The sequence below is a fragment of the Paenibacillus sp. 01T442 genome (assembly GCF_056398345.1).
The window spans coordinates 115,344-279,522 of sequence record NZ_JBFTPF010000014.1 but is presented as its reverse complement, the minus strand read 5'-3'; the positions used below and the strand labels follow the sequence as shown (position 1 = coordinate 279,522).

Below are 164,179 nucleotides of genomic sequence, written 5' to 3'. Positions count from 1 at the left end.
GTATGTAAGACCCCTTGTAGACGACGAGGTTGATAGGTTCGAGGTGGAAGTGCGGCAACGTATGCAGCTGACGAATACTAATCGGTCGAGGGCTTAACCAAAATTCCTAAGTAAAGTACTTTACGTTGAGTTTCGTATCTAGTTTTCAAGGAATAAATCCTTGAAAGATTCATTGTTTCTATTCCCTGATAGCTCAGTTGGTAGAGCACTCGACTGTTAATCGAGTTGTCACAGGTTCGAGTCCTGTTCGGGGAGCCATATGGAGAGGTGTCCGAGCTGGCCGAAGGAGCACGATTGGAAATCGTGTAGGCGTCACAAGCGTCTCGAGGGTTCGAATCCCTCTCTCTCCGCCACAATCTTTCTAGTAAGGCCCGTTGGTCAAGTGGTTAAGACACCTCCCTTTCACGGAGGTAACAGGGGTTCGAGTCCCCTACGGGTCACCATCTTTACTTCCCATGGAGGCTTAGCTCAGCTGGGAGAGCATCTGCCTTACAAGCAGAGGGTCGGCGGTTCGATCCCGTCAGCCTCCATCACTTTTCCTTATGAAAGACTTGATTTAATAGGAAACGTGACATATACTTAATGACGCGGGGTGGAGCAGCCCGGTAGCTCGTCGGGCTCATAACCCGAAGGCCGCAGGTTCAAATCCTGCCCCCGCAACCAAATAATACATGTGGAGCTGTGGTGTAGTGGCCTAACATGCCTGCCTGTCACGCAGGAGACCGCGGGTTCGAATCCCGTCAGCTCCGCCATTATTATTACACAATTTAGTTAGGCTTTGTAGCTCAGTCGGTAGAGCAGAGGACTGAAAATCCTCGTGTCGGCGGTTCGATTCCGTCCAAAGCCACCATTTAAATTAAATAAGCCGTTGTAGCTCAACTGGTAGAGCAACTGACTTGTAATCAGTAGGTTGGGGGTTCAAGTCCTCTCGACGGCACCATTGCTTTGTGGAGGCTTAGTGAAGTGGCTAAACACGGCAGACTGTAAATCTGCTCTCTTCGAGTTCGGTGGTTCGAATCCATCAGCCTCCATTTTCCTTTTTGTAGGGGCATAGTTTAAGGGTAGAACAAAGGTCTCCAAAACCTTTGGTGTGGGTTCAATTCCTGCTGCCCCTGCCAAAAATGCAAGAAACTTAATATTGTGGCGGTCGTGGCGAAGGGGTTAACGCACCGGTTTGTGGATCCGGCATTCGCGGGTTCAAGTCCCGTCGTCCGCCCATTATTACCAAAGCAACATAATGGGGATTAGCCAAGCGGTAAGGCAACGGACTTTGACTCCGTCATGCCAAGGTTCAAATCCTTGATCCCCAGTTTTATATGCGGAAGTGGCTCAGCGGTAGAGCATCGCCTTGCCAAGGCGAGGGTCGCGGGTTCGATCCCCGTCTTCCGCTCCATTATTACTAAGGCGCCATAGCCAAGTGGTAAGGCAGAGCTCTGCAAAAGCTTTACCCCCAGTTCGAATCTGGGTGGCGCCTCCACAAATTTATAAGCCGGAGTGGCGGAATCGGCAGACGCACAGGACTTAAAATCCTGCGGTAGGTGACTACCGTACCAGTTCAAGTCTGGTCTTCGGCACCATTGTTTTTACAAGTTTATGCCGGCATGGCGGAATGGCAGACGCGCTCGACTCAAAATCGAGTCCGAAAGGGTGGAGGTTCGAGTCCTCTTGCCGGTATAACGAACAAAGAAAGTCTATGAAATCATTTGATTTCATGGGCTTTTTTTTTGTTCACTTTCGTTACGTAAGAGGGATCAATACACTTCGTACACATGGTATCTAAAATGCTATGTATATGTGTTTTACAGATAGTAAAATAGGAAGGGAGTGCTTACAATGGAAGTTCATTCCCAAATACTACGTATGAGGCGGGGACCCTTTGAATATTGTGAATTCGGTAAGGTTTAAGATTTTTATTGGGTTTGTGCTGGTGGTTGCTCCCTTGGTTTTGTTTTTGATCTTTAATAATGTGTACTCCATGAATGTGGTGAGGGATCAAATTTCTCAAAACTATAATAAGCTCCTGCATCAGTACGTGGAGGATACGGATAATACACTCAAAGAATTTGATAATTATTTGTTTCATCTCTATAGTGATCCTGATGTGATTAACATGAACTTGTACTCGTTGGAATCGGATGATTATGTGCTAGCAAAGCAGCGCTTGTTCAACAAGTTAACCCGACAGTTGGATATATACAATTTGGTCAATACGTTTTTCGTCTTTTCGAATACGACGGGGGATCTACTTGTATCTACAAGGGAAAATACGTATTACTATGACCGTGTTCAGACGGTGAAACAATTCATCGTTGAAAATTCGAAGAGCCGTCCGAATGACAGCTCAAATGGCAACTGGCTCATTATGAAGGCAGCGAACGGCGACCACTATTTGATGAAAATTAATAAGGATTTGGGCGCAGGGCTGTCAGGCGGTATTCTCATTAAAATGAGCAGCATGGTTGAGCCGCTCAGCAAGTGGGACACAGGAGATGACTGTGGTGTCTCCAGACGGGATTACGTTAGCAAACAACTTTTTCCCGTTACAAAGGTATCAGAATATCAGCGATCAAATTGCAACCAAAAGCTCTGGCTTTCAAATTGTCAAAGATAAGGAGCTTGATCAGCAGTTTTTGATTGTGCGTGAAGCATCCTCGCATGCAGATTTGGAATTTGAACTCATCATTGCCGAGAAAAATATGCTGCAGAATTTGCCATATTTGCAGCTGTTGATTTACTTTTTACCATTAGGCGGAGCGTTTGTGCTTGGGATTTATTTGTTGTATGTGCAGCGCATCTTATTCAAGCCGTTGATGCAATTAATACGAGGTATGAGGAAGATTGCCCAAGGGGAATTGTCAATCAGGTTGCATGAAGGCAGCTCGACAGAATTTGCCTTTCTGATAGCTACTTTTAACAACATGGTGGATCAGATTGAGAATCTGAAGATTTCGGTCTATGAGGAGAAGATCCGCGTACAGCAGGCGGAATTTAAGCATTTGCAGGTGCAAATTAATCCTCACTTCTATATGAACAGTTTAAATATTATTTATAACCTCGCGGCGTTAAAAGATACGAAATCCGTTCAGAAGATGTCACTGCATCTGGCCGATTATTTCCGTTTTATTATGCGTACGAATCGGACAACGATGACACTGAAGGATGAGATCGATCATATTCGCAATTATTTGGAGATTCAAGTCATGAGATATCCGGACAATTTGACGTTTGACCTCCAATTACCAGAGACATACAGTCAGTACGCTATTCCTCCACTTATTGTACAGCCATTTGTAGAGAATGCTGTGATCCATGGGTTTACGAAGCAGTACGGTACGTATGTTATTCAAGTGAAAGCAGAGCAAGATCCAGAAGCGCCTGAGGAGTTCTTTCTCTTGTCGATTAGTGACAACGGGAATGGATTTCAACCAGAAATGCTGCAGCAATTAAATTCAGCTCAGTATTTGGACCAATCGGGCGATGAGCACCTAGGGATTTGGAATGTACGGCATCGGTTGCAAATGAATTATGGGAACAGAGTTGCGCTGAGATTTCTGAATAAGCCGGAGAGAGGGGCCTTGGTTCAAATTAGGCTGCCGCTTCACACCCCCATTGTGGAAGGGACGGAAAAGGATGTTTAACTTATTGGTTGTGGACGACGAGAAGATCGCGGTAAAAGGAATAACAGTGGGGATCGATTGGGAGGCGTTTCCGATGGGTCAAATTTTTGAAGCGTTAGATGTGAATGAAGCGAAGCAAGTGCTATCTCAGAATCGAATTGATATCATGATTTCGGATATCGAAATGCCAGGTGCCAATGGCTTGCAACTGCAGGAGTGGGTACGTACGCATTCACCGCAAACGGAGACGATTTTCTTAACGGGTCATGCGAATTTCGAATATGCGCAGCAGGCTGTTCGGTTAGGGAGTTTTGATTACGTCTTAAAGCCAGTAGATCACGATCGGCTGCAAGATATTGTGAAGCTCGCCATTGAGAAGATTAAAGAAGATCAGGAGCAGTTAGATTTTCATGAAACGTATAAGACGTATTATAGTCACTGGGTCAATGAGCTGCCATCGTTGGTTGAGAAGTTTTGGCAGGAGTTGTTTAGTGGGAAAATACCTGCGAATGAGGAGCGGTTGACTCGTAAATTCCAGATGTATGAAATCCCCTTGGACATGACGAGCAGGATTTTACCTATCCTGATAAGTGTGGAGCACTGGAAGGAAGACCTGAATGCAAGAGATGAAGAGATTATGGAGTACGCGATTCGGAAAGCGGCTGCTGAAATCATTGTTATGGAGCAGGCTGGCTTCGTGATTCAGGAGAATGGTTCATCTTTGGTTCTTCTGTATGTAGCTGAAGGAAGCGAACTATTTCTATCTGACATCAAAGCGAAGTGTGAGGCTTTTATTAGTGCTTGTCACCGTTATTTCCAGTGCAGCTTGTCCTGCTATGTAGGCGAGGAAACGCCTTTACTCAAGCTAACGGCGAAGGTGGCGGATCTTTTTCAAAATGAGCGGAACAATGTGACGAAAAGTAACTGCGTGCTTTTGCACAATGAAACAGATCAGCCGCTCATGAACAAGCCGCAGGCGCCAACCTTTTCCGACTGGATCGTGCTGCTTGAGTCTGGGAAGAAGGCGGAGCTGGTAGCTCGCATACAGGAGAATATTGATCGTCTACAGAAGAATGATGACGTGGGCTCCGAAACGGTTGAGGCTTTCTATTATGGGTTGTTGCATGTGGTGTATCATGTTTTGCACAAAAAAGGATTAGCTGTACATGATATGCTGCCTCATCAAGAGTTACAGGACTATAGCAGTGCGACGCGTTCATTAAATCAACTGAGGAATTGGGCGGTTCGAGTCGCTACCGTAAGCTGTGACTACATGAATAGCCATCTGAAAGGCGTCTCAGCGGTTACTGCGAAGGTATGCCAGTACATTGACGAACATATGGAGGAAGAGCTTAGTAGAGAGGAATTGGCGGCTTCTGTGTTTCTCAATCCAGCCTATTTATCACGTTTATTTAAGAAAGAAACGGGGCTTTCCATCTCGGAGTACAGTCTGAAGGTTCGGATGGAGAAAGCGATGAAGCTGCTTGCGGAAACCAACGATAAGATCAGCTATGTAGCGGAGCAAACGGGATATTCACACTTTTCCTTTTTCGCGAAAATGTTTAAGAAGTATTCAGGACTATCCCCGCAGGAATATCGAAAGAACTTTCAGGGCTGAAGAGGTTCTGAGGCATGGGATCAGGGGTACTGAACAACATAAGATGGTATGGAAAAGCTACCCAAGAAAGGGTAGCTTTTTGTGTTTTCAGGAAGAGATGGCAACGTTTAGACGAATGTCACAGAAGTGCTTATTCGGTCACTAGGCAGATAGAGATTTATTTCCAAACAATTTACAATGAACCTATAAGAGAGAGGATGTAAGCGGATTGCATGGAAAGGGGAGCAAATTAAACGATGAACGATACGTCAAATACGGCAGCGCAGGCAGCCCCTATACGTACTACGAAACGAACTAGGGTTCAATCAAACTTTCTATGGACGGTTCGTAAATACTGGATCTTCTATGTGATGATGGCACCAGCAGCATTGTTGCTCATCATTAACAACTACATTCCAATGGCGGGCGTTCTGATTGCTTTTAAAAATGTGAATTACACAAAAGGGATTCTAGGAAGTCCATGGGTGGGCTTCGATAATTTCAAGTATTTGTTTTCTAGTGAGGTTGCGTGGGTCATTACTCGAAATACGATCTCGTATAATCTGGTTTTCATCGTATTGAATTTGGTAATCGCCGTTGCAATGGCTATTATGTTTAATGAGATGCGCAGCAAATTTCTATCGAAGTTTCATCAAAGCACGATGTTTCTGCCCTTCTTTCTCTCTATGGTGTGTGTAGCCTATCTGGTATACGCTTTCTTAGGCGCCGAGCATGGTTTCGTGAATACCGTGCTCCTACCTAAATTAGGTATCGAACCGATTGACTGGTATACAGAGCCGAAATATTGGACGGTCATTCTACCGATTGTGAACACATGGAAAAATCTTGGATACTATACGGTCATCTATATGGCAGCCATTATTGGGATTGATCATGAGTATTATGAAGCGGCATTGATCGATGGAGCGAATAAATGGCAGCAAGTCAAACGGATCACGATTCCGCTGATTATGCCGGTCATGATTACAATGACACTGCTTCAAGTAGGTAGAATTTTCTATGCGGACTTCGGCCTCTTCTTCCAAGTAACCAAAAATGCAGGGGCTTTATTTCCGACCACACAAGTTATTGATACCTATGTGTATCAAACGTTCCTGACGATGGGGGATATCGGAATGTCATCGGCAGCAGGCTTGTACCAAGCCGTTGTAGGCTTCCTACTTGTTCTAGTTACGAACTTATTTGTAAGAAAAGTAAGCAAAGAGAACGCACTATTTTAAGAAGGAGTGGCTGTCATGAGTGAAGCAATTTCATTACGTAAACAACGGATAGCCAGGAAACGAGGACCCAATGAATTAACGCCTACAGCGAATTTGTTGGTTAACGTGTTCTTCTGGATTTATACCGCAGCTTGTATAATGCCTCTGGTGTTGGTTATCATCGTATCCTTTTCGGATGAAAAGGGAGTTCTCATACATGGCTACAATTTCATACCTGAAGCTTGGAGTTTGGAAGCGTATAAGTTCATGTTTAAGGATTGGCATCAAATCTTGCGTTCCTTCGGAATCTCAGTCTTCCTAGCAACGGTAGGAACAGCGATTAGTTTAGTGATGATGTCACTTTATGCGTATCCCATCTCGCGAAGTGATTTTCCACATCGAAGTTTCTTCTCCTTCTTCATGTTTTTCACGATGTTATTCAATGGTGGGCTCGTTCCATGGTATCTTGTCTATACGCAGATGCTGGATTTGAAAAATACGATCGCAGCACTTATGCTGCCCTTGTTAGTCTCCGCTTTCTTCGTCCTATTGCTTCGGACATTCTTTGCGAATTCGATTCCGATGCCTTTAATCGAAGCAGCGAAGATTGATGGAGCCGGTGAGGTTCGGATTTTCAGCCAAATCATTATTCCACTCTCCTTACCGGTATTGGCTTCCGTTGGTCTGTTTCAGGTGCTGAACTATTGGAATGACTGGTTTCTGAGTCTGGTGTTCATTTCTGGCAGCAAAAACATCAATCTACAGTTCATGATGTACAAAACAATGCTGGATATTCAGTTCTTAACTTCGAATGTGCAGGCGAGTCAAGGTTTATCGCAGGCAGGGGGCATGCTACAACTACCAACGGAAACAGTCCGTATGGCGATGGCCGTACTCGGAATAGGACCGATCGTGTTCGCGTATCCATTCTTCCAGAAGTATTTTAAGAAAGGCCTAACGGTTGGTGCAATAAAAGGATAGTTAAACACGGCTTGTACCAGTGTAGACTGGTTTAGCATAGAAGAAGAATTGAGATAAAGGGAGGCAATCCATCAATGAAAGCTTTGAAAAAAAGCACTCTTGCACTTCTTACCCTAACGTTTTCGTTATCACTCACCTTGGCGGGCTGTTCGAAGAGCACACCAGAGCCTGCAGCAAGTGCTACAGCAGCACCAGCAACAAGTACAGCGCCTGCTGCGACGAAAGCAGCTACAACGGATTTGAAGCCTTATGAAGTGAAACTAGTCTACCCTGGTACACCACAACCGGATCAAGCTAAAGTCGAAGACGCAATGAACAAGGTTTTGAAAGAAAAAATCAATGCAACGATCAAATTAATGCCAATCGACTGGGGTCAATGGGATAACAAAACGAACTTAATGATCGCTTCCCGTGAAGAGTTCGATATCCTTTTCACAGCACAATGGAATGGTCACGCTGTCAATGTGGGTAAAGGTGCGTTGATGCCGTTGAATGATTTGATTGGGCAATATGGCAAGGGGATTACGGATTCCTTGGATCCAGCGTTCTTGCAAGGTGCTAAAATCAACGGTAAAAACTATGGTGTTCCAACGAATAAAGAACTCGCAGCTTCAGGTGGGGTTGTGTATCGCGCCGATATCGCGAAAGAGTTAGGCATTGATATGACCGCTGTGAAAACGATGGCAGACTTGGCTAATGTCCTGAAAACAGTCAAAGAGAAAAAGCCAGAAATGACAGCTTTCTTCCTTCGCGATGGGGATAACTTGAATGCGCACTATTTGGCACAGTATGACTATCTGGGTGACAGTACAATTCCAGGTGTGATTATGAAAGATGGCACAGATACAAAAGTGATTCCGAAATGGGATCAACCGCGTTATAAGGAAATTTTGAAATTAACACGTGAATTTATGCAAAAAGGATATATCAATAAGGATGCGGCTACGACACAATTGTCGGGTCAAGATGCTTTGAAGTCCGGTAATGTGTTCATGATTACTTCTTCTTTGAAACCAGGTAAAGATAGTGAGCTTGCGAATGCAACGAACTTGGTAGGCAAGCTTGGTCAAATCGAGCTGACACCACGTACCATTTCCACTGGCGACACAGCGGGTTCCATGTTGGGTATTTCCGTAACTTCCAAGGATCCAGCTCGTACGATGATGGTGATTAATCTCTTGCACACAGATAAACAATTGAACAATTTGATCAACTTCGGTATCGAAGGTACGCACTACACGAAAGTGTCGGACAACATTATTAAAGCAACAGATGCAGGCAAAAATTATGCTCCAGGTGCTGCATGGCAGTTCGGTAACCAATTCTTGAACTACCTATACGATAATGAAGATCCACAGAAATGGGATAAATTCAAAGAGTTCAATAAATCGGGCAAAAAATCACCAGGTCTAGGCTTTACGTTCGACTCCGAGCCAGTTAAAACACAAGTGGCTGCAGCAGTTAACGTAGGTAAAGAATTCGATGCAGCGATGGATACGGGTTCTGTGGATATGGATGCTTCCTTGCCGAAATATCAAGATAAAATGAAAGCAGCAGGCATTGATAAAATCATTGCTGAAAAGCAAAAGCAATTGGATGCTTTCTTAGCAGCTTCTAAGAAGTAATAAATTCTATGTATAAGGGGCCGAGGTTCATATGAACCTTGGCTCCTTTTGTTTGCAGACATCTATGGCTAATTACCAAACAAAAGTCATTAATACGATAACTAACAATACGTACAATACAAGAACAACTGCAGCGGACGACGTACCACCATAACCTGCACAAGAACCAGCACCTACAGCAACACCCATTTATGTCACCCCCCATCTCTAGGAATGCTCTTCCGCAGAAGCGAATGAGAGACAATACTATCCTATGGAGAGATTTCACGATTTGCTTGGGTGTTTCGCCTAAATCTATAGGGTTAATCACGACTTTTGGGCTAGCGCCTGTTTTTGGAAAAAGATAGCGAGAAGTTGAACAAGTGACAGTAGCCTTCCATATGGTAGAAAAAGAACGTAATGCCATTGCGGAGGTGTAAGGGCTATCGATTACTTGGATATGTTAGCGAAGCTCGGGATAGGAAACGCACATCCCGGGGGATTTGGAGAAACCATTGAGCAACTGAAGAAATATCCGATCGACAAAGGGAAAAAGGTGTTGGAAGTTGGCTGCGGAACAGGTAGAACGGCCTGTTATTTGGCAGAGCAGGGCTGTGATGTCACCGCCATCGATATACGTCCGGAGATGATCAACAAAGCCAAGATCAGAGCGGAGAAGCAGGGGACTCAGGTGAAATTCCTGATTGGAGATGTTTGTCAGCTGCCATTCGATGCTAATTCTTTCGATGTCGTGATGGTGGAATCTGTTACGAACTTCGCAGACGCCCAGAAAGCTGTATCGGAGTACTATCGGGTATTGAAACCAGAAGGAAAGCTATATGACAGAGAAGTGATTAAAGTAAAAGATATGACAACAGCCATTCATAGGGCGCTATGCAGCTTCTATGGGGTGAGTAAGATCTATAAGCTGGAAGAGTGGCAAGAGCTGCTGGAGAGCAATAAATTCAGTAACGTCACTTCGACAGGCATCCATCCATTCCCCTTAATGATGTTCGAAGATCAGGTTCAGCATCCAGATCCTGTTCATTTATCTGATCGACAATCCTTCATGGATCCCCGTGTATGGCAGATCACCGCTCGGTATGATGAGCTGGTCAGCAAGTATCATCCTTATATGGGGTATACCCTAATGATTGGCTCCAAGGACTAAGGATACACTAAGAAGCAGGATAATGAATCCTTCATGGCGAAGCATATGAGAAAGATTATCATTGGAGGCTGCTTCTTTTGAATGTAGACGTTATTACAGAACGAATTTCGAACCGTAAAGCCAAGGAAGTTTATGAGCTGATTACACGGCATACGACGGTTTCGAAAATAGATTTATTAGATCAAAGCGGTATGACGGTCTCGACGTTAACGCGACTGCTAGAGGAGTTAACGAGTCAGGGACTCATCTTGGAATCCGGCTTTGGTGCATCTACGGGCGGGCGTAGGCCGATTTTGTATGAGAAGAATCCGGCCTATGCTTATATATTTGGTTTGGAAATCTCGAGAACCTTGTCCAAGCTGGTACTTGTAGATCTAGGGATGAACAAGCTGGAAACGAAGAGCTGGGCGATGACAGAAGTTATGACTCCAGGCGTGCTGCTTCCCCTTATTGTCAAAGAAGCGAAGCGCATGATAGCTCACCATGGCATCGAAACTTCGCAGGTGTTGGGTATAGGAATTGGAGCAGTGGGACCGGTAGACCGAGTATCCGGAGTTATTCTGGAGCCCTCTTATTTCCCGGCGAGTGGATGGAGACATGTGGACATATGCAGGTGGTTGAGTGAAGAACTGCAAGTTCCTGCATTGCTGGACAATGGCGCGAACACAGCGATTCTGGCGGAATCCTGGCACCAACGGACCCGGAGCTTTAAGCATCTGCTTTATATTCACGCTGGTGTAGGCTTACGTTCTTCTATGGTATCAGAAGGCAAGGTTATCTATGGGGCGGTAGATATGGAAGGCTCTGTGGGGCAAATGATTATTCAAACCGATGGTGTTGCCCATCGTAACCAATCTGGCAATTATGGCGCTTTGGAATCTTACGCTTCGCTGTATGCGATAGAGAAGGCTGCAAAATCTGCCTTGAAACAAGGGAAATCTACCGTTTTAGTACATATGGTTGAGGATCCAGAGCAGGTTACTTACCAGCATATTATGGAGGCGCTCAAAAAAAATGATCCCCTAGCCGTGGAGATCGTGACGGAGGCTGCGACCTATTTCGGGATCGGCCTGGCGAATTTATTAAATATTTTGCACCCGGAGAAAGTGATCATCGGGGGGCCATTGATAACAGGCGGGGAATTGTTCTTCCAGACAGCAACGCAGGTTGCGATTCGTAAGACGTATTATTACCCCGCCTATCAGGTTGTTTTCAGCAAAGGACAGCTTGGTGATGAAGCATTAGCCATTGGAGCTGCTGTAATGGTTATGAATCAACTGGTTAAAGCTTAGTTTCTTTTAGGAAGGCGAGCGGTAGTCCATTGATTTAAGCGAAGCTTCCTTCAGAAAGGCAAGAACTAGTTCATTGAAGGCTTCCGGTTTCTCCATGGGTGTTAAGTGGGAAGCAGAAGGAATGACGTGAAAGTTAGCGCCTGGAATCTGATCAGCCATAGACTTCATAACATCCGGCGGCGCGATTGCATCCTGTTCGCCAGCGATGACGAGGGTTGGCACAGAGATGGTAGGCAGGAGGCCAACCGAGTCCGCGCGGAAGGCCATCGCGATGCTGGCGTGGACAAGACCTTCGGCTGACATGCTGTCCATGATCACTTTGAGTGAATCGATCAGCTGCGGCTGCTCTTGAACTGTGGCTTCTGTCACAAGTTTAGGCAGCATGGCATCTCGAGCGGCCGCGGCTCCCTTGTCATACAGAGAGACAGCCATGTTCATGCGATTTTTCCGTCCTTCTTGGCCATCTAGCTCGGGACGTGTATTGGCTAGAATCAATGCTGAGAAGCGTTCAGGTGCTAGACGAAGTAGAGCAAAAGCGACATAGCCGCCCATGGAGAAGCCTCCAAGGGTGGCTTTTTCTATCCGTAATTCATCCATAAGAGCGAGAATATCTTGCGCATACTGTGTGAGAGACATTGGCGTAACTGGCAAATCGGATTGACCCATGCCACGGAAATCAGGTGCAAGTACGCGGTAGTTTGCGGACAATGCCTCGATTTGTGATTGCCACATCCGATGATCCAAGGGAAAGCCGTGAAGGAGGATAACAGGAGCTCCTTGACCTTGATCTTGAACGAACAATTCGGTACCATTTACGTGTTTTTTCATTGTTTTTCACCCTCCATTGACATATTTTTGACCACATAAGAAAGATCGCGTTTTCGAATCCCGAAAACTGCTTTATTATTGGCGATAAAACCTACCTCAAAACGCGGTCGCTCATCTTCGAACGGCCTCGAAATGAGGTTTTCTCAGAAAAATAGCGAAAAAGTTATGTCTTCATACTTTCATTATGGTTAACTCATACTTACTTAACATTTCATTGCTATTCTCTGATTATACCTTTAGTACTTCACCAAGAACAGGCAAAATGAAACATTTATATTTACGAAATGGGGTTTATTGCTATGACTAAAAAACCATGGTCCACTCAAGAACTGGACAAACTAATTCGACTTTCCTCGGAGTGTCCGCCAGTTGTCATTGCTAGAGAATTATCACGTCCTGTTACATCGGTCCGCAAAAAAATGCGTGAAATGGGTGTCAGTTATGTATCGGGTGAGCAATGGAAAAAAAGTCAAATTCAGTACCTCATTTCGGATGAAGGCACTTCCTACAAAAACAAGCATAAGTTAACGCAAGAATCAAATGAAGATGGATTTGAATCACCTGTGCTAGATGAGTTCTGGACAACCCTTGTGAAAATGGCTCGTGTAGCTAAAAAGAGGGGGAAACGGGTCGATGTCCTGTCGTTTATCGATACATACCGCAAGATTCGTATTGGCGGCTAAATTCAACTATACATACTCATGAAGGTGAAATGCGCTGCGACGCGATTTGACCTTTTTCTTTTGCTTGAAAGGCATGATATTCAACCTATTTGTAAGATATCTGTAAGCTTTGAGCTCCCTGTTATGAGGTATACTTAAAATCAGTATTGGACGTCATTCCGTCATTAGGGGAGATTATAAGGATGAATTCACTCATTCTCGTTGTTGATGATGAGACTAATATAACCGATGTATGCTCCGTATATTTGAAGCGGGAAGGCTATCAAGTAATGACAGCAGAAAGCGGGGATGAGGCTCTTCGACTATGGAGACAGCATAATCCGGAGCTAATCGTGCTTGATCTCATGATGCCTGGCACGACTGGTTGGCAGGTATGCGAAGAAATTCGCAACGAGCAGGACGTGCCCATTATTATGCTAACGGCGAGAGGGGACGAAATGGATCGCTTGATGGGGTTAACAATGGGAGCAGACGATTACATGACGAAACCCTTCTCGCCTCGTGAGCTGGTGCTGCGCGTGAAGGCTATCTTACGTAGGCAACAGCGCAATCAGCTGGTGTTGCCAGAGATGGCGGAGGTGACGCCATCGCATATTATGAGATTTCCAGGACTGGAGCTCAATGTCCTACACCGCACTGTGCGTGTCAATGAGAAGGAAATCGAATTGACCGTGAAAGAGTTTGAGTTGCTGCATTTATTTGTCAGGCATCCAGAACAAGTCTTTTCACGAAATCAACTGCTTAATAAAGTTTGGGATGTGGATTATTATGGCGACACCACAACGGTCACTGTACACATTCGCAGGCTAAGGGAGAAAATAGAAGCGAACCCGTCTCAACCACGATTTATTAAGACGGTATGGGGAATCGGCTATAAATTTGAGGGTAGGGAGCCATCATGAAGCTTCGGTTATATCTGCTTATCGCAAGCGGCGTAAGTACAGGGATGATCCTGCTCAGCTTATTTATATGCTATAGATACATGCTGTTGAATTGGAAAGATGTTGTGCTCTTATCAACCGTAACGGTGGGGGCGGCTGGCGTTTCCATGCTCATTCATTTTGTCATGACGAGACCCTTGGAAAAAGCGATTAAAGCCATTACACAGGAAACCACGCATATTGCGGAGGGGGATTTCAAAGGTAAAGTACCGCTAATTGGTCCTTTAGAATACCAGCGGCTAGCGGCGCAATTTAATCAGATGACGGCCAAATTAAATGAAAGTTTYGGTAAAATTCGATCGGCAGAAGCTTCTCGCAAAGAGCTAGTAGCTCACGTTTCACATGATTTGCGAACCCCGATGGCCTCTATTCAAGCCTTTGTTGAAGCTTTGCAGGATGATGTGATTGCAGATAAGCCGACTTTCGAGCGGTATTTGCAAACGATTCGACTGGAAACAGGAAGATTGGATGCGCTAATTCAAGAACTGTTTAAGTTATCACAGCTAGATGCAGGTGGTACGGAGTTCACGCCTGAGCTGTACCATGTAGATCATTTTCTTGTGGATGGGTTGCAAAGCTTAGCTTTTCAACTAGAGGAAAAAGAATTGCAGGTTGAAGTCGATCTGCCTGAGCGATTACCGCCAGTTGCCATCATGCCGCAGGAAATGAAGCGAGTGCTTGCCAATATTTTGGATAATGCGATAAGGCATTCGCCTGTTGGCGGAACGATAGATATTCGGGCGGAGCATGTAACAGGGCAGTTCGTAAAACTTTCTATCACAGATCAAGGACAAGGTATTGTGGAAGAAGATAAAGAACGAATCTTCGATCGGTTCTATCGCTCTGATCCATCTCGAACAAGATCAAGCGGAGGAGCTGGGCTCGGTTTGGCTATTGCAAAATCGATTGTAGAGCTGCATGGCGGCACAWTTGGCGTTGAGAGAAATAAAGCGACAGGCGGGGGCGGGAGTCAGTTCTGGTTCACGCTGCCGGTCCATCAAGCATAGCGGTATGTTCGAAGAAGTCTGGCATGTAACAAGATGCTAGGCTTCTTTTTGTTATGCTTCTGTAAGGGATTTGTAAGGTTATCGTTAGAGCTTGGTAAGCATGACACTGTAAATTAGGTGATGTGAAGCGAACATAACAATTGAAATGAGAGGAATGAATGCGATGAATCCGAAAATGAATGTGAGATTGTCTTGGAGAAAAGCACTGATTGTGGGGGTAGCTGCTTGCACGCTGGCACTTCCAACATTCGCGAGTGCCGAGGAAATGATGGCAAAGTCTTATGATTATACAGGTATCCAAACGATGATGAAGGACGGCACGGAATTAGTCCCGTTGCGCCAAATTGCGGAATCATTAGGGTTCAAAGTGACATGGCAAGATGATACACATATGATTGTTTTGGCGAAAATGGGTGATATGGGTATGAAGGAAGATAAGATGATGGATGATAAAGGGAAAATGGAAGACAAGAGCATGATGGATGATAAAGGAATGATGGAAGACAAGAATATGATGATGGGACACACATTCAGTATTCAGATTGATAGTACAATGATCACCGCGGATGGTAAGGAAGGCATGCTGATGTACACTCCGATGCTGATTGGCAGTATGACGTATGTTCCGAAGTCGTTTGTTGAAATGTACTTATTGAAATAAATGGATGGATGGAGTCTGCCTACTGGGCAGGCTCTTTTGAACTTATGAAGGTAAAAAGTAGGCCTAGCAGCTAATTGTAAGCCTTTTTTAATATTTATACGTTATGATAGATGTATTAGGATGAACGCATAAAGGATGTGGCGAAGGTGGAGTCAAAAAGAGGCTGGCTCAAGCAGTCGTTTGGAAAGCGATTAAACGCCATTCATAGCTGGAATGCTTGGATTTTGGTGTTGTTGACGGTGACAGGAATTGTGCTCAGTATTGGCGCAATTCGAGGGGATCTTGGCGCATTTCGTGTGACACTGAAGCAGCTTCACATTTACTTAGGAGTAGCCTCTGTGCTGCTCATGGTTCTGTACGCGCCAATGATCCGCAAGCATTGGCGCCAGATTCGCGCGCGCCGCAACCAACGCGCGAATTTGGTGTTCGTGCTCGCGCTCCTGATCGGCTGGGCCGCATCAGGCGTGATCTTGTGGCAGTTCCGGCACATGCCACCAGGCTTGAACAACGCGGCACTCCTCGTGCATGATGTGCTCACCTGGGTCGGAGTGCCGTATGCCGTGTACCACGCCATCTCGCGCAGCCGATGGCTCAAGCGCCAACAGCGGCTCGAGCAAGCCGCTGCTAGCAGGCCGCCTGCCGCCGCGAGCGTCGCAGCGGCAGACATAGCCCCGGTGGCGTCCGAAGACGCCACTGCAGGGCGCACAGCAGCGCAGGCGGTTATCGCCGCGCTGAAGGAATCACCGATCACACGCGCCTCCTTCCTGCGACTCGTCGCAGGGGTGCTGCTCGTGATCGCGGTCGGCCCCGCCTTTTATCGCTGGATAAAAGGCGCCTTCGATACCGGCGGGTCGTCGACCGCCGAATATGTGGCCAATGACGGCAACCGCATGTTGCCGCCGCCAGCGCCATTGCCCGACTCCGCCGCTGTTGTAGGCGGAGGGGCCAAAGGGAATTTCCGCATCTACACGGTGACGGAAATACCATCGTTCTCCTCAGACACCTGGAAATTCGCGATTTCAGGTCTCGTGGATAAACCCAATGCGTGGAACTGGGAACAGTTCCTACAGATGAAACGCACGGTTCAAGTAAGTGACTTTCACTGTGTGACAGGATGGTCCGTGTACAAATGTACATGGGAAGGCATTCCACTGAAACAGCTGTTAGCGGCGGCTGGTGTTCAAGCATCGGCAAAATTTGTGAAATTTTATTCAGGCGATAAAGTATATACAGATGCACTGTCCTTGAGTCAGGCAAACGGAGATGATATCATGGTCGCCGTCTTGATGGACGGTAAGCCGATTCCACAGCAACTAGGTGGACCAGTGCGACTGATTGTGCCTCAGATGTACGCCTATAAATCAGTGAAATGGCTGCAAGGTATCGAGTTAATCGAGAAAGAGCACATGGGGTATTGGGAAGTACGGGGCTACGATAACGATGCTTGGGTAGGCAAATCAAACGCCTAATATAAGTTCAGTGCTGTTGAAGTGGGCACTGACTTTTTGCGAAAATTTTGATATAGTAAGGGCAAAGAATCCTGTGCGGAATGAGGGGCATTTGCCATGCAAATTACATCTATCAATGTGGGGTTACCCCAGCATATAACATATCAAGGAAAAGAGCTGACCACGGGGATTTATAAAACGCCGGTCAGCTCCTCTTTGTTTGTATCCAAGGTACAAATTGACGGGGATGGGCAGGCCGATCTAACGGTTCATGGCGGTGTTGATAAAGCCATCTGCGTGTATCCTGAAGAGCACTATGCGTACTGGGAAGACTTTAGGGGCCATACATTGGACGCTGCTACGTTTGGTGAAAATCTGACGATTCGCGGCTTGCAGGAGCATGAGGTTTGTATTGGTGATCAATTTGCCATTGACGAGGTTATCGTGCAGGTCTCACAGCCTAGGCAGCCTTGTCATAAGCTAGCAAAGCGTATGGATTGGCCAGAAGCAACGCTGTACGTTCAGGAAACAGGATATACAGGTTATTATTTTCGCGTACTGAAAGTGGGTTACATTGCACCGGACTCCAAGATGAAACTCATCGCTAGAGATGAAGCGGGTGTGACGGTTGCCTTCGCCAATCAGATCAAGTATCACGATAAGTTCAATATCGATGCGATCAAAAGAGTGCTTTCTGTAGATAGCCTTTCGGCTAGCTGGAAGCAGTCGTTTAGGAAAAGATTGGCGGAGCTCGAGGCATGATGACAGGTGTTATACTTGCAGGGGGCTTGAATCGCCGCATGGGTGGGAAGCACAAAGCACTTCTGCCTGTGCAAGGCGAAGCTATTCTCTTAAGACAACTGAAAGAAATGTCGCGTGGATGCGAGCAAATTATTGTGGTGACCAATGACATTGAAACCCTTAAGCCGTTGCTGGTTAAGGTTAAGGATATTGGGGTGCAGTGTGTGAGTGACCATTATATCCAAAAGGGGCCGTTAAGCGGCATCCACGCTGCCATGAAAGTCGCAAGCGGGTCTCATGTATGGGTTGTTGGGTGCGACATGCCTTTTATTTCTGTAGATGCAGCTAAGATGATGGCAGAATTGTGCCGAGATTCGAATGTGGATGCAGTTATTCCTGAGATAGAGGGACGTCTGCATCCCCTGCATGGGATCTATGCAAGAGAAGTTGGGCCTGAAACCGAGCTGCTGCTTGGGCAACAAAACTACCGCTTGATGGGGCTGCTTGAGCATTTGGATTGGCAGTCTGTGGATGAGGATTATTTGGTTCAACGTGGTCTTCGAACTGATTTCGTAACCAATATTAATACGCCAGAAGAATATGAGTATATGTTAGATAATCTACCGCGATAATTCATTTTTCTAGTTAAAATGCTTGATAATCTAGGAATTTGTTAGAAAATATGCCATAATGAACAGAGAGAGAAGGTGAACTCCGATGCCAAAGCAGCTATTGGATCGTTTTGGACGGATGCATGATTACCTGCGCATCTCAGTGACAGATCGTTGTAATTTGCGTTGTGTATATTGTATGCCGGAAGATGGAATGGAATTTGAACCGGATGAGAAGCTGTTAACTTTTGATGAAATAACCGAGATTGTCCGAGTACTAGCTGGACTTGGTGTTCGCAAATTGCGATTAACTGGGGGAGAGCCGTTGGTTCGTAAAAACCTAGAGCAGCTGATCGGCATGTTATCACAGATTCCCGGTATTGAAGATATAGCATTGACTACGAATGGGATTTACTTTGCGTCACGGGCTGAGAAGCTCCGTGCAGCAGGGCTAACTCGTGTAAATATCAGTTTGGATTCCTTAAGGGCAGATCGGTTCTCATTAATCACCCGCGGTGGTGATATTCGTCGCGTGCTTGCCTCCATTGAAGAAGCATATCGTGTAGGGATTACGCCGATTAAGCTGAATGTGGTGCTGATGAAAGGCATTAATGATGACGAGATTGCTGATTTCTTACAAATGACAATTGATCGACCGATTCAAGTTCGTTTTATTGAATATATGCCTATCGGTCATCAAGATGAGGATTGGAAAAAGCGTTATTTATCTCTTACAACGGTTCTCGATCGCTGCAAGGAAATGGGTTGGGAAGCAACAGCTTCGAACGCGGTTTATGGCAACGGCCCAGCACAGAATTATCGCATTGAAGGTGCGTTAGGCTCATTCGGTCTCATTCATCCGATTAGCGATCACTTCTGTGAAACCTGCAACAGGCTGCGGCTGACGGCAGATGGCAATATCAAACCTTGCTTATACTGGTCGGACGAATTTAATGTGCGAAAATATATAGGGGATGATGCTGCGGTGGAAGATTTGTTCTTCCGAGCGCTGGATATTAAGCCACAAAATCACGAGATGGCACAGGCTTTGATGAATGAAGAGCAGTCGCATACACCAACTATTCGTCGAATGTCTCAAATCGGCGGTTAGCTAACGGGCACAGGGAGGCATGGGAAGCAAGTGAGCAGCGAAATGAAGCTTAGGTTTGGCCGTAAAGTGATCTCTGTGGATGAAGCACGAGCATCACTTTACGAATATGTTAAACCCATAGAAACGGAAACTGTTTCGCTTCCGGCGTCTTTTGGCAGAATGTTAGCAAAAGATATTTATGCGGATCATGCTGTACCACATTTTCGCAGATCAGGTGTGGATGGGTATGCAGTACGTTCCCAGGATATCGCAGCGGCGACTCCAGACAATCCGATTGTGTTACATGTGATTGAACGAATACCAAGCGGTACTGTACCTAACTGCACGGTTCAAGCAGGAATGGCTGCTCGCATCATGACGGGGGCGCCTGTTCCAGATGGTGCTGATACGGTTGTGATGTTGGAGATGACAGATTCCTTGCAGGATGAGGTACTTTCATCATTGGGTGCCAAGGTGAAGATTAAGAAAAATGTGCAAGCAGCAAGTAATATTACGGCGATCGCTGGTGAAGTTAGTCTTGGGGAGTTAGTGATCCCACAGGGGACTCGGATTGGTCCAGGAGAAGCCGCGATATTAGCGACCTTCGGGTTCTCCATGGTTGAGGTGTACCGAAGGCCAAGAGTGGCTATTTTCTCAACTGGTTCTGAGCTCTTACAAGTCGAACAGGAGATGCAGCCAGGGAAAATACGTAACAGTAACAGTTACATGTTAGCGGCTCAAGTGGAAGCAAACGGGGGAGCAGCCCTCATCATGCCAGCGCTCTCGGACGATCCAGGGCAGGTAGAAGGCGCACTTGAAGCTGTACTGCCTGAGGTCGATCTTATTCTGACTTCTGGTGGTGTCTCTGTTGGCGATTACGATGTACTTGTCGATGTATTCGGTCGATTCGATGGGAAGCTATTGTTTAATAAAGTAGCGATGCGACCAGGCACTCCAACGAGTGCCGCGTTATGGAAAGGCAAGCTGCTCATTGCGCTGTCAGGTAACCCTGGCGCCTCGTTCGTAGGCTTCGAGCTATTGGCTAAGCCGATTATTAAAGTGATGTTAGGGTGTCTGCGTCCGGAAGCGGAAGTGTTAACAGCTTTTTTGGATGTTCCCTACGATAAACCGTCTGTTTATCCGCGTTATATACGAGGGACGACACGAGTGGACGCAGGGTGCTTATGGGTAAGACCCTCTGGCATTGATAAATCGAGCATTATGGTATCGATCAAAGATGCGGATTGCTTAATTTGGCTGCCAGCCGGGGGGCAGGGCTATCAACGTGGTGATGGCGTGAAGGTGTATACAACACGATAATTTAAATGAACTTGTTCCTATTTAGATGTGAAAATCTTGGAAGCAAAATGTTAGGCAGAACATCAATCACCAATATCATCGCAAGTTTGACGCTAACAAGTAACCGTCTGTCAGGAGGGGAAGCTGTGGCGTCTTTTTTGTAGGCAAGGATTTATTTGTTTGGGTTAGGTTGCGAGTTGAGCTAGGGTGGATGGAGTGAAGCAGAAGGTGGAGTAGAGTTTTTTTGTTGAGTTAGAAAAGGGAGATGATCGGAGGGGGAGTTTCGTAATTCTCCTGTGCGCCAAATAATTAGATGGATTTACTGATGTTAATTATTGGTGTTTTTTGAACGAATGCAGAATTGATGGAAAACCTGCAGTTAATTTTGACCATTATACCCGATGTGAATAAAAAAGGCAGTTATAACTACATGTTTTACAGTTAAATTGAGTTTTTGAGGAAATTCCTCAAATATAGATGTACATTTTCCAGTTAATCAAATTTGCAAATTACGATCCGATCAAACTCTACACACTCCACTAACAGAAAGTTTTCTAAATGGAGTTAAAGTCGGCTGCAGAGGGAGAGAGGGGGAGCCTGAATGAAGGAAACGCATCTCATGAGTGTTGGGCTCGACATCGGAACCTGTACAACGAAGCTTGTTGTAAGTCGGCTTACATTGGCGGAACGCGGTTCATCATACACCATTTCACGAGATGAAATCACGGAGAGAAAGCTTCTGTATGAGAGTCCGATTCATCGGACGCCATTGATTGATCCTATCACGTTAGATGCAGCTCAGCTCACGGAATTTCTAGAAGCGGAGCTTGCGACTGCAGGTGTAGAGCTTGCTGATATTGGCAGCGGCGTCATCATGACGGGCGAAACCGCGACGAAAACGAACGCTGAAGCCCTTTTACATAGACTCGCGGAACAAGCAGGCGCTTTCGTTGTGGCAACGGCGGGAAGTGATTTGGAAGCCATCATGGCCGGTAAAGGTTCAGGAGCAGCTTGGCGTTCGCAAACGCTTCAGAACACGGTAGCGAACATGGACATAGGGGGCGGCACAGCGAATATTGCCTGGTTTCGGAACGGAATACCGATTGCAACGGTAACCTTTCATATGGGGGGAAGCGTCATTCGATTGCAAGCTGATGGAACGGTGACTTATGTGTCCTCAGCCATTCAGCGTTGGCTGGATGAGCAAGGCATGTTAATGGTGCCAGGTCAAATCGTCGACATCCCTGAGCTGCGAGAGCTGACATGTCGCATGGCACGGGCTGTCGGGCAGTTTGTAGCTGGCAGTCCAGATAAGGCAGGGAACGAGCTTCTGCTTCTAGGCCAGCGTCCCAACCAGCTCCCGCAAGCAGATGAATGGACACTGTCTGGCGGTATTGCAGAGCTGCTGTCACGTCCAGCAATTATGGAGCTAGCGGAGGTCACAACCTATGACGATATCGGTCCCCTACTTGCACAAGCTATTCAGGAGATGTGGACGGAGCTTGGCTTTCCGTTGGTGAAGGCAGGGCACATGCAGCGGGCAACGGTCATAGGAGCGGGTTTGCAGAGCGTGGAGCTCAGTGGCTCGACCATTCATGTCGACGCTGGTACGCTGCCCATACGTAATGTACCGATTGTGAAGCTCCACATACAGCAGGAACCGGTTAGGCTAGCTACTGCTTTAAAAGATCTTTTTCAACAAGCAAGTCAACTCTACGGAACATCGAATCAGACACCATTTGGGATTGCACTTACGACAGAGCAGGAGCAGTCCTATACCTATAAACACTTGCAAGTGCTTGCGAGCCAACTAATCCCTCCGTTGACTTCCCATTTTACACATCAACACACGATAGTCATTCTGTGCGATCAAGATATGGCCAAAGCACTGGGCCAGTTACTCTCACTCGGATGCCAAGGGARCCCTCGCATTGTCTGCCTCGATGGCATTTCGTTGAATTTCGGTGATTATATCGATCTTGGCGAACTAATTGGGAATCGAACGATTCCAATAATCGTAAAAACACTGCTTTTTCCAAATGAGATTTCTGAGGTGCGTCTATGAAATTGAAAACATCGATGAAGGGCCATGTCTACGAGTTTGGGAGTTTGAATGAAGTGTTCGGTAAGGCAAATGAAGAGCGCTCTGGTGATGACTTGGCAGGTGTCAGTGCCTCAGATCTCAAGGAAAGGATTGCAGCAAAGACCGTACTTGCAGATCTCCTCCTCACTGAGATTCGAAATCATTCGCTGCTGCCTGCTGAAGAAGATGAGGTATCGCGGTTGATTGAGGAAAGTATAGATGAAACTGTCTATGCTTCTATTAGCCAATGGTCAGTTGCGGAGCTGCGAGAATATATCCTGCGAACGGAAACAACGGGAGATGAGTTGCTTCGAATTTCGAAGGGACTCACGAGCGAGATGATTGCAGCTGTTGCCAAAATCATGTCGAACCTGGATCTCATTCAAGCAGCTTCGCGTATTGAAGTGCGGACAAGGTGTAATACGGAGATCGGGCATCGAGGTACATTGAGCAGCCGAGCACAGCCCAATCATCCGACCGATTCCTTGGAAGGGATGAAAGCTTCGCTATACGAGGCACTGAGCTATGGGATTGGGGATGCGGTTATTGGGATCAATCCCGTAACGGACCATCCACAGACGACCAAAGCGCTGCTAGAAGCGGCGAAGGAAGTCATGGAGACGTGGCGTATCCCGACGCAGAACTGTGTCTTAGCTCATGTGACGACACAGATGGAAGCGATCAAGCAGGGGGCCAGGGCTGATCTTATATTCCAGAGCTTGGCCGGTACGGAGAAAGGCAATCGCGCGTTTGGCATTCATAAGGCGCTTCTGGATGAAGCGGATGCCTTGATTCATAGAATGGGCAGTGCGGCGGGGCCGAATCGGTGGTATTTTGAAACGGGGCAGGGTTCGGAGCTATCTTCGGAAGCGCATCATGGCATAGACCAAGTGACGTTGGAAGCGAGATGCTACGGATTAGCTAGAATCTACAAGCCTTTTTTGGTTAATACGGTGGTAGGTTTTATCGGTCCAGAGTATTTGTACAATAGCAAGCAAGTTATACGTGCAGGCCTTGAGGATCATTTTATGGGCAAAATGCATGGTCTCCCGATGGGGGTTGATGTGTGCTATACCAATCATATGAATGCTGATCAAAATGATATGGATTCCTTAGCGGTCATGCTGGCTTCTGCTCATGTGAACTTCCTGATTGGCGTACCTATGGCGGATGACTGCATGCTCAATTACCAATCACTCAGCTACCACGATATTGCGACTTTACGCGAGTTGTTTGGGCGCGCGCCAGCACCAGAATTTCGAGATTGGCTGCAAGACATAGGCCTATGGTTGAACGGTACGCTAAGTCCGCTAGCAGGTGATTCTAGGCTATTCTGGCGAGGAGGTGGAAAGCGTGGATGAATTCGCTCGGATGAAAGCACTAACTCCGGCACGCATTGGCGTTTCTAGATCAGGTACACGTCCATTAACGAGTGAGTTACTGACTTTTCGATGGGATCATGCTAGCAGCGTGGATGCTGTGCACAATGAGGTGAGTTCTGCTCTCTTAGCAGAAATGAGGTGGCTCATCGTCGATTCTTGTGCAGAAACGAAGAATATGTATTTGAAGCGTCCTCATCTAGGGAGAGTATTGAAGCCCGAAAGCAAACAGGAGCTATTAGCGAAATGTCAGCTTAGGCCACAAGTGCAAATCGTAGTATCCGATGGGTTAAGTGCAAATAGCATCGAAGCGAATATGCGTGACCTGTATCCTGCCTTGCTGGATTCCTTGCGATTGCGAGGCTTAACAGCGGGAACGACAATCTATGTGAATCGCGGACGGGTAGGCTGTATGGATGCCATCGGAGATTTGTTAAATCCGGAATGTCTTGTGCTGCTTATCGGTGAGAGACCCGGTCTTGTGACTGCTGAGTCGTTAAGTGCGTACATGTGTTATAAGCCAAGAACGGGGGGAACGGATTCGGATCGGATGGTTATTTCGAACATTCATCGCGGTGGAACACCTGCCATGGAAGCGGGGGCGTATATTGGGGGAATGCTGGAAGAAATCTTGAAGCAGCGAACGAGTGGCATCGAATTCAAATGAAAAAGCCCGGCTGCTGAAGCCTCGTAATGAGAAGCTTCAGCAGCTGGGTTTATTTTCGCAGGCGGAAGATGGTCCTAGTAGAAAGTAGCAAGAATGATGACCAACAGTACATAAAGTACAAGAACTAAACCTGCGGAACTTCCGTATCCTGGCGTTCCACAACCAACTGCAGCTGACATAGTATCCCCTCCGGTTTTGAATGTGGGTTAAACACTATATAACATATGTGGGTGGGAACCCTGTTGATTGGACATATGCCCTTATTGAGTGGAACATTCAACTACAAAAAGAGCTGCCCTTGTATGACTCTTAGGGCAGCTCTCTCCATGCATTTAATTGGGAATTTGATACACTTTAATCTTCTGGAAGCCAAAGCTTTGTAATGATTTCCTTGAGCCTGGAATAAAGATGTCCATGCGATTTCCTTTAATGGATCCGCCCGTATCTGTTGCGTAGACGTACATGCCGCCTTTAGGAAGCCCGCTAAACGAATAGCCTTCAATATAAAGCTTCGTGCCAAGTGGAATGACGGAAGGATCAACAGCAACTGTGCCAATTGCTAGTGGGTTGCCCATGTAATCAATGGCTCCATACCCGCCATTTTCAGAAGGATCTGCCGAATAAGCTGTAGATTCGAATACTTGATAATCAGGTGCATGTTGCTCTCCATCTTTACTTAAGATAGCTAGATTACTGCTTGCATCCCACTGTACAGGTACGCCTGCGGTTGTGGAAAGGAAGCGAAGAGGTACATATACACGTCCATTTTGATACTGAGAAGCTCCGTCTAAGATGACCGTTGCATCATCAACGTTAGCTTCTTTTTGCCCTGAAACMAAGGTAATCGTATGATTGTCGTTATTTAGTGTTACCTTAATCTGATTGCCATCTTTCTGCCAGTTGACCGTATATCCGAGCTTCTCCGTTACAAATCGAAGCGGGACTTGGGTGGTGTGGTTGCCATCCAGAAATGGCTGTGCATCAGGAAAATGGATCAGTTCATCATTGACTTGCACTTTCACGGCCATTTCAGCTGCTTGAGCTGTAAATGGGGAAAGAAAGCCTCCAGCCAATACTGCTAGTGAGGCAGCTAGGCTAGTTAACCCTTTGGTAAGCTTATTCAATTGGTAATCCTCCTTCTTGAGCCTTCGAGGTTAGTTGACGGGTTCGGGAAGAAGGTTCTCCCTAGTCTGCTCCAAGCTGAAGCAAATATTCACCCCAAGTATTTCGTCCCCCGTACCAGTGCCTGCATATATGCACTAGACTCGGCTTCAAATATTTTAGCATCACTGGCATGCTTGGGCAACGACCAAAATATGGTTATGCCCATTTATACTAGACTTAGGTCTAGGTTCAAAAACAGTCGATAGTCGGTTTTAGAACCTCAGAAATTGAGCTACCATAAGAGTATGATGATGGATGAGGGGCGATTGTACATGAATAATAATAAGAATCGGGAAATGGATCCTACTAATATATTTGACCGTATTGGCAAAATGGCTGAAACCGTCTGGCACGAGACGATCGGCAAAACGAATCCAGCCACTTCTGACGACGGTAGCCAGATCGCACAGCTTGAGGAACGCTATGAGGAAGCGCTGCAAGCAACGATTGCCTTGCGCAGTAACATCGCGCGAGCGGAAGAGATGGCGAAGCTGCGCGGTGAGCAGGCCGAGCTTGCGATGCGCGCTGGCGAAGAAGATCTAGCGCGGCTTGCCCTGCAAGAGAAGCTGAACGAGGAAGCCGCGAGCGAGCACTACCGCGCGCAGTACGCGAGCAGCCAGGACTTGTGCCTGGCGCTCGCAGAGGAACTGCGCGGGCTGCGTGCGGGACACGCAGCCGAGGATGAGCAGCCGCGCGGCGGGCTGCACGGCAAAGAGGCTCGCGACACATGGCGCGAGCTGGAGGTCACCGGCCGCGAGCTCGGCCGGGAGGCGTTGCAGGGGCTACGCGTAGCGGGCCGCCTGTCGAAGGAGACGCTGAAGGAAGCCGGTGGCAACCTTCAACACGAACTGCGCGCGCTGCGCAGCAAGCTGCAGCATGAGTGGCAGCAGGAGCAGCGTTCTCGCGGTGAGCGAGACCCGCACGACAGCAAATAGTCATGGACGGTGACCTCCACGAAAGCAAAGCCTTGATCTATAAGGATTTGCATCTTGGAGGTCGTCMATTCTTATGGTATGCTAGGAATCGTATGAACGAAAGAGAAATGGCAGCCAGAGGAGGTGCATCGATGGGAGAGGAAACGAAAAATAACCGCAGCCGGAATACAGCGCTTTTGCTGATTGGAGCCGGTATTTTTTTGCTTCTGGAACATACCATAGGCTTTTTTCCCGTTATGGCCGTAATCCTTATTTTGCTGGGCATTCATCGTGTTCGTTCACGCAAAGAGCGCAAGGGCTATGTGCTGATGGGGATTGGTGCCGTCATATTATTCGGTGATCATCTTACCATTGTCATTTCGGTTGTGTTGATTTCATTAGGTTTATTTTTCATTCGATCCAAGCAGATTCATAAAGATGATACGTATACCCAAAAGCAGAAGATTGTTGATAGCCTTCGCCTAGGCCGAGAACCATGGATTCAACGGAATTCCTCGACGTGGTACTTGGTGGGAGAAACGTATATGGATCTTTCCATGGCAATTCTCGAGCAAAAAGAAACGACAGTTATCCTACAAGGTGTTGTAGGAGATATTGATATAAAGGTGCCTGACGATATCGGCGTTTCCGTCACAGCTTCCGTCATGCTGGGTCAGCTTCAAATCGCGGAAGAAAAAGAGTCAGGTGTGATGAACAAAGTCGTTTGGCAATCGCAGAATTATGGGCATTGTGACCATCGGGTGAAACTCATACTTTCTTTCATCGTAGGAGATATAAAGGTCAAAGTATTGTAACTTTCTTTAAATAGTAGAAAATATAGTCTCATATATACATGGGCTATATTTTAGATAAACGAGACCGTTTTTAGAGGACGGTGTAGTCGTTTATTTCAAGGGGGTACTTCACCAAGTGGACGGCTACAAACGACGATTAACGAACATGATCTGGCGCAGCATGGGGGAAGCCATCCTATTTAGCTTCGCCGTTTTCGGAGCTATGCTGTATTTTCTGAATTCAAGTCATTTGATTGAGCCCTTTACCAGTTGGCAGCAGGGAGTCAAGTTCTCGTTCATGGCTTTGTTGATTCTGGGTGTAATTGGGGCGGTATTCGGTTACTGGAACAGTTCTAAGGTGACACGCAGACTTGAGCCCATGATGGAGACGATGATTTTATTAGAAAAAGGGACATTTGCCCGAGAAGGCTTTCAAAACGGGGATGACGATGAGATTGGACGCTTAGGCGAACAACTCAGCCGTATTATGAAGCGATGGGAAGAGCAAGTGACCTCCCTTCAACGGCTGTCGAATAGCAATGCTGAGCTTACCGAGAAAGCCAAGCTTTCCGCGGTTATTGAAGAGCGTCAGCGCTTGGCGCGTGAGCTGCATGATGCGGTAAGTCAGCAATTGTTTGCTATATCCATGACAGCTACGGCTGTTGGACGGACACTGGATAAAGATTTTGAGAAAGCGAAGCGGCAGATTCATCTGATTGAAGAGATGGCTTCCGTCGCTCAATCCGAAATGAGAGCCTTGTTGCTGCATCTGAGACCGATCCATCTCGAAGGAAAACGACTGTCGGAGGGACTCGTTGAGCTCTTGAAGGAGCTAGCGGCCAAGGTTCCAATGGCGATCAGCTGGGATATGGATGAGGAAATCCGCTTGAACAAAGGGATCGAGGATCATTTATTCCGAATTGTGCAAGAGGCGCTTTCGAATGCCCTGCGTCACTCTAAGGCGAATAAGCTGGAAGTGAAGCTGCTGCATCGTTCTGACGGTATCCGGTTAGTGATCCGCGATGACGGTGTTGGTTTTGAGCTGGATGCGAAGAAGCTGACTTCTTATGGCATCGTGTCCATGAAGGAACGCGTGAACGAAATCGGCGGTTCAGTGGATATTATTACAGCACCAGACCGAGGAACACGTATTGAAATTCGAGTACCAATCTTAGCAACCGATCCTCAATTGATCGAAAATTAACATCGTACATAGAGAGGAAGAAGCGAATGGACGACACCTTAATCAAAGTATTACTAGTCGATGATCATGAAATGGTCAGAATTGGACTTGCAGCTGTTCTAGGGACGGAAGATGGGATTGAGGTCGTTGGCGAAGCGAGCAATGGCCACGATGGCATTCGTTTAGCTCAGGAATATCGTCCGGATGTGGTGCTGATGGACCTAGTTATGGAAGGTATGGACGGCATCGAAACGACAAGGAAATTATTGCAACTCTATCCAGATTGTAAAGTCATTGTATTGACTAGCTTCTTAGATGATGAGAAAATGTATCCAGTTATTGAAGCGGGTGCCTTCAGTTATTTGTTGAAAACCTCGCGTGCCTCCGAAATCGCGCAAGCGATTAGAGCCGCGGCCAAAGGACAATCGATTCTGGAGTCGCAGGTGGCTTCGAAAATCATGAATCGCTTCCGTCAACCAAAGCCCGTTGCGGAGCCGCATGAGGAGCTGACGGACCGCGAGATGGAAGTGCTTCGCTTGATCGCGAAGGGCAAATCGAATCAAGAGTTAGCTGATGATTTATTCATCGGCGTGAAGACAGTGAAATTCCACGTCACCAACGTTCTATCCAAGCTAGGCGTAGAAGATCGCACGCAAGCGGCGATTTATGCCTTTAAGCACGGACTGGCGGAATAAGGCAAGGGAGCGATAAATTTGAATGTAGTCAAACAGATTTGGAGCTGGTTTGGTTCCATTGTAATTTCCTTTGTATTAGTCGTCTTTCTAGGTGTTTTTGTGTTTCAATCTACGAGAGTTAGCGGCCATTCGATGGATCCGACATTGCATGATAGTCAGCGCGTGTATGTTTCGAAGCTTTCGCATACGTTTCACTACGAGCCTAATTATGAAGACATTGTCATTATCGACTCTAGGGTTGAAATGAAGCGGACTTTTAAAAATGATTTGTTGGACAGCCCATTGCTCAGCTTATTTGTTCGAGGCGATGATAAACACGTATGGATTAAGCGTGTGATCGGTAAGCCAGGGGATCAGCTTGAGCTGAAGGATAATCAGATGTATCGCAATGGTGAACTGCTGAATGAGTCTTACATCAATGAGGAAATGAGAGCAAACGGGAACAAAAAGTGGACCGTTCCAGCTGAGCATATTTTCGTGATGGGGGATAATCGGAACAACAGCATGGATAGTCGTGTCATTGGCTACATTCCGATTGATCATGTGCTAGGTAAAAAGCTATTTTAAATGGAAAAGGCTGTATCACCCGTTCCGTAGATGATTCTACTTGGGGATACAGCTTTTTTGTTGTAGTTTGCCAGAAGGCAGGTGAATAGGGAGGCTTGCTTGGTTGCTTTAGATGTAAAATATACAGTTAAATTTGCCGGAAATAGCTTGAATCTGCTAATAAATGTAAAATGTACAGCTAATTCTCGACTTTTGTGCTCAATGGGGTAGAAATGGTGGAAATAGCTGGAGTTATTCCAGTTAAATGCGAATAAGGGCTCAAAACTGTGAAAATAGCTACATGTTTTCCAGTTAATATAGAATGGCGTAGCTCCCCGATGGGGGGTGGTTGTTGGTGGCAGCGTAGCTCCCCGATGGGGAAATAGTTGTTGGTGGCAGCACAGCCCCCGAGGTGGGGATGGTTGTTGGTGGCAGCGCAGCTCCCCGAGGTGGAGAGCCGTTTGTGGGGTGTGGCGCTGCTCCTCTAGGTGGAGGGCCGTTTGTTGGATTCAGCGTGGCTGCTCCTATGGTAGCAGGGCTGCTAACCCGCCTCGGAGTACTCCCCGCTCACATCTTCGCATCCAGCAATATACCGCGCAACGGAACCGGTAAATACGCCTCAAGCTGCGATTGATACTGGCCATATGGCTTAAGCGGTGATGTGGAAAGCTGAAACAACGAGACGGAAGGCAGCTGCTGCAGACGATCAATTCGGCTTACTAACGAGCTTGCGAAGTTGGTGAGATCAAGCAAGCTTTTGCGATGAATGCCACTAGGTTGATTAAGTTGCTTCTCTAACACTTCAGGTTGTAGCATCAACTTGCCATTATCACTCTTGGTGATGCCAAGATCGTGCAATGTGTTAGGCTTTGCGGCTTCTTCCAGACCTTGAAGAAGGGCATGGCTCACGTAGTCAGGTGAATCCCCTAGCTGATCTTGCAACTCATTATATGTATGAATAAACGTTTGAAGGTTCTGGGTGAGATCGGCTTGTGACGCTTTAGTCGTGGTGAACGTAGTCGTGTTGACGAGTGTCTGAGCGGATTGTTTGACGGTTTGCGTAGATTGAACTAAGCCAGCCACGTCTTTGGCAGCGTTCTGTGCGAACTGCTTGTAGGCGAGTTGCTCATAAGGTAAATCCAACATTCGTCGTATTGTATTCGATTTACCACCGGTAACCGCACTAACAGCACCAACACGGTAATAATCTTTATGAGTTTGATACCTGTTCACCGCCATGACGGAGGGGTAAGCATTGATCATTACGATCACCTCATTTCTATACGATAAGTATATCACCCCAGTAGACTGGGGTAAATTGGTACTTGTGGGGTCAATTACGTCTTTACCAACATAAGATAGCATTATTGTTTCTTGTGGAGGCGGTGCCATGTGATACGCAAACGTTTGGCTACCATTGACGACCCTGCTATATATCGATTAGTTGTTGAACAATTAGTTCCTTTTTCCAGAATGTATGATTCAGGTAATTCTGTGACATACTCGGAGATCCGTAGGCGACTGAACGCCAATAAAACGTTCGTCATCGCCAAAGGGTACAAACGGCCTTACGGTTTCATTTCGATCATACGTAAATCGAGTAAGCTCTTCATAGATATGCTGGCTGTTGATCCGCGTGAGCAGGGCAAAGGCATTGGACATACACTTATGAAAGCTGCGGAAGACTACGGGCTTAGTGAACGTTGCCATACGGTGGAGCTATTTGTTGATGACAGCAACCCGAAGGCGATCCGATTTTATAGTAAAAGAGGTTATGAGATTGATTCTTATGTACCTGACCTTAGCTGTTACCGTATGAATAAAAAGTTGAAACGTTGAGGAAAGGGCTGTAGATGAGATACACATCCACAGCCTTGATTTCCGTTATTCACTAAACATGGCGGCAATATAGTCCATTTGAATATCTACGGGTCCAGTGGGTCTAGCCGTTGGGGCTTGGAGCGGTCCTCCAAAACGGATCAGACCGAAGGAAGATAACGGATCTTCTGTTGATGGCTGAGTTGGTGAAACAGGTTGAGCTTGCTTCTTTTTCCCCTTTTTCGTAAGCATTGGCTTGGTATTTTTGGAAGAGGACTTCGTGTTCGCTTGTCGATCGTCATTAAGGATGAGTTTGTTTTTCTCCACGCGACTGACGATTCCATATATCTCAGAGCCATTTGTTAAGAAGACAAGAACGGGCTTTCCGACAAGGTTTTTGCAGCTTTTTTCGGTGATTGGGTGAAAGGGTTGCATGACTTAGGGCACCTCCGTATTCGTATGTACTGTTAGCCTATGCCACGCAGAATGTAACGGTATAGACGGATGTCTAGTTTCTTATAAGAAAATGTTATGGGTTAAAGTGGGTATATAAGTTGAATAGCTTGACAATTTTAGGTATGCTAAGCATATTAACTAATTCTAATAGAGAAAGAATGATGCATAGATGAGTGGAGCTGTGTTTTATATTTTCGGAGCAACGGGTGATTTAGCCAAAAGAAAACTGTTTCCAGCCTTTTATAGCCTTTATCGCGAAGGTAAGCTGGGAGAAAACTTTGCTGTAGTTGGTCTAGCTCGCAGACCGCGGACGAACGAGCAATTCCGTGAAGATGTGAAAAATTCGATTCAAGATTTCGCTCGTTACAAAAATACGGATGCTGCAGAATGGGAAAAGTTCGCCCAAAGATTCGAGTATATGTCTCTCGACATTAACAATGTTGCAGGTTTCCATGAACTGAATACACTGACAGCGAAATTGGATGAGAAGTATCAAACGGGCGGTAACCGTCTGTTCTATTTGGCGCTTGCACCTGAGTTGTTTGGCAATGTTTCGTACAATTTAAGTGAAGGAGGCTTGCTCCAAACGGAAGGCTGGCATCGCTTAGTTATTGAAAAACCATTCGGTTACGATTTGCCATCTGCGGAGCGTTTGAATGGACAGCTTCGTCAAGTATTCGAAGAGAAAGATATTTACCGTATCGATCATTACCTGGGTAAAGAAATGGTCCAAAACATCGAGTTCGTTCGTTTCGCGAATGCTTTCTTCGAGCCGCTTTGGAATAATAAATACATAGCGAACATTCAGATCACGTTGAGTGAGACTGTGGGTGTAGAAGAGCGTGGTGGCTACTATGACCACTCAGGGGCGCTTCGCGATATGGGTCAAAATCACATGCTGCAAATGCTGATGATGATGGCGATGGAACCGCCTAGCCGTCTACATCCGGAGGATATCCGAGATGAGAAGGTGAAGGTACTCCGTTCACTTCGTCTGTTCGAAGACGGTGAGGATGTACGTGCGAACGTGATTCGCGGTCAATATGCCAGCGGTTCTGCCAAAGGCAAAGCACTTCCTGCATACCGTGAAGAGGATTCTGTGAATCCGCAATCGACGACAGAGACTTATTTTGCAGCGCGTGTTCACGTGGATAATTTCCGCTGGGCGGGTGTGCCATTCTATATTCGTACCGGAAAACGATTACCGGTCAAAACGACAGAGGTCGTTGTCGAATTCAAGAACATTCCAAACAATGTCTATTTGGCCAAAAAGCATGAGCTTGAGCCGAATCTGCTCGTATTCCGAGTGAATCCGATGGAAGGCATCTATTTGAAAATGAACGCGAAGCAGCCTGGTTCAGAGGGTGTGATCGTACCGGTTGCGATGGACTTCTGCCAAAGCTGTCAAATCGGCATCAATACGCCAGAGGCTTACGAGCGCTTGCTGTATGATGCAACTCGCGGGGATTCCACTTACTTTACGCGTTGGGATGAAGTTGCGCTTGCATGGTCTTATGTGGATCGCATTGCTGCTGCGTGGAACGAGCAGACCGAAGATCTCAAGCACTATCCTGCTGGATCTTGGGGCCCTGAAGAAGCAGCGAAGCTGTTGAGTGATGATGGGTTCAAGTGGTGGCCGATTAACGGCCAGAATGAAGGGGAAGTCGATTGGGAAGCTATTCAGAAAACAACCGTATTGGCTTAGAATAAGGAGTTTATCCAACAGGCGAATTTCGCCTGTTGGTTTTTTGCATGTGGGTACAAGCGCAGCAAGAAATCACTTGATGATGTCGAGTCTGGACGACGTATAGGACACAATTTGTGGTATACTAGTGAATATGGCCATTTTTTCATTTTATACACTTGAGGTGCATCGATGTCACGAAGAGCGTTTGTGCGATGGCTGCTTGCCATTGGGGCTGTTTTAGTAGGATTAAGTGCTTGGTTTAGTCTGTTGGTTAAGAAAAAATTCATTCCCGAAGAACAGGCTGTGGCCGCACCCGTAGCAAGCTCCGAGCCTCCTCAACAAGCTACGCCAGCGCCTTCGGAGGAACCTCTGCCTCTTGGCCCATTGATGTCCTTTTTTATCTTAAGTGATCTTCATGTTACATCGGGTGATTCGCTTCCTAATAAAAAGCTAAGGCTTGCGTTAGATGATGTCACGCAATTCGATGGTCCTGTCGATGCGATTATGCTAACCGGTGATTTGACGGATACAGGAACTGATGTTGACTATAAGGCATTGCGTGCCATATTGAATAATTATAAGCTTCCGCCTATGCATGGGAATATGGGGAATCATGATTATTATACGATTTGGATTAATAAAGCGAATAGTTGGGATCAGGATAATGTACCGAATGGCAAAAGTGATGCGGTAAGTAGAGACAATTTCAAGAAGTTCATGGGCTATACGTCCATTTATAATGATTTTACGACGAACGGACACTCTATCTTATTGCTGTCACAAGAAGCTTACGTGCAAGAGAAGCCTGAAGTGGGTGAAGGTGCATGGTACTCCGATGAACAACTCGCTTGGTTCAAAGGAAGACTGGGCAATTTATATAAACCAGGAAGACCTCTATTCGTGATGACGCATCAACCATTGCCACCTGTTGGTACCGATGGGGCTACTCACCAGCTCATTCGGGCTATTCAGTTCCGCGAAACGTTGAAGCCATACAAGAATGTATTCGTCTTCTGTGGACATCGCCATCAAGATTTTCAGAATGGAACACCGCACTATATTCAGGAAACGTTCCATTATTTCCATAATGCCTCTGTAGGGAGAACGCTGAATCGGGCATATCAGCAAACTGCACAGGATAAAGCACAAGGGATTTATGTGCAAGTATTTGCAGATAAAGTGGTTGTGCGCGGCAGGGAATTCAGCAATCGCACGTTCATTGAAGAAGCGAACTGGACCGTTCCCTTGGAGAAAGCACACGCTTGATTTTGAATAGTCTATATGTAAAGAAGAAGGGAATAAACGAACACATGAAAACGCAACTCACTAAACTTCTCGAAACGGAAGTCGCTAAACGACGGACGTTCGCGATTATTTCTCACCCGGATGCGGGGAAAACAACTTTAACTGAGAAACTGCTTTTGTTCGGGGGCGCAATTCGCTTAGCCGGAACAGTTAAAGGTCGTAAAGCTAGTAAACATGCTACGTCAGATTGGATGGAAATTGAGAAACAACGGGGGATCTCTGTAACGTCAAGCGTTATGCAGTTCGACTATGAAGGTCACCGCGTCAATATTCTAGATACTCCAGGTCACCAAGACTTCAGTGAGGACACCTACCGTACGTTGACAGCCGCGGATAGCGCGGTGATGTTGATCGACGTTGCAAAAGGGGTCGAGACCCAGACGAAGAAGCTTTTCCAAGTATGCCGTATGCGTGGGATTCCCATTTTCACATTCATTAATAAATTGGACCGTGAAGGCCGTGATCCGTTCGAGTTATTAGAAGAGCTTGAAGAAGTACTCGGTATTCGTTCTTATCCGATGAACTGGCCAATTGGGTCAGGGAAGCAGTTCTGTGGGGTTTACGACCGCGGGAAATCACAGCTAGAGCTATACCAAGGCGACGATCACAAGGATATTGAAGTCCGCAAGGTAGATGGCGTAGAAGATCCGTTAGTGAAACAAATCGCAGGTGAGTTCCTACACAAGCAATTGTGCGGAGATATCGAGCTGTTGGATGTTGCTGGTGACCCTTTTGATATGGAAAAAGTGATGAAGGGTGAACTTACGCCTGTTTTCTTCGGGAGTGCGGTGAATAACTTCGGTGTTCAGACGTTCCTTGAGAACTTCCTACAATTAGCACCACAGCCAGAGCCGCGTACTAGCACGGCTGGTGTAATCGAACCAACGAGAGAGAAATTCTCTGGTTATGTGTTCAAAATTCAAGCGAACATGAACCCAGCACACCGCGACCGCGTAGCTTTCTTGCGTATCGTCTCTGGAAAGTTCGAACGGGGAATGTCCGTGAAGCATGTAAGGCTCGGCAAGGATATTAAGCTGGCACAGCCGCAGCAGTTCCTAGCCCAAGATCGTGATATCGTGGAAGAGGCTTTCCCAGGGGATATCATTGGTCTATTCGATCCAGGTATTTTCCGAATTGGTGATTCCTTAAGCGAGGGAGAAGAGGTTATTTTCGATGAGCTTCCTACCTTCTCACCAGAGTTATTCAGCAAGGTGTCGATCAAAAATGCTTTGAAGCAAAAGCAGTTCCTGAAAGGGATCGATCAGTTGACGGAAGAAGGGATGATCCAAGTCTTCACGACGATTGGCTTCGAAGATATGATTCTTGGCGTCGTAGGCCAACTTCAATTCGAAGTACTGGAGCATCGGATGAAATCGGAATATGGTGTGGATATTCTTTTGCAACGACAGAATTATCAATTCGCCCGTTGGATTATCGATGATAAAATTGATCCAGCTAAATTCCRCATTAACTCCCAATTGGTCAAAGACAAGAAAGGGAATTTCGTAGGCTTGTTCGAAAGTGAATATGCGCTGCGCTCTTCCATCGATAAAAATCCAACCGCACAGTTCTTAACAAGTGCTCCTTAATAGCTAGACATGATAAAGAGGCTCTCCTGATGGATTTCAGGGGCAGCCTCTTCTTGTATTTTTGTCGCCAATGCTCTGTTGCCTTCATACACTAGGATGGGGTGAATTCGAAGCTGGAGGCCTGGTATGAAGAGAATTAGGAAGAAGAGTACAAAGAAACCGATAAGTTTGAATAGGGCAAGATACGTAAGCAGCAAAATTGGCAAAACGAAGGCCGTCGAGTCTGTCGAATCACTTCGCAAGTATGTGCCAAGCACCAAGTGCATGACGGCTGTAACCTTACAAGAAATGCTCGAACAATATAAAATGGTCTACGTGAAACCTAATATAGGCATGTTCGGGAACGGTGTGATTCGTATCGAGCTGGCAGGGGAAGAAGCAGAAAAATCCTATTCCTACCAATCTGGTGTCACCATCAAAAGGTTCAAAACCTTCGCTGACATGTACGTCTCGCTGCTCAATGTGACAAGAAAACGGCCTTATTTAGTACAGAAAGGGATTCATCTGTTGACTTACAAGGGAAACCGCTTTGATCTTCGCGTTATGGTGCAGCAATCACCTACTCGCAAATGGGAGACAACAGGGGTTATCGGCCGCGTGGCACATCCCGCAAAGATTGTGACGAACTTTCATAATGGAGGTACGTTGAAATCGGTGGATACCTTGTTAAAGGCGTATTTGCCTCCTACGGAGAGGAATGGGTATGTGAAACGGCTGCAAGTGATGGGGATTCAAGTGGCTAAGGCGATTCATACAAGGTATAGAGGGGTAAAAGAGATAGGCGTTGATGTAGCCTTAGATAAAGATTTGCAGCCATGGATTCTTGAAGTGAATACAAGTCCAGATCCTTATATTTTTCGGAGATTAAAGGATAAACGCATTTATGCCAAAATCAGAAAATACGCCAAATCATACGGCCGGTTATGAAATCATAACCGGTCTGTTGTCATTCATATGAAAGGTTTGTTCAATCTCATAAGCAGAAATCGGAGGGCTAAGCAAGAAACCTTGAATGGTTGTACAGGTTGTTTCTTTAAGAATATCAAGTTGCCCTACATCCTCAACCCCTTCGGCGACAACTTGGATATTAAGGGCATGACCGAGGTGAATGATGGCGTTCGTAATCGCCCAATCATTGGAATTACGTTGAATGTTTTTGACGAAGGAACGGTCGATTTTGAGGCAATGTATAGGAAACTCCTTCAAATAATTGAGGGACGAATAGCCAATCCCAAAATCATCGATGGAAATGGAAATTCCTTTGGAACAAAGCTTATCAAGGACGGCGATGGTTTTCTCCATATTTTGCATAATTGAGCTTTCGGTAATTTCGAACTCCAAATAAGAGGGGGGAATGCCGGTTTGTTGTATGATGTGAATGGCTTTATCCGCAAAGTCCTCATCTTGAAACTGGCAAGGCGAAATGTTGACCGCAACTTGATAATCAAGCTTATTTTCAGCGAGCCATCGTGCTTTCTGTAGACAAGCCTCCCGCAATACCCATTCACCAAGTGGCAAAATGAGGCCTGATTCCTCAGCAAGGGGGATGAAATCGGCAGGCGCAATCATGCCATGCAGGGGATGATTCCAACGCAMCAGGGCTTCCAGACAACTAATTTGACCAGTCGAGAGTTCGAGTCGAGGTTGATAGTATAACAATAGCTGATTCTCTGTGATTGCTTTGCGCAGGTCATTTTCCATTTGAATCTGGCTAGCAAAACGTTGTTGTGTTGGTAAGGGGTGAAAAGTAATGAGTTTATTCTTGCCTGTTTGTTTGGCAATGAGGAGTGCTTGCTCCGCTTGGTGGAAAGCTTGTGGTACATTCTCAGGTGTTATTGTAAGGTCACTCAGACCGAAGCTTGCACGAAGGAAACAGTCCTGATCCTGGTAAGTAAAAGGGGGCTCAAATACCTGCATAACACGATGTAGCGCAGATTGAAGTTGTTCTTGTTTGTGTGCTCGAAGAAGAAGTGTATATTCATCATCGCCAGACCGAACAACAAGATCAATGTGATCCAGTCCTTTCAATCTGCGGTTTATTTCATGCAGTAGATGATCTCCGCATGCGTATCCTAAGGAGAAATTTACTTGGCGAAAACGATCAATATCAAAAATAAGACATGCACGGATCTGAGCGGTTGAGGTGTCAACGTGTTTCCGAACAGCATGTTCTAACTGGGCAAGGAGCTGCCCACGAGAGTGAAGTCGAGTGATCTGTGATCGGCTTGTGAGAGCTTCGATCGTTGATGACGCAGTGAACCGAAGATGGCGCCAGATTGCTTTCATTTGCTATCACTCATTCCATCTCATAGTTGTCCCAATATCCTTTATCATAAAGGTCTAAGAGGAGATAAACAATATTAAGAGTTTGCTTTTATGACAAAAAATGGACTTTATTTCCGTGTTTCTTAATGAAAAATTGATGTAAATGTCGAATTGTGACGATAATGAGTTGAAGAGTAAAATTCTGAATTTATATTGACAGAAGTAGCCCCTGAATGAGAAAATGTACGCGTGTACATTTTGCGTGAAATTAGGCGGAAAGGAGCCAATCAACATGGTGACGAGAAAAGAGGTTGCTGACTTAGCCAAAGTATCTGAGGCGACTGTATCTCGTGTATTCAATGGACTTGGTCCGATGAAGCCTGCAACCAAAGAAAGAGTTCTCGCAGCAGCGAAGGTACTTGGGTATCATCCGAATGCAATTGCGCAAAGCTTTGCTCGAAGAAGAAGCGGTAATTTGGGGGTCGTCCTTCCCTATATGCCGAAGGTGCATCTGTTTTCTGCGTATTATTTCGCAGAGATTCTTAGTGGGATTGGGGAGCAGGTTAGGGAGCAAGGCTATGACATGTTATTGTCCCTCTTAACACCAGATGATGATTTGGATTACGGCCGGTTATACCGCTCGCAAAAGGTAGATGCCTGTGTCATTCTCGGGGCGAGAGATACCGAATCACAGCGAAGTTCTTTGCTGCAATTGCAGGAACAGGGACTACCTTTCTGCTTGGTCAATCAACGATTCGAGGGTCTATCCTTCCTGGAAGTTGATGCGGATCATGTGGAGGGGAGCTATCGAGCGGTTCGTCATTTACTGGATGAAGGCTATCGGAAGATTGCCTTTCTCAATGGTTCTCCTCAATATACGAATTCCTTGGATAGACGTCTTGGGTATCAAAAGGCGATGTTAGAAGCTGGCTTAACGATGGATCCTTCTCTGCAATTTGAGGGGAACTACAGCCGGACTAGCGGATATGAGATTGCCGCGAAGGTGTGGGAGAACCGTGATCAAATAGAGGCTGTATTTGCGGCTAATGATCGAATGGCCATAGGACTCATGCAAGGACTTCGCGAACGGGGATGGATAGCTGGGCGAGATTATGCGGTCATCGGGTGCGATGACTCGGATGCTGCGAAGCTAAGTGATCCACCTCTCAGCTCTATTAAAGTGCCTTTTTTTGAAATGGGCAAACAGGCAGCTCGTGCCGTTCTAGCAAGCGTTGGGCAGGGAAGCAGCGAGGCAGGGCTGCAAGTTAAGCTGCCGACGGAAGTGAAGATTAGGCAGTCGTCGAAGAGTGAGCGTTGAGAGCGGGGAGCTGAGGGGTAGGTGCTGAATGGGAGCAGAGAGTTGAAAGTAGAAATTGATGTGTGATGATGAGTGCAAAGTGCTGGATGGATACAGCGTGTGAAGTGAGAGTAGCTAGGGTGTTTGTAAAAATAACTGGATTTCCTGTAGGTAATTTCTTTGGATATGGAAGAAATAGCTGTATGTTTTCCAGTTATTGTATGGGTGATGGGTTGGGTGGTTAGTCGGCTTGGGGTAAGTGGTAGGTGAGAGGCTCGATTCGAACACACTTGGGGAGGCGTGTATGGGATGAAAAAAACGTTCAATATCGGTATGATTGGCTATAAATTTATGGGAAAAGCACATAGTCATGCCTATAAAGATTTACCTATGTTCTTTCCACAGACGGCGATTCCGAAGATGAAGCTCATCTGTGGTCGCAACGAGAACGGTGTTCGCCAAGCAGCCGAGCAATTCGGCTGGGACGGGTATGTAACAGATTGGCGCGAGCTGGTTACGCATCCGGATATCGACGTCGTCGATATCAATGCGCCGAGTGATGCGCACAAGGAAATTGCTTTGGCGGCGGCGAAGGCCGGCAAGCATCTGTTCTGCGAAAAGCCGCTGGCGCTGACCCTTGCGGATGCAAGGGAGATGCTGGAGGCGGCTGAAGAAGCTGGCGTGAAGCACATGGTGGGCTTCAACTATCGTTTTGCACCAGCGGTACAGCTGGCGAAGAAGCTCGTGGAGAGCGGCCGCCTCGGCCAAATCTACCACTTCCGTGCTTGGTTCTTGCAGGATTGGATCGTCGATCCGACGTTCCCGTTGGTATGGCGTTTGCAAAAGGAGATTGCGGGATCAGGATCGCATGGCGATCTGGGCGCGCATCTCATCGATCTGGCGCATTTCCTCGTTGGCGAGATGACCGAAGTGATCGGAATGAGTGAAACATTCGTGAAGGAGCGTCCGCTTCCGACATCGATGACTGGGCTTAGTGCCAAAGGCAGCAAAGATGCCCCACATGGTCCTGTTACAGTTGATGACGCGACATTATTCATGGCTCGCTTCGCGAATGGTGCATTGGGCAGCTTCGAGGCAACGAGATTTGCTCCCGGGCACCGGTGTACGAACTCTTTTGAAATTAACGGCAGCAAAGGTAGTGTGAAATTCGATTTCGAGCGATTGAATGAGTTGCAGGTGTATTTTACAAGTGATGATGAGGATGTTCAGGGCTTTAGACGCGTGCTAGCAACGGATGCCTCACATGCTTATATGGATGCTTGGTGGCCAGCAGGACATACGATTGGGTATGAGCATACGTTTGTGCATGAAGTTGTGGAGCTGATGACAGCGCTTTCCGAGGATCGGCAACCGGTTCCGAATTTTGTGGATGGCGTCAAGTGTCAAGAGGTACTGGAAGCCGTGGATCAATCGATCGCACAGCGCCGTTGGGTTCGTATAAGTGAAGTATAACAGGGTCATGGAGAGAGGAGCCGAAATGGCATGAGTCAGAAACAAGCATTGATTGTATGGGGTGGCTGGGATGGTCATCAACCCGAGGAAGTTGCGGGGATTTTTGCAGGTCTGCTGCGTGAAGAGGGCTATGGGGTAGAGGTTTCGGCTACGCTGGACAGCTTCCGGGATGAGGAACGATTGGCAAGTATTGATCTGATCGTTCCTGTGTGGACGATGGGGCAAATTGAGAAAGAACAGCTAACTCCTCTGATTAACGCGGTCCAAGTAGGCGGAACAGGGATTGCAGGCTGTCATGGCGGTATGGCGGATTCTTTCAGAAATGAAGTGAACTATCAGTATATGGTTGGCGGACAGTGGGTGGCACATCCGGGCAATGATGGTGTTACCTATACGGTTCGTATGAAAGACAGCGAGCAGCCGCTGACCGCGGGCATCGGTGATTTCGTCGTCGTTTCGGAAAAATATTATATGCATGTCGATCCTGCGATTAAGGTGCATGCCGTGACTGATTTTGACGATGTGGAGATGCCGGTTATTTGGACCAAAACGTATGGTGCAGGCAAAGTCTATTATAATTCACTGGGCCATCAGGCTAACATTGTTCGAATGCCAGAGACGTTAGAATTAATGCGACGCGGATTGCTTTGGGCAACACGCTAACTATAGGGGGATATAAAGCGATGAGAAAGATGAAGGTTGGTATCATTGGATGTGGAAATATAAGCGCGGCTTATATGAAAAATATTCCTAACTATGCACACTTGGAATTGGTCGCTTGTGCAGATATTGATGTGAGCAAAGCTGAAGCGCGTGCTGAGGAATTCAGGATTCCGCATGCGTACACGGTAGAACAATTACTGGGTGATCCACAAGTGGACATCGTGATTAATTTGACGATCCCGGCTGTACATGCGGCAGTTTGTATTCAAATTCTGGAAGCTGGTAAACATGCGTATGTCGAAAAGCCTCTTGCCGTAACACGGGAAGAAGGGATGCAGATCTTGGAGGTAGCTAAGCGCAAAGGACTTCTGATTGGCAGCGCGCCAGATACGTTCCTGGGCGGCGGTATCCAAACTTGCGTGAAACTTATTCAGGATGGATGGATTGGTACACCGATTGCGGCTACGGCTTTCATGATGGGGAAGGGGCATGAGCATTGGCACCCAGATCCAGAGTTTTACTATGCCAAAGGCGGCGGCCCGATGTTCGACATGGGTCCCTATTACTTAACGGCACTAGTGGCATTGCTCGGGCCAATTCGTCGTGTAACAGGTTCAACGGCCGTGAGTTTCCCTGAGCGGACGATTTCGAGTGAGAAGAAGCGCGGGCAGAAAATTCAAGTAGATACGCCTACACACGTGGCTGGGGTATTAGATTTCCATAATGGTGCTATTGCAACGCTTGTGACAAGTTTTGATATTATGGCGGGTACTCAATTGCCTAATATTGAAATCTATGGTAGTCATGGTTCATTGCGAGTCCCCGATCCGAATACGTTCGGTGGCCAGGTGCTTATTCGCAAAGGCGGTTCAGAGTATGAGCCCATCCCACTTTCGCATGGCTACAAGGATAATAATCGCGGATTGGGCGTTGCAGCAATGGCGCAAGCGCTTATAACTGGCGATGGTTCAGCACATCGTGCGAACGGCGAGCTTGCTTATCACGTGCTGGAAGCGATGCACGGTTTCCATGATGCGTCTGACTCCGGTCAGCATTATGTAATGAAAAGCAGCTGCGAGAAGCCTGCAGCGATGAACCCGTTAACGGTATTATAGTAATATTACGTGGCKATATCCTCCTCGTTGGTCAGTGACTGATGAGGGGGATTTTATTTTGTTGGAGCTAAGGGATGCCGAAACATCCCGAAGCAAGTTTTAATTATTTTAACAACACGATGGTTCATATAGGGAGGAATTTACTCAAGATGCGCCTTAAGTGTTTCGACGAGTGTATCTTGCGTACTTGCTTCTGAATGCTGCCATATAATTTCAAAAAGAACACCTAACCCAGGTAAAACCTTCTCTTCTCCACCAATCGAGTCTTCAATAACTTCTTTGAGTTCTTCTGGTGTTTTGTTGTTAACCCGCTGGTGGATGGCTTGTCTAAGGGTAATATTCATTCAAGGACCTCGCTTCCATTTCATTCTCGCTATTACTATGTGCAGTTTCAGATGGCTTCATCCTTCCCACTCTTCGCCAATGCAGGCAGTGGCTCCATTGTTGTGAAGTGGCTCAGGGGGCTGAGTATGGTATAATAAATGGGATATATTCTTGGAATATGGAGGAACGTGAGCGGTGAGAAAACAATTTGCGGTTATTGGGATGGGAAGATTTGGCTCAGCTGTTGCTAAGACGTTATCACAACTAGGATTCGAGGTTCTTGCCATTGATCAGGACGAAGAAACGGTTCAAGACGTTTCCGCTTATGTGACTCATGCGGTTCAAGCTGATTCTACGGATGAGGAAGCTATGCGGGCGCTCGGAATTCGCAATTTTGACGTTGTGGTTGTGGCTATAGGGGAAGATATTCAAGCAAGTATTCTAACGACATTAATTCTCAAAGAAATGGGCGTTGCTACGACGATCGTCAAAGCTGTGAATGATCTCCATGGCAAGGTTCTCAAAAAAATTGGCGCAGATAAAATCGTCTATCCAGAACGGGATATGGGGCAACGTGTAGCCCATCATATGATTTCATCGAACATTATCGATTATATAGAGCTCTCCGCCGATTACAGTATTGTTGAAATGAGAGCATCGAAAGAGATGATTGGCAAAAGTCTGCGTGAGCTCGATGTGCGCGCCAAATATGGCTGCAACGTGATTGCGATTAAACATAACGAGCAGATGACCATTCCGCCGAGTGCGGAGGCACCGCTTAAACAAGAAGATATTTTGGTCATTGTGGGTAAAAATTCGAGTCTTCAGAACCTTGAAGTCTCTTTTGCGGAGTAGGTATATTCATGACAAATGCATATGTAGAAATCATGTCTGTTCAAAATACGAGAGTCAAGGACTGGGCTCAGCTTTTAGAGCGGCGCGGCAGAGACAAGCAAGGCAAATATATCATTGAGGGTTATCATTTAATTGAGGAAGCTTTGAAGGCTGGGGCTGAGGTGGAGACTATTCTTTTTCTAGCGGAAAAAGGGAGTCCACAGGAGCTCGTCGCCCTCGCTGATGATCGCGCCGTCGAATGGGTCGGCGTGAGCGCAGCGGTGTTGGCCAAGTGCTCGGACGCACAGACGCCGCAGGGTGTAGTGGCCATCGTGACGCGGCCACAGGTTGGCATGGACAAGCTGCTTGCTGGCGAGCACGATCTGGTCGTGGTCCTGGACGGCGTTCAGGACCCGGGCAACCTCGGCACGATCATCCGCAGCGCGGATGCCGTCGGGGCCAAAGCGGTCGTGCTCGGCCGCGGCACKGTCGATCTGTTCAATCCCAAGACGATCCGCTCGACGATGGGATCGATGTATCATCTGCCGATCGTGGAGGCAGATTTGGGTGAGTTGTTGCCGCGCGCGCGTGAGCGCGGCGTGCGGCTCGTGACGACGAGCCTGCAGGCGCAGGGCTCGTGTTACGACACGGACCTGCGGCAGCCGACGTGGCTGATTTTCGGCAACGAGGCCAAGGGCGTGTCGCCGGAAGTTGCTGCGCAGTCGGACGTGAAGGTCATTATTCCGATGCAGGGCAAGGCGGAATCGCTGAACGTCGCGATGGCGGCGACGGTGTTGCTGTTTGAGGCGGCTAGGCAGCGGATGTAAGTCCACTCAATCAGATAGTATAGTAGGTTGGTGATTTCTTGAGTTGAAATAACGAAGAAACGTTTGTTCAATATAACGCAACAGGCAGCCAACTGAGTAATGGCTGCCTGTTTTACTAAAGAATCCTCTCGCTATTACGTACGAGCGAGAGGCAGTTGTTGATTTCGAATCTGGGGATTGGTCTTCTGAATTCCCTTATTTTTTAACCACAGGCACCCAAAATTCACCGTAGAAAGTACCGTCGCCGTTATCTTGGCGATAAGTCGCATTTGGACCACCGATGTAAGCATAATCAGTGATTTGTGCCAAGACTTCACCAAAAGCTCGGTAAGTCAGCTGATCAAACAAAGTTTCCTTGTCGCCATTTCCTGCGACCACGATGTACTCGCTCTCTGGAAACTCAATGAAGCGTGTTGCGTCAGCCACTGATTTGCTAGCTTCTACCGCGAAATAATTCCACGGTTTTCCTTGATAAACCTCATTGACTGACCATTCGCGATCATCTTTTGCAGCGTCTTTGAGCTTATTAAAACGCCCGTCAGCCTTGAGTCTGTCCCAAAACTCATTTTTTTCTTTTTGCAAAGCAGGAATATCTTGAAAATTCGACTGGATTGAAAAACCATAAGCGGTCAATGTGAATGATTTTTTGTTTTCAAGTGTATAATCTGCCATATGAGTGCTCCTTAGTTTTCGACTTTATTTGCGCGAAGCCACATTTCGCCGTAGAATTCGCCTGTTTCATTTGCTTTAACGAACGTTGAGTTACCAGGACCAACGTATTTGTATTCTGTGATTTCTTGGATCAGGCCGCCGAAAACTTTGCCTGTGATTTCGTCAGCAAGACGGTCTTTGTCAGCGCCTGTCCCAGGCACGACGATGTACTCGCCAGCGAGGAAATCGAGGACAACCGCGCCTTCCACGTTGAACTCACCCATTACGCCGAAGCCGCGCCAAGGCTTGTGGTCGAGGTTGTAGTTAATTTGATATTCTTGTCCGTCAGCGAGTGCGAGAAGTTCAGCAAGMTTGCCGTTTTCAGTGATTTCAGTTTTTTTCGCTGAGGTTTTTGCTGCATTACCTGCCCAGTCGTTGTAGTCATCAAATGAAACACCGTAAGCAGTCATCTTGTAATCTTCTGAGATTGTTTTGATAGAGTAGTTAGTCATTTTGTTCTCTCCTTTGTGGGATTTATTCTTTACCACAATAGAAAGTATAAGTTTTCGGATCCCGAAAACATCTTTCTATTTGGCGATAAAACCTTCCTCTAAACGCGGTCGCTCATCCTTGAATGGCCTCGATAAAGGTTTTCTCACAAAATTGATTCTATTTCTCAAATGTATCAAAAAATGATACTGATTATCGAAATGCTACATTTTTGATATAATAAAATCATGAAGAAAACAGAACGAGTGAACCTAATCATGCGTTACATCAATAACCGCGCGCATTTTACGATTGCAGAGATTCAGCGAGAGTTCAAGATTTCCCGCGCGACGGCGATCCGCGACATAAACGAGATTCAGGCGATGGGTTTTCCACTGACGTCCGAGCTGGGGCGCGGAGGCGGATACAATGTCCTGCAGAATCAATATCTGCCCGCCGCTCGCTTCACACCAGAAGAGTTGAAGGCGATTTTTATTAGCTTTATTGCCTCGAAAAATTCGCAGTTGCCTTATCTGCAAAATCGCCGCTCAATCACTGAAAAATTAATCGGCATCGCGTCGCAAACCCAGCAAGACGAGCTGATCGAGCTGAATAATATCTTGCTTTTCGAAAATACAAATCCCGCCAATCCGAATCTTTTGGAGCTCGATGATGCGGCGCCTGCGGAGCTAAACCAGCTGATTTCGCTTGCTGTGCGGGATAAGCATTTACGCGTGACTTATGAGCTGAGTTTTGGCTGGCCGCAGTTACTGGACGTTTTTTTGCTACATATATTTAACTCGAACGCTCAGTGGCTTGTCGAGGTTTATAATTTTGATACGGATGAGTTTCGTTATTTGCCTGTGGAGATGCTGCGGAATTCGGTAATTTCTGAGTAGGAGATGAAGTTGTCTGAAGAAGAAATTTTGAACAAAAGACTGCTTCGAACACGTGAAGCCAATCTTGTTGTGAAACTTGATACGATTGGGATTCAGCGCTTTAAGCGGATGCACCCGCCTGGGATAATTTTGTCCTTAACTGGGATGTTTCAGTCGAGCGGGATTTTCAATGTTCAGTTGGATGTGAACGATGTTGTGGCACTGGCGTATTATGCGGATTGGCTTTTGTTTTTGGGGAAAGGGGTCGAGTTTGAGCGAATTCCTGATGAACTGCGTGTAATTTTGGAAGAGCGTTTAGCCATTTTAAGATTCCCTTGAGTCTGGGAAATTGGCGATTGTTCAGTGTGAAAAAATGACAGAAAGCAAAAAAAGCACCAAAGTGGTGCTTAGAGCTGAGCTGATACAGGTATACATTTTTTACACCCGATTTTTATACACCCTCATAGCAAAGAAATAAGCTACTACCAAAATCCCAACGCACCATGCAAGAGCGACCCATATCTCATTGCCCACTGGCTGCTCTGCCAGTAGCGCACGGATGGCGTTTACGATCGAGGTCACCGGCTGGTTTTCGGCAAAGGCACGAACGACAGTAGGCATTGACTCGGTCGGCACAAACGCCGAACTGATAAATGGTAGGAAGATGAGTGGGTAGGAAAATGCGCTTGCACCTTCAATCGTTTTTGCGGACAGTCCGGCAATCGCCGCAACCCAAGTTAAGGCCAAAGTAAACAACGCTAGTATGCCTACTACGGCAAGCCATGGCAGTATGCCTGCGGATGAACGAAAGCCCATAATCAACGCTACAAGAATGATGACGATTAGTGATATGGCATTGGACACCAGTGAGGTCAGCACATGTCCCCAAAGCAAGGCGGAACGTGAAATCGGCATCGTGTGAAACCGCTCGAATATGCCTCGCTGCTTATCCATAAACAGGCGGTAAGATGTATAGGCTATGCCGCTTGCGATCGCCATCAGCAGTATGCCTGGCAACAGGTAATTCACATAGTTATCCGTTCCGGTTTGAATGGCGCCGCCTAACACATAGACGAACAGCAGCATCATGGCAATTGGCGTGATGCAGACTGTGATGATGGTGTCCATACTGCGGAAAATATGGCGCATGGAACGTCCAAGCATAACGCTAATATCGGTGAAGAAGTGGTTTTTTGCCGTTTCCATTTACTTCGCCTCCTTTTTGCCGACGATAGAGAGGAATATGTCCTCTAATGATGGCTGTTTTTCAATATACTCCACCTTTGCGGATGGAAAGAGCTTTTTAAGATCCGAGAGCGTGCCGCTTGCGATAATCTTACCTTCATGCAGAATAGCAATTCGGTCAGCAAGCTGTTCAGCTTCCTCCAAATACTGCGTGGTTAGGAGTACTGTCGTACCGCCGCCCGCAAGTTCCTTAACGATCTTCCAAACCTCGATGCGCGCCTCGGGGTCAAGCCCAGTTGTCGGCTCGTCGAGGAAAATGATCTGAGGATTACCCACAAGGCTCAAGGCGATGTCGAGCCTGCGGCGCATACCACCGGAATACGTAGACGCCCTGCGGTCGGCGGCGTCAGTCAAGTCGAGGCGTTTAAGCAAGTCGTCCGCAACTTGACGCGGATCCTTGAGGTATCGCAGCTTCGCAATCATGATCAGATTTTCCCGACCGGTCAAAATTTCGTCCACCGCGGCAAATTGCCCGGTCAGAGAGATCGCCTGCCGCACATGATCGGGTTTTGACGCAACATCGTATCCGTTTACGGTGACAGTTCCGCTATCCTGTTTAAGCAGCGTAGTGAGGATTTTGACAACCGTTGTCTTACCCGCCCCGTTGGAGCCGAGAAGGGCGAAAATACTGCCCTTTTCCACCTCGAAATCAACGCCCTTTAGGACTTGATGCTGCTTGTAGGACTTTTGCAACCCAACGACTTGAATCGAATTAGTTGGCATAAGTTTTCCCTCCTTATCGAACAGTAACTTTGGACAAATCTGCCCCCACGCCTTTAAGCGATGCATAAGTCAGCTTATCCATGACTGCATCATCAAAGCATATGGTTTTGAAGGCACGGTAATACTTATTTGTTAATGAAAAGAATGCTTGAAAAGACACATTTTTTAATATAGCGCCCTTAAAAGAAACTTCGTTTACTGCCGATTTGTCAAACTTAACGCCGATAAAGGTTTGCCCGTCAAAACGCACCCCGCTCAGGTCGGATAATTCGAAGTCCACGCCATCAAAGATACAATTTTCAAAGATTGTTTTTCTGAGGTCGATCTTGCTTAGCGTAACGTCGGTGAATTTGGCGCCTGTGAATTTGGCACCCTCCATCCCCGAAACGCTGAAGTTAGTGCGTACAAGGATCGATTCATTGAAGCTTACATTCGTAAGGTCAGTTGCAGTTAGGGTACAGTCCGTCAGATTAGCGCCGTCAAAATTGGCTTCACGTAGATCACTGGTCTTAAACGAACTTCCAGTCAAATCTGCACCTGCAAAGTCGGCTCCGCGTAAAGCACTAGCATTAAATTGACCTTTATGAGCCTTAACGCCTGCAAAGTCGCTCATTGCCAGATTGCTTGCGCTAAAGTTGGTCACGACTTGCCGTTCCAGCGAGCGGGAGAGGTTGGCGACTTCCAGAATCGTTTGTTCGATGTCGCCGATGCTCTCAATGGTCATATGAAACGCTGTTTCATCGTCTTTACCCTCAGCTTTGAGTTCACGATATCGCTCCTGCAAATCGGAGTGCAGGTCTGTCTTTAATTCGGTGACGCTTTTTACCCCATCGTATGGCGTGAAAATACCGTTCAAATAGTTCGTCAATTTCTGATTCATCATAGCAATCTCTCCCTTATAATAAATTTTCTAGTACACGCTTCGAATACTCCCAATTGTTCTTGTTGCGAACGTAAGCATTTTTGCCCTTTTCGGTAATCCTGAAATACTTGCGTCTTCCTCCCTGTGACTCATCGCCCCAATACCACTCGATATCGCCGTCTGTCTCAAGCCGCTTAACGCTGGAGTACATCGTGGCTTCTTTTAATTCATATTCGCCGCCCGAGCGTTCAGCAATTAATTTGACAATTTCGTAACCGTAACGGTCAGCTTCGGATAAGAGCCGTAGTATCATCGTATCGGTATGTCCGCGGAGCAGGTCGGATGTAATTTTGTTTTCGCTCATATCATCACCTCACATTTATTATAATACGGCATAGTACTATGACTGTCAAGGTACTATTTTAAATAAAATACCTTGTTTGATCAGACTGCCAAAAAATAAGGAAAGAGTGCCGCTCAAACGCATTCTGCAGGGGGAAGCCGAGGCGGCGTTACGCGAGTTGCAAATTGCATGCCTGGACGAAGGGCCGCAGCATCCGAGCTCTTGGCGGAACGCATCGGACGGCGAGTGGAAGCTGATCGTGGAGTTGAACCGTCCAGATCGGCTGTATCACCTGACCAGTGATCCTTGGGAGACCCGGAACGTGGCGGAGGATCATCCAGAGGTGACGGAGAGGCTGAAGGCTGAGCTGCACGGATATCTATAGGGAAAAATGTGAAGGAGCTGTAGCGCGTTGGCGCTTAGCTCCTTTGTTGTACATATGTACATTGTTGCAGAATCGCCTGACGCTGCGCGTTGGAAGCTTGTAATAGGTCAAAGATGCGAATGTACACTTATTTTCGGGAGAAACGGCGGCACATCGATAAATACGTGCAAAAGAGCATCCTTTTGGGCCGTAAAGGGCCAAATGGAGGCGTGTAGGCCGAAATGGTTGCACTTTCGCACGTATTTCCGTTTGAGAAGTTCATGCGCGGAAATAGGTTGCACTTTTGCACTTTCACCACCAGTACGCGTAACAACAACTGATTTCACACACGCAAAATGTAATCAATAGCTTATAATGATGTGAAATAAGTACTTTAATGGGGGCTGATTTTGTGCAACTGATCATAAGAATTACAGATAACGATATCCTAGGAAGTGCGCCTGAATTCCTAGATACCATCTCTCGATACGGATCAAGAGGTATTTTAGTAGATAGTCAGTCAAATGTCGCCATGATGTATATGTCCAAAACGAAACTGTACAAGCTACCTGGGGGTGGTGTAGATGAAGGAGAAGAAGCAAAGGATGCCTTTCTACGTGAAATCCAGGAAGAGACGGGTTATGAAGCTGAAATCCTCCATGAATTGGGGTATATCGAAGAGCATAAAAACAGAAACAAGTTTTTTCAATTCTCCTACTGTTATATCGCAAAAGCGAAAGCTAGCTTCCGCGATACCAAGCTTACTGAAAACGAGATCCAGCTAGGCATGGTCGTTGCGTGGATGTCATTAGATCAAGCGCTGGCCGTGATGCAGGAGTCGATGCTAACTTGTACCGATTACTCATCCAAATTCATGCTTTTACGAGATAAGACGATACTTGAAGAGGCCGCGCGCCTATTAAGTGGAGAGGCTGTGTAGAAGGACACTCAGGAGCTGGTTACTCCCTTTTTCAAAAGTTGTAAAAACAATTGCTTATGTGAGAAAGGGGCCGTATGCTGTCCACGAAGCATCAAGATCCCGATGGGGATGACAGGTTCATCCCATGCCACATCAATTCTCACCACTTCCGGGATCAAAGGAGTCGAATCCAGAACGAAGCCCACTGCCAGCGTTCCTTTTGCAGAATGGGGGATGGCTGAAATTTGGTTTATGGTATGAAAATGGGGAAGCGTTACTTCGTAATGAGATAGTAACTTTGTTATTCGCGAATAATAGAGACAGGTGGGTCCCCCTGAGATGAGGGGGTAATGAAGAAGCTCACGGAAAGTAACGTGATTTCGTTCCAGCAGTGGATGACTTCGATCAACGACAATTGCCATTTTCTCTTGATAAAGCGGCTCGAAAAAGAATGGCAACGAATCGGACGGTTCGCCGCAAATTGCGAAATCGAGCTCTTTTTTGATAATCGCCTGTGATAATGCATCGGTATTCCCCACCGTGAATTGACAGGAGATTCGTGGCTTCTGTTCGTGAAATAGCCGCATGGTAGTAGGAAGTAACGTCTGCATGGCAGATTCAATTCCGCCTACGTGCAAGTTGCCGATCTCATCTTGCTGCAAAGCTTTGGTCAGATTGGTCACGTCGGTCCAATGTTGAATGAGTTTATCAATCTCCAACGCGAAAAGTTTCCCTGCGCTCGTCAGTTCTACGTCCCATCCCCGGTTGAATAGTTGTACCCCAATTTCCTTCTCCAATCGTTGCATTTGGTTCGATATTGTAGATTGTGCATAATTCAATTTCTCCGCTGCACGAGAGAACGTTCCCTCTGTAAGAATGGTTTGAAAAGTGATACGAGCACCAATATGATCGTAACAAATTAGGACAGATCAGCCGAATTATCGGAAGCGCGTTGGTGGAGTACTTCAACGTTCCGGAAGACGATGTTTTTCAAGTATTTCATTCTCATAAGGAAGGTGACTTCTATTATAGTCCTAGCTATCTAGGTGTCGAACGAAGCGATGGACTGCTCTACTTTCAAATAACACTGAAATCAGGGAGAACGACTTCGCAGAAGAAAGGTTTTTATAGCGAGCTAGCTGAACAATTATCCAATCAACTTCCTATGCGGAAAGAAGATGTATTTGTTGTACTGGTGGATAACGAATTTGAGGATTGGTCATTCGGTAACGGAGAAGCACAGATGCTCAAGATCGGTTGTGACCTATGACTCATCGGAAAATAGTGTCTACCTCAAGGGAAGCCTACGGTGAAATCGCGCCAGCATTCGTTGCATACTCAGAAGACGTGCTTTTCGGAGATTTGTGGCGAAGGGAGCAGCTTTCTCTTCGGGATCGAAGCTTAGTCACCATTGCGGTGCTGATAGCGGGAGGAATGACAGAACAACTACCATATCACTTGCGGTTGGCTATAGAGAATGGCCTAGGCACAGAAGAATTAGTAGAAGCAATTACGCATATGGCCTTCTATGCAGGATGGCCTCGAGCTGCTTCGGCTCTTGGTATTGTACAGGGGATTAGCGAGTCGATAGAACGGTGATTTGGCGAATGTCGCAATCTTACACTTCCGATGGCATCAATATGAACTAAAAAAACGTCCTTCTCTATGCTATTGTCAAATTGTATAGAAATGAAGCGGAAGTTCGGACTTCATACACTTTCATAGAGAGAAGGATTGACGAGAATGAGCAAAAAGCTGCGTATTGGGATAATCGGAACTGGGGGCATTGCCAGAGCCCATATATCTGCGTATAAGAAGCTTGACTATGTAGAGATTGTAGGTGTGGCCGATGTAATCCCAGGCAAGGCGTCAGCATTCGCGAAAACGGAAGGATTAACGGAAGCTGCTTCATTCGATAGCCATACGGATTTATTGCGCTTAGATTTGGATGGGGTTAGTATTTGTACGCCAAACGTTTCACATCACGTAACGACCGTGGATTCTCTGCGCGCAGGAAAGAACGTGTTACTTGAGAAACCGATGTCGGTGACACTTCAAGAAGGTATCGATATGACACAAGCGGCGAATGAGAGCGGGAAGATGCTAACACTCGGTTTCCAGCCTCGCTATGATCCGAATATGAAGCTGCTGCAAACGATTGTGCAATCAGGACGTCTTGGCAATGTCTATTATGTAGAGACGGGAGGCGGGCGTCGTCGGGGTATGCCAGGCGGAACATTCATCAGTAAACAGCTCGCCGGAGCAGGCGCGATGGCGGATATTGGTTGTTACTCGCTAGATATGGCGCTTAATACGCTTGGATATCCTCGTCCGCTAACGGTGTCCGCATTTACGTCTAACCATTTCGGCACGAACTCCCTGTACCATCCGGAAGCGAGCAAGTTCGAAGTCGAAGATTTCGGGGTTGCGATGGTGCGCTTCGAGAATGATCTTGTGCTGCAATTCAAAATATCGTGGGCGATGCACATGGATACCCTTGGAGCAACGATGTTTCTCGGTACGGATGCGGGTCTTAAAGTGACTCCGGCTGGTGCTGGGCCGTGGTCAGGGGTATGGGATGGCTCCGTAGGTTCCATCACGCTATTCCATGATGAATTCGGCGGACATACAGCGACGCCAGTTCCGCTTGTCGAGCATAAATTGAATCTGTTCGATCAGAAAGTACATGATTTTGCCGAAGCGGTTCGGGATGGTCGACCAGCCCCAATTCCTGGTGAGCAAATTCTAATCCAGCAAGCGATTATTGACGGCGTACTGCGCTCCGCGGCGGCCCGTCGTGAAGTATCGGTGGAGTTGCCTCACTGAAAGTGATATATGCGATATAAGGAAAAGCAGCCAATGGTGGCTGTTTTTTTATTTCAAGATTCATGTCACAGATGGACAACGCCAGTTGTCTTATCAGAGACGCATGTTTTTGTCAGATTGGCTGAAGTTTCACTTTAGGAATGAAGGAGGGTTATTATGCAAAGTTTCACAAAGGACCAACCTACAACGAGTATGGAAGATTTGTATACAACCTATAAGCCTCATTTGTTTGCCATTGCATACCGAATGCTTGGTTCTAGATCAGATGCAGAAGATATGGTGCAAGATTTGTTCATAAGTATTCATGGACATCTCAATGAGAATATTCATATTACCAAGTCTTATTTAAGCAAAATGATGGTCAACCGATGCTTGAATGAATTAAAGTCAGCGAGAAAAAGGAGAATTAGCTATGTGGGGAATTGGCTGCCTGAACCAACCGTTCAGCTAGGGGAGGATCGTAGATGTATCCTCACCCAAGCAGGCAAGTCCATCCACCCGTCTGGTTGAAGAAAAGGAACTGGTGACACGATTCATTTCATCGATTTCGAATGGTAACATTCAATCCTTGGTGGATATGTTAACAGAGGATGTCATCCTGATTGCAGATGGTGGGGGGAACTCAAACCAGCTTTCGTTAGTCCAAATGCTGCATCTGCCGAACCTGGTACGTTCTTGAAAGCGACATTGATGCGATTCCAAGCATTAATAGCCATGACGGAGAAAGTTAGATCTGAGATTTCTTTTTCAGAGAATAGACCGCGAACGCGATCATACAATTCGTCCGGCACACCATGTTCAGGAAGCTTAGTCAGAATCTCTGTCCAAGCCAGTGCTGCCCGCTCGCGCGGTGTAAACAACGTGGATTCACGCCATATGGCAATGTGGTAGAGGCGAAGTTCGCCTTCCCCATGGATCTTCGCTTGCTTGACGTGCATGTCTAGACAGAACCCACAACCATTCATTTGCGAAGCACGGATGTGAACAAGATCAATAATCTTCTCTTCAATGGCACTATCGTGTTCGGCGTTGCTGAATTCCAGCATTTTTTTGAAAAGCTCAGGTGATTGCTGCATATAATTTAAACGTTGTGTCATCAGTGATTACCTCCAATTTTTTTGTGACACTTATAAGACAATTGAGGGCATTCCTGTGTGACATCAAAGCGAATAAATTTTTAATTGTTTACCGTGGGAAACAGTTACCAATAGGCAGAAGGTTCATAGTGAAGTATCATTTAAATCAGGGTGATAATAACATGTTCATTTCTCCTATGATGTTGTACAATGCCAAAAATAATCAGCCATTTTACAGTAAGAATCATATTGCGGAATTAAAATTAGATGGTTTACGATGTATTCTTTCCCATATGGATAAACTGTATGTATATACGAGACACAATGACTTAATAACGCATAAATTCCCTGAGCTATTAAGATGCCCTATACCGGAAGGCACCATACTTGATGGTGAATTAGTCGTGTTGGATGATCAAGGGAAACCTGATTTTGAAGCGATGTCAGCACGGTTTTTATCTAAGAAAAATAAGAAACCTGTGGTTTTTTGTGCTTTTGACATTTTGCGATACAAGGGAATTGACGTCACGGGTTTAAGTTTGCTTAAGCGTAAAGAGCTGTTGGAGCAGGCTTTTACTGAGAATGAGAACTATAAAAAGATTGAAATGTTCGAGGGGAATGCCAAAGACTATTTTGAGCACGTTCGCGGCCGCGGGCTTGAGGGCATTATCATGAAATCCACAAAAGAGAATTCCACTTACGAAATAAACAAACGCTCCATCCGCTGGCAAAAAGTAATTAATTGGACGTACGCCGATGTGTACATTTCTGGATATAGGAAAAATAATTTTGCTTTACTGGCCTCTATTGATGCAGCAGATGGGTCCAAGTTACCAGTAGGAATCATTGAGTCCGGCGTATCACCAATCCACAAAAAAGCGATAGAAAGCGTGCAAAAACGCTTAGTCTTCAAGGAAGACAAGAATTTCGCCTATATGGAGCCGCGGATTATGGCGAGGGTAAAAACTAGAAGCTGGACCCAAAGCGGGAGACTGCGTTCACCGGAATTTATGGAATTCGTTATTTAATTAATTTATGAAGAGACTGATACCACCATGGAAATGGGTGAGTTCAGTCTTTTTTATTTATCTTTATATCCATTCATTTACATAATCCACACGGATCTAGAGCAGAATAGTCATACTCTCGAAATGTCAGAATCGTGGTGAGCAGGACCCATGTTTTCCATCAAAAATATACTTTTCAAATCCAAACCCAAGTTCAATAAGCCAATCGTGAAGGACACTTCGTCATTTCACTTTGTAGCTGAATTGGATCAAATGAATACACAATTCCAAGAAACGTTTCGCATGTTTCCTGACTTTGTTAGTAGAAAATTGACCACTGACGTGACGTATGGCGTTTATTATCTAAGCAATTTAGTGGATTCGGAAATTCTTTTCCAAGAAATTCTCAATCGACTAATTGAAGTCAAAGATACGTTCTTACCTGAAAAGCTGGTTAATTTAATTCCAATAGGACAGTTGCTGACCGAAGATAATTGGACCCATTTGCAGCAACATATTTTGAAAGGCTGGACGTATATCCACATAAGTGGCAGTACGTACGGTATTCTAGCTAATACCGCGAAACGAAGAGAACGTGCCTTATCTAAGCCGGAAAATGAAAGTCAAATTTTGGGCCCGCAAATTGCTTTTACGGAAAATCTGGAAACCAATGTTGCGTTGATCCATCAATATTTACCGAACCCTGATGTATGCGAGATTGCCATGAATTTGGGTGAAAATACCCAAACGAGTATTCGACTCGTCTATTTAAGCAATCGGGCCGATTTAGAAATGGTAACTCATATCTATAACAGGATTCAAGCATTGGATTTGGAAGCGCTACTGGATGCAACGATTTTGACGCAATGGATGGATGATAATCCCAGCTCCGCTTTTCCGCAAATGATTACGTCTGAGAGGGTGGATCGGGCCATATTTCCACTCCTTGAAGGAAAGGTTGTTATTGTGGTTGGCGGGAGCCCGCAGGTAATTATCTGTCCTACGACGTTCTTTGATTTTTTTAAATCGATTGAAGATTATTATTATAGATGGGCTACAGGGTTGTTTTTTCGTGGATTGCGAATCGTGGGTATTGCGATCTCTCTATTCGCAACAGCCTCGTATGTGGCTTCTCTTACGTACCATTATGAAATCATTCCACAGGCATTCTTGGTCCCTTTAGCTCAATCACGTGCCAGAGTCCCCTTTCCGCCACTTGTTGAAGCGCTTATGTTGGAAACGATCATTCAGCTACTAAGTGAAGCGGGTGCAAGATTGCCTTCGAAAGTAGGTCAAACCATGGGGATTGTTGGCGGTATCGTCATTGGGCAGGCAGCAGTACAAGCAGGCTTCACCAGCAATATTTTAATCATTATCGTAGCGTTAAGCGCCTTATCCTCCTTCACTACACCGGTGTTTGCCATGGCGAATACGATACGGATTATCCGATTTCCAATCATCTTATCCGCAGGTATCATGGGCGGTTTAGGTATCGCGATAAGCATTGCTTTTCTAATTTTGCATTTGCTACGACAGTCTAGTTTAGGACAGCCGTATTTCTATCCTCCCTATACGATTGAAAATAAAAACAAACGAGATGGCCTCCTAAGATTCCCTTACCAATTGGCCCCGAAACGCTCCGTATTCGCCAATAATGGGGACAACATCCCGAAGGGAAACACGGATATCGATGAGTAAAACACAACAAACGTATATGTATAGCAGTTTTCTACTTATGTTTATTATCCATGACGCGCAAGTAGGCGTAGGGCTTCCTGGTTATCAAAGAGTTGTGTTTCGAATCGCTGGCCATGATGCGTGGATTGCTGTCATCCTTGCAGGGATCATCACACAACTCGTAGTTTGGTTGATGATTAAAACGTTAGCGAAATTCGAAGATAAGGACCTCTATGAGATTCATTTGATAATTTACGGAAAATTGCTCGGCCATGTTATGAATCTAATCTATATGGTTTATTTCTTATGTGCGACTATCATTGTAATGCGCAACTATATCGAAATGATTCAGGTTTGGTTATTCCCGAATGCCCCGCAATGGCTGCTAGCGTTATTAATTACAAGTGTGGTGTTTTATGGGGTAAATGGAGGCTTACGAACGATTGTAGGCGCATGCTTTATATTTGTGACCATTACAGTTTGGTTAGTCATTCTGCTATATTTTCCTCTAATTTATGCGGAATGGACGGGAGTATTACCCATACTGGAGGCGGATCTCAGTAAACTGAGTAGAGGGGTGCTTTCGATGTCTTTTACGATGACAGGGTTTGAAATTCTCTATTTTATTTATGCATTTGCCAAAGAGAAGTCCAAAGTTCAGTGGTATTCCCAAATTGGTTTAATGAGTGTCACCCTTGTGTACACGGCAGTTATGTTTGTTTCCATTGTATTCTTTAGCGGTGGGGAACTTTTGAAGACAGATTGGGCTACCTTTACGATGCTGAAAATCATCAAATTTCCGTTTTTGGAACGGTTTGAATATATCGGTGTTAGCTTATGGTTATTAGTTATCGTGCCCAATCTCCTCATGTATAGCTGGGCAGCGACGAAAGGACTTAAACGTACTTTTGCATGGAAACAAAAATACTGGCTGTATCCATTCATGGGAGCTGCTTGGCTCGCTTGTTCTTCCATTGAATCTCGGATTCAGATCGAGTATATGAACGATCTATTTGCTAAATGGGCTGTCTATATCGTATATGTATATCCTGTGATACTCTTCGTAATTGTTCAATTTCATTTCTGGAGGCATAAGAAAAGGAGTCAGTCAGAGGTGAGCGCATGAAAAGATTCAATCTTATTTTCCTTGTGTTGCTTGTATGCATTTTGGCGGTCAGCTTAGGCTTGGAGAGAAATGTGTTGGAGAAATTAGGAATGACCATCGCGGCCGGCTATGACCAAGGTGAAGGCAATAAAATTAATGCAACCTATGTGATCCATCAGATCGATCCTAATTCCAAATCCACTGTCCTTGCGATCACTTCTGAGGGGTTGACCAGTAAAGGAGCACGTGTTGCTGCGAACCGCAAATCGAATAAGAAAGTCGTCTCAGGTCAGCTGCGAGTCGCCATTTATGACTATAGACTTGCCCAGGCAGGTCTTTTACCGTTGGTTGATACCTTATTTCGGGATGCCTCCATTGCCAGCACTGTTTATATGGCCGTCAGCAAAGATCGTGCAGAGGATCTATTAATGCATAAATATAAACAGTTCCCAGATGTCGGATCGTTTATTGTAGATAACATCCACCAGAATATTCTCGACGAACAGATAGTTTCAGGCACACTGCATGAATTTCTCTCAGCCTTATATTCCACGGCAGATCCCATGGTACCGCTTCTACAAAGAAAAGGTGATTCTGTAGAGCTCAAAGATGTGGCGGTTTTTAGTGGTGATAAAATGGTAGGAACCGTGAACCCCAAGGAAGCTTTCTTCCTTAAGACGATTCGTGATCGATATAAAGCAGGGAGTGTAGAACTATCTTTAGACGCGAAAGAATTGGGAGATGTCGTCAGGGATATCAAAGATAAGACGGTACGTGTCGTTATTGAGGAAATATCTAGCCATAGCAGTAAAAAGTTGATCAGCCAGAACCCACTGAAGTTTCAGGTCAATATCAAATTGAAGGGAATGCTTACGGAAAGCTCTGCGCAGCTTGATCTTGGTAAAGCCAGTGTCATTCAAGCCTTGCAAAAAGGAATGAATGAAGAATCAGAAAAGCAAATAAATGTTTTACTAAAGAAATTAACGTCCTTAAACTCGGATCCGGTCGGATTTGGAGAAATCTACCGCAGTCGGGTTTACCACTCGAATCTGACGAGTGATACTTGGCATGAGATGTATAAATCTGCCTCCTATGATGTTCATGTAGATATGCAGATCGTGCGATTGGGGCAGATTCAATAAGAGATAAAAAAGGTTGCCAACTAAACTGTAACCTGATAGTATACACTTAATCGAATATGAACCTTCGGGGCAGGGTGCAATTCCCTACCGGCGGTGAGGATACATGCGTGCGTGTATCTCCAGCCCGCGACTCCCAGTCAGTAATGGCTGGGACTGACTTGGTGTGATTCCAAGGCCGACGGTATAGTCCGGATGAGAGAAGGTGAAGAACAAACTTGTTAAATTTCATTATTTAACAGGTCTGTTTGTCAATGCCMCCGCCATTATCATGAGCGGGGGCATTGTTCTTCGAGAAGGTTCAATTCAAAACGTTCTTTAGGAGGTTTTTGAATTGGAAAATGTATTTAAGTTTGGTAGCAAGGGTGCGACTTCTCAATCCATACGTACAAGTGGTATGAGCGGGATCTGGTATGTCGCACTTGGCGCAACCCTGTGGGGACTGGATCCTCTGTTTCGCATCTTGTTATTGAAAAGCTTTACCTCGGCGCAAATCGTATTCATCGAACATGTTCTATTGGCCATTTACGCTGTGCCCGTATTGATGAAGTATCGTCGTACGTTAACAGGCAAGCTCTCACTTGCTGTTATTGGAGCGCTGCTGTTCATTTCTTGGGGTGGCTCGGCAATTGCCACCATTCTATTCACCGCGGCTTTCTCTCATGGCAGCGCCAATGCGATCTTGCTTCTACAGAAACTACAGCCCTTATTCGCAATTATCCTAGCTCGTGTGCTGCTCAAAGAGACATTGCCATCGAAGTTTTTCGCCTATATCGGGGTGGCCCTGTTAGGTACCTATCTGCTGACGTTCGGCCTCGGTTTGCCTGGCATGGGCTTGAAGGATTTAGGTGCAATCAGCTGCTTATTTTCCATATTGGCGGCTGTTCTGTGGGGTGGTTCCACGGTGATGGGGAAATTCCTGCTTCAGAAAAAGTTGGATTTTCCAGTCGTGACCTCACTTCGCTTCTTGCTGGCACTGCCACTTCTGACGATTGTTCTCTTAGCAAGTGGTGACCATTGGGGGCTGAACGGTTCGAGCAGTGAGCTGACGATTATCGCGGTAAACCTGCTGTTCCAAGCTTTTTTCCCAGGCCTGCTCAGCATGCTGCTTTATTATAAAGGCTTGTCCACMACCAAAGCGTTCTTTGCGACGTTAGCTGAACTTGCATTCCCTGCAATTGGGGTCTGTATGAACTGGCTTGTATTTGGTCAAAAGCTGACGATAGGTCAGCTGCTCGGGTTTATACTTATCTGGTTGACGCTATGGTTTATGAGCCGGCAGAGCAACCAGAGGGGGCAATAGAGGCTGGGGTATGGAATCTAAGCTGTATGTTCCCTTTACAGTGGATTATTCCACTCAAGTAACTAAGAATCACTCCCAACTCCCATCTTTCCAAAAGACGTATAACATGATATATTAATATCAATATATGATATAACATTTGGCTGGGAGTAGGGAGTGGGGAGCAATGTCGACAGATTCAAGACCCATTTATGAGCGAATATATGAAACACTGCGGGAAGAGATTCTACAACGCAAATATAACATTGGAGACCGTGTTCCTTCCGAGAAGGAATTGGCCGATGACTATAACGTGAGCCGGATCACGAGCAAAAAGGCGCTGGAGATGCTGGCCGAAGTTGGACTGATCGTCCGTAAGCCGGGGAAGGGCTCTTTTGTCGCGGATGAAAGCGAGCCATCAGCGGAAGCGTCGTCTACCGAGAATCGGGCCAAACATACGTTGATCGGCCTTGTCATCACGGATTTCGGCAATACGTTCGGGACGGAAATGATTTACGGCATGGAGCGTGCCTCAGCCGACAACGATAGTTTCCTTGTGCTGCGCCGTTCTTTCGGCTTGCCTGAGAATGAAGAGAAAGCGATTCGTGCGTTTCTCGAATTAGGCGTGGATGGCATCATTGTATTTCCTGCGCAAGGGGAGTTCTACAATGCGGAAATCCTGAAGTTAGTCATTCAGCAGTTCCCTTTAGTGTTGGTGGATCGTCACCTCAAAGGGGTAGCTGCGGCTTCGATCAGTACAGATAACATCAGTGCTGCACGCACAGGTACGGATTACTTGCTTGATTTGGGTCATAAGCAAATCTGCTTACTCACGCCGCCGCCTATGGATACAACGGCGATCGAAGATCGGATCGAGGGCTTCGTACGTGCTCATGCGGAACGTGGGGTTCTCGTGGACCGATCCCTGTGGTTGGATGAGATTACGTCTACGCTTCCGAATTCGTTCCATCAACCCAATATGAATCAAGATATCGAGATGATCAAGACGCATTTGCGGAGCAATCCGCACATAACAGCTTTATTCGCGATGGAATATAATATAGCCTTACTAGCCAAGGCAGCAGTGGAACAAATGGAACTTCAGATACCAGGGGATATCTCTATCCTATGTTTTGATAGTCCACCAACTACGCTGGGCAGCGGCTATCAGTTTACGCACATGATTCAGAATGAGGATGAAATCGGCAAGCTGGCTGTTGAGAACGTACTGAAGCTCAAGCGCGGCGAGAAAGTGTCGAATAGAACGACTTTGGACGCCAAGCTAATCATCGGAGAGTCTACAGGTCCAGCTAGATGATCGGAATATCGGAATCACATACAGCCGTATAGTAAGGCCAATACAAGAGATTGCTAAACTAGCAATCTCTTTCTTTATAAGTTAATATATTAATCCATCTAAATGATATGTAAATAATATAACAAATACATATTGACATAACGTTATTTGTTCGCCTATAATCATAAATGTAAGCGTTTTATTTCCAAGTTAAGGGAGATGATTCACCCGATGAGGAAATCTGCTATGCTGCCGACATCGATCTACAATCTCATTGATCAGTTACTTCTTATGGAAGATAACAGGCAGAACCTCCCATTTTACGCACGAATTTCGAGCGGCCCTTCTTTCCATACTTCAGCTTTGACGAGTAGAGCAATACCATGAAACCCATTCCCCTTATCGCTTCCAACGGATGAACTGTCCCGCTACAGATACCTTAACTAGAGAAGGACTTGGCAGCGAAGTTGGCTATACCGACATGACGTGGTCTGGTTTTCGCCCGAGTGACGACGCTTGTACATATGGCTATTTGGTGCCCGCGAACATGTTCGCTGTTGTGGTGCTTGGCTACCTTGCCGAGATCGCTGCTTAAGTTTGGCTGGATCATGCTATAAGCGCCGAAGCCCTTCAATTAGCCACTTGTATCAGGGGAAAGTTGCTGAAGATGTGTGCGGTCTCTCGATTATGAAAATAGTTCGGAAATGACACTTGGTTATGCGGGGGTAACCCCTTTTAACATAGGCGTGGGAAAAGTAGCTTGTTTCATATAAAAGGGAGGAAGAATCATGAAAAAATGGATGACTGTCATTACCGCTGTGACATTAACGCTGAGCCTAGCAGCCTGTTCATCAAAAACAGACACGAACCAAACGACAGCAACTACGAAGCCTGAAGGAACAACGGCACCAGCAGCTTCGGCATCGACCGCGCCAGCGGCCAAAGCGCCAGTAGAAATTACCTTCTGGGGAGACTGGGGTGGAGAAGGTGAAAAGCAATTCGTCATGATGGCGGATGCCTTCAATAAGTCACAGGATAAAATCAAAGTGAAGTACGTGCTTCAGGAAGACATGATTACGAAGTTTCTGACTGCTGCGACCTCGGGAGGCTCTCCGGATGTGATGTTCTGGGATAGATGGCGGACTTCTCTATATGCTTCCAAGAATGTCCTTCATCCCATCGATGAATATATGAAAAGAGATAACATTAAACGCACGGATTACTACGATGAAGCGCTCAAAGAACTATCTTCCGGCGATAAATTGTACGGTCTTCCTTTGACAGTTGATGCGAGAGCACTCTTTTATAATAAAAAGTTATTCGCTGAAAAAGGACTTCAACCTCCGAAAACGTGGGAAGAGCTGGAGAATGCAGCTAAGCAGTTAACCGTATGGGAAGGCGATAAGCTGGTTCGCTCCGGGATGTCGATGAACGATAATGGCCTATTCAATATGTGGCTGCAGCAAGCAGGCGGCTCCATGATAACTAGCGATATGAAGAAAACGAACTTTAATAATGACCAAGGCAAGCAGGTGCTGGACTTCTGGGATAAACTGATCAACAAAGATAAGGTATATAAAGTTGGCTTTGAAAAAGGGCTAGGTGAAGGCACGGATGCCTTCGTTACAGGTAAAGTAGCGATGACCTATACAGGTCCTTGGATGTTGTCTACGTATAAAAAATACGGCAAAGAGCTTGATTTCGGCGTTGTTCCTCCACCAACAGGACCTAACGGCGGCAAAGGAAGCGTCATGGGCGGCTTCGGTCTCGTGATTCCTGCAGGCTCTAAACACAAAGAAGAGGCATGGGAATTCGAGAAATGGTGGTTGGCGAATAAAGACAATGCGCTCTTATGGGCTAAAACAAGTATGAACCTTCCTGGGTTCAAGCCAGCGATGCAGGATCCGTTCTTTAAAGATGATCCGAACTGGAAGCCGTTCATGGATACGCTGGAATTCGCGAAGATTCGTCCGCAGCACCCTGGCTATTCCGTCATGGAAGTGGATGGATTGATGCCGAATCTGGATTTATTCGTTCAAGGCAAACAGGACGCGGCAACGACCTTGAAGAAGGGGCAAGAGCAAGGAGATAAGCTGCTGGATCAGAACGCGGCAGGCAAGTAAATAGAGGCACACGGGGAAGGTGATCCTGATCTTCCCCTTTCTTGTAAGGAGGAAATCTATGGCATCCGTTAGCAAGCTTAGCCGGCATCAAGCTAGAATGGGATACTTTTTCATTACGCCGACAATATTTCTGTTTGTCATATTTACCGTAATTCCCGTGATTATGGCGCTGTACCTAAGCTTCACCAATTATGACATCGTTAGCAAGAATGATTTTGTAGGCTTGGCAAACTATAAGCGACTCGTGGATGATCCTACCTTTTGGACGACACTGAAAAATGTCTTGTTCTATTCGGTGCTGTATATTCCTTTGAATATCGCCATTTCGTTATCCATGGCTGTTCTCTTTATGCGTAAACGGATCGGAGTGAAATTATTCCGCACAGCAGGCTATTTACCAACGCTAACATCAGGCGTTGCAGCTGCAACGGTCTGGATTTGGCTGCTGAATCCTGAATTTGGACTTGTGAACGAGCTGCTGAGCAAAATTGGCATTACGGGACCCTCGTGGCTGGGAGAAATGCCCTATGCGATGATCTCCATCGTATTCGTGACCTTATGGCAATCTGTTGGTGCGAACATGATCATTTATTTAGCTGGATTGAACGGTGTTCCCGAGCATCTGTATGAATCGGCAAAGTTGGWCGGCGCGAATGCTTGGCAATCGTTTCGCTACATTACTTGGCCTGTTCTAAGGCCGACGACATTTTTTGTGAGCACCATGGCGATTATTGGCGCACTCCAGCTCTTCGATCAAGCTTATGTCTTGACCAAGGGCGGTCCTGCGAACTCGACCAAGACGACGGTGTATTATATTTATCAGCAAGGCTTCGGGCAGTTGCAAATGGGGTATGCCGACGCCATGGCTTTCGCCTTGTCGCTTCTGATCTTAGTATTCTCACTCATGAATATGAAGCTTAACAAAGAAGAAGACGCCATGATCTAGGAGGGTGGACTTTGAAACCAAAGTATTTGCATACGTCGATTTTGTATCTCATTTCCATCGCAGTTTGCCTAGTCATGGTGATTCCCTTTGTTTGGAGTTTAGTCACTTCAGTTAGACCGGATGAAGAGATTTTCATGCTGCCGATTAGGTGGATTCCTTCTAGCTTGACGATTTCACATTACACAAAAGCTTTCGACCTAGTCCCGTTTGGACTGTATTTCAAGAACTCGTTTTACTTGGCCTTTATGGGAGTCATGTTCAATCTATTATTAGGTTCATTGAGCGGGTATGCGTTCGCAAAGCTTCGATTCAGAGGCCGTGATACGATGTTCAAAATATTGCTCGCCGCCATGATGATTCCTGGCGTCGTTACCCTAATTCCGCAATTTTTTGTGTTGAAGCATATCCCCTTCTTAGGTGGGAATGACTGGCTTGGCGGAGGAGGGAATGGACTCTTAAATACGTTCTGGGCTGTTATTTTGCCAGGAGCTTCGGGATCATTTGCTGTGTTTTTCATGCGGCAGTTTTTCGTATCCTTACCGAGTGATTTGCAAGAGGTGTCACGTATCGAAGGGAGCGGCGAGCTCCGCATTTATTGGAATATTTATATGCCGCTGGCGAAGCCGGCTTTAGCCACATTAGGTATTTTCACCTTTCAGGCAGGCTGGAATAGCTTCCTTGGACCGCTCATTATGCTGAATGATCCTGCCAAGAAAACAATTCAGTTGGGCTTAGCCGCATTTACGTATAACAAGCAGGTTGATTTCGGACCTTTGATGGCAGGGGCATTAATTGCTGTCGTTCCCATTCTGATTCTGTTCCTGCTTTTACAGAAGTATTTCGTGCAGGGGATTGCTTTTACAGGAACCAAAGGGTAATCCGCAAGTCAGACTCGAAGGTGAATTTGATTGAATAAGCGATGGAGTATGCGAATAGCCCTAGCGGCTGTCGGAGTTGGGTTAATCATAGTGGCAATCTGGGGAGTGATGAACATGGGGAATGAGCATATCGTGACGGATGGACAGGTGAATGAAGAAGCGAAGACGGATACGTGGGGGAAGCGAGCAGCGCTGGCGCAAGCGGGATTGATGAAGCAATATTGGAACAGTAAGCGGAACTTATTTGATAATTTATCGCCGTGCAACGATTTATGCAATGAGAAATTCCACTATTGGTGGCAGGCACATGGCGTAGATACGTTGGTAGATGCTTATGTAAGAACGGGAGATAGCGAGGTTAAAGGCTATTTGGCCAATATGTACCAAGGTATGTTAGATCGCAATGGCGGTGCTTGGCCCAATGATTTCTATGATGATATGGAATGGTTAGCGATAGCATGGCTTCGAGCTTATGAGGCGACAGGCGAAGACAAGTACAAACAAGCGGCATTGCTGCTATGGGAAGATATCAAGACAGGGTGGAATGAGGAGCAAGGCGGGGGTATTGCGTGGCGCAAGCCGCAGATGGATTATAAGAATACACCGGCGAATGCTCCAGCCGTCATCCTTGCAGTGAGATTGTATCAGCAGTTTGGCGATGCGGAAGACTTGGCATGGGCGATCAAGATATACGATTGGCAGAAGACGAATCTCGTGGATCCGGAATCAGGCTTTGTCTGGGACGGGAAAAACCGTGAGGGAGACGGCAAGATTGATAAGAGCTGGGAGTTCTCTTACTGCCAAGGTGTTTACATAGGAGCGGGCGTTGAGCTATTCCGAGCAACGGGGGACAAGAGCTATCTAGCTGACGCATCGCGAACCGCTCAAGCTTCGAAAGCAAGACTGACCAGTCCAATCACAGGAATGCTGCCTAGCGAAAGCAATGGCGATGGCGGCCTGTTCAAAGGCATATTTGTTCGCTATTTGGCTGAACTCGTACTAGTGGACCCCAGTCAGAAGGAGTCCCTAGACATATTAGTAACCAATGCGAATAGCCTATGGGATTATGGGAGAGATGAACAGCGCCAGATGTTCAGCAAGTCGTGGGTCACTTCGCCTGAATCAGCGGAGGACTTGAGCGTTCATTTAAGCGGCGTCATGCTGTTGGAGAGAATGGCTGTTTTGGAGGAGAAGGGATTACTGAAAGAGCGTTGAACGCTGAGAACTGAGAACTGAGAACTGAGAGCTGAGAGCTGAGAGCTGAGAACTGAGAACTGAGAACTGAGAACTGAGAACTGAGAACTGAGAACTGAGAACTGAGAACTGAGAACTGAGAACTGAGAACTGAGAGCTGAGAGCTGAGAGCTGAGAGCAGACCGCAGACCGCAGACCGCAGACCCAGGCTCACCTTCCTCAAAACTAGCTAACGGACATGCGAGCCGCTATTTGCCTAAAATATGAGGTTTTGACAATCTAACGGACACAGATGACGTTATTTCATGGAATCCATCAACAAGTGGGGGATTATTACCATAATAACGTCCATCATGTCCGTTAAATTCTGAAACGAGCAAATTTGCTAGAAATAACGGTCGTGGTGTCCGTTAGAATATCAGTGGACCTAGGCAATTCGCAAGAAAGGAGCTACAGATACACAGGATGGAGGAAATTCATTCGAGAGGAGGTGAATTTGATATATTTGTAAGCGCATACAATCGTGGGATCGTTAAGTTTTTGTAAGCAACTTTTAATAGAAAAGGAGTTGTTGGTCATGAGTTTTGTCATAAGAACAGCTTCCAGATGGGTAAGTCTTAGCTTAGTCATGGTTCTTTTACTAACCGCATGGGGAGGTGCCAATCGCGCTTCTGCTTTCACGACAGCTAATGCAGATGCCGCGATGACTTCATTCGTAAATACTTTTTACGATTCATCGTCTAAATACTTCTACACGAACAGTGATCATCAGATTCAAGCCGCACATGCATATGGTCCAAACGGTGGACTCTACACGGACTTCTGGTGGGAGGCGCAGTTATGGGAAACGGTGATGGATGCGTACCAACGTACAGGAAGCAGCACCTATCGCACGATGATTGATGATATTTACACGGGCTTCAATGCGAAATACACGAACATGGTAGCGAATCAATTTAATGATGACCTCGGCTGGTGGGCGCTTGCCTGTCTGCGTGCCTATGAGATTACGGGAACACAAGAATATTTGAACCGTGGCTCCTTTCTCTTTGATCACGTCTATGCGAGCTGGGATACCACTTATTATGGCGGCGGAATTTGGTGGAGATCGGATGCGCAGAATCCGGAAACCAGCACCAATGCTCAGAAAAATATGGCTACCAATGCGCCTATGGTCATGACCGCGATTAAGCTGAAAAATGCTTACAATAACGCCAGTTACTTAACGAAAGCGCAGCAAATCTACAGTTGGATTCAAACGAAATTAGTTAATGGCAGCAAAGTGAATGATCATATGGAAGGCACAGGAGCTGGGATCGTGAAGGATTGGGACTTTACGTACAATTACGGCACTTATCTAGGTGCAGCTACAGCGTTATACATGGCTACGGGTACAGCTAGTTATTTGACGGATGCGAATAATGCTGCCAATTATGTCATCGACAAAATGACTTCAGCTACCACGCTATTATATGAAGGGGAAAATGACGCGCCTGGTTTCAAAATGGTTTTTGCCCGCAATCTGAACCAGCTTCGCGTACAGGCTAGTCAGTCTCAATATCTCAACTTTTTGCAGCAAAATGCCACACAAGCGTGGAACCACAGACGAACTTCAGATGGTATCATCGGCAGCGATTGGACGGCACCAACGGGCACGGCCTATATCCAAAGCTTAGCAGCCGCAGCAGGAGCTTCCATTCTACAACTTGCGCCGGCGGATAATTACACAGGAAATATTGCTGGCAACGGTGTGTATGAAGCCGAAAATGCAAGGCGTACCTTAGTAAGCGGCAGCGGGATGATTAATGAAAGCACGCAGACTGGCTTTAATGGCCGAGGCTATGTGGCAGGTTGGAATACGAATGGCACATCCATCGATTTCTATGTGAATCAAAATACAGCTGGAACCAAAACCATTACATTCCGATACGCGGCAGCTGCTGGAAATGCGAGCCGTTACGTGAATGTGAACGGTGTTGATGTGGCTGCGAATCTCACCTTCAATGGTACCTCGAACTGGAGTACCTGGAATACCGTCTCCTTAACGGTTACGTTAGCGGCAGGGTCCAACACGATCAGACTTGGATTTGCTAGTTCGAAAGGTAATACGAACTATTTGAATATAGACCGAATGACTGGTTTATAAAAATCTTGAAAATGGAGGTAATTATGATAAGAGAAGCGCGAAATCAATTGCATTTTGTACGGCAGGTATTGCTGGTGTTTCTTATTACATTGCCATTGATCATGTCAGGCTATTTGTTTCCGCAGAAAGCGGCAGCTTTAAACAACGGTCTTTCGGTGACGCCTCCAATGGGTTGGAATAGCTGGAACATTTACGGATGTAATGTGGATGAAGATAAAATAAAGCAAGCAGCGGATGCAGCAGTCAGTAGCGGCATGAAAGCAGCGGGCTATACCTACATTGTGATCGATGATTGTTGGCAAACAAGCAGAGCTGCTGATGGCACGATCATCGCAGACCCCGTCAAATTTCCAAGTGGAATGGCAGCACTTGCCACTTATGTTCACAGTAAAGGCTTAAAATTTGGACTCTACACGGATGCTGGGTATACCACGTGTGCTGGAAGGCCAGGCATGTATGGTCATGAGGCTCAAGATGCTGCTACATTCGCAGCGTGGGGTGTGGACTATACCAAGGTAGATTGGTGTGATCATGGCACCTTGGATCCACAAACGCGTTACAGCATCATCCGAGATGCTATAGCTAATTCTGGAAGGCCCATGTTATTCAGCATTTGTAACTGGGGGGTGAATAAGCCTTGGATATGGGGTCCTGCTACAGGAAACATCTGGCGAACGACGGATGATATCTTCGATTTCTGGGACAGAGTCACATGGATTATTGACCAGAACTCTCCTCTTGCTAACTTCGCTGGCCCAACTTTAGGCTGGAACGATGCAGATATGCTGATGGTAGGCAACTACGGAACTGGCGCTGTGTTTGGAGAAGGGATGACAGATACCGAATACCGTTCTCATATGTCTATGTGGGCTATCATGGCATCACCGCTCATTGCTGGCAATAACTTAGCAGCCATGAATCAAGCAACGAAAGATACGCTTATGAATGCCGAAGTGATTGCTGTGGATCAAGACGCTTTGGGTAAACAGGGCGTATTGGTCAGTGATGTTGGAGGACTCCAGGTTTATTCAAAGTTATTGCAGACGTCGGGAACCAGAGCCATAGTCTTGTTAAATCGTACGAATGCAGCAGCGAATATGACAGTCAATTTTGCAAGCCTTGGGTTGAGCTCCACAGTTTCTGTAAGAGATTTGTGGGCCAAAACGAATGTGGGATCTTTTACAACAAGTTATACGACAAATGTGCCCTCACACGGTTCTGTTATGTTGAAGCTCACGGGCTCGGAGGCAGCAACAGGGGCGATTACTTCGGGTAAAACATTCCGAATATCCCCGAAATCAAATGGCTTGTCGTTAGCTGTTGATGGAGCCTCGACTTCAAACGGAGCGAACATTCTACAATGGGATAAGGGAATTGCGCAGAATGATAAGTGGGTCATTACGGCTACAGATAGCGGCTACTATAAGATTATGAATGTAAAAAGCGGGAAGGCGCTAGCTATCGAGAATGCCTCTCTAAGTGATGGTGCGAAGGTTTTTCAATGGGATTATGGTACAACTGGCAACGATCAATGGCTAATCCAAGGGCTTACTCAAGGCTATTATAAAATAACGAACAGACTTTCCGGCAAATCGCTAAATGTTGCCAATAACTCGTTGATTAGCGGGGGTACATTTATTCAATGGCCTTATGCTGCAGCTGATAACATGGCCTTCCAGCTTATCGAAACGGATATTACCTATGAAGCAGAAGCGGCTTCTCTTCATTCCCTTTCTACGGAATCTACGAATGGCGGTTTCACTGGAAATGGCTATGTAGCAGGCTGGAATTCGAGCGGTCAATGGGTAGACTTTAATGTAGTTGCGAGTGCATCTGGCAATTACAACTTGACCTTCCGGTATGCTGGCGGAGCAGGAACAGCAGGACGATATCTCTATGTGAACGGCGTAGGCGTCGTTAACAATGTATCGTTTGCCGGTACGGGGAGCTGGACTTCGTATAATACCGTTACAATCCCGAATGTTCACTTAAATAGCGGCAGCAATACGATATCTCTGATATTCGATGCTGCGAAAGGTAGCAACAACTATTTGAATCTAGATAACATGAAGGTACAGTGAATAGAATAGACCATAGGAAGCCCGAGGATGAAGGATGTCCTTGGGTTTCCTTTTTCCGAGTTTCTAGCATAGGATTAGGTTAAAAAATTGCACTAGTAAAATAATGTAAGATGATTTAAGCTTGACTCATTGATTGTGTTGAGGAGGGCTATGAAAGATGGAAATCAAATTATTTAAAGCATTGTGGGGCATGGAAGGCTCGCTAGAATCCCAATTTGAACGAATTGCAGCAGCGGGTTATGTGGGAATTGAGGCACCGATGCCGACACTTGCCGATGAAGATCGCTTCCGAAAGCTGTTGGAAGCCAATCAATTGGACTATATTTCCATGGTGTTTACCGCTGGACCTGAACATATCGCTTCTTTTGCTGAGCAAGTGGCACGGGCGGTTTCATTTCGTCCCGTTAGCATTACATCCCACAGCGCCAAGGATTCGATGCCTTTTGAAGAGCAAGTTGAATTCTTTCTTGAAGCGGCTGAAATTGAGAAAAGATACGGGATTGCGATCGGTCATGAAACGCATCGCGGCAGAGCCTTGTATAATCCATGGGAAACAGGCAGACTGCTAGATGCCGTGCCTGGGATCAACCTAACAGCCGATTACAGCCACTGGTGCTGTGTAACCGAGACCACCTTAGAGAATGAAGAGGAGAATTTGCATAAAACCTTTTCCCGTGTCCAGCATATTCATGGCCGAGTAGGCTATGCACAAGGACCTCAAGTGCCAGATCCAAGAGCACCGGAGTATGCAAACGAATTGCAGAGGCACATGAGCTGGTGGGATAGCATCGTACAAGCGAAGCAGGAGGCAGGACTAACGACAATCACCTTTACGCCAGAGTTTGGGCCCCCAGGGTATTTGCACACCTTGCCATTCACCAACCAACCTGTTGCAGATTTATGGGAAGTTTGCCTTTGGATGGGAGAACATTTCAAAGGACAATATAAGAGTATCTAATCTTATTACTCTCAGTTGAAGGTATAATCATGCTCAATAAACTAAAGAAAATGCCAGCATCAAGACATATTGTTATCGCTTATGTGATTGGTATTTTTCTAATTGCTATTCTTCTTAAATTACCTATTAGTTTAAAACCGGGCGCCACGATCTCTTTCGTGGACGCCCTCTTTACATCTGTTAGTGCAGTCAGCGTGACAGGTCTGACGACGGTTGGTATCACGGATACGCTTAGCAATTTCGGTATTGGCGTACTTATCGTTGCTTTTCAATTCGGTGGGATCGGCGTCATGACATTGGGGAGCTTCTATTGGCTATTGTTCGGTCAGGAAATCGGATTGCTGCAGCGAAAGATGATTATGATTGACCAGAATCGCCACCATTTATCTGGATTGGTTCAGTTAATGCAGCTAGTGTTGGGCTTTACGCTGATTCTAGAGGCGATTAGTACATTGGCATTTGGCTTGTATTTTTATTTTACTGGTGAATACGGGTCGATTGGGAAAGCACTGTATTATGGGATGTTTCATACCATTTCCGCATTTACGAATGCTGGATTTGATCTATTCGGCAACTCCTTGCTGAATTATTCGAGTGATTATTTCGTTCAGGCGCTTACGATATTCCTGATTGTATTAGGCGGGATTGGGTTCCCTGTCGTGGCTGAGTTGCGAGAATATTGGTGKGGCGGGCATAAGAATTTCCGTTTCTCCCTTTTTACCAAGCTGACCCTCGTGACGACATCGGTGTTGCTACTGTTCGGAACGATCGGCTTCTGGTTGACGGAGCGAACACATGCGTTGGCAGGGATGAGCTGGCATGGGAAAATAATCACCGCACTCTTCACATCCGTCACATCGCGCAGCGCTGGACTTACAACGATTGATATGTCTACCATTACAGAGGCAAGCTTATTGCTTGTTTCTATCTTAATGTTTGTTGGGGCAAGCCCATCCTCTATGGGGGGCGGTGTTCGAACAACGACCGTAGCCGTTATTGTCCTTGCCCTTATTACTTATGCGCGCGGGGAGAAAGAACCGAAGGTATTCGGTCGGATGATAAGCCAAGAGGACTCACTCAAAAGCTTTGTGTTTTTCCTAACGGGTATAGCACTGCTTCTCGGAGGGATCTTCGTCCTGCTGATAGCTGAACCTAACCGTTGGGGAGTGTCTGCGATCCTATTCGAGGTGGCGTCTGCGTTCGGCACGTGTGGTTTATCCACGGGAATTACCGCAGATCTTGGTACCGCTAGCAAAATCTCACTCGTCGTGCTCATGTTCATTGGACGCATCGGATTGTTCTTGTTTTACTCCCTGTTTACCAATGGGAAAAAGAAACCGGTCATCCGGTACCCAGAGGAGAAGCTCATCATTGGATGATTAGCCCTCCAGTGGAAAATTATTGAATACCATAAGTTGTAAAATGTTATAATAAGATAAAACGCAGCCTAGGATCGTCCTGTGGCTGTTTTTCTTTTGAATTCTGGGGGATTTTGACTACTGGAGTCGAATTAACAAATAATTTACCCAGGAAAGTGAAACGTGATTGAATTTCATGCGTATCAGATAAGGGAGTTCACTAAAACAGGTAAGCGAAGGGAGGTGACCTCGTTGACAATCAGTTTAGTCAAAGGTCAGAAGATTGATTTAACAAAAGGTAACGCAGGTCTTTCTAAAGTTGTGGTTGGATTGGGTTGGGATCCTGCTGTTGTTGAGAAGAAGGGGTTCTTCGGCTCAAAGAAATCGGCCGTTGAGATCGATTGTGACGCTTCCGTTATCTTATTGGATGAAAAGGGAAGAATAACGAATCAGAAGCATGTGATTTATTTTGCTAATCTACAAAGCCCTGATGGTTCAGTCGTTCACTCTGGTGACAACCGTACCGGAGATGGCGATGGTGACGATGAGACAATTTCTATTCATTTGGGACAAGTTCCTGCGGATGTGAGTAAAATCGTATTCGTCGTGAATATTTATGACTGTGTGAATAGAAAGCAAGATTTCGGTCTCATTCAATCCGCTTATATCCGTGTATTGAATGGTTCTAATCAACAAGAGTTGGTTAAGTTTAACTTAACTGATGACTATTTAGGCAAAACATCTCTCATTGTTGGTGAAATTTACCGACACAGCGGCGAATGGAAATTCAGTGCAATTGGTGAAGGCAATACAGACACAACCATTGGACAATTAGTCAAAAGATATCAATAATGGCACAGCCAAATCCCATATAAAGAGAGGTATTTCACATGTCTATTTCATTATCTAAAGGTCAGAAAGTCGATTTAACGAAAACAAACCCAGGTTTGACGAAAGTTCTTGTTGGCTTAGGATGGGACACGAACAAATATGATGGCGGTAAAGATTTCGATTTGGATGCTTCCATTTTTGCAGCGAATGCTGCTGGTAAAGTTAGCAACGAATCCGATTTTATTTTCTACAACAACACTAAAAATGCGAATGGTTCTATCGAGCACAAAGGTGACAATCGTACAGGTGCAGGCGATGGCGATGATGAAGTTATCTCAATTGATCTTAGCGCAGTACCAGCTGAAACAGAGAAAATCGCATTCTGCATTACGATTCATGATGCGGAAGCAAGAGCGCAAAACTTTGGACAAGTTTCCAATGCTTATGTGCGTGTGTTGAATGAAGGATCTGGCGCGGAATTAATCCGTTTCGATCTTGGCGAGGATTTCTCCATTGAAACAGGTGTTGTTATCGGCGAACTTTACCGCAATAACGGCGAGTGGAAATTTAGTGCAATCGGCAGCGGTTATAAAGATGGACTAGCAGGTTTGGCACGTGATTATGGTTTACAAACTTCCTAATAAGAAGTCTATTGGAATAGGGTGGTGCTTTCTGGAGCATCACCTCCCTACTCTTCTTAATCAATTCAACTCGAGAAATGGTGTTCACTTGACCAGCTTTGTTGCGTTATGGATTGGAATTCAATGATCCGAGTAGACGAATTGTGTAATCGGTGAATGAGATAGATGAGGAAGATCGCGTAAGGATGAATAGCAATTAAACAGGGGGTCCATCTTAATGTCAGACTTTTTCCAAAGCTTTGTAGATAATTTTATGAATTTCTTTAGTTGGGACGTACTCTCGTCAACACTAACTGATCCCGTAAACTGGGGGATTATCGGTACACTCGTCCTTCTCGAAGGATTACTTTCTGCAGATAATGCGCTAGTACTTGCTGTAATGGTTAAGCATTTGCCTAAGGAACAGCAGAAGCGAGCTTTATTTTATGGTTTATTAGGAGCCTACATATTTAGGTTTATCGCCATTGGTGTGGGTACGTTCTTAGTACAGATTACCTGGATTAAGGTAGCCGGTGGGTTGTATCTCCTTTGGATTGCTTATAGTAACCTCTTCATGAAGAAGCATGGCGACGAAGGCGGGGAAGTCAAGAATAAAGGTCTTTCCTTCTGGCGTACCGTTCTTGCCGTAGAAATCATGGATATCGCGTTCAGTGTCGATAGCGTTCTTGCCGCATTTGGTGTGAGCGACAAGGTGTGGGTATTGTTCTTAGGTGGTATCTTAGGCGTCCTCATGATGAGAGGCGTGGCGCAAGTCTTCTTGAAGCTCATTGACAAGATCCCGGAACTGGAGAGAACAGCGTTTATCTTAATTATCGTTATCGGTCTTAAAATGATTGCTGGAGCATTCGGCTTCCACATCTCACATGTGATCTTCTTCTCCGTCATTATTGCGTTGTTCGGAGGAACAATTATTCTAAGCATGCTTCCTAAAAAGAACAAGTCTGGATCGGTTAAAGAATCTTAAACTTAATCTTACGAGTAACCAATGGGCAATCCCTCCGCTAAGGAGGGATTTGTTTACCACATAGGAAAGTATAAGTTTTCGGTTCCCGAAAACTGCTTTCATATTGGCGATAAAACCAACCTCTAAACGCGGTCGCTCATCCATGAATGGCCGCGATAGAGGTTTTCTCATTGAAATAAAGAGGGAGGAATCGGCATGCGATATTTCAATTATTTAACTGCGGATGAAGAGAAAGCTTTATTTTATTTACCGCCGAATTCCTTCCATAATCATTCGCACAAAGACATTTTAGCTCATTCTGTCGGTGCTGCGCTGTATATGCCAGCGACCCGACGTTCGTTCGCAGAAGATATTGCTTTTGGTAAAATTGAAGGCTTGGTGTCCGTTGTCCTTGATCTGGAGGATGCTGTAGGTGATAACGAAGTACATGCTGCAGAAGAATCGCTTATTGGGCAAATGAATCAGATCGCCCATTGGATGGAAGTTGGCATTGTAAGTGCTGAGAATCTTCCGCTGATATTCATCCGTGTTAGAAGTGTAAATCAATTGAACTACGTACTAGAGAGACTGGAAGAGCATGTAGCTCTTCTAACGGGTATTGTGTTCCCGAAATTTACTGTGGAAAATGGCGAGGATTATTTTCAAGTTTTAGAAAATTACAACGATGAGAAATCGGCATCTGCACCAATTTTATATGGATTACCGATTCTGGAATCTGCCTCGATTATTTATAAAGAAAGCCGCACTTTTACCTTACTGGCAATTAACGAAATTATAACGAATTTTAAGGATTTGGTCTTGAACATCAGGATTGGCGCTACTGACTTTTCAAGCTTATTTGGGCTGAGACGAAGTCCGGACAGAACGATTTATGACATTGCCCCGATACGGGATTGTGTCGCTGATATTATTAATATGTTTGGTCGTATGGAAGCCTCCAACGTGATTTCTGGGCCCGTATGGGAATATTTCCCGACGAAGGGACTCTTAAATGAAGTCATGCTCGATAAAGAGAATGGCTTGATCGGCAAAACAATTATTCATCCTACGCACATTAAGCCAGTGCAAACTCTCTATGCGGTCACACATGAAGAATATACGGATGCTATAAGCATTCTGAAGAACAGTCATGGCGATCTTGGGGTTATGAAGAGTGTCTATGGCAATAAAATGAATGAATTCAAACCCCATTTCAATTGGGCAAAACGTATTCTTTTACGATCACAAGTTTATGGGGTGCTGCATGAACAACAAACCTTTGATGGATTACTCACTGGACCTAACCGAGCGTACGTATAAAATAGCAGGCGATTTGGAGCTTCACGTCACCGTGACGTCCAATCCCCACAACATACCGCCCGATGCGTTATTCGCGATGGCAGCGAGAATTAATAAGAAACGATCTTTCTTGTTTGTAAGCAAGGTGCTAGGCAAACATATCCCGGTGAATCCGTACACGTCACTGTTAAGTGGAACTACTTTAGCGATATTATTGCAGGAAGTGTTACAAGAAACGAAGTTAGAAGAGAAGGTAGGGCTGGCTGTTGAGGGGCTAATATACCCGGATAAAGCGGAAACGGCCTATAAAGCGATCATGTCTGAACGTTTACCATTAAAGCAGCCTATTGCTTTCATTGGATTTGCGGAAACAGCGACGGCCATTGGTCATGCGGTCTATGAAACTTTTGGCCAAGGAAGTCATTATTTGCACACGACACGCGAAGTGATCGATGAATCACCGTCCATATTTCAATTCCAAGAAGAGCATTCGCATGCTACAGATCACTATGGATATTCCGATGACCCTGCCATTCTTGCGCAGCCTGAAATTCTCGTTCTCGTCGATRATGAAATTACGACAGGCCGTACGTCGCTTAATATCATTCGCGACCTGCAAGGGAAATACCCCAAGAAAATGTACTACGTGTTAGCACTGCTGGATTGGCGCACAGAGGAAGACATCCTACAGTTTGCCCAGTTGGAGCAGGAATTGCAGATTACGATTCACGTCATCTCATTAATTCGCGGGAATACGAAGGTAGTTGGCTCTAGCGAGAGCTTGCCCTTGCAAACGCCTAGCCCTTTGCTTGAGGAGCGCACAGATCTGCAAATTTGCTATGTGAATCAGCTATTCTCGCATGCTCCTTATGCAGGGAACCGCCCTTATTTGCAGCATAGCGGAAGGTTCGGACTTACCCCCTCCAATTCGGAACAATTGGATCGTTCCATTACGCAGACGGCCGAGCTGCTTAAGCGTAAACGTACAGGGATTAAGACTCTCTGTGTCGGCACAGGGGAGTTTATGTATATCCCGATGCGAATTGCCGCTGAGATGGGGGCAGGGGTGTCTTACCAATCAACGACACGCAGCCCGATTCATGTCATGGAACACGGTGACTATGCAGTGAAATATGGCCACGCTTTCCCTTCGCCAGAGGATGAACAAGTCGTGCACTTCTTCTACAATATTCCTTACGGCACGTATCAGGAGATCTTTCTTTTTATGGAGAGAGAAGCTTCTCCTTCGTCTATGGAGCCGATTGTGCGAATTCTCCAAGCCAAGGGACTGCACACCCTGCATATCGTCTTCTTCTCGCCGCAAACGGTCGATTGGAAGGAGGCTAAGGCATGGAAACTTGGCAATCCAAACGCATAGATGCTCCCCAACCCATGGGGAGTTATCCACCATCTGATGTGACATTTCTACTGAAGGATATCAGCAACATAAAGATGGAAGTCGCCTTAGAAGCTAGAGAGCGAGCTATTCAATCTGGAACGCACTATTCCGAAATGCTTCCTCAGGAGCATCTCCCCTCCTCGGATTATTTGAACCTGTACCATGAAACCCTCGAGCTGTCTGCCGAGAAAGTAGCCTTATCCGTAGGTGTGGTAGCTGAGCTTATCCGAACCAAGAAGGGGCCGAACACGGTCCTTGTTTCCTTGGCAAGAGCGGGTACGCCTATAGGCATTTTGATCAAGCGATACTTGCAAGATATCCACCAGATGAACATGCCGCATTATAGTATCTCAATTATTCGGGGTAAAGGGATTGATGAGAACGCTCTCCTGTATATGTTGCAGAAACATCCGGGCGCAAGGCTGCAATTCATTGATGGGTGGACAGGCAAGGGGGCCATTCGTAAAGTGCTTACCCAAGCTTGTGTTAAAATGGCAAGGGATTACGGAATCATCCTAGACGATGATCTAGCGGTACTCGCCGATCCTGGGCATTGTACAGACATGTTCGGAACCCGCGAGGATTTTCTCATTCCGAGTGCATGTCTGAACTCGACAGTCTCCGGATTAATGAGTCGCACAGTGCTGCGCGATGATTTGATTGGCCCGCATGATTTTCATGGCTCGAAATATTACAAAGATTGGCTGGATCACGATCAGTCTAATCATTTTATCGAATCGATTGTTCCCTTTTTCAACAAGGTGACTAAGGAAGCCCAGGAGTTGGCCCAATCTTTAGTGACTAATCCACCAGAAATTACCTGGCATGGCTTACGGGATATCCAAGCGATTCAGACGACCTTTCTCATGGCTGATATCAACTTGATTAAGCCTGGTGTGGGAGAAACAACTCGTGTGTTGCTTCGGAGAGTACCGTGGCGGATCTTGGTAGATCGCATGGATAATCCGCATATTCGGCATATTTTGCTGCTAGCTGAGGCGCGTGGTGTACCTATTGAGGTGTATCCAGGCCTCACGTATTCGTGTTGCGGCCTCATACAATCTGTGAAAGGGGATGCCGAATGATTTATGCCAGTGATTTAGATCAGACCTTAATCTACTCCMAACCAGCAGAGCAAGCGGAGCATTTGGGGGAACGTATCATGGTTGCCGAGCTGATCGATGGCAAAGTGAGATCTTATATGTCCTCCAGCACGTATCAACGGTTACAAGAGCTGATGAATGAACTCATTTTCATCCCTGTGACAACGCGAACGATTGCCCAATATGAGCGAATACATCTCATCAGTCAAATTCTGAAACCCCAATATGCAGTTACAAGCAACGGGGGGAATATGTTGATCGATGGCAATATGGATACGGAGTGGCGAGATCTCGTTAGGACCCGTGTCAGCGAGACGAGTGCTCCTGTCGAGGATGTCCTGCCTGTCATGCAGGCAGTGCTGCAGCAGGATTGGTTGATTAGCTCGAGCTTCTGCGATGAGTTATTCTACTCCCATATCGTCGAGCGCGACCGAATGCCTGTGCAGGAAATAGCCGATTTGAGCAAACAGTTGAAGAGTATGGGCTGGCGCACTTCTGTTCAAGGTAGGAAGGTCTACATTGTCCCTGAGGCCGTGAGCAAGGGGGCAGCAGTTGCTCATCTGAAGCAAATACTTGATGGTCGGAAAGTCATTGCTTCCGGTGACTCCCTGCTGGATCAGAGCTTGTTAGACATCGCTGATTATGCGATTGCTCCAGGTCATGGAGAGTTATTCCGCCAAGAGCAAATGACCCCGTCTGGGATATACAGATTTACGGAGGAATCCGGCATTTTTGCAGCTGATGACATCACCGCATTTGTTCATTCCACACATAGCGAGCATCGAAAGTTGCTCATAAAGGAGTCCTCATGAAAAAAGTATGGTTTAACCGCTGGTTCTCTGTTGCTTATCATTACATGAACAGCATCCGTAATAATGAGGATGGGGCTCAGTTTAAGATGTATGCAACGCATCCGGATCGTACCCACATGGCGCTGCAAGCAGCGGACTTTGCAGATACAGAGCCTGTTCTTGGCGATGACGACTATGTGGAATTTGCCCTGAATTTTTGTAAACAGCATGGGATTGATGTGTTTATTCCTAGGCTGCATATGTATGCGATTGCCAAACATATCGATGAGTTTGAGAAAATAGGTACACGTGTAACGGTTTGTCGTGATCTGGAGCTCTTAGAAAATCTCATGGAAAAGCAGAAATTTTACGAGTCCATCCGGCCTAAGGGGATCGTCGCGATTCCGGATTATCATGTGGTGAATACGGCTGAGCAGTTTCTTAAAGCGCATGATGCGCTTACTGCGGCTGGGCATGGCGTCTGCATGAAGCCAACGAATGGTGAGGGCGGCAATGGATTTCGGATTATCAGCAATAAGCGAAATGCGCTCACTGATATGTTTGGACCGGTTATGCCATATCTCACGAAAGAGCAAGCCTACCAGAACCTTTCGACTGTGGAACGTTTTGATGACGTCATGGTTATGGAAGTACTGGGTGGCCATGAATACAGCATCGATTGCTTAGCTTCCGCTTCTGGTGAGCTTCTTGCGGCTGTCCCGCGTCGTAAGGCGGATGGACGATTGAGGCTATTGGAGGAAGTGCCAGAGCTGATTGAACTTGCTAATCGGATAGCTGCTACCTACCGCATTCCGTTCAATTATAATATTCAAGTCAAATACAATCAGGATGTACCGAAGCTGTTGGAGATTAATCCGCGGATGTCAGGGGGTTTACATGTCACTTGTTTATCGGGCATTAACTTCCCGTATTTAGCTGTGAAATCACTGCTTGGTGAACATGTTGAGGTCCAAAAGCCAACCTTCGGCCTATTGGCAAGCCATATTGAGCAATATGTTATTATGAATCTCGGTGAATAATCACTGCCGTGCATCATATCTTTGATAAGAGATGATCATTTCGTATCAATCAGCGAAGAGGGTGCGCGGTATGATCGTAGGCGGAATTATCTTATTCGGAATTATTGTAACGCTAATCGTCATAGCAAGTGCAGAGAAAGCGGAATATGTGTCCAATTTTATCGATAAATAGTCATCTTTGAAGCCTGAAAAGGTTTCTTTTTTTTGCTTCAATTTGGTAGAATAGAAGATAGGTAGTTTACTATGTGAAGGAGATTTAACATGCTGCAATTAAGCGATAGTCAACTTGCAACAATGTGGAGTCAAGGAGATGCGAAAGCGTTTAATCGACTTCTGGAGCTGTATAAGGACAGAATTTATCGATTAGCTTTTCGTATGCTTCGAAATAAATCAGATTCCGAAGATGTTGTTCAGGAGACTTTTTTGCGTGCACATTTGAATTCTCATCGATTTGACGCTACCAAAAATTTCTCCAGCTGGATCTTTAGTATTGGCAAAAATGTTACGATTGATCTGATGCGGAAGAAGAAAAAAGAGCTCTCCATGGATACAAGTGGGTTTCCATCCCAAGATGAACGCCCCCTGATTGAGAAGTTGGTGAGTCATGAGAAAACGCCTGAGCTTCAGCTTATTGAACAGGAAACGTATAGCCAGGTGGAACAAATGATTCAAGATCTGCCAGACAAATACAAAGACCTCATTGTTTACAAATATTATTTGGATATGTCCTTAGAAGACATCAGTCGAGAAGTGAATTTACCTGTTTCTACGATTAAGACGAGGCTTTTCCGTGGCCGGAATTATATCAAAAGAAAATGGGGATCCTTATTCTTCATGCTGCACAGCTTATCCACGATGATCATTTTATAAAGGTAAGCCGGTAAGGCTTATTTTTTTGCCCATTACCTTATGTTAAGGAGTTTTTCATGAGTAATCTTAAATTAGATGCACCTAAAATGCCTAAAGAATTGCCCATCATAACCTTGCAAGAAGGAAAATTTGAACCTGAAGATAGTTTTCATACTGGCATCATAAGTGATTGTATCATTGATAATCAGTCAGCCTATAAGGTCGCGTTTGATAAAGTAATTTTTCGCAATGTGACATTTACACGAATCGCGATGAAAGAAATTGAATTTACGGATGTTATTTTTGATCGATGTGATTTATCGAATGTCGACTTTACAGAAGCAACGATACATCGAACGGAATTTCGGAATTGCAAAATTATCGGCATGGATCTTACTGGATCTACATTACGAAACATCCTTTTTCAAGATTGTTTAGGGGATTTTTCGACTTTCCGAATGGCAAATCTCAAACAAATCACGTTTCATACGTGTTCTTTAAACAACTCTGATTTTTATGAAGCGACTTTGCAAAAGCTACAATTTGAGGTTTGTCAATTAGAACAAGCACAATTTACGGGTACGAAACTGGATGGGATCGACCTCAGCACATGTGAATTTACAAGCTTAGGTGTAAGTATTGAAGATCTGCGCGGATGTATCATTTCTAGAGGACAGGCTTCGGTATTTGTAAGTCTTTTTGGGATCAAATTAAAGGAATAGAGGCAAGGTGAATGGAGGGGGAGACGGTGAAATTTGGATTTGATATTGATGATACCCTCATTAATCTAAGAGAGCATGCGTTTCATATTTATAATCAGAAGCTGCAGCAGGACATTGGGCTAGAGGTGTTTCATGCCTTGCCAACGATGGAAATTCACAGTGCTTTTGGACTAACGAAGGAAGAAGGCGGGAAGTTGTGGTACAGCCTGCGTGATGAGATTTATTATTCAGACTGTGCGTTATTCCCCCATGCGCGTGAGGTTTTGAACAAGTTGGTGGAGCAAGGTCATGAGGTGTACTACATTACGGCTCGCGCCAAAGAACATACGGAGCGCACACGACAATGGTTGCTCGACCATGGATTCCCTGTCGTAGAGGGGCATTTTTTCTGCGGGATGAGTGATTCCGAGAAAGTACATATTATTGAGGCATTGGAGTTGGATTATTATTTTGATGATAAACCGACCGTTCTGGAGACATTAGCCCACCTGCCTGTCCGCATTTGTGTGAAGGACAGATCCTATAATCAACATCTGGAATTGCCGCGGATTACGTCTTGGGATGAGCTAGATGAGCTTATGAAGGGTTAAACAGTGAAAAGAGGTACTCGCATCGTTACAAAACGATTCGAGCACCTGGCTGAAGGGAGAGCAGATCTTGCTCTCCCTCTCCAAATGTCTACATAGTCACTAACTCCAAACTTTCGTCCTCATCCAAATGATGCGGACGAAAGTTTTTTGTTTTTATATTGCTGCGCCATAAAAACGCCCCAGTCTCTAATTACCCACAAAACTAACGCAAGATATTTTATACTGTTCTATATCTTTCACAGCCATCTATGTCCACTATCCCCTTAGCTCAGAAAAATGATAATACTGTAATTTAAAAGTTGGTGATAACGAAATAAAATGAAGGAGCCTAGAAGACATAAAAATGCGAGAATTGAGTAGTGTCCTCAGAAAGATTAGTCGCTGCACTATTACTAAGAATGCATCGTTTAATCAAGTTTTCGAAAATAGGTATTTTGGAGGTAGTTAGATTAATTCGGTAGCAGAACTCGTCTAAATAGCTTTGAAGATGACGGGCGCCGATGCCATGGAAGGTAGTATTAATCCAAGTGCTTGCTTGTTTAACAATTTCAAGTAGGGGTCGCTGCCGTTTTGGCGTATAAAATCCAGTAATCGAGTGGATCTCTTTCACAGTAGGTTCGATATGTTGCTGCTGAAAGGTGGATATGTCGCTTTTAGTAATATGTTTATTTGTAGGATGGGACGGTATAACATGTTTAATTTTGATATGCGTAGGTTCGCCTGAATCATTGAGTGATGAGCCTACGAGCAGGAGATGTTCTTGAGGATGTTTGTGGACAGTTGGATTGAAGGGTTTTCCATAGATAGCGGAGTTAATTTGGACTGATCCTGAGAGCGGACTTTGGTTATCCGCCTGTAGGATGGAATTGCGAATTTTATGCAGGATTAGCCAGGCTGTTTTGTAAGTGACTTTAATAAGTCTTGAAAGCTCCATGGCAGTTGTACCAATATGAGTACGCGAAAATAGGAAAATTGCCAATAACCACTTACGAAGCTCAGTTCTGGAGCCTTCCATAATCGTTCCTGAAAGTAATGAGACTTGGAAACGACATCGGGAACATTCATACAAGGGTAAACGTCGAGTTGTAGTTACATAGGCATGACGATGTTCACAACGTGGACAATAAAAGCCTGAAGGCCATTTTGTTTGAAAAAGAAAGTCAATGCAGATATCTTCAGAGGAAAAATAATTATGAAATTGCTCGTATGACAAACTTGAAATGTCCATAATAATCCTCCCTAAAATAAATGGAATAGAAACGTTTGTTCTCTTTTTTTATTATTTTACCAAACATATGATCTGTTTTCAATGATTTGTATAAAAAAGCTGGCTTCTTTTTCTGAGTGAAGGGGATAGTGGGGATACGGTTTGACGAGAAGAAGTAGTGGAGAGAAGGGCAGGTAGGGGGAGAGTGATTGGGGAAGGTAGTGAGTAGGATAGGGGAGTGCAATGAGGGGGGATTTGATTAAGGGCGGCGTATGTTAGTAAGGAATGAAGGATGATGAAGGATTGGATCGTCTTTTTCAAAACATGTCCGCATAAGGTAGTACTAATGAATTATGGCGAATAAGTAGGATTTGGTCACGGAGGAAGGGGGAGAAGCATGCTGCAGAGGCGACGATGGAGAAGCAGGCCAACTGTGAAAACAAGCCRTAAAAAGGTACTGTGGATTGGTTTGCTCATCTTAGTCTTGTTTTGCATTCAGTTTTTTATTTTTATAGAACGGAATCTAAGACCGCCTTTGATGAATCTGGCGAAGGTTAGGGTTAAGCAGATTGCAACCCAAGCGATAAATAGTGCAATCGCCGATCATGTGGCAGGGGGAACGAATGCAGAGCAATTAATTGATTGGAAAATGGATAAAAACAACAAAATTACAGGTTTTATGTTGAATTATAATGAGCATATGAGGATTACTTCGGAGGCTATTAAAACGGTCCAAGGCGAGTTGAATAATCTGGAAAGTATTGCAGATCATATTCCCCTTGGGCAGGCTATGAATAGTGCTATTCTCGCCTCTTTTGGCCCAGATATCCCGATCAGATTACTTCCTGTTGGAAGTGTGAAGGTGGATTTAAACACACGAACTCAAAATGCTGGTATTAATATGGTGATGTTTGAGGTATATGTGCACATTGTTGCAGAGGTTTCTGTTATTATCCCTTTTGATTCAGAAACTGAAATTGTAGAGACTGAAATTCCGATTTCTTATTCGCTTGTTGTGGGGGATGTTCCTACTTATTACTATGACAATAAAGGTAATCCAGTGGGAAGTTCGAAGGATGGCAGCCCACCGAGCATAACGTTACCAACTATTCCGCACTCAGGGGCAACGAATTCTACGCCCAAGGAGGGCATAATCAAACCATAAGCCCCAAAAAATAAACCCACCGTGAAGGTGGGTTTATTTCTTTTTAGCTCGATCTTCGCGCTCCCATCTTCGTAAGGATGGATAGGGATCGTAGCTCCACTCTGTTGAGCCGTTATCACGGTATAATCCGAAGTGAAGATGAGGGGGAAATTTACCGGATGTACCTGGTTTTCCATAGCCGGAGCTGCCGACCCAACCGATAGTTTGTCCGGGCTTGACGATATCGTTTATTTTGAGCGTTTTTTGAAAGCCGGAAAGGTGGGCGTAGTAGTGATAAATGTTGTTGAGATCACGAATGCCAACTCGCCAGCCACCGTAGGGGTTCCATCCTTTGATTTCAACGATACCATAGCAAGTGCTTCTAACAGGAACACCGTAGCCAGCGAATAAATCTGTACCTTCATGAGTACGGTGCCCACCCCAGCCGCGACTATCTCCCCACGTGCTACGATAAGAATAGTCGGATGAAATTGGCAGTGGGAATGCATGAGCATTTGCTTCTAGTGTGCCCAAAGACTCATAGATCGCAGCGAATTGACGGATGCGTTCTACGCTACGTGCGTTGTGGTAATAATTCCAAAGGTTCATTTGTAAGTTATCAACTTTCGTTCCATTGTTGCCTAAGATCGCTGCCATAGCCGCTAGTACATCTAAATCGTTGGCACGGTCAGCGATGCCATCCCCCGATCCATCCCGCCCTAAGCCATGGAAGAAGGAAATCCTTATCAAATTGGAATCGTTTGGATCTGGATTAAGCATACCCGCCCAAACAAGTTCTGAAAAATAAATATTCGTGATGCTTTGTTGAACGGTTCTTTTTTTGGCAGTGTTTATGGTTTTCTCATATTGATCTACAGCAGCTAGGTATGTCCAAGGAATACCCGTAAGTAAGCTTATTTTTTCAAAAAGCTCTTTTCGCTCCGATTGTGAAGGTTTGGTCGGTTGGGAGCTAGGTATTGGAGCTATCTGATCATTTGTCATAGCTGATGATACATCCATATTTGAAAAAGGCGGTAATGTGATTGTTGATAGGAGGAGGCTAAGGACGAGAACCTTTGACCAAAATGCTCTGCTTTGCATCTCTATCATCCTTCCTGAAATGTTAGTTCTTAGGATGTACGGATGTCTTGTTGTTTATCCTTCGATCTTTCGTTACCGCGGGATATTTGCTATGATGCCAATAAGAGGTGGGAAAAGTGACTTTTAACCATAGAGAAGAGCATATTGATGATCAATTGTTATTAGTTCAAGCCAATTTGGACGATATGAATCCGGAGTGGATGACTTATGTGATGGATAAGCTTTTTGATGCAGGTGCTAATGATGTATATATGGTACCCATCATTATGAAACGAGGACGTCCTGGAATCATGCTGAATGTATTAGTGGATGAGGGTCGTTTGTCTCCGATTGAGGAGATTATTTTTAGTGAAACGACCACACTTGGCATTCGATATCTTCATGCATCTTGTCATCGATTAGCCAGAGAATTTGAGCGTGTAGAAACACCTTGGGGACCCTTAACGGTAAAAGTTGGTTATCACGCAGGAAAATTAGTGCAATTTGCACCTGAATTTAAGGAATGTGAACAAGTAGCAAGGATGCATGAAGTACCGCTGAAGATGGTTTATGAGGAAGTTAGGTTATTATTCTTGCAACAACTGAGACAAAAAAACGCTCTTCCATTGTGATGGAAGGGCGTTTGTCATGTCTACGCTATTGTGGGGTGCCAGGTGTGGCATCGCCATGATGCGTGTGCGTATGAGAGTGATCATGATGATGATGATCGTGATCGTGTTTATGATCATGGCTGTGTGAATGATCATCGTGTGTATGCGTATGATCATGATGGTGGTGATGATCATCGTGTGTATGCGTATGATCATGATGGTGGTGATGGTCATCGTGCGTATGTGTATGTTCATGACTATGATCATGCGCTAGATGCTCATGGCTAATTTGCCATTTACCAATAAATGGATCAACTCTACCAACTACAACGCGCAGCACATTGGGTTGCTTGGGTAAGTCCCTAGTGCCTGCACCATAGCCAATATGATCAACGACCATGGGTGGGAAGCTTTTGGAAAATTCATCAGCAATTCCTGAAATAATACCGGCTCCCGTAGGCGTTGTCATTTCTAAACTATAAGGAGTTGATGCGATCGGTAAGCCTCTCATCATCTCCAGTGTGGCAGGAGCGGGTACTGGATAAATACCATGATCGATATGTATGGTTCCTGATCCTAGTGGTACTGGAGAGGAGAAAATACGCTCGATTTGCAAGGAATCGATGGCTAATGCAACACCTACGATGTCAACGATGGAATCAATGGCACCGACTTCATGAAAATGTACTTTTTCAATAGGTATCCCGTGAATCTTAGCTTCGGCAATCGCAATTTTTTCGAAAATAGCTAGGCTTAGTGCTGTAACACGCTCATTGTATTCTGCTTTTTGAATGGCATTGACGATTTCTGAATAATGTCTGTGCTGCTTCGGAGGATGTTCAGGGTCGAGTATGACATCCAGCTTAAGAGCAGAAATGCCGCGTTTCACAACGCGCTTCCATTCCAAGGTGTAGGGCTCTAGTTTGATTTTGGAAAGCTCATCCTCAATATAAGCACGATCTGCTCCCGCATCAACCAAAGCGCCAAGGGTCATATCGCCGCTAATTCCAGAGAAGCAGTCCAAATATAAAATGCGCATGGTTGTAATTCACGCTCGTTTCGACATATTTTTGTTAATGAGTCCTGCATAATAACCAGCGCCAAAGCCATTGTCAATGTTAACGACAGAGATGCCCGGCGAACAGCTATTGAGCATGGACAGCAGCGGTGCGATCCCGGCAAGGTTCGCACCGTACCCAATACTCGTCGGCACAGCGACGATGGGTTTAGAGACAAGCCCGCCCATGACACTGGCGAGTGCGCCCTCCATGCCGGCAACTACCACAATCGCGTTCGCACCGCGAATGAGCTCGAGCCGGCGGAAGAGCCGGTGAATGCCAGCGACACCCACGTCGTATATACGTTCAACGTGGCTGCCTAGGCATTCTGCCGTAAGGGCAGCCTCCTCCGCCACAGGGAGGTCGGAGGTGCCTGCGCACACGACGGCGATATAGCCGTCGTGGACTTTGAGCAGCGGGCGCTTAAACCAAGTGAGCGCCCGTGCAGTTTCGTGGTAGGTGACACCTTCCACGTTGGCTACGACATAGGCGGCTTTGGCCGCGTCGACCCGTGTGGCGAGTACGCGGTCGRTATGCTCCATCAGCCGCCGGAAAATGGCCTCGATCTGCTCGGGCGTCTTGCCTTCCCCGAAGATGACCTCGGGGAAGCCTGTCCGCTTCTCGCGATCGATGTCGAGCTGCGCAAATCCAAGATCAAGGTTGGCGGGACCTGACCCGCCTTCCTTGATGATTTGCTTCTTGGCTTCGTCGATGTCCAGATCGCCGGTCTGGACGAGTTTTAGGATCTTCTCTAAGTCCATCATAAGGAAGCTTCTTTCACCTTATCTTTCGTTTCTTGAGATAGCACTTCATTCATACTGCCAGTGCGGTAGCCTTGCAAATCTAATGTGACATATGTAAAGCCAAGCTTGCTAAATTTCTCGTAGATCGCATCGCGATGTTCAAGGACTTTGTGAATCTCGTCCGGCATGACTTCGATCCGAGCAATCTTCTCGTGATGACGCACACGTACTTGATAGAGACCTAGTTGGGAAAGGAAATATTCGCCTTCATCCAATTGGTCAATCTTCCACTTCTCGATTTGCGTACCATACGGTATACGAGAAGATAAGCAGGCAAATGAAGGTTTGTTCCATGTTTTCAGACCAAGCTCTTTGGAAAGCGCTCGGATCTCGTCTTTGGTTAAGCCGGCTTCTTGCAGCGTACTGCGGACGCCTTGCTCATTCTTCGCTTGTAGTCCTGGTCTATAGTCGCCTAGATCGTCGACATTGGAACCATCCAAGAGAAACGGATAGCCCAGTTCCTTCGCGATGTCTTGTAAATGGGAATAAAGCCCTGTCTTGCAGTGGTAACAACGGTCAGGATTATTGGCAACGAAATTCGCGTTCTCCAATTCCTTTACCTCTGTTTTGTGCAAGCGAACGCCAAATTGTTCAGCTAGTTGTGCAGCGGCATCGAACTCCCTCGTKGGAAACGTTTCAGATGCTGCAGTTACGGCAAGGACTTGGTCACCAAGCTCTTGCTGTGCACGTTTGAGGACGAATGTACTGTCAACCCCTCCGGAGAAGGCGACGATGACACGGCCCATGTTTCTTAAAATTTCACCAAGCTTGCGATCTTTCTCGCGCGTCACTTCAGTTATGCTCATGTTTCTTTCCTCCCATACAGCCTTTATGTAGTAAGCTGAGCTGTTTTGGTCCATCTAAACAAGTGTATCACAACTGACCCCCAAAGTGGATTGTTTTGTCAGTCATTCATGTTATAATAACATCATTGAGAAACCAAATAAAAAGGCGGGAATTACAGTGCCTAGAAAAGTGTTAGAGAGAAAACCAGACTGGTTAAAGATCAATCTGAAGACCGATGAGAATTTCAAAGAAATTAAATCGATGATGCGTTCCAAGACGTTGCATACAGTTTGTGAAGAAGCCAAGTGTCCGAACATTCATGAATGCTGGGCGAATCGGACAGCGACTTTTATGATATTAGGTGATATTTGTACGCGTGCTTGTCGCTTTTGTGCAGTTAAAACAGGTCTCCCAACGGAGCTTGATTTGGAAGAGCCGGAACGTGTTGCAGATGCAGCGCTACAAATGGGGCTTCGTCATTGTGTTGTTACTTCGGTGGCACGCGATGATTTAACAGATGGCGGTGCCATGATTTTCGCTGAGACGATCAAAGCGATCCGTCGTAAACTGCCGATGTGCACAGTTGAAGTGTTGATTCCTGACTTTCTAGGTCGAGAAGAATCACTAGCTATCGTGCTTGAGGCAAAGCCAGATATTCTGAATCACAATATGGAAACGGTAGAGCGGATGTCAGATCGTGTTCGTTCTAAAGCGAAATACCGTCGTTCCCTCGAGCTATTGCAGCGTTCTAAACGGATAGCCCCGAACATTCCAACGAAATCCAGTGTCATGATTGGTGTAGGGGAAGAGTGGGACGAGCTGCTACAAACGATGGAAGATCTGCGAGAAGTGGATTGTGATATTATGACGATCGGTCAATACTTACAGCCGTCCACGACGCATTTATCGGTATCCAAGTATTACACACCTGAACAGTTTGCTATGCTGAAGGAAGAGGGCATGAAACGCGGCTTTAAGCACGTGGAATCGGGTCCGCTGGTACGCAGTTCCTATCATGCACATGAACAGGTGAAAGCAGCATCAAGCGTTTAGAAGGCGAATTCAATGAACGGATCATAGAAAGGAGAGCTTCCTACCACCATGATTCATATTGCCAATAAAACATACGAGCTTGTTACCGATCACAAAAATGGTTGGAATTTCGAAGTGTTCAAGGAACGCTTCAGCGAAGTGTTGGAGCGGTACGATTATATTGTGGGCGATTGGGGATATAGTCAATTACGACTGAGAGGGTTTTTCAAAGAAATCCACCCAAAAGCGACCAAAGAATCCTCCATCGCAGCTCTTCAAGATTATTTGAATGAGTACTGCAACTTCGGCTGTGCTTACTTTATTATCGAGAAAGTAAACGCGCCTAAACAACAAATACCGTCTGAAGTTATTAGTTCTACAACGGTTTAATCAGCAATAAACCAAATAACGCCATCTGAACTCCAACAAGTGTGGAGAGCAGATGGCGTTATGTTTTTTGTTATACATGCGTGTAAAGCTTATTTTATTTCAAGGCCAACGAAGGCTTCGCGAACCCGATTCCAGAATGGAAACGGACGGAACCGTGCGAACTTTACTTTCACATTGGAAGCCACTCGGCAACGAATGGAAACGACATCGGCACGCTGCATATATAAATGGTCCAGCGACAACAGCATATTCTGCTGTGCTTTTGGATAAATGTCACAGTGGTGATGCTTTGGCAAGATCATCGATGAACCTAGTGTTCGATACACGCGATTGTTAATCGATGCGATCTCGGCAATTTGAATAGCTTCAAGCGATGGATGGACCATGGCGCCGCCTAAGCTCTTGTTGTAAGCCGTACTGCCTGCAGGAGAAGATATGCAAATACCGTCACCGCGGAACATTTCAAACATTTCATCGTTCACGTGAAGTCTTGCGACTAGTGAAACTTCGATCCCACGGATCGTAAACTCGTTAAGTGCGAGGTGTGTTTCAACACCCTTGTCCGTCGTAATTTCGATTTCGACAACGGGGTAGCGCACGACTTGCAACTCCTCTGGTGTTGCGACACTAAACATTAATGAAGCTAGATGATCTAATTCGTCCGGCTTCCAATCTGCGAAAAATCCAAGATGCCCCGTATGGATCCCAACGAATGCGATATGATCTAACTTGTCGACATATTTATGAAAGGCTTGGAGCATCGTGCCATCTCCGCCAATGGACAGGACGATATCGGGATGGTCTTCATCCCTTGGCATGCCTTGCTGAGCGGCGAGAGCGTGGAAGCGTTCGGTCAGCCCCTTGGAGATGTCATCGCCTCGTTCAATGACGTTATATTTCAATCTTGTTCCTCCTAAGAGTTTTGCTTTAGCAAAAATTGCTTCGTAAGCGTGGACTGAGTTTTCGTAGAATTATAATCTTAATAATTGGAACAGAAGGCATCAATATCTTGGAGAATGGATTCAGGCGTATACCGAAATTCTGCGGCGACCCGATAGCTGTCGTTGCTGAAATGCGTAACTCTTACAATTTCACCATAGACAGTCATAGGCTGAGAGACATTCGGGAGAATGAAGCTGAACTCCAGAATCAATGGAAAGAATAGTCGATTGGATGTGACAAAGGATAATCCGCCAACACTGATATCGAGAAGTTGTCCAGTAAAAGCGACACCCTTCTGAGCAGATAAGCTTCGAATGCCAGCGACACGCAGTGTAATCGGTGTACGCAGTGTAAGCTTAGCACGAGGATGTCTGCGGTTTTGATGTTGAAAAACTTCCTCTGGAAGAGATAGAGTCAGGGAACAGATCGTTTTTTTTAGTTCAAGCCCAATCAAATCGACATAGGCGTAATATAAAATGGCACCATCTTTGAAAGAAAATTCAACGAAAGAAACATGTTCGAGCTTGTCAAAGGGGTAGACACCCAATTGTTCAAGACATACGGTTATCGAATCTTCGCTTATTTTGTCGATAGCAAAGTTATCTTCAAAGCAGAAAGGTTGTCCATCTTTACTTTCACCAACAATGATAATATGACAATCCTGATTTGGTGAAAAAGAAGCCAATTCTAGTACCTTATTCCAATCCATAGCATCACCAAGTCGTTAGATTTACATTCACATCTGCCTGTACATCCTGTAAATACTCTTCTCATCATAATTTATCTAAGTCAATAAGAAAAGCCCCAAACGGGGCTTTAGCTTAGGTTAAGCGATTTTACCACATAGGAAGTTAAGTTTTCGATACCGAAAACCGCTTTCCTATTGGCGATAAAACTTACCTCTCCTGGGGTCCCTACAAAGTAATCGGAATTTGCTTCGAAGGTTAGCGTCACTTTGAGGGGTAGAATAGCGGTCGCTCATCTTTGAATGGCTTCGATAGAAGTTTTCTCATTATTAAGACAAGGTGCTCGTAACGAGGGAGAGTTCAAACGAATGCGCAAAGTTGGTTGAGATCGGACGCACACGAATCGAGAAGTGAGGTCCATGAATAAGATGGGATGGAATGGTTGCTTGGAAGCGCTGCGATTGCTCAATAAGTTCCCCGATTGGAGCCATGAGGATGATTTTCTGCTCCCACGTTTCGCCATTTTCTGCATAATAAATGACTTCAACTGCCGTATCCTGCGGCCAAATAGGGCCGAAATGGATTTGCGCCGTAATCTCTTTCGTTGATGGGAGAATCTCGTCTAAGGGAACGTCAGAAGTCGATTTATCGGCATGATCATCAATATTCATTATTCTTACCTGATGCCAATTGCTGCGGATAAACTGCTTGTAGTCGGCAACTTTGGTAGCCACATCATAATTGTCCGCGACAAACAGACGAGCACGTTTGGCTGTTGGTACATACGAAAGATTCGTGTAGTCCTGCACCATTCGGTGCGTATTATAGACGGGGCTGAGCGATTGAACAGACCGCTTCATGCGTCCAATCCATTGATGAGGGATCTCACCCTGATTGTAGTAAAGAGGGATAATCTCATTCTCCAAAAGGTGATAAATCGCTTTCGTATTTTCTTTTTCCTGTGCGGCCCAGTCCGCGGCTCCCGTGGATCCGATAGCCCAACCATTCATACCGTTGTAGCCTTCCTCCCACCAGCCGTCCAGCACGCTGAAATTAAGAACGCCGTTCATGGCAGCTTTCTGGCCGCTAGTTCCGCTAGCCTCAAGGGGTCTGCGAGGGTTGTTTAGCCATACGTCGACGCCTTGAACGAGATAGCGAGCCATGTTGATATCATAATTCTCGAGAATAACGACTTTACCGAGAAACTCTTTTAATTGAGAGATGCGGTAAATTTCTCGGATGAGATCTTGGCCTGGGTAATCAGCAGGGTGGGCTTTCCCAGCAAATATAAATTGCACGGGTCTCTCAGGATTATTAATTAATTTCTTGAGCCGATACAAATCATTGAAAATCATATTGGCCCGTTTGTAAGTAGCGAAGCGTCTGGCGAACCCAACTGTAAGGGCTTTAGGATTTAAATAGTGCCTAACTTCTTCAATCCGTTCTTCGGATTCCCCGTTACGTTTGCGTTGCTCCATGAGACTATTGCGAGCATAACGTACCAGATCATCTTTCAAATGCTGATGAACCTTCCAAATGGATTCATCGGGAATGACCTCAATTTGCGCCCATTGATGCTCGTTGGACTGCTTTGCTCGCCATGTGCCGGGGAGGAATCGATCGAAGAGCTCCTTCCAAGCAGGGGCGGTCCAAGTATCCAGGTGGACACCGTTCGTGATAGAGCTGATCGGCACCTCGCTGGCATCGATATGACCATGGAATTCCTTGAACATTTCGCGTGAAACTTGCCCATGCAGCTTGCTGACGCCATTGCGCAACCCCGCTGTATTCATCGCTAGATGTGTCATATTGAATTGACCGGACTTATGATCAAGCCCTAATGAAATAATGCTTTGTTTATGCTTAGGCAGCTCGCTGAAAAGGTGACCGAGATAGTGTTCCACCATCCCGACGGAGAACGTATCATGACCTGCTGGAACAGGTGTATGGGTCGTGAAAACGGTGGCGGAGCGCACGGTCTCTACAGCTACATGAAAAGGAAGGCCCATGTGAAGCAATTCCTTCAACCGTTCTAACGTGAGGAAAGCCGCGTGACCTTCATTAATGTGGTACACATTCGGGTAAATACCGAGTGCACGCAGCACTTTGACACCACCGATTCCCAGTACCATTTCCTGGGCGATCCGCATATCTTGATTCCCGCCATACAGCTGTGCGGTCAACTCTTTATCTGCGTCTTGATTGGCTTCATGATCGGTATCCAGCAAAAAGACCAGATTGCGTCCTACCTTAGCAGCCCAAACCAAGACGGTGATCGTACGACCAGAGATATCAAGTGAAACTGTGAGCTGCTGGCCATTTTGAAGTACCGGACGAATCGGTAATTGCTCAAAATCATAGGGGAATAATTCACTTTGCTGACTGCCGCTCGCATCAATCTTTTGCGTGAAATAGCCTTTTTTATAGAGTAGGCCCACGCCTGCAAGTGGTATTCCGAGGTCACTGGACGATTTGATATGATCGCCGGCAAGAATGCCGAGCCCGCCTGAATAAATCGGAAGCGATTCATGAAAACCAAATTCAGCAGAGAAATAAGCAATTTGCACATTTTCTTCGTCGGCATAGTTAGTTGAATACCAACTGGGTTCATTCAAATACGTATCAAATCTTTGCATGACTTGGCGATAACGCTCGACAAAATCAGTGTTCTGGCTTAAGGCTTCAAGCTGGGGTTCCTCTAGCTCATGAAGAAGTCGAACGGGATTGTGACCGAGGGCTTTCCAGCGGCCAGGGTCGATGCTTTCAAAAAGCTGCAGAGCATCATGGTTCCAGCTGAACCATAAATTAAAAGCCAGCTCGCGAAGTCGTTCAATCGCCTGCGGTAAACCTTTCGCCTCTTGGGGGTCGGCTGCTATCATATCTGAATATTCTCTCCCTTTATAAACATGATCGTAATTACCCATATTATCTTGTTCCACCAACCTTTTCATACACCAGTCTAAGTAAGGAATATGCGAGGAAGAGACTCATGATGACAGCAAAAGCACCAACAAAGACCATCGCACTTATCGGGAAAATAAGCTTTAGATAGCTAATAACGGGTGAATTCGCCTCATAGTACGGCATGAATACAGCCTGGGGACTTCGAAATCGCTGCATAGGCTCCCAAATCAGGAGAACAATAGCAGCAGAGAGTATGCCGTGAAGGAGGCGGGCAAAAAGGAACGGGAGATAGCGCATGTTGGTATGGCTTAATAAGCTGACAATTTGAGCATGCACGGACATGCCGGCCCAGGAGAGGATAAAGGCGCCTATCGCGACTTTACTGGAAAGGGCAATCGAAGCAGGGGCACCACCTGCAGCTTTAGCACCCAGTGTGACTTCGAATAACCCATTCATGACGGCTTGCGAGAGCTCGTGAGGCAACCCTGTGATGGATAAGAGGGATGTAATTAACAGATAGAACACATTCATAACCTGGGCAGAAGTAAGCACCTCTAGAACGACAGAGAAGAAGACAACAAGTCCACCTACAACGAACATCAAGCGGAGAGAGTGGAGAATCGACTCACTTAATAAAGTACCTAAAGATCTTCCATCCCGTAATCTCGCGCTATGCATTGTTTGGAAGGCTTGTTTCCATATAGAGCCCCTCTCCCTAGGTGGCCCAGGAGTAGGTAAGGCTTTCCTGCCATGAAACCGCATGATGAGGCCAATCATGAACGAGCCTCCATAGTGGGCAATGGCCAAAATAAAGGCTAAGGTGGCATCGTGGAAAAAGCCAATCGATACGGCTCCGATTAGAAATATCGGATCCGAGCTCGTTGTGAAGGCAACAAGCCGTTCGCCTTCTTCCCGGTTGACCAGCTTCTGTTCCCAGAGCTGAGCAGTTAACTTAGCCGCTACGGGATATCCCGCGGCAAAACCCATCGCCATCACGAATCCGCCTATCCCAGGGATACGGAAGACGGGACGCATCATCGGATCAAGCAGTGTACCGAAGAAATGAACGATCCCGAAGCCGAGCATAATTTCGGAGATAACGAAGAAGGGAAACAGGGCTGGGAAGAGCACATCCCACCAAATAGCAACACCGCGTAAAGCGGCTTGAAAACCGTCATGCGGGAATAGAACCAAGCATACAATGATGCCTATAATAACAAATGACATAAGCAAGGCTGGGGTGAAGTTTTGTTTCGGCATAGATCGTAGATACCTCCTCTTAGTCAACTATATGAATAAGCTTGGACATACATACCGTCCCGAATTTCATGAAATAGTAGATAGATAAGCGCCTATGTCCAAGTAGGACTGTATAGTCGTTTAATTTGGTTCTTGGGACTGTTCAGTCCTTGTTTTTATGGTAAAATAGAACTAGTAAAACTAAAATCCATACGTCGGGAGTGATTCAAATGACAGGTGTCATTGCCGGATTGGTTGTCTGTATGTTCGTGTTTGTCATTCGAGAAACGCTCATGCACGCAGGGGACGAGGATTTAGAGAACTATTGAATACGAATTGCGAGGTTTCTTGGTATGTCAGAGAGCAAAAACAGAACCATATTTGAGTTAATGGGGGGGGCGGAGACGGTAAGTCGTTTGGTAGAGGCCTTCTATCCGAAAGTACAGCAGCATCCGTTACTTTCGCCGCTTTTTCCTGCTAACATAGACCCAGTTATAGAGAAACAGACGTTGTTTCTAACCCAATTTTTCGGTGGCCCAACCTTGTACTCCGATCGCCACGGTCATCCGATGATGCGAGCTAGGCATATGCCTTTTCCGATTACAAGAGAGCGTGCGGATGCATGGTTAGCTTGTATGACAGAAGCGATGGCTGACATCGGCATGCCGGATGATTTACAGGATTTTCTAATAGAACGGCTTAGAGGTTCTGCTTATCATTTCATCAACACACCTGAGGAAGATTAGTCCATTCTTCCCATACAATATTTATTACTTAGGGAAAAAGGCGGGATATCAAGTGGTCGAACCCTTATATGAGATCTCAGTAACATGCACTTACTGTACAAATACGTTCAAGTCGAAGAAGGTTCGACCTAGCTTCAAGAAAGCAAGTAAATCGGATTCAGATTTCTGTATTCACTATAAGGATGTTAATCCCGATTACTACGTTGTACGGATCTGTCCTTTCTGCGGGTACGCACATACGGAGAACTTCTCGGATAAATGGACTCCGGGAGAACGAGCTATGTTCCATGAAAAAGTAGCTCAGAACTGGTCAATGCGGGATTATTGCAAAGAGAGAACGTGGGAAGATTCCCTGCAGTGCTTTAAGCTAGCGCTGCTAAGTGCGCAAATTAAAAACGAGAAGTCACGCGTGGTTGCTGGATTATTGCATCATTTGGCTTGGCTTTACCGGATTAAAGGTGACTGGGAGCAAGAAGAACGTTTCCTCTCATTTGCACTAGATGCGTATGTGAATGTGTTCGAAACGGAAGGTATGGATTTAAATAATGCGAAGCTTATGTATTTAATGGGCGAGTTGAACCGGAGATTAAAACGTTTTCCCGATGCGGTTAAATGGTTTTCACGGATTATTAATGATCGTAAAATTATGGACGCCGGGATGATTAGGGCTAGTCGCGAACAATGGGTGACAACGCGAGAAGATATGCTTGCTATGCGTCTAGAACTGCCGGATGAGATGAAACAAGCTACGTAAATAAACAATAGATCGGCATTCAAATAAAATGAACGCTTAGCCATGACACGGTATCTAACCGGATGGTTAAGCGTTCATTTTTTGTGCGATTCCTTGTGGATGCTTGAATAGTGTGGGACGGTTTTTGCCAGTATGCTTGGATTGATAGAGGGCGTGATCGGCTTCCGAGATCAGTGTTTTAAGATCCATGTGTGGAGAGTCAGCCGTTGAGATCCCGATAGAAATAGAGATGGGAGCCGCTTCCAAGCCGTTCTTTTTGTAGAGAAATAATTCCGCAATGGAGGTGCATAAGGTTTGGCCGTAGTTAAGGACTCGAATAGGGTCTGTTTCCGTACAGAGCAGAATAAATTCTTCTCCCCCATACCTCGCCAGGTAATCTTGCTCTTGAATCAAATGACGAAGAACAGAGCTTACTTCTTGGAGTAATTGATCGCCTTCTAAATGTCCGAATCGATCGTTATACAGCTTGAAATTATCGAGATCAATCATCATGATAGATACTTTACGCTTATGTAAGGTACTTTGAGCGATAGGCATAAAGCTTCTTAAGTTGGGCAGTTTGGTCAAACCATCTTGATTCGCTTGCATTTCAAGCTTGCGCTGCAATCGCCAATTGTTGTTCTCGTCATTCACCATAATGATGATCATGAAGAGGGTGGCGGAGGTAATGCCAAACATGAACAATTGATCAAGGGTATAGGACCAAGATAAGCTGCGTTCCAGGAAGCTATGGGTAAGTATACGCATAATGAAAACGAAACCACATATTTGTAGCGAGAGTCGAATAGGTATGTCCAAGAAGCCATTGCGGTATTCTTTGTTATGGAAAAAGGAGCTAATGAAGGCTGGGGCAATGAGGTCTTGTGCGATGATGAACCAGGCTTGATTTTCTTGTGAAATAATACTAGTACCAGCAGGCAGTATGGTCGAGAAGAGGGCAACAGGTAATCCGTATCGCAATCCGGCCATGAAGATGGGTAACGAGCGTAGATCGATTAAGCCGAATGCCTCAGGAAGTGGAACCAGCATCATGATGATGCTGGCTAACCCTGTAAGCAAGGAGGCGAATAGATGTTCATGCGAATCAATTAACATCTTGCTATGAACTTTCAAGGCTAAATAATTTAAGGTAACTAATGTACATGCGCTTGTCAAAGGAATGAGGTACTCATTCATAAAGGTTCGTTTGCTCCTTGCAATGAACTATGAATTATGTTTATTTCGTACCGCGGTGTCCGCTAGTAAATAATCGCGATCTGTATCCACAAGCGTCAACTTGTTATGACAACAAGGGAAGACAAGCAGTTTCTTTTTCCCCTCGTGTATGGACTCGAGCTCATGAATTTTGAGCGGCAGCAAGACATTTGAGCTTAGACAGAACGGACATTGGGCCACATAAATGTCCTTCATGATGATGTCGTAAGGCCAAGTGTTAGCAAAAGGTATCAAGGGTTACTTCGATTCCGATTCGCTCGTGTCTGACGATGTGCTTTTCGCGAGCTCTGCTAATTTCTGAAGAAGAATATGTTGTGGCATATGCATGAGATGTTCTAATGGTACTTTAAGCTGCTCCGCTAACTTAACAGCTGTTTCAGGAGAAATTTGTAACGGTTTCATAATTTAGAAATCACCCATCCTGTTCCGATTTAGTCCGAAGGAACTATACATAATTGAATCATACTTTTTGAAGAGAAGCAATGAGGAAGATGCGGATAGTTGGCGAATGCCTGGTGGATATGATTTAATTAAAAGTGGAAAGGAAAGGTGATCGCATTGTTAACATTACCTCTTAATCAAACATGGAATCTTGAAACATTTTTCCCTGGAGGAAGTGATTCTCCTGCATTCGCTGCACATCTAAAGAAGCTTCAGGAGTCCATTGCATCTTTTCAAGAGCAAGTACGTCGTACAGCTTCTCCGCAAAGCGTAGAGGATACCTCGTCGCTGGCCCAATTGATTGAATTGCTTCAGCATAATGTGATGCATATTCACGAGGCAGATTCTTTCGTAGGCTGTTTGCAAGCAGACAATCAGAAAGATAAGAAAGCACCTGTGTTAAGCGGACAAGTGAAAAGCTTATATGCGGAGCATTTATCTTCCCTTACGCATTTTGATCAGATTCTGACTGGAGTTCCAGATCAGGTTTGGGCAGCCGTATTGCAACAAGAGCCCTTTCAAGCCATTGCCTTTTCGCTTGATGAACGTCGCGCACTGGCTAAGGAGAAACTGCCGCCTGAGCAAGAAGCTTTAATTAATGATTTAGCCGTTGACGGCTATCATGGGTGGAGCGATTTGTATAATTCAACCGTGGGTCAATTCAGTATGACTGTTGAAGTTGACGGTAAGCAGGTTGAATTATCCGCAGGTCAAGCTTTTAATAAGCTGCATACTGAGAATCGTGAGGAACGTTTAGACTTATTTGATAAATGGGAACAAGCATGGACGGATAAAGAAGAATATTGTGCAGAAGCATTAAATCACTTGGCTGGCTTCCGTCTTCAAGTTTATAAGGCAAGAGGCTGGAAAAGCATACATAAAGAACCACTAGCCATCAATCGTATGGAAGAAAAAACATTGAACGTGATGTGGGACGTTATTGACCGTAATAAAGGTCTTTTCGTGGATTATCTAAATCGAAAAGCGAAGCTGCTAGGCGTTGACAAGCTGGCATGGGTTGACGTGGATGCGCCGCTAGGCGATTCATCCAAGAAGATTTCTTACGACGAGGGTGCGAGTCTGATCATTGATCAGTTCAAACGGTTTAGTCCGAAGCTTGCTGCCTTCTCTGAGGAAGCTTTCGAGAAGCGCTGGATCGAAGCGGAGGATCGCCCTGGCAAGCGCCCTGGCGGCTTCTGTACCTCATTCCCGCTAGCGGGTGAGACTCGGATCTTCATGACGTACGGCGGGACGCTGAATAACGTCTCTACGCTCGCTCATGAGCTAGGACATGGTTACCACCAGCATGTGATGACGGATATGCCGGCGCTCGCGCAGGAATATGCGATGAATGTAGCTGAAACAGCTTCTACTTTTGCTGAAATGATCGTAGCAGATGCGGTCGTGAAGAGTGCGACGTCGGATGATGAACGCATTGTTTTGCTCGAGGATAAAATCCAAAGGGCTATCGCGTTCTTCATGAACATTCATGCACGGTTTATTTTTGAAACGAACTTCTATGGGGAACGCAGTCAAGGCTTAGTTAGTGTAGAGCGCCTTAATGAGCTCATGGTCGATGCACAAAAGCTTGCTTACAAAAATGCCTTGAGCAGCTACCATCCGCATTTTTGGGCAGCTAAACTGCACTTCTATGCGACAGACGTTCCATTCTACAATTTCCCATATACGTTCGGGTACATGTTCAGTGCTGGTATTTATGCAAGAGCGGTGCAGGAAGGCGCAACTTTCGAAGACAAGTACATCTCCTTGCTTCGCGATACAGGAAGCATGAACGTAGAGGAACTAGCGCAGAAGCATTTAGGTGTAGATCTCACAGAGCCGGATTTCTGGCAAAGTGCTGTCGACATGGCAGCGCAAGATGTGAAGCAGTTCATGGAGCTAACCGAATCGAAGATACGGGTGTAAGTTTGGTTGGTGGCGTTGGTTGACACACTAGGGAGTAGTAGGCAATGGATGAACTTTACTGCTGTACTGGAGCCACTAGGGTTCCAATCAAAGTTCTCAAAGCAGTTAGCGATGTCAAAATTCCAAAAGTGCACTTTTGAATGGGTTTTCAGTTGTTTTATTGGAAATTGATGCAAAAAGGCATCAATTTGGAGGAAATCCAGTGGAGATTGTTGAAAATCGATATAAAGGATGCCTATTTACACGTATTTTCTAACCTGATAACATAGACGCTCTCGCTGCTTTCTACCTCGTTTCGGATAAATAAACAGCCCCTCAGAGAAGGTATCTGAGGGGCTGTTCTTTTATGTATTATAGCTTAAAGATTTGAATGGTTTGCTGCAACTGGGTCACAACCCGCGTCATTTCTTCCGCTTGGGTAACGATGCCCTGTACGGTGGAAATTTGCTCATTCATGGAAGCAGACACTTCTTGCGTACCCGCCGCGGACTCTTCGGTAATGGCTGAAATATTTTCCATCGCTGCGGCGATTTGTCCAGAGCTTTGAAGCATGCTTTCACTTTCTTCTGCAAAGCGTGTAATTTCCTCAGAAATGAAGCCGACGCTGCCAACAATCTCAGCAAATACAATTTCGGTTTGATCGATTAAGACGGTTTGTTTCTTAACGACATCTTCATTGACTTGGATGCTGCGAATCGCATCTTGAATGCCTTGCTCAATGCTCTTAACGAAGCCGAATACTTCACGTGTGAGGGAAGTGGATTCTTCAGCAAGCTTACGTACTTCTTGCGCTACGACAGCGAAGCCTCGGCCATGTTCACCAGCTCTAGCAGCCTCAATGGATGCGTTGAGGGACAATAGGTTCGTTTGCTCAGCGATCTCGGAAATGGAGCGAGTAACACTCGTAATTCCTGCGGCTTGGCGAGCAAGCATATCAATCGTATCGGATACTTGTCTCGTTACTTCAACATTTCGTTTCATACCGACGCCTTGGCTCTCAACGGATGTGCGTCCTTTTTCTACGAGGGTCATCATTAGATCTGAACGGTGTTTCATTTCTTGAGCAGATCCAGCATAATTTACGATTTTCACTTCAATATCTTTGGAAGTGATGGAAACGCCAGAAATCTCCTCAGAGATTTGTCCCGCACCAGCAGCGAGCTCATGGGCCGAAATACTCACTTGCTCAAGAACAGTACGAAAACTTTCATTCTTTACATAGATATCACGGCTTGTCTGGAAAACTTGTTTCGAAATAGATCCTGTATCGCGTAAAATATCGCGGAGCTTGTCAATCATTTTGTTAAAAGATTGGCCGAGTTGACCGAGTGAGTCGTCAGACGTGATTGCCACCTTTTGAGAGAAGTCCCCTTTGGAAATATTAAGCGCAATGCGAGAGATATCGGCAATTGGCTCTGTCAGTTGTGCTTCAAACCAACGAATGAAGGGAAAGCTTCCGGCTAGGATAATAACTAGGAAAATAATGCCAAGTAAGCGGTTCCAGTCTGAGGCAAAAGTTACAATTAACATGAAGATCGAATTTAAACCAATTAGTGCAAAACAACCAAGTTGTAGTTTCTTTCTAAACGATAAGGATGAGATTTGTTCCAATCCGATCGACTCCTCTGCAAAATTTGTTTACTTATGGAGAAAAATAATAGGTGCATTTGAAAATTATATCACCGAACTTGGAAACATTCTACAGTTTTTCGACACCAATCGTTCGGTATTTACAAGAAATTTGGAAATTACATTAAGTGAATATAAAGAATATAGTTAATTATTCAAATATTGGAAATAAACTGTTGAATTATGTAAATTGTCTGGGTATAATAGGTCTACAGTCGCATAATTAACATAATTAGTAAATATACGAAATTTAAGGAGGAGTATTATAAAATTGGAACAGTTTACACTCGCGAGACAAATCGATATGGTATTTCGTAAGATTAAAGATGAGCTTTCTCATGTGAACTCAGGCACAGTGTTTGTTCATATTCGCAACAATGAGATTGGCAAATTTGGTATTAAACATTTGCCGTTTGAAAGCTCAGAGGGTGTACTGCCTGCAGTTGTTAGTGCAGGGTTAACAGAAATACAATTCCAAACATTTCGTCAAATGGCGATCGAGTCACTTAAGCGGAAGAAGAGCTGGACGCATGGGGAAATTATGTTTGACTTTACGGTAAGAAAGAATGTTATTTCAATTAGCATCATGTTCGAAAGCAATTATAATATGGCCACATTCGCACGTACGATTTAGCACTTATACCCATTTCTATTAGGTGAAAGAAGAACCCCGATCACAATTGTGATTGGGGTTCTTTCGCTAACAGTATACGGCCCTTGCCATAGGGAATACACATTGGAGTTCCGAAGATCGGGTCAGTTGTTACCTGACAATCCATCCCAAACACTTCACGCAACAAAGATGCATTGACGATGTCCTCTGGCTTCCCTTCCGCATATATAGAGCCTTTCTTGATGCTGACAATGTGATGCGCGTAACGACAAGCTAGATTAATGTCATGCAGAACCATGACAATTGTGCGCTGTTCTCTCTCGTTCAGGTCAAATAATAAGTCCAACACTTCAATCTGATGGGTAAGATCGAGATAGGTGGTTGGTTCATCTAGGAGTAATGTAGGCGTGTCTTGCGCTAAAGTCATCGCGATCCATGCGCGCTGGCGTTGTCCGCCAGAGAGCGAATCCACGGTGCGATCGGCAACTTCTAGCATATCGGTAAGATCGAGTGCCTTCATAACCTTGTTTTCATCCTCTTGACTCCATTGCTGCAGCCAACTCTGATATGGATAGCGCCCTTGTTTAACAAGTTGTCTAACGGTGAGGCCTTCTGGAGCAGTTGGCCCTTGGGGCAAGATCGCCATTCGTCGTGCGATCTCTTTGGTCGAGAGCTTCGCGATCTCATTCCCGTCTAATAGAATGCTACCTGAAGTTGGTTTCATAAGTCGAGCAAGTGAGCGTAATAGTGTGGATTTTCCACAGCCGTTACTGCCGATAAATACGGTTATTTTGCCCTTAGGGATTTGTACATTTAAACTTTGGAAAATCGTTGTATCGCCATATGTCAATTGAAGCGATTGGGCTTCGAGTGCTTGGTCTGAGGTTGTCATAAGCTCGTTCTCCTTTTCGTAGACATGGGGGTTATCCCCGATTCCTACTGCGATATAGGACGTAGATGAAAATAGGTGCGCCAATGGCTGCTGTAAATACACCTGCTGGGATATCGAGTGGCTTGAACAGGAAACGACCACATAAGTCTGCGATCAGCAATAGCAGAGCGCCAGTGAACGCAGAGACAGGAATCAAGGAGCCGAAGCTAGGACCGACAAGTTTACGTGAAATGTGCGGAGCCATGAGCCCAATGAAGCTTATCGCACCGCCAAAGGCGACAGCAGCTCCAGCCAGGGCAACACTCAGCATAATTAACAGAAAACGTTGACGCTGTACATGGCTTCCAACACTCTGTGCAATATCTTCACCTAGGGACTGGATGGTAATGTGCCGCGCGTAGAAGAAGATAACGGGTATCAGCACAGCGACCCAGGGGAGCAAGGGGTAAACCGCTTTGGCCCAAGATACGCCATAGATACTGCCCGTCATAAAAGTTAGTGATTGCTGAGCGAGTACGATAGGGCCCGTTAGCATCATGAGATAGGATACTGCACTCATTGCAGCTGTGAGCCCTGTCCCAATGAGGACGAGTCGCAGCGGCGTAATGCCATTTTTCCAAGAAAAGAAGTATACCAGCAAGGTTGCAAGGAATGCGCCTAGAATAGCTGCGACCGGCAGCCAATGAATGCTGAGTTTATCTGAGAAAAAGAAGAAGAAAGATACAGCGCCAAGCGTTGCACCGCCTGTTGTTCCAATCGTATCTGGTGAAGTGAGCGGGTTGCGCACGATCCCTTGTAGAATTGCGCCTGCTACACCTAAAGATGCGCCGATTAGAACAGCTACGATGACACGAGGCAAACGCAATGAGCGAACGATCATCATACTTGAATCTGTTCCATAGCCGAATACGGCCTTTATGACATTCACCGGTTTAATCGTAATACTGCCGACGCCTGTGCTTATAATCATCATGAGGATAACCGCTAGGAATAGAGATAGCGTGACGACAATGGCTTTTTTGCTTATTAAAAAAGAGTAACTTTTGCTTCGAATCGTAATATCTCGCTTAGAAGTACTCATTTCAGGAGTCCCCCTTTACGCGCTATGTAGATAAAGAAAGGAACGCCAAGGATAGCGGTCATTACACCGACATGAACTTCCTTCGGCATAATAATAAACCGCGCTCCGATATCCGCGCTTACCAACAGAATACCGCCTAGCACAGCGCAATAAGGAATGACCCATCGGTAGTCAATCCCGACAAGGAAGCGGACAATATGAGGTATCATGAGGCCGACGAACACAATTGGGCCTGCAACAGCAACAGATCCGCCAGCAAGAATTATTATAATGAGTGCAGTAATTAGTTTGATGTACACGGTTTGTTGTCCTAATCCTTTGGCAATATCATCACCCATGGATAAGATATTGATGTGGGGGGATAGCAGAATAGCCCCGATCCAAGCGAGCAGCATATACGGATACACGGATTGCAGCATAGCCATCGTACGCCCTTCGACAGATCCTACAAGCCAGTAGAGTACTTGTTCGAAGGCTTTGCCATTACCCAGCAATATTCCTTGTGTGAGTGAAGCGAAAAAAGCCGTCATCGCAGCGCCTGCAAGTGTGATCTTCATGGGTGTCAAGCCGTCGCGTCCTAGCGATCCAAGCCCGTAGACCAATGTAGCACTCACGGCAGCGCCAAAAAAAGCAACCCACGTAAATTGCGTTAGGCTGGATATGTTGAAAAAGCTTACAGCTACAACAATAGCAAAAGCAGCCCCAGAATTAATTCCGAATATACTCGGCGAAGCGAGTGGATTTCGAGTCATTGCTTGCATAAGTGCACCAGCAACGGCCAAACTGCCACCAACGAGTGCGGCAATTAAAGCTCTAGGAATTCGCACAGTTTGAATAATTATCGATTCATTCGTTGGTTTGTCAGAAGGATCAAAGGAAGTCATGATTTGATCCCAAGAATACGTTTTGAGGCCAAATCGGACACTGCTAAGTATGAGTACAAGTAGAACACAAACGGCTGCTAGTAACCCGATACTTTTATAAATATGAGAGAGACGTTCTGTTGTTGGTGTATGCACGGTGGGTACCCTCTTCCTTCCTACCTTTCTTGCTTCATATATTCTAAAGTCAACGGTATTTGAAGTCAATGAATATGAGAATCATTATCAAAATTGTTGACAAATCAGGTCCATTTCTAGTATTATGTGCACAGTAGTGAGAATCGTTATCATAAAAAAGTACAACTAGGGGGAACACAATTCGTATGTTTAATCAAAAACGCCGCACGTTTGGAAGAGCGTGGGCTCTTGTTGCATGTCTCTTTGTTTTTAGTATGATCGTAACCGCATGTGGAGAGAAAGCAAAAACGAAGTCGTCTGCCTCAGCGGCTCCGCAAGAATCAGCGAAATCGGATGCTACTCGCACAATTAAGCACGCTATGGGAGAAACAGCCGTACCTGCCAACCCTAAACGTGTTGTCATTTTAACGAATGAAGGAACAGAAGCTTTACTTGCTTTAGGAATTAAGCCGGTTGGAGCTGTTGAATCCTTCTATGGTAATCCTTGGTTTGACCATTTCAAAGCGGACATGCAAGGTGTTACAACAGTAGGTGTAGAAGGACAGCCGAACCTGGAAGTCATAGCTTCACTGAAACCCGATTTAATTATTGGAAATAAGCTTCGCCAAGAGAAAGTATACGAGCAATTGAAAGCTATTGCGCCAACTGTTTTCRMAGAAACACTGCGTGGAGAATGGAAAAATAACTTCAGTCTGTATGCAGATGCATTGAATAAGAAAGCCGAAGGCGCCAAAGTAATCGGGGATTACGATAAACGTATTGAAGATTTCAAATCCAAAGCAGGCGACAAGCTGAAAGAAAAAGTGGCTGTTGTCCGATTTATGGGTGGTAAATCGAGATATTACTATGGTGATATGTTCTCTGGGGTTGTTTTCAAACAACTAGGCTTTGCTCGTTCGGATGCTAAGAGTGATGAGAAGTCCTTCGAAGATATTACCAAAGAACGTTTAACTGAGCTGGATAATGCTGATCGCGTATTCTACTTTACGTATGAAATTGGTGATGGCAAAGGCAATAAACAAGAGCAAGAGTGGATGAATGATCCGCTTTGGAAAAATTTAAAAGTGGTGAAAGAAAATAAAATTGTCAAAGTAAACGATGCAACTTGGAATACAGGCGGCGGCGTTCGATCAGCAAACATTATGTTGGATGATTTGTACAAAATCTACGACATTAAATAGGTTGAAAAAAAGGGCTTTCTCCGAGTATCTACCCGGATGAAGGCCCTTTTGTTGCTTAAGTATTTTGGTTCGTTAAATTATCTGCTGAAATTGTTGCTTGCACCAGCAAGTTGTTGCTCAGCAATTTGAACGAGACGACGAGTGATGCTGCCCCCGATAGATCCTGTGTCATAAGACGTCATGTAACCATAGTAGCCATCTTGAGGAATTTGGATGCCCAATTCTTGTGCAACTTCATACTTCAATTGGTCTAGGGCTGATGATGCTTGTGGAACTAGTAGGGAGTTACTGTTACTATTGTTGTTACTGCTGCGAGATTGTCCTGTAGCCATCTGATATCACCTCCAGTAATAGGTAGTATGAACAGTTTTGTAAATATTACTCATACTTTTTTTGGGAAATTAATCCTTTTTATAGAAGCGTAAAAGCAGGAATGATTCGACTTTGGTATAATGGAAAAATGGACGTCGGGAAGGCGGGGAGAAAGCATGTTTGAACTAGTGATTAAGGGCTGGTCCTTAGATAAAGATTTACAAATTATTCAAGCGGATGTTCATATGTCTGTGGATGATAGTCTTATTATAGAAGAACCTTTATGCATTGATGTTGGTCTTCCTGCTTTGTTATATAGTGCGCTGCATGATACAGCACCGAACCGCTTTGCCCCTGCCGATCAGTGGGAACGGATGCCGTTCTTCGTATGCGGATGCGGCGACCCAGAGTGCAGAGGTTTCTCTTTCGTTGTTCGGCATTTGCCCGAGGAACAGCTTGAACTCTCTTCTGTGGAAGAGCGAACGAACGGTACATATCGCGAACTGGAGACGCATGTCATCCCGATTCGCGAATATCGCGAACAAGTTGTAAACATCGGGGAAACCTATTTGCGATTTGTTGCAGATTTGGATTACCGTCCTTATTTTCAGAATACGGTGAAGGTCGTCGAAGAGCTGGTAGAGCAATTACAACTAACATTACGGAGTGAATAATATGGCTGCATCGAAATATTATGTGGTTTGGGTTGGACACAAGCCAGGTGTATATCGTTCATGGGCGGAATGCCAAGCCCAAACGAATGGCTATCCACAAGCGAAGTTCAAGTCTTATGAGACTGAAGGTGAAGCGCGTCAAGCACTTGAGAAAGGATGGCAGAAGTCACTGAATTTTGCTGCAAAAGKGACTGGTGGTTCGGCCGTTGGTAAAAAAACGGCGACTCCTGAGTCAGCGCCTGAGGTGGATTATGACAGTATTTCAGTGGACGTTGGCTGTTCCGGAAATCCAGGGATTGTGGAGTACAAAGGCGTGGATACGCGGACTGGTGAAATCATATTCTATCAAGGACCGATTTCGAAGGGCACGAATAATCTGGGGGAGTTTCTTGCCATTGTACATGGACTGGCTTACCTGCAGAAAAAAGGAAGTAAACAAACCATTTATACTGATTCGGTTACAGCGTTAAGTTGGATTCGGAAGAAGGAAGTATCTACTAATTTAGTGCGAGATGCATCTACCGCGGAAATATGGACTTTGGTGGATCGCGCGTTGAAATGGCTGCATACGAATACGTATACCAATAAGATCGTCAAGTGGGACACGAAAAAATGGGGCGAGATCAAGGCGGATTTCGGCAGGAAGTAAGTCGAATGAATGTGACGTCCTAATTCGTGAATAAGTTGGTTTGCTTTTACTTTGATGCGTTATCACACTAAAGGGAGAAATATTGCGAGAAGTGTGGTATGATAGTTTCATTGTTTTCATAACAGATATGAATTCTAGGAGGAATAAAGAATGGCACATCCAAAACAGCGCAGTGACATGATTAAAAAAGGTTTCGACCGTGCTCCACACCGTAGCTTGCTACGTGCAGCTGGCGTTAAAGAGGAAGATTTCGGCAAGCCGTTTATTGCGGTTTGTAACTCTTATATAGACATTATTCCTGGACATGTGCATTTGCAAGAATTCGGTAAGCTTGTGAAAGAAGCGATTCGCGAAGCAGGCGGGGTTCCTTTCGAGTTTAACACGATCGGTGTTGACGATGGAATTGCAATGGGTCATATCGGGATGCGTTATTCCTTGCCAAGCCGTGAGATTATTGCCGATTCCTTGGAAACAGTAGTAAATGCACACTGGTTTGATGGCATGGTTTGTATTCCTAACTGTGATAAAATTACACCTGGTATGATCATGGGTGCTCTTCGCGTTAACATTCCAACGATGTTAGTAAGCGGTGGACCGATGAAAGCTGGTAAAGATAAAAACGGTAAATCCATTTCCCTTTCTTCCGTATTTGAAGGCGTTGGTGCTTTCCAAGCGGGTAAATTGGATGAAGCGGGTCTGGAAGAGTTGGAACAATACGGTTGTCCAACATGTGGATCATGCTCCGGTATGTTCACAGCGAACTCCATGAACTGTCTAGCTGAAGGTCTTGGACTTGCAATGCCAGGTAACGGAACCATTCTTGCTGTTGCGGAAGAGCGTAAGCAATTCGTTAAAGATTGCGCGAAGCAATTGATGGTTCTGATCGAGAAAGATATCAAGCCGCGTGATATTGTAACGATTGATGCGATTGATAACGCATTTGCTTTGGATATGGCGATGGGTGGATCCACGAACACGGTTCTACACACTTTGGCTATCGCGGCTGAAGCGGGTATCGAGTATCCGATCGCTCGTATTAACGAAGTAGCAGAGCGCGTGCCTCACCTTGCGAAAATCGCTCCAGCTTCTGATTACCACATCGAAGATGTGCATTTGGCAGGCGGTGTGAGTGCGGTAATCAATGAGTTGCTCAAAAAACCAGGTGCTTTCAACGGTGACTGTCTATCCGTTACGGCACAAACACTTCGCGAGAACGTGGCTGGACGTGAAATTCAGAACTTTGATGTCATTCGTCCACTTACGAACCCGCACAGTGAGCGCGGTGGTCTAGCTGTTCTATTCGGTAACTTGGCACCAGAAGGCAGTATCGTAAAAGTTGGTGCTGTTGATAAGTCTGTTGGCGGACGTCACGTAGGCCCAGCGATCTGTTTCGACTCCCAAGACGAAGCTTTGTACGGTATCGCAAATGGTAAAGTAAAAGAAGGACACGTTGTTGTCATTCGTTATGAAGGGCCAAAAGGTGGACCTGGTATGCCAGAAATGTTGGCACCAACATCCCAAATCGTAGGTATGGGTCTTGGCGCGAAAGTAGCCTTGATTACCGACGGACGTTTCTCCGGCGCATCCCGCGGTATCTCGCTTGGTCATATGTCACCTGAAGCTGCCGAAGGTGGACCACTCGCTTTCGTACATGATGGCGACATCATCGACGTCGACATGGATGGACGCAAAATTGAATTACAAATCAGCGATGAAGAGTTTGCCAAACGTCGTGAGTCATGGGCAGGATTCCAACAGAAGATTACTTCTGGTTACCTAGCGCGTTATACGAAAATGGTAACGAACGCGAGTGCTGGCGCTATTTTAAAAATCTAATTCTTTACAAGATAAAAGCCCTATCCGACTTGTGTCGGGTAGGGCTTTTTGTTCAACTATTGGATGCGAGACATGCTGTCATCACTATCCCCTAAGCTCAGTTCAGCCTTCATTGAACCGACAACCTGAGCGAAAGGGATAGTGGCCATAGATTTAGCTGTCATGAAGAACCTTGATGAAGTGTTACAAATATATAGTACGAATCAAGAGTGTAGGGAATTCAAGCCAGAAAAAAATGCATAAACAGAAGAGAACCACCCAAAACTGTTATCGCAACAACAATAGATAGCGTCAATACAAATCGCGCCTTGAAGATCGAAAGCATCATGAGTGTACTCTTCACGTCGATCATGGGCCCGAATACTAAGAAGGCAAGCAAGGAGCCAGGTGAGAATGATTTGGCGAAGGAGACTGCGACGAAGGCGTCTGTCGTTGAGCATAAGGAGAGCAGGTAAGCGAAGCCCATCATGAACACGTGAGAGATGAAGGCTCCCTGGCCGATGGCGCTCAGGCTATCCTGTGCCACGAATGTCTGTATCAGCGCCGTCAGAAGCGCGCCCAGCATCAAGTACTTGCTCATCTCGAACAGCTCGGAGGATCCATGGCTGACCATGGTCATGAGCTGGCTGCCACCATGGGCGTGGTTGTGGCCATGATGGTCATGACCATGATCGTGATGATTGTGACTATGATCATGAGTATGACTGTGGTCGTGCTTGTGAGCGTGATCGTGGCTGTGGTGATGATCATGCTGCTCAATGTGTTCTTTTCCATGTGCATGGTTATGTTGATGTGTCAGGCTTGCTGCAGGCTCAATTGGATGCCTCAAAGGGTTGCTCTTAAGGAAACGCGTGAGCAGGAAGCCAATGACCAGCGCGACGCCAAAGGTGAGCCCCATACGTGAATAGGCCATTGCAGGGTTACCGCGGAAAGCCATCCAAGTGGAAGCGAAGACGATGGGATTAAGGATAGGCCCCACTAGAATGAAAATAACAGCGATGTAGACGGGCATGCCTTTGCGCATCAACCTGCGTACGAAAGGAATCATGCCGCACTCACAGAGGGGGAACATAATTCCCAGCACGCAGGCGAATAACACACCACCGAGGGGGTGTTTGGGGGTCAATCTTTGGATGACACCCTCAGGAATAAAGTTTTCAACGATCGTAGATAACAGGACGCCGAGAATCATGAACGGAAGGGCATCTAAGAAGATGTCCATAAAAGCCATAAAGACATGGCTGATCGGTTCCATGACCATCCCCATTGGGGGGAGTTGTCTTGTTGTTACAATCAGAAACAAGAGAAACACGCATATCACCGAGGAGACGGGAAGGCTCCAGCGGTATAGAGTTGAGGACAATGCAGTAACACCCCTTTGCCGAAGGAATTGGTATGTAACTATCCTATGTACATGCTGGGCTATCTAGGACAATGTCCTTGATTGACATTGCTACTTAAGCGTGTATAATAATAGGAAATCAATTGCGATGATAGGAACAAGTACGTTTGTCTCCCGTTTCTCAGAGAGCCGGTGGTTGGTGCGAACCGGTGAAACAAGCAGACCGAATGGATCCTTGAGCTTGAAGCTGAACACTGTGTAGAATCACCGGAACCTAGGCCGGATTAAAACCACAGTTAACTATGCTAAACGGTAGCTCTCCGTTATCAGAGCCTGAAGGTTTACATGCACATAACTTCGGTTATATGTAGATAGACAAATTAGGGTGGTACCACGGTCTCTCGTCCCTTGCGGAGGGAGGCTTTTTTGTTGTCTTTTTTAGCGATACGAATGAGAAATAGTGAAAATCATTGGAGGTATTTGGAATGAAACGTGTATTATCTGGTATGCAATCCAGCGGTCAGCTGACGATTGGCAATTATATTGGGGCACTTCGCAACTTTGTGAAGCTGCAAGAACTTCATCGCTGTTATTTCATGGTGGTCGATATGCATGCGATCACAGTGCCGCAAGAACCAGCAGCCCTTCGGGAACAAACGGAGTCCATCGCTTCGTTATACATTGCTTCGGGTCTTGATCCGAATAAGGCTTCTGTCTTCTTACAGTCCCATGTTCACGCACATGCAGAGCTAGGCTGGATTATGACGACGCTGACGCACATGGGCGAGCTTGAGCGCATGACGCAATTTAAAGATAAGTCTGAAGGTAAAGAATCTGTCGGTGCAGGACTATTCACGTATCCGTCTCTGATGGCGGCTGACATCTTGTTATATAATGCAGATCTTATTCCAGTTGGAGACGATCAGAAACAGCATTTGGAGCTGACTCGTGATTTGGCTAATCGATTTAATAACCGTTTCGGCGATATGTTCACAATGCCACAGCCCTATATGCCTGAGGTAGGCGCCCGTATTATGTCACTCGATGATGCTTCCAAGAAGATGAGCAAGAGCAGTCCAAATGCCGGCAGTTACATCGCGATGCTCGACGAGCCAGATGTCATTCGTAAGAAACTTAGTCGTGCTGTTACGGATTCTGGGCGCGAAGTGACGTATGATCCTCAGAATAAACCTGAGGTTAGTAATTTGATGTCGATTTACTCACACTTTGCGGAGATGAGTTTAGCGGAGATTGAGGCTCGATATGAAGGGCAAGGTTATGGTCCTTTCAAAAAGGAACTGGCTGAGCAGATCGTTGCTGTTCTGGAGCCTATCCAACAGCGCTATCGTGAGATTCGCAGTTCGGGAGCCATTTTTGACATTTTGAAAAAGGGTGCGGACGAAGCTGCCGAGGTGGCGAATCAAACGCTGCTTGAAGTAAAGAAACGGATGGGCTTTATTGTTCGCTAAGCGCATCTCTACACAAACAAAAAGCTCAAATCCCAATGACCAGGGATTTGAGCTTTTTTTTCATTCGGAAGGTGTATTTTTCCGACGACGCATTTTGGCTTTCGTAACGAAGCCGTATCCGATAAATCCTAACGAAATGAGGGAGAAGAGGAGCACCATCCACGGCTCGCGTAGAGCAATGAATAGGGAAATACAAGCGAGCAGCAGCGTACCAACAACTGCGAACAGGAGAGCAAGTGGTTTACTCATTTAGGCGACCTACTTTCTTGAAGTTCATGACATCTTCTTATATTAAACTTTTTTGAGCGCTGTGCATATAAATTCATTTCCTCCACATACTATCTTTGCAAGCTTGCAAATACATCAAAGATTATAGCTGACTGAAAGGAGTTCGATCCTGATGGCACAAAATCGTAGCAGCAATCAACTGGTAGTTCCACAAGCAAATCAAGCTTTAGATCAATTGAAATATGAGGTAGCTCAAGAGCTGGGCATTCAAATCCCTCAAGACGGTTACTATGGCAACATGGCAACTCGTGATACAGGTTCCATTGGTGGTGCGATTACTCGCCGCTTGGTACAAATCGCTGAGCAAACGCTCGCGGGGCAATCTGGTTCTAATTTCCGTTAATTAGATACTAGACTCCGTACTAGCATTCCCGAACTATGTAATAATAAAGCCTAGGAGCCTAAATAGCTCCTGGGCTTTTGTTGCGTGTGGGTATGCGAAGCTACGAATAAGAAGAACCCCTGCAACCATGCAAGGGCCCCATTCTCAATAAAGGTCAACTTTAAACTTCTTCTCAAGCTTCGTATCGTTCACCCAGCCTACATAAGAATCAAGTGTTTGGAAATTGCGGTCCATCCGAATAACACCGACGAATGGGAATTGCTTGCGATGGCGGTAGCGGACATCCGCCCACCTCACTTCATAGCCCCACCGATGTTCTTTGACCTCAGCACAAGTGAAAGAGGAGAAATAGAGCAGTGCTTGAATGTCCTCATGCTGCTTGGAAACCTCGACGGCCGGGTGGTCAGAGCAGGTGATGGTGTCCAGCCATTTCAGCTTGCCATTTTTGAGTTCGCCTAATTGGTAGGTTCCGTCTGTGCACTCTTTCACAATATTCCAGACATAGAGGTTGAATGTTACAATAAGGGTATATTTATCACCGGGCTGATAAGTAGCATCTTTGCGATAGAGCCCTTTTTCAATAATAGCGTGATCCAGAGTCCGCCAAATGTAATACAGCGCAAGTAAGCCGTATAAGGTAGGGAAAATCAGCTGCGGCTTCGCTAGATGGAAGGACCACATGAAGATCGCGGCAATGTGACTCGTGAATATGAACGGATCGAAGATGTGAATGATGTTCCACGACACCCATTTTTCCGAAAAAGGTCGAATGGCTTGTGTACCATACGTATTGAAACAGTCGGTGAACACATGAACGCAAACCGCGATCCCGATCCACATAGCGAGATGCAGGAAGGATATGCCATGGAAAAATGGTGCAAGTGCACCAGTAATCAACAACGTCCATAAGGGGAGGGCAGGCAACGAATGTGAGCGACCGCGATGATTGCGAATATAGAGGGCATTGCCCTTGAAACGGAGCAGTCCATCAATATCGGGAATCTGCGAGCCAACGACGGTTCCAATGAAAACAGCAGTTGTTGCTGCTGTATTTGCGGAAATGCTCGGGTCGATTTGCGAGAGCCCTGCTAATCCTAAGCCAATGACGAGATGAGTGCCTGTATCCAACTGGTTATCCTCCTAAGTGTTCTGTACACACGGTTTGTTCTGTCTCTGAGCTGAAGGGACAAATTACATCTTGCTCTTAGTTTACCATTTTAGAGCAAAAAATAAATCAGAAGGAGATCTAAAAATGTCTAAAGTTTTTGTAGAGTATGCCATAAAATCAGAATTTCGAGCTTCTTTTCACATCTATATGCAAGGAATCCAGCGACGGGAAGGGCGTTTGGAGCTATTGGAGGGGACCGATCAAGAAGGACTTTATGTAGAAATTTGGCATGATGTGACGTATGAGGAATACCTGATCATGAAGGAGGAACGATTGAACGTTGAACGATTGCGTGATGGGCAGCATGGCGACTGGGAGCAATGGATCAAAGGCGGCATCCCCAAACTGCACATGTGGCATTTCTCGCCAGCTACGTATTCTTAAAACGAAAAAACCGCTGCTCTAAGCGAGCAACGGCTTTCGTATGCGAATCAGCTATTATCTGGAGAAAGCTCCGCCCCGGAAGGGGTAGGTGTAATTGAGTTCTTCATCAAATGTAATGTAATCTAAATTCACCATAAGTAATAGGAAACGCATGCCAGTAACAGGATCACTGATAATGATATGATCTCTTCCTGCGGCTTCTAATCTTCCTTTGAAAATTTTGGCGTTCCACTCGGAGTTGTTTTCGTATGTCATATAGATGGTTGCCATTTTACCAAGGTTCAAACGCAGAATATTTTCGATATACGATTCTTCAAGTGCTGGAAGTCCCGGTACATTAACGCCTGTTTGTAAACCACTTCCTGGTGGAGTGAGGACAGACCCGGCTGGTGTTTGGGGAACAACTTTATTCGTAATTGCAGTTGGAACGGGGTACGCTGGATACGGATTGCCATATTGCATTTGCGGCATTGCTTGATTACCTATTTTGTAAGGGTTATTCAACATGAGTATAATTTCCTCCTTGAGCTTTCCATACGAAAGCTTCTTCATATAATGTGTTTGAACGATCGAAAAGGTCATTTTCCATAATCATCATATTGTGCTTCTGCCTATTTGGTGACGAATTTGTGGGCATTTTACAAAACAAAAAAGCTCCCGAAGGAGCTTTATCAAAGTAGAAATTTATAACCGACACCCCACACCGTCTTGACGTGCTTGGGTTCTTTAGGATCATCCTCGATTTTTTTGCGAAGGTTGGCGATATGTACATCGATTGCACGCTCAGTTACCTGGGAATCAAAGCCGCGAACACGATTTAACAGCTCTTCTCGACTGTAAACCCTGCCTTGATTTTGCCAGAAAAGCTTCATAATTTCGTATTCGGAGAAGGTTGTCTCAATACTTCTGCCACTAACATATAGGCAGCGCTTTTCCAAATCCAAGTGGATCCCTAGGGGATCAATCACGTCAGATGGCGATGGGACTTGTGAAGGATAGGCGTTGGAGCGTCGAAATAAGGCTTGTATTCTGGCCGATAGCTCTCTCATCGAAAATGGTTTGCATAAATAGTCATCTGCACCTGTTTGAAGGCCCTTCACACGATCCGAAACTTCGTTCTTGGCCGATACCATCAAGATCGGTATGGTTGAGGTMTGACGAATTGTTGTACACAGCTGAATCCCATCCATATCAGGTAACATAAGATCAAGAATAATCATATCTGGTTGAAAATCCCGGATTAAGACCTTGCCTTGTCGGCCGTTCTCTGCTCGTTTCACTTCATAGCCATCTTCGTATAAGTAAATGGACATCATTTCACCGATACTTAAATCGTCTTCGATGATTAAAATTTTGGACATACAGGTTCCCCTCCTTTTCCTTTAAAAGGTTAGGTGCTCGATATGCCTTCCCGCAATAATCGATCCTATCTATAAGACATGTTATCCTATCCATTTTGTGACGTCCAGTTTTAACTTATTTGTAAACAGAGAAAAGAAGCTGATGTTTACTTGAACCTTCAATCTTAGGTCAAGTGAGTCAGCTTCATTCGGTTAGGGGGAGAAGAAGGGGAACGATCATACTGTCAAATGCTTCCGGACGAGATCTTCGCTCAGATGCTCTGCTTTCCCTTCGGCAGCAATGGTGCCGCGGTCAAGTACATAGTAGTAATCAGCGATGCTAGTAGCAAACTCTAAACTTTGCTCTACCAATAGAACGGCAATTTCTCGATTGCGCTTAATCGTTTCAATAATGGCCTCAATCTCCATGACGATAGATGGCTGTATCCCCTCCATAGGTTCATCTAGGAGCAGCAGTTTAGGTCCAGGAGCCAATGCCCGTGCGATAGCTAATTGCTGCTGCTGGCCGCCACTGAGGTCCCCTCCTTTGCGATGGAGCATTTGTCGAAGTACAGGAAACGTATCGAAGATCGTATCGGGTAATTTCTTGCGACGATCGAATGAGGCTTCTAAGCCTAATAAAAGATTCTCCTCTACCGATAGCTGGGGAAATATTTCCCTGCCCTGTGGTACATAGCCAATGCCTGACTTGGCACGGCGGTCTGGTGAAGATGAAGTGATGTCTGTATCCGAGTACTGAATGGAACCCGATCGGGGCTTAATGAGTCCCATAATACTCTTCATTAAAGTTGATTTTCCAACCCCATTGCGCCCCATTAGACAAACGATCTGACCGGGTCTTACTTCGAGGTTGACGTTACGGATGACCATACTTTCGCCATAGCCGGACTCTATACCTTGTAGTTTAAGCACCGCGTTCAACTCTCCTTCCGAGGTAGACTTCCGCCACTTTATCGTCATTCTGAATTTCTTGCATGGTGCCTTCGCGCAGGACTGTTCCTTCATGGAGAACCGTTACCATTCTAGCGAATTGGCGTACGAAAGCCATGTCGTGCTCAACGACGATAATAGTTTGATTGGCTGCAATTTCATGGAGCAGTTCACCCGTCTTCTCTGTTTCACTATCTGTCATGCCAGCGGCAGGTTCGTCGAGCAGCAAAAGATCAGGCTCCTGCATGAGAAGCATCCCGATTTCAAGCCACTGCTTCTCCCCATGGGAGAGGGAACCCGCACGTTCTTTGGCTTTACTTTGCAGACCGATCATTTCAAGCCTGAGGTGAAGTCGTTCTCTTTGTTCACTTGTGGTTTTGGCCCAAAGCGCGCTGAGAAGGCCGCGCTGCTGCTTCATGGATAGTGCCAAATTTTCAAACACTGTCAATGTCGAGAAAACGGTAGGGGCCTGGAATTTGCGTCCAATCCCTAGTTGGGCAATTTGGTGCTCTTGGTGCTTGGTGAGATCAATCGAATCCTTGAATAAGACGTGGCCTTGCGAAGGCTTTACTTTGCCGCAAATGACATCAAGGAGTGTTGTTTTGCCCGCACCATTAGGCCCGATAAGGAAGCGGAGTTCACCTTGTTTTAACGAGAAATCTAGATTTCGCAAGGCTTTGAAACCGTCGAAGTTCACCTCAAGTCCCTTGACGCTCAGGATTGTCTCGTCAGTTGTCGGTTGTTGTTTCGCTAATTGTCCTAGCATTGAAATGTTCCCCTTTCCGATTTGCATAAGCGCGGTTAAGTTTCTATGACTTCTTGCGATGTAGAGATCTGCTTCTTCGGATGCTGATTTCTGTTTCTTTTCCAATTGGAGAAAAAGTGGGTTAATGTGCCGACGATTCCCTTCGGCAGTAAAAGGACCACGACGATGAACATGGCGCCGAGCATGATGGGCCACCAAGCCGGATAGGCTTCGCTAAAGGTTGTTTTAGCTGTATTCGTAACTAATGCTCCAAGAACAGCGCCGCCAATCGTTGATCGACCGCCAATGGCTACCCATAGCACCATTTCAATAGATGGCACGATGCCCATTTGCGCAGGGGAGATGATCCCTTCTTGAAGTACGAAGAGTACGCCAGCAAGCCCAGCTAACCCCGCGGAGAGGCAGTAGATGAATACCTTATACGTTACGGGATTATAGCCAATGAAGCGCACCCGATTCTCACCATCACGAATGGCAGTAAGAATATTGCCGAGTCGGCTAGTCACGAGCATAGTGCTAAGGATCAGCACGAGTAGTACGACAGCTAAGGTGAGATAGAAAAACAGCAGCTTGGTTGATTGCAACTGTAGATTCAGACCAAGAAAGGTCGTGAAATTCGTCAAACCATTCGTCCCGCCCGTATACCCTTGCTGCCCAACGAAGAGTGTCACCGTAATGATGACTAAAGCTTGGGATAAAATCGAGAAGAATGCACCTTTAATCCGATTGCGAAACGTAAAATAACCAAGGATGAAGGCGACGATCATCGGTACAATGAGCGCCAATAGGAATGCGGCCGCGGCACTGTGGAACGGCATCCAGAACCACGGCAAGCTTTTGACACCACTCCAGGACATGAAATCAGGCAATTGATTTGGCGTGGAAGCCAGCTTGAGGTGCATAGCCATACAATAAGCGCCGAGACCGAAATATACGCCATGACCAAGGCTCAAAATGCCGGTATATCCCCAGATTAAATCAATTMCGATCGCGATAATGGCATAAGCCAGGAATTTGCCGAGTAAGGATAAACGAAAGTCAGACAAGAATAGGGGGGCAAGCGCGATGAGTAGTAGACAGATCCCATAGATGGTTAGTTTGAGCTTAGATTGTTTGGCAAAAAGCATAGATAGTAGTCACATCCTTTCTTCAATCTAAGGATCTCGAACGCATCGTTACAAGTCCCATTGGTTTCCATTGTAGGAAGGCGATGATCAGTGTAAACACAAGTACTTTACCGAGTGTAGCGCTGGTTGTATATTCCAAAGCCGTATTGAATACCCCRATTCCTAATGCACCAGCTACGGTGCCGATTAGCTTGCCGATTCCGCCAAGTACGACGACCATGAAGGCATCTACAATATAATAGGTCCCAATTGTGGGCCCGATCGGTCCAAGTAAGGATAGGGCACAACCGGCGATACCTGCCATAGCGGAGCCAAAAGCGAAGGATTGGGCATCAACTCTACGCGTAGATATTCCTAAACACGAAGCCATTTGGCGATTTTGCATAACCGCTCTCATTCGTCTTCCGCCAGCAGAGTGATAGAGATAGAGATAGATAATCAAGATGCATAATGCCACAAGCCCAATGATAAAGAGTCTCTTATATGGAAGAATTAAGTCTGCCGTTACGTGCCATCCGCCTTCTAGCCATTGTGGTGCTTTCACAGCGACGTTGGGAGCGCCAAAGATGGATCGCGCAATTTGCTGTAAGGCAAGGGAGACGCCCCAGGTAGCGAGTAGGCTATCCAACGGTCTGCCGTACATGAAGCGAATGAGCACAACTTCGAGCAGCCAGCCTATGGCGAAAGCAACGACAAAGGCAACGCCGAGTGAAACGACGAAATACCAGCCGAATGCAGAAGCGGGCATATACGATTGAAACCATTTCTGTACGAGGTAAGCCATATAAGCACCGATCATAATAAATTCGCCATGCGCCATATTCATAACGTTCATGAGACCAAAGGTAATGGCGAGACCGATTGCGATCAAAAGCAGAATTGAGCTTAAGCTGAGTCCGTTAAATATTTGAAGCAGTAGCAAACTCATGGCGACCTCTCCTTTCTCAGATGCGGGAGTAAAATGATGAAATCCAGGACTGCGGTTAGGCAGTCCTGGTTTCTGAGTACCAACTTGTAAGTATTATTTCGTTACTTCTGCGCCCCAAGGGTATGTTTTGAGGAATGGATCCGGTTTGAGTGCTTTGCCGGAATTCCAAATTTCTTTGATTTGGCCATCTGCTGTAATTTGACCGATACGTGCTGTTTTGTAAATATGTTGATTCTCACCATCAATGGTGACTTTACCTTCAGGTGAATTCCACTCGATTCCTTTGGCTGCTGCTTTTACTTTCTCTACGTCAAAGGAACCTGCTTTCTTCACAGCTTCAGCCCACAGATACACAGCTGTGTACCCAGCTTCAATTGGATCATCCGTTACGCGGTCCTTACCGTATTTGGCTTTGTAAGCATCAACGAATTTTTTGTTTTCAGGTGTATCTGTTGTTTGATAGTAGTTCCATGCTGTGTAGTGACCGTCGAGAACGGAGGCACCGATACCACGCACTTCTTCTTCGGCAATACTCACGGACATGGTTGTTAAATCTTTTGCCGAAATTCCAGCATCTTTCAGCTGCTTGAAGAAAGCAACGTTGCTATCGCCGTTCAATGTGTTGAAGACAACGTCTGGTTTTTCCTTTTTAATCTTACTAATGATTGTATTGTAGTCTGTGTGTCCAAGCGGTGTGTATTCTTCAGCAACCAGTGTTCCGCCATCCGCTTTCAACTGCTCTTTAATAATTTTGTTGGCTGTTCTTGGGAAGACGTAGTCGGAACCAAGGAGGAAAAATTTCTTGCCTTTGTTTTGCAGGAGCCATGTGACTGCGGGGATGATTTGTTGGTTCGTTGTTGCGCCGACGTAGAAGATGTTAGGTGAGGATTCTACGCCTTCATACTGTACCGGGTACCAAAGTAATCCTTTGTTTTGCTCGACAACCGGTAGTACGGCTTTACGGCTAGCTGATGTCCAACAACCGAAAATTGTTACTACGCTGTCTTTTTGCAGGAGCTTCTTTGTCTTCTCTGCAAAAGTTGGCCAATCCGATGCCCCATCTTCGATCACGGGTTTAATCTTTTTGCCCAATAGTCCCCCAGCTGCATTAATTTCATCAATCGCCATGAGCTCAGCATCTCGCACAGATACCTCACTGATGGACATTGTACCTGTTAGTGAGTGAAGAATTCCCACTGGTACGGTATCGCCAGATGTTGTTGAAGCCGCAGGTGCAGTCGTCGTAGAGGTGGTAGATTCTGTCTTCGCACAGCCGGCCGCTACTAACATCAAAGCCATACTTAGTGCAACTGTAAGCTTACCTTTGTTTCTTATCTCTCTCATTCACGTCCCACTCCCTTGCCTTACAAGATTTGGATTACATGGCTTATGATAAATGGCGATACAAGTTAATGTCAATATACATGACATACAAATACAGTTTTTTGGTAAAAATGCACAAAAACAAGCGAAATTGTTGTGAAAATCACATGAAAGCGAAAAAAACGGTTCGAAAACACTGTCTTAACGTCAATATACATAACATTAAAGATTTACAATCGTGAAATACACGAATATAATGAGTGTAAAGGATTGCCATTATTCGGATTTAGAAGAGGTGAGAAACGTGCATTTAACGGAAAGAGAGAAAGAGAAGCTACTCATTACCGTAGCTGCTGACTTAGCTAGACGAAGGCTTGCCAGAGGCTTAAAGCTGAATTATCCAGAAAGTATTGCTCTGCTGACTTCCGAGATTATGGAAGGAGCTAGAGATGGCTTGACGGTCGCGCAGCTCATGGCATTCGGTACGACAATATTGAAGGCAGATCAAGTTATGGAAGGTGTGCCGCAAATGATTCACGAAGTGCAAGTGGAAGCCACGTTCCCCGATGGAACCAAATTAGTTACGGTACATGAACCTATTACTTAATTACACATGAAAGGGGCGAGCACATGGTTCCCGGTGAATATCGAACAGCCAAAGGCTATATAGAAATGAATGTTGGCAGACAGACGATAGAAATCATCGTTACGAATACAGGAGATCGACCGGTTCAAGTGGGGTCGCATTTTCATTTTTTTGAAGTCAATCGAGGGTTGGATTTCTCAAGAGAGCTAGCCTTTGGCATGCGCCTAGACATTCCGGCAGGAACAGCAGTCCGTTTCGAGCCTGGTGAGCAGAAACCAGTTCAACTAGTCGAATTAGGCGGAGCCAAATTGAGTTATGGACTCAATAATTTGAGTCAAGGTTTAGCGGAAAAAGACAAAATGCCGGCAGAAACGAAAGCAAGATGGCAGGCTTGGGAGGGGATGCACGGTGAGTCGAATAGATCGTAAGAACTATGCACTGATGTTTGGCCCTACAACAGGCGATGCCATTCGATTGGCAGACACAGAACTATGGGCACAAATTGAGCATGATTACACCGTATATGGGGATGAATGTAAATTTGGCGGCGGCAAGGTTATCCGTGACGGTATGGGACAATCCAGCGGCGCGACCCGTACACAGGGGGTTCTAGATACATTAATAACGAATGCTGTCATTATTGATCACTGGGGGATTGTCAAAGGTGATATCGGTATTCGTGATGGTCATATTGTTGGTATTGGCAAAGCTGGCAACCCGGATATTATGGATGGCGTACATCCGAATATGATCGTAGGTGCAAGCACCGAGGTTATTGCGGGTGAGGGTAAAATCGTAACGGCTGGCGGCATCGACGCGCATATCCATTTCATTTGTCCGCAGCAAATTGAAACTGCGCTTTCTTCAGGCATGACGACGATGATCGGCGGTGGTACAGGTCCAGCAACCGGAACGAATGCGACAACCTGCACGCCAGGCGCATGGCACATGCAGCGGATGTTGGAGGCAGCCGAAGCGTTTCCGATGAATCTGGGCTTTACCGGCAAAGGGAACTCTTCCTTCTTGGCGCCTCTGACGGAACAAATTGAAGCGGGCGCCATTGGCTTGAAGCTTCATGAGGATTGGGGAACGACGCCGGCAGCGATCGACATGTGTTTGGAAGCGGCAGATCGTTATGATGTGCAAGTGGCGATTCATACGGATACATTGAATGAAGCGGGATTTCTTGAGGACACGCTTGCAGCGATTAAAGGACGTACCATTCATACGTATCATACCGAGGGAGCTGGGGGCGGTCATGCACCGGATATTATCCGAGCGGCCGCAGAGCTGAATGTCCTGCCCTCCTCGACCAATCCGACACGTCCGTACACGATCAATACAATTGAAGAACATTTGGATATGTTGATGGTGTGCCATCACTTGGATAGTCGAATTCCGGAAGATGTCGCTTTCGCCGATTCTCGGATTCGCCCTGAGACGATTGCAGCGGAGGATATTCTGCATGACTTAGGCGTGTTCAGTATGCTGAGTTCCGACTCCCAGGCAATGGGGCGAGTGGGTGAGGTCATTATTCGAACGTGGCAAACCGCGGATAAAATGAAAAAACAGCGCGGACCGCTAGCTCCGGATACCGAAAGCAATGATAATTTTCGAATCAAACGCTACATGGCGAAGTATACAATAAATCCAGCGATTACCCACGGTATATCGCATCTTGTAGGGTCGATTGAACCAGGCAAATTCGCAGATTTGGTCGTTTGGAGTCCGATGTTTTTCGGTGTGAAGCCGGATCTCGTCCTTAAAGGCGGCAGCATTGCTTACGCCCAAATGGGAGATCCGAACGCATCCATCCCAACACCGCAGCCTGTCTTCGGTAGACCGATGTTCGCTGCATTTGGGAAAGCGTTGACGCAAAGCTCGATTACCTTCGTTTCTCAGGCAGCGTATGACAGCGGGATCGGGGAGCGATTCGGATTGCAGAAGCGGATTGAGCCGGTGAAAGGCTGCCGCAGCATTTCCAAGAAAGATATGATTCATAACGACGGAACTCCTTCTATAGAAGTGAATCCAGAAACCTACGAGGTGAAGGTTGATGGCGAAGCCGTAACCTGTGAGCCTGCGACAGAGCTGCCGATGGCGCAGTTATATTTCTTATTTTAAAAAGAAGAGAAGAAAGTCCCGATTGAGGTGACAACAATGACTGCGTTAGAACATCCACCGTTCCATTGGTTAGCTTATCAGCAACTGTTGGATTCGGCGCTTCCGATTGGCGGGTTTTCCCACTCTTTTGGATTGGAAACTCTCGTCCAGCAAGGGAGATTGACGACGATTGGGGAGCTTGAATCCTATATTCGTTCGATGCTTGCGGGCAGCTGGGCATCCTCGGATGCCATGGTCATTAAAGCGGCTTATCGGCACATCCCTCGAGGGGAGTTGGGGCAGCTTTGGGACCTCGACCATATGCTTCATGTGCAGCGGGTAGGGAGTGAGACGCGAAGCGGCGTTCAGAAAATGGGACGCAGATTACTCCAATTATCACGTTCGCTGTATCCGGAACTGAATTGGCAGCCGCTCGATGATGCGGTAAGTGCTGGGAAATGCAGCTCGAATCATCCTGTTGTTCATGGATGGGTGAGCTACCATTTAGGCGTTCCTCTTCATCAGGCTGCTGAAGGCTATCTATATACGTGTATCATGACATGTATTAATAGTGCGCTCAGGCTAATGTCCATTGGACAAACGCAAGGTCAGATGCTGCTTGCGAAGCTCGTTCCTTTGACGGGAAGTGAATGGCAGCGAGTTTCACATCTGGATCCAATGGAGGCTTTCACGAATTCACCAGCGGCTGATTTAGCTATGATGCAGCATGAAACGTTATATTCACGTTTATTTATGTCCTAGAAGGAAATCTAACTATATATCTGAGGAGGAATTACAATGTGTCAAGGAAATGGTCATCATCATCACGAATGGGAGAAGCCGGCAGCAGACCGTAGTCGCCCGATGCGAATTGGGATCGGAGGTCCTGTAGGTTCCGGTAAAACAGCGCTAGTAGAGCGCTTGGCAAGAAAGTTGAACGGACGCTATAGTATCGCAGTTATCACGAATGACATTTATACTAAGGAAGATGCACGTATTCTGATTAGTTCTGAGGCATTGCCAGAAGAGCGTATCATTGGGGTAGAGACAGGTGGATGTCCGCATACGGCGATCCGTGAGGATGCGTCGATGAATTTCGAAGCGATTGAAGAGCTGGAGAAACGATTTGAGAATCTCGATATTATTTTCATTGAGAGTGGCGGTGATAATTTGGCAGCTGCATTCAGTCCGGAGCTCGTGGATCGCTTCATCTATATTATTGATGTGGCTCAAGGGGAGAAAATTCCTCGTAAAGGCGGGCCAGGCATTATGCGTTCAGATATGCTGATCATTAACAAAATCGATCTTGCTCCTTATGTGGGCGCCAGATTAGAAGTAATGGATTCCGATACGAAAAAAATGCGCGGCGAGCGACCGTATATCTTCTCAAACCTGATGGGTGGTACAGGGGTGGATGATATCGTGTCTTGGGTGGAGACGGAGTTCAGCCATGCCTAAGCTGACTGGGGAGATATCCGCACAATTTGCGGTGCGCAGCGGCTTCACACGGCTCGTACACAAATATCATGCCTTCCCGCTCAAAATCGCCAAAACGTTTCGTTACGAAAATGAAACGTGCATGGATGGTGCCGCCCCTATGGATCAGTTGGGCGTTTATATGATGGATTGCTCACCTGGGCTGATGGCCGGTGATCACTATGAAATTAACGTGCGCCTTGAAGAGGGCGYACGTGTTTTTCTAACGAACCAGTCGTTCACGAAGGTGCATCCTTCTTCGGGGGATCAAGGAAGCACGCAGCATCAAATACTTCGATTGGAAGCTGACGCGCTGCTCGAGTATATGCCGGAACCGTTAATGCTCTATAAGGATGCTGATTTATTCGCTGAAACGGAAGCGCATATAGCGAGAGGATCAGCATTGATTTTCTCAGATGTCCTTTGTCCCGGTCGCACGCAGCGAGGGGAAATATTTCACTATACGAGGTATGTGAACAGGATGAAGGTCTGGTATGAGGGCGAGCTGATCTTCTATCAGAATCTGCGTGTTGAACCGGGGACGATGCAGCTGACTGCACCAGGTTGCTGGGAAGGTGAGACGCATATGGGAAATCTGTTTGTCTTCTCAGACCGGCTTGGTCCACGCCACCTTGAAGTCATTGTGGACAAATTAAGTCAGCTGGAAAGCCATACGGTTCGAGTAGGAGCAAGTCTAACTTATAAATATGGACTTGTTGTGAACGTCATGGGAAGGCATGCCTGGGAGCTGCAAGATGTCTTGACGAAGGCATGGCATCAAATCCGCTGCAGCTTATTTGATTTAACACCGTTGCTAGTGAATAAATAGAAAGAGGAGGCAGGTTATGACCTGTCTCCTCTTTCTATTCATACTGGCTGCTGGTGGGGGAATATGTTTAAGGCTGAAGCTTATGGACACAATCCCATTGGCTCAGGATCGTTGCCGCTTGCTAACCTGAGCGAAGGGGATAGTGGCGTTAGATAGCTATAAGAGAGCATAGATAGAGGCGTTAAGGTGTCCCAGAGGTTAATTCCACAATTTTTTCACATATTCCAAAATGGAATCGAATGGTAAGTGCATTTTCCACGCATACTGGAAGGGAGAATCGACAATATGATGACAACTGCCCGTGCTTCATTGTCAAATGATGTAGGGGTTGGTATGATGAGAATGTTCATTAAGATGTAGGATCGGAAATTTGATATAGAGGAGGTAAACGCACATGGATAATCAAGTCACTTACGAAAATGTTTCAACCGGCTCGTCCCAAGGGCAAGCTGGAACTGATGCCATAGATGCTAGCTCGACGAAAGGTGCAAATGGGCCTGTGACCTTGAAGGAATATTACCGACTGGTGAAACCGGGTATTATTTATTCCAATTTGATGACAGCATTCGCTGGATACTGGGTAGCGGCCAAGTGGGATGTTGACTGGCTCCATTTATTTATGACGATGCTAGGCACAGCACTTGTTATGGCTGGAGGTACGGTACTGAATAATTATCTGGACCGTGAGATGGATGCGAAGATGGAACGCACACAGAATAGAGCACTGCCAAGTGGACGGTTAAGCGCCAATTTTGTTCTTTGGTTCGGAATTATTCTTGGTACGATTGGATTAGGGGTTCTCTATTTAGGGGCGCATTCACCTTTAGCTACATTAATGGGTTTACTTGGATTGTTCTTTTATGTTTGGATCTATACAGCGTGGTTCAAAAGAACATCGGTATGGAGCACATTCGTGGGAGCGATCTCAGGAGCAGTACCACCTCTGATCGGTTATTGCGCGGTTAGCGGGAATATTGATTTGGGAGCGATCTTGGTTTTCTTGTTCTTATTCCTATGGCAGCCGCCGCATTTCTGGGCGCTTGGCATTCGCCGTATGGAAGAGTATCGTGCAGCGGGCTTCCCGTTATTGCCGGTAGTCAGAGGAACTTTTGTAACGAAAATTAGTATGGTTCGTTATGTCGTTCTATTAGTACCTGTTACAGTAATGTTAACGGCATATGGTTATGTAGGGACGATCTTCTTAATCGTATCGACAATTCTTGGATTAACGTGGGTTTTCATGAGTGTCAAAGGATTCAAAGCAAATGGGGAAGCAGAAATTGTATGGGCAAAGCGCATGTTCTTGTTCTCCCTTTTATATTTAACGCTGTTATCGATCTTGATGGTTATTGATACGACAGCGAAAATTTAGTCTGGGGGACGAAAACGATGGGGACGTTTTTGGAGAAAAACTGGTTTAAGCTAGCACTGGGTGCGATTTTAATTGCAATGATTGCATCCTTTGCTTATAAATTAGTGACGAACGGCAGTAAGCCGGATGAAAGATTAACAGCAATGAAGGCTGCGCCTTCTTTTACACTGCAAGATTTAGATGGTAAAACAGTTACCTCCGAAAGTATGAACGGTAAAGTACGACTCGTGTATTTCTTTTACTCTTTTTGTCCAGATGTGTGCTTGCCGACAAGTTTCTTGATTTCACAGGTGCAGGATGAATTGAAGAAAAAGGATTTACTGGGATCCAAAGCGGAAATATTATCGATAACTGTGGATCCAGTAAGGGATACTGCAGAGGTGCTGAAAGCATTCGGAAATCGCTTCGAATCGAAGCCGGTTCCAGGCGGATGGACGTTCCTACGAGGTGAAGAAGCGAAGGTTCATAAGCTTGCTGAAGATTTCGGTATTATGGTCATCAAAGAGAAAGACGGCAATTTCTCACATTCCAATGCGATCTTGCTCGTCGATCCAAAGGGTCAGCTAAGAAATTACTATGATGCAAGTAATCCAGAATTGGATGCAGATCATATCGTGAAGGATGTTGTAACCCTTTCAAAAGGGAAATAACGCAAAGTGATTATTCATAAGCAGGGTTGGGCGCAGGGTAGATAATATACGCGTCCAGTCCTGCTTTTTCTAATTGCCCAATGAGATATTCTTCTGGTGTGCCTTCGACACCTGCATAGCCCTTACGGGTATAGATGTGTTCGGCATCGGGAAATGTATCGCGCAGCAAATAGCGGATTTTTTTGCCGGATGCGTCATTGTCAGTGAAAATATAAACAGGCAGATCGCCTACCTTTTTGCGCAACGAATCCAAGGTAATGGAACTGGGAGTGCCGAAGGTACAGTGGATGATGACGGTATCATCAACGACTCGCTTCAAGCGACTCCTATCATTTTTTCCCTCAACAATTATGGCAATGGACATGGATTCACCTTCACTCCTTTTTAGAGTAGTATACCCCGTTTGGAGCGGCGATCCAAGTAACGCGGAGCTGCGATATTTCCTGGGAAATGACAAGGATTTACAGCGTATGACACATGGAAAAAGGCCTGACGACATCAAGCCTTTTATGTGAAGAGAAATTATGAAGTTATCACAGGTGATTTGAACGTACGAAAAGGTAGAAGTGATAGAGCTAACATTAGGATGAAGAATGCAATGAAGTAGGAGGATATATGATCGCGAAGCTGGCCAGCCATCATGGGTCCAATAAAGGCACCGACCGAATAAGAAATCGAAAGCAAAGAAAACACACGACCATACCTAGAGCTGCTGGTAATACTGGCAAGTAAAGCTGCAAGTGCGGGATAAATGACACCTTTGGCCATGCCGATTAAGAAAAGGGATACGGTTAATGGAATTGGCCACTGGATGGCTAATCCGAAGAAAACTGCGGCAAGCCCGATACTCCCGCCGATTGTCCGTAAAAAAGGTGATATTTTATTCAAAAACCAGAAAGAGATACTAAGCAATGCGCCTAAACTGACTAATGTAAAAAATACGCCAGAAGTAAGAATTGACTCTCGTGCTGATTTCATTAAGGGCAGTTCGAAGAACAGAATCCCCTGTGAGCAAGAGAGTGCCATGGGAATGAGGAAGAAAAGCCAGGGGATAGAGACACCATCACCTTCATCACCTTCTTTGATATCCTGTGATGCATGATGTCCGTGCGGATCTAAGAGGGCTTTGGCTCCTGTCTTGTCCTCTTTGTGAGCTAGCATTTCCTTCTCTTTTACACCGAAAATGGCAAGAATACCCGTGAAAATAAGGATCCAGCCTAATACGGAAAAAGAGGTTGTAAAGCCAATTTTGGCTACTAATACAGCACCTGCCGCAGGCGAGACTACGGATGCTAGGGTGTGGACCAGGCCGTTGCCTGCCATGAGCTTGCTTTGATGAATGCGATCACGCGCTATGCGAGCAAGTAGAGATAAACAAGCAGGTGATAGGAAGGCAAGTACAAATCCACTGATGGAACGAATGTAAAGCAGATGCCACGGATCTTTCACGTTGGATTGAAATAGTAATATGATCCCTGCTACAATTAAACTAAAGACAATGAAAAATTTACTGCCGTATTTGTCTACACCATAGCCTGCAAGGAGATTGCCAGGAAGATGTGTGAGTGAATATACGCCCATGATGAGCCCTATAAATGAAGGAGCAGCTCCCAGCGATAAGGCGAAAGGGGATAAAATCGGGTATTGCGCGTGTAAATCAAAAAATGCAACAAACATAAATAAGTACAACCATATGGCTGTTCGCACGGTTTTACCACCTCGATCCTTTAGTTTCATCTCTTCTTAAGTTTTACGCCGCTCGTCCCAAGGATATGACCGTTCGGGACAAATGACACAAATTCGAAACAGGGAGGAAGTATGGACCCTATAGTTTTTATACTTTTGGCTGCCGTCGGAATTTTTCTAGTTTTTCGTTTAAGACAATCTTATCGTAGAACTGGAAAAAGCATAGATAAGACCAAAGAAATCGAGCAGAAGCTAGCACAGTTAAGGAAAAAAAGAGATGAAGATTAAGGAGTCCGTGTAGTATGATAGGAAGGGACTTTTGGATTATAAGGAGGGGTTAAAGTTGGATCAGTGGATTTCGTTTGCACAGGATCGTTGGTATTTAATTGTAGGGGCTATTATTGTTCTATTTATTGTGATTGGTATTGTCAAAACCGTGGTGAAATGGGTCGTAGTCCTTGTCATCGTTGGGGCGCTTATCGTTTATGGAGCGAGTTATAAGGATAAAATAAAAGATATTGGGGCAACGGTTATTTCTCAAGTCAGCGATGACATCAAAGATAAGACAGTTAGCGCCTTGACTTCGGAAGCCAAAGAGGCGAAATTCAAGGCTAACCCGGACGGTTCCTTTTTAATTACCACGAAAAGTTTGCAAGTAGAAGGGAAACCGGGATCCGATGAGGTTCAGGTCACTTTTCTCGGGAAAACTTTCAAAATGAATGCAAATGCTGCGGTGAATGCATTCATCGAGCAAGCAAAGAAAAATGCCTAGTCAATTGCTGGGCTAGCTTATCAAAGGAAGGTGAGTACACATGACGGATAACGCGTGGTTTTCAACCACCTCAATCAATTTTATATCCATCTTGATCGTTCTCACGATTGCAGCTTCTGTGCTACAGGGGTTTTTCCGTGGTGGCTCTGGTTCAGCCAGGCATTTCGTTGCTATGTTGGTGGAAGCAGTGCTCGCCATCCTCGCCATGTTTATTGCTTGGAAGGGTGTGCAACTGATTTCACCTTGGATTCAAACGTGGCTGAAAGATCAGAATTTGCAGGTTCCGACGGTGGACATAAGTGCGTTAAAACAAGCTTACTATACCGTCATTACTAGCTTGCGCGATTTTCCATTACTCCGTTTTGGCGTTTTATTTATTCTCGGCTATGTTATTATCAAACAAATCTTGAATCACTTGGTTGATTTAGTGTTAGGGCGTTGGTTAGCAGAACGGTTTGCCATGCCCAAACGGAGCCATTCGATCTTGAGCTCGATTTCAGGCGGGGCCATTGGATCCATAGCTGGATTTGCTAGAGCTCTAATGCTAATAGCTATTTTATTCATTTATGTTTCCATATTCCCTCACTCGATGCTAACCCCATATATTGAGTCTTCACATATGTATCAAAAAGGAGCTCAAGAAGTGATTTCACCGTTCACAGGTGATTTTATTGCGGAGAAGGCGCCTGTTTTTACACGTGCTGTAGAGCAAGAATTCACGAATATTTTGCAACGAAAATATGAAGTTCTTGACGCGAAAATCCCGGGTAACATTGCGGATGCAGCCAAGGAAATTACAGCAAATGCCACGACAGATGAAGAAAAAGCTAAACTGCTGTACAGTTGGGTCGGAACCCGCGTTCAGTATGATTGGAATAAAGTAAAGCTATATGAAGAACAACGAATTTGGAAGGAGCAAACGCCAGAGGATACGTTCAATACCAAAGAAGGCGTTTGTATCGATTATTCAAGGTTATACGCACAAATGGCCAGATCCATTGGACTTGATGTGAAGGTTGTCACAGGTCTAGGGTATGATGGTCAGGGTGGATATGGCCCGCACGCTTGGAATGAAGTGTATCTCAAGGAAACGAATAAGTGGGTACCTCTGGATTCTACTTGGGTGGCAAGCGGAGCAAATTGGTTCAATCCACCGAATTTCGATCAAACACATGTGAKGGACGTTTAGAGGAGAGAATATGCGGAAAGAGTTACATGCTTACAAGATGATTTATTTGGATGCAGGTGATACGTTAGTAACGATTCCTGCGGCACAAACGATTTTAAAACAATACTTGCAACTGCGCGCAGTTGACCGAGATGAAGATCATATTAATGAACTTTTTACAGAAGCATTTCGTCTATTTTATTATGTTGAGAAAAAAGATAACTTCGTGGTGTGCAGTCCAGAGTCAGATCGTGAATTCTGGGTTAACCTATACCACTATGTTCTGCATAAGTTAGGCGTTCATGAGGATTGGACAGAGGAAGAGATTTTCAACTGCTGTCATGAGTTATACGAGATTTTCACAGCACCGGAGTATTATGATTTGTTTGATGATGTGAAGCCATTTCTGGAAGAGTTGAAGAAACAAGGTTTTCGTATCGGTATTATCTCTAATTTTGCGCCGACTTTGAAAGCGATTCTAGCTGACAAAGGGGTATTACACTATTTTGACCCCGTACTGGTATCAACCGAAGTTGGTTTGGAGAAGCCTGACCCTGCAATTTTTCGGCTTGCTTTACAGATGGCGGACGTTGAGGCTAGTGATGTCCTATATGTCGGGGATCATGAGACGAATGATATTTGGGCCCCTAATCAAGTAGGAATAGATGCTGTTCGTATTATTCGGTACCCTTATCACACGGGAGATGGAATCCGATCCCTACTTGAATTGATTCAGTAAGTTTTATCGCCAATAGGAAAGCAGTTTTCGGGGACCGAAAACATAGTAGTTCCTATGTGGAGAGAAAGGATATGAACCCGCATGAAGTCATCCATTATGGATGATCCGAAGAAAAAAGAAATCACTAAAAAACGGCACTTTTCGTTTCGGATCAATATATTTTTCTTCGTTACTTTTTTACTTTTTTCCGTACTCATTGTACGGTTAGCGATTCTTCAATTCGTTCAAGCCAAGGATCTGAAGGCTGCAGAGAATACCAACACGAATCAAACCAACAAAATCGCCCCAATTCGCGGCAATATTTATGATTCTACGAAATCCCCGCTGGCGTATACCATTCCCGTACAATCCTTATTTTTCCGTATTGAACCAGGCCAGGATAAGGATGCTAATATTGATTTAGCCAAACGCATTAAGAGCGAAGTATTTGACAAGTATGCTAAACCGAATACAGTTAGTCCAACAGCTGAAGAGATTGTTCTTGCCATGGACTTGGGCTATGACATTAATAAAAATAAAGTGAAAGACCCTAGCTACTATTCCGTACCACGCCGTATTAAAGCAGATTTATCCAATGCTGAAATTGCATTTTTGCTGGAACACCGGGATGAATTCAAAGGGCTGGAAGTGACGGAAGAAAGTATCCGTACCTATGAGGTGGAAGACGATAAGACGACAATTGCTACACAATTGGTCGGGTATACGAATGCATTTTCAACCGAAACAGCGAAAAAAATCTATAAGGATAATCCGAATAGTGAAGAATATTTAAGCAACGAGAATGTCGGTTTCGATGGAATCGAGCGAATGTATCAAGATGAGCTCCGCGGCAAGAACGGGAGTAAGAAGTATCCAGTGAATGCCGCGATGAAAATCATTGGAAGGGCCGAAGTCACAGCCCCGGTTAAGGGGAATAATCTGTATCTGTCGATCAACAAGGACGTTCAGAAGGCGACGGAGAAAATGCTGCATGATCATATCCAATATCTCCGTTCTCCTTCCAATGCGAATGATGCGTATTTGAAATATGGGGTGAAGGCCTCCTCGGGCTTCGCAGTAGCGATGGAAGTAGATACGGGACGTGTCATCACGATGGCGAACTACCCGGATTACGATGCGAATGCCTGGACAGGTGGGATGGCAACAGCCACCTATAAGGAGATCGAGACGTACATACAGAATGGTACGATCACTACTGCCAAAGCCAAATATCCAGACGCCAAAGAAAATGCGAAGCATCCTTCTTCCATTGTTTTCATGGGTTCAACGATTAAACCGTTATCCGTATTAATCGGATTGAAAGAAAAGTTCTTTACAGCGGGGGTTCAGAATTACAATGATACAGGTACATTTACCTTTGGTAGGGATGGTAATAGCTCCATTTCAAACTCCGATAAACACGCTTATGGCAGTTTAAATGCGTCGTCCGCCATTGAGGTTTCCTCGAATACGTATATGTCGGCGATGGTAGGTATCCCTTTCTGGAATAAATACGGTCGGGAAAGCTCGAAGGTGACAGCCAAATGGGCAGAGTATCTAGCTAAGTTCGGAATGGGTGTGCAAACGGGCAGTGGATTGCCTGGTGAATACGCAGGATCCAATGACTTTATTAAAAATGCGGAGAAAGACAGTTATCAATCCGCGATGGTTTACGCATCATGGGGACAGAATGAGAAAACGACAACGCTGCAACTTGCGCAATATACGGCAACACTTGCTAGTCGTGGGAAACGGATGAAACCTCAGTTCGTAGAAGAAATACGTGATTATCAAGGCAATCTGGTGAAGACGATTGAGCCTGAGGTCCTAGATGATTCATCCAAGGAGTTCACACAGTCGGACTGGAATACAATTATTCATGGGATGAAAAGCGGCGCTCAAGGCATTGACGAATTACCCTTCAATGTCGCTCGTAAGACAGGAACATCCACGCAGGATGTGGCTGGCGGAAGGGTAGAGAATGCCGTTTAAACTGTACCCTATCGAGTAGACACTTTAAAAAAGTCTCTCGATAGGGTACTTTTATTTATATCAGAAAAGATGGGAATGGGAAAATGAAATGAGTAAGAAAATATTCACAGATAACGAAATCAAGTCGCTATCTATCAATCCTTATGTTAAGACTGTTTCATCAAAGGCAATTACGTATACTGATGCGTTTAAACAATTGTTCATAACAGAAAACGGCAAAGGCAAGTTGCCTAGAGAAATATTTGAAGAATGTGGTTTTGACGTGACAGTCATTGGGATACAAAGAGTCAGATCCTCAGGAAAGAGATGGCGTGCGAGTTACCAGGAGAACGGTGTTCTAGGTTTGCAGGATACGAGAAGCCAAGGGTCTGGTAGACCTCTTACAAGGGAACTGACGATGGAAGAGAAGTATGCCAGGTTGGAGGCTCAGAACAACTTATTAAAAGCGGAGAACGAACTGTTAAAAAAGATCCGTTTTGCAGAAAGGAGGGAGAACAAAGGATAGCATTGTCTCATGATCAAAGATACGTACTCATCCATACCATTATCAAGAAATATGAGCTCCACCGTATGGTTAACTATTTATGTAAAGTTGCCGAGGTTTCCAAGAGTGGATACTACAGGTACTGGACTTTCGAGGCACAGCAAAAGAGAAGCCAGCGGGAGCAACAAGATGAACAGGTAAAAGAGATCATCTTAAAGGCTTATCATTTCAAACGCCGCAAAAAAGGGGCTCGTTCCGTCAAGATGACACTGGAGGGGCAATTTAAGGTTGTCTACAATCTGAAACGCATCAGGAGGGTTATGAAGAAATACAACATTGTGTGTCCTTACAGAAAGGCCAATCCCTATAAAAGGATGATGAAGGCCACCCAAGAGCATAGGATCGTTCCTAACCTGCTGAACCGAGAGTTTAAGCAGAATATTCCTGGTAAAGTGTTACTAACGGACATTACCTATTTATTTTACGGTTCGAGTAAAAAAGCCTATTTATCAACCATCAAGGACAGCTCAACCAATGAAATCCTAGCCTATCATGTATCTAGCCAGATCACGATGGATATAGCGACAGATACCCTCCTTAAACTTAAAAAAAATAGAAGGTTTAAGCAGGCAGAAGGTGCTTTCATTCATTCTGATCAGGGAACCCATTATACACATCCAGACTTTCAAAAAATGCTTAAGAGGATGAAATTAAAACAATCCATGTCCAGGAGGGGAAACTGTTGGGACAATGCCCCTCAGGAATCCTTTTTTGGTCATTTTAAAGATCAGGCCTCCATCAAGCCATGTATGACTTTGGACGAGCTAAAACGAGAGATTAAAGATTACATGACATACTATAATCACTACAGATACCAATGGAATTTAAAAAGGATGACCCCTGTGCAATACAGAGATCATCTTCTTCAATCTGCCTAGACTTTTTTTAAAATGTCCTTTACACGGGGTACAGTTTAGCTGCGGCAGGCTCTTTTTTTTGTGATTAAAGCTATTGTAGCGTGCAAGGGTCTTTGGCATTGGTTATTTTGCCGCGGTATGTCAGCTTCGGTTGTCAACTGTCGAGTGCCTCTATGCACAAAGTACAACCCGCAACCCGCTGACCGTAAACCGTAAACCGTAAACCGTAAACCGTAAACCGTAAACCGTAAACCGTAAACCGTAAACCGTAAACCGTAAACCGTAAACCGTAAACCGTAAACCGTAAATCACAACCCGCAACCCGCTGACCGGAAACCACAACCACAAATCACAAACCGCAAATCACAAATAACAAATCGCAAGTCACAAATCACAAATCACAAATCACAAATCACAAATCACAAATCACAAATCACAAATCGCAAGTCACAAACCACAAATCACAAATCACAAATCACATACCGCAAACCCACATACACATACCGCATACCACAAACCACTGACCACATAGCGACTCCCACTCCCCCCCCGCCCACTGAACGTCGTTTGCCCCATTTTTGCGAATAGATGGATTTCCTGTAGTTAATTCTTCGTAAAACCGATAAAAATCGAGAATAGCTGGATTTTGTACAGTTAATTTCAGGAAATTTCGCCAATATGTGCTGATGAGGGAGAATTAGCTACATGTTTTCCATCTAAATCGATTTATCAGATGGATTTCTCCTAAATAGCTGTACATTTTCCAGTTAAGTTGAATTGAGTTAAGCTAAGCTAAGTTAAATTAAATTAAGTTGAGTTGAGAAAAATTAAGTCAGGTCGAGTTAAGTATAAGTTGATCTACTGAGGCACCTAATCGAGTAACGAAACTCTGCCTTTTTAGCAACACGCACCAGTTACTGCCCAACGGCATATCCTATTCCAAGGGTAAGAATTAGCTTCACCCTAAATGTTGCCCGAGGTCAACTTTTGTGCGCAGAGGAAAGGTGGTCGAATCTCATGAAAAAAAGCCGGTTATCTGCTTCTCTAAAACGACTTCTCATTTCCATCATTTTTCTATAAGATACAGCCATTCTTGTACGCTCACGGTATTTCCTGAAAGACGGGCTGATATGGTATACTAATATATCGGTTGTCCAAGAGAAAGAATGATGAGAGTACGGAGGAGTGAGTCTCACCATGTGTGGTATTACGGGTGTAATGTATTTTGAAGATAGAGAACCAACTGAGGCAAGCTTGAAGCAAATGACAGATGTGATTGTGCATCGGGGGCCTAATGATGTCGGCTTCTGGACAGAGAATCGCATTGGCTTAGGATTTAGACGATTATCCGTTATCGATATCAAAGAAGGCCATCAGCCGTTAGCGAATGAAGATGAAACCGTCTGGATTATTTTCAACGGTGAAATTTATAATTACAAAGAGCTGCGCACGATGTTGAAAGAGCGCGGTCATATTTTCCGCACGCAGAGCGACACAGAAGTTATCGTCCATCTTTATGAGGAATTTGGCGAGGATTGCGTGAAGCACATGCGAGGTATGTTCGGTTTTGTGATCTGGGACCGCAAGAAAAAGCAGCTGTTCGGAGCGAGAGACCACTTCGGCATTAAGCCGTTTTATTATCATGTGAGTGACCGTCAATTCTTGTTCGGCTCGGAAATCAAGAGCTTGCTTGCGGCGGAAGGCATGAATCGGTTGATCCATACGGACAGCTTGCTGAATTACTTGACCTTTCAATATGTACCAGAGCCACATACGATGTTCCAAGGGATTTATAAGCTGCCGCCTGCTCATTCGGTTACAATTACTTTTGACGGCAAAATGACCCTACATAAATATTGGGATCCCATGTTTGAGCCGGAAGAGAAGCCATTTGACTACTATGTGGAACAAATTCGTGAAGGCTTGAAAGAGTCCGTCAAGCTCCACATGGTCAGTGATGTGGAACGCGGATGCTTCCTGTCGAGCGGGATCGACTCGACGGCGATTGCTACGCACATGCGGAATATCGAACCGATCCGCACGTTCTCCGTTGGCTTCGATGGCGCCAACAACGAGACGCCGATCGCTGCTCAGACCGCAGCGACGCTCGGGACCGAGCACTACGACAAAATCATCACGCAGGATGATTTCTTTGCGACGATGCCGAAGGCGATCTGGCACCAGGACGAGCCTGTCGCCGATCCTTCGGCCATTGCCCTCTACCACGTGGCGCAGCTTGCGCGCGAGCATGTAACGGTCGTGCTGTCCGGCGAAGGCGCGGACGAGCTCTTCGGCGGCTATCGCATCTATCGCGAGCCGCAGTCGCTCAAGCCGCTGGATCAGCTGCCGCCATCGGTGAAGCGCATGCTGAACCGCTTCGCACGCATACTGCCGAGCGGAGTGAAAGGCCGCAACTATGTGTTGCGGGGGACGACTCCGCTAGAAGAACGCTTCCTCGGGAATGCCAAAATTTTCTCCGAGGATATGAAAGCGGAAGTGCTCCGTCTCGATAGTGAGATGCTGCGCGCCTACAAGAATCCCGTGCAAATCGCCGGCGATTACTATAACAAAACGAAACATTTGGATCCAGTAAGCCGGATGCAGTACATCGACATGAATTTGTGGATGCCTGGCGATATTCTCATGAAAGCCGACAAAATGACGATGGCGCATTCCTTGGAATTGCGCGTTCCTTTTCTGGACAAGGAGCTGTACGAAGTGGCTCGCCGCATTCCAGCGAAGTATCGCATAGCGAATGGGACAACGAAGTACATTTTCCGAAAAGCGATGGAAGGCATCATTCCGGATCCGATTCTGAATCGTCCGAAGTTAGGCTTCCCAGTACCCCTGCGGGATTGGATGAAAGGCGCTATGGGCGATATGGTGATGGATCAAATCAAAACCAGCGGTATTGAGGATTACATCGACATTGAGGCAGTTGAGAAAATGCTGCATAAGCATCGTATCGGTCAAGGAGACTACGCACGACGCTTGTGGACTCTCTATATTTTTGCACTATGGCACAAAACGTTCATGGAAGAGCTGCCAAAGAGAGTGCTTACTGCTTACTAGAACGACAATGACAAATGTAAGGCAGCATGAGACAGGAGTTGACGCGAATGGGTAACTACAAATTAATCGCACTTGATATGGATGGCACCTTATTGAACGAGGACAAGAAAATATCTGCGGAGAATCAAGCGGCGATTCGCGAAGCCACTGAACAAGGAAAAGTGGTGATCATGTCCACGGGACGCGGTGCCATCAGTGCTATGCCTTTCATTAAAGAGCTTGGGCTCTCAACACCCCTTGTTGTGGTAAACGGTAGTGAAGTGTGGGCGTCGCCAGATACGTTGCTGAAACGAACGCTAGTACCGATTGAAACGATACGTAATTTGCACCAGCTAGCGGTGGAAAACGACTGCTGGTGGTGGGCGTATTCCGTAGAGGGTGTGTTCAATCGAGAAAGTGAAGGATTAGATATGAATCAGCATGAATGGCTAAAATTCGGTTATTTCACAGACAATGCCGAGAAATTGCAACGCATTCGCGAATTGGTGTCGAGTTGGGGAACGCTTGAAATCACCAATTCACACCCGTCGAACTTGGAACTGAATCCGCTCGGCATCAGCAAAGCAACGGGTGTTGAAACGGTGTGCCAACTTCTGGGCATTGCGATGTCCGAGGTGATTGCTATGGGCGACAGCGAAAATGATATTGCGATGATTCGTGAAGCAGGACTAGGTGTGGCTATGGGAAATGCCCAAGATGAAGTGAAGCGGATCGCAGATATTACGACAGTAACGAACAATGAGCATGCTGTCGCGCAAGTCATTCGCACTTACCTGCTCACCTAACCCAGGACCAAGCTCCACATTTACGCTAACATGGAGGAATGAACTGCGCATGATTACCTTGGGTTGGATTGTCGTTATTCTTTTATTTGTCATCGGAATGGTGGGTGCCGTCTATCCGATCCTGCCTGGTGTACTAGCTATTTATGCTGCCTTTTTCATCTATGGTTGGCTGATCACTTGGGAGCCATTCGGCTTCTGGTTCTGGTTGATCCAGACCTTGGTTGTCATTATTATTATCGTGGCGGATTATGCGGTTAGTGCCTTGGGGGTCAAAAAGTTCGGAGGCTCGAAACCGGCAATCGTCGGAAGTACCATTGGTTTGATCATTGGTCCTTTCGTGATTCCAGCATTCGGGATCATCCTAGGACCATTCATCGGCGCCGTAGTGGGTGAATTAATTGCCGGAACCAATTGGCAAAATGCTATACGCGCAGGAATTGGGTCTGTGCTTGGTTTTTTTGCCAGCTCAGTGGTGAAAATTGTTTTGCAGCTGGCTATGATTATTATTTTCTTCCTGTGGATCTTTTGAGGCTTAGAAGGACGTAAGAAAACTGTAAGAGAGAGAAGGAACGGACTTGACGAAGGTAACCAAAGATTCCCTTGTAAAAGGGACGCTCATTCTCACCGTGGCCGCGCTTGTAGCGCGGTTTCTCGGCGTTTTCCAGCGAATACCGCTGGTGCACTTGCTTCATGAAGAAGGTATGAAGAGTTATGTTATCGCATTCAATTTGTATTCGGTTCTGTTGGTCATTGCGACCGCAGGAATTCCCAGCGCATTAAGTAAAATGGTGGCAGAGAAACGTGCCATCGGTCGACCGGATGAAGCGCAAAGAATCTATCAGGCTGCAATTTGGTTCGCTGTTGTTGCGGGTGCAGCCATGACTGTGTTGTTATATGTTTTCGCCCCGTTCTACGCAGAAAGCATATCACAGGGTGGTCCCGACGCGACTTTAGCTACAAGAGCGATCGCGCCAGCCATGCTTGTATTTCCGCTTATCGCAATCATGCGAGGGTATTTCCAAGGGCGACAGAATATGATGCCAAACGGCATTTCACAAGTCGTGGAACAGATTTTTAGACTTATTATCTCAATTACGCTTGCCTTTTTCTTGCTCGATTTCTCGCTTGGATGGGCTGTAGCTGGCGCTTCTTTTGGAGGCGTGGTTGGAGGTTTAGCGGCTCTAGCAGTTATGCTGTATTATGCCATAAAGCTGAAGAAAGCCGATGCACAAGAACGACAGCCAGCTGTATCACAAGCCGCGGCAGAGCAGATGGGGGTTGCAAGGTCAGAAGATCGTCCTGTGGAATTGATGCGTTACAGGGATATTTATCGCAGCATGTTAAGGCTCTCGATACCGATTGTCGTCTTCTCCGTGACGGTTACACTCGTGTATCTGATTGATACGTCAATGATTATTCCAATCCTGCAAGATGCTATCGGCACTGACGAAGCCTCACGATTAGTAGGTATTCTAGGTGGACGCGCGCAATCGCTCGCGGGGATTCCCATTATTTTGGCTATCGCCTTGAGTCAATCCGTTGTACCTATTATTTCGGCTGCGTATTCACGCAAAGATTTGAAACAGGTCGGACAGCAGACGACACGCGTGTTGCAGCTTGCAATTCTATCTGGTCTTCCTGCTGTATTAATGATCAGTATTGCGGCTAGACCGCTCGACTTCTTCCTCTTTGGGCATGAGGATTCCGCCTATGGAATCGCCCATGGACCCGCGATGATTTCCTTGCTGACGGCAGGAGCAATGTTCCAGATCGTTATGCAGACCTCAGGAGCCGTTCTGATGGGGATGGGACGGATGAAGCCATTGATGGCTCATGTGGGTGTCGGCATCGCGATCAAGCTGCTTGGCAGCTTCGTGCTGGGGCATTGGTTTGGCATCTACGGCATCATTATCTCAACAGGACTATGCTTTATCGCGATGTCATGGCTGAATATTCGCTCACTCCGCAAGGAGGTATCGTTCACCATTCTGGGGCGCCGGTTCGGTGGACTTATCCTCACGATCATTGTCATCGGCGTGCTTGGCTTTGCAGCAGAATGGCTGACACATAACTATGTGGTACCATCACCTTGGTTCCGCTTGAATCAAGGTATCCAAGCGGTGCTAATCTGTGGGTTAACAGTTGCTTTGTATCCCCTTATGCTCATGATTACGCGCGTAGTGACGAAGGATGATGTGAAGAACTTTCCATCACCCATACAGAAGATCATAGGAAAAGCGAGTCGTTTGTTAAAACGTTCGTAATCGCATCGCGCTTGTTAGCGAATGATTGTCTTAATCGTTTGTGCACTTAGAACAGCGAGTTCAATTTTACTCAATCCTAGGCACAAATCTTGTGTCAAATCGAAAGCACTTGGAACCTTCATCGAGCTGATATGCTGCAAAGGTTCATGTTCACGCTTAAACCAATCACCTCGTTCAACTGGAGCCATTGGCCTGTCAGGCCATGCTGAGTGAAGCGGGGGACTATAGAACGGCGCAGCTCCTTTCTTAAGGCTGTAGCCATCGAGCCTCTCCTGATATTTGCGATCAGGAGGGGTTTTTCGTATGGGGGCGAAGAGATGAGGCCAGTAGTCAGAACGAGAACCGGTGTGTGGTGTAGCAGAGGCGAAAGCTAAAGCGCCTTGAAGCACGCCTGGAGCTCCAAACAGGATCGCATATAAGCTTTTGCCGAATTCGATGCGTTCGGAGATTTTAGTAAAATTTTCAAGTATAAGGCCAGCAAGATGGGGTTGAGGTGGATCCATGGATGTGGAACGAAAAGGGAATCCGACTTGATTGAGCTGCAGCCAGGCCTGTGTTTTGAACAGAGTGGTATCTAAGACAGTTTGTTTATAGAGCGGATTCTGCACAACACGATCCTCGATGTAATGCTGCTCATTAATAATCAGTCCTATGGTGAGCAGTGCGGAGTCTTGATAAAGCCAGAATTCCTGCCAGAAAGGGAGCATCCAAGCCGATATGTGTAAATGCGGAAGCAGATGAAATAAGTTAAGTCTCCTTCTTTTGCTTTCAGCATAAAGCAGTAATTGTGGGTAAGCATCTTGGAAAATAAGAGAATTCGCGCGTTCAAGAAAAGAAAATACATACTCTGTAGCGTCGTTGTTCATCAAGTGAGGCACAAGTTCACCACGTAAATCCGTCATGCACCAGCCTCCGTTGCGGGAAACCATATGGGCTAACAAGGCCCAATGCAACTCAGGATAATCACGATAACAAGCCCAGTAGGCTTGTGTACGTGTCACGTTATTGCGATTATTGATCTTAGTTAGGGCGACGATTTGTTCCACAATCTGTTGTTCTTGAACGGTGGGTGAGGGAGATGAGACGCCACCTTCCTGTAAGGCTATTTGTTGATGCAACGCTTTTTCTAATCTGGCTTGTGTCGCAGGAGGGATTTCGATGTTGGGCCTCGATGATCCTTGTTCAGCAAGCTCTGAGGAAGTCATGAACTTGGCGGCCTGCTGTTTAACAAGCTGTACAACTGCACCTGGCAATCCTCGCATTTTCTCGTAAAACCCCTGATTATCTTTGTTTTTCGGTGGAAGATTGACTCTCATGATAGCCTCCTTTCTAGAAACAAAATCCATCTTTCTATTATTTGCATGTAACTAGCTAGGTATGTCAAAGGGAGCAAAAACAGCGTAAATACTTTCTTGGAATATCCAAATGTTGACATAATAAGTGTGTGGGTAGTATAGTACACTTATTATGTATGAACTAGTTAGTACACACACTAAATAATTCCAGTTTTACCTAGAAAGGAACATAGGAGATGGGTAGATGAACATTACGTTTAATAATCGCGATCCCGTTTATCTGCAGGTTGTCAGGTATTTCAAAGAGGAAATGGCCACAGGCAGGCTGAAAGGCGGACAAGAAATCCCGTCTAGGCGTGAGCTAGCAGGGCTGCTTCAAATCAATCCGAATACCGCACAGAAGGCTTATAAAGAAATGGAGGAGCAGAACTTGATCACAACTGCAGGTAATTCCCCGAGTCGGATAACGACGGATAAGCATATTTTGAATACCATTCGTGAAGAACTCATTCAAGAAGCCGTTGGCGTGTTCGTTCAATCCATAAGTAAGATTGGGTTGCCAACAGATGAATTACTGCGTGTTGTTAAAGAAAAGTATGAGGCTGAACGTGGAAGGGAGGTTTCGGAATGATTGAAGTGGATGGACTTGTTAAGCGATATGGGCGAAAAAATGTGTTGGATCTCGTTTCCTTTACCGCGGAGAAAGGCCAAATCACCTGTTTAATTGGGATCAACGGCGTAGGCAAATCTACGATCATGAAGGCGATCATGGGGCTGACACCCATACAAGGCGGAACCATACGTGTGGATGGTCAGGTTCCCACTACACATACATATAAGAAGCTTGTTTTCATTCCTGACACCTTAACGATGCCTTCTCACATGAAAATAAAGGAAGCCATGCTGTTTATGAAGGATTTCTATGCAAACTGGAATGAAGTGCGGGCGGAAGAGTTGATCGTCTTTTTCAAATTGAATCCTGAAGATCGACTTTCCAGCTTGTCCAAAGGAAACTCGGCAAAAGCGAATCTGTTACTGGGACTTTCATTGGATGCCGACTATTTACTTATGGACGAGCCATTCTCGGGGATTGACATGTTTAGTCGTGAACAAATTACTGCCGTATTTACCAGCCATTTGATGGAAGACCGCGGAGTTCTCATCACAACACACGAAATTCAAGATATCGAGCATTTAATTGATAAAGTGGTTTTGCTTGATGGAGGGCGCGTTAGAAAACAGTTTTATCCAGAGGAAATGCGATCGAATGAAGGTAAGTCCGTTGTGGATGTCATGAGAGAGGTGTATATGACTTGAAATACTTAATCAAGCTGTTGAACTGGGAAATTGTACGGTTTAGCAAACTATACGGTGCCTTGGCACTTCTGTTAGTAGTATCTCAGTTTGCGGGAATTTGGCTTACAGCCCAATCCTATCTCAGTGATGCACATGCTTGGGTGGACAGAAATGGTGGAACAGAAGCGCAATACGCGGAAAACTTTCAAAAATTGAATCTTATTAATATTTTTCATTCGGTCTGGTACGAAGGAGCCATCAGTTTATGTGCCATCGTTCTGCTCCTTTATGTTTTTATGATTTGGTACAAGGAATGGTTCGGCCGGAATACGTTTGCATATCGACTTCTTATGTTGCCAACATCACGAATGAACGTATATTTCGCTAAGTTAAGTGCAATTGTGCTATTTGTATTTGGTTATGTCTCCCTACAATTTGTGGTGATTCCGCTTCAATTGGCCTCCTTCCTTGCCATCATTCCAGCTGATCTAAGAGTAACGGTTTCTATAGGGGAACTGATCCGAAGAGATCCTTTGCTGAATTTGTTTATGCCAAGCTATGTTATGCAATTTATTTTGTATTATGGAGCTGGCATTCTAGGGGTTTTTGTACTCTTCACGGCCATACTGTTGGAACGAAGTTATCGTTGGAAGGGCATTGTTGCGGGTATTCTTTACGGTGCAGCGGTTCTGATCGTGATCATTTTGCCACAAGAAATAAGTCAATTAGGAATTACGCTTCCATTATTTCCAAGCGAAATCGTGTTGTTGCAGGTGTTCATCGGACTGTGTATGATCGCCGTTTCAATCGGATTTAGTTCTTATTTGCTGCGAAAAAAGGTGACGGTGTAAATTCTCGAATTCTCGAAATTCTCATGAAAAACTTTCAAAGACAATGCTAAGGAGGTGCACGCATGAAACGATACTGGCTGCTTGCTACACTGATACCTTTTTGTGTAATAGCCATGGGAACGTATTATGTGTCAGGTACTAGTGATCAGAAGCAGGAATTTGTGTTGAAAACGATGAAAGGCTTAGAAAGCGATGCTGCTGGGCTGCAAATTAAGGTAAATATGGATGGCATCACGACAACAGTTTCTACGAAAKGGAGCGAGTCGGAAGTCGAGCAACTCTCCTATTTGGAAAGGCTTGATGCGGAATCTTACTATGAGGACGATTTAAAACGGCTTGTTAATGAGCATCGTTCTTTCATGCGAGGGAAGAATGATGTGGATGCTTTTTATGAGGATGATCAGGTACTTGCGTATGTGGGTACTGAAGCTCACAATGATGCATCGAAGAAGCAATCTAACCGGTTAACGATCTCGATAATGGGGAAATTGAACCAAGAAACCTCTTCATTTCAAGTTCGTGCAGACAAGAAAAACGATGAATATATTAATATTCATGACGTTCAGGTCAAAGATCAGATCATGAAGGTACTTGTTAATCGTATGCGAACCGACAAATATCCGCAGTTCTATCATGTTGGATACGATATGTATACGATTGATCTAACAAACAAAAGCTTGCTGAAAAGCGAACAGATCTTGGCTGCCGAGACACAAGCGAATGAAATAAGAACGACCACATGGTATATAGCGGGAAATGCTCGGATTGGCCCAAGTGGATATGCGATATTTGATCGCAGTGAAAATAAAATCATAGATAAGGTCGAAAGTCAGACCGTAAAGAGAAATGAAGGGTTAGTAAACCGGGAAATTCGAGTATACGATATTTGGAACGGACAATGGCGAACACTGCAGAGTGAGCCACTGCATAGCTTTTTGATGGAGGATAACTCGATGGGGATGTCTATTCAGTATGCCAATCAGGAGCTATCAATGGCTGCTATATCGGAGAATAAAGACACTCACGTCATGGTAGTAAATGTAGCGGAGAATAAAATGATTCGTGATGTTCAATTACCGCTGCAAGCTCTTCAGAAAGAGTGGGGCAGAGTCAATTATAGCGTAGTAGAGAAGGATCGATTGTATCTACTCATGTCTGGTCGTCCCAAACCATCCGCTGCTATCATTGAGCTGCAAACGGGGAACATCCTGTATCAGGGAGAAGTTGAGCGTAAGGATCAAAATAGTATTGGCTATATCAACGCGAACGGAATCAAAGTGCAGAACTAAAACTGTAGAAAACCCCCTAATCACCATGATTAGGGGGTTTTGTTTGTTATAAATGGGGATACGTACTGAGGTGAATATGGGGGTGAATTAGATGGCAGCCTCACTTATGGCATATAGCATGTAAGATGTTTTTTGTTACGTGTCCGTATCTTCATTCGGTTGCTGTGCAAGACTTGCTTTGGAGAGCCGTCCCGAACGGAGGAGCGCTTCGCGTAGTAAATATTCAATGTGTCCGTTAACACTTCGAAATTCGTCTTCTGCCCACTGTTCAAGAGCTTGGTGCAGCTTCGGATCTAGTCGAAGTGGGAAATTCTTCTTGGGAGCCATAACATGGCTCCGTTAGTACAACGTTCCGGTATTAATGACCGGTGTCGCTGAACGATCAGACACAATCGCAACTAGAAGATTGTTGATCATGGCAGCTTTACGCTCCTCGTCAAGCTGCAAGCCCTTCGCTTCCAATTGTTCGACAGCCAGTTGAACCATGCCCACGGCGCCTTCGACAATAATGGAGCGTGCTGATAAAATCGCAGAGGCTTGTTGACGCTGCAGCATGGCGCTGGCAATTTCGGTGGAGTAGGCCAGGTGAGTCAGACGAGACTCAATCACCTCAACACCTGCAACGGAAAGACGATGTTGAAGCTCTGTGCTGAGCTCAGCCGCAACCTCATCGGCATTTCCTCTTAACGAATAGCCTTCTGTTTCGTAACGATCATAAGGATACTTGCTAGCTACATGACGTAGTGCAGTCTCGCTTTGAATTTCAACGAATTTCTCATAACTATCTACATCGAACAAAGCCTTGTACGTATCAACGACTTTAAACACGATTACAGCAGCAATTTCAATCGGATTGCCATCAATATCATTCACTTTTAATTTGACACTGTTAAAGTTGCGAACCCGCAGCGATATTTTCTTATGTGAAGAAAAAGGAATGACGAGCCACATGCCACTTTTGCGAATCGTCCCTAGATAGCTCCCGAAAAAAGTAATGACCGAGGCTTGATTCGGCTGAACGACATTAATTGTCGTGAGGGAGATGATGCTAACTACGATCAAAATAGCCCCAATCAAAAAGCTCTCTTGTGTGAAACTGTAAATACCTAGCCCGAGCGCGGCGAAAAATAAGAGTAAGCCGATAAAACCATTGAGTGCCCATGTCTTCGTTTCTTTCATACGTTGAAAAACCTCCCTAGTGTATATCGTTGTGATATTTATATGATATCACTTTTTACTTAAATTGTAAAATTAAATTAGGTGTCCAAGGGAGGGATAAGGGCGTCGCTGATCAAGGAAAATAAAGTTCGTTAGTGGAAAATAAAGTGTGTTAATTGAAAATAAAGTTCGTTAATCAGTTTTACAAAAGCAAACACATCAAAAGAACGACAGATCCGAGCAGAATTACGATTGTTGGGGGGGGGGGATCAAGATTAGAATAGAAATAGCAGCCAAACCAGAAGTTTTTATTAAAGCTCGGATTTTTAGGGATTCTCTCAAAGAGAGTTGGCACGGCACTATGGAGTTAGTCATGCGTACATATCACTGATGTTGTCTCTACGGCAATTGGAAGAGTATTAGKACCTTTCACTGCGAAGAAGCTGAGTGAATTGCTTGAGAGGGAAGTTGAGGAGTTGTTTGAGATTCATATTGCTTAGGAACTGCTGATGGCATAATGCATCTGCATTTTTTTATTTATACGTATCTTCAAGCGATATAACCATAAATAGCAAATGAGATTTGGATGTTTACGTTAGCGGATAACGAATAATTGGCGCATCTGGCGCAAGCACTTAAATACTTAAATGGAATACGCCTTTTCCATTGGGTCTTTATCAAAGTGTATAGTATTAATATCAGGTTCTTCAATTGGATGAGACACTTGTTGAACTGGCCGAGGAATGGGTTATCAAAACAACCGAGATCGTAATATCGGCTGGCATCAAGCAGATCCGCGGAATTTTAAGCCATACCATTATAAAGACGATAATAATCGTCCCGGACTCGAATTTGCCAAGCAAGCTGGTTCGAGGTGCCTATGCATCCTGAGCCATGTTCACCTGTTCAAGTGAATTTTAATAAGCGTTCACTCATCAACTCTGAGTGAACGATTTTTTTACGGATTACGCAATGAGCTGGAAATGCGGGGACGTTAAGCTATTGATTGGAACGATAACCCGCCTCTTGGAGCGGGTAACGACTTGTTTTGTCGATACGGATGGGCACAAGGAGAATAAAATAAAGTTAAGTTTAATTAAATACCTATTGTTTTACTTGCAATTGACAGAAAATTCTCTTTGCTGGGACTGCGGACTGCGAATAAATAAAAGTCAAAATGTGTGCACTATTCTCAAGCTTTAAATTTATCGCGGTATTGACCGGAAGTCATCCCCGTTGATTTTTTAAAGGCCCGCATAAATCCTTGAATAGAGGTATAGCGCAGTTTATCTGCAATATCCTGGATCTTCATAGTTGGATCGGCAAGGTACTCCTTAGCTTTCTCCATCCGAAACTCAATCAGGTAATCAATAAAATTAACTCCTGTAACTTGTTTAAATAAGCGACTTAATTCAAAAGAGTTAAGACCGGTTTGTTCTGCGCATTGTTGCAAGGAAAGATCCGTATCATAATGATTTTGAATGAAAGCCTGAACCTGCTCCACAAGTTGGATGCGGCTAGAAGATGCTCCAGTTTCCTTGTATTCTTGGCGCAGCACGGCAAACACACGGTTTCGAAAAAATAACCCGATTTCATCAAGCGTACTGCACTCGGAAAGATGCAGCATAAGCTCTTGGACTTTATTATCATCGAAAGGACCTTGTGGCGCTGATCTTAAGGATTTTACTATCGTATTGACTAATTGAGGAAAGTAGCCGCGCAATAAATCCTCAGAAATATTGAATGATTCTTGAAGTGCATCGATCAGCGTCTGGAAGATTTCTTCCGCTTCATTCCATTTTTGTAAACAGATGGCAGCGGCAATTTCGCTATCACTGTGAAACAAGACATCTGCTTGCATGGAAACGGAAAATTCCAGATCATGAATCAACAATACCTGGTTATCCCCGGCAAGAAATCGGTAACGCAAAAGGTCGGAGGCTTCCTCATAGGCTTCGTGCAAGCCGTCCGTTCCAGTTTCAGAATAGCTGACGGTGATATAGGAATCCAGCTTTAGATACTTATGAAGCGCGTCCTGAAGGTTGCGACCCAGACCACGTAGTTCCTCTTGTGTCAGCAGGTTTGCCATGGGGACGATGGCTACGAACATTCCCGGTTGAATCATGATAACCTGCGGTTTACCGTACTCACTTAGTAGTTCTTTGGTGATGTTATCTACCGCATAATAAAACAGGGAGCAATCTTGACGGGAATAGCTCTCCATCATCCTCATTCGGTTCAAATCCAATACCAAGAGAGGGATGAAGAAGCATTCGTAGGGAAACGCTTCCTGCTCGTCAAGCAGAAAATTCTGATGAGGCATGCTTCCGACGAGCAATTGGTGGAGCATAAAATGCTTGGCTTGATCAAAATAAATACTCATCTCATTTAAGAGTTGTCTGTTCTCAAAAGCGATACTCTCCAGATAGCGGTCCAACCATATTACTTCATCGCCGTCTGTGTCCATATTCGTCTTCATCGCCGCAGGCTTCACCTTATTGGTCAGGTCCTTGAGCGGCCGGTACAGCACATTGGACGCACGATAGCCGATAAGCAAGCCACTTAAGGCTAGTACTAAACTGATAGCAAATATGGTATTGCGTTGGCTGTTAGCTTTTGTAATAAACGATTTCTCAGGAACAGTAGCAAAATAAAACCAATTCCTCGAATCTGAGCGCAGCATCACGGTATTGGAAACAGTACCGCTGATACTTACTTTATCATGAATAATCCAATCCGAAGTGGCAGTCTCCTTAATCTTCTTAACAACAGCTTCGTCAGCCGAAGTACCGATTCGGGAGGTTTGGGAATGCAAAATAATCTTGCCTTGCTCATCCGTGACGAAAAGTGTAGAGCCTTCATACGGGGAAGGTGGAGCCAGTTTATAGCTGCTGATGGAAGCGGCATCCAGATAGACGATAAGGGCGGCATTCACCTGATTGTTTAGCAGGATTGGTTTGATAATGGTTAAAACAGGCCTCTCCAGAACTTTTTGGTTGGAAATGGACATGCGAAGATTAAGAAAACGGTTGGAGTAAGTTAATTTCTTAGCTTCACTGATAGCCACCGGGTCGACAAACTCTTCTTCCGTATAGATATTGCCATGGGAACTCAATACTTTGCCGTAAGGGACAGAATAGAAATCAAGTTCTAGTACATGCTCCATCCCGCTTTGCAACTTGACGAGAATTTCGCTCAAATCCATCACTGTTTTCCAATTCCCGCTAGATAAATCTTCATCGACAAATCGCTTAAGCAATAGGGTTGAGTTAGAAGAGGCATATGTATATTGGAGCATCAGATCATCGATCTTCTTGAAGAACATATTCAATTCTTTTTCTGTCTGCTTGAGCAGTACGGCATTCGATTCAACCGCCTGCTCCCGAATGATCCTTGAGGTATTGTATGCAGAGACGAAGCCCATTAGGGCAACCGGAATGCTCGATAACAAGAGTAGATAGGCCAGCATTTTGGTTTTCAGCTTAGGTGTGAACGCTAATTGAAAAAAACGTGTTGCCCAATACTTCACATAGCCATCTCCTTAGTTCAAATGATTAGTTAAGCATATCTTGAAGCAAGAAACGGGTCAACATGAGAGGAGCGGTTTTTTGCCCCAAGTACATGAACATCTTTTGAGAAAAATGAACTTTTCTTGCGAATGCCCCATCCCGGTAGGAAATGTACCATCAAAACAGTTTCATTGCGTGTCATGCACAAGATGGGTAATGTTGAATGTGTTGCTTCAGAAAGATTAAAAAGGAGGTGAGAGTTCGAGATGCTGGCGCAGGCAGGCTAATCAGTCGGCGGGATCGGGAGGCACAAACATCTTTTTTTACAGGTAATTTACTCTAAGGAGGAAACTAATCTGAAAACGGTCGAACACTTAGCTTTAACTGACTTTGCAAGTGCAAGAAGAAAGCTTATGGCGGCAATTGTATTTATTTTGCTATTGAGTTCATTGTTAGCGCTTCCAAATCTGGTGAAAGCAGCTGCACAATCCTATTACATCGACAACCGTGCAGCAACCACGTGCTCAGACGATGGGGCCGGTACTGATTCCAATGCGCCCTGGTGCAGCTTCGCTCCACTTGCCAGACTTACTCTTGGCCCTGGTGACCATCTTCTCATCGCCCGGGGAACCAGCTTCGCGGAGCAAGTCAGTATTGCCAATCTAAAGGGTACACTCTCGGAGCGCATCACCATTGAAGCTTATGGCCAAGGCCCTCGTCCACGATTTATCTCTAACGGCACAAACGCCGCCATGATAATCGCCAATCCAAGTAACGTGATTGTAAGAAATTTGGACATTGGTGACACAACTGCCGATGGAAAAGGGGCTTTTCAGTACGGGCTGCGTGTGGATTTTTCGACTCTTAACAACAGCAATGTCATCTTTGAAGACCTCTACATTCACGACAATCGTGTTGCAGGAATGTTCGTTCGCAACTTAACAAATCTGGCACGAACAGATACCGCAATAGATGGCATAACGCTGCGCAACATCGAAACTACCCACAACGCCCACGGCATCGTATTTGCCAGTCAAGGGACAGTCACTAACCCGGCTTCTGTGGCTTCACCTGATAATGCAGCCAATCGGATTTTTCGCAATGTGTTGATTGAGGGGCTTTTTCAGCATGACGACGACAACAACAACCCTGATCCATCCCAAGTATTCGCTCAGACAGATGCCGGTTGCCCCGACAGTCTCTCAGTTGCATCCGCCTCCTCGGTGATGATTCGTAACTCCGTGTTTGACGGTTCCGCAGGATGCCGTACAAATTCGGGTACCGCAGCTCTTTATCTGGGAACGGTTAAAGACGTTGTTGTTGCCAACAATATCTTTGTCAACACTCCGAATACCGAGAATCCGGACATGGTGGCCATCGATCACGAAGCAGGCACCAACAAGGTTTTGATCGCGGGCAATTATTTTGCAGACAATTATGGTGGTGGCATTGAATATTTAGCGATTCATGGTTCCAACGACTATTCCACTGAGAATTCGATTCGGGCCAATGTCTTCGTTCGGAACGGTTATATTCATAATATTCCGTATCCAGGTGGCGGGGCCATTGCCCAAGTTGGCAATGGCATCGTCCCGGATGCAGTAATCGCAGACAACATCGCATACGAGCCGTATGCATTTCTGACGGCACACCTGAKGGGAACTGCCTCAGCGCTCACCGTTACAAACAATCTTCAGCTTGAGAAAGCTGAATGGATATCGCAATCTTCTGCTGACTATGGCAATTCGTCCAGCCTGTGGTCTTACCAGCGCTCGACGATTACAGGTTGGTCGGACCTGACGCTGGATTCCGCTTCTGGGACATACAGGGACGGTGATGTGGCTATTTCACGTTTCGAACTCACCCCCAGCCTAGGTTCCTCCGCCGAGCTTGCCTGGACTGCTCCGCGTTCTGGAAAAATTGCCATTCGGAGTTACCCAGTCGCTTGGTCAGGAACCTCGGACGTACGCATCACTGTTAATGGGGCCGAAGTTGCAACCGCTACGACAACTGTGCAAGGGACTGTGCTGATCGCGGACGATATCGCCGTGCAGCCGGGAGATGTCATTCGTTTCGTGGCGCCGGCTGGGGGACCTGCAGTCAGTTGGACGCCATCCGTTAGCTTCACGGGCGAAGCTCTTTCTCAAGACACGCTCGGAGAATGGAATTTTTCAGTCGACAACGATGCCCAAGGCTGGACTTCGAATAGCCCCATCCAGGTGAAAGCTGGCTGGCTTGCCATCGGAACGACTTCGGCCGGTGCAACGTTGACCTCTCCGCCGTCCTTAGGCATTGAGGCGGCGGGAAGCAGTGCCATTCGCCTCCGTCTTGCTAACCGCAGTGGTATAAGCTCAGGTCGCCTCCTTTTTCGGGCGGATGATGAAATCTTTTCTGAGGATCGAGCGGTTAGTTTCCAAGTAAACCCCCGCGAAATGCAAGGACTTACGGAAGGCTTTGTCGACATTCTCATTCCGGTTACTGAAGCTGAAGGCTGGGTTGGAACAATTGACCAAATTCGAATAGAACTAGGTACGAGTACAGGCGCTGGCGAGGTGAGGATTGACTCTGTGCAATTTGCCAAACCTGCGGGTCCTCGCTGGGACTTTGACAGCGACGGGGGATGGAAGATTAACCCTGACATCAGCAAGGGCTCGGACGGGATTCGCCCGCTTGATCCGCAAATCGACATTAACAACGGGGATTGGAGCGCCAGCAAGGTAGCAGACATCAACTGGAATAAAGCCCGTTCCCAAACCTTCCGGGTGTCAACAGGCACATTGGCTCAACTGGACGTATGGGTGTATAAGACAGGTACACCAGCTGGCGCTCTTTACATTAAAGTGGCGGATTCCCATGACAAGGTGTTGTTCACAGGAGCAGTTCCACCAAGTGCAGTTACTACGACGGGGAACTTTATCAGCGTATATCCGAGGCTTACGGGACTTGATCCTAATGAGCTTTACAGCTGGCAAATTTTCAGTCCCTATGTGGTTCCAAACGGGGGCAACTATGGCATTGCTTATGACGACACAGGTCGATACYTTCAAGGGAACGTTTATTACAGTGTTGATGGCAGAGGCATCTGGCGCGGTCCAGAGGGATCATCCAAACGCAGCATGAAATTCCGCACTTATTCTGCTACACAGTTCGAAGCAACTCCGATAGACAAGGGATATAAACCCGTTACGGTATCGAATGGAAAGATCGTTGGAAGCGGCGCATACGAGCCAGCCCTTCTCTCTCCAAACGGTTTGGGAATCGATGCGGCCACGCAGCGCTATGTGCATATCCGCATGTCCAATCCCGACAATCGGTTCACCGCTTATCTGCTGTTTACGACGAGTGAAGCTCCTGCATTCGACACCCCGGAGAAAGGTTGGCCTGCCGGCAATGAAGTGGACGGAAGAGGGATTGTTTTCCCGCTGGTACCGGGAAGTGGAATGGTCGACTACGTGCTGGATATGTCGACAATACCGGCCTGGACAGGTACCATTGAGCGACTCATGATCCAGCCATCGTACCGATGGAATTACCGTATTAGTGCTCTTACGAGCACCTGGAGTGGCAAAATTGACTGGGTTCTGGTTGATGACGGTGCGACGGTTGCCGTTCCCGCCAAGCTGCCCGCCACGAACGCCACGCTCACGCCAGAACAGTCGAATGGAAAAAATGATTGGTACGTGGATCCTGTAACACTAAGCCTGAGTGCATCGGACAGTTCTTCAACGCTGGTAAAGACGGAATATAGTCTCGATGATGGTGCAACGTGGTTAACGTATAACCAACCCGTGATAATTGATAAGGATGGAGCCTACAGGGTAGGCTACCGCTCGACTGATAAGGCAGGGAAGGTGGAGGCTGCCCAAACCGTAACATTTAACATAGATACTGAGGCTCCGGCGATCACGGTAACGAACAGCGTATATCGTTTAAGCTCTGCCGAAACATTACTGCCTTTGATTACACTGAGCGATAGAAGCTCCGGAGTGGATTCAAGCAAGACAATGGCAACACTGGATACCCATGTTTATCACCTTGGTGACCCTATTGATCTTTATTCGCTGCAGTTGGGCTCACATACGCTTGTTGTTTATGCGAGCGATTTAGCAGGGAATACAACGAATACAACCTGGACGTTCCGGACAAGTGCCAGTGTCGATGGGCTAAAACAATTGGTGACTATCTTTGGGGACAAAAATTGGATTGACAATGATGGCATAGTCAAGAGCTTGCAAAAAAAGTTAAGCGGAGATCATTTGCAACCATTCATCAATGAAGTTGAGGCTCAAAGCGGGAAGCATATTACACAAGAGGCGGCTAATTACCTGTTGCGTGATGCTCGAGCAGTACTGAATGCAAGGTAGTTAAGATCAATAAAAAGACGACTCATTCCATTAACTTATGGAACGGAGCCGTCTTTTTTATCATACAATGAGTTCTTAATTTGGTGCAACAAGTTACCATTGAACATGAACGTTTTTTGCAGAATGTGAATCTTATTTGCAAAAAGTAAGTGTACACAATAGAAAAACTGAGGTCAAAAGAGTTTCATTGCTTGCTAATCAAACAGTAGGGTAAAGTAAAAGCATCCATTCGGCCGATGGCGAAAAATGTGATAATAAAGCTCGATTATTAAAGGGAGGTTTATTTGCCAGATGAAAAAAAAGATTGCTTTGCCACTAGCATCCATGTTGGTGTTAACATCACTTCTGACAGCTTGCTCGAATAACTCGAATAACAAGGGCTCTGATGCAGAGCCAACGAAGGCACAATCTGCTGCCAGCAACAATGGCGATACTTCCAAAAGAATCAAAGTGTCGGCCATGACGATACTGTATTCAGCTGCACCACCGGACAAGAGCTCGGGGATGAAGATTTTGGAAGATAAATATAATATGGATTATACCTTTATTCCCGTGACTGCTGCAGATTACTACAACAAGCTAGGGGTAGCGGTTGCTTCCGGCGATCTTCCGGATCTAACGGTTTATCCCGGATTAGACGAGAATTGGTATAACTATTTGGATAATGGCGTGTTCATGCCTCTCGAAGACTATATTAATGAGAAGGATACGCCAAATCTGGCTAAAATCCCAAAAGAAACGTTGGGTTTAGTTACTTATAAAGGTCATGTATACGGCCTGCCAAGACTCCGTTCTCAAGCGGCTCACACCCTGACAATTCGCAAAGATTGGCTGGATAAGCTGGGATTGGCCATGCCTACCACATACGATGAACTGGAAGCGGTAATGAAGCAATTCGTGGAACGTGATCCGGATGGAAACGGCAAAAAAGATACGTATGGCCTGGCGTTTAATGCAGGATCAGGAACCCTGGGGGCGGTTTCTCTTCTCGGATCGTTCAACACGCCTACGAATATTAACTGGAGTAAGCATACGGACGGAAAAATCTATCCGGTTCTAGCACATCCTAATTTCCGTGATGGACTTTCATACTTGACTAAGCTGTATAAGGAAGGCATCCTATCCAAGGATTTTGTCATTATGAAAGGCAACCAGGCAGAGGATGATTTTCTGAACGGCCGTGCAGGTGTAATTGGGGATTTTGCCTGGAATGCCTATTCCGCGGATAGGCTGAACAAAGCCAGAGCTGTCAATCCGAATTTTCAATGGGAGCCAATTCCCGCCCTTAAAGGACCAAATGGTTTCCAAGGATATGCCAAAGGGTCGGGCATTAACGGCTTTGTAGCGATCCCGGCAACGCAGAGCAAGGATGTAGCTAAAGTAAAACGAATGCTGAAATTCCTTGATGACCAGATGGCAGCTGATATGAATTCCGATTTGTATAAATTATTAAATTACGGAAAAGAAGGCGAACATTATAACCTGAAGGACGGCAAGGTTGTTTATACCGATCTAGGCAACAAGGAACGTCCTTCTTTGTATCTAATAACGAATCCTCCGAGTGAAGCCACTGGATTGAACAATCCCAACGATAGCAAGGAGCTTCAGGATGTCAAGAATGCTTCGTACAAAGCTGCATTAGCAGGAACTCCATATTCCGATCCTGCGCTTAAGCTTGTGCCTACACCGACATTAAAGGAAAAAGGAACAGAATTGAATAAAAATTTGTTCGAAAGCATCGTAAAAGTAATCACTGGAGAACAGTCGCTGGAAAGCTACGATAAGGCGTTAGCGGATTGGAAAGCAAAGGGAGGCCAAAAGATTCTCGACGAAATGAACGAAGCTTATGTGGCTAGCCAAGGCCAAACCAAATAATGTTCAGGTGGACGGGACGGCAAGGGCTGTCCCGTTTTTGGTAAAATGCAACGACTTGTTGCAAAGGATTAGATTTTAACATGCATGCTTTTGAGGAGGCACGGCAATGAATGGACAAGAGCTTCTGGCATTGAATGCTGATTCAGCGGCAACGAAGAGAACTGGATTCTGGCGGACACTCAAGAGAGAAAGGTATTTATGGTTAATGGTGTTGCCAGGTATCCTGTATTTTATTATTTATAAGTATATTCCGATGTTAGGTATCGTGATTGCTTTTCAGGATTACAACCCTGTTCGCGGTATCCTGAACAGTCCGTGGGTGGGACTGAAGCATTTTTCAAATCTCATCACCAACGATGCCATCCCTCGGGTGATGTGGAATACCCTTGTAATTAGTTTCTATCAAATTGTGTTGGCTTTTTCATTTCCCATTGTGCTGGCCATCATGATTAATGAAGTGAGTAGAAGTTGGTTGAAGCGGTCAATCCAAACGATTGTTTATTTGCCTCACTTTTTGTCTTGGCCGGTTATTGCAGGTATTTTCTACCTCATGTTTAGCAGCAATGGCGGTGTTACAACTCTTCTGGGACAATGGGGGATTCAAGATTTCAATCTGCTCTCTGATCCTGACCATTTTCGGCTAATGTTAGTACTCCAACTGATTTGGAAAGAATCCGGCTGGGGAACGATCATCTATCTGGCCGCCTTACTAAGCATCAGTCCGGAACTGTACGAAGCGGCTAAGATGGACGKGGCAGGGAGATTTAGGCAAATATGGCATGTATCGCTCCCGGGCCTTCGCAGTACGATTATGATACTCTTCACATTGCGTCTGGGCAACGTTCTGGATGTAGGCTTCGAACAGGTTTTTCTCATGCTGAACGCACGAGTTAGCGTGGTTGGAGATGTGCTGGAGACTTATCTATATTCCACTGGGTTGGTTAGCGGCAAATTCAGCTTCGCAACTGCTGTGGGCTTGCTTAAAGGGGTTCTCGGTTTTGTACTCATATACGGATCAAACAAGGTAGCTCGACGAATAAACGGACGAGGGCTGTATTGAACTATTTTCGGAATTGGATGTGGAGGAGCTTACAGAATGACAGAAAAATGGACTTCCCGATGGTTTGACATGATTAATGTGTTACTTTTGTTAATTTTTTGCTTTTTATGTCTTGTCCCTTTCTTTCACGTTATCGCCATGTCAATGGCGAATGTAAAGGATCAGATGTCCGGCGATTTTATTCTTTGGCCAAAAACATGGGATTTCACTTCTTATATATATATTTTTGACACAGGTGTCTTTTTTCAATCATTTAACAATTCGATTTTTATTACGATCATGGGAACTGCGGTTAACATGATCCTTACTACACTTACAGCCTTCGTTTTGTCACGGCGGAATTTCTCGGGCAGGCGCTGGATTATGCTGATGATCATATTCACTATGATGTTCGGAGGTGGACTTATTCCCACTTACCTAGTAGTGAAAGCAACTGGACTCATCAACAGTCTATGGGCCTTGATCATTCCCAGCGCCATATCTGCTTTCAATGTCATCATCATCCGCGAATTCTTTGAAAGCATTGATGAAGGGATTATCGAGTCTGCTGTTATCGACGGCTGTTCCGACTGGGGAATTTTCTGGCGAATTGTGCTGCCGCTCTCCACTGCTTCTCTTGCGACATTTACCTTGTTTTATGCAGTAGGCAACTGGAATCAGTACTTTTCCGCAGTTATTTATATAA

The 164,179-nt window shown here is 45.6% G+C and carries 158 protein-coding genes, 16 tRNA genes, 1 rRNA gene, 1 pseudogene, 2 riboswitches and 1 other annotated feature (1 of these 179 running past the window's edge); of the genes and pseudogenes, 127 read left to right on the top strand and 49 right to left on the bottom strand.

What is annotated here, in order from left to right:
* The 25 genes from AC1DLM_RS15005 to AC1DLM_RS14885 form a co-directional block, all read left to right on the top strand.
* Positions 1-101: ribosomal RNA gene (locus AC1DLM_RS15005) — 23S ribosomal RNA — on the top strand; the annotation flags it as partial.
* Between the two features lie 81 nt (positions 102-182).
* A tRNA-Asn gene (locus AC1DLM_RS15000) sits at positions 183-258 on the top strand.
* 3 nt (positions 259-261) lie between these two features.
* Positions 262-353, top strand: a tRNA-Ser gene (locus AC1DLM_RS14995).
* A 15-nt stretch (positions 354-368) separates the two neighbouring features.
* Positions 369-443: transfer RNA gene (locus AC1DLM_RS14990), tRNA-Glu, on the top strand.
* A gap of 14 nt (positions 444-457) precedes the next feature.
* Positions 458-530, top strand: a tRNA-Val gene (locus AC1DLM_RS14985).
* Between the two features lie 56 nt (positions 531-586).
* Positions 587-663, top strand: a tRNA-Met gene (locus AC1DLM_RS14980).
* 12 nt (positions 664-675) lie between these two features.
* Positions 676-752: transfer RNA gene (locus AC1DLM_RS14975), tRNA-Asp, on the top strand.
* 22 nt (positions 753-774) lie between these two features.
* Positions 775-850: transfer RNA gene (locus AC1DLM_RS14970), tRNA-Phe, on the top strand.
* 14 nt (positions 851-864) lie between these two features.
* A tRNA-Thr gene (locus AC1DLM_RS14965) sits at positions 865-940 on the top strand.
* Between the two features lie 9 nt (positions 941-949).
* A tRNA-Tyr gene (locus AC1DLM_RS14960) sits at positions 950-1,031 on the top strand.
* Positions 1,032-1,044: 13 nt separating this feature from the next.
* Positions 1,045-1,118, top strand: a tRNA-Trp gene (locus AC1DLM_RS14955).
* A 25-nt stretch (positions 1,119-1,143) separates the two neighbouring features.
* Positions 1,144-1,216, top strand: a tRNA-His gene (locus AC1DLM_RS14950).
* Positions 1,217-1,238: 22 nt separating this feature from the next.
* Positions 1,239-1,310, top strand: a tRNA-Gln gene (locus tag AC1DLM_RS14945).
* A gap of 8 nt (positions 1,311-1,318) precedes the next feature.
* Positions 1,319-1,393, top strand: a tRNA-Gly gene (locus AC1DLM_RS14940).
* Positions 1,394-1,403: 10 nt separating this feature from the next.
* Positions 1,404-1,477, top strand: a tRNA-Cys gene (locus AC1DLM_RS14935).
* Between the two features lie 11 nt (positions 1,478-1,488).
* Positions 1,489-1,577: transfer RNA gene (locus AC1DLM_RS14930), tRNA-Leu, on the top strand.
* A gap of 18 nt (positions 1,578-1,595) precedes the next feature.
* Positions 1,596-1,674, top strand: a tRNA-Leu gene (locus tag AC1DLM_RS14925).
* A 202-nt stretch (positions 1,675-1,876) separates the two neighbouring features.
* On the top strand, positions 1,877-2,611 hold the full coding sequence (locus tag AC1DLM_RS14920) for a hypothetical protein (protein ID WP_477570399.1): 735 nt from the start codon (positions 1,877-1,879) through the stop codon (positions 2,609-2,611).
* Complete coding sequence (locus AC1DLM_RS14915) at positions 2,499-3,638, top strand: sensor histidine kinase (RefSeq protein WP_477570398.1); 1,140 nt, start codon at positions 2,499-2,501, stop codon at positions 3,636-3,638. The genes AC1DLM_RS14920 and AC1DLM_RS14915 overlap by 113 nt, the downstream gene beginning before the upstream one ends.
* Complete coding sequence (locus AC1DLM_RS14910; protein ID WP_477570397.1) at positions 3,631-5,235, top strand: response regulator transcription factor; 1,605 nt, start codon at positions 3,631-3,633, stop codon at positions 5,233-5,235. Before AC1DLM_RS14915 ends, AC1DLM_RS14910 begins: the two co-directional genes overlap by 8 nt.
* Positions 5,236-5,471: 236 nt before the next feature.
* Positions 5,472-6,455 (top strand): ABC transporter permease, encoded by a 984-nt coding sequence (locus tag AC1DLM_RS14905; protein WP_477570396.1) that lies wholly within the window; start codon positions 5,472-5,474, stop codon positions 6,453-6,455.
* Positions 6,456-6,470: 15 nt separating this feature from the next.
* Complete coding sequence (locus AC1DLM_RS14900) at positions 6,471-7,415, top strand: carbohydrate ABC transporter permease (protein WP_441988424.1); 945 nt, start codon at positions 6,471-6,473, stop codon at positions 7,413-7,415.
* 74 nt (positions 7,416-7,489) lie between these two features.
* Complete coding sequence (locus tag AC1DLM_RS14895; RefSeq protein ID WP_477570395.1) at positions 7,490-9,040, top strand: ABC transporter substrate-binding protein; 1,551 nt, start codon at positions 7,490-7,492, stop codon at positions 9,038-9,040.
* Positions 9,041-9,479: 439 nt separating this feature from the next.
* Positions 9,480-10,190 carry a class I SAM-dependent methyltransferase gene (locus tag AC1DLM_RS14890; protein ID WP_441988730.1) on the top strand — a complete coding sequence of 237 codons (711 nt, stop codon included), beginning with the start codon at positions 9,480-9,482 and terminating at the stop codon, positions 10,188-10,190.
* A 77-nt stretch (positions 10,191-10,267) separates the two neighbouring features.
* Positions 10,268-11,482: an ROK family protein gene (locus tag AC1DLM_RS14885; RefSeq protein ID WP_441988426.1), complete on the top strand. Its 1,215-nt coding sequence runs from the start codon at positions 10,268-10,270 to the stop codon at positions 11,480-11,482.
* Between the two features lie 6 nt (positions 11,483-11,488).
* On the opposite strand, the gene AC1DLM_RS14880 is transcribed toward AC1DLM_RS14885, so the two are convergent.
* Positions 11,489-12,310, bottom strand: a complete 822-nt coding sequence (locus AC1DLM_RS14880) for an alpha/beta fold hydrolase (protein ID WP_441988427.1) — start codon at positions 12,308-12,310, stop codon at positions 11,489-11,491.
* A gap of 299 nt (positions 12,311-12,609) precedes the next feature.
* Here AC1DLM_RS14880 and AC1DLM_RS14875 point away from each other — a divergent pair, with 299 nt between their 5' ends.
* The 12 genes from AC1DLM_RS14875 to eutC all read left to right on the top strand — a co-directional run bounded on the left by AC1DLM_RS14875 (position 12,610) and on the right by eutC (position 24,920).
* Positions 12,610-12,993 carry a hypothetical protein gene (locus AC1DLM_RS14875; protein WP_441988428.1) on the top strand — a complete coding sequence of 128 codons (384 nt, stop codon included), beginning with the start codon at positions 12,610-12,612 and terminating at the stop codon, positions 12,991-12,993.
* 182 nt (positions 12,994-13,175) lie between these two features.
* Positions 13,176-13,895 (top strand): response regulator transcription factor, encoded by a 720-nt coding sequence (locus AC1DLM_RS14870; RefSeq protein WP_441988429.1) that lies wholly within the window; start codon positions 13,176-13,178, stop codon positions 13,893-13,895.
* The gene (locus AC1DLM_RS14865; RefSeq protein ID WP_477570394.1) at positions 13,892-14,941 is read left to right on the top strand and encodes a HAMP domain-containing sensor histidine kinase; all 1,050 of its coding nucleotides are present in this window, start codon (positions 13,892-13,894) and stop codon (positions 14,939-14,941) included. The genes AC1DLM_RS14870 and AC1DLM_RS14865 overlap by 4 nt, the downstream gene beginning before the upstream one ends.
* Positions 14,942-15,104: 163 nt before the next feature.
* Complete coding sequence (locus tag AC1DLM_RS14860) at positions 15,105-15,602, top strand: stalk domain-containing protein (RefSeq protein WP_441988431.1); 498 nt, start codon at positions 15,105-15,107, stop codon at positions 15,600-15,602.
* Between the two features lie 674 nt (positions 15,603-16,276).
* Positions 16,277-17,071, top strand: a complete 795-nt coding sequence (locus tag AC1DLM_RS14855) for a molybdopterin-dependent oxidoreductase (RefSeq protein WP_441988432.1) — start codon at positions 16,277-16,279, stop codon at positions 17,069-17,071.
* A gap of 96 nt (positions 17,072-17,167) precedes the next feature.
* Entirely contained in the window at positions 17,168-17,812 is a 645-nt protein-coding gene (locus AC1DLM_RS14850; RefSeq protein ID WP_441988433.1) for an MOSC domain-containing protein, read from the top strand.
* A complete protein-coding gene (gene mobA, locus AC1DLM_RS14845) occupies positions 17,809-18,423 on the top strand; it encodes a molybdenum cofactor guanylyltransferase (RefSeq protein ID WP_441988434.1) in 615 nt (204 codons plus the stop codon). The genes AC1DLM_RS14850 and mobA overlap by 4 nt, the downstream gene beginning before the upstream one ends.
* An 85-nt stretch (positions 18,424-18,508) precedes the next feature.
* Positions 18,509-19,513 (top strand): GTP 3',8-cyclase MoaA, encoded by a 1,005-nt coding sequence (moaA, locus tag AC1DLM_RS14840; protein ID WP_441988435.1) that lies wholly within the window; start codon positions 18,509-18,511, stop codon positions 19,511-19,513.
* Positions 19,514-19,543: 30 nt separating this feature from the next.
* Positions 19,544-20,812, top strand: a complete 1,269-nt coding sequence (locus tag AC1DLM_RS14835; RefSeq protein WP_441988436.1) for a molybdopterin molybdotransferase MoeA — start codon at positions 19,544-19,546, stop codon at positions 20,810-20,812.
* A gap of 580 nt (positions 20,813-21,392) precedes the next feature.
* Positions 21,393-22,856, top strand: a complete 1,464-nt coding sequence (locus tag AC1DLM_RS14830) for an ethanolamine ammonia-lyase reactivating factor EutA (RefSeq protein ID WP_477570393.1) — start codon at positions 21,393-21,395, stop codon at positions 22,854-22,856.
* Positions 22,853-24,235 (top strand): ethanolamine ammonia-lyase subunit EutB, encoded by a 1,383-nt coding sequence (locus tag AC1DLM_RS14825; RefSeq protein WP_477570392.1) that lies wholly within the window; start codon positions 22,853-22,855, stop codon positions 24,233-24,235. The genes AC1DLM_RS14830 and AC1DLM_RS14825 overlap by 4 nt, the downstream gene beginning before the upstream one ends.
* On the top strand, positions 24,228-24,920 hold the full coding sequence (eutC, locus tag AC1DLM_RS14820; protein WP_441988439.1) for an ethanolamine ammonia-lyase subunit EutC: 693 nt from the start codon (positions 24,228-24,230) through the stop codon (positions 24,918-24,920). Before AC1DLM_RS14825 ends, eutC begins: the two co-directional genes overlap by 8 nt.
* 74 nt (positions 24,921-24,994) lie before the next feature.
* On the opposite strand, the gene AC1DLM_RS14815 is transcribed toward eutC, so the two are convergent.
* Together AC1DLM_RS14815 and AC1DLM_RS14810 are read right to left on the bottom strand one after the other, a co-directional pair.
* Positions 24,995-25,099: a YjcZ family sporulation protein gene (locus tag AC1DLM_RS14815; RefSeq protein ID WP_441988440.1), complete on the bottom strand. Its 105-nt coding sequence runs from the start codon at positions 25,097-25,099 to the stop codon at positions 24,995-24,997.
* 153 nt (positions 25,100-25,252) lie between these two features.
* Positions 25,253-26,044 carry a stalk domain-containing protein gene (locus AC1DLM_RS14810; protein WP_477570391.1) on the bottom strand — a complete coding sequence of 264 codons (792 nt, stop codon included), beginning with the start codon at positions 26,042-26,044 and terminating at the stop codon, positions 25,253-25,255.
* 4 nt (positions 26,045-26,048) lie between these two features.
* Positions 26,049-26,201, bottom strand: a riboswitch (cyclic di-AMP (ydaO/yuaA leader).
* Positions 26,202-26,356: 155 nt separating this feature from the next.
* On the opposite strand from AC1DLM_RS14810, the gene AC1DLM_RS14805 reads away from it, so the two are divergent.
* From AC1DLM_RS14805 to lepB, 5 genes are all read left to right on the top strand, one after another.
* Positions 26,357-27,019, top strand: a complete 663-nt coding sequence (locus AC1DLM_RS14805; protein ID WP_441988442.1) for a PspA/IM30 family protein — start codon at positions 26,357-26,359, stop codon at positions 27,017-27,019.
* 131 nt (positions 27,020-27,150) lie between these two features.
* Complete coding sequence (liaF, locus tag AC1DLM_RS14800) at positions 27,151-27,813, top strand: cell wall-active antibiotics response protein LiaF (RefSeq protein ID WP_441988443.1); 663 nt, start codon at positions 27,151-27,153, stop codon at positions 27,811-27,813.
* A gap of 115 nt (positions 27,814-27,928) precedes the next feature.
* Entirely contained in the window at positions 27,929-28,996 is a 1,068-nt protein-coding gene (locus AC1DLM_RS14795) for a sensor histidine kinase (protein ID WP_171629275.1), read from the top strand.
* 26 nt (positions 28,997-29,022) lie between these two features.
* The gene (locus tag AC1DLM_RS14790; protein ID WP_056618875.1) at positions 29,023-29,670 is read left to right on the top strand and encodes a response regulator transcription factor; all 648 of its coding nucleotides are present in this window, start codon (positions 29,023-29,025) and stop codon (positions 29,668-29,670) included.
* Between the two features lie 18 nt (positions 29,671-29,688).
* Complete coding sequence (lepB, locus tag AC1DLM_RS14785) at positions 29,689-30,237, top strand: signal peptidase I (protein ID WP_441988444.1); 549 nt, start codon at positions 29,689-29,691, stop codon at positions 30,235-30,237.
* Between the two features lie 546 nt (positions 30,238-30,783).
* On the opposite strand, the gene AC1DLM_RS14780 is transcribed toward lepB, so the two are convergent.
* Entirely contained in the window at positions 30,784-31,479 is a 696-nt protein-coding gene (locus AC1DLM_RS14780) for a hypothetical protein (protein WP_441988445.1), read from the bottom strand.
* Positions 31,480-31,608: 129 nt separating this feature from the next.
* Between AC1DLM_RS14780 and AC1DLM_RS14775 the strand changes: the two genes are divergently transcribed.
* The gene (locus tag AC1DLM_RS14775) at positions 31,609-32,055 is read left to right on the top strand and encodes a GNAT family N-acetyltransferase (protein ID WP_441988446.1); all 447 of its coding nucleotides are present in this window, start codon (positions 31,609-31,611) and stop codon (positions 32,053-32,055) included.
* 45 nt (positions 32,056-32,100) lie between these two features.
* Here the strand turns inward: AC1DLM_RS14775 and AC1DLM_RS14770 are convergent, their stop codons facing one another.
* A complete protein-coding gene (locus AC1DLM_RS14770) occupies positions 32,101-32,469 on the bottom strand; it encodes a hypothetical protein (protein WP_441988447.1) in 369 nt (122 codons plus the stop codon).
* A gap of 190 nt (positions 32,470-32,659) precedes the next feature.
* Here AC1DLM_RS14770 and zwf point away from each other — a divergent pair, with 190 nt between their 5' ends.
* From zwf to AC1DLM_RS14750, 4 genes are all read left to right on the top strand, one after another.
* Positions 32,660-34,195 (top strand): glucose-6-phosphate dehydrogenase, encoded by a 1,536-nt coding sequence (gene zwf / locus AC1DLM_RS14765; RefSeq protein ID WP_441988448.1) that lies wholly within the window; start codon positions 32,660-32,662, stop codon positions 34,193-34,195.
* Positions 34,196-34,366: 171 nt separating this feature from the next.
* Complete coding sequence (locus AC1DLM_RS14760) at positions 34,367-35,443, top strand: metallophosphoesterase family protein (RefSeq protein ID WP_441988449.1); 1,077 nt, start codon at positions 34,367-34,369, stop codon at positions 35,441-35,443.
* Between the two features lie 44 nt (positions 35,444-35,487).
* On the top strand, positions 35,488-37,071 hold the full coding sequence (locus tag AC1DLM_RS14755) for a peptide chain release factor 3 (RefSeq protein ID WP_477570390.1): 1,584 nt from the start codon (positions 35,488-35,490) through the stop codon (positions 37,069-37,071).
* 126 nt (positions 37,072-37,197) lie between these two features.
* Positions 37,198-37,998, top strand: coding sequence for a YheC/YheD family protein (locus AC1DLM_RS14750; protein ID WP_441988450.1), 801 nt, complete (start codon positions 37,198-37,200; stop codon positions 37,996-37,998).
* On the opposite strand, the gene AC1DLM_RS14745 is transcribed toward AC1DLM_RS14750, so the two are convergent.
* Entirely contained in the window at positions 37,993-39,357 is a 1,365-nt protein-coding gene (locus AC1DLM_RS14745; RefSeq protein WP_477570389.1) for a putative bifunctional diguanylate cyclase/phosphodiesterase, read from the bottom strand. The two genes, AC1DLM_RS14750 and AC1DLM_RS14745, sit on opposite strands and share 6 nt — an antisense overlap.
* A gap of 271 nt (positions 39,358-39,628) precedes the next feature.
* Between AC1DLM_RS14745 and AC1DLM_RS14740 the strand changes: the two genes are divergently transcribed.
* From AC1DLM_RS14740 to AC1DLM_RS14725, 4 genes are all read left to right on the top strand, one after another.
* Entirely contained in the window at positions 39,629-40,654 is a 1,026-nt protein-coding gene (locus tag AC1DLM_RS14740; protein WP_477570388.1) for a LacI family DNA-binding transcriptional regulator, read from the top strand.
* 288 nt (positions 40,655-40,942) lie between these two features.
* Positions 40,943-42,106, top strand: coding sequence for a Gfo/Idh/MocA family protein (locus AC1DLM_RS14735; RefSeq protein ID WP_477570387.1), 1,164 nt, complete (start codon positions 40,943-40,945; stop codon positions 42,104-42,106).
* Positions 42,107-42,136: 30 nt separating this feature from the next.
* On the top strand, positions 42,137-42,769 hold the full coding sequence (locus AC1DLM_RS14730; RefSeq protein ID WP_171629263.1) for a ThuA domain-containing protein: 633 nt from the start codon (positions 42,137-42,139) through the stop codon (positions 42,767-42,769).
* Positions 42,770-42,789: 20 nt separating this feature from the next.
* On the top strand, positions 42,790-43,884 hold the full coding sequence (locus AC1DLM_RS14725) for a Gfo/Idh/MocA family protein (protein WP_477570386.1): 1,095 nt from the start codon (positions 42,790-42,792) through the stop codon (positions 43,882-43,884).
* Between the two features lie 140 nt (positions 43,885-44,024).
* On the opposite strand, the gene sspI is transcribed toward AC1DLM_RS14725, so the two are convergent.
* The gene (gene sspI, locus AC1DLM_RS14720; protein WP_056618924.1) at positions 44,025-44,228 is read right to left on the bottom strand and encodes a small acid-soluble spore protein SspI; all 204 of its coding nucleotides are present in this window, start codon (positions 44,226-44,228) and stop codon (positions 44,025-44,027) included.
* A gap of 175 nt (positions 44,229-44,403) precedes the next feature.
* On the opposite strand from sspI, the gene AC1DLM_RS14715 reads away from it, so the two are divergent.
* Entirely contained in the window at positions 44,404-45,063 is a 660-nt protein-coding gene (locus AC1DLM_RS14715; RefSeq protein WP_441988455.1) for a potassium channel family protein, read from the top strand.
* 8 nt (positions 45,064-45,071) lie between these two features.
* Positions 45,072-45,869 (top strand): TrmH family RNA methyltransferase, encoded by a 798-nt coding sequence (locus AC1DLM_RS14710; protein WP_477570385.1) that lies wholly within the window; start codon positions 45,072-45,074, stop codon positions 45,867-45,869.
* A gap of 195 nt (positions 45,870-46,064) precedes the next feature.
* On the opposite strand, the gene AC1DLM_RS14705 is transcribed toward AC1DLM_RS14710, so the two are convergent.
* Positions 46,065-46,541, bottom strand: coding sequence for a GyrI-like domain-containing protein (locus AC1DLM_RS14705; protein ID WP_477570384.1), 477 nt, complete (start codon positions 46,539-46,541; stop codon positions 46,065-46,067).
* A gap of 11 nt (positions 46,542-46,552) precedes the next feature.
* Positions 46,553-47,032, bottom strand: a complete 480-nt coding sequence (locus AC1DLM_RS14700; protein WP_477570383.1) for a hypothetical protein — start codon at positions 47,030-47,032, stop codon at positions 46,553-46,555.
* Positions 47,033-47,257: 225 nt separating this feature from the next.
* Between AC1DLM_RS14700 and AC1DLM_RS14695 the strand changes: the two genes are divergently transcribed.
* Together AC1DLM_RS14695 and AC1DLM_RS14690 are read left to right on the top strand one after the other, a co-directional pair.
* Positions 47,258-47,908: a helix-turn-helix transcriptional regulator gene (locus AC1DLM_RS14695; RefSeq protein ID WP_477570382.1), complete on the top strand. Its 651-nt coding sequence runs from the start codon at positions 47,258-47,260 to the stop codon at positions 47,906-47,908.
* Between the two features lie 9 nt (positions 47,909-47,917).
* Positions 47,918-48,226 (top strand): hypothetical protein, encoded by a 309-nt coding sequence (locus tag AC1DLM_RS14690; RefSeq protein WP_477570381.1) that lies wholly within the window; start codon positions 47,918-47,920, stop codon positions 48,224-48,226.
* Between the two features lie 99 nt (positions 48,227-48,325).
* Here AC1DLM_RS14690 and AC1DLM_RS14685 read toward each other — a convergent pair whose 3' ends face one another.
* The 4 genes from AC1DLM_RS14685 to AC1DLM_RS14670 are packed head-to-tail and all read right to left on the bottom strand — an operon-like array spanning position 48,326 to position 51,081.
* On the bottom strand, positions 48,326-49,093 hold the full coding sequence (locus AC1DLM_RS14685) for an ABC transporter permease (protein ID WP_477570380.1): 768 nt from the start codon (positions 49,091-49,093) through the stop codon (positions 48,326-48,328).
* Positions 49,094-49,855 (bottom strand): ABC transporter ATP-binding protein, encoded by a 762-nt coding sequence (locus AC1DLM_RS14680; RefSeq protein WP_477570379.1) that lies wholly within the window; start codon positions 49,853-49,855, stop codon positions 49,094-49,096.
* A 13-nt stretch (positions 49,856-49,868) separates the two neighbouring features.
* Entirely contained in the window at positions 49,869-50,735 is an 867-nt protein-coding gene (locus tag AC1DLM_RS14675) for a pentapeptide repeat-containing protein (RefSeq protein ID WP_171629307.1), read from the bottom strand.
* A 16-nt stretch (positions 50,736-50,751) separates the two neighbouring features.
* Positions 50,752-51,081: a PadR family transcriptional regulator gene (locus AC1DLM_RS14670; protein ID WP_441988462.1), complete on the bottom strand. Its 330-nt coding sequence runs from the start codon at positions 51,079-51,081 to the stop codon at positions 50,752-50,754.
* 76 nt (positions 51,082-51,157) lie between these two features.
* On the opposite strand from AC1DLM_RS14670, the gene AC1DLM_RS14665 reads away from it, so the two are divergent.
* Both AC1DLM_RS14665 and AC1DLM_RS14660 read left to right on the top strand, forming a co-directional pair.
* Positions 51,158-51,445 (top strand): hypothetical protein, encoded by a 288-nt coding sequence (locus AC1DLM_RS14665; RefSeq protein ID WP_477570378.1) that lies wholly within the window; start codon positions 51,158-51,160, stop codon positions 51,443-51,445.
* Between the two features lie 391 nt (positions 51,446-51,836).
* On the top strand, positions 51,837-52,364 hold the full coding sequence (locus AC1DLM_RS14660; RefSeq protein ID WP_477570377.1) for an NUDIX hydrolase: 528 nt from the start codon (positions 51,837-51,839) through the stop codon (positions 52,362-52,364).
* An 8-nt stretch (positions 52,365-52,372) separates the two neighbouring features.
* On the opposite strand, the gene AC1DLM_RS14655 is transcribed toward AC1DLM_RS14660, so the two are convergent.
* A complete protein-coding gene (locus tag AC1DLM_RS14655) occupies positions 52,373-53,221 on the bottom strand; it encodes a LysR family transcriptional regulator (protein ID WP_477570404.1) in 849 nt (282 codons plus the stop codon).
* Positions 53,222-53,271: 50 nt separating this feature from the next.
* Here AC1DLM_RS14655 and AC1DLM_RS14650 point away from each other — a divergent pair, with 50 nt between their 5' ends.
* From AC1DLM_RS14650 to AC1DLM_RS14635, 4 genes are all read left to right on the top strand, one after another.
* A complete protein-coding gene (locus AC1DLM_RS14650) occupies positions 53,272-53,613 on the top strand; it encodes a tautomerase family protein (RefSeq protein ID WP_477570403.1) in 342 nt (113 codons plus the stop codon).
* Positions 53,610-53,942, top strand: a complete 333-nt coding sequence (locus tag AC1DLM_RS14645) for a carboxymuconolactone decarboxylase family protein (RefSeq protein WP_477570376.1) — start codon at positions 53,610-53,612, stop codon at positions 53,940-53,942. Before AC1DLM_RS14650 ends, AC1DLM_RS14645 begins: the two co-directional genes overlap by 4 nt.
* A 144-nt stretch (positions 53,943-54,086) precedes the next feature.
* On the top strand, positions 54,087-55,169 hold the full coding sequence (locus AC1DLM_RS14640) for a Gfo/Idh/MocA family protein (protein WP_441988467.1): 1,083 nt from the start codon (positions 54,087-54,089) through the stop codon (positions 55,167-55,169).
* Positions 55,170-55,325: 156 nt separating this feature from the next.
* Positions 55,326-55,679, top strand: coding sequence for a sigma factor (locus AC1DLM_RS14635; RefSeq protein WP_441988468.1), 354 nt, complete (start codon positions 55,326-55,328; stop codon positions 55,677-55,679).
* An 83-nt stretch (positions 55,680-55,762) separates the two neighbouring features.
* On the opposite strand, the gene AC1DLM_RS14630 is transcribed toward AC1DLM_RS14635, so the two are convergent.
* Positions 55,763-56,266: a carboxymuconolactone decarboxylase family protein gene (locus tag AC1DLM_RS14630; RefSeq protein WP_477570375.1), complete on the bottom strand. Its 504-nt coding sequence runs from the start codon at positions 56,264-56,266 to the stop codon at positions 55,763-55,765.
* A gap of 128 nt (positions 56,267-56,394) precedes the next feature.
* On the opposite strand from AC1DLM_RS14630, the gene AC1DLM_RS14625 reads away from it, so the two are divergent.
* From AC1DLM_RS14625 to AC1DLM_RS14500, 26 genes and pseudogenes are all read left to right on the top strand, one after another.
* Complete coding sequence (locus AC1DLM_RS14625; protein WP_477570374.1) at positions 56,395-57,273, top strand: ATP-dependent DNA ligase; 879 nt, start codon at positions 56,395-56,397, stop codon at positions 57,271-57,273.
* Positions 57,274-57,423: 150 nt separating this feature from the next.
* Positions 57,424-58,950 (top strand): spore germination protein, encoded by a 1,527-nt coding sequence (locus AC1DLM_RS14620; protein WP_477570373.1) that lies wholly within the window; start codon positions 57,424-57,426, stop codon positions 58,948-58,950.
* Positions 58,943-60,055, top strand: a complete 1,113-nt coding sequence (locus AC1DLM_RS14615; protein ID WP_477570372.1) for a GerAB/ArcD/ProY family transporter — start codon at positions 58,943-58,945, stop codon at positions 60,053-60,055. Before AC1DLM_RS14620 ends, AC1DLM_RS14615 begins: the two co-directional genes overlap by 8 nt.
* Positions 60,052-61,176, top strand: a complete 1,125-nt coding sequence (locus AC1DLM_RS14610) for a Ger(x)C family spore germination protein (RefSeq protein ID WP_477570371.1) — start codon at positions 60,052-60,054, stop codon at positions 61,174-61,176. The genes AC1DLM_RS14615 and AC1DLM_RS14610 overlap by 4 nt, the downstream gene beginning before the upstream one ends.
* A 56-nt stretch (positions 61,177-61,232) precedes the next feature.
* A riboswitch (FMN riboswitch) is annotated at positions 61,233-61,384 on the top strand.
* A gap of 186 nt (positions 61,385-61,570) precedes the next feature.
* A complete protein-coding gene (locus AC1DLM_RS14605) occupies positions 61,571-62,476 on the top strand; it encodes a DMT family transporter (RefSeq protein ID WP_477570402.1) in 906 nt (301 codons plus the stop codon).
* 166 nt (positions 62,477-62,642) lie between these two features.
* On the top strand, positions 62,643-63,773 hold the full coding sequence (locus AC1DLM_RS14600; protein ID WP_477570370.1) for a GntR family transcriptional regulator: 1,131 nt from the start codon (positions 62,643-62,645) through the stop codon (positions 63,771-63,773).
* Positions 63,774-64,029: 256 nt separating this feature from the next.
* A pseudogene (locus AC1DLM_RS14595) lies at positions 64,030-64,344 on the top strand (glycoside hydrolase family 125 protein); the annotation flags it as partial.
* Positions 64,345-64,537: 193 nt separating this feature from the next.
* The gene (locus AC1DLM_RS14590; protein WP_477570401.1) at positions 64,538-65,875 is read left to right on the top strand and encodes an ABC transporter substrate-binding protein; all 1,338 of its coding nucleotides are present in this window, start codon (positions 64,538-64,540) and stop codon (positions 65,873-65,875) included.
* Between the two features lie 58 nt (positions 65,876-65,933).
* Positions 65,934-66,821, top strand: a complete 888-nt coding sequence (locus tag AC1DLM_RS14585) for a carbohydrate ABC transporter permease (protein ID WP_477570369.1) — start codon at positions 65,934-65,936, stop codon at positions 66,819-66,821.
* A gap of 11 nt (positions 66,822-66,832) precedes the next feature.
* Positions 66,833-67,699 carry a carbohydrate ABC transporter permease gene (locus AC1DLM_RS14580; RefSeq protein WP_477570368.1) on the top strand — a complete coding sequence of 289 codons (867 nt, stop codon included), beginning with the start codon at positions 66,833-66,835 and terminating at the stop codon, positions 67,697-67,699.
* A 114-nt stretch (positions 67,700-67,813) separates the two neighbouring features.
* On the top strand, positions 67,814-68,914 hold the full coding sequence (locus AC1DLM_RS14575) for a glycoside hydrolase family 76 protein (protein WP_477570367.1): 1,101 nt from the start codon (positions 67,814-67,816) through the stop codon (positions 68,912-68,914).
* A gap of 556 nt (positions 68,915-69,470) precedes the next feature.
* Complete coding sequence (locus AC1DLM_RS14570) at positions 69,471-71,039, top strand: glycoside hydrolase family 76 protein (RefSeq protein ID WP_477570366.1); 1,569 nt, start codon at positions 69,471-69,473, stop codon at positions 71,037-71,039.
* 23 nt (positions 71,040-71,062) lie between these two features.
* Positions 71,063-73,120 carry an RICIN domain-containing protein gene (locus AC1DLM_RS14565; RefSeq protein ID WP_477570365.1) on the top strand — a complete coding sequence of 686 codons (2,058 nt, stop codon included), beginning with the start codon at positions 71,063-71,065 and terminating at the stop codon, positions 73,118-73,120.
* A gap of 157 nt (positions 73,121-73,277) precedes the next feature.
* Positions 73,278-74,078 carry a sugar phosphate isomerase/epimerase family protein gene (locus tag AC1DLM_RS14560; protein WP_477570364.1) on the top strand — a complete coding sequence of 267 codons (801 nt, stop codon included), beginning with the start codon at positions 73,278-73,280 and terminating at the stop codon, positions 74,076-74,078.
* A gap of 29 nt (positions 74,079-74,107) precedes the next feature.
* The gene (locus AC1DLM_RS14555; RefSeq protein ID WP_477570363.1) at positions 74,108-75,457 is read left to right on the top strand and encodes a TrkH family potassium uptake protein; all 1,350 of its coding nucleotides are present in this window, start codon (positions 74,108-74,110) and stop codon (positions 75,455-75,457) included.
* A gap of 231 nt (positions 75,458-75,688) precedes the next feature.
* Positions 75,689-76,288, top strand: a complete 600-nt coding sequence (locus tag AC1DLM_RS14550) for a TerD family protein (protein WP_477570362.1) — start codon at positions 75,689-75,691, stop codon at positions 76,286-76,288.
* 38 nt (positions 76,289-76,326) lie between these two features.
* Entirely contained in the window at positions 76,327-76,908 is a 582-nt protein-coding gene (locus AC1DLM_RS14545; protein WP_171629231.1) for a TerD family protein, read from the top strand.
* Between the two features lie 217 nt (positions 76,909-77,125).
* A complete protein-coding gene (locus AC1DLM_RS14540) occupies positions 77,126-77,872 on the top strand; it encodes a TerC family protein (protein ID WP_477570361.1) in 747 nt (248 codons plus the stop codon).
* Positions 77,873-78,067: 195 nt separating this feature from the next.
* Complete coding sequence (locus AC1DLM_RS14535; protein ID WP_477570360.1) at positions 78,068-79,171, top strand: HpcH/HpaI aldolase/citrate lyase family protein; 1,104 nt, start codon at positions 78,068-78,070, stop codon at positions 79,169-79,171.
* Complete coding sequence (locus tag AC1DLM_RS14530) at positions 79,116-80,528, top strand: phosphoribosyltransferase family protein (protein WP_477570359.1); 1,413 nt, start codon at positions 79,116-79,118, stop codon at positions 80,526-80,528. Before AC1DLM_RS14535 ends, AC1DLM_RS14530 begins: the two co-directional genes overlap by 56 nt.
* Positions 80,501-81,634 carry a cysteine protease StiP family protein gene (locus AC1DLM_RS14525; RefSeq protein ID WP_477570358.1) on the top strand — a complete coding sequence of 378 codons (1,134 nt, stop codon included), beginning with the start codon at positions 80,501-80,503 and terminating at the stop codon, positions 81,632-81,634. Before AC1DLM_RS14530 ends, AC1DLM_RS14525 begins: the two co-directional genes overlap by 28 nt.
* Entirely contained in the window at positions 81,631-82,464 is an 834-nt protein-coding gene (locus AC1DLM_RS14520; RefSeq protein ID WP_477570357.1) for an HAD family hydrolase, read from the top strand. The genes AC1DLM_RS14525 and AC1DLM_RS14520 overlap by 4 nt, the downstream gene beginning before the upstream one ends.
* The gene (locus AC1DLM_RS14515) at positions 82,461-83,483 is read left to right on the top strand and encodes an ATP-grasp domain-containing protein (protein WP_477570356.1); all 1,023 of its coding nucleotides are present in this window, start codon (positions 82,461-82,463) and stop codon (positions 83,481-83,483) included. The genes AC1DLM_RS14520 and AC1DLM_RS14515 overlap by 4 nt, the downstream gene beginning before the upstream one ends.
* A 261-nt stretch (positions 83,484-83,744) precedes the next feature.
* A complete protein-coding gene (locus AC1DLM_RS14510; RefSeq protein ID WP_068668226.1) occupies positions 83,745-84,353 on the top strand; it encodes a sigma-70 family RNA polymerase sigma factor in 609 nt (202 codons plus the stop codon).
* A 56-nt stretch (positions 84,354-84,409) separates the two neighbouring features.
* On the top strand, positions 84,410-85,054 hold the full coding sequence (locus AC1DLM_RS14505) for a pentapeptide repeat-containing protein (protein ID WP_441988583.1): 645 nt from the start codon (positions 84,410-84,412) through the stop codon (positions 85,052-85,054).
* A 26-nt stretch (positions 85,055-85,080) separates the two neighbouring features.
* Positions 85,081-85,644, top strand: coding sequence for a 5' nucleotidase, NT5C type (locus AC1DLM_RS14500; RefSeq protein WP_441988584.1), 564 nt, complete (start codon positions 85,081-85,083; stop codon positions 85,642-85,644).
* A 328-nt stretch (positions 85,645-85,972) separates the two neighbouring features.
* Here the strand turns inward: AC1DLM_RS14500 and AC1DLM_RS14495 are convergent, their stop codons facing one another.
* Positions 85,973-86,872: a transposase gene (locus tag AC1DLM_RS14495; RefSeq protein WP_441988585.1), complete on the bottom strand. Its 900-nt coding sequence runs from the start codon at positions 86,870-86,872 to the stop codon at positions 85,973-85,975.
* Positions 86,873-87,284: 412 nt separating this feature from the next.
* Between AC1DLM_RS14495 and yunB the strand changes: the two genes are divergently transcribed.
* Positions 87,285-88,016, top strand: coding sequence for a sporulation protein YunB (yunB, locus tag AC1DLM_RS14490; RefSeq protein ID WP_477570355.1), 732 nt, complete (start codon positions 87,285-87,287; stop codon positions 88,014-88,016).
* A gap of 33 nt (positions 88,017-88,049) precedes the next feature.
* On the opposite strand, the gene AC1DLM_RS14485 is transcribed toward yunB, so the two are convergent.
* Positions 88,050-89,096: a M23 family metallopeptidase gene (locus AC1DLM_RS14485; RefSeq protein WP_441988587.1), complete on the bottom strand. Its 1,047-nt coding sequence runs from the start codon at positions 89,094-89,096 to the stop codon at positions 88,050-88,052.
* Between the two features lie 116 nt (positions 89,097-89,212).
* Between AC1DLM_RS14485 and larC2 the strand changes: the two genes are divergently transcribed.
* The gene (gene larC2 / locus AC1DLM_RS14480; protein ID WP_441988588.1) at positions 89,213-89,707 is read left to right on the top strand and encodes a nickel pincer cofactor biosynthesis protein LarC2; all 495 of its coding nucleotides are present in this window, start codon (positions 89,213-89,215) and stop codon (positions 89,705-89,707) included.
* Positions 89,708-89,732: 25 nt separating this feature from the next.
* Here larC2 and larC read toward each other — a convergent pair whose 3' ends face one another.
* The 3 genes from larC to larE are packed head-to-tail and all read right to left on the bottom strand — an operon-like array spanning position 89,733 to position 92,353.
* Positions 89,733-90,725 (bottom strand): nickel pincer cofactor biosynthesis protein LarC, encoded by a 993-nt coding sequence (gene larC, locus AC1DLM_RS14475; protein ID WP_441988589.1) that lies wholly within the window; start codon positions 90,723-90,725, stop codon positions 89,733-89,735.
* A 9-nt stretch (positions 90,726-90,734) separates the two neighbouring features.
* Positions 90,735-91,508 (bottom strand): nickel pincer cofactor biosynthesis protein LarB, encoded by a 774-nt coding sequence (gene larB / locus AC1DLM_RS14470; RefSeq protein ID WP_477570354.1) that lies wholly within the window; start codon positions 91,506-91,508, stop codon positions 90,735-90,737.
* Positions 91,505-92,353: an ATP-dependent sacrificial sulfur transferase LarE gene (larE, locus tag AC1DLM_RS14465; protein WP_171629210.1), complete on the bottom strand. Its 849-nt coding sequence runs from the start codon at positions 92,351-92,353 to the stop codon at positions 91,505-91,507. The genes larB and larE overlap by 4 nt, the downstream gene beginning before the upstream one ends.
* A gap of 85 nt (positions 92,354-92,438) precedes the next feature.
* Between larE and lipA the strand changes: the two genes are divergently transcribed.
* Positions 92,439-93,386 (top strand): lipoyl synthase, encoded by a 948-nt coding sequence (lipA, locus tag AC1DLM_RS14460; RefSeq protein WP_441988591.1) that lies wholly within the window; start codon positions 92,439-92,441, stop codon positions 93,384-93,386.
* A 48-nt stretch (positions 93,387-93,434) separates the two neighbouring features.
* On the top strand, positions 93,435-93,755 hold the full coding sequence (locus AC1DLM_RS14455) for a YutD family protein (RefSeq protein WP_056613316.1): 321 nt from the start codon (positions 93,435-93,437) through the stop codon (positions 93,753-93,755).
* 89 nt (positions 93,756-93,844) lie between these two features.
* On the opposite strand, the gene AC1DLM_RS14450 is transcribed toward AC1DLM_RS14455, so the two are convergent.
* The 4 genes from AC1DLM_RS14450 to ylbJ form a co-directional block, all read right to left on the bottom strand.
* The gene (locus AC1DLM_RS14450) at positions 93,845-94,657 is read right to left on the bottom strand and encodes an NAD kinase (protein WP_441988592.1); all 813 of its coding nucleotides are present in this window, start codon (positions 94,655-94,657) and stop codon (positions 93,845-93,847) included.
* 77 nt (positions 94,658-94,734) lie between these two features.
* Positions 94,735-95,406, bottom strand: coding sequence for a PilZ domain-containing protein (locus AC1DLM_RS14445; protein WP_441988593.1), 672 nt, complete (start codon positions 95,404-95,406; stop codon positions 94,735-94,737).
* 306 nt (positions 95,407-95,712) lie between these two features.
* Positions 95,713-98,262 (bottom strand): alpha-glucan family phosphorylase, encoded by a 2,550-nt coding sequence (glgP, locus tag AC1DLM_RS14440; protein ID WP_477570353.1) that lies wholly within the window; start codon positions 98,260-98,262, stop codon positions 95,713-95,715.
* Positions 98,263-98,308: 46 nt separating this feature from the next.
* The gene (ylbJ, locus tag AC1DLM_RS14435; protein WP_477570352.1) at positions 98,309-99,547 is read right to left on the bottom strand and encodes a sporulation integral membrane protein YlbJ; all 1,239 of its coding nucleotides are present in this window, start codon (positions 99,545-99,547) and stop codon (positions 98,309-98,311) included.
* 332 nt (positions 99,548-99,879) lie between these two features.
* On the opposite strand from ylbJ, the gene AC1DLM_RS14430 reads away from it, so the two are divergent.
* Positions 99,880-100,272, top strand: coding sequence for a globin domain-containing protein (locus tag AC1DLM_RS14430; protein WP_056613325.1), 393 nt, complete (start codon positions 99,880-99,882; stop codon positions 100,270-100,272).
* 52 nt (positions 100,273-100,324) lie between these two features.
* The gene (locus tag AC1DLM_RS14425; RefSeq protein ID WP_441988596.1) at positions 100,325-101,026 is read left to right on the top strand and encodes a DUF2225 domain-containing protein; all 702 of its coding nucleotides are present in this window, start codon (positions 100,325-100,327) and stop codon (positions 101,024-101,026) included.
* A 66-nt stretch (positions 101,027-101,092) separates the two neighbouring features.
* Here AC1DLM_RS14425 and AC1DLM_RS14420 read toward each other — a convergent pair whose 3' ends face one another.
* Genes AC1DLM_RS14420 through AC1DLM_RS14410 form a run of 3 tightly spaced genes read right to left on the bottom strand, consistent with a single transcriptional unit; the run spans position 101,093 to position 102,643 of the window.
* Positions 101,093-102,202, bottom strand: coding sequence for a diguanylate cyclase (locus AC1DLM_RS14420; RefSeq protein ID WP_441988597.1), 1,110 nt, complete (start codon positions 102,200-102,202; stop codon positions 101,093-101,095).
* 27 nt (positions 102,203-102,229) lie between these two features.
* Positions 102,230-102,475, bottom strand: coding sequence for a hypothetical protein (locus AC1DLM_RS14415; RefSeq protein WP_082595376.1), 246 nt, complete (start codon positions 102,473-102,475; stop codon positions 102,230-102,232).
* Positions 102,476-102,478: 3 nt separating this feature from the next.
* Entirely contained in the window at positions 102,479-102,643 is a 165-nt protein-coding gene (locus tag AC1DLM_RS14410; RefSeq protein WP_068668182.1) for a YycC family protein, read from the bottom strand.
* Positions 102,644-102,790: 147 nt separating this feature from the next.
* Between AC1DLM_RS14410 and AC1DLM_RS14405 the strand changes: the two genes are divergently transcribed.
* Positions 102,791-104,608, top strand: a complete 1,818-nt coding sequence (locus AC1DLM_RS14405; protein ID WP_477570351.1) for a M3 family oligoendopeptidase — start codon at positions 102,791-102,793, stop codon at positions 104,606-104,608.
* 351 nt (positions 104,609-104,959) lie between these two features.
* On the opposite strand, the gene AC1DLM_RS14400 is transcribed toward AC1DLM_RS14405, so the two are convergent.
* On the bottom strand, positions 104,960-106,219 hold the full coding sequence (locus tag AC1DLM_RS14400) for a methyl-accepting chemotaxis protein (protein ID WP_477570350.1): 1,260 nt from the start codon (positions 106,217-106,219) through the stop codon (positions 104,960-104,962).
* A 289-nt stretch (positions 106,220-106,508) separates the two neighbouring features.
* Here AC1DLM_RS14400 and AC1DLM_RS14395 point away from each other — a divergent pair, with 289 nt between their 5' ends.
* Entirely contained in the window at positions 106,509-106,871 is a 363-nt protein-coding gene (locus AC1DLM_RS14395) for an O-methyltransferase (protein ID WP_441988600.1), read from the top strand.
* Between the two features lie 40 nt (positions 106,872-106,911).
* On the opposite strand, the gene AC1DLM_RS14390 is transcribed toward AC1DLM_RS14395, so the two are convergent.
* The 3 genes from AC1DLM_RS14390 to AC1DLM_RS14380 are packed head-to-tail and all read right to left on the bottom strand — an operon-like array spanning position 106,912 to position 109,842.
* The gene (locus AC1DLM_RS14390) at positions 106,912-107,742 is read right to left on the bottom strand and encodes an ABC transporter ATP-binding protein (RefSeq protein ID WP_441988601.1); all 831 of its coding nucleotides are present in this window, start codon (positions 107,740-107,742) and stop codon (positions 106,912-106,914) included.
* A 31-nt stretch (positions 107,743-107,773) separates the two neighbouring features.
* On the bottom strand, positions 107,774-108,823 hold the full coding sequence (locus AC1DLM_RS14385) for a FecCD family ABC transporter permease (protein WP_441988602.1): 1,050 nt from the start codon (positions 108,821-108,823) through the stop codon (positions 107,774-107,776).
* Positions 108,820-109,842, bottom strand: coding sequence for a FecCD family ABC transporter permease (locus AC1DLM_RS14380; RefSeq protein WP_441988603.1), 1,023 nt, complete (start codon positions 109,840-109,842; stop codon positions 108,820-108,822). Before AC1DLM_RS14380 ends, AC1DLM_RS14385 begins: the two co-directional genes overlap by 4 nt.
* A gap of 185 nt (positions 109,843-110,027) precedes the next feature.
* Between AC1DLM_RS14380 and AC1DLM_RS14375 the strand changes: the two genes are divergently transcribed.
* Positions 110,028-111,023 (top strand): ABC transporter substrate-binding protein, encoded by a 996-nt coding sequence (locus tag AC1DLM_RS14375; protein ID WP_477570349.1) that lies wholly within the window; start codon positions 110,028-110,030, stop codon positions 111,021-111,023.
* A 77-nt stretch (positions 111,024-111,100) separates the two neighbouring features.
* Here AC1DLM_RS14375 and AC1DLM_RS14370 read toward each other — a convergent pair whose 3' ends face one another.
* A complete protein-coding gene (locus tag AC1DLM_RS14370) occupies positions 111,101-111,355 on the bottom strand; it encodes an alpha/beta-type small acid-soluble spore protein (RefSeq protein ID WP_441988605.1) in 255 nt (84 codons plus the stop codon).
* 156 nt (positions 111,356-111,511) lie between these two features.
* Here AC1DLM_RS14370 and AC1DLM_RS14365 point away from each other — a divergent pair, with 156 nt between their 5' ends.
* The 3 genes from AC1DLM_RS14365 (at position 111,512) to ilvD (ending at position 114,494) form a co-directional block, all read left to right on the top strand.
* Positions 111,512-112,009: a hypothetical protein gene (locus tag AC1DLM_RS14365; RefSeq protein WP_441988606.1), complete on the top strand. Its 498-nt coding sequence runs from the start codon at positions 111,512-111,514 to the stop codon at positions 112,007-112,009.
* Position 112,010: 1 nt separating this feature from the next.
* A complete protein-coding gene (gene rnhA, locus AC1DLM_RS14360) occupies positions 112,011-112,658 on the top strand; it encodes a ribonuclease H (RefSeq protein WP_477570348.1) in 648 nt (215 codons plus the stop codon).
* Between the two features lie 150 nt (positions 112,659-112,808).
* Positions 112,809-114,494 carry a dihydroxy-acid dehydratase gene (ilvD, locus tag AC1DLM_RS14355; protein WP_068668162.1) on the top strand — a complete coding sequence of 562 codons (1,686 nt, stop codon included), beginning with the start codon at positions 112,809-112,811 and terminating at the stop codon, positions 114,492-114,494.
* Positions 114,495-114,714: 220 nt separating this feature from the next.
* Here the strand turns inward: ilvD and AC1DLM_RS14350 are convergent, their stop codons facing one another.
* Positions 114,715-115,749: a permease gene (locus AC1DLM_RS14350; RefSeq protein WP_441988608.1), complete on the bottom strand. Its 1,035-nt coding sequence runs from the start codon at positions 115,747-115,749 to the stop codon at positions 114,715-114,717.
* Positions 115,750-115,975: 226 nt separating this feature from the next.
* Positions 115,976-116,248: a binding site (T-box leader), on the top strand.
* Between the two features lie 73 nt (positions 116,249-116,321).
* On the opposite strand from AC1DLM_RS14350, the gene trpS reads away from it, so the two are divergent.
* Positions 116,322-117,305, top strand: coding sequence for a tryptophan--tRNA ligase (trpS, locus tag AC1DLM_RS14345; protein ID WP_477570347.1), 984 nt, complete (start codon positions 116,322-116,324; stop codon positions 117,303-117,305).
* 60 nt (positions 117,306-117,365) lie between these two features.
* Here trpS and AC1DLM_RS14340 read toward each other — a convergent pair whose 3' ends face one another.
* On the bottom strand, positions 117,366-117,554 hold the full coding sequence (locus AC1DLM_RS14340) for a DUF5325 family protein (RefSeq protein ID WP_082595379.1): 189 nt from the start codon (positions 117,552-117,554) through the stop codon (positions 117,366-117,368).
* Positions 117,555-117,705: 151 nt separating this feature from the next.
* Between AC1DLM_RS14340 and AC1DLM_RS14335 the strand changes: the two genes are divergently transcribed.
* Positions 117,706-117,936 carry an alpha/beta-type small acid-soluble spore protein gene (locus AC1DLM_RS14335; protein WP_236288880.1) on the top strand — a complete coding sequence of 77 codons (231 nt, stop codon included), beginning with the start codon at positions 117,706-117,708 and terminating at the stop codon, positions 117,934-117,936.
* 144 nt (positions 117,937-118,080) lie between these two features.
* On the opposite strand, the gene AC1DLM_RS14330 is transcribed toward AC1DLM_RS14335, so the two are convergent.
* Complete coding sequence (locus tag AC1DLM_RS14330; RefSeq protein WP_441988610.1) at positions 118,081-119,064, bottom strand: metal-dependent hydrolase; 984 nt, start codon at positions 119,062-119,064, stop codon at positions 118,081-118,083.
* Positions 119,065-119,188: 124 nt separating this feature from the next.
* On the opposite strand from AC1DLM_RS14330, the gene AC1DLM_RS14325 reads away from it, so the two are divergent.
* Positions 119,189-119,488 carry a hypothetical protein gene (locus tag AC1DLM_RS14325; protein WP_477570346.1) on the top strand — a complete coding sequence of 100 codons (300 nt, stop codon included), beginning with the start codon at positions 119,189-119,191 and terminating at the stop codon, positions 119,486-119,488.
* A 54-nt stretch (positions 119,489-119,542) separates the two neighbouring features.
* On the opposite strand, the gene gerQ is transcribed toward AC1DLM_RS14325, so the two are convergent.
* From gerQ to urtA, 7 genes are all read right to left on the bottom strand, one after another.
* The gene (gene gerQ, locus AC1DLM_RS14320; RefSeq protein ID WP_441988612.1) at positions 119,543-119,995 is read right to left on the bottom strand and encodes a spore coat protein GerQ; all 453 of its coding nucleotides are present in this window, start codon (positions 119,993-119,995) and stop codon (positions 119,543-119,545) included.
* A 164-nt stretch (positions 119,996-120,159) separates the two neighbouring features.
* Entirely contained in the window at positions 120,160-120,849 is a 690-nt protein-coding gene (locus AC1DLM_RS14315; RefSeq protein WP_477570345.1) for a response regulator transcription factor, read from the bottom strand.
* Positions 120,850-121,065: 216 nt separating this feature from the next.
* On the bottom strand, positions 121,066-121,761 hold the full coding sequence (gene urtE, locus AC1DLM_RS14310) for an urea ABC transporter ATP-binding subunit UrtE (RefSeq protein WP_441988614.1): 696 nt from the start codon (positions 121,759-121,761) through the stop codon (positions 121,066-121,068).
* Entirely contained in the window at positions 121,754-122,545 is a 792-nt protein-coding gene (gene urtD, locus AC1DLM_RS14305; RefSeq protein WP_477570344.1) for an urea ABC transporter ATP-binding protein UrtD, read from the bottom strand. Before urtD ends, urtE begins: the two co-directional genes overlap by 8 nt.
* 35 nt (positions 122,546-122,580) lie before the next feature.
* On the bottom strand, positions 122,581-123,672 hold the full coding sequence (gene urtC, locus AC1DLM_RS14300) for an urea ABC transporter permease subunit UrtC (RefSeq protein ID WP_477570343.1): 1,092 nt from the start codon (positions 123,670-123,672) through the stop codon (positions 122,581-122,583).
* 22 nt (positions 123,673-123,694) lie between these two features.
* Positions 123,695-124,600 carry an urea ABC transporter permease subunit UrtB gene (gene urtB, locus AC1DLM_RS14295; RefSeq protein ID WP_056613419.1) on the bottom strand — a complete coding sequence of 302 codons (906 nt, stop codon included), beginning with the start codon at positions 124,598-124,600 and terminating at the stop codon, positions 123,695-123,697.
* Between the two features lie 93 nt (positions 124,601-124,693).
* A complete protein-coding gene (gene urtA / locus AC1DLM_RS14290; protein ID WP_477570342.1) occupies positions 124,694-125,944 on the bottom strand; it encodes an urea ABC transporter substrate-binding protein in 1,251 nt (416 codons plus the stop codon).
* Between the two features lie 283 nt (positions 125,945-126,227).
* Here urtA and AC1DLM_RS14285 point away from each other — a divergent pair, with 283 nt between their 5' ends.
* The 8 genes from AC1DLM_RS14285 to AC1DLM_RS14250 all read left to right on the top strand — a co-directional run bounded on the left by AC1DLM_RS14285 (position 126,228) and on the right by AC1DLM_RS14250 (position 132,939).
* Complete coding sequence (locus AC1DLM_RS14285) at positions 126,228-126,530, top strand: urease subunit gamma (RefSeq protein WP_056613424.1); 303 nt, start codon at positions 126,228-126,230, stop codon at positions 126,528-126,530.
* 23 nt (positions 126,531-126,553) lie between these two features.
* Positions 126,554-126,937 (top strand): urease subunit beta, encoded by a 384-nt coding sequence (ureB, locus tag AC1DLM_RS14280; protein ID WP_171629178.1) that lies wholly within the window; start codon positions 126,554-126,556, stop codon positions 126,935-126,937.
* Positions 126,918-128,633 (top strand): urease subunit alpha, encoded by a 1,716-nt coding sequence (gene ureC, locus AC1DLM_RS14275; protein WP_477570341.1) that lies wholly within the window; start codon positions 126,918-126,920, stop codon positions 128,631-128,633. The genes ureB and ureC overlap by 20 nt, the downstream gene beginning before the upstream one ends.
* A gap of 36 nt (positions 128,634-128,669) precedes the next feature.
* The gene (locus tag AC1DLM_RS14270; RefSeq protein WP_441988620.1) at positions 128,670-129,374 is read left to right on the top strand and encodes an urease accessory protein UreF; all 705 of its coding nucleotides are present in this window, start codon (positions 128,670-128,672) and stop codon (positions 129,372-129,374) included.
* 36 nt (positions 129,375-129,410) lie between these two features.
* Positions 129,411-130,070 carry an urease accessory protein UreG gene (ureG, locus tag AC1DLM_RS14265; RefSeq protein ID WP_441988621.1) on the top strand — a complete coding sequence of 220 codons (660 nt, stop codon included), beginning with the start codon at positions 129,411-129,413 and terminating at the stop codon, positions 130,068-130,070.
* Positions 130,063-130,917 carry an urease accessory protein UreD gene (locus AC1DLM_RS14260; RefSeq protein WP_477570340.1) on the top strand — a complete coding sequence of 285 codons (855 nt, stop codon included), beginning with the start codon at positions 130,063-130,065 and terminating at the stop codon, positions 130,915-130,917. The genes ureG and AC1DLM_RS14260 overlap by 8 nt, the downstream gene beginning before the upstream one ends.
* Positions 130,918-131,311: 394 nt before the next feature.
* Complete coding sequence (cyoE, locus tag AC1DLM_RS14255) at positions 131,312-132,289, top strand: heme o synthase (RefSeq protein WP_441988623.1); 978 nt, start codon at positions 131,312-131,314, stop codon at positions 132,287-132,289.
* Positions 132,290-132,306: 17 nt separating this feature from the next.
* Positions 132,307-132,939, top strand: a complete 633-nt coding sequence (locus tag AC1DLM_RS14250; protein ID WP_441988624.1) for an SCO family protein — start codon at positions 132,307-132,309, stop codon at positions 132,937-132,939.
* A gap of 10 nt (positions 132,940-132,949) precedes the next feature.
* On the opposite strand, the gene AC1DLM_RS14245 is transcribed toward AC1DLM_RS14250, so the two are convergent.
* Both AC1DLM_RS14245 and AC1DLM_RS14240 read right to left on the bottom strand, forming a co-directional pair.
* Complete coding sequence (locus AC1DLM_RS14245; protein ID WP_477570339.1) at positions 132,950-133,303, bottom strand: toprim domain-containing protein; 354 nt, start codon at positions 133,301-133,303, stop codon at positions 132,950-132,952.
* Positions 133,304-133,461: 158 nt separating this feature from the next.
* Positions 133,462-134,646: an MFS transporter gene (locus AC1DLM_RS14240; protein WP_441988626.1), complete on the bottom strand. Its 1,185-nt coding sequence runs from the start codon at positions 134,644-134,646 to the stop codon at positions 133,462-133,464.
* Positions 134,647-134,968: 322 nt separating this feature from the next.
* On the opposite strand from AC1DLM_RS14240, the gene AC1DLM_RS14235 reads away from it, so the two are divergent.
* The 5 genes from AC1DLM_RS14235 (at position 134,969) to AC1DLM_RS14215 (ending at position 140,697) form a co-directional block, all read left to right on the top strand.
* Positions 134,969-135,397, top strand: coding sequence for a hypothetical protein (locus AC1DLM_RS14235; protein ID WP_477570338.1), 429 nt, complete (start codon positions 134,969-134,971; stop codon positions 135,395-135,397).
* A 40-nt stretch (positions 135,398-135,437) separates the two neighbouring features.
* Complete coding sequence (locus AC1DLM_RS14230) at positions 135,438-136,586, top strand: transglutaminase domain-containing protein (protein WP_477570337.1); 1,149 nt, start codon at positions 135,438-135,440, stop codon at positions 136,584-136,586.
* A 10-nt stretch (positions 136,587-136,596) separates the two neighbouring features.
* Positions 136,597-137,304, top strand: a complete 708-nt coding sequence (locus tag AC1DLM_RS14225) for an HAD-IA family hydrolase (RefSeq protein ID WP_477570336.1) — start codon at positions 136,597-136,599, stop codon at positions 137,302-137,304.
* 81 nt (positions 137,305-137,385) lie between these two features.
* Positions 137,386-139,275 carry a peptidoglycan D,D-transpeptidase FtsI family protein gene (locus AC1DLM_RS14220; RefSeq protein ID WP_477570335.1) on the top strand — a complete coding sequence of 630 codons (1,890 nt, stop codon included), beginning with the start codon at positions 137,386-137,388 and terminating at the stop codon, positions 139,273-139,275.
* Between the two features lie 88 nt (positions 139,276-139,363).
* Positions 139,364-140,697 (top strand): IS3 family transposase gene (locus AC1DLM_RS14215; RefSeq protein WP_477570334.1). Its coding sequence is split into 2 segments (ribosomal slippage): positions 139,364-139,751 and positions 139,751-140,697, totalling 1,335 coding nucleotides; the frame shifts between segments, so codons are not numbered across the junction.
* Positions 140,698-140,847: 150 nt separating this feature from the next.
* Here AC1DLM_RS14215 and AC1DLM_RS14210 read toward each other — a convergent pair.
* Positions 140,848-141,024 (bottom strand): hypothetical protein, encoded by a 177-nt coding sequence (locus AC1DLM_RS14210; protein WP_477570333.1) that lies wholly within the window; start codon positions 141,022-141,024, stop codon positions 140,848-140,850.
* Positions 141,025-141,873: 849 nt separating this feature from the next.
* Here AC1DLM_RS14210 and asnB point away from each other — a divergent pair.
* The 4 genes from asnB to AC1DLM_RS14190 are packed head-to-tail and all read left to right on the top strand — an operon-like array spanning position 141,874 to position 146,797.
* On the top strand, positions 141,874-143,748 hold the full coding sequence (gene asnB, locus AC1DLM_RS14205; protein WP_441988631.1) for an asparagine synthase (glutamine-hydrolyzing): 1,875 nt from the start codon (positions 141,874-141,876) through the stop codon (positions 143,746-143,748).
* Positions 143,749-143,795: 47 nt separating this feature from the next.
* Positions 143,796-144,533 carry a Cof-type HAD-IIB family hydrolase gene (locus AC1DLM_RS14200; protein WP_477570332.1) on the top strand — a complete coding sequence of 246 codons (738 nt, stop codon included), beginning with the start codon at positions 143,796-143,798 and terminating at the stop codon, positions 144,531-144,533.
* Positions 144,534-144,582: 49 nt separating this feature from the next.
* Entirely contained in the window at positions 144,583-145,062 is a 480-nt protein-coding gene (locus tag AC1DLM_RS14195; protein ID WP_477570331.1) for a DUF456 domain-containing protein, read from the top strand.
* A 46-nt stretch (positions 145,063-145,108) separates the two neighbouring features.
* Positions 145,109-146,797, top strand: coding sequence for a putative polysaccharide biosynthesis protein (locus tag AC1DLM_RS14190; RefSeq protein WP_477570330.1), 1,689 nt, complete (start codon positions 145,109-145,111; stop codon positions 146,795-146,797).
* Between the two features lie 14 nt (positions 146,798-146,811).
* Here the strand turns inward: AC1DLM_RS14190 and AC1DLM_RS14185 are convergent, their stop codons facing one another.
* Positions 146,812-148,113: a DUF2515 family protein gene (locus tag AC1DLM_RS14185; protein WP_477570329.1), complete on the bottom strand. Its 1,302-nt coding sequence runs from the start codon at positions 148,111-148,113 to the stop codon at positions 146,812-146,814.
* Positions 148,114-148,336: 223 nt separating this feature from the next.
* On the opposite strand from AC1DLM_RS14185, the gene AC1DLM_RS14180 reads away from it, so the two are divergent.
* The 4 genes from AC1DLM_RS14180 (at position 148,337) to AC1DLM_RS14165 (ending at position 151,528) form a co-directional block, all read left to right on the top strand.
* Positions 148,337-148,723: a GntR family transcriptional regulator gene (locus AC1DLM_RS14180; RefSeq protein ID WP_477570328.1), complete on the top strand. Its 387-nt coding sequence runs from the start codon at positions 148,337-148,339 to the stop codon at positions 148,721-148,723.
* Positions 148,720-149,409 carry an ATP-binding cassette domain-containing protein gene (locus AC1DLM_RS14175; RefSeq protein WP_477570327.1) on the top strand — a complete coding sequence of 230 codons (690 nt, stop codon included), beginning with the start codon at positions 148,720-148,722 and terminating at the stop codon, positions 149,407-149,409. Before AC1DLM_RS14180 ends, AC1DLM_RS14175 begins: the two co-directional genes overlap by 4 nt.
* The gene (locus AC1DLM_RS14170; protein WP_477570326.1) at positions 149,406-150,239 is read left to right on the top strand and encodes a hypothetical protein; all 834 of its coding nucleotides are present in this window, start codon (positions 149,406-149,408) and stop codon (positions 150,237-150,239) included. Before AC1DLM_RS14175 ends, AC1DLM_RS14170 begins: the two co-directional genes overlap by 4 nt.
* A gap of 62 nt (positions 150,240-150,301) precedes the next feature.
* A complete protein-coding gene (locus AC1DLM_RS14165) occupies positions 150,302-151,528 on the top strand; it encodes a hypothetical protein (RefSeq protein ID WP_477570325.1) in 1,227 nt (408 codons plus the stop codon).
* A gap of 135 nt (positions 151,529-151,663) precedes the next feature.
* On the opposite strand, the gene AC1DLM_RS14160 is transcribed toward AC1DLM_RS14165, so the two are convergent.
* The 3 genes from AC1DLM_RS14160 to AC1DLM_RS14150 all read right to left on the bottom strand — a co-directional run bounded on the left by AC1DLM_RS14160 (position 151,664) and on the right by AC1DLM_RS14150 (position 156,215).
* Positions 151,664-151,855, bottom strand: coding sequence for a type II toxin-antitoxin system antitoxin (locus AC1DLM_RS14160; RefSeq protein WP_441988640.1), 192 nt, complete (start codon positions 151,853-151,855; stop codon positions 151,664-151,666).
* 12 nt (positions 151,856-151,867) lie between these two features.
* A complete protein-coding gene (locus AC1DLM_RS14155) occupies positions 151,868-152,707 on the bottom strand; it encodes an SPFH domain-containing protein (RefSeq protein ID WP_171629155.1) in 840 nt (279 codons plus the stop codon).
* A gap of 1,171 nt (positions 152,708-153,878) precedes the next feature.
* Positions 153,879-156,215, bottom strand: a complete 2,337-nt coding sequence (locus AC1DLM_RS14150; RefSeq protein ID WP_477570324.1) for a helix-turn-helix domain-containing protein — start codon at positions 156,213-156,215, stop codon at positions 153,879-153,881.
* Positions 156,216-156,608: 393 nt separating this feature from the next.
* On the opposite strand from AC1DLM_RS14150, the gene AC1DLM_RS14145 reads away from it, so the two are divergent.
* The 4 genes from AC1DLM_RS14145 to AC1DLM_RS14130 all read left to right on the top strand — a co-directional run.
* Complete coding sequence (locus AC1DLM_RS14145; protein WP_477570323.1) at positions 156,609-160,559, top strand: OmpL47-type beta-barrel domain-containing protein; 3,951 nt, start codon at positions 156,609-156,611, stop codon at positions 160,557-160,559.
* 291 nt (positions 160,560-160,850) lie between these two features.
* On the top strand, positions 160,851-162,434 hold the full coding sequence (locus AC1DLM_RS14140) for an extracellular solute-binding protein (RefSeq protein ID WP_477570322.1): 1,584 nt from the start codon (positions 160,851-160,853) through the stop codon (positions 162,432-162,434).
* 106 nt (positions 162,435-162,540) lie between these two features.
* The gene (locus AC1DLM_RS14135) at positions 162,541-163,494 is read left to right on the top strand and encodes an ABC transporter permease (protein WP_477570321.1); all 954 of its coding nucleotides are present in this window, start codon (positions 162,541-162,543) and stop codon (positions 163,492-163,494) included.
* A gap of 36 nt (positions 163,495-163,530) precedes the next feature.
* Positions 163,531-164,179: the 5' portion of a carbohydrate ABC transporter permease gene (locus tag AC1DLM_RS14130; protein ID WP_441988645.1), read on the top strand. Its footprint extends 221 nt past the window's final position; the window shows 649 of its 870 coding nt (coding positions 1-649); its start codon is at positions 163,531-163,533; its stop codon lies beyond the right edge, outside the window.

What these genes read in the sequence shown, in the direction of transcription:
- AC1DLM_RS14880 (WP_441988427.1), bottom strand. Translation starts at nt 12,310, where the DNA reads ATGAAAAAACACGTAAATGGTACCGAATTGTTCGTTCAAGATCAAGGT.
- AC1DLM_RS14675 (WP_171629307.1), bottom strand. Translation starts at nt 50,735, where the DNA reads ATGAATCAGAAATTGACGAACTATTTGAACGGTATTTTCACGCCATAC.
- AC1DLM_RS14780 (WP_441988445.1), bottom strand. Translation starts at nt 31,479, where the DNA reads ATGATCAATGCTTACCCCTCCGTCATGGCGGTGAACAGGTATCAAACT.
- AC1DLM_RS14825 (WP_477570392.1), top strand. Translation starts at nt 22,853, where the DNA reads ATGAAATTGAAAACATCGATGAAGGGCCATGTCTACGAGTTTGGGAGT.
- AC1DLM_RS14790 (WP_056618875.1), top strand. Translation starts at nt 29,023, where the DNA reads ATGGACGACACCTTAATCAAAGTATTACTAGTCGATGATCATGAAATG.
- AC1DLM_RS14875 (WP_441988428.1), top strand. Translation starts at nt 12,610, where the DNA reads ATGACTAAAAAACCATGGTCCACTCAAGAACTGGACAAACTAATTCGA.
- AC1DLM_RS14575 (WP_477570367.1), top strand. Translation starts at nt 67,814, where the DNA reads ATGGGGAATGAGCATATCGTGACGGATGGACAGGTGAATGAAGAAGCG.
- AC1DLM_RS14325 (WP_477570346.1), top strand. Translation starts at nt 119,189, where the DNA reads ATGTCTAAAGTTTTTGTAGAGTATGCCATAAAATCAGAATTTCGAGCT.
- AC1DLM_RS14890 (WP_441988730.1), top strand. Translation starts at nt 9,480, where the DNA reads ATGTTAGCGAAGCTCGGGATAGGAAACGCACATCCCGGGGGATTTGGA.
- AC1DLM_RS14220 (WP_477570335.1), top strand. Translation starts at nt 137,386, where the DNA reads ATGAAGTCATCCATTATGGATGATCCGAAGAAAAAAGAAATCACTAAA.
- AC1DLM_RS14695 (WP_477570382.1), top strand. Translation starts at nt 47,258, where the DNA reads ATGAAGAAAACAGAACGAGTGAACCTAATCATGCGTTACATCAATAAC.
- AC1DLM_RS14730 (WP_171629263.1), top strand. Translation starts at nt 42,137, where the DNA reads ATGAGTCAGAAACAAGCATTGATTGTATGGGGTGGCTGGGATGGTCAT.
- AC1DLM_RS14370 (WP_441988605.1), bottom strand. Translation starts at nt 111,355, where the DNA reads ATGGCTACAGGACAATCTCGCAGCAGTAACAACAATAGTAACAGTAAC.
- AC1DLM_RS14645 (WP_477570376.1), top strand. Translation starts at nt 53,610, where the DNA reads ATGACTCATCGGAAAATAGTGTCTACCTCAAGGGAAGCCTACGGTGAA.
- AC1DLM_RS14615 (WP_477570372.1), top strand. Translation starts at nt 58,943, where the DNA reads ATGAGTAAAACACAACAAACGTATATGTATAGCAGTTTTCTACTTATG.
- AC1DLM_RS14735 (WP_477570387.1), top strand. Translation starts at nt 40,943, where the DNA reads ATGAAAAAAACGTTCAATATCGGTATGATTGGCTATAAATTTATGGGA.
- AC1DLM_RS14410 (WP_068668182.1), bottom strand. Translation starts at nt 102,643, where the DNA reads ATGAAACCGTTACAAATTTCTCCTGAAACAGCTGTTAAGTTAGCGGAG.
- AC1DLM_RS14740 (WP_477570388.1), top strand. Translation starts at nt 39,629, where the DNA reads ATGGTGACGAGAAAAGAGGTTGCTGACTTAGCCAAAGTATCTGAGGCG.
- AC1DLM_RS14900 (WP_441988424.1), top strand. Translation starts at nt 6,471, where the DNA reads ATGAGTGAAGCAATTTCATTACGTAAACAACGGATAGCCAGGAAACGA.
- AC1DLM_RS14620 (WP_477570373.1), top strand. Translation starts at nt 57,424, where the DNA reads ATGTTTTCCATCAAAAATATACTTTTCAAATCCAAACCCAAGTTCAAT.
- AC1DLM_RS14850 (WP_441988433.1), top strand. Translation starts at nt 17,168, where the DNA reads ATGCAAATTACATCTATCAATGTGGGGTTACCCCAGCATATAACATAT.
- AC1DLM_RS14455 (WP_056613316.1), top strand. Translation starts at nt 93,435, where the DNA reads ATGATTCATATTGCCAATAAAACATACGAGCTTGTTACCGATCACAAA.
- AC1DLM_RS14770 (WP_441988447.1), bottom strand. Translation starts at nt 32,469, where the DNA reads ATGCAACCCTTTCACCCAATCACCGAAAAAAGCTGCAAAAACCTTGTC.
- AC1DLM_RS14565 (WP_477570365.1), top strand. Translation starts at nt 71,063, where the DNA reads ATGATAAGAGAAGCGCGAAATCAATTGCATTTTGTACGGCAGGTATTG.
- mobA (WP_441988434.1), top strand. Translation starts at nt 17,809, where the DNA reads ATGATGACAGGTGTTATACTTGCAGGGGGCTTGAATCGCCGCATGGGT.
- AC1DLM_RS14445 (WP_441988593.1), bottom strand. Translation starts at nt 95,406, where the DNA reads ATGGATTGGAATAAGGTACTAGAATTGGCTTCTTTTTCACCAAATCAG.
- AC1DLM_RS14685 (WP_477570380.1), bottom strand. Translation starts at nt 49,093, where the DNA reads ATGGAAACGGCAAAAAACCACTTCTTCACCGATATTAGCGTTATGCTT.
- sspI (WP_056618924.1), bottom strand. Translation starts at nt 44,228, where the DNA reads ATGAATATTACCCTTAGACAAGCCATCCACCAGCGGGTTAACAACAAA.
- AC1DLM_RS14365 (WP_441988606.1), top strand. Translation starts at nt 111,512, where the DNA reads ATGTTTGAACTAGTGATTAAGGGCTGGTCCTTAGATAAAGATTTACAA.
- AC1DLM_RS14570 (WP_477570366.1), top strand. Translation starts at nt 69,471, where the DNA reads ATGAGTTTTGTCATAAGAACAGCTTCCAGATGGGTAAGTCTTAGCTTA.
- AC1DLM_RS14910 (WP_477570397.1), top strand. Translation starts at nt 3,631, where the DNA reads ATGTTTAACTTATTGGTTGTGGACGACGAGAAGATCGCGGTAAAAGGA.
- glgP (WP_477570353.1), bottom strand. Translation starts at nt 98,262, where the DNA reads ATGATAGCAGCCGACCCCCAAGAGGCGAAAGGTTTACCGCAGGCGATT.
- AC1DLM_RS14250 (WP_441988624.1), top strand. Translation starts at nt 132,307, where the DNA reads ATGGGGACGTTTTTGGAGAAAAACTGGTTTAAGCTAGCACTGGGTGCG.
- cyoE (WP_441988623.1), top strand. Translation starts at nt 131,312, where the DNA reads ATGGATAATCAAGTCACTTACGAAAATGTTTCAACCGGCTCGTCCCAA.
- ureG (WP_441988621.1), top strand. Translation starts at nt 129,411, where the DNA reads ATGTGTCAAGGAAATGGTCATCATCATCACGAATGGGAGAAGCCGGCA.
- AC1DLM_RS14175 (WP_477570327.1), top strand. Translation starts at nt 148,720, where the DNA reads ATGATTGAAGTGGATGGACTTGTTAAGCGATATGGGCGAAAAAATGTG.
- AC1DLM_RS14195 (WP_477570331.1), top strand. Translation starts at nt 144,583, where the DNA reads ATGATTACCTTGGGTTGGATTGTCGTTATTCTTTTATTTGTCATCGGA.
- AC1DLM_RS14640 (WP_441988467.1), top strand. Translation starts at nt 54,087, where the DNA reads ATGAGCAAAAAGCTGCGTATTGGGATAATCGGAACTGGGGGCATTGCC.
- AC1DLM_RS14385 (WP_441988602.1), bottom strand. Translation starts at nt 108,823, where the DNA reads ATGAGTACTTCTAAGCGAGATATTACGATTCGAAGCAAAAGTTACTCT.
- ilvD (WP_068668162.1), top strand. Translation starts at nt 112,809, where the DNA reads ATGGCACATCCAAAACAGCGCAGTGACATGATTAAAAAAGGTTTCGAC.
- AC1DLM_RS14635 (WP_441988468.1), top strand. Translation starts at nt 55,326, where the DNA reads ATGCAAAGTTTCACAAAGGACCAACCTACAACGAGTATGGAAGATTTG.
- AC1DLM_RS14725 (WP_477570386.1), top strand. Translation starts at nt 42,790, where the DNA reads ATGAGAAAGATGAAGGTTGGTATCATTGGATGTGGAAATATAAGCGCG.
- AC1DLM_RS14185 (WP_477570329.1), bottom strand. Translation starts at nt 148,113, where the DNA reads ATGAGAGTCAATCTTCCACCGAAAAACAAAGATAATCAGGGGTTTTAC.
- trpS (WP_477570347.1), top strand. Translation starts at nt 116,322, where the DNA reads ATGAAACGTGTATTATCTGGTATGCAATCCAGCGGTCAGCTGACGATT.
- gerQ (WP_441988612.1), bottom strand. Translation starts at nt 119,995, where the DNA reads ATGTTGAATAACCCTTACAAAATAGGTAATCAAGCAATGCCGCAAATG.
- AC1DLM_RS14180 (WP_477570328.1), top strand. Translation starts at nt 148,337, where the DNA reads ATGAACATTACGTTTAATAATCGCGATCCCGTTTATCTGCAGGTTGTC.
- AC1DLM_RS14670 (WP_441988462.1), bottom strand. Translation starts at nt 51,081, where the DNA reads ATGAGCGAAAACAAAATTACATCCGACCTGCTCCGCGGACATACCGAT.
- AC1DLM_RS14420 (WP_441988597.1), bottom strand. Translation starts at nt 102,202, where the DNA reads ATGAATGAGTACCTCATTCCTTTGACAAGCGCATGTACATTAGTTACC.
- AC1DLM_RS14610 (WP_477570371.1), top strand. Translation starts at nt 60,052, where the DNA reads ATGAAAAGATTCAATCTTATTTTCCTTGTGTTGCTTGTATGCATTTTG.
- AC1DLM_RS14270 (WP_441988620.1), top strand. Translation starts at nt 128,670, where the DNA reads ATGACTGCGTTAGAACATCCACCGTTCCATTGGTTAGCTTATCAGCAA.
- AC1DLM_RS14495 (WP_441988585.1), bottom strand. Translation starts at nt 86,872, where the DNA reads ATGGACATTTCAAGTTTGTCATACGAGCAATTTCATAATTATTTTTCC.
- AC1DLM_RS14510 (WP_068668226.1), top strand. Translation starts at nt 83,745, where the DNA reads ATGCTGCAATTAAGCGATAGTCAACTTGCAACAATGTGGAGTCAAGGA.
- AC1DLM_RS14895 (WP_477570395.1), top strand. Translation starts at nt 7,490, where the DNA reads ATGAAAGCTTTGAAAAAAAGCACTCTTGCACTTCTTACCCTAACGTTT.
- AC1DLM_RS14340 (WP_082595379.1), bottom strand. Translation starts at nt 117,554, where the DNA reads ATGAGTAAACCACTTGCTCTCCTGTTCGCAGTTGTTGGTACGCTGCTG.
- larC (WP_441988589.1), bottom strand. Translation starts at nt 90,725, where the DNA reads ATGCGCATTTTATATTTGGACTGCTTCTCTGGAATTAGCGGCGATATG.
- ureB (WP_171629178.1), top strand. Translation starts at nt 126,554, where the DNA reads ATGGTTCCCGGTGAATATCGAACAGCCAAAGGCTATATAGAAATGAAT.
- AC1DLM_RS14535 (WP_477570360.1), top strand. Translation starts at nt 78,068, where the DNA reads ATGCGATATTTCAATTATTTAACTGCGGATGAAGAGAAAGCTTTATTT.
- AC1DLM_RS14485 (WP_441988587.1), bottom strand. Translation starts at nt 89,096, where the DNA reads ATGCAAAGCAGAGCATTTTGGTCAAAGGTTCTCGTCCTTAGCCTCCTC.
- AC1DLM_RS14390 (WP_441988601.1), bottom strand. Translation starts at nt 107,742, where the DNA reads ATGACAACCTCAGACCAAGCACTCGAAGCCCAATCGCTTCAATTGACA.
- AC1DLM_RS14680 (WP_477570379.1), bottom strand. Translation starts at nt 49,855, where the DNA reads ATGCCAACTAATTCGATTCAAGTCGTTGGGTTGCAAAAGTCCTACAAG.
- AC1DLM_RS14870 (WP_441988429.1), top strand. Translation starts at nt 13,176, where the DNA reads ATGAATTCACTCATTCTCGTTGTTGATGATGAGACTAATATAACCGAT.
- AC1DLM_RS14805 (WP_441988442.1), top strand. Translation starts at nt 26,357, where the DNA reads ATGAATAATAATAAGAATCGGGAAATGGATCCTACTAATATATTTGAC.
- AC1DLM_RS14200 (WP_477570332.1), top strand. Translation starts at nt 143,796, where the DNA reads ATGGGTAACTACAAATTAATCGCACTTGATATGGATGGCACCTTATTG.
- AC1DLM_RS14225 (WP_477570336.1), top strand. Translation starts at nt 136,597, where the DNA reads ATGCGGAAAGAGTTACATGCTTACAAGATGATTTATTTGGATGCAGGT.
- asnB (WP_441988631.1), top strand. Translation starts at nt 141,874, where the DNA reads ATGTGTGGTATTACGGGTGTAATGTATTTTGAAGATAGAGAACCAACT.
- AC1DLM_RS14815 (WP_441988440.1), bottom strand. Translation starts at nt 25,099, where the DNA reads ATGTCAGCTGCAGTTGGTTGTGGAACGCCAGGATACGGAAGTTCCGCA.
- AC1DLM_RS14905 (WP_477570396.1), top strand. Translation starts at nt 5,472, where the DNA reads ATGAACGATACGTCAAATACGGCAGCGCAGGCAGCCCCTATACGTACT.
- AC1DLM_RS14630 (WP_477570375.1), bottom strand. Translation starts at nt 56,266, where the DNA reads ATGACACAACGTTTAAATTATATGCAGCAATCACCTGAGCTTTTCAAA.
- AC1DLM_RS14515 (WP_477570356.1), top strand. Translation starts at nt 82,461, where the DNA reads ATGAAAAAAGTATGGTTTAACCGCTGGTTCTCTGTTGCTTATCATTAC.
- AC1DLM_RS14155 (WP_171629155.1), bottom strand. Translation starts at nt 152,707, where the DNA reads ATGAAAGAAACGAAGACATGGGCACTCAATGGTTTTATCGGCTTACTC.
- liaF (WP_441988443.1), top strand. Translation starts at nt 27,151, where the DNA reads ATGGGAGAGGAAACGAAAAATAACCGCAGCCGGAATACAGCGCTTTTG.
- urtD (WP_477570344.1), bottom strand. Translation starts at nt 122,545, where the DNA reads ATGCTAGGACAATTAGCGAAACAACAACCGACAACTGACGAGACAATC.
- urtA (WP_477570342.1), bottom strand. Translation starts at nt 125,944, where the DNA reads ATGAGAGAGATAAGAAACAAAGGTAAGCTTACAGTTGCACTAAGTATG.
- AC1DLM_RS14350 (WP_441988608.1), bottom strand. Translation starts at nt 115,749, where the DNA reads ATGGAACCGATCAGCCATGTCTTTATGGCTTTTATGGACATCTTCTTA.
- AC1DLM_RS14545 (WP_171629231.1), top strand. Translation starts at nt 76,327, where the DNA reads ATGTCTATTTCATTATCTAAAGGTCAGAAAGTCGATTTAACGAAAACA.
- AC1DLM_RS14600 (WP_477570370.1), top strand. Translation starts at nt 62,643, where the DNA reads ATGTCGACAGATTCAAGACCCATTTATGAGCGAATATATGAAACACTG.
- AC1DLM_RS14750 (WP_441988450.1), top strand. Translation starts at nt 37,198, where the DNA reads ATGAAGAGAATTAGGAAGAAGAGTACAAAGAAACCGATAAGTTTGAAT.
- AC1DLM_RS14860 (WP_441988431.1), top strand. Translation starts at nt 15,105, where the DNA reads ATGAATCCGAAAATGAATGTGAGATTGTCTTGGAGAAAAGCACTGATT.
- AC1DLM_RS14160 (WP_441988640.1), bottom strand. Translation starts at nt 151,855, where the DNA reads ATGGCTCCCAAGAAGAATTTCCCACTTCGACTAGATCCGAAGCTGCAC.
- AC1DLM_RS14430 (WP_056613325.1), top strand. Translation starts at nt 99,880, where the DNA reads ATGTCAGAGAGCAAAAACAGAACCATATTTGAGTTAATGGGGGGGGCG.
- AC1DLM_RS14540 (WP_477570361.1), top strand. Translation starts at nt 77,126, where the DNA reads ATGTCAGACTTTTTCCAAAGCTTTGTAGATAATTTTATGAATTTCTTT.
- AC1DLM_RS14705 (WP_477570384.1), bottom strand. Translation starts at nt 46,541, where the DNA reads ATGGCAGATTATACACTTGAAAACAAAAAATCATTCACATTGACCGCT.
- AC1DLM_RS14560 (WP_477570364.1), top strand. Translation starts at nt 73,278, where the DNA reads ATGGAAATCAAATTATTTAAAGCATTGTGGGGCATGGAAGGCTCGCTA.
- AC1DLM_RS14245 (WP_477570339.1), bottom strand. Translation starts at nt 133,303, where the DNA reads ATGTCCATTGCCATAATTGTTGAGGGAAAAAATGATAGGAGTCGCTTG.
- moaA (WP_441988435.1), top strand. Translation starts at nt 18,509, where the DNA reads ATGCCAAAGCAGCTATTGGATCGTTTTGGACGGATGCATGATTACCTG.
- AC1DLM_RS14335 (WP_236288880.1), top strand. Translation starts at nt 117,706, where the DNA reads ATGGCACAAAATCGTAGCAGCAATCAACTGGTAGTTCCACAAGCAAAT.
- AC1DLM_RS14760 (WP_441988449.1), top strand. Translation starts at nt 34,367, where the DNA reads ATGTCACGAAGAGCGTTTGTGCGATGGCTGCTTGCCATTGGGGCTGTT.
- zwf (WP_441988448.1), top strand. Translation starts at nt 32,660, where the DNA reads ATGAGTGGAGCTGTGTTTTATATTTTCGGAGCAACGGGTGATTTAGCC.
- AC1DLM_RS14140 (WP_477570322.1), top strand. Translation starts at nt 160,851, where the DNA reads ATGAAAAAAAAGATTGCTTTGCCACTAGCATCCATGTTGGTGTTAACA.
- AC1DLM_RS14525 (WP_477570358.1), top strand. Translation starts at nt 80,501, where the DNA reads ATGGAAACTTGGCAATCCAAACGCATAGATGCTCCCCAACCCATGGGG.
- ylbJ (WP_477570352.1), bottom strand. Translation starts at nt 99,547, where the DNA reads ATGCCGAAACAAAACTTCACCCCAGCCTTGCTTATGTCATTTGTTATT.
- AC1DLM_RS14505 (WP_441988583.1), top strand. Translation starts at nt 84,410, where the DNA reads ATGAGTAATCTTAAATTAGATGCACCTAAAATGCCTAAAGAATTGCCC.